We start from the raw sequence: 224,313 nt of genomic DNA, 5'->3' as shown, positions 1-224,313 counted from the left end.
AAAATCGCGCGACATCCGGCGGGTGGAGGAAGAGCTCTCCGATCTGCTCACCGCCGAGGTCGAGGTGCGCGTCAAGAAGCGTGTCAAGCGCGGTAGCCGCACCGAAGAGATGGGCGAGCTGGCGATTGCCTTCGGTTCGCTCGATGCGCTCAATGGCCTGATCGAACGCCTGCGCGGGCAGTAGCAAGCATGCGCCTGCCCTGGCCGCTGCCTGCCGTGCTGGTCTGGCTGCTGTGCTGGGCGGTGCAGATGGCGCTGCGCCCCGTGCTGGCGCCCTTGCCGGCGATGCTGCTGGCGGCGCTGCCGGGTGTGCTGCTGAGCCTTCTGGCCGCCCATTGGTGGCGGCGCGCGCTGGTGGCGCTGGGTTTTCCACTGTCGCTGGCGCTCTCGGGCAGCACGGCCTTGCCTGCCTGGGCGTGGCTGCTGCCGGTGGCGATGCTGGTGCTGGTCTATCCGCTGCACAGCTGGCGCGATGCGCCGCTTTTTCCAACGCCGATCCGCGCTCTCGATGGGCTGGCGCAGCGTGCACCACTGCCGCCTGGCGCCCTGGTTCTGGACGGCGGCTGCGGTCTGGGGCATGGCCTGCGCGCCTTGCGGGCGCAATATCCGCGGGCGCGGTTGTGTGGCGTGGAATGGAGCCCGCTGCTGGCGCTGCTGTGCCGTCTGCGCTGCCGCTTCGCGCGGGTGCGGCAGGGCGATCTGTGGGCCGAGGACTGGCGCGACTACCAGATGGTCTATCTGTTTCAGCGTCCCGAGACCATGGCCCGTGCGTCCGCCAAGGCGCGCGCCGAGATGCTGCCCGGCAGCTGGCTGGTGAGCCTGGCCTTTGCGCTGCCGGACATGCCGGCGAGCGAGAAGCTGGATGAGACGCCGCGGCGCGGTCACACGGTGTGGATTTACCGGATGCCGGCGGAGGACGCCGTGTAACAACACGACACGTCTTGCTGCCCGCGCAGCCTTTACGATGCGCCGTTTCCCACGGTCTGAGCAGGCCGGTCACCATTCAGAAAGAGAGGCCATCCATGTCGCGTACATCCTTGTCCATCATCGCCGCCGCCTGTGCGGTGCTGGCGCTTTCGGGCTGCGAAACCACCAACATGAAAATGGGCAGCAGCGAGGCCAAGACCGTGGCCACGGGCGCTGCCGCCGGCGGCAATTCGGCCAACGCCAGCGGCGAGCTGGAGCGCTGCCCGGCGCCGCTGGGCACGGTCTCGCTGGTCGAGAACCAGAATGCGGGCTGGTACACCATCCTGCGCAACGAATACAAGCTGCCGCCCACGTCCAATCTGCTGCGCCTGCTGATCCAGCAGTCCAACTGCTTCGTCGTCGTCGAGCGCGGCGCGGCCGGCATGCGCGCGATGCAGCGCGAGCGCGAGCTCATGGGCTCGGGCGAGATGCGCAGCGGCAGCAACTTCGGCAAGGGGCAGATGGTGGCGTCCGACTACGGCCTGTCGCCGGAGATCATCTTCTCGAACAACGACGCCGGCGGCATGGGCGGCGTGCTGGGCGGTCTGATCGGCGGCGGCGGCGGGCGCGCGATTGCCGCCGTCGGCGCGGGCACCAAGACGCGCGAGGCGAGCGCCATGCTGACGCTGGTGGACAACCGCTCGGGCGTGCAGGTGGCGGCCTCTGAAGGCAGCGCGTCCAAGACCGATTTTTCCGGCTTCGGCAGCCTCTTCGGCGCGGGTGGAGGCGGCGCGCTGGGCGGCTACCAGAACACCGCGCAGGGCAAGGTGATCACCGCGGCCTTCATGGATGCCTACAACCAGATGGTGGTGGCGCTGCGGGGCTACCAGGCGCAGAGCGTGCAGGGCCAGGGCCTGGGCGGCGGCGGCAAGCTCGGGGTCGATGGCGGTGCCGCGCCGTCGCAGACGCATGCGCTGGCGGTGATGTCGCCGATGCAAGCGCAGGAGCGGCTGAACGCGCTGGGCTACAACGCCGGCGCGCCCGACGGCAAGCTCGGGCCGCGCAGTGCGGCGGCCATCCGCCAGTTCCAGAAGGACCGCGGGCTGCCCATCAATGGCCAGCTCGATGCCAGGACGCTGGATGCGCTCTCACGTTGATGCGCAACAGGGGCAGGTGACAGACAGGCGGGGCCGGCGCGCGTAGCATCGCGCCCATGACGATTACCGCCTCTGCCCGCCTGCGCGAGGACGTGCGCACCACCAGCCTGGTCACGCTGGCGCATGGCACCTCGCATTTCTTCCAGCTGCTGCTGCCGCCGCTGTTTCCCCTGCTGGTGGCGGAGTTCGGCTTCAGCTATTCCGAGCTGGGCCTGTTGCTGTCGGTGTTCTTCGTCACCTCGGGCATAGGCCAGGCGCTCGCGGGTTTCGTCGTCGACAAGGTGGGCGCGCGGCCGGTGCTGTTTGGCTCGCTGTGCCTGTTTGCCGCCGCCGCGGTGGCGGCGGCCAGCAGCACGGGCTATGGCGGCTTTGTGCTTGTCGTGGTGCTTTCGGGCCTGGGCAATGCGCCGTTTCACCCGGTGGACTTCACCATCCTCAACCGCCGCGTCTCCAGCGAGCGGCTGGGCCATGCCTACGCCGCCCACGGGATTTCGGGCAACCTGGGCTGGGCGGCATCCCCCATCCTCGCGGTGATCGCGGCCGCCAGCGGCTCCTGGCGCATCGCCTGCCTGAGCGCGGCCGTCTGGGCGGTGGTGGTGATGGCACTATTGTTTTGGCAGCGCGATGCGCTTGCTGAACAAGCGCCAAAGACCGAAAACGCTGGGAAATCGGCGGCTGCGATGCAGGAGCATCCGCTGGCCTTTCTCAGGCTGCCGGCGGTCTGGCTGTGCTTTGCCTTCTTCTTCTGGACCACCTGCTCGCTCACGGCCATCCAGAGCTTTGCCGCGCCGGCGCTGGAGCGGCTCTACCAGATGCCGCTGGCGCTGGCCGCCAGCGTCGTCACCGGCTTCATGCTGTGCAGTGCCGCGGGCATGGTCCTGGGCGGCTTCATCGTCGGGCGCGTCAAGCGCATGGAGCTCACCATAGGCGTGTGCCTGATGGCGTCGGCGCTGCTCATGGTGGTCGTCGGCCTGGCGCTGACGAGCGGCATCGTGGGGCTGGTCATCGCCGCGGTCTCGGGCTTTGGCATCGGCATCGCCGGACCGTCGCGCGACATGCTGATCAAGACCGCCACGCCGCCGGGCGCGACGGGCCGGGTCTACGGCATGGTGTATTCGGGGCTGGACCTGGGCTCCAGCGTCGCCGCGCCGGTCTGGGGCGCGATGATGGATGGACACTGGTACTCGGGCATCTTCTACGGCTCGGCCGTGGCGCTGGCGATCAGCGTGGCGGCGGCGGCGTTCGTCGGCGCCGGCGTGGCCGCGAGGCGCCTGTCGCCCGCGACGGCGCCCGCATAGCCGGATCGGCGCTCAGAGCGCGAAGATCTTGCCCGGATTCAGGATGTTCTTCGGGTCCAGCGCCCGCTTGATGGCGCGCATCATGGCTATGCTGCCCGCACCGGCCTCATCCACCAGGAAGCCCATCTTGTGCAGGCCCACGCCATGCTCGCCGGTGCAGGTGCCGCCGAGCTTCAGCGCGCGGGCGACGAGCTGGTGGTTGAGCTGCTCGGCGCGGGCGCGCTCGTCGGCATCGTCGGGGTCGATGAGGTAGCCCATGTGAAAGTTGCCGTCGCCCACGTGGCCGACGAGAAAATAGGGGATGCGGCTGGCGTCGGCCTCGTCCACGCTGTCGAGCAGGGCGTCCGCCAGGCGCGAGATCGGCACGCAGGTGTCGGTGGTGATGCAGCGGCAGCCCGGGCGGCTGGCCACCGCGGCAAAGTAGCCGTTGTGCCGCGCGGTCCACAGGCGCGAGCGCTCCTCGGGCGTGTCGGCCCACTCGAAGTCGGCGCCGCCGTGCTCGCCGGCAATTTCCTGCACTGTCTCGGCCTGCTCCTTCACGCTGGCGGGCGAGCCGTGGAATTCCATCAACAGCAGCGGCTGTTCGCGCAGCGTGAGCTTGCTGTACTGGTTCACGCCGCGCACCGCGTTGGCATCCATCAGCTCCACGCGCGCGATCGGCACGCCGAGCTGGATGGTCTGGATCACCGTGCGCACGGCGGACTCGATGCTGGGGAAGGAGCAGATGGCCGCGCTCACCGCCTCGGGCAGCGGGTACAGGCGCACGGTGATTTCGGTGAACAGGCCCAGCGTGCCCTCGCTGCCCACCATCAGCCGCGTGAGGTCGTAGCCCGCGCTGCTCTTCCTCGCGCGCGTGCCGGTGCGGATCACCTCGCCGCCGGCGGTCACCACTTCCAGCGCCAGCACGTTCTCGCGCATGGTGCCGTAGCGCACCGCGTTGGTGCCGCTGGCACGCGTCGCGGTCATGCCGCCGATGCTGGCGTCGGCGCCGGGGTCGATGGGAAAGAACAGGCCCTGGTCCTTGATCGCATCATTGAGCTGCTTGCGCGTGATGCCCGGCTGCACCGTGATCGTGAGGTCGTCGGCGTTGACCGAAAGCACCTTGTTCATGCGGTTCACGTCGATGCTGATGCCGCTTTGCACGGCCAGCAGATGGCCTTCCAGCGACGAGCCGGCGCCCCAGGCGATGACCGGCACCTCGTGCTGGCTGGCGAGCTTCACCGCGTCGGCCACATCCTGCGTGCTTTCGGCAAACACCACGCCCGCGGGCGGCGGTGCATCGGTGAACGGCGATTCGTCGCGCCCGTGCTGCTCGCGTACGGCGAGGGAGGTGGAGAACTGCGCGCCGAAGCGCTGCGCCAGCGCATCCAGCAGCGCCTGCGGCACGGGGCGCGGCGCGATGGCGAGCAACTGGGCGGTGGAGGCGGGGGCGTTCATGGCGGGGGGCTCCTGTACAAAGATGTCGTGCCGCAGATTGTAGGAACGGGGCTGCCGTGGTGCGCGGGGAAGCGGCAGCAGCCTACTTTCAGCCGAGCAAACGGTCTTCCTGTTCATCCCAAATGCCCATGAGTGATTGCATCGCCGCGCCCTCGAAGGCGGCCACCACGCGCACCTTGGCGTGAACGAGCTGCACCGCCACGATGGTGCGCACGAATGCCGGTTCTGCGCGCAGCGCCGCCAGTTGCGCTGCATCGCCCCGCAGCAGCACGAATCCCTCCAGCTCGCCGCCATGGGGCTCCAGCAGAACGGCATCCATGCCATCCAGCCGGCCCTCGCCCTTCAGTGCCGTCAGATAGCCCATGGCTTCACCGAGCACCTGCGCCGCCTGCTTCTCCCGGCCGGGGATGATGGCGCCCCAGCCCACCAACAGTGTTCCTTGCATTGCGTACCTCCATGTGAAATCGGGGAAATGGCTGTGATCGTTTCAGCCGCGTACCAACAGGCGCCGCACCGTGGGTGCGAGGGCGGCCAGCATCCATGCAAACATGGCGGCAGTCGGGTGCAGCAAGGCCAGCGGTATCGAGAGCAGGAACACCGCCGTCGGCCAGAGCACCACGCCCAGGGCCTGGCGGTATTCCTGCGCGCCCAAGGCAGACCCGAACAGGTTTTGCCGCTGCGCCGTGCCGACGATGAGCAGCAGCATCACGCCCGTCGCACCGACCACGGCGGCGTAGAGCACCACGGCGAGCGCATCACCATCGCCATAGTGCGCCAGCGCGGCGGTGGGAAAGTTCAGCGAGACCAGCGCCAGCATGAAGCCGATGTTGGCCAGGTTGTAGCCGCGGCTGGTGTGACGCACGCGCCGCGTGAGGCGGTGGTGCGCGAGCCAGAAGCCGCTGATCACGACAAAGCTCAGCAGGAAGGCCAGCACGCCGGGCAACATCTGGCCGAGCAGCGTGCGCAGCGGCCCGCGCGGGCCTTCGGGAAAGCGGATCTCCAGCGCCAGCACGGTGAGCGCGATGGACACCATGCCGTCGCACAGCGCATGGATGCGCTCCGGCCCCGGCTCGGGGTCGCTGGCCAAGGTGGCGGCGGTGTGCATGGCCACAGCCTCAGGCCGGCACGAAGATGGCGTGCAGGCCCAGCGGCATCACGCGGTCCATGCGCGCCTGCACCAGCGGGCCGTCGGCCAGGTGCTGCGCGTCGAAGACCGATAGCAGCATCTGCCGGCGCGCGAGGTCCAGCGCCGTGCCCATGACCCAGCCCTCGCCTTCGTTACGGCTGCCGGGGCGAGGCACGAAGAGGTGCTCCTCCACCATCACCTCGCGGCCATAGCGGTAGAGCTCGTGCGCGCCCGTCGCCACGTCCAGGCGCATCACCGCATCAAAACCGGGTCGGTCGCCCGCATCCACCCGCGCGGCGGTGAACACCTGCCGGTAGGTGCGGCCGACGATGCGTGGATCGACGCGCGGGAACTCCGCCACCAGTGGCAGCAGGCGCTGTTCGGCCTGGCCAGTGGCGGGGTTCAGTTCCAGCAGCGCGACGGCGGTGTGCTCCTTTTCGGCGTACTGTCCGCGCATCAGATCCTTGAGTGCCGTGGTGGCCGCCCAAGCGCTGGGCGAGCGGATGCAGTCCAGGCGCACCACGCCTTTTTCTTCGCACGCATTGCCGATATGAAACACGAAGCCCGCCGGCAGCGTGAACCACTGCGGCGCATCCAGCCGGTCCTTGGCCAGCAGCAGCACGCGCAGGCCGAGCTCCGGGCGCCAGACATGGCTGTCCAGAAAGGTCTCGCCAGCCTCGGCACGGTCGCGGTCGAACACCAGCGGCGGCAGCAGGAACACGAGGTGGCGCTCGGTCACGGCGAAGTCATGCACCATGGCGATGTCGGGCACCTTGATGCTGGTGGCAGCGGCCAGATCGCCGCCGGGTTTGATGTGGTAAATCGACAGCAGGCCGGCCGAGCTGCTGATGCCGAAGTTCCACAGCGTGCCATCGGGTTCTATCTTGGGGTGGGCCGAGAACGGCATGCCGGCGTAGTCCGGCGACCAGACGCGGGGGCCGCGCGTGTCCAGCGTCTGCGCGTCCATTTCGGTGGCCGAGCCGCCCTCCCACAGCGCCATGAAGCGCCCGCCGTGCTGCAGCACGCTGGTGTTGGCGACGTTGATCGCGTCCGGCGCGGTGACGGCCTCGGCGCCCGGCGGGTTGGTGCCAAAGGCGGCGCGCACCGGGTGGCCGGCGGCGCTGTCGGCGAGGAATTTCTCGGTGCGCACGAAGCGTCCGCGGTGCGTCACGCCCTGGTCGCTCAACGTGTACTGCTGCACCATGCCGTCGCCGTCGAACAGGTGGTGGTAGCGCTCGCCGCCCAGCAGGTGGCGCGCGGGGCCGTTGCGGTAGAAGCGGCCGGCCAGGCCCGCCGGCATGCGGCCCTGGACGTTCAAGGCCATGGAGGCGGCATCCTGCTGCAGGCCGACATAGCCCAGCGTCCAGGGGTGGCTGGCCTGCGCAGCGGCAAAGGCGGCGGCGGTGGGGTCGGCGCTGACCGTGGCGTGTGCGCCCAGCGCGGTGCTGCCGGCAGCGGCCAGCAGGGTGTGGAGGAAATCGCGGCGTTGCATGGCGGTCTCCCGGGGGTCAGCGCAGGTGCACGGTGACGGTGGTGTCGCCCTGCAGGTCAATGGCTGCGGCGTCGAAGTCGGGCGCGCCCATGCGCCCGCGCGCATCGCGGCTGAAACCGTAGCGCTCGGTCGGGATGCCGGCGACGTTGCTGTCGAGCTTGCCGTTGCCGTTTTCGTCGTGGAACAGCGAAAGCGCGTAGCGCCCGGTGGGCAGGTCGCGGTAGACCAGCAGCACGCGTGCGGCGGCCGGCTGGCGCTCGCCGGTGCGCGGCGTCTTGAGCCAGCTCGCGGCATCGGCGTACAGCGCGCCGTCGACGGTGCCCTTGTCGGAGCGGGCGCCCAGCACCTCGACGGTCAGATCGTGGGCGCTGGCGGACGCTGCGAGCAGGGTGAGACCGAGCGCACCGGCGAGGGTGAAGCAGCGGGGAAATCGCATGGAAGGGGCTCCTGGGGTGTGCTATCGGTCGTGGGATGACCCGCACTGTAGGAAGCCGCTTTGTCTGCCGCCAGTGAATTGCGACGGACTGCCGCGCGCCGTGCGTGAAGCGTGCGCAGGGGCGACCGAACCGCGCCGCTACATGGGGCGGAACAGGTGCGCGAAGGCGCGGCTGACCTTGACCGGTCGCGCGAGGCCGCGCACCGTGAGACTGCAGTGGCCCAGCTCATCGCGCGTGGCGCTGACGATGTGACGGCTGTTCACCAGCACGCTGCGGTGCACCTGGATGAAGTCGCCGCCTTCGATGCGCGTGGCCAGCTCGCGCAGGCTCATGCGCACCAGCGCCTCGCCATCGGGCGTGACTACGGTGACGTACTTGTCGGTGGCTTCGAGGCAGATCACCTCGGCGACCGGAATCATGCGCACCGTGTTGCCCACGCCCGCGCGGATCACGCGGATGGGTCCGCTGGCCGCTTCACCCGCGGCGAGCGCCTGCATCTGCTGCACCTGTGCGGCGGCTTCACCGCCGCGAGGTTCCGAGCGCACGGCCAGCCGCTCCTGCAGCCGCGCCACGGTCACCGCCAGCCGCTCGGGCGTCACCGGCTTGAGCACATAGTCGACCGCTGCCTGTTCGAAGGCCGAGACGGCAAACTCGTCGTAGGCGGTAACGAACACCAGCAGCGGAGTGGGCCGGTCCTCGGGCCACTCGTCGCTGACGATCTCGGCCACCTCCAGCCCGGTGCGCGCAGGCATGCGGATATCGAGGAACAGCACGTCTGGCAGCAGCGCCAGCGCCTGCGTGGTGGCGGCGAAGCCGTCTTCGGCCACCGGTGCCAGGCGCAGTGACGGCCAAGCCTGCAGCAGCAGGCGCGATAGCGTACGCGCCAGCACCGGTTCATCCTCGGCGATCAGCGCCAGGGCAGCAGGGGCGACGTTCATGTCGTAATCCTCACGATGGCGCGCGTGCCCGAGGGTTGCTGGCGCGCAAGCCACAACTTGGCGCGATCGCCGTAGAGTGCCTGCAGGCGCTCGCGCACATGGGCCAGGCCAAAGCCACCGGGCGAATCACCAGCGGGCTCTGCCGGCGCATCGGGTGGCAACCCCAGACCGGTGTCGCTCACCTCCAGTTCCAGCCCCTGCGTGCCAAGCCGCGCGCTCACCCGAACGCTGCCGCCGCCGATCTTGGGTTCTATGCCGTGGCGCAGGGCGTTTTCCACCAGCGGCTGCAGCAGCATCGCCGGAACATGCACGGTCTGCAGCGCCTCCGGCAGATCGAGCGTGTAGCGCAGGCGCGCGCCCAGGCGCAGCGCCATGATGTCCAGATACGCGGCGAGCTGCGCGAATTCGGCCGCGAGCGTGGTGCTGTCGCTGCGCGAAGCGGCCAGCGCGCCGCGCAGCCAGGTGATCAGGCGGTCGATCATCAGGCGCGCGCTGGCAGGGTCGTCATCGACCAATGCCCGCAGGTTGGCCAGCGTGTTGAACAGCATATGTGGATCGAGTTGCGCACGCAGCATGCGCAACTCGGCCTCGGCGGCGAGCTGCTGCGCGCTGGCACGCGCCATCGCCTCACTGCTCAAGCGGCTGCGCAGCCAGGTCAGGTAGCTGACAAAGCCTCCGGCCAGCAGCGTGGCGCCGATGGCGGCCAGGCGCGCATCCGCCACGCCGATGATCTTTATAGGCTCGCCCAGTGCCGCATACGCCGTGGTGTAGCCCAGCACATAGCCCAGCGGGATTCCGATTCCCAGCGCCATCAGCAAGGCCGTGCGCGATCCGCGTCGACGCACCCAGGGCAGCTGGCGCACCAGTGCGCCGCAGAACGCCACCCAGAGCCCGATGCATTCGGAAAACCACAGATTGCGCCCGAAGCTGTCGCGCTCGGGTTCGGCCAGCGTGAGCACAGCCGCGACCAGCACGCAAAAAAGTGCGGTAAGCACAAACAGGCGCAGTGTGCGCATGGCGACTTCGGGCAGGGGCTGTACGGACAGGGATGGGGGCATAGCGGCACGCAGCAGGGGCATGCCACTCTAGACCAAAGCGGTGTGGACAGGTTGTCTGATGGAGCGAATGGCGGCTTGAAGGCGCGAAGGGTCGCAATCAACGATCGAAGTGAACATTGGCTTCACCGGGAGCGAGGCCAGAGCCGCCTACGCCGCCCGCTTCTGCGCGTGCACAAAGCGCTCGAAATCCGCCGCCGGCAAGGGCCGGCTGAACAGGTAGCCCTGCCAGGTATCGCAGCCGTTGTGCAGCAGGAAGCGCTTTTGTGCCTCGGTTTCGACGCCCTCGGCAATCGTCGCCAGCCCCAGGGTGTTGCCCAGCGAGACGATGGTGCGGGCGATGGCCGCGTCGTTGTCGTCCACCAGCACGTCGCGCACGAAGCTCTGGTCGATCTTGAGCTTGTCCAGCGGCAGGCGCTTGAGGTAGGCCAGGCTTGAATAGCCCGTGCCGAAATCGTCCAGGGAAAAGCTCACGCCGTAGCCGCGCAGCTCGTCCATCTTGGTGATCGTGCCCTCCACGTCCTGCAGCAACAGGCCTTCGGTGAGCTCCAGCTCCAGGCGCCTGGCGTCGGCCCCGCTGGTGGACAGCGCTGCCAGCACGGTGCCGATGAACTGCTCCTGGTAGAACTGGCGCGGGCTCACGTTGACCGCCAGTTGGATGTCCCTGAGCAACGGGTCGGTGCTCCAGCGGGCCAGCGTCCTGCAGGCGCTGCCCAGCACCCACTCGCCCAGCTGCACGATCAGGCCGGTCTCTTCCGCCAGCGGGATGAACTGCGCCGGCGACACGAAACCGTCCCGCGGGTGGTGCCAGCGCACCAGCGCCTCCGCGCCTATGACCGCTGCGGCGCGGATCTGGGGCTGGTAGTACAGCTCGAATTGCTGCTGCTCGATGGCGGCTCTCAGGTCGCGCACCAGGTTGGCGCGTTTTTGCAGCTTCTCGTGCTCCACCTGGCTGTACATGCGCAGGCTGCCGGGCCCCGCCTGCTTGGCCTGGTGCAGCGCCATGTCGGCCTGCTTGAGCAATTCGTCCGCGCTCTCGCGCGTGCCCATGAAAAGCGCGATGCCCATGCAGGCGCTGGTATGCAGGGCCTGACCGCCGATGTCGCAGGGCCTGGCCAGCGCGTCCAGCAGGTGCTGCCCGACCTCCGCCGCATGGTGTCTGGAGGCGGGCTCCTGCGACGTCTCGGTCTCCATGACCAGCACAAAGGTGTCGTCGCCATGGCGCGCCACCGTGTCGCCGCTCCTGAGCATGGCCCGCATGCGGGCGGCGGCCTGGCGCAGCACTTCGTCGCCCGCCTGGTGGCCGGCGGTCTCATTGATCGTTTTGAAACCGTCCAGGTCCAGCATCAGCACCATCCCCGCCGTGCCGGCGCGCTCGCTCACGCGCAGCGCCTCCTGCAGTGCCCGCATGAGCGTGCCGCGGTTGGCGGCTCCCGTCAGCGGGTCATGGCTGGCAAGGTACTGGATTTCCGTCTGCGCCTGCTTGCTGTCGGTGATGTCGTCAATGAGGATCATCTCCCGGCCTGCGGCGATGACCCCTGACGCGGTGATCGTTCGCGACTCGCCGTTGGCCCTGCGGATGACGTACTCGCGCTCTTCGATGAGGCCGTCGCCCGCCATGGCCTGCAGCACACGGACGTTCCAGTCGGCGCTGATGCGTTCGCGCATGCCGGCGTCCGGAATGGCCATTGCCAGCCACGCATCGGCGGTGGGCGTTTCCTCCCGGGTGTAGCCGGTGATGCGCACGAAGGCCTCGTTGCGGTACTCGATCTCGCCGCCGGGCTTGAGCAGCAGGATGGCAATCGGCAGGTGGTTGAGGACGGATCGCTGGCGCGCTTCATTGCGCTGCAGCTTGCGCGCCATCTGCCGCCGCGCGGTGATGTCCTGGGCAATGCAGAGCGCCTGGGTCGGTGTCTCGCCTTGTTCCGCCAGCGGCGAAATCGTCAGGTCGATCCAGACCTCCGAGCCGTCGCGGTGGCGCAACCGCTTGTCGGTGCGTATCGATGCGGCGCCGCCGTTGTGCAGGGCCTGGAATTCCTGTTGCGCCTCCTGCACCGTGTCGGGGTCGTGGCGCCAGCTCCAGTAGGGCCGGCCCGCGAGCTGCCGGCTGTCGTAGCCCAGTATCTCGGCAAAACGCGCATTGGCCTCCACGATCTTGCCGCTGGTCATGTCGACCACGGCGACCCCGAGGATGTTTTGTTCGAAGATGCGCTTGAGCATGATCTCGCGCTGGCGCAAGGTGGCCCGTGCCGAGGTCAGCTCCAGCAGGCTTTGCCGGCGCCGCTGGAGCATTCTGCAGGCGGCGAACGCCAGCAGCAGGGACAGGCCTGCGCCTGCACTGCCTATCCACCAGGGCAGCGAGCGTTCGGCGCTGGAGAGCAGTGACACGGCCGGCAGGGCACTCACGCGCCAGCGCCTGCCGCCCATCAGCAGCGGCGTCTGGGCGGCGAAGGGCTGCTGCACGGCCTGCGGCGTCGCGGCGTCACTGGCCAGCAGCACCGGGGTGCCGGTGGTCACGTCCTCGATGCGCAGAAACACCTGGTCGCGCCCGCTCGCCGTCCTGGTGGCGTGCAGTAATCCGCGGGTGCTCACGGTGACCACCGTCGAGCCGATGTAGGGCGCCCTTGCCGGCGCAGGCTGCGATGGATGGACCGCATAGCGCAAGACGAAAGCCTTGCGGTCCTGCCCGCCTTGCAGCAGATCGAAAGGCGCCGAGAGCACCAGGCTGGGCGTGCCCGTCGTGCGGAGGATCGCCGCCATGTTGTCCGGCTGGGACAGCGTATCCATGCCGACCAGCTGCCCCGCGTCCTTGAACGGCCAGAACTGCTCGATGATGTAGTGGTGCTCGCCGGGCAGCTGCGGATGGATCGCCAGCGTGGTTGTTTCGCTGAGCAGCGGGTGCAGCTGGCGCAGATAGTCGGTGTAGCGCGCCAGATCCTGGTCGGGCACCATCCGGGTAAACGCGACGCTGCGCACCTCCGGGAAGGTGTCCGCGACCGCATGGCCGTCCACGATGGAGCGGAACATCCAGGCCGGCAGGTCAGGCCGCGCGGCGATCACGTCGCGCACGCTCGCCGCGATGCCTGCGTAGGCTTTCACGCGCTGTTCGATGTCGTCCACCAGGGTGTCGACAATGGCTTGAAGGCGCGCTTGCTGCACCTCCAGATTCACCGATTCCTGGTGCCGCACCAGCGCTGCCGTGGCGCCAAGGCCGGCGATCAGAACCGCTGCGGCAATCGCCCGGGGCGATAGTCGTGCGGTGGCGCTGCCGTGGCCTGTGGTGGTGATCATGGCGATAAATTTAGCATTCGCGGATGAAATTTGCACTGCCGCGCGCCTGGTCACACCAGCCGTTCTATCCGCCGGTAGCGCCACACCAGCAGGTAAAAACTGCTCTGCAGCACCAGCATGGTGCAGAACACCACCGGGTAGGACATCCACACGCCCTCCAGCCCGAAGCGTGCCGAGAGCCAATGCGCCGCCGGCAGCTGCACCAGCAGGATGCTGGCCACGCTGATGCCCGTGGACACCCAGACCGTGCCGCTGGCGCGCATCACCGCGGCCACCACCGCCTGCAGGCCGAACACCACGCTGGCCCACAGCATCACCCGCAGCAGCGTCTGCGCCAGCACCAGCACGCTTTCGGTGGTGAGGAAAAAGCCCAGCAGCCAGTGCGACAGCAGATAGCCCAGCAGCACCAGGCTGCCGGTGAACACGAGGTTCAGCAACAGCCCGGTGCGCACGATGGCGGAAAGCCGCTCGGTGCGGCCCGCGCCGATCGCCTGCGCGCCCAGGATGGAGGCGGTAATCGCAATCGACAGCGCCGGAAACTGCACGTAGTTGACGATCTGGTTCACCGCGCCGTAGGCGGCCGTGGCGTCGGCGCCATAGCCGTTGACCAGCCCCAGGATGGCCAGTTCGGCCATGGCGATGGTCACCATCTGCACGCCGGTCGGCACGCCGAGGCGCAGCACCGCGCGCAGCAGGCGCGGGTTCAGGCGCAGATCGCGCAGCAGTTCGGCATCGGGCGCCAGTGGGCTGCCCCGGCGGCGCAGGTAGAACCACAGAAAGGCCAGCGCCACGCTGAACGCCACCCAGCCCGCCACGGCGGCGCTGACCACGCCCAGTTGGGGCAAACCCAGCCACCCCAGGATGAGCGCAGGGGTGATCAACAGGCCCACGGCGGTGGAGAGGCACAGCGCCAGCAGCGGCGTGACGGTGTCGCCCACGCCGCGCAGCAGCTGCGTGTACAGGATGAACACCAGCAGCAGCGGCATGCTCAGCATCAGCACGCGGGCATAGGCCACGGCGTCGGGCAGCAGCTCGGGCGCGGTGCCCAGCGCCACCAGCGCGCGCTGGGCGAACAACTCACCCAGCACCGCCGCCACGATGCCGATCAATCCGCCCAGCGCCAATGCGGTGCCGGCAATCGCCTTGACCTTGTGCGGCTCGCGCGCGCCCCAGGCCTGGCCGATCAGCACCGAGGCGCCCGCGCCGATGCCGATCACCAGCGCGATGCAGAAGAACACCACCGGGAACATGCCGGCGACGGCGGCCAGCGCATCCGTGCCCAGCATCTGCCCGATGTAAACCGCGTTGACGCTGCCCGAGAGCGACTGCAGGATGTTGGACAGCACCATGGGCCCGAGAAAGGCCAGGTAGGTGCGCCAGAGGGCGCGTGCCGGGCGCGGCGGGATGGTAGAAGCGGTGTTCATGGTGTGAGCCGGTGCGGGCGCGATCATAGGGGTATGCGGCGCACAATCGTGGCCGACGAAAAACCTGAAGGAAGCACCGATGGGAAAACGGGTAACCGCCGTGGCCACGCGCACCGGCGACGATGGCACGACAGGGCTGGGCAACAACCAGCGCGTCTCCAAGGCCAGCGGCCGACCGCACGCCATGGGCGATGTGGACGAGCTCAACAGCCACCTCGGGCTGCTGCTGTGCGAGGCGCTGCCCGCCGACATGCGTGAGCTGTTCATCGACATCCAGCACCAGCTCTTCAACCTGGGCGGCGAGCTGGCGATGCCGGGCTTCGAAATCCTCAAGGACGATGCGCTGGCTCAGCTCGATGCCGCGCTCAAGCACTACAACCAGCAGCTGCCCGGCCTGCAGGAATTCATCCTGCCCGCCGGCACGCGCGCCGCCTGCCAGGCGCATGTCTGCCGCACCGTCGCGCGCCGCGCCGAGCGCTCCGTGGTGGCCTTGCAGCAAAGCGAGGAGATGCGCCCCGCGCCGCGCCAGTATCTGAACCGCCTGTCGGATCTGCTGTTCGTGCTCTCGCGCGTGCTCAACCGCCTGGATGGCGGCGCGGAGGTGTATTGGAAGAGCGAGCGGCTGGCGCGCGCCGAGCGTGAGAATGCTTCTGAATAAAGAGTTGCTTTCGCGCGCCCATCAAGCGCTGAAGTGGGATTTTTTCAGGAATCCAGCACCGCCATCGTGATGCGCGAGGTGCAGGTGGGCTGCCCCGCGTCGTTCACCATGTCGATCTGCCAGACCTGCGTGGTGCGGCCGATATGCACCGGCCGCGCGGTGGCGGTGACCCAGCCGCTGGTGGTGGCGCGCAGGTGGTTGGCGTTGATGTCCAGCCCCACGGCGCGGTGGCCTTCGGGGCTACTGTAGTAGGCGCCGGTGGAGCCCAGGGTTTCGGCCAGCACCACGCTCACGCCGCCATGCAGCAGGCCAAACGGCTGGCGTGTGCGCTCATCGACAGGCACCCGGGCGCGCAGAAAGTCGTCGCCGATCTCCAGCATTTCAATGCCGAGGTGGGCTACGGTGGTGCCGATGTGTACGCGCGTGATTTCTTCGAGCGAGATGGGCTTTTTCCAGAGGGAGGGCATGGCAGGCGGATGCGTTGTGAAGGGATGCGCGCATCTTATTGCTCCGGCCCGATGAAGTCTCCAGTGTGGGAGCGGCTTCAGCCGCGAATGCAGTCGTTCGCGGCTGAAGCCGCTCCCACAAGCAGTACAAACTTCACGGGGCCGGAGCAATAGTGAGGGTGGCAGATCTGCGCTGTCACCCCTGCGTATCATCGCCTGATGCCGCTTGCCTGCCCCTCCTGCCGCCAGCCCATGCACAGCCGCCAGTTCGCCGCACGCGAGGGCGGTTTCATTGAACTCGATCTGTGCTTTGCCTGTCAGGGCCTGTGGTTCGATCCGCACGAGAACACGCGCCTGGCACCGCAGGCGGTGCTGGAGCTGTTTGAGCTGCTGCACGACCACCGGGGCGATACCGCCCATCCGCTGGCCACCCGGTTGCGCTGCACGCGCTGCACGCGCGAACTGGCGCGCGGCTTTGACGTGGCGCAGGGCGGGCGTTATGTCACCTGGCGCTGCGCGCAGCGCCACGGGCGGTTTTCCACCTTCGGCTCGTTCATGGTCGAGAAGGGTTTTGTGCGCCACCTCACGGCGCAGGAGATCACCGCGCTGGCCGCGCGCGTCGATACCGTGCGCTGCACCGGCTGCGGCGGGCCCATAGACATTCGCAAACAGGACAGCTGCCCCTGGTGCCATTCAGCGATTTCGCTGCTGGACGCCAAAGCCGTGGACCAGGCGCTGGAGCGGCACAGCGCCGAGGCCGTCAAAACCGCGCAGGCGCATACGCCGGACGGGCTGGCCGATGCCCTGGTGGCGCTGGAGCGCCAGCGCATGAACGAGCAGCGCGAGCGCCAGCGGGAACAGGCTTCGAGCTGGAGCAGCGGGGGCGGCGATGTGGATTTGCTCGGTGCTGGGCTCGATTTGCTCTGGGGTATGTTCAAACGTTGACCCGGCGAGCTATCGCCTGGGCTGCAGCACCGCGTTCAGCAGGATCGCGCCAAAGGTTGCGGTGCCAATGCCGCCCAGCGCGAAGTCGCCGAACTTGAGCGTGAACTCGCCCGTGCCCAGCACCAGCGGAATCGCGGCGACGATGAGATTGTGCGGCTGCGAAAAGTCCACCTTGTTGTCCACCCAGATCTTGGCGCCGGTGATCGCGATCAGGCCGAACACGACGATGGAGACGCCGCCCATCACCGGCAGCGGAATCGCCTGGATCAGCGCGCCGAACTTGGGCGAGAAGCCCAGCAGCAGCGCCACCAGCGCGGCCACGAGGAACACGGCGGTGGAGTAGATGCGCGTGGCCGCCATCACGCCGATGTTCTCGGCGTAGGTCGTCACGCCGGTGCCGCCGCCCGCGCCGCTCACCATGGTGGCGATGCCGTCGCCGATGAAGGCGCGGCCCAGGTACGGGTCCAGGTTCTTGCCGGTCATCGCGGTCACGGCCTTCAGGTGCCCGAGGTTCTCGGCCACCAGGATGATGACCACCGGCACGATCAGCACCATGGCCGCCCCGCTGAACACCGGCGCGTGGAACTGCGGCAGGCCGATCCACGGTGCGGCGGCGATGCCCGAGACATCGAACGGCTTGCCCAGCCCCATGCCGTTGGTGAGGATGGCGTAGAGCACCGTGGCGATCAAGAGACCCACGACGATCAACAGGCGCTGCACCATGCCCTTGGTGAACACCGCCACGCCTGCCACGCATACAAAGGTGAGCGCCTGCATCCAGCTCTCGAAGTTGTTGGCCGCCATGTTCTTGACCGGGATGCCCGCCAGGTTCAGGCCGATCACCGCGACGACGGCGCCGGTGACCACGGGCGGCATGAAGCGCTCGATCCAGCCGGTGCCTATCGCGTGCACGATGACGCCTATCGCCACGTACACCGCGCCGCAGGCGATGATGCCGCCCAGCGCCACGCCGATGTTGGCGTTGAGCCCCTTGCCGGCGTAGGCGGTGGCGGCGATCACCACGCCGATGAAGGCGAACGACGAGCCGAGGTAGCTCGGCACCTTGCCGCCGGTGACGAGAAAGAAGATCAGCGTGCCTATGCCGCTCATGAGCACCGCCAGGTTGGGGTCGAACCCCATCAGAATCGGCGCCAGCACGGTGGAGCCGAACATGGCGATCACGTGCTGAATGCCCATCAGGCCGGTTTCCTTCCACGGCAGGCGCTCGTCGGGCGCTATCACGCCGCCGCCCGCGAGCACCGCGGTAGGCATCTCCTTCCAGCTGAACAACCCCATTGTTTTCTCCTTGTGTTGGTGGGTGGCGCGATGGTAGAGGGTTTGCCGTGCCCGTGGTGAATTTTTGATCAAACAGGGCTGTAGCGCTTGATGGGCAAGCGCTGGCAGCTATTGTTTATAGAGTAACGGCGATCCCCTGCGCGACACGCACGCCCAGCGGCGCCAGCCGCTTTTTCAGCCGCAGCACCGCCTTGTCCCTGGACAGCAGCAGCGCGCGCTGCTGTACCGCCAGATCGATGAATTTCTGGTCATCGGGGTCACTGCAGCGCGGCTGGGCCGCGGGCGCCTCATCCATCAGCGTGGCATGGGCGTCGAATTGCGCGATCACCGCTTCGGCGCTGCGTCCGGTGCGCGTGAGCCATGCGGCAATGGCCGGGTAGCGCAGCACGCGCGCGAGCTCTTCGCGCATGGCGGCGGTGGCGCACCAGCGCCGGCGCGCCGCCTGCAGCTCAGTGCGCAGCGCGCCGGCGCATGGCGCGTCAAAGACGAAGAGATCGAGCACGATATTGGTGTCGATCACCCATGCCGCGGCCGCAGCGTCAGCTGGCGTCGGCATGGACCGGGGGTTGGGGGCCGCGCGCGCTGCCCGCCACCATGTCAAAGCGCAGCAGGCGGCATTCGATGGGGCCGTTGAACAGCGGCACGCGCCGCGTGGCCTTCAGGCGCATCACGCCCGGCAGCTCGCGGTCGGGCGAGAGGATCCAGGCCTGCCAGCCGGCGTAATGGCGCTTCCAGTGGCTGGCAAGCTGGCGGAAGAATTCCTCGCTGCTGCCCGCCTGCGCGCTCTCGCGGCCGATGCGCGCCTCCTGCGCCCGCTCGCGCTGGCGCTGGCCGGCGGCACCGGCCGCGGTGATGCGCTCGCCATAGGGCGGGTTGAGCAGCATCACGCCCGGCGGCTCGCAGGGCGGCATGCGCTCCAGCGCGTCGCCGCCGCGCAGTTGCACGGCCGCGGCCACGCCCGCGCGCTCGGCGTTGCGCCGGGCAAAGTCCACCATGCGGTGCGAAACATCACTGCCAAAAATGGGTGCAACGCTTGTCTGGACTGCGGATGCAGCTTCATCTTTGATAGTTTTCCAGGCGGCCTTGTCGTGCGCCAGCAGGTGCTCGAAGGCAAAGCGGCGCTTCAAACCCGGCGCGATGCGGCAGGCGATCTGCGCGGCCTCGATCACCACCGTGCCGCTGCCGCAGCAGGGGTCGTACAGCGGCAGGCCGGCTGCTGGCGTCCAGCCGCTGGCGGCGATCATCGCGGCGGCCAGGGTTTCCTTGAGCGGTGCGTCGCCCTTGTCCTCGCGCCAGCCGCGCTTGAACAGCGGCTCGCCCGAGGTGTCGATGGAGAGCAGCGCATCGGCCTCGGTCAGGTGCAGGTGGATGCGCACCTGCGGGTGGTGCGTGTCCACGTCGGGGCGCTGGCCGGCGCGTTCGCGAAAGCGGTCGGCCACGGCATCCTTCACGCGCAGCGCGGCGAAGTTCAGGCTCTTGAGCGGGCTCTTGTGCGCGGTCACCTCGATGCGGAAGGTCTGGCGCGGCGTGAACCAGTCTTCCCAGCGCTGCGCCTGCGCCAGCGCGTAGAGGTCGTCCTCGCCGCGGTAGGGGGCATGCGCCAGCTGCACCAGCACGCGCTGCGCCAGGCGGCTGTGCAGGTTGAGCTGCATGACGGCGCGCCAGGGGGCGCTCAGCTGCACGCCCGCGCGGTGCGCCGTTGCCGCGTTGCTGCCGGTGATGGCGCGCACCTCGTCGGCCAGAAAACCCTCGACGCCGGCGGCGCAGGGCAGAAAGAGCTGAAAGGCCGACATGGCTATCCGTTTTATAGCTGTTTGCGCAGGCTGGCTGGCGCGATCTTGAGTTGTTCGCGGTATTTGGCGACGGTGCGCCGCGCGCAGGCGATGCCCTGCTCCTTGAGCATCTCGGCGAGCTGGCTGTCCGACAGCGGCTTGGCCGGGTCTTCGGCGGCGATGAACTGGCGCAGCAGCGCGCGCACCGCGGTGCTGGAGGCGCTGCCGCCCGCGTCCGTGCCCAGGCCCGAGCCGAAGAAATACTTGAGCTCGTAAGTGCCCTGCGGCGTGGCCATGAATTTTCCGTTGGTCACGCGCGAGATGGTCGATTCGTGCATGCCCAGCTCGTCGGCGATCTCGCGCAGCACCAGCGGGCGCATGGCCAGGTCGCCGTGGATGAAGAAGGCTTTCTGCTGCTCGACGATGGCGCGCGCGGTGCGCAGGATGGTGTCGAAGCGCTGCTCGATGTTCTTGATGAACCAGCGTGCCTCGGTCAGGCGCGCCTGCAGCTGCGGGTGGCCGTCCTCCTTGCGGTGCTGGCGCAGCGCCTGGGCATAGACGTCGTGCACGCGCAGGCGCGGCATCACCTCGGGGTTGAGCTGCACGTCCAGGCGCAGCTCGCCGCCCTGCAGGCGCCGGCGCACGATCACGTCCGGAATGATGATGTTGCGCTCCACCTCGGCAAAGCGCCGCCCGGGCCGCGGCTCCAGGCGTGCGATCAGCGCCATCGCGGCGCGCGTTTCTTCCTCGTTGGCGTTGCAGGCCTGCGCGAGACGGCGCACGTCGCGGCGCGCCAGCCATTCCAGCGGCTGCCTGCAGATCACCTGCGCAGCGCAGAGCACGGCGGGCGGCTGTGCTTCGCTCAGCCCCAGGGCACGCACCTGCAACTGCAGGCATTCGGCCAGATCGCGCGCACCGACGCCGGTGGGCTCCAGGCTTTGCAGCAGCTTGAGCGCAATGCCGAACTGCTCGACCACTTCCTGCACGCGTTCGAGGTCGCCGCTGCCCACCAGACCCTCGGCGAGCGACTGCAGCGAATCCTCCAGGTAGCCGTCGTCGTTCAGCGAATCGATCAGGAAGGACAGCGCGGCCCGCTCCTCGCGCGTGAGGCGCAGCGCCAGCGCCTGGCGGTGCAGGTGATCGGCCAGGGTCTCGTGCGCGCTCTCCCGGTTGCCGACGGCATCGTCGTCGGTGTCCGGCGCGGGGCCGGCGCCGGGCGCCTCGGCGCTCCAGGGGCTGTCGCCGCTGGCAGCGTCGACAACATCGTCGCCATCCCAGTCGCTGTCGCTTTTGGTGCTGTTTTCGGCTCTTTCGCTTGCCGGACTTGCGTCGAATGCTTCTGATATGGGAGCAATTTCGCTGCGCTCGAGCTTGCGCTCCGGCGCCGCAGGCGACTGCGCCTCGCCAGCGGGCTCGTCGCTGGCGAGCTCCAGGAAGGGGTTGTCGACCAGCATGTCCTGCACTTCCTGCGCCAGCTCCAGCGTCGACAGCTGCAGCAGGCGGATGGACTGCTGCAGCTGCGGCGTCAGCGCCAGGTGCTGCGAGACGCCCAGGGACAGGCCGACCTTTGCCATCGCCCTACATCCGGAAATGCTCGCCGAGGTAGACGCGGCGCACCTCGGCGTTGTCCACGATCTCGGACGGCGTGCCGCGCGCCAGCACCCGGCCTTCGCTGATGATGCAGGCGTGGTCGCAGATGCCCAGGGTCTCGCGCACGTTGTGGTCGGTGATGAGCACGCCGATGCCGCGCTCCTTCAGGAAGCCGATGATGCGCTGGATCTCGATCACCGCGATCGGATCGATGCCGGCGAAGGGCTCATCGAGCAGGATGAAGCGCGGCTGCGTGGCCAGCGCGCGCGCGATCTCCACGCGCCGGCGCTCGCCGCCCGAGAGCGCCATGGCGCGCGCATCGCGCAGGTGCTCGACGTGCAGGTCCGCCAGCAGCGCGGTCAGGCGGCGCTCGATCTCCGCGCCCGCCAGCGGCTTGCCGTTGTCGCCGCGCTGCAGCTCCAGCACCGCGCGCACGTTTTCCTGCACGCTGAGCTTGCGGAAAATCGAGGCCTCCTGCGGCAGGTAGGAAAGCCCCAGCTGCGAGCGCCGGTGAATCGGCATGTGCGTCACGTCGCGCCCGTCGATGCCGATGCTGCCGCCGTCCACCCGCACCAGGCCGACGATCATGTAGAACGACGTGGTCTTGCCCGCGCCGTTGGGCCCCAGCAGCCCGACCACCTCGCCTTCGGGCACCTGCAGCGACACGTCCTGCACCACGGTGCGCCCGGCGTAGCTCTTTTTCAGATGCTCGACGCGCAGCAGGCTGGCGCCCGCGGGAGGGATGGTGCTGCTCATGGCGCCTGGCGCGGCGCGGGCGCCAGCTCCGGGCTCGCGCGCAAAGCGGGTGTTTCAGCGGTCGGGGCGCCGGGCTGCGCGGGCTTTTCCTTGGGTGCCAGCGTGGCGCGCACGCGCTGGTCGCCGCCGGCGCCCGTCTGCCCTGGCTTGCGCGGCGCGCCATCGACGGTGAAGATGTCGGTGGCGTTGTTGTAGGTGATGAGCGCGCCGCTGATGTCGTCGCTCAGCACGCCGGCGCGCAGGCGGCGCAGCTCGGCGCGCTGCTTGAGCTTGACGAGCTCGGTGCGTCCGTCCCAGTCAATGGTTTCGGCCTCGCCCTCGATGAATTCCTCGGGCGCGCCCTTGGGGGTGTCGCGCTTCTGGCGGAAGTAGGCGCGCTGGCCGGGCGCCGCGGTGACGATGCCGCTCTGGTGGCCCTGTCCGTCCTCCTGCACCTGCACCCTGGCGCCGCGCAGCACGATGCTGCCCTTGGTGATGACCACGTTGCCGGTGAAGACGCTGGTGAGCTTGGCATCGTCGCGCACCAGGCTGTCGGCCTCGATGTGCATCGGCTGGTCGCGGTCGGTCTTTTCCGCATGCGCCGCGCTGCCGGTGGCAAGCACCAGCACACTGGCGAGCAGCAGCAGGGGGTGGCGATGGGTCATGGCGCGGTACGAGGCACGGTTCTTGCAATCGATTGTAGCCACCGCCCCGCGCCTGCATGGGAAGCGCGCCACCCGGTCAGCCATGAAAAAGCGCGCCCGGGAGCGCGCTTTGGCACGGCGGATCGGTGCGCGCTTTTAGGCCTTGCGCTCCTTCTGCACCAGGAAATCCACCGTCTGCAGCACGACCGGCATGCTGCCGGCGAGCGTGCCGTCGGTATAGAAGCGCCCGGCCACGCCCATCGAAGGCACGCCTTCCACGTTGTACGCCGCCTGCAGCTGCGTCGCCTTGCGCACCTGGTTGGCCACGGTGAAGGAGTTGTAGGCCTCCTTGAACTTGGCGCCGTCCAGCCCCTGCTTGACCACCCAGTCGAAGATCTGGGCGTCCTTGTTCAGCGGCAGGCGCTCGACGTGGATCGCGCGGAACACCTTGGCGTGCAGCTCCTTGACCTTGTCCATGCTCTCCAGCGCGAAGTAGAGCTTCTGCTCCGGCACGAAGCTGGCGTTGAAGGCCACCGGCATGCGGCGAAAGAACACGTCCCTGGGCAGGGCGGCCATCCATTGCGAGAGCGCAGGCTCGAACGCGTTGCAGTGCGGGCAGCTGTACCAGAAGAATTCGATGACTTCGATCTGCCCCTTGGGCGCTTCGGTCATCGCCGGTTTCTTGAGCTCCAGGTATTCGATGCCCTCTTCGAACTTGCCGTCCTTGGCCCGCGCCGCCAGCGGCAGGCCGACGGTGCCGGCAGCCAGTGCCGAGCCGACAGAGAGGGAAAAGTCGCGACGTTTCATGCCGTGGAGCTCCGGAGAAGGGGAAAGAACAGGTCTGACGCGGTCGGCAGCGAAAAGGTTCACTGGCCGACGCGCACCAGGATGGAGGCGATGCCCGCGCCGTCGAGCTTGCCCTTGAGCTGCTCGGCGTCGTCGCGCCGTGCAAACGGGCCGATGCGCACGCGGTAGACCGCGCGGCCGCTTTGCTGGCCTTCGCTCACGCGCGCTTCCCAGCCCAGCATGGCCAGTTGCGCGCGCTGGGCGTCGGCCTCGTCGGGCGCGCGAAAGGCGCCGGCCTGGATGAAATAGTTGTAGGCGCCGGCCGCCGCGGGGACTGGCGCGCCGGGCGCGGCCGCCGCCGTGGTGGTGCCTGCGCCTTGTGCCCTGGCGCGTGCCAGGTCGCCCAGCGGGTCGGTGCCGGCGGCGGGTGCCGGCGTTGCCGCTGCGCCGCCAGCGTCCCCGGCAACGGCGGGTGGCTGCGGGCTGGCCGCCGTGCCTGCCGCGGCGCTGGTGGGCGCCGGCGTGACGGCGCCATTGCTGCTCAGGCTGGCGTTGGGGTTCCAGTTCTTGTTGCGTTCGGCGTCCCTGGCATCCTGGTCGGCCAGGCGGCTGCTGCCGTTCATGAACGGCACGGGCACCTTGTTGACGTAGGCGGCGACCGCCAGCGCAATCCCCAGGCCGATCACCACGCCCAGGATCAGGCCTGCCAATGTGCCTCCGCCTTGCCTTTTCTTCGCCATGTTCACATCCGTTGAGGGGCCGAGACGCCGAGCAGCGCCAGGCCGTTTTCCAGCACCTGGCGGGTGGCGGCCACCAGCGCCAGACGCGCCTGTTTTATCGCGTCATCATCCACCAGAATGCGCTCGGCATCGTAGTAACTATGGTAACTGGCGGCGAGCTCGCGCAGGTAGAAGGTCACGTCGTGCGGCGCGTTGCCGCCGGCGGCCGAAGCCAGCATGTCGGGGTACCTGGCCAGCTGCAGCATCAGCGCCTGTGCCGCGGGCGTATCCAGCGGTGACAGATCGGTGTCCGCGAGCCGGGCCACGTCATGGTCCTCGCGCCAGCCGCGCAGCACCGAGCAGATGCGCGCGTGCGCGTACTGCACGTAATACACCGGGTTGTCGTTGTTCTGCGCGATCGCCAGATCGACGTCGAAGGTGTATTCGGTATCGGGCTTGCGGCTGAGCAGAAAGAAGCGCACCGCGTCCTTGCTGGTCCACTCGATCAGGTCGCGCAGCGTCACGTAGCTGCCCGCGCGCTTGCTGATCTTGACCTCTTCGCCGCCGCGCACCACGCGCACCATGGTGTGCAGCACGTAATCCGGGTAGCCCTGGGGGATGCCGACATCGGCCGCCTGCAGCCCGGCGCGCACGCGCGCGATGGTGCCGTGGTGGTCGGTGCCCTGGATGTTCACCGCCTTGGTGTAGCCGCGCTGGAATTTCTGGATGTGGTAGGCGACGTCGGGTACGAAGTAGGTGTAGTGGCCGTCGCTTTTCCTCATCACGCGGTCCTTGTCGTCGCCGTAGTCGGTGCTCCTGAGCCAGAGCGCGCCGTCTTTTTCATACGTCTTGCCGTTGGCGATCAGGCGCTGCACGGTGGCTTCGACATGGCCGCTCGTGTACAGGCTGGATTCGAGGTAGTACTCGTCAAACCGCAAATTGAAGGCCTGCAGGTCCTTGTCCTGCTCGTTGCGCAGGTAGGCGACGGCGAACTGGCGCACATTGTCGTAATCGCCCACGTCGCCGTTGGCCGTGAATGCCCGGTCGTCGGCCCGCACCGTGCTTTTGGCGAGGAAGGCGTCGGCGATGTCCTGGATGTAGTCGCCGTTGTAGGCGGCTTCGGGCCAGGCGGCGTCGCCGGGCTTGACGCCCTGCGCGCGCAGCTGCGTGCTTTTGGTGAGGGTGTCGATCTGCACGCCCGCATCGTTGTAATAGAACTCGCGGTGCACGCTCCAGCCTTGCGTGGCGTAGAGGTTGCAGATGGCGTCGCCCAGCGCCGCCTGGCGCCCGTGGCCCACGTGCAGCGGCCCGGTGGGGTTGGCCGAGACGAACTCGACGAGGATTTTTTCGTCGCGCGGCGCCCGCCAGCCGAAGCGCTCCTTGCCGGCGAGGATTTCGCGCACCACCTGCTGCTTGGCGGCGGGCTTGAGGCGGATGTTGAGAAAGCCCGGCCCGGCGATGGCTATCGCCTCCACCCACTGCCGGCCGGCGGGGGTGGCGAGCAACGCGGTTTGCAATTGCTCTCCCAGCTGGCGCGGGTTGGTCTTGAGCGCCTTGGCCAGCTGCATCGCCGCGGTGCAGGCCCAGTCGCCATGCGCCGCCACCTTGGGCGATTCAAAGGCGGCGCGTGCGCCCGCACCGGGAGAGAGCTTTTCCAGTTCGGCGGCCAGCGCCGCGAGCAGTTCTTGTTTGACGCTGAGCATAAGAGGGGCGATTTTACGGGCCGCCCTGACAACGCAAGGGCGCGGCGCGGCGTTATGCTGCGTGGCCCGCTGCGCGATGCGACGCGGCAGGCGTTTTACATCCCTTGTTGAAGGAGATACGCATGAAAAAATGGCTCGCCTTGCTGGCTGCCGCCGGCTGTGCCCTGTCCCTGGCTGTCCATGCCGCCGATGCGCCCGCCAAGGCCCCGACGGCGCAGCAGCAGAAGATGACCGCGTGCAACGCCGAGGCCAAGACCAAGGCGCTCAAGGGCGATGAGCGCAAGGCCTTCATGAAGGAATGCCTGAGCGCCAAGAAGGCCGCGCCTGCCACGCAGCAGGACAAGATGAAAACCTGCAACGCCGATGCCAAGACCAAGAACCTGGCCGGCGATGCGCGCAAGACTTTCATGAAGGAGTGCCTGAGCGGAGCCAAGGCGGGCTGATGCCTGCATGACGCCTGCATGACGCCGCGCAAGCGGCGTCATCAGCGCGTGAACACCCCGCGCGCGAGAAACACCGCCAGCAGCACCACCACCACCATCAGGTGCGCGGCCCACATCACGAGCATGCGGGTCTTCTTGAGCTCGTCTGCGCCGGGCAGCGCGCCATCGGCCTCCAGCCGGCTGCGCCAGCCGCGGTAGCGCCTGGCTGCCATGAAAAGCAGCACCGCCATCGCCACCAGCAGCGCGATCTTGGCGTGCAGCAGGTGCTGCGACCAGTACCAGCCCGCGCCCTTCACGCCCCAGAGGGTGCGCGCCACGCCCGTCGCCAGCACGATCAGCGCCGACAGCAGGCTCAGCGCGTTCATGCGCACCAGGCGGCGCACCACGGCGGGGTTCATCCAGTCAAAGCGGCACAGCGCGGTCTCGGCCGTCATGAAGGTGGCCAGCATGATGAAGGCCATGGTGTGGGCCCAGGCCAGCAGGCTTTCGAGAATCACGATGCAGCGTCCTTGTTGAAACCGTCCGGCTGAGTATCGCCGGGGCGCGAAAGTCCCCTCGACCAGAAGGCTGGCTCGGCATAGCGCGCGCGCAGAAAATCCATCCACAGCCGCACGCGCAGCGGCAGGTGCTTGCGCTGCGGCAGCAGCAGGTAGATGCCGTTGGGCGGCGCGGCAAAGTCTTCCAGCACCGCGACCAGGCGCCCCTGGGCAATCTCGGCTTCCACCTCCCAGGTGGAGCGCCAGGCGATGCCGAAACCCGCCAGGCACCAGTCGTGCAGCACCTGCCCGTCCGAGCAATCGAGCGGGCCGGCGGGCTTGATATGCACCGTCTCGCGGCTGCCATCCGCACGGCGTACGGAAAACGGCCAGCCGCGCATCTGCGAGGCATCGCTGGACAAGGCCAGGCACTCGTGCTGCGCCAGCGCGCCGGGCTCGGTGGGCGTGCCGTGGCGCGCGAGGTAGCCGGGCGTGGCCACGCACTGGCGGCGGTTGTCGGCCAGGCGCACGCTCACCAGCGACGAATCGGGCAGATCGCCCACGCGCACGCCGCAGTCGTAGCCCTCGGCGGTGAGGTCTATGACGCGGTCCGAGAGGTTCAGCGAGATCGTGACATCCGGGTGCAGCGCGCGAAATGGCGGCACCAGCGGCGCGACATGCCGCCGCCCGAACCCCGCCGGCGCGGTGATGCGCAAATGGCCCGTGGCCTTCACGCCGCCGGCCGAGACGCTGGCCTCGGCATGCGCGACGTCGGCGAGCAGGCGCTGGCAATCCTCCAGAAACGCGCTGCCCTCGTGCGTGAGCGTGATGCGCCGCGTGGTGCGCACCAGCAGCTTCACGCCCAGGTGTTCCTCCAGCGCATCCAGGCGCCGCCCCATGATGGCCGGGGCCACGCCTTCGGCCCGCGCCGCCGCCGTGAGGCTGCCGCGCGTGGCGACCGAAACAAAGGAGGCGTAGGCCTTGAATTTATCCATCAAAAATGGCTGCAGCGCGCTTTCACTATGCGCTTGCAGCTATGGAGACTATAGGAAATTTCACAACTGCGACGGCTATTTTTGCAAAAAAGTCATAGGTACATCCCAAATTCGCTTATTTATCTCCAGAAATATTTGTAATACAGTCCCATTCACTTATCCAGGCCGGACGACTGTCCCGGCATCTCCATCGTTTTCAGGGGTTTTCCATGACCGCACGTACCCGCATCCACGGCCTGCAGGTGGCCGACGAGCTCTACCGATTCATCAACACCGAGGTGCTGCCCGGCACCGGTGTGGCGCAGGAGGCCTTCTGGGAGGGCTTTGATGCGCTCGTCGCCGATCTGGCGCCCAAGAACGCCGCGCTGCTGGCCGAGCGCGAGCGCCTGCAGACCGAGCTTGACACCTGGTACAAGGCCAATCCGGGCCCGGTGCGCGACATGGTGGCGTACCGCAAATTTCTGGAGACGATTGGCTATCTGGTGCCCTCGCCCCAGGGCGTGCAGGCGACGACGACGAACGTCGATGCGGAGCTCGCCATCCAGGCCGGCCCGCAGCTCGTGGTGCCGATTCTCAACGCCCGCTATGCGCTCAACGCGGCCAATGCGCGCTGGGGCTCGCTCTACGACGCGCTCTACGGTACCGACGTGATTGGCGAAGAAGGCGGCGCCGAAAAGGGCAAGGGCTACAACCCGGCGCGCGGCGCCAAGGTGATTGCGTACGCGCGCAACTTCCTCGACCAGGCCGCGCCGCTGGCGAGCGGCTCGCACAAGGACGCGACCGGCTACAAAGTGGAGGGCGGCACGCTCGTGGTGCAGCTGGCAAGCGGGGCCACGGGCCTCAAGAACCCGGCGCAGTTCGTCGGCCACCAGGGCGATGCGGCAGCGCCGTCGGGGGTGCTGCTGGTGAACAACGGCATTCACGTGGACATCCGCATCGACCGCGGCACGGCCATCGGCAAGAGCGATGCCGCGGGCGTGGCCGACGTAGTGGTGGAGGCCGCGCTCTCGACCATTCTTGACCTGGAAGACTCGATTGCCGCGGTGGACGCCGAAGACAAGGTGCTGGGCTACCGCAACTGGCTGGGCATCCTGCGCGGCTCGCTCACCGAAACCTTCGACAAGGGCGGCAAGCAGCTCACGCGCGGCCTGAACCCGGATCGCCGCTACACCGGCGCCAATGGCAAGGAAGTCGTGCTGCCCGGGCGCTCGCTGCTCTTCGTGCGCAACGTCGGCCACCTGATGACCAACCCGGCCATTCTCTGGGGCGCCGAGGGCAAGGAGATTCCCGAGGGCATTCTGGATGCTGTCGTCACCACCACCATCGCGCTGCACGACTTGAAGGGCCTGGGCGGCGCCAACGGCATCCGCAACTCGCGCACCGGCAGCGTCTACATCGTCAAGCCCAAGATGCACGGCCCGGCGGAAGTCGGCTTCGCCAGCGAAATCTTCGCCCGCGTCGAGCAGGTGCTGGGCCTGAAAGAGAGCACCGTCAAGCTCGGCATCATGGACGAGGAGCGGCGCACCAGCGTCAACCTCAAGGCCTGCATCGCCGCCGCGCCGAGCCGCATCGCCTTCATCAACACCGGCTTCCTCGATCGCACCGGCGACGAGATGCACACCTCCATGCACGCCGGCCCCATGATCCGCAAGGGCGAGATGAAGACCAGCGCCTGGATTGCGGCATACGAGAAGAACAACGTGCTCGTGGGCCTCGGCATGGGCCTGCGTGGCAAGGCGCAGATCGGCAAGGGCATGTGGGCCATGCCCGACCTGATGCGCGCCATGATCGAGCAGAAGATAGCCCACCCCAAGGCCGGTGCCAACACCGCCTGGGTGCCCAGTCCCACGGCCGCCACGCTGCACGCGCTGCACTACCACCAGGTGAACGTCGCCGCGATTCAGCAGGAGCTGGAAAGGACCAGCGCCGACGCTGAGCGCGACAACCTGCTCACCGGCCTGCTCACGGTGCCGGTCTCCAGCAACCCGAACTGGAGCCATGAGGAAAAGCAGCAGGAACTGGACAACAACATCCAGGGCATCCTGGGCTACGTGGTGCGCTGGGTCGATCAGGGCGTGGGGTGCTCGAAGGTGCCCGACATCCACGACATCGGCCTGATGGAAGACCGCGCCACGCTGCGCATCTCCAGCCAGCATGTGGCCAACTGGCTGCTGCATGGGGTGGTGACCGAAGGCCAGGTGCGCGCGACGTTTGAGCGCATGTCCGCCAAGGTCGATCAGCAGAACGCGGGCGATCCACTGTACGAGCGCATGCACGACCGCTACACCGAATCCATGGCCTACCAGGCCGCCTGCGATCTGGTGTTCAAGGGCCTCACGCAGCCCAGCGGCTACACCGAGCCGCTGCTGCACGCCTGGCGTCAGAAGCGCAAGGCGGCGCAGAACGCGCGTCGCTAAACGCTCGTAAAGCGGGGCGGAAGCTGGCAGCGGTCGCCGGCAAACGATGAGAGCTGCATTTGGTTTTGTACCAAGTCCGGCTCTTTTCTTTTTTGCCTGCACTCTTCCATGGTGGTTGCCAGCGCGTGGCACTGCCGACCACAAGGCGGGGTTGCCGTGCGCACACCGCCATTCGCACGCGCACTTGCCCCGCTGCTCGGCGCGCAGCCGAGTAAGGGATTGCACCAATATCAAGCCGTCAATTGATTATTCAAAATAATTAATGGCGCATGGCTTGGTTGCCACTTCTTACCGGACTCGCGCCACCGGAACCTCTCTCTGGAGACAAATGATGGCGTTGAGGAATTCCTTGAAAATCGCGGCGACGACCGCGTTCGCAGCCGGCACCCTGGTGCTGCTGTCCGGCTGCGGTGGCGGCGATGACAGCGGTCAGCCAAGCTTGCCGCAGTTGCCTGCGGCAACGGGCGCCGCGCTGCGCTCCTGCAGCGACCTGGTCACCAAGCTTGCCTTTGCGAACACCCAGATTGCATCGGCCGAAACGGTGGCAGCCGGCACCCTGACGGTGGCGGGCCAACCAATTGCCGAGCACTGTCTGGTGAAGGGTTCCATGGCTCAGCGTACCAGCGCCGTGGATGGCAAGTCCTATGCCATCGGCTTTGAAATCCGCCTTCCGGACCATTGGAATGGCCGCTTCTTCTACCAGGCCAACGGAGGCATCGATGGCAGCATCACTACGGCTACCGGGGGTGTTGGCGGCGGTGGGGCACTGAACAACGCACTCAACATGGGGTTTGCCGTGCTCAGCTCGGATGCCGGCCACACCGGATCGATGGGCCCCTTCTTCGGTATTGACCCACAGGCCCGACTCGACTATGGCTATCAGGCCGTCGCCAAATTGACGCCGATGGCCAAGAGCGCCATCCAGACCGCCTACGGCAAGGGGCCCGACCGTTCGTACTTTGGCGGTTGTTCCAATGGGGGCCGGCACACCATGGTTGCTGCCGCGCGTTATGCCGATCAATACGATGGATTCTTGGTGGGCGATCCCGGCTTCCGGCTGCCATTGGCCGCGATCGCTAACATCGCCGGGGCTCAGAAATATGCTGCGCTCGCTACCGATCCCAAGGACTTGTCAACCGGATTCACAGCCACCGAACGCGTGCTGGTGTCGAATGCCGTGCTCAGCAAATGCGACGCGCTCGACGGTGCAGCCGATGGCCTGATTCAGGACACCGCCGCTTGCCAGGTCGCTTTCAACTTGGCTCGCGATGTACCCACCTGCACTGGCGCGCGCGACGGCAGTTGCCTGACGGTCGAGCAGAAAGCCTCGATTGGTCAGCTTTTTTCCGGCGCCACGACGAGCACCGGCACCAAGTTCTACAGCAGCTTTCCTTTTGACGCTGGACTGGTGCCCAACGGCTGGGCGGGTTGGAAATTCAACAATTCACTCAACCTCGACTCCGGCGCCGTCGGCTTGATCTGGCAAGCGCCGCCAGAAGATCCGACGACCTTCAACGGGCCGAATTTCACGTTGATGGGCAATATCGACACCATGCTCGCCAAGGTCAACGCCACCAACGCCGTCTACACCGAAAGCGCGATGTCGTTCATGGCCCCGCCTCACCCGACCGACCTGTCAGTGCTGAAAAACCGCGGGGCCAAGATGATGATCTACCACGGCACCAGCGACCCGATTTTTTCCAGCAACGATACGGCCGCGTGGTATGACGCTTTGCGCGGTGCCAACGACGGCGACGCCTCCAACTTCGCTCGCTACTACCAGGTCCCAGGTATGAACCACTGCTCCGGCGGCCCAGCGACCGACCAGTTCGATATGTTGACGCCGCTCGTCGCCTGGGTCGAAAAAGGCCAGGTCCCCAGCGACGTGATAGCGAGAGCACGGGGCGCCGGCAATCTGGGCGGCGCCAATGCCGATCTGCCAGTCAGTTGGTCAGCAAGCCGTACGCGACCCCTGTGCGTTTACCCGAAAGTTGCTCGCTACAACGGCACCGGTGATATCGAGTCCGCAGCCAGCTTCAGTTGTCGTTGAAGTGGTTGTTCCATCAAAAACCAAGTGACGTCCATGCACTACGGTAGCGCCCACACCCAACCACCGATCAGCGCATCGAGTGCCGGGCGCGCCGCGATAGCGTTGAGGTGGTTTATCAACGCTACCGATGCGTGGCGATGGCCCTTGGCGCCGTGTATGCAGCCCGCAATCCGCAGGGACGACAGCGGCTCGGGCACGCCTGGCGCCAGAGGCGCAAGGCGGCGCAGAAGAAGGCTTGATCGCTTTCGTTTGAATAGCTGGCAGCGCTGACCAGGTCTGCGTAAAAGGCGGATTTGGCTGGTATCTTGCTACCATGGCTCTCTGAGAAAAAAAGGAGAGGGCCATGAACCGGTTTTTCAATCTGCCCGTGGTCGGCGCGGTGGCGCTGTTGACCATCCTTGGCGCCGTGGCGCTCGGCTGGCTGTGGCTGCGCGGCGGCAGGATTGAGCCTCTGCCCCTGGCCGCGCTGCTCGCCAGCGGTGTGCCTGTTGTCCTGCCGCTGGCAGCGGCGCTGCTCTTCCAGGGCGACGACCGCGCCCAGTGGGCCATTGCGCTTTGGGCCATCACCCTGTTCGCCTCCATGCTGCCTGGCGCCTACCTGCTCAATGGTGGCGCGGGCGGGCCGGGCGGGCAATGGCGTTTTCTGCTGGGCTACGGCCTGCTGTGGCTGCTGCTCCTCGTGGGCTACGCGCTGTGGCTCGCGCCCTGGGCCGCGCGTGTGCCGCCGGTGCCGGGTGCCCTGCCGGTGGCCGAACACCGTCTGCGCCAGCGCGTGCTCTCGCTGGCGCAGACGGCGCCCGCAATCGAGGTCGAGCCCTCGATGACCGAACCCGCGCAGATGACCGTGACCCGGCACTTTCGCGGCGGCAGACGCAGCATCGCCGTGCGGCTGGCCTTCGCCGCCGAGCGGCATTGCGTGCTGGCGCGCGAGATGTCGCTGGTGCGTGGCGACCGGCCGATGGATGCGGACGAAGCGCAGATGCGCCAAGGCATCCAGCCGCGCGACGGAACGCACCCGGACGCTTCCATGGTCTTCGGCGCCAGCCTGGCCGTGACGCTGCCCAGCGCGGCCGCGCGGCAGGCGCTGGGCCTGCGCATCGCGGGCGACCAGGTCGAACTCGGCGAGGCCGACGGCGACCCTGCCCAACTGCCACACCTCCTGGCCGAACTGGTCCGCCAATCGGGGTGGACCTGGCAGGGGGTGTTTTTCAACGGGCAGCGGGGGTGCCGCTGATGGACTCTTGATTCAATAGCTGGCAGCGCTTGCCAGACAAGGGGAAAAGCCGGTTTTTATCCAAAATCAAAACCGGCTTTCCCGTGGGGTGCTTCAGAGCAGCTTGCGCACCGTGTCGGCCATCAGCTCATGGCCGCGCGGCGTGGGGTGGAAGGAATCGGAGAACAGCCAGGTCTTCCACCAGTTGGCGCCGCCCGTGGCGCCGGCGGGTGGCGTCTGTGCCGACAGGGCCGCCGCGGTGCAGGTCGGGAAATCGTACGCCGGCAGGCCCGTGCCGTCCTGGCCGACCACCGGGCATGCGGGAGTGCCGGTATTGGTGAGGCCGAAATCCGCGGGCTTGGCCACCAGGGCCTTGAGCGTGCCGTCGAAATCGGCCACGCGCACGACCTTGCTGTCCTTGAAGCTGGCGGCCAGTGTCGCGTTGAAGGCCTGCACCCAGGCGCCGAACACCTGCTTGAGCTGCGCCGCCACTTCGGGGCCCTGCTGCTGCGCGATCGCGGCCAGCACGAAGCCGAACTGCGGCGTGAGCGTCACGTCGGGCACGTTGAGCACCACCACGCGCGGCGCGCCCTTGTCCGTCACGTTCGTCTTGATGGTGCCGGCAAACTGCGTCGCCAGCGCCTGCATGTACAGGCCGCCGGCCTGCGCCATGCCGGTCTGGCCCTGGGCCAGCAGGGCCTGCACGGTGGCCGGGTCCAGCAGGGTGGTCAGCATGCCGGCGAAGCTGGCGCCCTTGTCGCCCGCCGCCGCGAGGAAGGCCTTGATCAGGTCCGCGGCATCGTTGCCGCCGCCGTCGATCAGCACGATGTCGTTCTTGTCAAACCCCGCCGCGCCCATCACCTTGAGCTGCTGGGTGATCGAAACCGGCGAGGCGGGGTCTTTCAGATTGCTGATGCGCCCGCCGCCGATGGCGTAGTTGCTGCACTTGTCGTTGGTGTTGAACGTGGTGGCGCTGGTGGCCACGTAGTGCGGGCACAGGCTGGAGAAATTCTCGCTGGCGATGATTTCAGGCCAGATGGGCGTGGAACCCGCGCCGGTGGGCGCGCTGCCCTGCACCGTGAATTTGTAGCCGAAGGTGCCGCTGTCGGCCAGGCTGTCGCCTGCCACCTTGACCGGATGGACGATATCGATACTGCCGCCGCCGCAGGCAGCCAGCAGGATGGCGGCTGCCGCTGCAGCGATCCATTGCATCTTGCGTTTCATGAAGGTCTCCTTTGAATGTCAGATCGGGGTTGCCGGTGGCATTCTAGAGACGTCCATGTAAGGACATCCCTAGAAAACTCACCGGTCCGCCCAGGTCCAGTCCACCAGCGCATCCAGCGCCGCGCGCGCCGCCACCGCATTGGGGTGGTTGACGAACGCCACCAGCACATAGCGCCGGCCGCTGGCGCCATGCACCACCCCGGCGATAGCCGCCACGTCGCGCAGCGTGCCGGTCTTCAGGTGCGCCGTGCCCTGCGCGCGGCCCTTGCGGCGGCGCAGCGTGCCGTCTATGCCCGAGATCGGCAGCGACGACAGCAGCTCCGGCATCACCGGCGATTCCCAGGCCTGCTGCAGCAGGCGCGCCAGCGCCCGCGCGCTGATGCGGCCCTCGCGGCTCAGGCCCGCGCCGTTGTCCATCACCAGCTCCGCCGTCGATCCGCCATGCGCGGCCCACCATTGCTCCAGCACCGCATGCGCGCTCTGCAGGCTGCCGCTGCCGCTTTCCTGCAGCCCCAGTGTCAGCAGCAACTGCTGCGCCATCACGTTGTTGCTGAATTTGTTGATGTCGCGGATCACCTCGGTGAGCGATGGCGAGGTGGTGACGAAGGCGGGCGCGAGGCCCTGCGGCACCGGCCCATCGCGCACCTGCCCCGAGAGCTGGCCGCCCAGCTGCTGCCACATGCCCGCGATGGCGCGGGCGGCGAAGCGCTGCGGCTCCGCCGGCGCCACGGACCAGCGCTTTTCGCCGCAGGCCAGCGGGTAGCTGCCCGCGAGGGCGATGCGCCCGGGTTGCGCAAAGTCGGCCTGGAGCCCTGCGCGCCAGTCGCCGCAGGCCGTGCCCTGCGGCGCCAGCGGCACCGAGGCGGGCAGCTGCATGGCGGCCAGCGGGGGTTCGAACGCGAGGTGCGCCACGCCGGCGGCGGCATCGGGGATGAAGTCCAGCGTGAGCGCATTGAAGTTCACCAGCAGCGCATCCGGCGCCACGTTGTAGGGCCGCCAGGGCTCGCCATCGAACTCGCCCGCGTCGCGCGCCGGCACGGCAAAGCCGCTGCGGTCCAGCACGATGTCGCCCTGGATGCTGCGCAGGCCCTGGCCCTGCAGGCGGCGCAGCATCAGCCACAGGCGCTCCGCCACGAGCTTGGGATCACCCACGCCCTGGATGTGCACGTTGCCGCGCAGCACGCCGCCCGCCACCGGCCCGTCGATGAACACCGGCGTCTGCCAGGTAAAAGCCGGGCCCAGCAGTTCGAGGGCGGCATAGGTGGTGACCAGCTTCATCACCGACGCAGGGTTGCGCGCCACGTCCGGCTGCCAGGCCAGGCGCGGCGGCTGCCCGTCGGCGGGCAGGACGACGGCGGACAGCGCCTCTTGCGGCACCTTGGCGCGTTGCAGCGCGGCCTGCACCGTGGCGGGCAAACCGGGAGCCGCCTTCTGCGCGTAGGCGGCGCTGATCCAGCAGGCGCTCAGAAGCAGGCAAAGGAGGAAACGGGTGGGGCAGATGCGCGGCATGCTTGCGAGTCTATGACGGGATAATTGCGCCACCATGCACCTGCTTGCCTTTGATACCAGCACCGAGCACCTGTCCATCGCGGTGAAGGGGGATGGCCGCGTGTTCACCCATGCGGGTGCGGGCGGCGCGCAGGCTTCGCACACGCTGATCCCCGCCATCCTTGCGCTGCTGCGGGAGGCGGGCACGGCATTGGATGATCTTGATGCGATCGTCTTCGGCCAGGGTCCGGGCTCTTTCACCGGCCTGCGCACGGCCTGCGCGGTGGCGCAGGGCCTGGCGTTTGGCGCGCGCGGCGGCGCGGGTCTGCCGGTGCTGCCCGTGCCCACGCTGCTGGCGGTGGCGGAAGAGGCGCGCGCCGCGCAGGGCTGCATGCAGGTGCTTGCCACGCTGGATGCGCGCATGGACGAGGTCTACACCGCGGCCTGCATCTGGAACGCCGCGCGGCAGCGCTGGGCGCTTGCGGGCGAGGTGCAATTGCTGGCGCCCGAGGCCGTGCAGGTGCCCGCCGGATGGACACTGGCCGGCAACGCCGCGGCCGTGTATGGCGCGCGTCTTGCGCCCGAGGCCACGCGGGTGGCCGCGCTGCCCACCGCCGCCGCGTTGCTGCGCCTGGCGCCTGCGCTGCTGGCCGCGGGCGCGGCGGTGGCAGCCGACGCGGCGCTGCCGCTGTACGTGCGCGACAAGGTGGCGCAGACCACGGCCGAGCGCGCGGCACTGAAGGGACAGGCGGCATGAGCGCGGTGCTGCAGCCCGAAGCCGGCTTTGAGCCGCTGGCGCTCAGGCATCTGGATGCGCTGATGGCAATCGAGCTGCAGGCCTACCCCGAGCCCTGGAGCCGTGGCAATTTTCTCGATTCGATCAACACCGGCTACCAGTGCCAGGCGCTGGTGGCGGGCGGCGAGCTGCTGGGCTATTTCGTCGTGATGATGGGCGTGGCCGAGGCACATCTGCTCAACCTCACGGTGGCGCCTGACCATCAGCACCAGGGCTGGGCGCGCGTGATGCTCGACGCCATCGCGCTCTGGGCGCGTGGCCGGGGCGCGCAGTCGCTGTGGCTGGAGGTGCGCGTGGGCAACCACCGTGCGCGCGGCATCTACACCGCCGGCGGCTTTCGCAGCGTGGGCGTGCGCCGGGGCTACTACCCGGTGCAGGGCGGCGGGCGTGAGGACGCCATCGTGATGTGCCTGACGCTATGAAACTTGATACCCGCCAGCGCGCCATGCTTGCCGAAATGGGCGTGCGGGTGTGGCAGCCCGAAGACCCCGCAGCCGCCCCGGCAGGCGTCGCCGCCGCGCCGACTCCGGTGCAGGAGCCACCTGCCCCGCCGCCCGCCCCCCTGCGGCGTCAGGCAGCCGCGCCCGTTGCTGTGCCCGTGCCTGCACCCGCTGCTGCCGCACCGGTTGCCAGCACCGCGGTGGTCTGGCAGATGGATGCCCCTCAGCCGATGTACCCCGAGGCGCCGCCGGCCGCCGCGCCCGCCTGGCTGGTGCTGCTGGAAACGCCGACGCCCGACGACCCCCGCGCCGGCGAGGCGGGGGACTTGCTGCTCAACATGCTGCGCGCCATGCGCGTCGCGGACAATCCCAATGTCTTCATCGCACCGGTGCGCCGCGCGCCGGCGCGGGATGGGCAGGATGCACTGGCCCAGGCGCTGGCGCAGACGCGGCCGGTGGTGGTGCTGGCGCTGGGTCTGGGCGCGGCCCGCGCGCTGCTGGGCGGCAACGAACCGCTGGGGCGTTTGCGCGGGGCCGGGCACCGCCTGCCGGACGGCACGCCGTTGGTCGTCAGCTATGCGCCCGCCGATCTGCTGCGCCAGACAGCGGCCAAGCGTGATGCCTGGGCCGACCTGCAGCGCGCCATGGCGATCGCGGATGCGATGCGATAATCACCCGTTCAATCATCAGGAGACAGCTCCGTGGAAGCCAGCCCCAGTTGCCGGCTTTCGGCCTCCCGGCCCGGGTAATGCGGCGAAGGGGTGCCGAAAGCGCCCCATCACCACCGCAGCACACCACTTCAGGGAGAGCGTGAGCCATGCTCAACATCTTTTCGCTGGTCAACGGCCGGCTGGTTCAGGAAGAAATCGAATCGCTTGACGAGCTCGCGCGGTTCAAGCCGATCTGGGTCGATCTCGAATCGCCCACGCGCGAGGAAAAGCGCTGGGTGGCGCAGCATTACGGCCTGTCGATTCCCGAAGACGCGATGGACGACGACATCGAGGAGTCCGCGCGCTTCTACGAGGAAGACAACGGCGAGCTGCACATCAGGAGCGACTTCCTCATCGATGACGACGATGACCCGCGCTCGGTGCGCGTGGCCTTCATCCTGAACCAGCACAACGCCGAGCTCAGGAGCTGCGGCGTGCTGTTCTCGATCCACCAGGAAGACATTCCGGTGTTCCGCCTGGTGCGCATGCGCGCGCGCCGCGCGCCCGGCCTGATCGCCGACGCCAAGGAGGCGCTGCTCAACCTCTTCGACACCGACGTGGAGTACTCCGCCGATACGCTGGAAGGCATCTACGACGAGCTGAAAAAGGTCAGCACCCAGGTGCTGGAAGGCCAGATGACGGACACGCACGCGCAGCAGGTGCTGGCCGACATCGCATGGGAGGAAGACCTGAACGGCCGCATCCGCCGCAACATGCTCGACACCCGCCGCGCGGTGAGCTTCATGATGCGCAGCCGCATGCTCAATGCCGAACAGTTCGAGGATGCGCGCCAGATTTTGCGCGACATCGAATCGCTGGACAGCCACACGCAGTTTCTCTTCGACAAGATCAACTTCCTGATGGATGCGACGGTCGGTTTCCTGAACATCAACCAGAACAAGATCATCAAGATCTTCTCGGTGGCCAGCGTCGCGCTGCTGCCGCCGACCTTGATCGCCAGCGTCTACGGCATGAACTTCAAGCTCATGCCGGAGCTGGAATGGGAGCATGGCTACCTGTACGCCGTCGTGCTCATGGTTGCCAGTGCCCTGGTGCCGATGTTCTACTTCCGCAAGCGCGGCTGGCTGGCCTGAGCGTGGCCGGGCGTCAGTTGGCGGCGTAGACCTTCAGCAGCAGCCGCATCAGCGTCTGCCGCTCGCTGGCCGTGAGGGCGGAGGCGATCCGGGCTTCCTGTTCGCTCACCAGCGGCTCCACCTCCTGCATCAGCGCGCATCCGGCCTCCGTCAGGTGCAGGCCCAGCGCCCGCCCGTCCTGCGGGTGCGGGTGGCGCAGCAGCAGGCCGCGCTTTTCCAGCGCCGAGATCTTGCCCACCAGATTGGGCGGCAGCAGGTTGAGCGCGTCGCAGAGCTGGCGCGAGGTCACGCCCGGGTTGTGGTGCACGATCGAAAGAATGGAGAAATCGACGATGCGCAGCTTGTACGGCGCCATGCACGCGAGGAAGGCGGCTATGGCCTTGAGCGCCGCCATGCGGGCGTTGAAGCCCAGCAGGGTTTGCAGAAAGCGGGCGTCCACCGTATCGACGGTGGCGCAGGGGTCAACGGTGGCAAGGGAATTGGAAGAAGCGGTCACGGCGCGGTGGCAGGCAATCGGTTTCTGATGATCGCACAGCGCATGGGCAGTTCGGGCGCTATCCAGCGCTGCAGCGCCTGCAGCGGTGCCTGCCAGCGATTGGGTTCATCGCAGGAGGTACCCGCCGCCTCTTCGATGCGCGTGCCGGCCCAGCACAGCAAGGCCACGGCCGCGGCGCGCAGGTAGTCGTCCGCCACCTCATAGGGCAGCGCCGCGTCCGCGCGGCAGGCCGCCACCAGTTCAGCCGTCAGTGCCAGCAGCGCCTGCAGATGGGTGCGTGCCAGTGTTGCCAGGGCGGTTTCGCCCAGTGGCTGGGCCAGGCTCTGCAGCAGCGCGCACCAGCCCTCGCCGCCGTCGGCCAGCACCTTGCGCGCCAGCAGATCGATTGCCTGGATTTCGTTGGTGCCTTCGTAGATCATCGCCACCCGGGCATCGCGCACGTGCTGCTCTATGCCCGATTCGCGCACGTAGCCGTGGCCGCCGAACACCTGCAGGCAGTCGCTGCCGCCATGAAACGCCTGGTGCGTGAAGGCCGCCTTCATCACCGGCGTGGTGAGCGCGCACCAGCGCTCGGCCTGCGCGCGCCGCGCGGCATCCGGGTGGTGGCGCGCGATATCCAGTTCCAGCGCCGTCTGGTAGGCCAGCACGCGCCCGGCATCGATCCAGGCGCGCTGGGTGTCGAGGATGCGGCGCATCGCCGGGTGTTCGATCAGCAGGCTGGTTGAGGTGCTGCCCGGGGCGCGCATCTGGCGCCGCTCGCGCGCGTAGGCGTCGGCCTTCTGCCAGGCGGCATCGAGCAGACCCAGGCCCTGCAGCGCCACATGCAGGCGCGCCGCGTTCATCATCACGAACATCGCCGCCAGACCGCGGCCCGGCGCGCCGACGATCCAGCCGCGCGCGGCGTCCAAGCGCATCGCGCAGGTGGGGCTGCCATGCAGGCCCATCTTCTCTTCGATGCCCTCGCATCTGACGGCGCTGCGCGTGCCATCGGCGTAGAACTTGGGCACGAGAAACAGCGACAAGCCCTTGGGCCCGGCGGGCGCGCCGGGCTCGCGCGCCAGTACCAGGTGCACGATGTTGTCGGTGAGGTCGTGTTCGCCGCCGCTGATGAAAATCTTGCTGCCGCTGATCAGGTGGCTGCCATCGGCCTGCGGCAGCGCGCGGGTGCTCACCAGCCCCAGATCGCTGCCGGCCTGCGGCTCGGTCAGGCACATGGTGGCCAGCCATTCGCCGGTGGCGATTTTTTCCAGGTACTGCGCCTTCAGTGGCTCGCTGCCGTGGTGGCGCAGGCACTCATAGGCGCCGTGCAGCAGGCCCGGCGCCATGGTCCAGCCATGGTTGGCGCCGCTGAGCATCTCGTAGAGCTGCGCCTCCAGCACGGCAGGCAGCCCCTGGCCGCCATGCGCCGGATCGCTTGCGAGCGCCGGCCAGCCGCCCTGCCAGAACTGGCGGTAGGCGTCGGCAAAGCCCGGCGGCATGGTGACCACGCCGGCGTGCCAGCGCGCGCCCACCTCGTCGCCCACGCGGTTCAGCGGTGCAATCACCTCTGCCACGAACTTGCCGGCTTCCTCCAGCACCTGCGCGGCCAGCGCTGCATCGGTGTCGGCAAACGGCGGCAGCGCCCGCCACTGGGCGCTGGCGTGCAGCACCTGTTCCAGCAGGAAAACGCGGTCGCCGGTGCTGGGATCGTAGTCGGCCATCATCTATCCAAAAAAATAGCGTCTAGCGCCGCAGTTACGGCGCCAAACGCTGATTTGCCTATCAGTTTTCGACCTTGAACTTGCCGTCCACCACCTTCATCATCACGCCGGTGTCCTTGGTGTAGCCCCAGTGGTCCTGGGCGGTCCAGTCCAGCACGCCGTGGGCCAGCACGGTGCGGCCCAGGTGCTCGAAGGCGTCGCGCAGCGCGGCGCGGAATTCGGGCGTGCCGGGCTTGGCCACCTTGAGCGCCATGGGCACGGCCTTTTCCATCACGATCATGGAATCGTAGGCGTGGCCGGCAAACTGGTTGCGCGAACCGGGGCCGTAGGCCTTTTCGTACTGCGTCACGAATTTGATCGCCTCGGCCTTGGAGGGGTGGGCATCGGGCAGCTGCTCGGCCAGCACCGCCGGGCCGGAGACCACATAGGTGCCCTCCACCGCCTTGCCGCCCACGCGCATCAGGTCGCTGGTGGCCGCGGCGTGCGTCTGGTAGACGATGCCCTTGTAGCCGCGCTCGCGCAGCGCCACTTCAGGCATGGCCGCGCCGCTGCCGGAGGCAACGACGAGGATGGCCTGCGGGTTGGCGGACACCAGCTTGAGCGCCTGTCCCGTCACGCTGGTATCGGCGCGCGCGAAGCGCTCCACCGGGCCGAACTGGATGCCGGCGGCCTCGGCCTGCGGCTTGAAGTCCACCAGCCAGGTCTCGCCATAGGCATCGCTGTAGCCGAGGAAGCCGACGGATTTCACGCCCTGCTTCTTCATGTGCTCGATGATGGCGTGGCCCATCACCGCGTTGGACTGCGGCAGGCGGAACAGCCAGTGGTCCTTGCCGGCCGGCGTGGCCACCGGCGACCAGGAGATCTGCGGCGTCCTGGATTCATCCGCCACCTGCGAAATGGCAGCGGCCACCGGCGTGGCGACCGAGCCCATGATGACGTCCACCTTGTCCTGCGTGACGAATTTCTGCGCGATCTTCACGCCGTTGGTCGGGTCGGACGCGTCGTCCAGCAGGATCACGTTGAGCTTCTCGCCCGCGATCTCCTTGGGCCAGAGCTTGACCTCGTTGCCCACGGGAATGCCCAGGCCGGAGGCCGGGCCGGTGAGTGGCGCGACCACGCCTATGGTGATGTCGGCCAGCGCCGCGCCGCTGGCGGCGAGGGTGGCGGCGGCCACGAGGGCCTTGAGATGCAAGCGCTTCATGGTGTCTCCTGGAGTGCGCGTTGAAAAAAGGGGAAAGAGAGGCGAGCGCCTGTGTCAGGCGCAGCGCTCCTTGATGAAATCGGGCACGGGGATCGCCTGCAGGCGTCCGCCTTCCGGATGAATGCAGAAGGCGCGGGTCTCTCGGCCCTCGCACAGCAGCACGTCAGCGTTCATCACGGCATGCTTCTGCACAAAGGTCTTGGCGTTCCAGGTCTCGATGCTGGTGTGTACCTGCAGCACATCACCATAGGTGGCGGGCCGCATGAACTTGGTGTGGATTTCCAGCAGCGGCGTACCGATGATGCCGTGCGATTCCTTCAATTCGCGCCAGGGCGGCACGCCGCACTGGCGGAAGAAATCCAGCGACGAGGCGTCCATCCATTTGCTGAAATTGGGGAAAAAGACGATGCCGGCCGGGTCGCAGTCGCCGAACATCACTTTCACTTCGTAGGTGGTTGTTTTCATGAGAGGTTGGGCGTGAGGCGTGAGGCGTGAGGCGTGAGGCGTGAGGCGTGAGGCGTTAGGCGTGAGGCGTTAGGCGTTAGGCGTTAGGCGGATTTCACGCCAAACCTCCCCTCATCGAGGTGCCATGCGCAGTGCGCCGTCCAGGCGGATCACCTCGCCATTGAGATGGCCGTTGGTGACGATGTGGCAGGCAAGGTCGGCGAATTCCTCGGGCTTGCCCAGGCGCGAGGGGAAGGGAATGCTGGCCGCCAGCGATTGTTGCACCGGCTCGGGCAGCGTCTTCATCAGCGGCGTGGCGAACAGGCCGGGCGCGATGGTGCAGACGCGGATGCCATGCTGCGCCAGATCGCGCGCCATCGGCAGCGTCATGCCGACCACGCCGCCCTTGCTGGCGCTGTAGGCCTGCTGGCCGACCTGGCCGTCGAACGCCGCCACGCTGGCGGTGAACACCATGGCGCCGCGCTCGCCGTCTTCCATCGGTTCCAGCTTGGCACAGGCGGCGGCGAACAGGCGCGCGGCGTTGTAGGTGCCGACGAGGTTGACGTTGACCACCTTGATGAAGTCTTCGAGCGGCGCCGGATTGCCATCCTTGCCGACGATGCGCTTGGCCGTGCCGATGCCGGCGATCTGCATCAGGATGCGTGCCGGGCCGTGCGCGGCTGCCGCCTGCGCGATCGCGGCCTGCATGCCGTCACCGCTGGTCACGTCCACCGGGATCGCCAGGCCGCCGATCTCCTTTGCGACGCGCTCGGCGTGCTCGCGGTTCATGTCCAGCACCGTCACCTTGGCGCCCAAGCGCGCCAGTGCGCGCGCCGTGGCCTCGCCCAGGCCGGAACCGCCGCCGGTGACGAGTGCCGCCTGTCCCTGGATCTGCATGGCTGTTACTCCTTGGTTGATAGCTGCCAGCACTTGCTACATAAGCGCTGGAGGCCAATTTGGCTTGAAACTCAGACCGCCGGGTTTTCCAGCAGCAGCGCCATGCCCTGACCGCCGCCGACGCAGGCCGAACTGATCCCCCACTTGACCCCCGCGCGGCGCATCTCGCGCGCCACGGTGAGGGTCAGGCGCACGCCGGTAGCCGCCAGCGGGTGGCCCAGCGCGATGGCGCCGCCGTTGACGTTGAGCTTGGCCAAGTCGAGCCCCAGCTCCTTGGCCACGGCCAGCGTCTGCGCGCCCTGCGCCTCGTTGATCTCGATGCGGCCGATGTCGTCGAGCTTCAGGCCGGTGCGCTCCAGCAGCAGGCGGATGGCGGGGGCCGGGCCGATGCCCATGATCTCGGGCGGCACGCCCACGGCCGCGGCGCCGACGATGCGCGCCAGCGGCTGCTTGCCGTTGGCCTTGGCATACGCGCCGCTGGCCACCACGGCGGCCGCCGCCGCATCGACCAGCGCCGACGAGTTGCCGCCGGTCTGCACGCCGCCCTCGAACACCGGCCGCAGCTTGGCCAGCACCTCGATGGGCGAGGGGCGCGGGTGCGTGTCCTGCGCGACTTCGGTGGTCTTGCCTTGCAGCTTGATGCCGCGCGGCTTGTAGCCTTCCAGCTCGAACTTTTCGGTCACCACCGGCACGATCTCGCCGGCCAGAAAGCCGCTTTGCTGCGCCGCCACGGCGCGCGCGAAAGACTCGCTGGCGAACGCATCGACCTGCTCGCGCGTGATGCCGTACTTCTTGGCCAGGTTCTCGGCCGTCTGGATCATGTTGATGCCGGGCGCCGGATCCTTCAGTGCCTCCCACATGTAGTCCTTGAAGCCCACCGGCGCGCCCAGCTTGAAGCCGGTGCGGTGCTCGAACGCGGCAATCGGGTTGCGCGTCATGCTCTCGGTGCCCACCACCAGCGCCGCTTCGCAGGCGCCGCCCTGCACGTGCTCGCCGGCCTGGCGAAACAGCTCGAAGCCGGTGCCGCAGATGCGCTGCGCCATGATGGCCGGCACCTCCACCGGCACGCCGGCGTACAGGCCGATGTGGCGCGGCAGAAAGAACTGGTCGAAGTCGCCCGGCGCCATGTTGCCGGTGACGACCGAGCCGATGTCGCCGGCGGCGACGCCCGCGCGTTTCAGCGCCTCGCGCGCCGCCTTGATGCCCAGGTCGGTCGGGCTGATGTGGCCCAGCGCGCCGCAGTAATCAACCATGGGCGTGCGCACGCCGTCCAGCATCCAGACGTCTTTGAAGGCCGTAAAAAATCCGCGTTGTTTCATGGTGGTTCCTGTGTGTGTGAATGACGAAATGGCCTCGGTGCGCTTCGATGACGGCGCCGCGCGCCATGACGGGACCCGTCATTTCGTCATGGCTGCGCCCCCGGCTTGATGACCAGCACCTCCGGCGCCTCGTCGTACAGCGCCTGCACCAGCGCCTCGCGCACCTTGAGCACGGCGCGCTGGTTGATCGAACCCTTGTCGGTCACCTCGCCCTTGTCGATCGACGGCGGCTCGGCCAGCAAGGTCAGGCGCGCGATGCGGCTGGCGCTGCCGGTGGCGCTGCGCGCCAGTTCGCCCGCCACGCCGGTGAAATGGGCGACCACCGCCGGGTGGCGCAGCACGTCGGCGAGCGGCGCGTCGGCCGCCACGCCGGCCAGGCTGCGCACCGCCGCCGTGGTGAAGACCAGCGCGCCGACTTCCTTGCGGTTCAGGCCGGTGACGACCACGTCCTGGATGTAGGGCGCGCCCGCGGCGATGGCCCGGGCGCGCAGCGGACCGACGCTCACGAAGGTGCCGGTGGAAAGCTTGAAATCCTCGGCGATGCGGCCGTCGAAACGCAGGCCCTGGTGCGTGTCTTCGGGCTTGATCCATTGCACCGCGTCGCCGGTGCGGAAGAACCCTTCCTCGTCGAACGATTCGGCCGTGGCATCGGGCGTGCGCCAGTAGCCGGGCGTGATGTTGGGGCCGCGGTAGCGCAGCTCGATCTTGCCGTCCACCGGTGCCAGCTTGCATTCCATGCCCGGGGTGGGCACGCCCAGTTCGCCGGCGCGGATGTCGGGGCCGGTCGGGAACAGGCCATAGGGCGAGGATTCGGTCATGCCGAAGCCGCAGGTCATCACGATGCGCTCGCCGAGTTCGGCCTCCTCGCTTTCGCTCAGCGCATCCCAGACGGACTGCGGCAGCGAGGCGCCGGCGTAGAAGAACATCTTGACGCGCGAGAGCAGGTTGCGGCGCAGCTGCGCATCCTGCTTCATGGCCTGCGCGATCGCCTCGAAGCCGGTGGGCACGTTGAAGTACAGCGTCGGCGCGATCTCGCGCAGGTTGCGCAGCGTCTCGCCCACGAGCGCGGGCATCGGCCGGCCGTCGTCGATGTAGAGCGTGCCGCCGTTGGACAGCACCAGGCCGAAGTTGTGGTTGCCGCCAAAGGTGTGGTTCCACGGCAGCCAGTCCACCAGTACCGGCTTTTCCTGCTCCAGCGTGGGCATGGACTGGCGCATCTGCTGCTGGTTGGCGCACAGCATGCGGTGGGTGTTGATGACCGCCTTCGGGTTCTTGGTCGAGCCGCTGGTGAAGAGAAACTTGGCGATGGTGTCGGGCCCGGTCGCGGCCTGCGCGGCATCGACCGCGGCGCTCGCCTCGGTCGCCAGCAGCGCCTCCAGCGGCGTGATCGCCCGGCCGGCGAGCGCCGGCGCGTCAAGCCCGCGCGAAAGCACCAGTTCCGCGTCGGGCGGTGCGGTGGCGGCGATCGCCGCGCCATAGCGCGCGCCGTCATCGGCCCAGATCAGGCCGGGGGTGAGCAGCCCCATGATGTGGCGCAGCTTGCCGAAATCCTTGCTGACGATCGAGTACGGCGGCGAGATCGGCGCCCAGGGCACGCCGATCCACAGGCAGGCAAGCGCCAGCAACGCGTGCTCCAGGCTGTTTTCGCTCAGGATCATCACCGGCCGTTCGGCCGACAGGCCGCGCGCGAGCAGCGCCTGGCCGATGCGCCGCGCGGCATCCAGCGCCTGCGCGTAGGTCACGTGGCGCCAGTCGCCCAGGCTGCCATCGGCCAGCCGCTCGCGCTGCGCCAGGAAGAGGGTGTCCGGCGTGGTGCGCGCCCAGTGCGCCAGCCGGTCGGACATGCGCGCGTCAAACGCCGCCAGCGGCTGCTCGGCCGCCAGGTACTGCACGCCGCCAGCGCCGTCGCGCGTCGCCACGCGCGTGACGCCATAGGTGAAGGGGCGGAATTTCGGGGTGCTCATGCGGTTTTCCTTCGATGCTGCGCGCGTTCCTGCCATGCGCCGTTCAGGCCTTCTTGACCTTGGTGCCTTCCTTGCCGGCAAGGAAGTCGCGCACGCGCTGCTTGGCGTCGGGTGCGGATTGCGCAATCGCCGCCATCAGCGCCTCGGTCAGGTAGCCGTGGTCGGCCGGCTGCTCGGCGATGCGCGGCAGCGCGTGCATCAGCGCGTAGTTGGTCAGCGGCGCGTTGGTGGCGATGCGCTCGGCCAGCTCCATCGCCCTGGCGAAGGCCTGGCCCTGGGGCACCAGGTACTGGGCAAAGCCCAGGCGCTCGCCGGCCTCGGCGTCGTAGACGCGGCCGGTGAGCATCATGTCCAGCATGCGGTGCGCGCCAATCAGCTTGGGAATGCGCACCGAGCCGCCGCCGCCGACGAAGATGCCGCGCGAGCCCTCGGGCAGCGCATAGAAGGTGCTGGCATCGGCCACGCGCACGTGCGCTGCGGCCGCGAGTTCGAGCCCGCCGCCGACCACCGCGCCGTGCAGCGCGGCGACGACTGGCACCGGACCGTGCTCGATGGCGTCCAGCGCCACATGCCAGCCGCGCGAATGGTGCAGGCCCTGGCCGGCGTCGCGCTCCTTGAGTTCCGACAGATCCAGCCCAGCGCTGAAATGCTCGCCCGCGCCGCACAGCACCGCCGCGCGCACGCTGGCGGGCAGATTCTGGAAGGCATCGCGCAGCGCGGCGATCAGGCCGTCGGAGAGCGCATTGCGCTTGGTCACGCGCGTCAGGCGTACGACGGCGATCTGGTGGTCCGCGCCGGTGATTTCCACCGACAGATCTTCCGAACGGGGCGATGCTGGTGTGTTCATGCCTTTAATTATTTATAAAAAATAACTAAATACAAGTAGGAAAACCGGAATTTTCACTAGGGAAAACCCTTGGCCGGGAATGAAATCCGGGGACTGGCGCGCCGTGCTGGCGCGGGTGTGGCCCAGGCGCTCAGAGGGCGGCTGAGCGCATCAGGGCGGTGATGATCCGCTCGGAATAGCCGCTGGCGACCTCGCGCAGGAAGCGGCTGAAATCGACATGCGCGCTGTCGTCGGCGCGGTCGGAAATCGTGCGCACGATGGCGCAGGCCACGCCGTGGTCGTGGCAGGCCTGTGCGACGGCCGCGCCCTCCATTTCCACCGCCAGCGCATCGTGGCCCGCAGCCCGCAGGCTGCTGCGCAGCCGCGTGCATTCAGCGGCCGTGCTGATGAAACGGTCGCCGCTCACGATCAGGCCCTGGTGGATGGCGGTATTTGAAGAAAAAGCAGTCGCGGCACTTGTCACACCTGTGCCGGCAGCTTCCAAAAGCAGAGTGCTCAACGCGGGATCACAGGGCAGCAGCGTGCGTCCCTGGCCGGGCAGTTCCCAGCGCGGGAAGATCGGCGAAGCATCCATGTCGTGCTGCAGCGTGTTGCTTGCAACCACGACATCGCCCACCTGCACGCCATCGCCCAGGCCGCCCGCGACGCCGGTGAAGACGATCCGACGCGCGCCCAGGCGCTCGATGAGCAGCGTGGCGGTGATCGCCGCCGCCACCTTGCCTATGCCCGAGAGCGCCAGCACCACGGGCTTGCCGTGCAGCAGACCCGTGTGGAAGGCGCGTCCGGCATGGGCCAGGGTGCGCCGCCCCTGCAGCGCCTCGACCAGGCGGCCCTGCTCCTCGGGCAGCGCGCTCAGGATGGCGGTGGTCACCCAGGCGTTCTCTGCGCGGCTCAGGTCTGGTCGCGCAGCATGCGCCGCAGGATCTTGCCCACGGGGGTCTTGGGCAGCTCGGTGCGGAATTCGATCACCTTGGGACGCTTGTAGCCGGTGAGGTTGTCGTGGCAGAACTGGCGCACCTGCTCCTCGGTCAGGCTCTCGTCCTTCTTGACGATGATCAGCTTGACGGCCTCGCCGGTCTTCTCGTCCGGCACGCCGACGACGGCGCACTCCATCACGCCCGGCATCTGCGCCACCACGTCCTCGACCTCGTTGGGGTAGACGTTGAAGCCGCTCACCAGCACCATGTCCTTCTTGCGATCGACGATCTTGAAGTAGCCGCGCTCGTCCATGGTGCCGATGTCGCCGGTCTTGAAATAGCCGTCGGGCGTCATGACCTTGGCCGTCTCGTCCGGGCGCTGCCAGTAGCCGGCCATGACCTGCGGGCCCTTGATGCCGATCTCGCCCGGCTGGCCGCTGGTGGAAATGTCCTTGCCGTCATCGTCCAGGATGCGCAGCCAGGTGCTGGGAATCGGCACGCCGATGGTGCCGGAAAACTCCTGCGACGTGACCGGGTTGCAGCTCGCCGACGGGCTGGTTTCCGACAGGCCGTAGCCCTCGCAGATCGGGCAGCCGGTCTTCTCCAGCCAGAGCTTGGCCACCGCGCTCTGCACCGCCATGCCGCCGCCCACCGAGACCTTGAGGTGGCTCCAGTCCACGGTGGCGAAATCCGGGTGGTTGGCCAGCCCGTTGAACAGCGTGTTCACCGCCGGGAAACTGTGGAAGCGGTGCTTGGAGAGTTCCTTGAGCGTGGCCGCCAGATCGCGCGGATTGGGGATCAGCACCGTCTTGCCGCCGGTGCGCATGGACAGCATCATGTTCACCGTGAAGGCGAAGATGTGATACAGCGGCAGCGCGCAGATGCTGGTGGGCTGCTCGCCCGCCGGCACCTTGGCCATCACCGGCGAATTCCAGGCCTCGGACTGCAGCACGTTGGCGATGATGTTGCGGTGCAGCAGCACCGCGCCCTTGGATACGCCCGTGGTGCCGCCGGTGTATTGCAGCAGCGCGATGTCGTCGGGCTGGATGGCCGGGGCGGTGAATTTGGCGCCGCCACCCTTGGCCAGCGCATCGTTGAAGCGCACCGCGCCGGGCAGCTCGAACGCCGGCACCATCTTCTTGACCTTGCGCACCACGTGGTTGACGATCGCGCCCTTGATCAGGCCGAGCCGGTCGCCCATCGCGCACAGCACGATGTGCTTGACCGGCGTGGCGGCGATGCAGGCCTGCAGCGTGGCGGCGAAGTTCTCGATGATGATGATGGCCTGCGCCCCTGAATCCTTGAGCTGGTGCTCCAGCTCGCGCGGGGTGTAGAGCGGGTTGACGTTGACCACCACGAAGCCCGCGCGCAGCACCGCCGCCACCGCCACCGGGTACTGCGGGATGTTGGGCATCATCAGGGCCACGCGCGCGCCACGCTCCAGGCCCAGGCTCTGCAGGTAGGCCGCGAGCTGGCGGCTTTGCGCATCGGTCTGCGCAAACGTCGTGTCCTTGCCCATGAAGCTGTAGGCCGTGCGATTGGCGAAATCGCGGAAGGCCTGCTCCATCAGCTGCACCAGCGACTGGTATTGCGAGGCGTCGATATCGGCGGGCACGCCTTGCGGGTAGGCGGCAAGCCAGGGGCGGTCGGTCATCGTCAAGTCTCCTGTTGCGGGGTTGATGTCGTCTGACCTTGCCTGCGGCCAGTACCGCAAAAAGGCACGGTCGTGCTTTTTTACCCATTATGCCTTGCCGCCCGGGCGGGCGAATGCGGGTTTCCTTTCCCCGCGGAGGGCCAATGTCAGCCCTTGAGCGCCACCAGCACCTCGTCCAGCATCTTCTTGGCATCGCCGAACAGCATGCGGTTGTTGTCCTTGTAGAACAGCGGGTTGTCCACGCCCGCATAGCCCGAGGCCATCGAGCGCTTCATCACGATGCTGGTCCTGGCCTTCCAGACCTCCAGCACCGGCATGCCGGCGATGGGGCTTGCCGGGTCTTCGGCGGCGCTGGGGTTCACGATGTCGTTGGCGCCGATCACCATCGCCACGTCGGTATCGGGGAAGTCCTCGTTGATCTCGTCCATCTCCATCACGATGTCGTAGGGCACCTTGGCCTCGGCCAGCAGCACGTTCATGTGGCCGGGCATGCGGCCCGCCACCGGGTGGATCGCGAAGCGGACTTGAACGCCCTTCTCGCGCAGGGTCTGCGTGATTTCATACACCGTGTGCTGCGCCTGGGCCACCGCCATGCCGTAGCCGGGCACGATCACCACGCTCTTGGATTCGCGCAGCAGCTCGGCGGTTTCCACCGCGCTGATCGGCGTCACCTCGCCCTGGGGCTCGGCCGGATCGCCCTTCTTGGCGGTCGATGCGCCGCCGCCCGAGCCGAAGCCGCCGGCGATCACGCTGACGAAATTGCGATTCATCGCGTTGCACATGATGTAGGAGAGGATGGCGCCGGAGGAACCCACCAGCGCACCGGTGACGATCAGCAGGTCGTTGCTGAGCATGAAGCCCGTGGCCGCCGCCGCCCAGCCCGAATAGCTGTTGAGCATGGAGATGACGACGGGCATATCCGCGCCGCCGATGGCCATGATCATGTGTACGCCCAGCGCCAGCGCCAGCACCGTCATGATGAGCAGCGGCGCCATGCCGGCCTGCGCGTCGGGCGCGGCCAGGAACTGCTTGCCGAACCAGAGAATCACCAGCAGCACGACGAGGTTGAGCCAATGGCGCCCGGGCAGCAGCACCGGCTTGCCGCCGATCTTGCCCGAGAGCTTGCCGAACGCAATGATGGAGCCCGAGAAGGTGTAGGCGCCAATCAGGATGCCGATGTAGATCTCCACCTCGTGGATGATTTTCTCGGCGCCCTGGAACTGGATGGAGGTATCCACATAGCTGGCAAAACCCACGATGCACGCGGCCAGGCCCACCAGGCTGTGCATCAGCGCGATCAGCTCGGGCATCTGCGTCATCTTCACGATGCGCGCGGCCCACAGGCCTATGCCCCCGCCAATCACCAGCGCGGCAATGATCCAGGCAATGCCCGAGGCATGCACGCGCGGCCCGAAGATGGTGGCCAGCACGGCGATCGCCATGCCCACCATGCCCAGCAGGTTGCCGCGGCGCGAGGTTTCGGGGTTGGAGAGCCCTCCCAGGCTCAGGATGAAGAGGATGGCGGCACCCAGGTAGGCCACCGTCACAAGGCTTGCAGACATGGTTGTTCTCTTTCGTGGGTGGTTCTGGGCTTACTTGCGGAACATCGCCAGCATGCGCTTGGTGACGGCAAAGCCGCCGAACATGTTGATGCCGGTCAGCACCAGCGCCGCAAACGCGAGCCAGAGAATCAAGGTGTCCGGTCGCCCGTTCTCACCCATGCCGGGCGGCGCGATCTGGATCAGCGCGCCGATGGCGATGATGCTGGAGATGGCATTGGTCACGCTCATCAAGGGCGTGTGCAGCGAAGGCGTGACGTTCCACACCACCATGTAGCCAATGAAACAGGCCAGCACGAACACCGTCAGGTGCCCGAGGAAGGCCGCGGGCGCATAGGCGCCTATGGCCCAGAACAGCACCGCCAGCACCGCGAACACGATGGACAGCGTCTTGCCGGACATCGGCGCGCCCGGGCCGTGGGCGGATTTTTTCTCGGGCATGGGCGCCGCTGCCGCCTTGGGCGCGGGCGCCGGGGGGGCTTTAAGCGGCGGCGCCGGCCAGGTGATCTCGCCGTCCTTGGCCACGGTCAGGCCGCGGATCGCGTCGTCTTCCATGTTGACCACGGCCACGCCATCCTTGGCCTTGCAGAGTTCTTCCGTCAGGCGCAGCAGGTTGGTGGCATACAGCGTGGACGATTGCTTGGCCAGGCGCGAAGGCAGGTCGGTATAGCCGACGATGGTCACGCCGTGGCGCACCACCGCCTCGCCCGGCACGGTCAGCTCGCAGTTGCCGCCCTGCTCGCCGGCCATGTCCACGATGACGCTGCCGGGCTTCATGCTCTGCACCATCTCGGCGGTGATCAGCTTGGGCGCGGGCTTGCCCGGAATCAGCGCGGTGGTGATGATGATGTCGGCGTTGCTGGCCTCGGTGGCGTACATCTGGCGCTGCGCGGCCTGGAAGCCCTCGCTCATCACCTTGGCGTAGCCGCCGCCGCCAGAGCCTTCTTCCTCGTAATCCACCTTGACGAACTCGCCGCCCAGCGACTTGACCTGGTCCGCCACCTCGGCGCGCGTGTCGTTGGCCCGCACCACGGCGCCCAGATTGGCCGCCGTGCCGATGGCCGCAAGGCCCGCCACGCCGGCGCCGGCGATGAACACCCGCGCCGGCGGCACCTTGCCCGCCGCCGTGATCTGGCCGTTGAAGAAACGGCCGAAGGCGTTCGCCGCCTCGATCACGGCGCGGTAGCCCGAGACACCGGCCGTGGAAGTCAGCGCATCCATCTTCTGCGCGCGCGAGAGCGTGCGCGGCAGGCAGTCGATGGCCAGCACCGTGGCCTTCTTTGCCTTGAGCTGCTCCATCAGCTGCGGGTTCTGCGCCGGCCAGATGAAGCCGATCAGCGTGCCGCCGTCGCGCATCAGCGCCACTTCCTCGCTGGAGGGTGGGCGCACCTTGAAGACGATGTCCGACTTCGCCCACAGCGATGCAGCGTCCGGCAGCACCTCGGCGCCGGCGGCACGGTAGGCCTCGTCGCTGAAGTTGGCGCCGTCGCCGGCGCCCGACTGGATGGCGACCGCAAAGCCCAGCTTGATGAGCTTTTCAACGGCATCGGGCACGGTGGCCACGCGCTTTTCGCCGGCCAGGGTCTCGGCGGGCACTCCGATCAACATGGTGATTTCTCCTCGGGTTGCGCAGGCGGCTGCGCGGTGTGTGTTTGGGGCGGCATTTTTACATGAGCTTGCAATGCAGGCCCGCCCAGCCGCCCGGGCGCCCATAATCGGCGCGCCTGCCACACCATGGCAAGGACTGGAAAGCGCCGATGTGCCAGCTGCTGGGCATGAATGCCAACACCCCGACCGACGTGACCTTCAGCTTCACCGGCTTCGCCGAACGCGCGGGCCATACGGCGGACCATGTGGATGGCTGGGGCATCGCCTTCTTCGAGGGCAAGGGCCTGCGCCACTTCGTCGACCACCAGCGCGCGGTGGATTCCCCGGTGGCCGAGCTCATCCGCCGCTATCCCATCAAAAGCCGCAACGTCATCGCCCACATCCGCAAGGCGACGCAGGGCCGGGTAGCACTGGAAAACTGCCACCCCTTCGTGCGCGAGCTCTGGGGCCGCTACTGGGTGTTCGCGCACAACGGCGACCTGAAGGACTTTCGCCCGCGCCTGCACGCCGGTTTTCATCCCGTGGGCAGCACCGACAGCGAGCACGTTTTCTGCTGGATCATGCAGGAGCTGGCCAAATCGCACGCCGGCGTGCCCAGCGTGGCCGAGCTCACGCTCACATTACGAGAGCTGGCCGCGCAGATTGCACCGCGCGGAACCTTCAATTTCCTGCTCTCCAACGGCGAGGCGCTGTGGGCGCACGCCACCACCCACCTGTGCTCCATAGAGCGGCGCCACCCCTTTGCCACCGCGCAATTGAGTGACGAAGACCTGAGCCTGGACTTCGCCACCTGCACCACCCCCACCGACCGCGTGGCGGTGATTGCCACCGCGCCGCTGACCAGCAATGAAACCTGGAGTGCGTTTGCGCCGGGAGAGTTGAGGGTGTTTGTGGATGGGCAACGTTTGAAGCAGCAGCACGACGATATTGCGGCCGCGCTGGAAATGCCGGGTGGAGCGGACATTGAATTTGAGCCCCCGCGCGTGGACATCCGTATTCCGCCTGCTGATTTCACCTGATGTAAGCATTCGACATCAACGTGTTTCACAAAAATCAAGAAGACAAAAGGCACACACTACGCTAGACTGAGTTCATGAAGCCGTTTCGGTGGAGCGCGGACAAGAACAGTCAATTGCAGCTCACGCGAGGAATCTCGTTTGAGCAGATGGTTGTCGCCATGGATGGCGGGGGTTTGCTGGACATCCTTGCACACCCAAACCCCTCAAAGTACCCGAACCAGAAGGTACTGGTTGTTGCCAGCGAAGGCTATGCCTATCTGGTGCCGTTTGTGGAGCAGGAGGACTACTTCTTCCTCAAGACCGCCATTCCAAGCCGGAAAGCAACTCGCAAATACTTGAACCCAGGTGATCACGATGCCGAACACTGATGCATACGAAACCGAACTGCTGCACGCGTATGAAAAAGGCGTGCTCAAGTCCGTTGCCACCAAGTCGGAACTGGCAAGGTTCAAAGCTGCCGCCCGTGCCACCGCCATCAAGGATCGCCGGGTGAACATCCGGCTTTCTTCCGGCGATCTGCAAGATATCCAGGTCAAGGCCCTTGCAGAGGGGCTGCCCTACCAAACCCTGATCGCAAGCGTGTTGCACAAGTACGCGACGGGCAAGCTCACCGAGCGTGCTGACGCAGCAAACGAAGCTCCCCCTGCCGCCAAGCCGCCTGCCCAGCGCACATCCAAGGCTGGCAGCTGACGGTACAAAGCTTGCTTGGAGGGTGTCCAAGTCCAGGCTACAGCGCATCCAGCGGGCTCAGCACCCCGCGCCCGCCCTTGTTCATCACATGCGTATAGATCATCGTGGTGTTCACATCCGCATGGCCCAGCAGCTCCTGCACGGTGCGAATGTCATAGCCCGCCTGCAGCAGGTGCGTGGCAAACGAATGGCGCAGCACATGCGGCGTCACGGGCTTTGCTATTCGTGCGGCGCGCGCCGCCTCGCGCACCGCGCGCTGCACCGATTCGGGGTACACATGGTGGCGCCGCTCCAGGTGCTCGCCTGTGCGCGCATCCGGGCGTGGGTCCATCGAACGCACCGGTGAGGGAAACACCCACTGCCACGCCCAGCTCTTGTCCGCATTCGGGTACTTGACGCCCAAGGCCCCCGGCAGCAGCACCCGGCCGAAGCCGTCGGCCAGGTCCTTCTCATGCAGCGCGCGCGCCTTCTGCAATTGCGTCTGCAGCGGGATGATCAGGTTTTCGGGCAGCACGGTAATGCGGTCCTTGCCCCCTTTGCCTTCGCGCACCACCACCTCGCGCCGGGCAAACTCCACATCCTTCACCCGCAAACGCAGGCCTTCCATCAAGCGCATGCCGGTGCCGTAGAGCAGCTCAGCAATCAACCCTGCCGTGCCCTGCATGTGCTGCAGCAGCGAACGCACCTCGGCAGGCGTGAGCACCACCGGCAAGCGCCGCGGGCGCCGCGCCTGCACCACCTCATCAAGCCACGGCAGATCAATGCCCAGCACCTGTCTGTACAGGTAGAGCAGCGCCGCCTTGGCCTGGTTTTGCGTGGAAGCCGACACTTGCCGATCGACCGCCAGATGGCTCAGGAAAGCCTCCACCTCCGCCGCGCCCATCTCTTGCGGATGGCGTTTGTTGTGATACAGAATGAAGCGCCGTGCCCAATCCAGATACGATTCTTCCGTCCGCAGGCTGTAATGGCGGGTGCGCAGATGGATGCGCATGCGCTCCAGCAGCTTGGGCTGGCGGGGTGCGGTGTCGGGTTCATCGGGATGGGCAGCCATCCGGGAAATTTTAGGTTTGGGTAAACGACAAGAAATCAGGGTTTACCAGTGTGTCGCGTCGAAATCGATTGTGTTGGCTGACCGACGCCGGTAGCATCTGTGTCGTCTAATCGTAGTTAGCAGTCTTCTTTTTGCGCGGTGGCTTTTCGCGCAGGTCAATATGCCGGATGCTGTTCCCCGATTTATTCAGGTAATCCGGGTCTCCATGCCCCGCCATGATGTTGATATGCCCGGTGTAGTCGCGCGACAGCTCAACTGGCTCGAACATGCCAGCAGTGATTGCGGCAAGCGCCGATTCGGCGGCTTCCTTGGCAACGTTCAAAGCAGACTCCAGCCGCAGGCGCTCGCGCTCTTCCGTTTCAAGATCTTTGCGCAGTTCTGCCATTGCCTCATCCTGGCCTGCAACGTGCAACGCTGCCCATTGCAGCAGCCCTCCAAGGTCAGTGCCTTTGTGCTGCGCCCCAGCTTCTTGCAGGCGCTCGATGATGGTGTCCATGTTCTAACCTTTCGCTCCAGCCGACGCTTCGCGCGGCTGATCTTGGGCGTTAGCCTGCTGCTCTATGGCTGCATCTATTGCGTTGTCAAGATCACACCCATTCAGCACCACATTGGCCGGAGTCATCCCTGCGAATACTCCACCTTTATCAATTTCATTGAGGCTACGCAGGCGTAGATATGCGTACCGTCTTGCGAATTCACGAATTCGGTCTCCTGATATTGCGGAGTTGCAATCACTGCAACCGGGCATACAAGCTGGTTTTATGCACATGGCGGTCAAAATAAACTCCTTTGTGTCTAACATTTCACTCAAGCCGACCCGCTTTCAGCGGGCGGCTTACTTTGGGCGTTAGCCATTTCCAGCACAATGCCAATCTCATTTGCCAAAATTGCAAAAGGCGCCACCTATTCTCGCCAAACATTGGCGGAGTTGTGGGGCTACACAAGTTTTCATGCAATTGCGCGCGGTGTTGTCACGCCGCGCGGCGATAACAAAATCATCCTCTTCGTCACCGAAGAAAAGCAAGCATCCGCTGAGCAGTACGCAGACCGCCTATCCGGTGAAACTCTTGAGTGGGAAGGGCCTACCGATCACTTCGCCGAGAATCGGATGCTGAACGCAGAGGCAATGGGTGATGAAATTCATCTATTTCACCGAGTGCGGCATCACAGCGATTTCACTTACTGTGGGCGCATCAAGGTAGCTGGCCACACCCTTCACAGCGCCCGCCCCAGCCATTTCACATTTACAGTTTCGTGAGTGCCTGGGCTAACACTTCGTCGCAGCCGACCGCCTACGGCGGCGGCTTAACTCAGGGCGTTAGGCATGTAAAAAATCATACACATTTGGTTTTGACGGCCACTTCTTATCGGCCCTGAGAGAGCTACAAGATGACGCACACGACTAAGACACACCATTCGTTTTCCTTTGAGGGCGGTGAACATCTCACAACCATCGGTGCCACCTTCTTCGTTTCGTACCTCTACTATCAGCATATCGATCCAACTCATCGAAACTGGGATTCGATAAAAACCAAGACTTCGCGCATCAGCACTATCACGAGTTCAGAAAAATATCACCGAGCTTGGCTCGAACGCATTGGTGGGATGAACAATGTCAATCTGAATAAGAACACTCTTGGTTTGAGTGGGGAAGCGGTTAAGGAAATGGCGCGAACCATACTTAAGGCATTATGAATAACCAGGACAAGCTATGCCTGCCCTAACATGACGCTCAAGCCGACCCACTAAGGCGGGTGGTTTAGTTTGTACGTCAAGCCGCTTGTTGCGTGATGCGCAACGTGATACACTAACGCCATGATCAAGTCGTTCCGACACAAAGGGCTGCGTCGCATCTTTGAGACAGGCAGTACCTTGGGCGTTCAGGGCAGCCATGCTAAGCGGCTTCGGATGCAACTGGCTGCCTTGGACACGGCCCAGACAGTCGAGGACATGGATATTCCAGGGTTTCGCCTTCACCCGCTTAAAGGTGAGCTACGAGGGCGCTGGTCAATTACGGTCAATGGCAACTGGCGAGTCACGTTCGAGTTCAAGGACGGAAACGCCTATGTTCTGGACTACGAGGACTATCACTAATGGCTATGCACAATCCCCCTCATCCTGGTGAGTTCATCACCGACATCTATCTTGAGCCCAATGGCATCAGTGGCCGCGAACTTGCGAACAAGCTAGACGTAGCTGCATCTACTCTCAGTCGTATTCTCAAGGGTTCTAGCCGGGTCACGCCTGAAATGGCGCTCCGCCTCTCCAAGGCTGTTGGTCGCTCCCCCGAGAGTTGGCTCGCCATGCAGGACGCACATGACCTGTGGCTGGCAAGGCAAACGGTTAACTTGCAGCGTGTCGGCAAGCTCAAGTTAGCCGCGGCCTAACAATTCGTTAGGCCTCTTCAAATAAACAGGGACGCAAGATGGCAAAACAAGAATCAGGCGCGCTTGGCGCACTTGTCGATGAGTACTGCAATGTCTGGTGTGAGCCAGATCCAGAGCTTCGTCGTCAGCGGCTTTTACCGATATGGTCACACAGCGCCACGTATACGGACCCAACTGTCCATGCCGCAAACAGCGACGAACTCCTTGCCCACATCACGAAGGTCTTGGCTCGCCGTCCCGGATCCAAGGTTAGAAGAACGAGCATCGTCGATGCGCATCATGGATGCGTTCGCTTTGCTTGGCGCGTCGTTCAAGCGGACGGCACGTCACTGTCGGAAGGAATCGACTTCATGGAAGTAGATGACGAAGGCAAGATTCAGCGGGTCATTGGTTTCTTCGGCCCATTGGCAAGGTCAGAGGACCAATGAGTAGTTCGATTGTTGACGCACATTTCACCAGCCTGACCGTTTGGTCAAACCGACGTCTACAAGCTCCGCTTGTGGGTGCCTCCGTGCCTCGCACTCCGGCGCGGCTTACTGCGGGTGTTGATCTAATGAAGGCCTATCGGAATGAAAGAAGATGACGAGGAAGAAATTATGGATATCAATGATCCAAGAGTTCCGGAGGCTGTCCGCGAGCATGGCAAACGCTTTAGAAAGCCAGCGCGTTTTGTGGTTGACGTAGGAAATAATGAGTTTGTACTTTCCGCTGACGATGGAGAGTTGCTCGATATTGTCCATTTGGAATAATTATTTTTAATTTCTGTCTGACTATTCATCACAGCCGTCAGCCCAAAAACTGCTCAATCATCCTTGTGAGTTTTTCCATGAAGCAACATCGCTATCGCATCACACTCGAATACATCGCTGACTCTGACGGAAATCCAGTGAGCCAAGCGCCATTGGTATTTGAGGCCGGGAACCATGATGAAATAATGGGAATTGTCGAGCTGGTTCGCCGCCGAGAGCTATTTGACGATCAGACTACCGCCGCTTTTGTGGTTGGACAAAAGCTTTTCGGTGAAGTGCTGCTGAAAATCGCACCAATCCCTTGTTTGCTGAATTTTGGCCGCACTTTCTCAGTTTCATGAAGCGGCTGAAAGGCACCGTAAAGCAATGAGGCCGCCGCAGTGGGCAGCCGCTGCCGGTCTTGGGGTGTGGGTGCTGTGCAATGAAGCCTGCGAACCTCTGGGCTTCATGGGGCTGGCTGACAATGCTCCAGTACCTTTCTCATGGCTTTTTTGAAAGCGATTGAACCATGCCAGTCATTTACGAAAAACGCACTTACTCTGTCTACGTGGGCAAGATGCCCGAGGTCGTACGCCTGTACCGGGACTTTGGCATGCCGGCGCTGGAGGCAGGAGGGTTCGCCAAGAATCTGATCGGCTATTTCACCTCGGATACCGGGGAACTGCACCAGCTCATCCACCTGTGGCGTTTTGAAGGCGACGAGCAACGGCGGGATTTCTGGGCCCGCCTGTTTCAGGACCAGGATTTTCTGGCCTTCGCCGTGCAGCTGCGCCCGCTTCTGAAGGCGCAGAACAACCAGTTGCTGCTGGCCGCTCCATGGGGGCCGCATCCGTAGCGCAGCGAAAGTCGCCCTGCAGGCGCCTACGCGACTTTGCATCAGGGTTTACCTGATGTAACAAACCCTGCCAAATACCTAGACTGGCCTTGCATCTTTCGATAGCAGGGCTTTTTACTGCCATCGGAAGCATGGCTTTTTCTCCACAACCGAAAGGAGAGTTTCCGATGGACATGCACCGCAGACAGTTCTTCCGCGTCAGCGGGGCGGGACTGCTCGGTTCCAGCATGGTGGCCCTGGGCTTTTCACCCACCGCCGCGCTGGCCGAGACACGCGCCTACAAGCTGACCGCCGCCACGGTCACCCGCAGTACCTGCCCGTACTGCTCGGTGAGTTGCGGCATGCTGATCTACACCCTGGGCGACAAGTCGAAGAATGCGACGCGCAAGGTGATCCACGTCGAGGGCGACCCGGGCAACCCCGTGAGCCGCGGCTCGCTGTGCCCCAAGGGCGCAGGCGTGATGGACATGATCAACTCCCCCGGGCGCGTCAAATTCCCCGAGGTGCGCGAACCCGGCACCAAGGAATGGAAGCGCATCTCTTGGGAAGACGCGTTGAACCGCATCACCAAGCACATGAAGGCGGACCGGGATGCGAACTTCCAGCTCAAGAACGATGCCGGCACGACGGTGAACCGCTGGCTGTCCACCGGTTTCCTGATCTGCAGTTCGTCTTCCAATGAATCCAGCTATATCTCGGTCAAGGTCGCACGCGCCCTTGGCATGGTGGGGATCGATACACAAGCACGCGTTTGACACGCACCGACGGTGACCAGTCTGGGCCCGACATTCGGTCGCGGAGCGATGACCAATTCATGGACCGACATTCGCAATGCCGATCTGATTCTTGTGATGGGCGGCAATGCCGCCGAAGCCCACCCGGTTGGCTTCAAGTGGGTGGTGGAGGCCATGCAGAAGCGCAAGGCCAAGCTGATCTCGGTGGATCCGCGCTTCAACCGCACCTCGGCGGTGGCGGATTTCTACGCGCCCATCCGCAATGGCAGTGACATCGCCTTCCTCGGCGGCGTCATCAACTGGCTTTTGATCAACGACAAGATCCACCACGATTACGTCAAGTTCAATACCGATGCCACCTTCCTGCTCAAGCCCGGCTTCAAGCTGGAAAACGGCCTGTTCAGCGGCTACGACGAGGCCAAGCGCTCGTACGACAAGTCCACCTGGGGCTATCAGCTGGGCGAGGACGGTTTCGTCAAGGTCGATGAGAGCCTGCAGGATCCGCTGTGCGTCTATCAGCAGCTCAAGCACCACTACAGCCGCTACACGCCGGAGATGGTGGAGAAGATCTGCGGCACGCCCAAGGACAAGTTCCTGAAGATCTGCGAAATGCTGGGCGAGATGTCCGCGCCGGACAAGACCAGCACCATCTGCTATGCGCTGGGCTGGACGCAGCACACCGTGGGCAGCCAGAACATCCGCACCATGGCGATGATCCAGCTGCTGCTGGGCAACATGGGGCGGCCGGGCGGCGGCGTGAATGCGCTGCGCGGGCACTCCAACGTGCAGGGCGTGACCGACATGAACGCCTATGCCGAGGTGCTTTCGGGCTACCTGGGCGCGCCGATGGACAGCGACACCACCTACGAGGGCTACATCAAGCGGCTCACGCCCAGGGCGCTGCGGCCCAACCAGTTCAACTACTGGAGCAACTTCTCGCGCTTCTTCAACAGCCTGATGAAGTCCTACTACGGCAAGGCCGCGACCAGGGACAACAACTTCTGCTACGACTGGGTGCCCAAGTTCCCCGGCGCGTTCGACGTGATGCACATGTTCGAGCTGATGAACCAGGGCAAGATGGGCGGTTTCATCTCGCAGGGCTTCAACCCGCTGGCGACGGTGTCCAACAAGCCCAAGCTGCTGGAGGGCCTGAAGAAGCTCAAGTACCTGGTGATGATCGACCCGCTGGAGACCGAGACGAGCGAGTTCTGGCGCAATTTCGGCGAGTTCAACGACGTCAAGCCGGAAGAAATCCAGACCGAGGTCTTCCGCCTGCCGGGCGCCTGCTTTGCCGAGGAGCAGGGCAGCTTCACCAATTCCAGCCGCGTCGCGATCTGGAAGGAAGAAGCGGTCGAGCCCCCGGGCGAGGCCAAGGTCGATTCCGAGATCATGGCCGAGCTCTTCGTGCGCCTGCGTGCGATGTACGCCAAGGATGGCGGCGCCTTCCCGGAGCCCATCCTGAATCTGGACTGGCCCTACGTCATCCCGGACAGGCCGACGGCGGCCGAGCTGCTGCGCGAGATCAGCGGGCGGGCGATCAGCGACGTGCTGGCGCCGGCGGACCCGGCCAAGCCCGATGCGCCGCCCGCGGTGCTGGTCAAGGCCGGGCAGCAGGTGGCGGGCTTCGCGCTCCTGCGCGACGACGGCTCCACCGCCTGCGGCAACTGGCTGTATGCGGGCGCCTGGTCCGAGGCGGGCAACCTGACGGCGCGCCGCGACCTGTCGGACCCGACGGGCTGGGGCGTGTACCAGAACTTCGGCTTCTCCTGGCCGGCCAACCGGCGCATTCTTTACAACCGCGCCAGCGCGGACAAGGATGGCAAGCCCTGGGCGCCGAACAAGAAGTACGAGTACTGGAACGGTTCGGTCTGGACCGGCGCCGACGTGCCCGACATGCTGCCCACGGCCAAGCCGGAAATCGGCATGGGTTCGTTCATCATGACGCCCGAGGGCGTGGCGCACCTGCATGCCATCGGCATGGCGGATGGCCCCTTCCCAGAGCACTATGAGCCGATCGAGACGCCGGTGGGCGTGAACCTGCTGCACCCGGACAACCCCAAGGCGCTGAGCAATCCGGTGGTGCGCATCTTCAAGAGCGAAGAGGGCAATTTCGGCACCAAGGACAAGTTCCCCTATGCCGCGACGACCTACCGCCTGACCGAGCACTTCCACTACTGGACCAAGCACTCCAAGCTGAATGCCATCATGCAGCCCGAGGCCTTCGTCGAGATCAGCGAGGAGCTTGCGAAGGAGAAGGGCATCAAGAAGGGCGACACGGTGAAGGTCAGCAGCATCCGTGCTTCGATCGTCACCAAGGCCGTGGTCACCAAGCGCATCAAGCCGTTCATCATCGACGGCAAGCCGGTGCATCTGGTGGGCATTCCCATCCACTGGGGTTTCAAGGGACAGACGAAGAATGGCTATCTGGCCAACGCGTTGACGCCGTTCGTGGGCGACGCCAACTCGCAGACGCCGGAGTTCAAGGCCTTCCTCGTCAACATTGAAAAGGTGTAGCCATGTCGAGTCTGCAATCACTGGATGTGGTCGCCCGCTCGGCCACGACAACGCCACCGCCCCAGGCGCGCACCCATGTCGCCGAGGTCGCCAAGCTGATCGATGTCTCCAAGTGCATAGGCTGCAAGGCCTGCCAGGTGGCATGTTCGGAGTGGAACGACCTGCGCGACGACGTGGGCAGCAACCTGGGCGTGTACGACAACCCCGCGGACCTCTCGCCGCAGAGCTGGACGCTGATGCGCTTCTTCGAGGTGGAGCCTGAAAAGGACAAGCTCGAATGGCTGATCCGCAAGGACGGCTGCATGCACTGCGAAGACCCGGGGTGCCTCAAGGCCTGTCCGTCGCCGGGCGCCATCGTGAAGTATTCCAACGGCATCGTGGACTTCATCAGCGAGCACTGCATAGGCTGCGGCTACTGCGTCAAGGGCTGCCCGTTCGACATCCCGCGCATCAGCGAGAAGGACAACAAGGCGTACAAATGCTCGCTTTGCTCCGACCGCGTGAGCGAGGGCATCGAGCCGGCCTGCGTCAAGACCTGCCCGACCGGGGCCATCACCTTCGGCACCAAGGAGGACATGCTGGAGCACGCCCAGCAGCGCACCGTGGAACTGAAGGAGCGCGGCTACGCCAATGCCGGCGTCTACAACCCGGCGGGCGTGGGCGGCACGCACGTGATGTACGTGCTCAAGCATGCCGACCAGCCCGAGCTGACCGGCCTGCCGCGCGATCCGCACATCAGCGCGGCGGTCGGCCTGTGGAAGGGCCTGGCCAAGCCGATCGGCCTGGCCGTGATGGTGGGTGCGGCGTTTGCCGGGTGGTTCCACTACCTGCGCAAGGGCCCGCTGGAGACGCCCGAGGATGCAACCGAAGGAGAGCAGCAATGAAATCGCCCCAATTGCAACGCTACAGCGCGGGCCAGCGCTCCAACCACTGGGCCGTCGTCACCTGCTTCGTGCTCGCGGGGGTATCGGGCTTCGCGCTCTTTCACCCCGCGCTGTTCTGGCTCACCAACCTGCTGGGCGGGCCGCAGTGGACGCGCATCCTGCACCCTTACATCGGCATCGCCATGTTCCTGCTGTTCCTGGGCATGTTCTTCATGTTCGTGGGCGCCAACGTCTGGCGCAAGGAGGATTCCGCGTGGCTGGGCAGCGCGAGCAAGCTGATCTCCGAAGGCAATGCGGCGAAGATGCCGGCCGTGGGCAAGTACAACGGCGGGCAGAAGCTCGTCTTCTGGCTGTTCACGCTCTGCCTCATCGTGCTGCTGGTCACCGGCCTGCTGTTCTGGCAGGCGTGGTTTGCCGCCAGCGTGCCCATCCCGCTGCAGCGCATCGCCGTGCTGCTGCATGCCATCGCCGCCTTCGTGCTGGTGCTGGGCGTGATCGTGCATGCCTACGCTGCCATCTGGGTCAAGGGCACGATTGGCGCCATGGTGCGTGGTACCGTAAGCGCCGCGTGGGCCAGGCACCACCATCCGCTCTGGTACCGTGATCAGGTGGCCGGCAAGAAGTGACCTTGTCCTTCTGAAATCCGGGCCGCCTGCGGGTGTTCTGCACCGAGGCGGCCTTTTTTTGTGCTGTTTTTTCTCATTGAGAAGCTGACCGATCTTGAACTCGCCCGACTACCAACCGTTCCAGCACACGCCCGAGGAAATCGCGCTGCGTTCCTCGCTCGATGTGCCGCTGCTGCTGCTGCCCAAGCGCGGCAACGTGTTTGCCGATCGCGCGCTGCGCCTGCGCCAGAAGGCCGCCGACCACGCGATGCGCGACTACCTGATGTTCATGGCCGTGGTCTGCGAGGCGCAGCACGCGCGCCTGCCGCAGTTCCCCCAGGTGCCGATTCCCACGCAGGCGCAGATCGACGCGGCGGCGCAGGACGGCAGCGCGCTGCTGGCCACCGACCGCTGGCCGCGCGACCCCGCCTGGCGCGGCGAGCTGCGCGCGCTGCTGGCGCAGGTGCTGCAAAAGCTGCCCGCGGACAGCCCGGCGCGCGCCGGCGTGCAGGCGGTGGCGGACCTTTCCGACGAGGTGCTGGAGCAGCAGGCCGACCGGCTGTTGGCCGGCATCACGCTGGGGCTGGATCTGGCGGCCGCGCCGCTGATCGCCGCCGGTCTGCAGCTTTATTGGGTGCATCTGGTCACCAGCACCAGCCAGTTGGGCCCGACGGTTTTCAGGCCGCGCGAAAACAGCAATCGCTGCCCCTGCTGCAACAGCGCACCCACCGCCAGCCTCATGCGCGTGGGCGGCAAGCAGGAGGGCCAGCGCTATCTCTGCTGCAGCCTGTGCAGCGCCCAGTGGCTGATGGAGCGCGTGCAGTGCACGCATTGCCTCTCGGACAAATCCGTGCGCTACCGCGGCCTGCAGGCGGCGGACGCTGCCGCCGACCCCGAGAAGGCGCCGGCGATAGAGGCCGAAACCTGCGACGAATGCAGGCACTACCTCAAGGCCATGCACATGGCACGCGAGGTGCATGTGGAGCCGGTGGCCGACGACCTCGCCTCGCTCACGCTGGACCTGCTGGTCTCCGAGGAGGGCTACATCCGCAGCGGCACCAACCTGCTGCTGCTGTTTGGCGACCCTGAAGCCGAGCCCGGAGGCGCCTGATGAGCGCGCCAGAGGAATCCGCGGTGCGCGGTTCATCGGCTCCCTCGATCATCGAAGCCGCCAGACCGCAGGACCTGCCTGCGCTCGACAAACTGCTGCGCCTGCAGGCTGTGGCAGCGCTGGTCGCCGAGCATGGCCATAGCCTGGTCGCCGGCGAGGCGCGGGCGCTGCTGGCCGCGCTGCGCACGCAGGCGCTGGCGGGCGCATTGCCTTTGCCATCGGTCGAGCCCGAATCGCTGGCGGCCGCTCTTGCGCAGCGCGTGCGGCAGCGCCTGGCGCCGCGCATGCGCCGTGTGCTCAACCTCACCGGCACGGTGCTGCATACCAATTTGGGCCGTGCCCTGCTGCCGCAGGCGGCGATCGCGCGGATGCAGGCGCTGATGGCCGCGCCCAACAACCTGGAATTCGATCTGGAGACCGGGCGCCGCGGCGACCGCGACAGCCTGGTCGAAGACCTGCTGTGCGAGCTGACCGGCGCCGAGGCGGCCACGGTGGTGAACAACAACGCCGCCGCCGTGCTGCTCACGCTGGCGGCGCTGGCACCCGGGCGCGAGGTGATCGTCTCGCGCGGCGAGCTGGTGGAGATCGGCGGTGCGTTTCGCATGCCCGACGTGATGGCAAGCGCCGGTGCGCGGCTGGTCGAGGTGGGCACCACCAACCGCACGCACGCGCGCGACTACGAGGGCGCCATCGGCGAGCGCACCGCGCTCTTGATGAAGGTGCACACCAGCAACTACCGCGTCGAGGGCTTCGCCAGCGCGGTGAGCGAGGCGCGGCTGGCACCCATCGCCCGCGCCCATGGCCTGCCGCTGGTGACCGACCTGGGCAGCGGCGCGCTGATCGACATGACTGCCCATGGCCTGCCGGCGGAACCCACGCCGCGCCAGATGCTGCAGGACGGCTGCGATCTCGTCACCTTCAGCGGCGACAAACTGCTCGGCGGCCCGCAGGCCGGACTGATCGTCGGCGGCAAGGCGCTGGTGGCGCGCATCAAGGCGCACCCGATGAAGCGGGCGCTGCGCATGAGCAAGCTGCCGCTGGCGGCGCTTGAAGCCACGCTGCAGCTTTACCTGCGCCCCGAGCACCTGGCGCAGGCGCTGCCCACGCTGCGGCTGCTGACCCGCCCGCTGGCCGACATCGAGGCTGCCGCCCGCGCCGTGCTGCCCGTGCTGCAGGCTGCGCTGGCGCCGGGCTTCACCGTGGAGACGGTCGCGCTGCAGGGGCAGATAGGCTCCGGATCGCTGCCGGTGGAGCGCCTGCCTTCCGCCGGCCTGGCGATCGCGCCGGCGGACAGGAAGGGCAGCGGACGCGCACTCGAAGCCCTGTGCGCCGCGCTGCGCGGTCTGCCGCTGCCGGTGATCGGCCGCATCCATGAAGACCGGCTGCTGCTGGACATGCGCTGCCTGGAAGAACCGGGTGAATTCATCAAAGAAATTGGCCATTTGCGCATGACAGGCATGCGCAATCAGCTATCTTCATGATAGTAGGTACCGCAGGTCATATCGACCATGGCAAGACCACGCTGGTGCGCGCGCTCACCGGGGTGGATACCGACCGTCTGCCCGAAGAGAAAAAGCGCGGCATCAGCATAGCGCTGGGCTATGCCTATCTGGATGCCCCGGGCGGCGAGCGCATCGGCTTCATCGACGTGCCCGGGCACGAACGGCTGGTGCACACCATGGTGGCGGGCGCCAGCGGCATCGACTTTGCGTTGCTGCTGGTGGCGGCGGACGATGGCGTGATGCCGCAGACGCGCGAGCACCTGGCCGTGCTCTCGCTGCTGGGCATTGCGCGCGGCGCAGTGGTCATCACCAAGGCGGATCGCGCGGACGCGCAGCGCATGGCGCAGGTGCGCAGCGAGGTCGCCCAATTGATCGCCGGCACCAGCCTTGCGCAGGCCCCGGTCGTCGCGGTGTCGGCGCAGACGGGCGCCGGCGTTGAGGCCTTGCGTACTCTGCTGTTTGAAGCTGCCAGTGCTGATGCAGCAAGCGCTGCGACAGGTTTTGAATCTCTAGGCTTGCGCCTGGCGATTGACCGGGCCTTCACGCTTGCCGGTACGGGCACGGTGGTGACCGGCACCATCCACGCCGGCCGCGTGCGCGTGGGTGACGAGCTGGCGCTGGTGCCCGCCGCCACGGGCACGCCCGCGACGCTGCGCGTGCGCAGCCTGCATGCGCAGAACCAGGCGGTGGACAGCGCCCATGCCGGCCAGCGCTGCGCGGTGGCGCTGGCGGGGCTGGCGCGCGATGGGGTTGCTCGTGGCCAATGGCTGGTGGCGCCCGGCACGGCCGTTGCCACGCAGCGCCTGGACATGCGGCTCACGCTCTGGCCCGGCGAGGCGCAGGCGCTGCGCTCCGGCGCGCATGTGCTGGCGCATATCGGCGCCGCGCAGGTGAGCGCCACCGTCGCGCTGCTGGATACCGACCTGCTCGCCCCGGGCGCCAGCGCGCTGGCGCAACTGGTGCTGCAGGTGCCCGTGGGCGCCTGGCAGGGCGAACGCGTGCTGCTGCGCGACAGCGCGGCCAGCCGCACGCTGGCGGGCGGCAAGGTGATCGACCCCTTTGCCCCCACGCGCTACCGCCGCACGCCGCAGCGGCTGGCCGCGCTGGCCGCGCTGCAGCAGCCGACCCCCGCGGCGCGGCTGTCGGCCTTGCTCGCCGTCGCGCCCTGCGGGGTGGATCTCGCACGTTTTGCCGCTGCGCAGGGCTGGCGTGAGTTGCCGCCAGATTATGTGCCGAATATGGCTTTGAGGCAGACAGGACAAGCGCTAGGCGCTACGCAAACGGAAGTGATTGGCGATGCGGCGCTGCAGGCGCTGCAAGCCTTCCATGCCCGCCAGCCCGATGAGCCTGGCCCCGACAGCGCGCGCCTGCGCCGCCTGGCCGCGCCGCGCCTGCCGGCCGCGCTGTGGCAGGCGCTGCTGGCGCGGCTGGCTGCCGATGGCAAGGTCGTGCTGCAGGGCGCCGTGGTGCACTTGCCGGCCCATGGCGCTCAGCTGTCGGAGACGGAAACGCGCATTGCCCAGAAGATCGCGCCGCTGCTGGCCGGCGCCGGCTTTGAAGGCAGCTGGGCGCGCGACATGGCGCGCCACGCGCAGGAGCCCGAGCCGCTGGTGCGTACCACGCTGGCCCGCCTGGCGCGCCGCGGCGAACTGCACCAGATCGTCAAGGACCTGTACTACCCGCCGGCTGCGATGCAGCAGCTCGCCCGGATCGCGCGCGCGGTGGGCGCGGCCCACGGCGGCGTGGCGCTGGCGGCGGACTTTCGCGATGCGACCGGGCTGGGCCGCAAGCGCGCCATCCAGATCCTGGAGTATTTCGACCGCATCGGCTTTACCCGGCGTGTCGGGGACCAGCACAAGCTGCGGGCGGAGTGCACGCTGTTTGCGCAGGATGGCATGCCCTGAACGGGCGTGTTCATGCCAGGGGCCGCCATCGCGCCGGTCGCTATGGCTTGCCGTGCGGGCTCACGTAGTCGCCCACCTTGGCGCGGAACGCAATCGCCATGCGGTTCCAGCTGTTGATGGAAATCACCGCCAGCGTGAGATCGACGAGGGCTTTTTCGTCAAAATGCTTGCGCACCTCGTTGTAGAGATCGTCCGGCACGCCGTGGGTGGCAATCTGCGTGATGGCTTCGGTCCACGCCAGCGCGGCGCGCTCGCGCTCGGTGTAGAAGCTGGGTGCCTCGCGCCAGGCCGAGAGCAGCACCAGGCGCTGCAGGGTCTCGCCCTGCGCAACCGCATCCTTGCTGTGCATGTCCAGGCAATAACCGCAGCCGTTGATCTGCGAGGCGCGCATCTTCACCAGTTCCAGCAGCGATTCCTCGATGCCCGTCTTGTGCACCTGCATTTCGGTGTGCAGCAGGGCCTTGAAAGCCTCGGGCGATGCGTCCCTGTAGGAAAGCCGTTGTTCGTGCATGGTGTTCTCCGTGAGCCCGGTTCCGGGAAGGCCCACAGTCTATGCACGCGGCGGCAACCGCGGCGTGCGGCCGCGTCAAAGCAGCACCGCGCACGCAGGTTTGCGCCTGCGCGGGTATCCGCGCGGATTCAGCTCAGACCGCCTTGAGCGTCTGCGAGGGCAGGCAGCCGAACCGCGCGCGGTACTGGGCGCTGAAGCGGCCCATGTGCACGAAGCCGAAGGCCAGGGCGACGTCGGTGACGCCCACGGCCTGGCCGTCGCGCGCGGCGCCCCTGAGCATGCCGTGCGCCGCCTGCAGGCGCTGCTGGCGGGCGTAGGCGAGCGGGGCGGGTTCGCCGTGGCGCTTGAAGACGAGCTCCAGCGTGCGCGGGCTCACGCAGGCATGGCGCGCGATGTCCGCCAGGGCGAGGGGGCGGTCCAGGTGCGCGTGGATGTATTCCTTGGCGCGGCGCAGGCTGCGGGCCTCGACGGGGGCATCGGGCGTGCCGGCGGCGTCGGGCTGGTGCAGCAGGCAGGAGAAGGCGGTGAGCAGAAAGCCTTCCATGGCCGCGGTGGCCGTGGGGTGGGCCTGCCATTGCGCGGCGAACTGGTCGATGTTGCGCGCCATGTCCAGCATCGCCTGGCACCAGGCGGCGACTTCGGGCTCGCCCCTGCGGCGCGACAGCGCCATGCGCGGGCGCTCGCCCTCGCCGACGTACTCCTGCACCACGCTGCTGGGGGTCTGCAGCAGCAGCATGGTGCAATCGGGGCTCCAGCGCATGCGGCTGGGCGTGCGCGGCTGCAGCACGCTGAGCACGTTTTCATTGACATCCACGGCGTGGCTGCCGCTGGTGATGCGCGCGCAGCCCGTAAGCGGCAGCTGCACCAGATAGAAGTCGCCGCGCTCACCCGGATCGATGTCCACCTCGGCACCGTAATGCAGCACGTTGAGCGAGGACTGGCCCAGCGTCACCCGGTTGTGCCAGAGATCCAGCCCCCTGGCCCGGCCCTGCACCTGCAGGCGGTGGCGCGAGAACACGTCGCCCACACGCTGCTGCGCCTCTTCGATCGAGCGCGAGCGGATCAGCGGGAAGGAATCCAGCAAGCGGATGCCGGATGCGGCGGGCGAGGGCATGGACATGACCGGCGAGCAAATAGTTTAGGTTTGAAGTATCTGGCATCCCGTTCTGCCCGTCCATAGGGCTTTCCCTTGGTTTCTCCCGAAAGCCGCCGGTTTGATCGCAAAGTGGATAGGGGCATGCGCCAAACGGCTTGCGATGGACAGGGGTTTTGCCGCAGCATATGGCAAGGCGTTCGGCGGAGCGTCCCGCGGCGCGCTGCCCGGCCTTCCCCGCCTGATCCCCCATCTCCCCGCAATCAAGGAGCATTCCATGACCACTTCCCTCGCCCAGTTCGCACAGGACATCGCCTCTGGCGCCCTGCGCATCGTTGACCTGACGCATGTCCTGTCGGAAGATTTTCCGCCGCTGGTGCTGCCGCCCCAGTTCGGCCAGGTGGCGGCGTTCAAGCAGGAGCAGATCAGCCACTACGACGACAAGGGTCCGGGCTGGTACTGGAACAACTTCACCTGCGGCGAGCACACCGGCACGCACTTCGACGCCCCGGCGCACTGGATTTCCGGCAAGGACTATCCGCACAACACGGTCGATACGCTGGATCTCAAGGTCTTCATCGGCCCGGCCTGCGTGATCGATTGCACCGCCGAGGTGGCGGCCAATGAAGATTTCAACCTCGACGTGCACCACCTGGAGGCCTGGGAGGCCAGGCACGGCCGCTTTCCGGCAGGCGCCTGGGTGCTGTTCCGCACCGGCTGGGCCAAGCGCCTGGCCAATCCGGCTTCTTACGTCAACCTCAAGGAAGACGGCGCCCACACCCCCGGCCCGACCCAGGCGGCCGTCGAGTGGCTGGTCAAGCGCGACGTGCGTGGCTTTGGCGTGGAGACCATCAACACCGACGCCGGCCAGTCCTACGCCTGGCCCGTGGCCTACCCCTGCCACACGCTGATGCATGGCGCCAACAAGTACGGCCTGCAGTGCCTGAACAACCTGGACCAGCTGCCGGCCACCGGCGCCGTGATCCTGGCCGCGCCGCTCAAGCTCAAGAACGGCTCGGGCAGCCCGCTGCGCGTGCTGGCGCTGGTACCCTGAGAGGCGCTGCCATGACGACGCGTCGCAAGGCGGTCAATCCGCCGTCGATGTACGCCGCCGTGCCGTTCGGCTTCTCCCACGCGGTGGAGCAGAACGGCGGGCGCACGCTGCATCTGGCCGGTCAGGTGGCCTGGAACGCCAAGGGTGAGCTCGTGGGCGCGGGCGACCTGGTGGCGCAGACGCGCCAGGCACTGGCCAACCTGCGCGAGGTGCTGGCCGCCTGCGGCGCCACGCCGGCCGACGTGGTGCGGCTGCGCACCTACGTGGTCAACCACAGCCCGGACAAGCTCGGGCCGGTCAGCGGTGAAATCGTCGCCTTCTATGGCGGGGCAGAACCGGCGGCCAATACCTTCCTCGGGGTGCAGTCGCTGGCCCTGCCGGATTTTCTGGTCGAGATCGAAGCCACCGCCGTGCTGGCGGACTAGGCGCAGGAGCCGTCCGCGCCCCAAGCGGAGCGCGGACGTGCAGGAGAGCAAACATGGCAGAGCGTTCCTTCGTCAAGGAAGTCGAGCAATTGCGGGTGCCCGCGGGCACCGTGTTCCGTGGCGAGGGCATCCTCGCCGTCACCAAGGCCTTGCTGGAGGCGGGCGTCGGCTACGTCACCGGCTACCAGGGCTCGCCGATTTCGCACCTGATGGACGTGCTCTCGGATGCCCAGCCCATCCTCAGGGAGCTGGGCGTGTACTTCGAGCCCGCGGCCAGCGAAGCGGCTGCGGCTGCGGCATTGTCGGCGTCGGTCAACTACCCGGTGCGCGGCGCGGTCACGTGGAAATCCACCGTCGGCACCAACGTGGCGTCGGACGCACTGGCCAACCTGGCCTCGGGCGGGGTGACGGGCGGCGCGCTCATCATCGTCGGCGAGGACTACGGCGAGGGCTCGTCCATCATGCAGGAACGCACCCACGCCTTCGCCATGAAGTCGCAGATGTGGCTGCTCGATCCGCAGCCCAACCTGCCCGCCATCGTCAAGGCGGTGCACGACGGTTTTGAACTTTCCGAGGCCACCAACACGCCGGTGATGCTGGAGCTGCGCATCCGCTCCTGCCACCTGCACGGCAGCTTCATCACCGAGGAAAACCGCCGCCCCGCCTTCACGCTCAAGCAGGCGCTGGAAAACCCCGTGCGCGACGTGAACCGCATCGTGCTGCCGCCCGCCTCCTTCCTGCACGAGAAGGAAAAAATCCACGAGCGCTGGCCGGCCGCGGTGAAGTTCATCCAGGAGCGCCAACTCAACGAATTCCACGACGGCGACGGCGAAATCGAGGACGTCGGCATCATCATGCTCGGCGGCATGGCCAACAACACCCTGCGCGCGCTGATGCAGCTGGAGCTGGCCGACCTGTTCGGCGCATCGCGCGTGCCGCTGTACATCCTGAACGTCGCCTACCCGCTGGTCGAGGAAGAGGTGCGGCGCTTTTGCGACGGCAAGAAGGCGGTGCTGGTGGTGGAAGAAGGCCAGCCCGACTACCACGAGCAGCACCTGAACACCATCCTTGCACGGCTGAACCTGGCCACCAAGGTACACGGCAAGGACGTGCTGCCCATGGGCGGCGACTACACCGTGGACGTGCTGCGCAAGGGCGTGCGCGCCTTTCTGCAGCGCCAGCGCCCCGATCTGCTGGAGCGCAAGACTTCGGCCACCGTCACGCGCCGCAAGGAGGACGCCGCGCCTGCCGCAGCGCCGACGGCCGAAGCACTGGCTGCTGAACGCGCCGCAGAGGCGGCTGCCCAAGCCGCCGCCCAGGCCGAGCAGGACAAGGTGGAGGTGCCCGAAATCGTCGCCGCCATCGGCAAGCTGCTGCCGCCGCGCCCGCCGGGCCTGTGCGTGGGCTGCCCCGAGCGGCCGATCTTCTCGGCTTACAAGCTCGTGGAGCAGGAGCTGGGCGTGCACCATGTGTCGTCCGACATCGGCTGCCACCTGTTCCAGATCATGCCGCCGTTCGAGATCGGCGCCACCACCATGGGCTACGGCCTGGGGGTGAGCAGCGCCTCGGCGTTCAGCGCGGGGGCGCAGCTGGGCGCCAGCAAGAAGGCCGTGGCCTTCATGGGCGATGGCGGCTTCTGGCACAACGGGCTGACCTCCGGCATTGGCAACGCGGTGTTCAACAAGCAGAACAACGTGTTTGTCATCGTGGACAACAACTATTCGGCGGCCACCGGCGGGCAGGACATCCCGTCGTCCCGCAACACCAACCCGAACCGCAGCACCCTGCACCCCATAGAGGCGGCGGTGCGCGGCGTGGGCGTCACCTGGGTGCGCTTCGTCGGGCGCACGTACGACGTGAATGCGATGAAGCAGGCGCTGCACGATGCGCTTACGTCTGAAGAACCCGGCCCCAAGGTGGTGATCGCGCAAAGCGAATGCATGCTCAATCGCCAGCGGCGCGAGAAGCCGCTTACGCGAGCAGCTATCAAAAATGGTGAGCGCGTGCTCAAGGAACGGTTCGGCGTCGATGCCTCGGTCTGCTCCGGCGACCACGCCTGCATGCGCGTCTCCGGCTGCCCCAGCCTGACGCTCGCGCCCAGCGGCGACGCACTCAAACCCGACCCGGTGGCGCGCGTGGACGAAGACTGCGTGGCCTGCGGCCATTGCGGCGAGGTGGCCGATGCGGCCGTGCTCTGCCCCTCGTTCTACAAGGCGCACAAGGTCAACAACCCCACCGGCTGGGACAAGTGGCTGGCGGGCATGCGCGCCAGCACCGTCGGCTGGCTGCAGGGCAAGCGCGAGCGCGAGCGCGCCGCCAAGCAGCTCTACGCCGCAACGATCGACGAGGTGCGCGCATGAAGCCCCGCATGATCACCGTGGCCATCATGGCCCTGGGCGGCCAGGGCGGCGGCGTGCTGCAGGACTGGATCGTCACGCTGGCGGAAGACGCCGGCTGGACCGCGCAGGCCACCTCCGTGGCGGGCGTGGCGCAGCGCACCGGCGCCACCATCTACTACGTCGAGATGGTCGAACCCACGCCGGGCAAGACGCCGGTGCTGGCGCAGATGCCCATCCCCGGCGAAGTGGACATCCTGATCTCCGCCGAGCTGATGGAAGCCGGCCGCGCCGTGGCGCGCGGTCTCGTCACGCCCAACCGCACCACCGTCGTCACCAGCACGCACCGCACCTTCGCGGTGCAGGAAAAAGTCGTGCCCGGCGATGGCGCGGCCGACAGCGCCGAGGTGCTGGCGCTGGTGCGCCAGTCCGCGCGCAAGCTGGTGGCCGACGACATGCAGCAGCTCGCGATTGACAACGGCAGCGTGATTTCATCGAGCCTGTTTGGCGCGCTGGCCGGTTGCGACGTGCTGCCGTTTCACCAGCAGGCGTTCGAGAAAGTGGTGGAGCACAGCGGCAAGGGCGTGCAGGCCAGCCTCAAGGCGCTGCGCGCCGCCGCCGAACTGGCACGCACGCGCACCATGCCCCCGGCGCTGGTGGCCAAGGCCGAAGCCATGAAGACCGCCCCGCGCGCGCTGCCTGAAAAGGCCGCCAGCGCGGCGCTGGCGCCGCTGCTCACGCGCATCCGCAGCGATTTCCCGCAGGCCGCGTGGGACTGGCTGGGCGAGGGCCTGGCGCGCGTGGTCGATTGGCAGGACGTGGCCTACGGCAGCGAATACCTGGACAACGTGGCGCGTTTTGCCAAACGCGATCCGCAGCCCGGGGAAGCCACGCTGACGATTGCCGCCGCGCACTGGATTGCGGTCGCCATGTCCTACGACGACGTGATCCGCGTGGCCAACCTCAAGACGCGCTCCGACCGCTTCACCCGCATCCGCGGCGAGGTGGGCGGCAAGGAGGGTGATGTCTTCGGCATGGAGGAGTTCTTCCACCCGCGGCTGGAAGAAATCATGGGCCTGATGCCGGTGAAATGGGCCAACTGGCTGGACCGCTCGCCCAGCGTCAAGGGCTGGCTCGCGCCGCGCCTGGACAAGGGACGGCGCATCCGCACCCATACCTTGCGCGGCCACCTGCAGTTGCACATGATGGCGGGCCTGGCGCGCTGGCGCCGGGGCAACCGCCGCCACGCCGAGGAGCAGACCCACTGGCAGGCCTGGATGGCGGTGGCCGAGCGCGCGCTCGACGCCGGGGATGCGCCCCTGGCGGCGGAAATCCTGCGCTGCCGCCAGCTCATCAAGGGCTACAGCGACACGCATGCGCGCGGCGAGGGCAAGTTCGACCGCCTGATGTACGCCGTGCCGCAGCTTGCAGGCCAGCCCGATGCGGGCGTGAAGCTGGCCGGTCTGCGTGCCGCGGCCCTGCTGGACCCCAAGGGCAAGGCGCTGGGCGAGCACGAGCTGGCGCTGGGTCTGCGCACCAAGGTGGCGGCTTGAGCCGGGTTTGTGTGACGGGGCGCTGCACGCCACGCCTTGCGCTGGCGGGCGTGCAGTTGTCAAAACACCGGCGAGCGTGCACAGTCAAGGTTTCAGGACGATGAACGCGGGCCGCAGGGTTCGCGCCACTTTGCACCATGCTGCACGCACCTGCCCGGTGGCTCGGGCAGTACCCGGTTTTTGCCAGCGGCGACGTTGAGCAGGCGCGCGACGAGGTCGCGCGGGTCTTCTGCGCGCATGGTCTGCAGCAGCTCAAGGCGGGTGAGCGCATGGATTGCCACATGCACAGCGTGCGTGTGGGGGCACTGTCGCTGAACTATCTGGCCTATGGGGCAGATGTGCAGATCACGCCCGGCTGCCTGCAGGATTTCTACCTCGTGCAGATTCCAGTGGCGGGGCAGGCCGACATCCGGTACGGGCATGCGCAGATCCAGTCAGACCCGGCCACCGCCGTGGTGCTTTCGCCGGATCAGCCAGTGGCCATGCGCTGGCGCGCCGGCTGCGCGCAAATCCTGCTGCATATACCGCGGGCGCTGATGGAACAGCGCCTGGCCGTTGGCGCGGGCCAGCCTGGCGCGCCGCTGGACTTCGAGCTTGCCTTGGCGCAGCAGTCGGGGCCGGCGGCGCCCTGGTGCAAGGCGGTGCTGGATCTGGCGCGCAACATCGACACCAATGGCGCCGTATGGCTGGGCTACGCCGCGGCGGCCGTGGCCATGCAGGAGTTTCTGTTGCAAGGCCTGTTCAGCCTGCAGCCGCACAGTGCCAGCGCGCTGCTGCGGGCGGACACGCAGGCGGCGCTGCCCCGGCATGTGCAGCGCGCGCGCGAATTCATCGAAGCCCATGCCGAACAGGCACTGACGCTGGCGGACATCGCCCGGGCCGCCTGCGTCAGTGAACGCACGCTGCAGGAGGGCTTCCGCCGCCATCTGGAGACCACGCCCAACGCCTGGCTGCGCGAGGTGCGGCTGCAGCGCATCCACGAACGGCTGCGGCAGGCGGCGGTCCATGGCGAGCCGGTCACCGTGCTGCAAGAGGCCTATCGCTTCGGGTTTTTCCACCTCGGCCGCTTCTCGGCCTATTACCGCGAGCGCTTCGGCGAGCCGCCGTCGGCCACGCTGGCGCGGCGCTGAGCAACTGCGGCGATGCTGCGTCGCAGCATCGCCTTGCGCGTGGCGGATAGCGCAGCCGCGTATTCCGGACATCGCAACCCCAGGCGGTTTCGCATACTGATGGCTCCCGTTCCGGCGTCCCGGAACCCACCGACAGGAGACATATGAGCATGCACAACAAGGTAGCCATCGTGACCGGCGGCGCCACCATGATCGGCGAGGGCGTCGTTGCCGCGCTGGTGGCCGAAGGCTGCAAGGTCGTCATCGCCGACATCGACACCACCAAGGGCCCGCAGGTTGAGGCGCGCCACGCGGGCAGCCGCTTCATCCGCACCGATGTGTCGGACGACGCCTCCATCGCTGCCTGCGTCAAGGACACCGTCGCCGCCTTCGGCGGCATCGACTATCTGGTCAACTGCGCCGCTTCGTACGTGGACAACGGCGCCGCCTCCACGCGCGCCGAGTGGAACACCACGCTGAACGTCAACCTGATCGGCGCCGCGATGGTGCTGCAGGCCTGCACACCCGAGATGGAAAAGCGCGGCGGCGGCGCGGTCGTCAATTTCGCTTCGATTTCCGCCTTCGCCGCGCAGACCGGCCGCTGGCTCTACCCCATCAGCAAGGCCGCGATCGTGCAGTTCACGCGCAATGCCGCGCTCGATCTGGCGCCGCAGAAGATCCGCGTGAACGCCGTGTCGCCGGGCTGGACCTGGTCTTCCGTCATCGAAGGCATGGCGGGCGGCGACAAGGCCAAGGCCGATGGCGTGGCGGCGGACTTCCACATGCTGGGGCGCCTGGGCCTGCCGGCCGAGGTGGCCAACGTCGTCACCTTTCTGCTGTCGGACAAGGCCGGCTTCGTCACCGGCGCCACCTACGCCTGCGACGGTGGCTACCAGGCCCTGGGGCCCGAGGCGCGCACCGCCGCGATCGGCCGTCTGATGGCCTGATTTTGATAGTGACTGCCGCTTGTGTGGCGGGCGTTTCAACCGTTTTTCATCTAATTTCTGGAGACACACCATGACAACCCAAACCCCCCGCAAGATCGCCATCATCGGCGGCGGCCAGGCCGGCCTGCTGCTGGGCGCAGGCCTGCTCGACCAGGGCCACGCCGTCACCATCTACACCAACCGCGACCAGGCCAGCTTCTGGAACGGCAAGGTGATGTCCTCGCAGTTCATCTTCGACATGAAGCTGCAGGTCGAGCGCGACTGGGCCATGAACCAGTGGGAAAAGGACTGCCCCAAGACCGACGGCATCTCCTTCGTCATCCCCAACCCCGATGGCTCGGGCACCAAGGCCATCCACTGGTATGCGGCGCTGGAAAAGCCCGGCCAGGCGGTGGACCAGCGCCTGAAATACCCCGGCTGGATGGATGAGTTCGTGCGCCGTGGCGGCAAGCTGCAGATTGTTGACGTCGGCGTCGCCGAGATGGAAGAGCTCGCCGGCACGCACGATCTGGTGCTGCTCGCGGGCGGCAAGGGCGAGATCGTCAAAATGCTGAGCGTGAACGAGGAGCGCTCGCCGGTCAAGCAGCCGATGCGCAGCCTCGCGCTCACCTACCTGACCGGCATGAAGCGCCACGACTACATCGAGTGCGTGAACTTCAACCTGATTCCCGGCGTGGGCGAATACTTCGTCTTCCCCTCGCTCACCGTCGATGGCCCTTATGGGTCGGGCAAGACCAAGACCTGCGACATCATGGTGATGGAAGGCGTCATCGGCGGCCCGATGGACCGCTGGCACGAGTGCAAGGACGCGGCCGATCACCTGCAGATGAGCATAGACATCATGAAGCAATTCCTGCCCTGGGAATACGAGCGCATGAAGGACTGCCAGCTGACCGACGACAACGGCATCCTCGCCGGGCGCTTCCGCCCCTGCATCCGCAACCCGGTGCTGCACCTGCCGTCGGGCCGCAAGGTGATGGGCCTGGGCGATGCGGTGGTCGTCAACGACCCGGTCACCGGCCAGGGCTCCAACAATGCCACCATGGGCGCCAAGTATTATTTTGATGCCATCATGGCGCGCGGCAACCTGCCGTTTGACGAGGCCTGGATGACGAGCACCTTCGACCACCTGTACAACGACTATGCCGAGAAAGTCACGCGCTGGACCAACAGCCTGCTGTTTCCGCCGCCCGAGTACATCGTCAACATGATGGGCGCGGCGCAGCAGTTCCCGGCGCTGTCCTCGCGCCTGGCCAACGGCTTCAACGACCCGCGCGATTACGCCAACTACTGGTTTGACGAAGAGTCGAACAAGCGCGCCATCGGCGAGGCGGCGGCCAAGGGCAGCAAGTGATAGACGCCCGCGAGCTGCGCAACGCGCTGGGGCATTTCGCCACCGGGGTCACCGTGGTCACCACGCTGGGCCCGGCGGGCGAGCGCATCGGCGTGACGGTGAACAGCTTCGCGGCGCTGTCGCTCGACCCGCCTCTGGTGCTCTGGAGCCTGGCCAGGAAATCCTGGAGCCTGCCGGCCTTCCAGGCGGCCGGGCATTTCTGCATCCACGTGCTGGCGCACGATCAGCAGGCGGTATCCGACCGCTTCGCCAGGGCCGGCGAGGACAAGTTCGCAGGCATGGAGATCGGCGAGGGCCTGGGCGGCGTGCCGCTGCTGCCCGGCTGCATGGCGGTCTTCCAATGTGCGGTGGAGCACCGCTATGAGGGCGGCGACCACACCATCCTCGTCGGCCGCGTCGGACGTCTGACCACGCGCAGCACCGCGCCGCTGCTGTTCTATCGCGGGCGCTACGCCGTCCCCGAATATGAACATTGCGCCGAGCACCATCGCGTGAAACTCACCATCGATACTGAAAAAGCGTGAATGCCATGAGCAAGTTCGATTCCATCCTCGTCGGCAGCGGCATCAACTCGCTGGTGTGCGCGGCCGTCATGGCCAGGCGCGGCAAGAAGGTCTGCGTGCTGGAACGCGAGGCGGTGCTCGGCGGCTGCATCCGCACCGAAGCGCTGACGGCGCCCGGCTATCTGCACGACACCCTGTCCACCGCGCATCCGCTGTTCGTCACCTCGCCCGGCTATGCGGAACTGAAGGACGCGCTGCACGCCAACGGCCTGACCTACGTGAACAGCGACGCGCCCACGGGCGTGCTGCTGAGCGACGGGCGCTCCTTCGTGCTGCGCCGCTCGCGCGAGGACAACGTGCGCGCGATGAATGCGCTGGCCGCAGGCGATGGCGACGCCTACAACGAGGGCCTTTCCTTCGTCGAAAAGAACGCCGAGCTGATCTTCGCGCTGCTGGGCAACGAGCTGTGGAGCTCGCAGATCGGCAAGATGATGCTGGGCCGGGTCTGGAAGCAGGGCGCGCACGAGACCGTGGGCTTCTTCAGCCCCGCGATGCAGAGCGCGCGTGCGTGGCTGGATACGCATTTCAAGTCGGACCTGGTCAAGGCCGTGCTCGCGCCCTGGGTGCTGCACACCGGGCTGGGGCCGGAGTCGCCCATGTCGGCGCTGATGGCACAGGTGATCGCGTTCACGCTGGAGGGCGTGGGCCTGCCGCTGGTGCAGGGCGGCAACGCACGCACGGTGGACGCATTCAAGGCCATCGTCGAGAAGGCGGGCGGCGAATTTCACACCAGCGCCGACGTGACCGAAATTCTGGTTCAGGGCGGCAAGGCGCAGGGCGTGCGCTGCGTGGACGGCCGCGAATGGCAGGCCAAGAACGTGATCTGCAACGTCACGCCCACGCAGCTCTACGGCCGCCTGATCCCCGCCAGTGCCACGCCAGACACCATCCGCCAGCAGGCGGCGGAGTACCGCTACGGCAAGGGCAATATGCAGATCCACGTGGCGCTGTCGGCGCCGCCGCAATGGGCCAACAAGGAGCTGGACGAGGTCGTCTACCTGCACCTGACCCCGGGCATGGACGGCGTCTCGCGCGCCGTGAACGAGGCCGAGCGCGGCCTGCTGCCCGCCGAAGGCACCATCGTCGTGTGCAACCCGACGCGGCTCGACCCCTCGCGCGCGCCTGCGGGCGGCGCCGTGCTGTGGATTCAGCTGCCCGAATGTCCGCGCCACATCAAGGGCGACGCGCTGGGCCAGATCGCGGCACCAGCGGACGGGAAGTGGAGCGACGAGATCCGCGAACGCTATGCCGACCGCATCCTGGAGCGCCTGGGCAAGTTCATCCCCAACCTGCAGCAGAGCATCGTCGGGCGCACGGTGATCTCGCCCGGCGACCTGGAAAAGCTCAACATGAATCTGGTGGGCGGAGATCCGTATTCCGGCGAATGCAGCGTGGACCAGTACATGTTCTGGCGCCCGCTGCGCGGCACCAAGGACCACGCGACGCCGGTGAAGAATCTGTATCACATCGGCGCTTCGACGCACCCGGGGCCGGGGCTGGGCGGCGCATCCGGTTTTCACGTCGCCAATTCGCTCGCCAAGAAGTGATCTGAGGCCACGCACATGAATTGGGATGCCATCGTCGTCGGCAGCGGCATCAACGGCCTGGCCGCCGCCGTGCACCTGAGCGCCAAGGGCTGGAAGGTGCTGGTGCTGGAGCAGGCCGCAACGCCCGGCGGCGCGGTGCAGACCGCAGAAGTCACGCTGCCGGGCTTTCGCCACGACCTGTGCGCGATGAACCTCAGCATGTTCGCCGGCTCGCCCTTCTTCGCCACGCACAGGGATCGCCTGCTGCAGGCCGGGTTGGGCTTGGTGCCGGTCACGCACAGTTTTTCTTCCGTGCTGGCCGATGACGGTTGGCTGGGGGTCGATACCGATCTGGCATCGACCACGGCGCGCATCGCGGCGCGCAATGCCAAGGATGCCGAAACCTGGAAGGCGATGGCGCAGGCCTTCGCCGCCGACGCACCGCACCTCTTCGCCTTCATGGGCTCGCCCATGCCCTCATGGCAGCTTGCGCGCAATCTCTGGCGCATGTGGCGCGCCAAGGGCCTGCCCTGGTGCATGCAGACCGCGCGCATGCTGCTCTCCAGCCCGCGTGACTGGCTGGCCGCGCATTTCGAAGACGATGGCGTGCGCGCGCTCATGGGCGCCTGGGGCCTGCATCTGGACTTTGCCCCGGACGTGGCGGGCGGCGCCCTCTTCCCCTACCTCGAATCCATGGCCAACCAGAACTTCGGCATGGCGCTGGGCCAGGGCGGCGCGGATACCGTCACGCGCGCGCTGGTGCGCGTGATCGAACAGGCCGGGGGCGAGGTGCGTACCCACAGCGCCGTGAAGAAAATCGACGTGGCCCAAGGCCACGCCAGCGGCGTGACGCTGGCCGACGGCAACCAGCTCAGCGCCAGCCGAGCGGTGATCGCCAACGTGCATCCGCGCCTGCTGTACGGCGCCCTGCTGGGCAACCAGAATCCACAGCCTGCCGCCGCGAAGCTGCGCCCCGGGCCGGGCACGATGATGATCCACCTCGCGCTCGATGCGTTGCCACAGTGGCGCGCCAGCAGCGAGCTGCGGCGCTTTGCCTATGTGCATGTGGCGCCATCTCTGGACGCCATGGCGCGCACCTACACCGAAGCCATGGCCGGCCTGCTGCCGGCAGAGCCGGTGCTGGTCGTCGGCCAGCCCACCGTGCACGACGCCAGCCGCGCGCCCGAAGGCAAGCATGTGCTCTGGGTGCAGGTGCGCGTGCTGCCCGCCGACATCCGGGGCGACGCCGCCGGAGAAATCCAGGGGCGCCATTGGGATGAGATCAAGGACGCCTACGCCGACCGCGCGCTGGCGCTGCTGGAGCGCCATGCGCCGGGACTCAACGCCCACATCCTCGCGCGCCATGTCGTCTCGCCGCTCGACCTGGAACGCGACAACCCCAACCTCATCGGCGGCGACAGCCTCTCGGGCAGCCACCATCTGGACCAGTTCTTTCTCTTCCGCCCGGCCTTCGGCCAATCGCGCTGGCGCACGCCGGTGGGCGGGCTTTACAACGTGGGTGCTTCCACCTGGCCGGGGGCGGGTACGGGGGCGGCTTCGGGGTTCATGCTGGCGCGGGATTTGGTGGGCTAATGATGAAGACCGGCTCACAGTCGCCGCATAAACGACTCTGCGAAGTGTCTGAAAGCGACGTGACGGCTACACCTTCAAGTGGTACGCCTTGTGAGGAGCAGGTTAGTTGATCGGCTCCTCCTGACGCGAACCTCGCCGCCGCAGCCCTGTGTGCGCTGGCAGTGACGCGAACCAGCGAATCCCGCCGGAGAAGCAGGTCGCGGTGAGCGCAAACAAAAAAATAAGGCCTTCTATCAAATTGATTTAATTGGATTTTTCCAAAACTGACAAGCGTAGTCATCTGTATCACCTACACAGTAAGTCATTGATATAAAACGAAAAATCCCAGAATTGCATTCTGTAATTGATCATCTAAAATAGAGCTATGTTTTACTCCGGGAGACACGACGTGTCTGAAGCATCGTTTGAAGCTCTGAAAGAGGTTGCACCGCAATCCGAATTCAACGGGTTGTTGGACGTGGATGTGGAGTCGTTGTCCAGCGCCGCGTTGGCTCGCTTGGTCGAAGAGGTTCGCCACGACGACCCCTTGGTGAGCAGCGCATACGACCGAGTGCATAACCGCCATAACCGCTGATCGGTCATGCGCATCGACACCGTGCTAGTGAAGGTGGCCAGTAGGTGCAACATCAATTGCACCTACTGCTACGTTTACAACATGGGCGATGACGGGTGGCAGGACATGCCAGCCCTGATTTCCCGAGAGACCATCGCTGCTTTCGCTGATGCGATCAAGGAATTTGCGGGCCAGCAGGGCCAACCCTTCGCCATAGTTCTCCATGGTGGAGAGCCTTTGATGATGGGAGCCAGACGCCTAGAGTTCTTGCTGACCGCCTTGCGGAATAGCTTGCCTATGCGCTACCCCATCAGCATGCAAACCAACGGCATGTTGCTGACGCCAGAGATTGCAGACCTGTGCTCGCGCTTCAAGGTATCGATCTCTGTGAGCCTCGACGGGCCGAAACCTGTGAACGACCGGTTCCGTTTGGGAAAAAAGGGGGAGAGCACGCACGACAGCGTCGTTGCTGGTATCGAGGTGCTTCGACACCATCCCGACTCAGAGTTCCTCTATGCCGGACTCCTGTCGGTTATAGACCCTGCGTGCAACCCAAAGGCGGTTTACGAGTACTTCAAAGAGCTAGGCGCTCCTTCGATTGACTTTCTTTACCGTGACGGCAATCACAGCAACATGCCGTACGGCAAGGAGTCGTTCGAGTCCACCGAGTACGGAGACTGGTTGGGACGTCTACTGGACATCTACCTAGCCGACCCCAACCCCCCGCGCGTCCGGTTCCTTGATGACATCATCAAGCTGTCTCTCGGTGGCCACGGTATCAAGGAAGGTCTGGGCGATGCCGAGTACGGCATCGCCATCGTCGAGACCGACGGCACGATTAGCAAGAACGACACGTTGAAGAGCTCTTTCAATGGTGCAGACAAGTTCAGCCAGGCTTGGTCGGTCAAGGCAAGCAAGTTGACTGATGTTTTTGCATCTGCTGAGTTCAAGATGTACCACGACCTTCAGCGGCCGACCGCTGCAACTTGCAAGGCTTGTCCGTACCTGCGAGTCTGCGGCGGTGGCATGCCGCTGCACCGCTGGAGGAGTGGAACCGAGTACGACAACCCGTCTGTCTACTGCAACGACCAGAAGGCGCTGATATCCAAAGTGGCCTCACGGCTCCAGAATGAGGGGTTGAGGATTGATCCTCGCATCGCAATCCAAAGCGCTTGAACTCACGCCTTTTCGCTACGGTCTCATTCCGAAATGCATGGAGCCGACCCTAGCGAGTTCCATGCTCGAATGGCTGGAGGAAGGTGCCCCTTGGAGTCTTCGAGTCGCGGACTTCTACGAGCAGCACGAGTTCAGCTTCGAAGACGCGGTGCTCCCGGACCAATTAGCAGAGGCGTTCTCGCCCAAAGCGCTGGACGAGTTGCGACAACACATGGAGAGCCGCTTTGGTGTCGAGCTTTCAACGCGGATTGACGTTACCGCGCACCGCCTGTCGCGTGGACAGCGCATCAAGGTTCACAACGACTTCATCCCCGGCGAAGAGTCGCACCGGTTCCTGATTCAGCTCAATCGTGGCTGGGAAGACGCAAACGGAGGGCTGCTGTGTTTATTCAACAGCAACGACACTTCTGACGTCCATCGCATCCTTCGCCCAGTGCACAACACCGGAGTTGTGTTCGAAATTTCAAAGGCATCCCTGCATGCGGTGACACCCATCCAATCAGGGGATAGGTACACGCTAGTACTCTCATTTTTTCCCCGTACGAAGTGCTCACAGCCCATGAACACGTCCAACTCTGCTTGAGTAACCCTGCCACACCATTGTGGTGGCCGGGTCTCGCAGAGCGGCTCGTGAAGGAATCGGAGGCGCGATCTGAGGGGTACTCAACTTCCCAGTGGATTGCCTCAGTGCCGCCTTCAAGGGTCTGGCACGTCCCTTCCCAAGGCGCGGTTGAACTTAGCACCATCATCGAGTTGCTCCCGGCGCTCGCCGCCCAAAAACTGTCATCGAAGGGCGCGCCCTTCGCAGACGAGACTTGGATCACTACGTACGGGCTTGCCGGCCTAGAGAGCGCGCTTAGCCTGCTTCAGCAAGTGCCCTCGTTGGCTGAGACAGTCGGCGCTGTTGCACAACGCGCTCACATTTTGGAGGCATCAGAACCAGGGTTTGACGTTAGCTACAGCGACCCATCCATCCCGTTCTCGGTGTTCCTAAACATCTCTGAAGGTCGATTTTCCTCCTTGAGGACAACCGAAGCTCTTGTGCACGAAGCGATGCATCTTCAGCTGTCGCTGATTGAGCAACTCGTTCCCATTGCGAAGGTTGACCAGGGCCATCATTACTCGCCGTGGAAGCGCTCCAAGCGCCCCGTCTCGGGTTTGATGCATGCCTTGTACGTATTCCGAGTCGTTGACCAATGGCTCACCCAGCTTCCAAAGACTTCTCAAGAGACCCTGGACTATGCGGAAAAGCGGCACAAGGAAATCGGCGAAGATATCGAGCAACTGGCCCCTGCATCTTTTGTCGATCACCTGACAGTAGATGGACAGCGGCTACTAAGCCGTCTGTTGTCCTAGCGGTACTTTGCGCCTCCAGCGTGGAACGGTGTCTACCATCAGCTTGGAACCGTGCCCGTCATGGCTTGGAATACGCAGCCTCACGGTCTCAGCCGTGTGCCCCATAGCGACCGCCCCAGTCATTTCAAGTTTGCGGTTCACTGAGTGCTGCAACTTACATACCGCAGTAGCCGACAGCCATCCCGTCATTCCTCTGCTGCCTCCAGCGCCCCCTGCGTAAGCCAGTCCGCATCCGGCACCGGCAGCGGAATCGCATCCAGCAGCGCCCGCGTGTACTCGTGCTGTGGCTTGGCAAAAATGCTTGCCGATTCCCCCTGCTCCACCACCACGCCGCGGCGCAGGATCAGCACCTCGTCGCACAGGCTGCGCACCAGTGAGAGGTCGTGGCTGATGAAGATCAGCGCCAGACCGGTATCGCGGCGCAGCTCCTGCAGCAGCGCGACGATGCGCGCCTGTGCCGACACATCCAGCCCGGAGGTGATCTCGTCGGCGATCAGGGCGGCGGGCTGCAAAGCCAGCGAGCGCGCGATGCCCACGCGCTGGCGCTGCCCGCCCGAGAGCTCGTGCGGATAACGTGAGGCCAAGGCGGGGCTCAGGCCCACACGTTCCAGCAAAGCTGCCGCCTGCCGCGCGGCGTCGGCGCGGCCCGTGAGCTTGCCGCGCGCGCGCAGCGGCTCGGTGATGAGGGCCTGCACCCGGCGGCGCGGGTTGAGTGAGGACATCGGGTCCTGGAACACCAGTTGCACCTGGGTGCGGTAGTCCACCAGTTGCTGGGGCGAGAACTGTGCCACGTCCTGCCCGCGAAACAGCACCTGGCCCTGCTGCGGCGGGGTCAGCAGGGTCAGCACCCGCGCGAGCGTGGATTTGCCGCTGCCCGATTCGCCGATCACGCCCAGGGTGCCGGCGGCGGGTAGCTGCAGGGAAATATCGCGCAGGATGGGCTTGAGCGGCGCGGCGCCAAAAAGCGGCTTGCGCGCGCTGTCCGGCAGCGCCAGATGCAAGCCTTTTGCGGTCAATAGTGCAGGCTGGGCATGCGTCATGCGCTCACCTTTTTGCGTTGCGCGTCGTACTCGCGCTCTTGCTGTTCGAGCTGCTCCAGCAGTGCGTCGTCGACAGGTGTGAGTGTTTCGCCCGGCTGGTCAAAGCGCGGCGCGGCGGCGATCAGCGCGCGGGTGTAGGGGTGGCGCGGCGCGGCGAAGACCTCGGCCACGGTGCCGGCCTCCAGAATGCGGCCGCCGTGGATCACGGACATGGTGTCGCAGAGCTTGGCGACCACGCCCAGGTCGTGCGTCACCATCAGCACGCCCTGCCCGGCCTGCGCCAGTTGCTTGATGAGGCGCAGCACCTGCTTTTGCACCGTCACGTCCAGCGCCGTCGTCGGCTCGTCGCAGATGATGAGCTGCGGCTTGCAGGCCCAGGCGATGGCGATCACCACGCGCTGGCGCATGCCGCCCGAGAGCTGGTGCGGGTACTGGCGCAGCACGACCTCGGGGTCGCGCACCTGCACCTGCTCCAGCAGTTGCAGGCATTCCTGCTGCAGCGCCGCGCCGCGCAGGCCCCGGTGCAGCCTGAGCACATCGCCCAGTTGCGCGCCTATGCGGCGCACCGGGTTGAGCGCGGTCATCGGGTCCTGCAGCACCATGCTGACCACCGTGCCGCGCACGGCCCGCCACTCGCGCGGCGCCCAATGCGTGACATGCTGACCGGCCAGCACGATGCGCCCCTGCGTGATGACGGCGGTTTCGGGCAGCAGGCCGGTGACGGCCTTGGTCACCATGGATTTGCCGCCGCCCGATTCACCGACCAGCGCGTGGATGCGCCCGGCGCTGACGGCCAGATCGACGCCGCGCAGGATGACGGACGCGCGGCCCGCCTGGCGGATTTCCAGGTGCAGGTCTTCAACCCGCAAAACTTCGGCCGGTGCCGCGCCGTTCATCGCCGCACCACCGGATCAAGCTGGCGCCGCAGGCCGTCGCCGAGCGCGTTCAGCCCCAGCACCGAGACGATCATCGCCAGCATGGGCAGCAGCATGAGCCAGGGCGCCTGGTTGATGTAGAGCCGCCCCTCGCCGATCATGCCGCCCCAGGTGGTGGCGCCCGAGGCGACCGAGAGGCCGACGAAGCTCAGCATGGCCTCGACGACGATGGCGATGCCCATCTCCAGCGTCACCAGCGTGATGAGCAGCGGCGCCACGTTGGGCAGGATTTCGCTCAGCAGAATGCGCCGCGCGGGCAGGCCCAGCATGCGCGCCGAGGTGACGTAATCGAGCGCCGTCTGTGCCTGCGCCTCGGCGCGCACCACGCGGCAAAAGCGCGTCCAGTCCACGATCACGATGGCGGCGATCACCGAGGTGAGGCCGGTGCCGATCAGCGACACCAGCACGATCGCCAGCAGCACCGGCGGAAACGACATCCAGACATCGACGATGCGCGAAATGAGCGCATCCACCCGGCCGCCGAAGTAGCCCGCGAGCAGCCCGAGCAGCGTGCCCACCACACCCGCGAGCAGCGCCGAGACCGTGGCCACGATGACGGCGGTGCGCGCGCCATGCACCAGGCGCGAGAGCACGTCGCGCCCGAGGTTGTCCGTGCCCAGCCAGTGGCGCGCTGCGTCGGGGTCGATCTCCTCCGCCGCAGCCGCATCGCCGCCGCTCCAGAGCAGCGGCGCGGCAAACGATGCGCCCAGATCCTGGTCTTCGGGATCGAGCGGCGCGATCCAGCCGGCGAACAGCGCCAGGATCAGCAGGACCGCGCAGATCGCCCCGCCGATCAGCACGCGCGGATCGCGCAGCAGGCGCTGCGTGGTGGAGACGCTTTGACGCTCTGACATTTCAATGCCCGCCGCCGCGCAGACGCGGGTTCAGCAGCAGCACCAGCACATCGACCGCCAGATTGATCGCGATGAACAGCACCGCGAAGGTGAGCACCACGGCCTGGATCAGCGGCAGATCGCGCCCGACGACGGCGCTGATCGCGAGATTGCCCAGGCCCGGGTAGCTGAAGAGTTTTTCCACCAGCACCGTGCCGCCGAGCAGAAAGGCGAACTGCACGGCCGAGAGCGATACCGCCGGAATCAGCGCGTTGGGCAGCGCCTCGGACAGCAGCACGCGCACGCCGCTCAGACCTTTGAGGCGGGCGAGCCGCACATAGTCGCTGGCCAGCGCCTCCTGCATCGAGGCCTTGAGCACGCGCGCGATCATCGCCGCCACCGGGAGCGCCAGCGCCAGCGCGGGGGCGATCATGTAGAGCAGGTCGGAGCCGACGATCTGCCAGCGCCCATGCAGCAGACCGCTGAGCAGCACGAAGCCGCCGCCTGCCTGTTCGCTGAGTGCCGTATCAATGCGCCCGGAAATCGGCAGCCAGGGCAGGGCCACGCCAAACAGCAGGATGAAGATCAGGCCCCAGAGGAAGTCGGGAATCGCCTGCACCACGGCCGCGAGGTTGTCGATCAGGGTGGAGAGCCAGCGCCCCTGGCGCGCGGCCGAGATCACGCCCGCCGCGCCGCCCAGCAGGCAGGCCACCAGCATGGCGACGACGCCCAACTCCAGCGTCACCGGCAGGCGCTCGGCGATCAGGTCCAGCACGTCCTGCTTGTAGGTGATGGAGGTGCCGAACTCGCCCGTCAGCGCCGCCTGCAGCCAGAGCCAGAACTGCATGGGAATGGATTTGTCCAGGCCGTAGAACGCACGCAGCCGCGCGATGTCCTCGGGCGTGGCGCCCGGCGGGATCATCATCGCCACCGGATCGCCCGGCACCACGCGGATCAGCACGAAGACCACCAGCGCCACGCCAAACAGCGTGGGCACGGCCAGCAGCAGGCGCCGCAGGAAGTAGCGCGCGTTCATGCGGGAAGTTCAGCCGCGCGGATGGGGACGCTCGCCCCATCCTGCCGTCGTCACGCTTTGTGCACCGCCTGCGGCAGCACGAAGCCGGCGCCGTGCGGCTTGGCCGAGAGGCCCTTGCGGAACACCACCGTCTGGTAGTACTGGAACAGCGGAATCACCAGCGCGTGCTCGGCGATGTAGCGGTTCACCGCCTTGTAGCCGGCGATGCGCTTGGCCTCGTCCTTCTCGCCCCAGAGCGGCGCGATCCTGTCGTCCAGGTCCTTGGTCTTCCAGGCCGAGTGCGGCGAGGGGCCGAACATGGCAAAACCGGTGGAGGTGGACGGGTCGCCGATCGCATCGCCCCAGTTGTAGAAGGCCGCCGGCGCCAGCTTGTGCTGGGCGCGCAGCTCGAAGTGCTTGGCGATCTCGTAGACCTCGAGATCGGCCTCCACGCCGAGCGGCTTCCACATGCCCAGGATGGCCTGCATCACCTCGTAGTCCTTGGGCTTGAAGCCGCGCGTGGTCTGCACCTTGAAGCGCAGCGGCTTGTCCTTGCTCCAGCCGGCCTCGGTCATCAGCGCCTTGGCCTTCTTCGGGTCATACGGCACCTTGATGCTGGGGTCGTAGGCCTCGTAGCCGGGCGCGTCCAGCGTGTCGATCGGGCGCGCGGCGCCGCGCATCAGCTTTTCGGTCAGCGCCTTCTTGTTGATCGAGAACGCCAGCGCCTGGCGCACGCGCTCGTCCAGCATGGGCTCGACGTTGGTGATGAAGATCATGCCGATGTCGGTCACCGGCGCGTTGGTGCCGCCAAAGCCCTTCTTGGTCAGGCGCTCGTATTCCTCGATCGGGATTTCCACCGTCATGTCCGAGCGGCCCGACTCCACCTCGGCCACGCGGGCGCTGGGGTCGGTGACGAACTTGATCACCACGTTCTCGAACGTCGGCTTGGCGCCGAAATAGTCCTTGAAGGCCTTGAGCTTCATGTGCGAGCCCTGCACGAACTCCTCGACCATGTAGGGGCCGCTGCCCACGGGCTTCTTCTCGAAGCCCTCCTTGCCCACCTTCTCGTAGTAGGCCTTGGGCAGGATGTAGCCGGTGAGGTAGCCCATCCACTTGAAGAAGGCCGGATCGAACTCTTTCACGTCGGCCGTGACCTTGTCGCCCTCGGCCTTGATGTTGGCGATCTTGCCCCACATGAACTGGATCGGGTTGCCGGTGGCGGGGTCACCCGCGCGCTGCAGCGACCAGGCCACGTCCTCGGCCGTGACCGGGCTGCCGTCGTGCCACTTGGCGCCCTGGCGCACCGTCAGGCTGATCTTGCTCTTGTCGGCGTTCCAGCCCCACTCGGTCAGCAGGTCGGGCTTGAAGCTCAGGTCCGGGTTCTGGTCGACGAACTGGGCGAACACCGCCTTGTACAGCGACTGGATCGTGGGGTTGACGGCCGAAGGGCCCACCGTCGGGTCCCAGGTGGGCAGATCGACGTTGTAGGCCATCGTCAGGGTGTTGCTGGTCTGCGCCAGCGCCTGCAGCGGGCCGAAGCTGCCCAGCGCCGCGATGCTCAGGCCGGTGTGCGCGATGAAGCCGCGCCGGTTGATGTCTTGCATGTCTGTCTCCTTGTATCGTGAACCCATGCAGTATGGCAGTGTCGCCGCGCTGCCGCCGTGCCGCTATCCGCTTTGCGAACGCGGCTGTCCGCGCGGCGAAGACATTTGCCCTTGCGCGAGGATTTTTCCAGCGTTGTCTCAATCGTGCTCGAAGCGAAACACAGCCGTGCTGGCCATCAGGTTGGCCCAATGCCTGACTTCGCGGCGGCCCTCCAGCCCGAAGGCGTCCAGCACGCGCAGCTTGTTGCGCCGCGCCAGCACCTCGAAATCGGCGAAGGTGCCCACGCGGATGTTGGGCGTGTCGTACCACTCGTAGGGCATGCGCGTGGTGACAGGCATGCGCCCGCGCAGAATGGAGAGGCGGTTGGGCCAGTGCGCGAAATTGGGGAAGGCGACAATGCCGCTTTTGCCCACCCGCGCGGTCTCGCGCAGCATCACCTCGGCGTTGCGCAGGTGCTGCAGCGTGTCGATCTGCAGCACCACGTCGAAGCTGTTGTCGGCAAACATCGCCAGACCTTCCTCCAGGTTGAGCTGGATCACGTTGACGCCGCGGCGCACGCAGGCGAGCACGTTGGCATCCGCAATCTCTATGCCGTAGCCGCTGCAGCGGCGCTGGCGGATCAGATGGTCCAGCAGCGCGCCGTCGCCGCAGCCCAGGTCCAAGACCCGGCTGCCTTCCGGAATCAGCTGCGCGATGGCTTGCATGGTGGCGTGGTCGCTCATGTCAGCTCCTTGGCAATACCATCAAAATAAGAGCGCACGACGCCCATGTAGCGCGCGTCATCGAGCAAAAAGGCGTCATGACCGTGTGGTGCATCGATTTCCGCATAGCTCACGTCGCGGCGGTTTTCCAGCAGCGCATGCACCAGCTCGCGCGAGCGCGCCGGGGCAAAGCGCCAGTCGGTGGAAAAGCTCACCAGCAGGAATTTGGCGCGGGCCACCGCCAGCGCCTGTGCCAGGTTGCCGCCGTGCGCGCGCGCCGGGTCGAAGTAGTCCAGCGCGCGGGTGATGAGCAGATAGGTGTTGGCGTCGAAGTAGTCGCTGAACTTGTCGCCCTGGTAGCGCAGATAGCTTTCGATCTGGAACTCCACCTCCTGCGTGCTGTAGCGGTAATCCTCGCGCGCAACGCCATTCACGGCTTCCCGCAGTTCGCGGCCGAACTTGGCGTTCATCACGTCGTCGCTCAGGTAGGTGATGTGGCCGATCATGCGCGCGATGCGCAGCCCGCGCTTCGGAATCACGCCGTGCCGGTAGAAGTTGCCGCCGTGAAAATCCGGGTCGGTGACGATGGCGCGGCGCGCCACCTCGTTGAACGCGATGTTCTCGGCCGTGAGATTCGGCGCGCTGGCCACCACCACGGCGTGGCGCACGCGATTCGGGTACTGCAGCGTCCAGGAAAGCGCCTGCATGCCGCCCAGGCTCCCGCCCATCACCGCCGCGAGCTGCCGGATGCCCAGACGGTCGAGCAGCAGCGCCTGCGCGTTGACCCAGTCTTCCACCGTCATCACCGGAAAATCCGCGCCATAGATCTGGCCGGTATCCGGGTTCGCATGCATCGGCCCGGTCGAGCCGAAGCACGAACCCGGGTTGTTGATGCCGATGACGAAGAAGCGGTTGGTATCCAGACTCTTGCCCGGACCGATCATGTTGTCCCACCAGCCTTCGCTCTTTGGCGTGCCGGCGTAGCTGCCCGCCACATGGTGCGAGGCATTGAGTGCATGGCAGACCAGGACGGCATTGTTTTTGTCGGCGTTCAGCTCGCCATAGGTCTCGTAGGCCAGGTCGTACGCGCGCAGTTGCGCGCCCGAGGTGAGTGCTAGCGCCTCGGCGAAGTGCATGGATTGGGATTGCGCAATCAACGGCATGAAAAAACCCGGCATCGCCAAAAACGGGGCCGGGCTTGCTGCGGATCGGTCACGTCTTTAGCAGGATTTGTAAAGCGCCCGCAAGCGGTGCAAATCGGCGCGTCTGTTGCGAATCATTATGCCAAAACGGTTCGCACATGGGGGTTGGAGCGAGCCCAGGCAATTGGTGAGGTTGGCATGCGTCGGACAACTCGGTTATAAGGCCATCCCTAGGGCTGCCTGTCCTTGCATCCACCGCCGCGATTGTTGCGTACCCAAAAGCACGCTCTTGCATTCGCCCCGCTTGCCCCGTCACCGCCCACCATGCCCACCCCGCACCCCCCCGACGCCGAATTGCGTACGCTGATCGACCGCATTGCCGCGCGCGACACCACGGCGATGAAAGCGCTGTACGACCGCGTGGCGCGCAAGCTGTACGGCCTGGCGCTGCGCGTGTTGGGCAACGCCCAATGGGCCGAAGATGCGCTGCAAGATGCCATGCTGCAGGTGTGGCGCACGGCCGGCGACTACCGCGCTTCGCTCAGCCCGCCGATGGCCTGGCTGAGCTTGATTGCCCGCAGCCGCGCGCTGGACCAGTTGCGCCGCCGCCGCGCCGAGCGCGAGCATCTGCGCGACGACATCGATGACGCCCGGGCGGTTGAGTTGGTCAGCGACGAAGCCGGCCCGCTGGACAGCAGCCTGGCAAGCCAGCAAGCCAAGGCGCTGCACCAATGCCTGATGCGGCTGGAGGCGCGCCAGCGCGAGTTGATCAACCTGGCTTATCTGCGCGAGCTCAGTCACAGCGAACTGGCGCAGCAGCTGAAGATGCCGCTGGGCACCGTCAAAAGCCTGGTGCGCCGCGGCATGGAACAGTTGCGCATTTGCATGGCGAGGTTTGCCTGATGGACTTGCACCGCCACCCCCAACTGCTGGACCAGCTTGCGGCCGCGCATGCGCTGGGCCTGCTGCGCGGCGGCGCTCGGCGCCGTTTTGAAGCGCTGGCACAGCAGCATGCCGCCGTGCGCGCGGCGGCGCTGGACTGGCAACACCGCGTGGCCGGCCTGAACGAAGTGCAGCCCGAAACCGATGTGCCGGCTGCCGTGTGGACGCGAATTGACAACATGCTGAGCGCCGAGCGCGACCAGCACGCCATGACGGCCGCGCGCAGCGCCCCCGCCGCACGCGGCGGCTGGTGGAACAGCCTGGGTTGGTGGCGCGGCGCTGCCGGTGCTGGCGCGGTGGCCACGGCCGCCGTTCTGGTCACCACGCTGGCGTTGAACCAACGCATGGACACTCAGATCGACGACTTGCGCGCCAGCCTGCAAAAGCAGCCGCAAGTCGGTTACGTGGCAGTGCTGAGCGACGAGCAGAGCCGGGCGTCGATGTTGATCACCGTCGATCCACGGCGAGGCCAGTTGGTGCTGCAGCGTGTGGGCGACTATCGCGAAGCGGCCGACAAGTCATTGCAGCTGTGGGCGCTGCCCGCCGACGGCGCACCGCGTTCGCTGGGCGTGCTGACGCGCAATGGCCAAGCCAAGCTGCCGCTGGACGCCAACGCCCTGCAAGCCGTGCCCGCCCTGGCCATCAGCCTGGAGCCGCTGGGCGGCGTGCCCAGCGCGGGCGGCCCCACGGGGCCGGTGCTGTTCAAGGGTGCATTGATTCACAAGACGACATGAGCCGCGCCGTCGGTGGCTGCAAGCGACAAAACTATATTTTGATAGCTGTTTGCGCTTTATCTGCGATGGTTTGAGCACGATTTGGCTTGAATAATGCCGCTGATTGCGGCGCTTCACTCGCGCGTGATGCGATAGCGCCCGGTGATCATCGAACGCAGGTGATTCCATAAACCGCTCACGATGACTTCAAACACGTGCACGGCAACGAACAAAAACAGCAGCCACGCCACGATGAAGTGAATCGTGCGCGCCGACTGTCGGCCACCCAGCCAGTCCACCCAACCGGGCGCGATGGAGTTCAAGAACGGTGACATCGCCCAGCCCGCCAGGATGATGAGTGGCAGCAGCACAAAGATCACGCCCAGGTAAGCCAGTTTTTGCAGCACGTTGTAGCGCCGCGCGGCGTCGCCTCTGGGGTGCTTGAAACGCACATGGTCTTTGATGGACTGGCCAATGCCCCGCCAGTCGGCGCCGGTGGGCGCCAGATCGCGCATCAAATGCCGGGTGCCCACGGCATACAGCACATAGGCTGCGCCATTCAACACAAACACCCAGGCAAAGAAAAAATGCCATTCGCGCGCCATGCCCAGCGCATAGCGCGCCGGCACGGTAATCCAGGCCGGAAAAGCGCGTACCTGCCGGCTGCCGTCGGCCCCGGTAACGGTGTCTATCTGAAACACCGGCGGGCGGCCGGAGTAGGAAGACTTGCCCCAATACAGCGCCGGGTGGGCGTTGAAGATCTGCAAGCCGCTCATGAACAACACGGTCATCGCCACCACGTTGATCCAGTGCATCAGCCGCACCGCCAGCGTGTGGCGGTCGTAGAGATAGCTTGCGTGCGCGGCGATGGCGTGGGTGGCGGTGTTCATGTGGTGGCCCCTTTGCAATCAAACACCGGCGTACCACTGGTAACCGTCGTTGTCTTCCCAGTAGCCGCCTTTGCCGCGCCCAATGCCGGACAGGCTGGCGACGAGCTCGATCTTCTGCACGAACTTGGCCTGCTTGTAGCCCAGTTGCCGCTCCACGCGCAGGCGTATCGGCGCGCCGTTCTTGATCGGCAGATCGGCTCCGTTCAACCCATACGCCAGCAGGGTTTGTGGATGCAGCGCATCGTCCATGCCTATGCTTTCGTAATAGCGCTCGCGCGTCAGGCCGCCGGGCATAGTGTCGGCGCAATGAAACACGGCGTAGCGCGCCTGCGGTTGGGGCGCCACGCGCGCCAGCACCTGCGCCAGCGGCACGCCCGTCCACTTGCCGATGGCGCTCCAGCCTTCGACGCAGTCGTGCCGCGTGATCTGCGTGCGCGCCGGCATGGCATGCAACTCGGCCAGGGTAAAGGTGGTGGGCCGTTGCACCAGGCCGGTCACTTGCAGCGACCAGTGGGCAAAGCCCGTGCGCGCATGCGCTTGCCAGGCGGGGTCATCGGGCAACTCGGTGCCGTTGGCGCGAAACTCGGGCGACAGGTCGGCCTCGGTAAATTCTTGCGCCAGCGTGCCGGCGGCCAGCCAGCGGTGCACGGTGGCCGTAAGGCTTTCGCCCGCGCCCAGCGTGCGGGCGCCCACGGTGGTTGCGGCGATGCGGTCGCACCCCGCCAGCGTCATCGCGCCGCCGCCTGCGGCCAAGGCAGCAAGCAAGCGACGGCGTTTGAAATCAAGTGCAGTCATGGCGCGGCGTGGCCGTGCAACGCGGGCCGCAGGCCGGGCCTGCCACCCGCGTTGTTGCCAGTGCCTCAGTTGGGCAGCAACACCTTGTTCACGACGTGAATCACGCCGTTGGACTGATACACGTCGGGAATCGTCACTTTGGCCATGTCGCCCTTGTCGTCGGTGATGGTGATGCCATTGCCGCTGGACATGGCGGTGAGCGAGCCGCCGGACACGGTCTTGAGCATGGCCTTGCCGCCGCCATCCTTGATCTCCTGCGTGAGCGCCTTGGAATCCAGTTTGCCGGCCACCACGTGGTAGGTCAGGATTTTGGTCAGCATGGGTTTGTTCTCGGGCTTGAGCAGCGTATCGACGGTGCCTGCGGGCAGCGCGGCAAATGCCTCGTTGGTCGGCGCAAACACCGTGAACGGCCCCGGGCCCTTGAGCGTGTCGACCAGTCCCGCCGCCTTGACGGCCGCAACCAGCGTGGTGTGGTCTTTGGAGTTGACCGCGTTGTCGATGATGTCCTTGTTGGAATACATCGGCGCGCCGCCCACGGTGACTTGCGCCATGGCGCCCGTGGTGCCCAGTGCGATCAGTGCGGTCACGCACAGCTTGGAAAAGGTGGCTTTCATTTGAATCTCCAGTCGGTTTGAGAAGGCGCCAGCCGGATGCCTGCGCCGGATGCAGTGGTCTGCGTCACTCAATACGCGGAGGTGGCGAGACTGGATGCGGAAAATTCAAAAAAAATGGACCGCAAGGGCAGGCCAAGGCGGCATCGCAGATCCCCCTGACCAGAGGTGCACGACCGAAGACGCCATGCATCGCCAATCGACAAATCTTTGCGAGCACCGTCAATCAGGTTGGCGGCCGGAGTCACTCTGCGGCGACCAATTCAACGCAATGCCCTGCTCTCGCTCAAGTCGCGCCACATCGTCTGGGGTGTCGAGGTCGGTGGTGCAACGTGCATGGTTGAGCGCAAGCGCATGGACATGGGAAGAATGGGCGCGGCGCCACTCGCGCACGCTCACTGCATCGCTGTCATGCTGCACGGCAGCGCGCACGGTCGCGCCGAACACCAGAGGATGACCTGGCTGGCCTTGGTGGGTGGGCACAACCAGGTGGATGGCATGGGAACGTGCATGCCAGACTTGCAGCACGGCGCGGAAATCGTCCGCCTCCAGCAACGGCATGTCGCCCAGCGTGACGATGATGGTGCCAAGCGCCTCGGGCAGCGCCGCCAGGCCGCAGCGCAGCGAGGAGGCCGGGCCGTCGTCGGGCGCGGGGTTGACTGTCCAGCGCAATTGCGCAAATCGAGCCTGTGCAGGCTGCAATACCTTGAGCAGCGCCTCCTGGTGGTGGCCGAGCACGGCGACGATGGGCGCGGCGCCGGCCAGCGCCAGCAGCCGGATTTGCCGCAGCAGCAGCGGCTCGCCGTCGCGCAGCAGCAGCGATTTGGGGCGGTGGCCCATGCGGCTGCCGGCGCCGGCGGCCATGACGACGGCGCCCATGGCGGCGGTCATGGCCGATCAGGCGTTTTCGTGCACGACGAAGCAGACGTTGGCCGCGTCATTGGGCGTGATGTCCTGCAGGTCCTTCACATGCGCTACGTCCATGTCGCGCGGCAGCGGCACGCTGTTCTTGACCGCGAGGATCTCCGCCATCACGCTCACCGCGATCTCGGGCGGGGTCTTGCTGCCGATGTAGATGCCGACCGGGCCGCGCAGGTTCCTCATGCTTTCTTCGGTCTGGTCGAGATGCTCGATCATGCGCTGGTGGCGCAGCGCGCTGTTGCGCCGGCTGCCGATGGCGCCGATGTAGAAGGCCGGCGTTTCCAGCGCCTGCAGCAGCGCCAGGTCGTCGAGCTTGGGGTCGTGCGTGAGCGCGACCACGCAGGTGCGGCCGTCGGGTTTCATTTCGGCGACGGTGTCGTCCGGCATGGTCTTGACCAGGCGCGCGCCGGGCACGCTCCAGCTGCCGGCGAATTCCTCGCGCGGGTCGCAGACGGTGACGGAGAAGCCGCAGAACAGCGCCATGGTGGCGAGGTATTCGCTCATCTGCCCGGCGCCGATGATGATCATGCGGTAGCCGGGGCCGAAGGTGTTCACCAGCTCGTGGTCATTGACGATGAGGTCCGAGGGATGCTCGCTGGGCTCCAGCGTCACGCTGCCATCGGCCAGGCTGACGCGCCGGTGCATGAGACGGCCGGCATCGAGTGAGTGCAGCAGTTCGCCCACCTTGGCGCCATCGGGGTTGAATTCCAGCATGACCTCCAGCGTGCCGCCGCAGGGCAGGCCGAAGCGGTGGGCTTCGTCGGCGGAAATGCCGTATTTGACGAACTGCGGGGGGCCCGCGTGCGGCAGCGGGTCGGCCGCGCCGGGCTTGGTGTAGCGGTCGATCAGGTCGTATTCGATGCAGCCGCCCGAGACCGAGCCGACCACCGCGCCATCCTGGCGCATGGCCATGATGCAGCCGACGGGCCGCGGGGACGAGCCCCAGGTGTGCACCACGGTGGCCAGCACGGCGGACTGGCCCTTCTCGCGCCAGTCGTGCACGGCGCGCAGGACGGTGACGTCAAGATTTTCCATGGTGCAACACTCCTTTCACTGGCGCCCGCGCCGGGCGCCTTGCCGTTCAACGCAGCGCGAAATAGCCGCCGATCACGATCACGGCGATCACGATCCAGACCCACGCCGGGATGCCGCCGCTGCTTTCCTGCGTTGCCGGTGCCGGCACGGTGGCCGCCGGTGCGTCTTCCGCTGGCGCGGGGGCGGGGTGCAGGCGCTGCAACTCCTCGTCGAAGCGGGCGAAGAATTTCTCCGCCATCTGCTTGGCCACGCCGTCGATCAGCCGCTGCCCCACCTGTGCGATCTTGCCGCCCACGCTGGCAGTGACGGTATAGCTCAATTCGCAGCCACCGTCCTTGGGTGCCAAAGAAACCTTGGAGGTGCCCTTGCCAAAACCGGCTGGCCCGCCATTGCCTTCGAACGTGAGCGTGTAGCTGTTCGGCGCCTGGATGTCCGACAGCTGGATCGCGCCCTTGAACTTGGCGCCGACGGGGCCGATCTTGATCGCCGTCACCACGTCATAGGCGTTCTCGCCGGTGGCGGTGATGCTGTCGCAGCCCGGAATACACTCCTTGAGTACGTCGGGGTTGTTCAGCGCGTCCCAGGCCTGTTGCTGGGTGGCGGCGAGCTGCCGCGAGCCTTGCATTTCCATTTTTTCTACTCCTCGGTTTCAGTGAAATTCATTGTTTCAGAAGCTTGGCGATGGCGCCGGCGAGATCCTGCAGGCGGGTGATGTTGTGCACCGCCACCATGCCGTCGGTGGTCTTGTGCAGTACGGCGGCGCCGCGCGCTGTCGGCTGGTAGGCGTCGAAGCGCAGCAGCGGGTTGAGCCAGAGGATCTTGCGCGTGTGGCGCTTGAGCCATTCGAGCTCGCGCGTGAGCTCTTCGGGTTCGCCGGTATCCAGGCCGTCGCTCACCAGCAGTACCAGCGTGCGCCGCCCCACCATGCGCCGCCAGTGGTGCTGGCGCAGCGTGGCCAGCGAGGCGCCCATGCGCGTGCCACCGGCGAAGTCCTGGATGCTGTGGCCGGCATGCACCAGCATGTCGTCGGTATCGGCCAGACGAAAGGCGGGGCTCAGGTCGGTGAGCCCGGTGCCGAAGGCGAACACGTCGCGGCGCAGTGCCAGCGCCTGGCCGCCGACCTGGGTGCGCATGGTGGCGCAGTGCAGAAAGGCGAGCAGCAGGCGGGTGTAGCGCTCCATCGAGCCGGAGATATCGACCAGCACCAGCAGCGGCAGCGGCTGGCGGCGGCGCCGCAGGCGGTGCAGCGCCATCACGTCGCCGCCGCACTGGGCGGCGGCGCCCATGGTGCGGCGCCAGTGGATGCGCGCACCGCGCGCGCCGGCCTGGGTGCGCCGGGCCGCCACGGTGGGCAGCGGCAGCGGGATGTCGCGCACCAGGCGCTCGACCAGCGTGTATTCGCTGGCGCTGAGCTGGTTGAAATCGGCCGCCTTGACGCGCGCCAGCTCGCTGGCCGTCATCGCCGCGTCAAGGTCTATGGTCTGCTCGGCCTTGGGCTTGGCCTCGGGTTTGGGGGGCGCCAGGGCTTCGGCGACGCGCGGACGATTCCTGGGCCCCTTGGCCTTGCCCTCGGCCTTGGGCAGCATCTGCGCCAGCAGCTTGTTGGCCAGGCGCGGGTCCTTGAAAAACGCCTCGAACAGCTCGCGGAACACCCCGCGGTCCTGCTCGCGGCTGATCAGAACCGATTCCAGGGCCGCGGCAAAATCCTGCCGATGCCGTACGCCCACGAGATCGAGGGCCTGCTGTGCCAGCGCGATACGCGCCGCGTCCATGGGCAGGCCGGCGCGCCGCAGGGTGCGGCAAAAGCCGCTCAGGTTGCCCGCGAGCTTGCCGCTGCGGGCGTCACCCAGCTGCGAGACGCCTTTCCCCGCTGCCGGCCATTCGGCCAGCACGTTGTCAAGGGCGTCGTCGTTCATGGTGGCGTCCAGGGTTTTGCGTCAGCGCGGCGGTTCAGCCGGCCTGCGCCAGCTGCGCCGCTTGCTCGGCTGCCTGGAAGACGTCGCTGGCCAGTTCGCGATTGAGCGCCGCGACATCGTCGCGCTGCTTGAAAAGGATGCCGGCGGTCTCCACCGCCACTTCGGGGTCGAGCACGATGGTATCGAGCGCCACCAGCGCACGCGCCCATTCCACGGTCTCGGCGATGCCCGGGGCGCGCTGGAAGCGCTCGCCATAGGGCTGGCTGCGCAGCTGCTGCACGAAACCCGCCACCTGGTCCGCCAGGCGCCGCGAGGCTTCAGGCACCAGGGCACGCACGATGGCGAGTTCGCGTTCGCGCTCGGGGTAATCGAGCCAGTGGTAGAGGCAGCGGCGCTTGACCGCGTCGTTGAGCTCGCGCGTGCGGTTGCTGGTGAGGATGGTTACCGGCGGCACCTTGGCACGCACCGTGCCCAGTTCGGGGATGCTGACCTGGTATTCACCCAGGTATTCCAGCAGGAAGGCTTCAAAGGGCTCGTCGGCGCGGTCCACCTCGTCGATCAGGAGCAGCGCGCCGGGCTCGGGGGCTTCCAGCGCCTGCAGCAGCGGGCGGCGCACCAGGTAGCGCGGCTGGTAGACCTCCTGCTCCAGCTCGGTGGTCGAAGCCGTGCCTTCGGCGGCGCGCAGGTGCAGCAGCTGCGCGGCGTAGTTCCATTCGTAGAGTGCCTCGCGCTGTTCCAGGCCGTCAAAGCATTGCAGGCGCAGCATCTGCCGGCCCAACACCTGCGAAAGCGCCTTGGCCAGCTCGGTCTTGCCGACGCCGGGCTCGCCTTCCAGCAGCAAGGGGCGCTGCAGCTTGAAGGCCAGAAACACCGCCGTCGCCAGGCGCCGGTCGGCGTAGTAGCCGACGGATTGCAGCGAGGCGATCAATGCATCGATGGAGTTGCAGGAACAGGGGGCCAGAGGGGCAGATGAGGCATTCATGGGACGGTGCGGCCGAAACGAGTCGACTATCAAATCATGAGCTGTGTGCGCAGCATTGGCGGGTGCAAAAGCCGAAAATCACTCTATCTGCTCGCTGCCCATTAAAAAGGCTTGTTCAAAAGCTCAGGCGGCCGCGGCCGCCTGAGGCACCCTTGCTCCGCTCGGAGAAAGGGTGGGGGAGTCATCTCAGGCGAGGGCCTTGGCGACGGCACGCTGTGCGATCACGCCCACGAGGTGGGCGCGGTAGGCGCTGGAGCCATGCAGATCGCTGGACATCTCGCCTTCGTCGGTCTTGACGCCCGCGATGGCCGCCGGAGCGAAGTTGCCGTTCAACGCCGCTTCCATGCCGGCGTGGCGGAATACGCCATTGCCCGCGCCCGTCACGGCCACGCGTGCGCCTGCGTCGGTCTGTGCAACGAAGACGCCGATGAGCGCGAACAGCGAAGCCGGCTGCGGGAACTTGACGTAGGCCGCCTTCTTGGGGATGGGGAAGCTCACCGCGGTGATCATCTCGCCCTCGTCCAGCGCCGTGGTGAACAGGCCCTGGAAGAAGTCGTCGGCCTTGATCTCGCGCTTGTTGGTGCGCACGGTGGCGCCCAGTGCCATCAGGGCCGAGGGGTAGTCGGCCGCCGGATCGTTGTTGGCCACCGAACCGCCTATGGTGCCGCGGGCGCGGACCTGCTTGTCGCCGATCCCGGCCGCCAGGGCTGCCAGCGCCGGGATGGCAGCCTTGACTTCGGCGCTTTCGGCGACGTCGGCGTGGCAGGTCATGGCGCCGATGACGACATTGTTGCCGTCGCGGCGGATGCCCTTGAGATCGGCGATCGCGCCGAGATCGACGATCTGCTCGGGCGCTGCCAGGCGCAGCTTCATCGAGGCGAGCAGGGTCTGACCGCCGGCCAGCAGCTTGCCACCGGCCTGTGCGAGCTTGGCTGCATCCGCCTGGCTGGCAGGACGCTCGTAAGTGAATGCGTACATGTGCTGTCTCCTATCAGGCTTTGGCTTTCTGGATGGCTTCCCAGACGCGGCTGGGCGAGGCGGGCATGTCGAGGTCCTTCACGCCGACCGACTTGAGCGCGTCAAGCACGGCGTTCATTGCAGCCGGGGGCGAGCCGATGGCACCGGCTTCGCCGCAGCCCTTGCTGCCGATCGGGTTGTGCGTGCAGGGGGTGCACACATGGTCGATCTGGATGTTCACCAGATCGGCCGCGCGCGGCATGGTGTAGTCCATGAAGCTGCCGGTCAGCAGCTGGCCGGATTCCTTGTCGTACACGCACTGTTCCTGCAGCGCCTGGCCCAGGCCCTGGGCCACGCCGCCCTGTACCTGGCCCTCGACGATCATCGGGTTGATGATGACGCCGAAGTCGTCGACGCAGGAGAAGCGGTCCACCCGCACCACGCCGGTCTGCGGGTCGATTTCGACTTCGCAGATATGGGTGCCCGCGGGGTAGGTGAAGTTGGTCGGGTCGTAGAACGCGGTCTCGTTCAGGCCCGGCTCCAGTTTGTCGAGCGGGTAGTTGTGCGGCACGTAGGCCGTGAGCGCCACCTGGCCGAAGGGGATCTTCTTGTCGGTGCCCTTGACCTTGAATTCGCCGCCGGAGAACTCGATGTCGGCGTCGGAGGCCTCCATCAGGTGCGCGGCGATTTTCTTGGCCTTGGCCTCGATCTTGTCCAGTGCCTTCATGATGGCCGCGCCGCCCACGGACAGCGAGCGGCTGCCGTAGGTGCCCATGCCGAAGGGGATGCGGCCGGTGTCGCCGTGCACGATGTCCACCTGGCTGGGATCGATGCCCAGGCGGGCGGCGACGAGCTGGGCAAACGTGGTTTCGTGCCCCTGGCCGTGGCTGTGCGAGCCGGTGAACACCGTCACGCTGCCGGTGGGGTGCACGCGCACTTCGCCGGCTTCGAACAGGCCGGCGCGCGCACCGAGGGCGCCGGCGATGTTGGACGGCGCCAGGCCGCAGGCTTCGATGTAGCTGGAGTAGCCGATGCCGCGCAGCAGGCCCTTGGCTTCCGAGGCGGCCTTGCGGGCGGCAAAACCGGCCACGTCGGCCAGTTTGTTGGCCTTGTCCAGCAACTGGGGAAAGTCACCCGTGTCGTACTGCAGCGCCACCGGCGTCTGGTAGGGGAACTCGGTGATGAAATTGCGCCGGCGGATTTCGTCCTGCGACAAACCCATCTCCCAGGCGCAGCGGGTGGCCATGCGTTCGAGCAGGTAGGTGGCTTCGGGGCGGCCGGCGCCGCGGTAGGCGTCCACCGGTGCGGTGCTGGTGAACCAGGCATCGACCTCGACGTAAACCAGCGGCGTGGTGTACTGGCCCGCCAGCAGCGTGCCGTAGAGGATGGTCGGCACCGCCGTGGCGAAGGTGGACAGGTAGGCCCCCAGGTTGGCATTGGTGTGCACGCGCAGCGCCAGGAACTTGCCGTCCTTGTCCATCGCCATTTCGGCGTGGGTGACGTGATCGCGCCCGTGGGCATCGCTCACGAAGGCTTCGCTGCGGTCGGCGGTCCACTTGACGGCGCAATTGAGCTCCTTGGCGGCCCAGGTGAGGGCCACGTCTTCGGCGTAGAGGTAAATCTTGGAGCCGAAGCCGCCGCCGACGTCGGGGGCGATCACGCGCACCTTGTGCTCGGGCCATTGCAGCACGAAGGCGGTCATCAGGAGGCGCTCGACGTGCGGGTTCTGGTTGGCGACGTACAGCTCGCTTTCGTCGGTGGCGCGGTTGTAGGAGGCGTTGACGGCGCGCGGCTCCATCGCATTGGGCACCAGGCGGTTGTTCACCAGGTCCAGCTTGGTGACGTGCGCGGCGCCGGCGAAGGCGGCATCGACCGCCGCCTTGTCGCCCAGCGTCCATTTGTAGCACTGGTTGTCCGGGGCTTCGTCGTGCAGCGCCGGGGCATTCCTGGCGGTGGCCATGTCGATGACCGCGCCGAGCGGTTCGTAATCGACGTTGACGGCCTCGGCGGCGTTGCGGGCGTGCTCGTGCGTGTCGGCCACGACCAGCGCGACGTGGTCGCCCACGTAGCGCACCTTGGTGTGGGCCAGCACCGGATGGGCGGGCTCCTTCATCGGCGTGCCGTCGGGGTTGTGGATTTGCCAGCCGCAGGGCAGGCCGCCCATCTTGCCGGCCAGATCGGCGCCGGTGAAGATGCGGGCCACGCCCGGCATCCCGGCGGCGGCGGAAATGTCCACGCTCTTGATGATGGCGTGGGCATGCGGCGAGCGCACGAAGTAGCCGTACTTCTGGCGGTTCAGGTTGATGTCGTCGGTGTAGTTGCCCTGACCGGTGATGAAGCGCAGGTCTTCCTTGCGCTTGAGCGATTCGCCGATGTGCGGCAGCTTGGCAAATTCATTGGCACCCATGGTGTGTCTCCTTTCGTGCCGTCAGGCGGTCATGGTTTTCTGGACGGTCTGCACGGCCTTGACGATGTTCTGGTAGCCGGTGCAGCGGCAGATGTTGCCTTCGAGCAGGTCGCGGATTTCGTGCTCGGTTGCCTTGGGGTTGTGCTTGAGCAGGTCGATGGAGCTCATCACCATGCCCGGGGTGCAGAAGCCGCACTGCAGGCCGTGGCATTCCCTGAAAGCCGCCTGCATGGGGTGCAGCGAACCGTCGGCGGGCGTGATGCCCTCGATGGTGGTGACGTCGGCGCCTTCCATCTGCGCCACCAGCGTGTTGCAGGACTTGATGGAGCGGCCATTGGCGATCACGGTGCAGGCGCCGCACTGGGCCGTGTCGCAGCCCTGGTGCGTGCCCGTCAGGCGCAGATGCTCGCGGATGAATTCCACCAGCAATGTGTTGGGCGGCACGTCGGCAGTGACTGCCTGGCCGTTGACCTTGAGCTCGACTTTCATCGGAGTGTCTCCTCGTTTTGAACAAACAGAAATTTCGACGCGAAACCCTGCCATTGGATAACAACATGTTCCACCCTGCGACAGGTGAAACCCTTGCTTGTGCTGCAGCAGGCCCCCGCCGGAGCTTGCAGATGGAGCAGGTGAGGCAGTTGCATGCAGAATTCGTGCCATCTTTCGCATGCCGCTTGCATGCGGTGCCGTGCTCTTCTGCCGTTCCCCTGGATCGGAGCTGCAGTCAACCCCATTGTGCTACGTTCGCGGCCGCCGTGTATCGTTTTGGTCCAGGTGGGGAAAGTGTCTCGGAACTGGACAGTGCAAAGACGGGTGCTGCGTAGCGCGCAAGGCTGCCGAGGCCTGCCGATCAGCGCTCCAGGGGCGTCGCCAGCAGTGCGTCGCGCGTGACCAGCAGCACCTGGTCGCTGCCGGCGCTGGTTGGCAGCCAGAACACGGGCAATTGCGGGAATGCGGCCTCGAAGTGCGCGCGCTCGTTGCCGATCTCCAGCACCAGCACCGCGTCCTCGCTCATGCAGCGTGGCGCATCGTGCAGCAGGCGGCGGATGAAATCCATGCCGTCCGCGCCGCCGGCCAGCGCCATCACCGGCTCGGCCCGGTATTCCGGCGGCAGCCGCGCCATGCTGTGCGCGTTCACATAGGGCGGGTTGCACAGGATCAGGTCCCATGGCCCGGGGCAGGCGGCCAGGCCGTCGGACTGCACGAGCCGCACGCGCTCCTGCAGGCCGTGCTTCTCCACGTTGATGCGCGCCACCGCCAGCGCGTCGGACGACAGGTCGGCGCCGGTCACATCCACCTCGGGCCAGGCCATGGCCGCCAGACAGGCCAGGCTGCCGTTGCCGGTGCACAGATCCAGCACCTGCCGCGTCCGCTCGCTCAGCCACGGGTCGATGCTGGCATCGGCCACCAGCTCGGCGATGAAGCTGCGCGGCACGATGGCGCGCTCGTCGATGTAGAACGCCACGCCCGCCAGCCAGGCTTCACGCGTGAGGTAGGCGGCGGGCTTGCGGCTGGCGATGCGTTCTTCAAAAAGAAGAGCCGTCAGCGCTTTATCAGCGGGTGTTACAGCCTGATTTATTATGGAATCCGGTGTATCGCCCGTGGGACTGTCCAGCGGCAGGCCCAGGCGCCAGAGCACGAGCCAGGCAGCTTCATCGTGGGCATTGGTGGTGCCATGGCCGAAGGCGACGCCCGCCGCCTGCAGCCAGGCGGCGCCGCTGGCGATGAGCGCGCCCACGGTGGTGCCATCGAGCGCGGCCGGGCCGGGGGGCGCCGGCGCGGGCTGGATCACTGCTTCGCCCCTGGCCGCAGGCGGAGCACGGCGGCTTCGGTCTGCTGCACATGCGCGAGCGGGTCGGCGCCCACGTGCACGAAGGCGATGCGGCCGTCCTGGCCGATGACGTAGGAGATGCGGTCGGCGCGCTGCGGGTTGGCCGCCGCCGCGGCGTCGTAGGCCCGGATGGTGCGTGCCTGCGGGTCGGACGCGACGGCGAACTGGTCGCGGCAGGCCTCGGTGGAAAAGCGCTGCAGCGTCGCGATGTCGTCGTGCGACATGCCCACCACCTTGGCCCCCAGCGCGGCGAAGCGCGGCGTCGCCTCGGCAAAGGCGTGCGCCTCCAGCGTGCAGCCCTGCGTGAACGCCTTGGGGAAGAAGTACAAAACCACTGGCCCTTGCCGCAGCGCGGCGGTCAGGTCGAAATCAAAAGTTTTGCCCGCGACGGCGGCCGCCGTCGTGAAGCCGGGCGCTGCATCGCCCACGCGGAGGGCGGCCTGTGCTCCAGCGGTGCACAGCAGCACCGCGGCGCAGATCAGCGTGCGCAAGAACGAGGGCATGCGGACTCCTGAAGATGGAGCGGACGGGAGGGCGCCGGTCTTCATCACCATGAGGTTCGGGTAGTGGTTACTCTGCTTCATGGGAGTCAATCATGCCTGCAACGGCTGACGCTTGCCAGATTCAAGAGCGAGTTTGCAGGGGGACTACAGCAGCCTGTTAAGGCGTGTTGCACCTTTGTCTGAATCCGCCATCCTCTCAACGCCCAACGCCCAACGCCCAACGCCCCTCACTTCTCCACGAACGCCCGTTCGACGACGAAATCCCCGGGCTGCTTGGTGCTGCCTTCCTCGAAATCGCGCTTCTTCAGCAGCTGCGTGAGCGTGGCCAGCATCTCGGGGCTGCCGCAGAGCATCACCCGGTCTTCCAGCGGATCGAGCGGCGGCAGTCCCAGGTCGGCAGCCATCTTCCCGCTGTCGATCAGCGCGTTGATGCGCCCCTGGTGCACGAAGGGCTCGCGCGTGACCGTGGGGTAGTACAGCAGCTGCTTTTGCACCATCTCGCCCAGGATTTCGTGCCCCGGCAGCTCGCGCGTGAGGTAATCGTGGTAGGCGAGCTCGGATACCTCGCGCACCCCGTGCACCAGCACGATCGTCTCGAAGCGCTCGTAGGTATCCGGGTCGCGGATGATGCTCATGAAGGGCGCAAGGCCCGTGCCGGTCGAGAAGAGGTACAGGCGCTTGCCGGGCAGCAGGTAATCGGTGACCAGCGTGCCGGTGGGCTTCTTGGCCACCAGGATGGTGTCGCCCACCTGGATGTGCTGCAGGCGCGAGGTGAGCGGGCCGTTCTGCACCTTGATGGAGAGGAATTCCAGCGTTTCCTGCCAGTTGGGGCTCACCACGCTGTAGGCGCGCAGCAGCGGCTTGCCGTCGATCTTGAGGCCGATCAGCACGAAGTGGCCGTTGGAAAAGCGCAGGGCCTGGTTGCGCGTGGTGGTGAAGGAAAACAGTCTGTCCGTCCAATGGTGCACCGTCAGGACGCGCTCTTCGAAAAACATCGTGTGGTCTGGGTCAAGGCAGCCGGACGGGGCAGGGAGGGGCGTCGCCGCGCCCTGTCGCCATGCGGACTGGTGAATAGGGGAAGCGCGGATTGTCGTGCATGCGGCGCCTGCAGTAGTCAGGGGGTACAGTACCGCTCCCGCAACTTTTGCGGACAGGGAGTGCTGACATGAAGCAGTGGACGGCCGGGGTGCTGGCGTCATTGGCGATGATGGCGGGGGCGGCGCAGGCCCAGGGCACCTACACCATCGGCGAGATCAACAGCTACAAGGCGCAGCCCGCCTTTCTGATGCCCTACAAGATGGGCATGGAGCTGGCGGTGGAGCAGGTCAATGCCGCGGGCGGCATCCACGGCAAGAAGCTGCTGCTTCTCACGCGCGACGACAACGCCAACCCCGGCGAGACGGTGCGCGCGGCCGAGGAGCTCCTCACGCGCGAGAAGGTGGACGTGCTCACCGGCGGCTTCCTGTCGCACCTGGGCTTGGCGCTGACGGATTTCGCGCAGCAGAAAAAGCGCTTTTACCTGGCGAGCGAACCGCTGACCGACAAGATCGTCTGGCAGCAGGGGAACCACTACACCTTCCGCCTGCGGCCCTCCACCTATATGCAGGTGGCGATGCTGGTGCCCGATGCCGTGAAGCTGAACAAGAAGCGCTGGGCGCTGGTGTATCCCAACTATGAATACGGGCAATCGGCCGTGGCGACCTTCAAGCAGCTGCTGAAGGCCGCGCAGCCCGACGTGGAGTTTGTCGCCGAGCAGGCGACGCCGCTGGGCAAGGTGGATGCGGGCAGCGTGGTGCAGGCGCTGGCGGACGCCAAGCCGGATGCTATCTTCAACGTGCTGTTTGCCACCGACCTGGCCAAGTTCGTGCGCGAGGGCAACACGCGCGGCCTGTTCGAGGGCCGCAAGGTGGTGAGCCTGCTGACCGGCGAGCCGGATTACCTGGACCCGCTCAAGGCCGAGGCGCCGGTGGGCTGGATCGTCACCGGCTACCCCTGGTATGCGATCAAGACGCCCGAGCACCAGGCGTTTCTCGATGCCTACCAGAAGCGCTTCAACGACTACCCGCGCGCCGGTTCGGTGGTGGGCTACAACACCATTCTGTCGATCGCGGCGGGCCTGAAGAAGGCCGGGTCCAGCGATACCGAGAAGCTGGTGAAGGCCTTCACGGGGCTGCAGGTGGCCACGCCGTTTGGCCCCATCACCTACCGCCCGCAGGACCACCAATCGACCATGGGTGCCTACGTGGGCACCACGGCGCTGCAGGACGGCAAGGGCGTGATGGTGGATTTCCGCTATGAGGACGGTGCCAAGTTCCAGCCTTCGGACGCTGAAGTGAAGCAGCTGCGCCCTGCCGGGCGGTAAACAGAACCCGGCATGGATGTCTCGGGCCTGCTCGTCCAGCTGCTGAACGGCCTGGCGAGCGGCTCCACGCTGTTTCTCGTCGCCGCGGGCCTGTCGCTGGTCTTCGGCGTGATGCGCATCGTCAACTTCGCGCATGGCTCGCTCTATGTGTTGGGGCTGTACGTGGCCTATAGCAGCGTGGAGCAGCTCGGGGGGGTGATCGGCTTCTGGTCTGCGCTGCTGCTGGCGCCGCTGGCGGTGGCGCTGCTGGGCGCGGTGATCGAAATCCTGCTGCTGCGGCGCATCTACCAGGCGCCCGAGCTGCTGCAGCTTCTCGCCACCTTCGCGCTGGTGCTCATCATCCGCGATGGCGCGCTCTGGCTCTGGGGTGCGGAAGACCTGCTCGGGCCGCGCGCGCCGGGGCTCTCGGGCGCGGTGGGAATTCTGGGACGGCGCTTTCCCACCTATGACCTGTTCCTGATCGCCGTCGGCCCTCTCGTGCTGCTGGCGCTCACGCTGCTGCTCAGGCGCACGCGCTGGGGCACGCTGGTGCGCGCGGCGACGCTCGACCGCGAGATGCTCTCCGCGCTCGGCGTGCGGCAGGCCTGGCTGTTCACGGCGGTATTCGTGCTGGGCGCGCTGCTGGCGGGGCTGGCGGGCGCGCTGCAGCTGCCGCGCGAGCCGGCCAATCTGGAGCTCGATCTGCCCATGGTGGCCACGGCCTTCGTCATCGTGGTGGTGGGGGGCATGGGGTCATTGACGGGTGCGTTTGTCGCCGCGCTGTTGATTGCCGAGCTCAAGGCGGTGTGCATCTGGCTGGGGGTGGTGCGGATCGGGGCACTCAGCATCGCCTTCCCCAAGCTCACGCTGGTGACGGAATTCCTCGTGATGGCGGTGGTGCTCATCTGGCGGCCCTGGGGGCTGATGGGGCGGGCGCAGGCCACGGTGCGCGGCGCGCCGCAGCCGGGCCTGGTGCAGAGCGGGCGCTGGGGCGCAGGGGGCTGGTGGCTGGTGCTCGCGCTGCTGGCGGCGCTGCCGCTGCTGGCGGGCGCGCAGAGCTACGCGGTGGTGCTGCTCACCGACATCGCCATCGCCGCGCTGTTTGCCGCCAGCCTGCAGGCCATCGTCGGCCCCGGCGGGCTGCATTCGTTTGGCCACGCCGCCTACTTTGGCCTGGGGGCCTATGGCGCGGCGCTGCTGGTGCACGCGGCGGGGCTGCCGTTTGCGGCGGCGCTCATGCTGGCGCCCCTCGTGGCGGCGGCCGGGGCGCTGGTCTATGGCTGGTTCTGCATGCGGCTGTCGGGCATTTACCTGGCGATGCTCACCCTGGCGTTTGCGCAGATCACCTGGGCGGTGGTGTTCCAGTGGGATGGCTTCACGGGCGGCAGCAACGGCATCACGGGCGTCTGGCCGCCCGAGTGGCTGACCGATGGCGCGCGCTTTTACTGGCTGGTGCTGCTGCTGTGCGCTGGGGTGATTTACGCGCTGCGCCGCCTGCTGCACGCCCCCTTTGGCTGGGCGCTGCGCGCGGCGCGCGACTCGGTGCCGCGCGCCGAGGCGATCGGCCTGCCCACGCGCCGCGTGCAGTGGGCGGCGTTCACCGTGGCCGGGCTGGCCGCCGGGCTGGCGGGTGCGCTGTTTGCGTTTTCCAAGGGCGGCGCGGCGCCCGATGTGCTCTCCGTGGGCCAATCGGTGGATGCGCTGGTGATGGTGCTGTTCGGCGGCGTGCATGCGCTGGCAGGGCCGGTGGTGGGCGCCGCGGCCTTCACCTGGCTGCACGACACGGTGGCGCGCACCCTGCCCTACTGGCGCGCGGTGCTGGGCGCCGCCGTGCTGCTGCTGATTCTGCTGTTTCCTGAAGGCATTGCGGGTTTTGCGCAGCGTGTGCGGGCGATGACAGCTTCCAAAAACAGAGCACAAGGAGCGGCGCGATGAGCCTGCTTCAGGTGAGCGGCCTGCGCAAATCCTTTGGTGGCGTGCATGCGGTGCAGGGCGTTTCGTTCACGCTGCGGGCGGGCGAGCTGCTGGCATTGATAGGCCCCAACGGCGCAGGCAAGACCACCACCTTCCAGATGATGGGCGGGCAGTTGCTCCCGGACGCAGGCCGCGTGCTGCTGGACGGGCAGGACATCACCGGCCGCACGGCGCGCGCACTGGCCGGCCTGGGAGTGGGCCGCACCTTCCAGATCGCCGAGACGCTGACCAGCTTTACCGCGCTGGCGAACGTGCAGATGGCGCTGCTGGCGCACGACGGGCGCTGGCGCGGCCTCTGGCGCAAGGCCGAGGGCTACCGGTCGCAGGATGCGCTGGCGCTGCTCGACCAGGTGGGCATGGCGGCGCAGGCTGGCCGCCCCTGCAGCGAGCTGGCCTATGGCGACGTCAAGCGCCTGGAGCTGGCGCTGGCGCTGGCCGGGCAGCCGCGCCTGCTGTTGATGGACGAGCCCACGGCCGGCATGGCGCCGGGCGAGCGCGTGGCGCTGATGCAGCTGGTGCGCCAGCTCGCCCGCGATCGCCAGATCGGCGTGCTGTTCACCGAGCACAGCATGGATGTGGTGTTTGGCCAGGCCGACCGCATCGCGGTGATGGTGCGCGGCGAGCTGCTGGCAGAAGGCAGCCCGCAGGCGATACAGCAGGATGCGCGGGTGCAGGCGGCCTACCTGGGAAACTCTGAAAACAATAGCTTGCAGCGCGCGCCGTACAAGGCCGAATCGCCTGAAACACCGTTGCTCTCCGTGGAGGGGCTCAACGCCTGGTACGGCGCGGCGCAGATTCTGCATGGCGTGTCGCTCAATGTGCGCCGTGGCGAAGTGCTGGCGCTGATGGGGCGCAATGGCGCGGGCAAATCCACCACGCTCAAGAGCATCGCCGGGCTGGTGGCGCGCACCACCGGCAGGCGCAGCTTTCTGGGCGAGGACATCACGCGCTGGCCCGCGCACCGCATCGCACGCGCGGGCCTGGGCTATGTGCCCGAGGAGCGGCGCATCTTTGGCGATCTGACGGTGCTGGAAAACCTGGAAACCGGCCGCCAGAGCCCCCGCCGCTGGCCGGACGGCACGGCACTCGAACCCTGGACGGTGCAGCGTCTGTTCGCGCTGTTCCCCAACCTGCGCGCCATGCCCGACCGCCCGGGCGCGCGCATGAGCGGCGGCGAGCAGCAGATGCTGACCGTCGCGCGCACGCTCATGGGCCAGCCGGTTCTGGTGCTGCTTGATGAGCCCTCCGAAGGCGTGGCGCCGGTGATCGTCGAGCAGATGGTGCAGGCGGTGCGTGCGCTGAAAGCAAGCGGCATCGCCATCGTGCTCAGCGAACAGAACCTGGCGTTTGCCGAGGCCGTGGCCGACCGCGTGCTGGTGATCGCGCAGGGCCGCACCGTGCACGAGGCGGCCATGGCCGACTTCGCGGCCGATCGCACGGCGCGGCAGGAACTGCTCGGCATCGCGTGACCAAAGCCACTGGCAGCGCGGGAGGCTTGTCCCTAGGATGGTGCGTCACCATCGTTTGGCACCGCCCCCATGTTCTTGCGTCCCGTCGTCACCCCGCTTCTGTGCATCGCGCTGCTGGCTGCCTGCGGCAAAGCACCCGCCCACCCCAGCTTCGACTGCAAGGCCGCCCGCAGCGTGGCCGAGCAGCTGATCTGTGCGGACCCCGAAGTGGCGCGCATGGACGTGCAGGCCGCGCAGCTCTATGCGCAGGCACGCAGCCGCTCCAAAGATGCCGAAGGCCTGCGCGCACAGCAACTGAAATGGCTGCGCGAGCGCGACCGGGGATGCATCGCAGGCGCCAGCCTGGCGCAGACGGAGCAGGACGAAAAGGTGCGTGCGTGCCTCGTCCTTTCCTACCACGGCCGCATCCTTGAACTGCGCGACCTGGTGGCGCCGCCCCTGCTGCCCGCCAATCTGGTGGCGGTGCCGGGCAAAGTACTGGCGCGGATCGGCCTCACCACAAAAGGCTGCAGTGCGGTGCAAGGCCTGTGGAATGACAGTGGCGACACGCTGGCGCTGGAAATCGATTGCGAGCAGGCCGGCTGGGGGCGGCGCGTCTGGCTCATCCGGGGTGGGACGGAGCTCATGCCCGCCACACCCGATCTGGGGGCGGGCGACCCGCATGGAGAGCGGGTCTTTGCCAGCGGCACCGATCTGTACTGGGATGGCAACACGCTCTACATCTTCACCAGCATGCAAGGCAAGGAGGCGCAGCAGGGCGCGGGAGCGGCGTGGGAGCCGCGCATCTTCACCGCCTCCATGGCCAACGGGCCAACCCAGATCGTTGCCGCACCAGAGCGCATACGCATGTTCTTTGGCATGCGCCTGGGCAGTTTCATGGGGGACGATCCTGAAAAACTCATCGCCGACCCGGACATGGCGACCGGCAGCGCCTGGCTGCTGGGCCGGCGCGCCGTGGCGGGCAAGAGCGCCGCCCAAACCGTGCTGCAGTCCACGCGGGCGCTCTGGCTGCGCGCGCTGCCCGACGATCGCTACGCACTGCGCGTGAAAAATTTCGAAAAAGGCGGCGCCATCACCGAAATTGCGCGCGGCGGGCCTGAGCTGGGCCATGTCCGCTTCGGCAACTGGACCGTGGTCTACCCATCGCACTATGGCCTGCTGGTGCACGATCTCGAAACCGGCACTACGCGCCGGGTGGCCGGCACCCATCCCGGCGATATTTCGCTGGCCTGGGCGCACTCCGATGCCTTGTATCGGCTTGCATGGATCAGCATCCACCCCTGCGGTGGTGCGAAGGGCGCCGAAGGGGCTTACCTGTGCATGGCAGGCATCAATGGCGTGCGGCCAGTGGGAGGTACGCCATGAAGCGCCATGGCTGGCTGGTGGCCTGCGTGCTGTCGGCGGCGGCACTGGCGGGCGCGTGGGCGCAGGGGCTGCCCGAGGCCGTGCAAAGCCTGCCTTATGCGGCCGTGGGCGGCGAGCCCTCCTCGGAGTCCGAGCTGGCGCTGTCGCTCTCGCCGGGCGGCAAGCTGCTGGCGGTGAGCGACGGGGCGCGCGTGTGGTTGTATCGGCGCGATGCGGGCGAGCGCATCGCGGTGACGCCCGCACCGGTGCCGCGCCAGCCGTACAACGCGGCCGGTGTGACCGGCGTCGAAGGCATGCAGTGGCAGAGCGATGCCACGCTGCTTGCCTGGGTGCGCCTGCAGAACGGCAGCGCGCAGGCCTACGCGGCCGACGCCGGTGGCGCGCGCGGGCCGGTGCTGCAGGCGCAGCCCGCACCGGGCCCGGACCTGGCCGCCTTCGTCGCGCGCCACCACATCGCCGCCGACCCGGACTTCATCCTGAACGCTTATGCGAACCGTCAGACGGCCGTCTGGACGGAAAACCGCGGCCACGGCAGTCTGGTGCTGATGGAACAAGCCCCGGGCGGCAAACCGCGCCCGCTGGCGCAAGGCGGCTGGGAGCTGGACACGGTGGTCTTTGATGCGCAGGCGTCCCGGGTGATCTACGCCACGGACAAGGGCATTGCGGTGCACGGCGTTCCCGAGGGCCGCGCCGAACTCGTATCAGGCACCCGCGCCGGCGACCTTGCTTACGATTTTGATAGCGCCAGCCGCTGGCTGGTATTGGTGCGCCAGACGGGTGGTTGCGATGCAGCCAGCGCCGCCTCCAAGGAGCGCCATGTGTGCCTTGTGCGCTTGCCGCCCGCAGCGGCAGCGAAGGATGCGGCGCAGCCAGTGCCTGCAGCACCCCCATCCGGGCCACAGGCCCAGCCCAGCTTTGACTGCAGCAAGGCGCGCAGCACCACCGAGCAACTGCTGTGCGAGCGCGCGCCGCTGGCGGCGTTGGATGTGGAACTTTCCGGCCTGTACCGCCAGGCGCTGGAGCGCGGCCCCAACCCTTCGGCGCTGAAAAAACAGCAGATTGACTGGATGCGTGAGCGCGATGCCCGTTGCACCGCAGGCAAGACGCTGGCGCAGGCGCGTGCAGACCTGTCGGTGGATGCCTGCCTGCGCGAAAGCTACCACCAGCGCATCCGCCTGCTGTAGTGGTTGCTGCGTGGCCGGGGCGATGCGCCCGAGCCGGATGCTGCCACGGGCCTCTCGACCGGCATGACGGGCGGCGGCTCCGGTGGATCGGGTTTCGCCGATCTGGTGCACGATTTTTCACAGGCCAATGCCGCGCGCCAGCAGTGCTGCGCGGGCGATCTTGGCAACGCCTTGCAAGGCCTCTCCGGCGTCTTGGAAGCGCGGTAGCGACGCAGATTCAGGAGGCCTTGAACAAGGCCCACAGCGGCCACGCCAACGTCACCGCCAACGGCCGCGAAGTGCCGATGAACGGTGCCAGCGGCTCGCGGATGCGCTGCAGAAGGTGTTGGACGGCAAGGGAGTCACGGTGCACCACGGTCAACGGGCTGCCTGTGGGCGGCCAGCCCTTGGGCGACGCCGCCACCCGATTGCAGCAACTGCAGCAGTTGCGCGACCAGAGCCTGATCAGCGCGGTGGAGTTCGGCGCCAAGCTCGCCGAAATTCTGAGAGCACTGTGATGGCGATCTTGCGTAGCACGTCGCTGCTAGGGGGTTTGCTGCTTGCCGCAGCATTGCATTGGCCCAGACCCACAAGGAGAAACCCATGGCGATACAAGCCATCGCGGGCGGTGGCATGCACAGCATGCTGATTGCGCAAGACGGCCGCTCTGGGCGGCTCGCACAGCCTGCTGCTCAAGAAGGACGGCAGCGTATGGGTGGCGGGCAGCAACGGTTCGGGCCAGATCGGCCTGGGGCAGGGTACGCGTGAGTCGCGCATGGTCTGGCTCATTGCGTTGACTGCCGCAGGGTACGCGGGTCGTACAGCCAGCGCCGCAGCTTGGTGGCCAAGACCTGTGCAGCAGCAGGGTGGCGCGGGTTGATGAGCAGGTTGCTTTCCTCGGGCACGATGACGGACGGCACCTCGGCCAGGCACGAGGACCCCTCCTGTGCCCAGGCCATGCCCCAGGCGACGCTCACGCGCCCGACCGGCAGCGCGTCCCAGCCGACTTGCTGCGCCGCATCGAACACCGTGCGCGCGGCCCACAGCGCGGCGGGCACCTCGATGCGCACCAGATAACGGTTGAGCGGCAGCGCCAGGCCGCCGCCCAGGTGCACCACGGTCTCCAGGCAGGCCAGCGCGCGCGTGGTGCTGGCGTACACCAGCGGCTGGCCGCGCGCGTTCCAGCGCCCGCCGCTGCGCTCTGCGCCGGCGCCGCTCAGGTCTTCGGCGGTGTAATCGGGCGTGTCCGTGGCGATGCGCCAGAGCGCCACCTCAGGCATAGACGCCGAACTGCATCTGCAGCAGCAGATTGGAGAGCGCCTCGCGGCCATCGGCGGTGCCCAGCAGCTCCTGCGGGCACAGGCCGCCGAGCGCCGCCACGGGCTGGCTGATCCAGCTGGCGAACCAGCGCGGCGCGCTGAAATCGGCGTCCACGGGCTGCGCCATCGCTTCGATCTGACCGATCAGGCGCGAGATGCCCACCATTTTTTCGCTCTCGGACTCCGAGAGCAGGCCGCGCGCGGCGATCTTGCGCTCGACGGTGGAGCGCGCCAGCCCGGCGGCGCGCATGAACTGGTCGCGCGGCAGGCCCATGGCCAGGCTCAGCTCCTGCACCGCGCGCGCCGGCACGCCCTGCTTGACCAGGCGCACCCGCTCCAGCGCCGAGAGCTGGTACACATTGCCTTCGGCCGCCGGCGGTGGTGCAACGACGTAGCTGGCGCGGCGATCGCTGGCAATGACATGGGAAGCGCTGGGAGTATGCATGGTGATTCCCTTTCGGGATTAAATATAATCTCACTTGGGATGTTTTGCAAACCAAATATCAGGAACAGCCCCATGAGAAGGTAGTCAACCAGAGGCCCGCAGCACGCGCCGGTATTGCACCGCCTCGCCCACATGGGCCACGGTCACATGTTCCGAGCCCGCCAGGTCGGCAATCGTGCGCGCCACCTTGAGCGCCCGGTGCGTGGCGCGCGCTGACCACGCGAGGCGCGTGGCGGCGGCCTGCAGAAAGCGCCCGGCCGCCTCATCGAGCCGCACCGCTTCCTGCAGCTGCTGGCCTTGCAGCACCTGGTTGGGTTGGCCCTGGCGGGTGAGGGCTTTGGCGTGCGCCGCCGCCACCCGCTCGCGCACCACGCTGCTGGCCTCGCCGGGGGCGGCGTGCAGCAAGTCCTCGGGCGGCAGGTGCGGCACTTCCACATGCAGGTCGATGCGATCGAGCAGCGGGCCCGAGAGCTTGGCCTGGTAGCGGGCGATCTGCGCGGGCGTGCAGCGGCAGGCGCGCTGGCGCGAACCGGCGAAGCCGCAGGGGCAGGGGTTCATCGCGGCGATGAGCTGAAAGCGCGCGGGAAAGACGGCGCGCTGCGCCGCACGCGCGATGGTGATGTGGCCACTCTCCAGCGGCTCGCGCAGTGCTTCGAGCGCGCTGCGGGCGAATTCGGGGAATTCATCCAAAAAAAGTACGCCGTGGTGTGCAATCGAAATCTCGCCGGGGCGCGGCGGCGAGCCACCGCCGACGAGCGCCACCGCGCTGCAGGTGTGGTGCGGGCTGGCGGTAGGGCGCTGCATCCAGTGCTGCGGCGTGAAGCGCCCGGCCAGGCTGGCAATCGCCGCGCTCTCCAGCGCCTCTTGCACCTGCATGGGCGGCAGGATGCCCGCAAAGCGCTGCGCCAGCATGGATTTGCCCGAGCCCGGCGGGCCGACCAGCAGCAGGCCGTGGCCTCCGGCAGCCGCAATCTCCAGTGCGCGGCGTGCGGCGGCCTGGCCCTTCACGTCGGCCAGATCGGGGCCGTTGCCCGAGGGTTCTGGCGCGACAGGCTCCACACGCTGCCAGCCTGAGGGCGGAGCGGGCGCGTCCCCGCCACTGCCCGGCGGCAGAAACTGCGCGACCACATCCAGCAGATGCTCTGCGCCGTAGATGGCGGTATCCGGCACCAGCGCGGCCTCGCGCGCGCTCTCGGCGGGCAGCACGATGCGCGCTGATTCGCCCTGGGTGCGCAGCGCCAGCGCCGTCGCCAAGGCGCCGCGCACCGGCCGCAGGCCACCCGAGAGCGAGAGCTCGCCCGCAAACTCCCAACCCGCAAGCTGTGCAACATCGATCTGCCCGCTGGCGGCCAGCAGGCCGAGCGCGATCGGCAGGTCAAAGCGCCCCGAATCCTTGGGCAGATCGGCCGGTGCGAGATTGACCGTGATGCGCTTGTTGCTCGGGAACTCCAGCCCGCTGTTCTGCAGCGCAGCGCGCACGCGCTCGCGCGCTTCCTTGACTTCCACGTCGGCCAGGCCCACCAGCGTGAACGAGGGCAGGCCGTTGGCCAGATGCACCTCCACCGTCACGGCGGGCGCGGCCAGGCCCAGCAGCGCGCGGCTTTGCACCAAAGCGAGACTCATGGCGTGAAAACTCCCCAATCTGGTGCACTGCAATGGTGCGAAACAGGCACATTGGGTCGGGACTGTACCTGCAAGCGCACTTGGCATGCTCCATGCATCGAAGCGGGAATCCGCATGAACGGGAGCCCAGCACGATGCTCATGATTACCGCCATCCTCCAGCCCTTCAAACTCGACGACGGAGAAATTTGCGTGACCGCGCTGCAGCAGGCCATCCGCATCCGCAGCGGCGAAACCGGCACGCACGCGATCTGAGGGGCTGTGATGCACGATCCGCACACGCCGGCCGACGTCCTGTTCATCCTGCTGGGCGCGATCATGATCCTGGCGATGCATGCCGGGTTTGCCTTTCTGGAGCTGGGCACGGTGCGCCAGAAGAACCAGGTGAATGCGCTGGTGAAGATTCTGGTGGACTTTGCCGTCTCCACGCTGGCGTATTTTTTCATCGGCTATGGCGTGGCCTATGGCGTGCACTTCTTCAGCGGCGCGCAGCAACTGGCGCAGCACAACGGTTACGGGCTCACGCGCTTTTTCTTCATGCTGACCTTTGCCGCCGCCGTGCCGGCCATCGTCTCGGGCGGCATTGCCGAGCGGGCGCGCTTCATGCCGCAGCTGGCGGCGACGTTTTGCATCGTCGGCTTCATCTACCCGTTCTTCGAAGGCATTGCCTGGAATGGCGGCTTCGGCATCCAAGGCTGGCTGCGCGCGCACTTTGGCGCCGAGTTCCACGATTTCGCCGGTTCGGTGGTGGTGCATGCGGTGGGCGGCTGGATCGCGCTGATGGCCGTGCTGCAACTGGGTGCACGCCGTGGGCACTACGCCAGGGATGGCGGCGTCAAGGCCCATCCGCCATCGAGCATTCCGTTTCTCGCGCTGGGCGCGTGGATTCTCATCGTCGGCTGGTTCGGCTTCAACGTGATGAGCGCTCAGCAGCTGGACAGGATCACCGGCCTGGTGGCGATGAACTCGCTGATGGCCATGGTGGGCGGTACCTTGTCGGCCACGGTGATGGGCAGGAACGACCCGGGCTTTGCGCACAACGGGCCGCTGGCCGGGCTGGTGGCGATCTGCGCCGGCTCCGACGTGGTGCACCCGCTGGCGGCGCTTGCCATCGGGGCCGTGGCGGGCGTGCTGTTCGTGCAATTCTTTACCCGGATGCAGAACCGCTGGAAGATCGACGACGTGCTCGGCGTCTGGCCGCTGCACGGCCTGTGCGGCACCTGGGGCGGCATCGCCTGCGGCCTTTTCGGCAACCAGGCGCTGGGCGGACTCGGCGGTGTCAGCATCGCCAGCCAATTGATCGGCACGCTGCTGGGGATTGCGCTGGCGGCGCTGGGCGGATTTGCGGTCTATGGGCTGCTGCGCAAGACCGTCGGCATCCGCCTGAGCCAGGAAGATGAGTTTGTCGGCGCCGACCTGGCGATCCACCGCATTGGCGCGGTGCCCGACGTCGCCCGGCTGTAGCTCCCGCCGCGGCATGGCCTGCCGCGCCCGCCGCACCACAACAGGGCCCGCGGCGCGCGATGCTCCCCAATTTGATGCATGCAACGGGGCCTCTTCAGGCGCTCTCCCTGGGGCGGCGCACGGGCTGCAGGGCTGGCACGAACCCTGCAATGACGGGGGTGTCCGCACTTGCAACCTACCGGAGGACTCATGACCCACGCATCCCTGAAGACCCTGAGCCTGGCCCTCGCGGCAGCGATCCTGCCTGCCGTCGCCGGCGCTCAATGGACGGCCAACGTCTCGCTGACCAGCAACTACAAGTTCCGCGGGCAGGACCAGCATGCCCACCCCATCCAGGCCGTGAATCCGGCCATCCAGGGCGGCTTGGACCATGCCTTTGAGGGCAGCGGCTTCTACGTCGGCAACTGGAATTCCAGCGTGAACTGGCTGCCGGGCAATGCGGTTGAAACCGATCTGTACGGCGGCTACAAATTCAGGCTGGGCGCCGTGGATCTGGATGTCGGCGCGCTCACCTACCTCTACCCCGGCAACACGAGCGGCAACACCACCGAGCTGTACGGCGCGGCGACTTATGGCCCGTTCACGGCCAAGTATTCGCACACCGTGTCCAGGGACTATTTCGGCTGGGCCGGCGCCAGGACTTCCGGCCTGAAGGGCCGCAACACCGGCTACCTGAACCTGGCCTTCGCGCAGGAGGTGGCACCCCGCGTCACCCTCAAGGCGGCCTTGGGCAGCACGCGTTTTTCCGGCGGCATCAGGGCCCTGGGCGTGCCCAACTATGTGGACTACCAATTGGGCGGCGCCTACGACTTCGGCGATGGCCTGTCGCTGTCGGCCCTGGTGGCGGGGGCCAACAAGAAAAGCTTTTTTGGCGGCGCCAACAAGGCGCGCCTGATCCTCACGCTCACCAAGACCCTGTAATTCTCGAAAAGGAGCCGATCATGAAAATGGTCACCGCCATCATCAAACCCTTCAAGCTCGACGAGGTGCGCGAGGCGCTTTCGGACATCGGCGTGCAGGGCATCACCGTCACCGAGGTCAAGGGCTTCGGCCGCCAGAAGGGCCATACCGAGCTGTACCGCGGCGCCGAATACGTCGTCGATTTTCTGCCCAAGGTGAAGATCGAGGCCGCCGTGGACGACGCGCTGGCCGAGCGCGCCATCGAGGCCATCGAGGGCGCCGCGCGCACCGGCAAGATCGGCGACGGAAAGATCTTCGTGAGCGACCTGGAGCAGGTCGTGCGCATCCGCACCGGCGAGACCGGCGCACAGGCCCTGTAACCCCGATCACGGAGCACCATCATGAAAAAATGGCTTGTCTTCCTGTGGCTGGGCCTGCTGGCCGGTGCCGCCTTCGCGCAGGCGCCCGCCCCCAGAATCGATTCCGGCGACACCGCCTGGATGCTGACCTCCACGCTGCTCGTGATCCTGATGACCCTGCCCGGTCTGGCGCTGTTCTACGGCGGCCTGGGCCGCAGCAAGAACATGCTGTCGGTGCTGATGCAGGTCTTCGTGGTCTTCTCGCTGGTCTCCATCCTGTGGGCGCTGTACGGCTACAGCCTGGCGTTCTCGGGCGACGGAAAAATCGTCGGCGACCTGTCCAAGGTCTTTCTGAAGGGCGTGGGCCTGGAGACTTTTGGTGCGCTGACGACCATCCCCGAATACGTGTTCCTGGCCTTCCAGGGCACGTTCGCGGCCATCACCGTGGCGCTGGTCGTGGGCTCGTTCGCCGAGCGCATCAAGTTCTCCGCCGTGCTGGTCTTCGCCCTGCTGTGGTTCACCTTCAGCTACGTGCCCATGGCGCATATCGTCTGGGGCGGCGGCCTGCTGGCGGCCGACGGCGCGCTCGACTTTGCCGGCGGCACCGTGGTGCATATCAACGCCGGCATCGCCGGCCTGGTGGGCGCCTACATGGTGGGCAAGCGCATCGGCTTTGGGCGCGAAGCGTTCACGCCGCACTCGCTGACGCTGACCATGGTGGGCGCGTCGCTGCTGTGGGTGGGCTGGTTCGGCTTCAACGCCGGATCGGCCGGGGCCGCCAACGCCGTCGCCGGCTTGGCCTTCGTCAACACCGTGCTCGCCACCGCCGCCGCCACGCTGTCGTGGAGCGCCGGCGAGGCGCTGCACAAGGGCAAGGCATCGATGCTGGGCGCGGCCTCGGGCGCCGTGGCCGGCCTGGTGGCGGTCACGCCGGCCGCCGGCTTCGTCGGGCCCATGGGCGCCATCGCCATCGGCCTCATCGCCGGCGTGGTCTGCCTGTGGGGCGTGGGGGGCCTGAAGCGCATGCTCAAGGTGGACGACGCCTTCGACGTGTTCGGCGTGCATGGCGTGGGCGGCATCGTCGGCGCCATCCTGACCGGCGTGTTCGCGGCCCAGGACCTGGGCGGCACGGGCGGCGCCACGCCCGACACCTTCCACATGGGCGCCCAGGTGTGGATCCAGGTCAAGAGCGTGCTGTTCACCATAGTCTGGTCTGGCGTGGTGTCCTTCGTGGCGTACAAGATTGCCGATCGGCTGGTGGGCCTGCGCGTGGACGAAGACGCCGAGCGGCAGGGTCTGGACATCGCTGCGCATGGCGAGACGGCCTACCACCGCTGACCCCGGCGGGTGACGGCGCTGGCGCGCCCACGGCGCCCGGAACCCGGAAACGCGGGGCCGGGCGCCCGTACACTTGGCCGGAAAATTCCGCATCCCATGACTGCCGTGCACACCCCACCCACTCCCGAACCCGCTGCCGCGCGCAAGGCGCGCCCCGCGCCCGCGCATCCGCCGCTGCTGGATCAGCTGGCGCAGTGGTACCCGCGCCTCTTCGGCGCGCATCTGCTGCCGCTCAAGCGCGGCATCTTCGAAGACCTGATGGCCGCGCACGCGCTGGACCAGGCCGAGCTCAAGCAGGCGCTGGCCTGGCACGCGCGCAGCACGCGCTACCTGGCGGCGGTGGCCAGCGGCCAGCCGCGCCACGACCTGCAGGGCAAGGCGGTGGAGCCGGTGGCGCCCGAGCATGTGCACCACGCCTTGCTGCAGGTGTTCCGCCGCCGCCAGCAGCGCACGCAGGAGGATCTGTCCGCCCAGCTGCGCCAGCGCATCGTGCGCGCCTGGCAGGCCTCGGGCCTGGGCCGCCAGGCCTATGCCGAGCGGGTGCGCGGTCGCGACGAAGCGGCCAATGCGCAGCTCGATGCCGCCCTGGCCGACGCGGCCGCACAGGATGCCCGCGCCGAAGCCCTGCTGCGCGCGTTCGAAGCGGGCACCGCCGATCTGTCCACCTTCGCCGCGATGTACGGGCTGGCGGTGTCCGAGGTGCAGCGGGCGCTGGCACGGGCGCGGCAGTTGCAGGCCGGCGCCGCGCAGGCAGCCGCCTGACCTGGGGCCGGAGCGGCCTGTCGCTGGCCATAGCGCGGCAAGGCCGCGCACCCCCGGCCTATTCGCGCCGCTGCAGCGCCGCCAGCAGCGCCGCCAGCACGATGAGCGCGCCGCCCGCCCAGGTGGCCGCGGCGGGGCTGGCAGCGCCGGCGAGCACCGACGACGCGGTGGCAAACAGGATTTCCGAAAGCATCACCAGCGAGGTGGTGCCCGCCGGCAGGCGGGTGGCGCCGAACTGCAGCGCCCAGTTGGCCAGCACCAGCACCGCTGCCCAGGCCAGCACCGGCACCAGCCAGGCGGCGCCCGGCGCCGGCAGCGCCGGCACCAGGCCCAGCGCGTGGCTGGCGCCTGCCACCGCCAGCCCCGCCAGCGCGCCGCCGGCGAACATCGCCAGCACGCGCGCCTGCGTCGGCTCGCTGCGCAGGCGCAGCAGCAGCACGTTGTTGGCGGCGAACATGAAGCCGCCCAGCACCGCCAGCGCATCGGCCAGAGAAAAATCCGTCGCCAGATGCTGCATGCCGCCCTCGGCCGGCCAGAGCACCAGCGCCACCCCGGCAAACGCCAGCAGCAGCCGCGCCAGCGCCCAGCCACTGGGCCGCTCGCCCAGAAAGCGCCACGCCAGCAGCACCGCCCAGGCGGGCATCAGATAAAACAGCAGCACCACGCGCACCACGTCGCCGATCGTGATCGCCCAGTTGAAGGCGACATTGGTCATGCCGGCGGTGAGCATCAGCAGCCACAGCCCCGGCGTGCGCAGCAGGCGCCGGCGCGCCGCCGGGCGCAGCAGCAGCATGGCCGTGGCGATGAGCGCGAACATCAGCGCCGTGGCCCACAGCGGGTGCAGGCCGGCATCGAACATCAGGCGCAGCGGCCACCAGGAAAGGCCCCAGATCAGCGCATTGCACAGCAGTGCGAGCGCGGGCAGAAGATTCGAATTCAAAACAGGGTTTTGCGCTTATGCATCAAGCGCTGAAAGCTATCAAAATAAATTCAACGATCGCGGCGGGCGATGACCTTGAGGCGCGACATCTCCTCGCGGTGGTGGCGCAGGTTGTGCGCATACCAGCGGCCGATCAACCACATCACGACGACCACGATGGCGCCGAACGCGGTGACCGCGCCAAAGGCCGACAGCCCCCACTTGGCGCAGGCGCTGTAGCCCGCGCCCATGAGCAGGATGGCCAGCTGCTCGTTGAAGTTCTGCACCGCGATCGAGCGGCCCGCACCCATCAGGTGGTGGCCGCGGTGCTGCAGCAGCGCATTCATCGGCACGACGAGAAAGCCGCCGAGCGCACCCATGAAGATCAGGAAGGGCACGGCGATCCAGATGCTGTCGATCAGGTTCATCGCCATCACCAGCGCGCCCATGGCGATGCCCCAGGGGATCACGCGCGGCGCGCGGTCGAGCCGGATGCGCATCGAGGCGAACACCGCGCCGCTGGCGGTGCCCAGCGCCACCACACCCACCAGCGCCGAGGCCTGGGTGGTGCCGTAGCCCAGCGCCGCCGCGGCCCAGGCCAGCACCACGTAGCGCAGATTGCCCGAGACGCCCCAGAACAGCGTGGTCGAAGCGAGCGAAATCTGACCGAGCTTGTCGTGCCAGAGCTTGCGGTTGCAATCGCGAAAATCCGGCAGCAGCGCCAGCGGGTTGCGCGGCATGGGCCGGCGCCGGGTGCGCGTGAGCGGGATGTGCAGGTTGAACCAGGCGGCCAGCAGATACACCGGGATCAGCGCGAAGATCGCGCCTTCGGCCGGCAGCTCGACGCCCGGCCAGTGCCCGGCCAGCAGCAGCTCGGAGACATGCGGCGCCACCAGCTGCCCGCCCAGCACCACCCCGAGGATGATGGAGGCGATCGTCAGCCCCTCGATCCAGCCATTGGCCTTGACCAGCAGCGACGCGGGCAGCAGCTCGGTGAGGATGCCGTACTTGGCCGGCGAATACGCCGCCGCGCCCAGGCCCACCACGCCATAGGCCAGCAGCGGGTGCGAACCGGCGAGCATCAGCAGGCAGCCCAGCGCCTTGATCGCATTGCTGATGAACATCACCCGGCCCTTGGGCAGGGAATCGGCGAACGCGCCGACCCAGGGCGCGAGCACGACGTAGAACAGCGCGAACATCGGCACCAGTGCCGCCGCCTGCCAGGGCGCCGCGCCATTGGTGCGCAGCAGTTCCACGGCCACCACGAACAAGGCGTTGTCTGCCAGCGAGCTGAAAAACTGCGCTGACATGATGGTGTAGAAACCGCGCTTCATCGGGAGCTGGAAGGGCGCCTCGCTGGCGGGCGCTGTGGATGGGCCTGGATACTCCGAAGAGCGACGCGCGGGGTTATATCACGCAGCCTGCGCGCTGGCGGGTGCAAGCGGATGGGAGAATGCGCCCGCATGCCCCGCCCCATTCTTGCCACCATCCACCAGGGCGCGCTGCGCCACAACCTTGACCTTGCCCGCGAAAGGGCGCAGGGCGCGCGCGTCTGGGCGGTGGTCAAGGCCAATGCCTACGGCCACGGCATGGAACGGGTGTTCGAGGCCTTTCGCGGCGCCGACGGCTTTGCGCTGCTCGACCTGGCCGAGGCCGAGCGGCTGCGCCAGCTGGGCTGGCGCGGGCCCATCCTGCTGCTGGAGGGCGTGTTCGAGCCGCGCGATCTGGAAACCTGCTCGCGCCTTGGGCTCTGGCATGCGGTGCATACCGATGCGCAGATCGACTGGCTCAGCCAGCACAAGACGCAAACGCCGCACCATGTGTTCCTGCTGATGAACTCGGGCATGAACCGCCTCGGTTTCCCGCCCGCGCGCTACCGCGCCGCCTGGGCGCGGCTGAACGCGCTGCCGCAAGTCGATGAAATCGCCCTGATGACGCATTTCTCGGATGCCGACGGCCCGCGCGGCATCGCCCACCAGGTGCAGGTGTTTGAGGCCGCCACGCGCGATCTGCCAGGCGAGCGCAGCCTGGCCAACAGCGCCGCGCTGCTGCGCCACTGTGCGGATGCCCGGGTGCGCGGCGACTGGGTGCGCCCCGGCATCCTGCTGTACGGCAGCGCGCCCGATTACCCCGAAAACGGTGTCTCCCACTGGGGCCTGCAGCCCGCGATGACGCTCACCGCGCGGGTGATAGCCGTGCAGCACCTGCAGGCCGGCGACAGCGTGGGCTATGGCTCCACCTTCACCGCCGACAGTGCGATGACCGTGGGCACCGTCGCCTGCGGCTATGCCGACGGCTACCCGCGCCACGGCGGCACGGACACGCCGGTGCTGGTGGCTGGCCAGCGCACCCGCACGCTGGGGCGGGTCAGCATGGACATGCTGGCCGTCGATCTCACGCATCTGCCGCAGGCGGGCCTGGGCAGCGAGGTGACGCTCTGGGGGCGCGCGGCCAACGGAACGGTTTTGCCGGTGGAGGAAGTCGCCGCCGCCGCTGGCACCATAGGCTATGAGCAGCTCTGCGCGCTGGCGCAGCGCGTGCCCGTGGTGGTGCAAGAATAAATCCATAAAGATAGCTGTTACCGCTTGCCCAGCATGCGCAAAAGCCCGATTTGATATAGAAATGGCCAAGGACAAGACCCTCTACACCTGCAGCGAATGCGGCGCGAGCAGCCCGCGCTGGCTGGGCAAATGCCCGGGCTGCGGCGCCTGGAACACGCTGGTCGAAACCGTGGCCGAAACCCCCGGCGCAGGCAAGAACCGCCTCAGCGGCGCGCAGTACGCGGGCCTGGCGCCGGCGCAGCAGGTGGTGCCGCTCTCAGCCATCGAGGCCTCCGAGGTGGCGCGCACCGCCACGGGGCTGGCGGAGCTCGACCGCGTGCTGGGCGGCGGCATCGTCGAGGGCGGCGTGGTGCTGATCGGCGGCGACCCGGGCATAGGCAAATCCACGCTGCTCTTGCAGGCGCTCGATGCCTTGCAGCACCTGGGCCTGCCGGTGCTGTACGTGACGGGCGAGGAAAGTGGCGCGCAGGTGGCGCTGCGCGCGCGCCGCCTGGGTCTCGCGGCCAGCCAGGTGCAGGTGCTGGCCGAAATCCAGCTCGAAAAGATTCTGGCCACCGTCGATGCGGTGCAGCCGGCGGTCTGCGTGATCGATTCCATCCAGACCATTTATTCCGACCAGCTCGCCAGCGCTCCCGGCAGCGTGGCGCAGGTGCGCGAGTGCGCGGCGCACCTCACGCGCCTGGCCAAGGCCAGCGGCATCGCCATCGTCTTCGTCGGCCATGTGACCAAGGAGGGCGCGATCGCCGGCCCGCGCGTGCTCGAACACATGGTCGATACCGTGCTGTATTTCGAGGGCGATACGCATTCGAGCTTTCGCCTGGTGCGCGCGATCAAGAACCGCTTTGGCGCGGTGAACGAAATCGGCGTGTTCGCGATGACCGAGCAGGGCCTCAAGGGCGTGACCAACCCCAGCGCGATTTTCCTGAGCCAGCACAGCGAGCCGGTGCCGGGCTCCTGCGTGCTGGTCACGCTGGAGGGCACGCGCCCGCTGCTGGTGGAAATCCAGGCGCTGGTCGATGGCGGCGGCGTGAGCCCGCGGCGCCTCTCGGTGGGGCTGGACCGCGATCGCCTGGCGATGCTGCTGGCCGTGCTGCACCGGCATGCGGGCGTGGCCTGCGCGGACCAGGACGTGTTCGTCAACGCCGTGGGCGGCGTGCGCATCAGCGAACCAGCGGCCGATCTGGCCGTGCTGCTGGCGATTACCAGCAGCCTGCGCGCCAAGCCGCTGCCCAAGGGCTTCATCGCGTTTGGCGAGGTGGGCCTGGCGGGCGAGGTGCGGCCCGCGCCGCGCGGGCAGGAGCGGCTGAAGGAAGCGGCCAAGCTGGGCTTCACCGTGGCCGTGGTGCCCAAGGCCAATGCACCGAAGAAACCGATTGCCGGGCTCACCATCCATGCGGTCGAGCGGGTGGAGCAGGCGATGGATGCGGTGCGGGGGCTGGCGTAGGCCGGGATATGCGGCTGCGCAGCTTTGTCCCGCCGCTGGCCTTGGCCGCGCTGCTGGTGCTGTGCTGGCTGGCCTGGGGCTGGCCGGGGCTGCTGGCGGGCGTGGGGGCGGCGCTGCTCTGGCTGCTGCTGCATTTCACGCGGCTGATGCAGGTGATGCGCCGGGCGGCGGATCGCCCCGTCGGCAGCGTGGCAAGCGCCGTGATGCTCAATGCCCGTCTGGCGCCGGGGGTGAATCTGCTGCACGTCGTGGCGCTGACCCGGTCGCTCGGCGAGCGCCTGGGCGCGGAGGGCGCAAGCACCGAAACCTATGCCTGGCGCGACGCTTCGGACGCGCAGGTGCGCTGCGAATTCGAGGACGGCCGCCTGGTGCGCTGGCAGTTGCTGCGCCAGGGCGCGGCCGAATCGTAAAATGACCGGTTGTTCTGGTTTGATTTTCAGAGGATGGCGATGAGTTCCACTATTCCTTCGTTGGCCGATCGTGACGGCAAAATCTGGATGGATGGCCAGATGGTCGAGTGGCGCGACGCCAAGATCCACGTGCTCACGCACACGCTGCACTACGGCTGCGGCGCGTTCGAGGGCGTGCGCGCCTACGACGCCCAGGGCGGCACGGCGATCTTCCGCCTGCAGGACCACACCCAGCGGCTGTTCAACAGCGCCAAGATCCTGCGCATGAATATCCCGTTCAGCATGGACGAGGTCAACGAGGCGCAGCGCGCCGTCGTCAGGGCCAACCAGCTCGCCTCCTGCTATGTGCGCCCGCTGGTCTGGATCGGCGACAAGAAATTGGGCGTATCGCCCAAGGGCAACACCATCCACGTGATGGTCGCGGCCTGGGCCTGGGGCGCCTACCTGGGCGAAGAGGGCATGCAGCGCGGCATCCGCGTGAAAACCAGCAGCTATACCCGCCACCACGTCAACATCACGATGACGCAGGCCAAGACGGTGAGCAACTACACCAACTCCATCCTGGCCAACATGGAAGCCACCGACGATGGCTACGACGAGGCGGTGCTGCTCGATAGCGCCGGCTTCGTGAGCGAGGGCTCGGGCGAGAACGTCTACATCGTCAAGGATGGCGTGGTCTACACGCCCGACCTGTCCGCCGGCGCGCTCAACGGCATCACGCGCAAGACGGTGCTGCAGGTCTGCAAGGATCTGGGCATCGAGGTGGTGCAGAAGCGCATCACGCGCGACGAGTGCTACATCGCCGATGAAATGTTCTTCAGCGGCACCGCCGCCGAGATCACCCCGATCCGCGAGTACGACCGGCTGCAGATCGGCGGCGGTTCGCGCGGGCCGGTGACGGAACGCATCCAGACCGCCTTCTTTGACATCGTGGGCGGCCGCAACCCCCAGTACGCCCACTGGCTCACCAAGGTCTGAAGCATGGCGCAAACCGTTGTCGAACTGCTCGCCAAGGACCTGGATGGCAATGGCGGCATCTACTGCCCCAGCGCCAAGGCGGACATGAAGCTCTGGAACGGCCACCCGCGCGTGTTCCTCGAAATCGCCCGCCAGCATGAGGCCCGCTGCCCCTACTGCAGCACGGTCTATCGCCTGAAAGAGGGCGAGGTGGTCAAGGGCGGGCATTGAGCGGCGGCTCGTGCCCCGGCCGGACGCCGGCGGCACGGGCAGGCCCTGCGCGGGAGCACGCTCCGGCTGCTGCCTTCTGGAACTTCCATGCCGACGCTCACGGTCGCCGTCCTGGCTCTGAATGAGGCACGCTGCATCGCCCGCTGCCTGCGCAGCGCGGCGTTTGCCGATCAGCTGCTGGTGGTCGATGGCGGCAGCACGGATGCCACGGTGGACATCGCGCGCTCGCTGGGTGCTGAAGTCCACGCCTACCCCGATTGGCAAGGTTTTGCGGTGCAGCGCAACCGGCTCATCGCGCACGCGAGTGGCGATTACCTTTTTTTCCTGGACGCCGATGAAACCATGACGCCCGCATTCGCCGCGGAGCTGCAGGCGATCGTGGCCGGCGGCGCGCGCGCGGTGTACAGCATCCGCTGGCGCCTGGTGGCGTTTGGGCGCGAGCTGCGGCGCTTTCGCGCCGATACGCGGGTCGAGCGCCTGTTCCGGCGCGACCAGCTGCGGGAATACGTTGGCGTGGTGCACGAGCAGGCGGTGCTGCGCGAGACCGAGGTGCCGCGCCGCCTGATGCGCGAACGCCTGCTGCATGAAGCGCGCCCGACGGTGCGCATCTCGCTGGAGAAGCTGACGCAGTACGCGCTGCTGGGCGCCGCCAAGCGGGCCGGCGGCAGCGCCCGGGGCGGCGTGCTGCGCGGCCTGGCGGCGGGCAGCTGGATGTTTGCGCGCATGTATCTGTGGCGCGGCGGCTTTCTGTGCGGCGGCGCCGGCTTTCTCTACTGCTGGTTTCTCGCGCTGGAGGCGTTCTTCCGCTACGCCGCGCTGTACTACGACCGCGATGACTTAACGGCGGAGGTGGCGCGTTGAGCCAGGGCCGCGAGCGCTGGGCTGCGCGGCTGACGACCGCAGGCGTGTTCCTGGTGCCGGCGGTGGCTCTGCTGTTTCCGTCGGGCTACTCGGTCGGCGCGGCGCTGCTGTTCCTGGCGAGTCTGCTGAACATCGGTGCATGGAGCCGGTGCCGGCCGTCGCGGGAGATGCGCTGGTGGATCGCCTGCGTGCTCTGCATGGGGCTGGTCTGGGCCATGGACATCAATGCGGTCCGGGGCTGGGCGAGCGCCGATCGTCCAGCCAAGTACCTGCTGGTTCTGCCTTGTTTTCTGCAACTGTGCCTCTGCCCTGCACGGGCAGGCGTGCTGCGGCTGGGCGTGGCGGCAGGCGCCATCGGAGGCGGATCCGTGGCCTTGTTCCAGAACCTGGTGGAACGCAGCCCGCGCGTGGACGGCTTCATGAATGCCATCCAGTTCGGCGATCTGAGCATGCTGCTGGGCTGCATGTGCGCTCTCTGGCTGGCGGTGGGGAGTGCGGGCGGCAAGCGCCAGACCCGGCTGCTGCTGGCGGCCGGTGCCTGCCTGGGCATCCTCGGTTCGGTGCTGTCGCTGTCGCGCGGCGGCTGGCTGGCCGGGGTGCTGTCACTGCCACTGTGGCTCTGGCTGCTGGCGCGTGGGCACAACCACCGCCGGATGTGGCATGCGCTGGCGGCGCTGAGTCTCATGGGTCTGCTGATCGGCTGGTACCAGGGGCCCGAAGTGGCGCAGCGCTGGACCGAAGCGGTCCAGGAGGGCGATGCCTACCGCGAAGGCGTCCCGGCGACCATCAATACCTCATCCGGCCAGCGCCTGGAGCACTGGCGGCTGGCGCTGGAGATGGGCCGGGACCGGCCCTGGCTGGGTTGGCGCGGGCAGTACACCGCCGAGAAGACCCGGCGGGTGCAGGCGGGCGAGATCGATCCCACCGTGCTGCAGTTTGACCACGCGCACAACGAGGTGCTGGACATGTTTGCCAAGCGGGGCTTGGTCGGCGTGGCCGCGCTGCTGTTTTTCTACCTGGTGCCCTTGCTGGTGTTCTGGCCCAGGCGTCTGGATTCGGAGGCCCGGAGGCAGGAGGCAGACGATCAGGGGGTCTTTGCGCTGCGCCTGGCCGGCCTGGCGATTCCGGTGCTGTATACCGGCTTTGGCCTGACCCAGGTCTTTTTCGCGCACAACAGCGGCAACCTGTTCTACCTGCTCATGGTGACCATGGTCATGACGGCCCTGCAGCAGCGCCGGGCCGCCGGTGTCAGCGCACCGGCCATGGCTTGATTCGGGCCAGCTCCGCCGCCAGCCGGCGCACCAGATCGGCTGCCGGCAGCGCCCGCGCCGCCCCCACCCCCTGCCCCGCCCACAAGGCCATGCCGTCCGCATCGCCTGCCTTCGCGGCGGCGCGGCGCACCGGCCCCATCAGCGCGTTCTGGATCGGGTAGGCGGGCAGCTGCGCTGCCAGCGGATCGAGCGCGCGCATCGTGGTGTTTCCGATGCCGCGCGCCCAGCGGCCCGAGAAAGCGCGGGTCAGGCGCGTGTCGCTGCCCCGGGCGTTGGCCAGCGCCGCGCGCCATGCCGGGGCGATGGCCGATTCCGGGCAGGCAAGAAAGGCCGTGCCCATCTGCACCGCCTGCGCGCCCAGCGCCAGCGCTGCGGCGATGCCGCGCCCATCCATGATGCCGCCGGCGGCGATCACGGGGATGGAGAGCGCATCCACGCAGGCGGGCACCAGCGCCATGGTGCCGATGTGGCTTTCTTCCCAGCGGCTCAGAAAGGTGCCGCGGTGCCCGCCGCCCTCGATGCCGCTGGCCACCACGGCATCGGCGCCCGCGTTCTGCCAGGCCAGGGCCTCTTCCACCGTTGTCGCGGTGCCCTGCACCAGGCAGCCCGCGCGATGCAGGCGCCCGATCTGTTCGCCGCTCAGGATGCCGAAGGTGAAACTGGCCACGGCGGGACGCAGTTCCAGCAGGGTGTCGAACTGCGCATCGAAGTCTTCGCACCATTTTTTCGGGGGCTCAAGCGGCAGGTCAAATCGGGCGTAAAGCGGCGCCAGGCGCGCGAGTGCAGCTTCCACCATGGAAGCGTCCGGTGCGGGTGTCCGCAACACGAAGAGGTTCATGGCGAACGGCTTGCCGGTCGCGGCGCGCACGGCGGCGGCGGCTTCGCGCATGGCCGCCGGCGAGCGCGCGCCGCAGCCGAGGGACCCGAGCCCGCCTGCCTGCGAGACGCTGGCGGCCAGCTGCGGCGTGTCCGAGCCGGTCATGGGGGCCTGGATGATGGGGTGCTGCAGGCCAAGGTGCTGCAGCAGCGTGGAGGGTTGCGTCATGGGGTCCGGGGCAGGAACGCTGCCGTGTGCGATGATTTCCGCCTTCATCTTACGGCGCTGCGGCATTGCGACGCTGCGCCGGCCATTGCCCCATGCCCGTTCCTGCCGCCACCCCTGCCGCTTCGCCCTGGTTTGAGCGCCCCTGGGCCATCGCGCTGGCCGGGCTGCTGGCACTGGCCGTGGCCATGGGCGTCGGGCGCTTTGCGTTCACGCCGCTGCTGCCGATGATGCTGCACGACGGGGTGGTCACCATCGCGCAGGGCAGCTGGCTGGCAACCGCCAACTACATCGGCTATCTGGTGGGCGCCCTGGCCTGCACCGCCGTGCCGTGGCTGCTGCCGGGGCTGTACCGGCGCTGGGGGCCGGCGCCGTTTGCCCATGCGGGGCTTGCCGCCACGGTGCTGCTGACGCTGGCGATGGCGCTGCCCGTTCCCGCCCTGTGGCCGACGCTGCGCTTTCTGGCGGGCGTGGCGAGCGCCTTTGTTCTGCTCAATGTGACGGCCTGGTGCATGGTGCGTCTGGCGTTGCAGGGGCGCGCCTTCATGGGTGGGCTGATCTTTGCCGGGGCGGGCCTGGGGATCGTGTTCAGCGGCCTGGCGGCGAGCGCCATGGTGGCGGTCCAATGGCGGGCGGCCACCGGCTGGGCGGTGTTTGGCGTGCTTGCTCTGCTGTGGTACCTGCCCGTCTGGCCGGTGATGCGCGGCCTGGCCAGCCCGGCGGGCGCCGCACGGCCGGCGGGCGCGAAGGCGCCGCCCGCGCAGGCCGCGGCGACGGTGCTGGCGCGTGCGCTGCATGCGCTGGGCTACGGTCTGGCGGGGCTGGGCTATATCGTCACCGCCACCTTTTTGCCGGTGATCGCACGCATGGCGCTTGAGCCCGGATCGCCCTGGCCGGATCTGTTCTGGCCGATTTTCGGCGTGGGCGCCACCGTTGGCGTGGTGCTCAGCACGCGCTCGCCGGAGCGCTGGGACCGGCGCTGGCTGCTCGTCGCCTGCTATGGGGTGCAGGCGGCCGGCATCATCGTGGGCCTGCTGTTGCCGACGGTGGCGGGCTTCGCCATGGGCAGCCTGCTGCTGGGGCTGCCTTTTCTGGCCATCGTTTCCTATGCCATGCAGGTGGCGCGCCGGCTCTGGCCGGAGGCGGCGGACAGCTTTATGAGCCTGATTACCGTGCTCTACGGCCTGGGCCAGATCATCGGCCCGCCGATCACCGCCTGGCTGCTGGCGGTGCACGGGCAGCAGCGCGGGTTCACGCTGGGGCTGATGTTCGCGGCATCGGCGCTGGTGCTGGGTGCTCTGATTTACGTCGGGTCGGCACTGCGCTGGAGGCGCCTGCCGTGAGCCAGCTCGCGCGCCACGATGATCCGATCGCGGCCATCGCCACCGCGCCGGGGCGCGGCGCGGTCGGCATCGTGCGCGTTTCCGGGCAGGACCTTGCGCCCTTTGCGCGGGCGCTGCTGGGGCGCGAACTGCGGCCGCGCGAGGCGCATTACCTGCCCTTTCCCGATGCGGCGGGCGACGCGATCGACCGCGGCCTGGCGCTGTGGTTTCCAGCGCCGCACAGCTACACCGGCGAGGACGTGCTGGAGCTGCAGGCGCATGGCGGGCCGGTGGTGCTGCAACTGCTGCTGGCGCGCTGCATGGAGGTGGCGCGCGCGGCGCTGCCGCGGCTGCGTCTGGCCGAGGCGGGCGAGTTCACCGAGCGCGCCTTTCTCAACGACAAGATGGACCTGGCGCAGGCCGAGGCGGTGGCCGACCTGATCGACGCCAGCACCGAAGGCGCGGCGCGCAGCGCGGCCCGCTCGCTCTCGGGTGCGTTCTCGGGCGAGGTGCACGGTCTGCGCGATGCGCTCGTGCACCTGCGCATGCTGGTCGAGGCGACGCTGGATTTTCCCGAGGAAGAAATCGACTTCCTGCGCAAGGCAGACGCGCGCGGGCAGCTATCGAATTTGCAGAATCGGGTGGCGGCCGTGCTCGGCCATGCGCGCCAGGGCGCGCTGCTGCGCGAGGGCATCGCGGTGGTCATTGCCGGCCAGCCCAATGTGGGCAAGAGCTCGCTGCTCAATGCCCTGGCGGGGGCGGAGCTGGCCATCGTCACGCCGATGGCCGGCACCACGCGCGACACCGTGCGCCAGACCATACAGATCGAGGGCGTGCCGCTGCACGTGATCGACACCGCCGGCCTGCGCGAGAGCGCGGATGCGGTGGAGCGCATCGGCATAGAGCGTGCCTGGGAACAAATTGCGCGGGCGGACGCCGTGCTTTTTCTGCATGACCTGACCCGCGGCAGCGATGCCGCCTACCTGGCGGCAGATGCGCAGATTGCCGCTGCGCTGATCCAGCGGCTGGCCCCGGCCGTGCCGCACCTGGATGTCTGGAACAAGAGCGATGCCGCCCCCGACGCCATGCCGCCCGGCGCGCATGGCGCGCAGGCGCTTACGCTCTCGGCGCAGACCGGGGAGGGGCTGGCGGCGCTGCGCCAGAGGCTGCTGCGCACCGTGGGCTGGGAAGCCCTGCCCGAAGGCGTTTACATGGCACGCGAACGGCACCTGCAGGCGCTCCGGGGTGTGCAGGAGCACCTGGCGCAGGCGCTGGCCCGGCTCGATGCGCCCGAACCCGCGCTCGATCTGCTGGCCGAGGAACTGCGCCTGGCGCAGGGGGCGCTGGGTGCGATCACCGGGGAATTCACGGCCGACGACCTGCTGGGCACCATCTTTTCGCAGTTCTGCATCGGCAAGTGACGCCGTCGCGGCCATGCGACGGACATGCTTCCAGGTGTAAGCGGCACGCTGGTGCGCTTGCATATCCCCGGCTTGCAGGGTAAGTTGTTCGGATGGCGACCGCGCACTACCCCAGCTCCGCGTCCAGCAGTCTGGACGGCCTGGTGGCGGCGATCCGCCAGTCGCCGGAAGACGACGCGCTGGGCACGGCGCTCGGCGCGCAGCAGTGGGCCATCATCGCGCCCTACCTGCAGCCGCTGGACCTGGTGGCCAGCCAGATCCTGTTCGACCAGGGCAGCAGCGACCGTTCGCTGTATCTGGTGGAAAGCGGCTCGCTCAGCGTGCACTACCAGGACGCCAGGCAGCGCGTGCGCCTGGCCGTCGTCGGCAGTGGCTCGGTGGTCGGCGAGGGTGCGTTTTTTTCGCACCGCACGCGCAGCGCCACGGTCCAGGCCAACGGCGCCTGCCGGCTCTGGGGTCTCACGCCGCTGCGCTTTGCGGAGCTGTCCAACCGGCAGCCGGCCGCCGCGCTGGCCTTGGCGATGACGGTCGGTGCGGTGCTGGCCAAGCGGCTGGCCAACCGGCGCATGCGGGTGGCGGCCACCTGAGGAAGTGAGCGCCTGCGCCGGAGGTTTTGCGCGTTAAACTGCAATGCAACCATTGGTATCACCGGAGTGAAGCATGTCGCTGCTGAGTTGGCTTTTTCCTCCCAAATCCAAGCCTGCCGGAGCCGCTGCCGGGTCCGCGGCGCAGGCTGCGGCCACCGAGTCCGCCAAGGGAGAGCGGACGCAGCGGCGCGAGCACCTCTACCTGGCGGTGCGCGATGCCATGGTGCGTTCGGGGGTGCTGTCCTCGGGCTACAAGTTCAAGGTGCTGTCGCTGGATGCCGATGGGCGCCAGTTCCTGGTGATGATCGACATTGCGCCCAATTACGGCGCCGATACCGCGCGCCAGGCGGAGATGGAAGCACTGCTCACCCAGACCGCGCGCACGCGCTTTCACGTCGAGGTGGCGGCGGTGTACTGGCGGGTGAGCCCTGCGCTGGGGGGCGCCGAAAAACCGGCCGCTGCCGTGGCGCCAGCCGTCCCGGCTGCGAAACCGGCTGCCGCGCCGGCGCAGCCTCGGGTGGCGACCCCGCCCGTCGTAGCGCCTGCGCCGCAGGCGAAATCGGATTTCGAACCCATCGCGCCCGACGAGGTGGAGGCCTTCCAGCAGGCACTGCAGAAGGCCGCGGCGCCCAGGTCTGCCGCGCCGCCGCAGCGCCGCCCGGCAGCGCCCACGCAGGATGCGTCGGACAACAACGGCTTTGCCGACACCATGATCGTCGACGATGACGGCCAGGCCCCGCGCCTGGGGGTGACGCAGTACGGCGCGCTGCGCTGAATCTGCCCCTGCTCAGTGCCCGCTGAAATCCACCAGCGTGAAGAGTGGCAGTCCGGCGGCGCGCAGGCGGTCTGAACCACCCAGCTCCGGCAGATCGACGATCGCCACGCCTTCGGCGACCGTCGCGCCCAGTTTTTCCAGCAGCTTCTTGCCGGCCATCATGGTGCCGCCGGTGGCGATGAGGTCGTCCACCAGCAGCACGCGGTCACCGCGCTGGACCGCGTCGGCGTGCAGCTCCACGGTGGCGCTGCCGTATTCCAGCTCGTAGGTTTCCTGCACCGTGGTGAACGGCAGCTTGCCCTTCTTGCGGATCGGCACGAACCCGAGACCCAGCTCGTAGGCCAGTACCGAGCCGATGATGAAGCCGCGCGCATCCAGCCCGGCGACCACGTCGGGGCGCATGCGTTTTTCCATGTAGCGGTGCACGAAGGTGTCGATCAGCACGCGGAACACCCGCGGGTCCTGCAGCAGCGGCGTGATGTCGCGAAACTGCACGCCCGGCGCGGGCCAGTCGGGCACGGTGCGGATGTGCGAGCGCAGGTAGTCGGTGGTGCTGGGTGTGGGCATGGAGAGGCTGGAAATCGGAGCGATGCCGGCATCCTACCCGCGCAGCAGGCTTTCCTCGGCCAGCTGCAGTGCCGTCGGATGGCCGCTGAGCACCAGGGTATCGCCGCCGGACAGCGGCTGGTCATCCTCCGGTCCGCTGGTTCTGCCATTGGCGTGGCGCACCGCGACGAGCTGCACGCCCATGGGAGCGAGGCTCAGTGCGGCCGGGCTCTGGCCCAGCGCGGCGGCGCCCTCGGGCAGGGTGATGGAGGCCAGCCGCTCCTGGTCGCGTTCGGTCGGCGTTTCGTCCAGCCCGTGGAAATAGTTGCGCAACAGCCCGTAGCGGGCATTGCGTTGCTCCTGCAGCAGGCGCACCACGCGGCGCAGCGGCACGCCGACGAGCGCCAGCGCATGGCCGGCCAGCACCAGCGAGCCTTCGATGGCTTCGGGCACCACCTCGGCGGCGCCGGCGGCGCGCAGTTGCTCCAGGTGCGTGTCGTCCTGCGTGCGCACGATCACCGGCACCTGCGGCGCCTCGCTGCGCAGGTGGCCCAGCACCTTCAGCGCCACCGGCACCTCGTGCGTCGTCACCACCACCGCCGCCGCGCGCGAGAGGCCCGCCGCGCGCAGCGCCTGCATGCGCGTGGCGTCGCCGAACACCACCGAATTGCCGGCGGCGGCGGCCTGGCGCACGCGGTCCGGGTCCAGATCGAGCGCCAGGTAGGCGATGCCCTCCAGCTCCAGCAGCCGCGCCAGGTTCTGGCCGCAGCGGCCGTAGCCGCAGATCACGATGTGGCCCGCGGTGTTGATCGCCCGGCGTGCGATCTGCGTCACCTGCAGCGATTGCTGCATCCAGTCGCTGGCCACCAGCCGGCCGACGATCTGCGGGCTGTACTGGATCAGGAAGGGCGTGGCCAGCATCGACAGCACCATGGCCGCCAGCACCGGGTTCATGAGGCGCGGCTCGATCAATTGGTGCGTCTGCATCAGCGCCAGCAGCACGAAGCCGAATTCACCGGCCTGCGCCGCGTACAGCCCGGTGCGCAGCGCCACCCCGGCCGAGGCGCCGCGCGCATGCGCCAGGCCGAAGATGATCGCCGCCTTCAGCGCCAGCGGCACCAGCAGCAGCAGGCCCACCAGCGCCCAGTGTTCGACGAGGATGTGCCAGTCCAGCATCATCCCCACGGTGATGAAGAACAGGCCCAGCAGCACGTCGTGAAATGGCCGGATGTCCGCGCCCACCTGGTGGTGGTAGGGCGTCTCGGAGACCAGCACGCCGGCGATGAAGGCGCCCAGCGCCAGCGACAGCCCGGCCAGTTCGGTGAGCCAGGCCAGGCCCAGCGTGACCAGCAGCAGGTTGAGCATGAACAGCTCCTCGCTCTTGCGCCGCGCCACCAGCGTGAGCCACCAGCGCATCACGCGCTGTCCGCCCATGAGCAGCACGGTCACCAGCACCACGGCCTTGACCAGCGCCAGCGCCAGCGCCGTCAGCAGCTGCTCGGGCGAGGAGCCGAGCGCAGGAATCAGCACCAGCATGGGCACCACGGCAAGATCCTGGAACAGCAGGATGCCCATGACCCGCCGGCCGTGCTCGGTGTCCACCTCGGCGCGCTCGGCCAGCAGTTTCACCACGATGGCCGTGCTGCTCATCGTCAGCGTGCCGGCCAGCGCAAGCGCCGTCTGCCAGCCCATTTCCCAGACGCCGCCCAGCCCGTTTGAAAGCAGCAGCAGCCCGGCCATGAACGCCAGCACGCTGCCCAGCACCTGCATCAGCCCCAGGCCGAAGACCAGCTGGCGCATGGCCCGCAGCTTGGGCAGGCTGAATTCCAGGCCGATGGTGAACATCAGGAACACCACGCCGAACTCGCCCAGATGGCGTACGCCCTCGGAGTTGAGCGCCAGCGCCAGCGCGTGCGGCCCGATCAGGATGCCGGCGGCGAGGTAGCCCATCATCGGCGGCAGGCGCAGCAGCCGGCAGGCCACCACGCCCAGCACGGCGGCCAGCAGGTACAGCAGGGTCAGCGCCAGCGACGACATCGCACGATGGTAGGGCCAGTTGTCCAGGTTGTGCCCGGGTTTCGCACCTGCGCCGATAGAATTTGCCCATGTCTTCTCCACAAGGCGCGCTGCGCACCGACGACGACCGCATCCTGCGCCTGGGGCGCGAGGCCTGCCACATCGAGGCGGCTGCGCTGGGCCGCATGGGCGAGCGGCTGGGCGCTGCCTTCACGCAGGCCGTTCACCGCATTCTTGCCACGCGCGGGCGGGTGGTCGTCATGGGCATGGGCAAAAGCGGGCATGTGGGGCGCAAGATCGCCGCCACGCTGGCCTCCACCGGCACGCCTGCGTTCTTCGTGCACCCGGCCGAGGCCAGCCACGGCGATCTGGGCATGGTCACGCAGGAGGATCTGGTGCTGGCGCTGTCCAACAGCGGCGAGAGCCACGAAATCACCGCGTTGCTGCCGGTGCTCAGGCGCCTGGGCGTGCCCATCGTCGCACTCACCGGTGGCGCGGAATCCACGCTGGCCGCCCATGCCGATCTGGTACTCGATTGCAGCGTGGAGCGCGAAGCCTGCCCGCTCAACCTCGCGCCCACCGCCAGCACCACGGCGCAGATCGCCATGGGCGATGCACTGGCCGTGGCGCTGCTGGACGCGCGCGGCTTTCGCCCCGAGGACTTTGCCCGCTCGCACCCGGGCGGCGCGCTGGGCCGGCGCCTGCTCACGCTGGTGCGCGATGTGATGCGCAGCGGCGCCGATGTGCCGCGCGTGCAGCCGGGCGCCGGTTTCAGCGCGCTGATGCGCGAAATGAGCGCCAAGGGCGTGGGCGCGGCCGCGGTGGTGGACGCCGCGGGGCGGCTGCAAGGCATCTTCACCGATGGCGATCTGCGCCGCCGCATCGAAGCGGGCGCTGATGTGCTGACGATGACGGCCGGCGAGCTGATGCACCCCGGCCCGCGCACCATGGGCGAAGAGGCGTTGGCCGCCGATGCCGCGCAGCTGATGGAGCAGCACCGCATCACCAGCGTGCTCGTGACCGATGGTGCCGGGATGCTGACCGGCATCGTGCATATCGGCGACCTGATGCGCGCCAAGGTGATCTGATGACGGACCTGCTGCCCCCGCTGCCGCCGGCGCTGCGCTTTGCGCCGGAACTGCTGCTGCAGGCCCAGGGCGTGCGCGCCGTGGTGCTGGACGTGGATGGCGTGCTGACGGACGGCGGGCTGTATTTTTCCGCCGAAGGCGAGGTGCTCAAGCGCTTTGATTCGCTCGATGGCCATGGCCTCAAGCTGCTGCAGCAGGCGGGTCTGCAGGTCATGGTGGTGAGCGGACGCGATTCGCCCGCCCTGCGCCTGCGCCTGGCGGCGCTGGGCGTGCAGCGCTCGCGGCTGGGCGCGCAAGACAAGCTCCCGGCGGCGCAGGCACTGCTGGCCGAGCTGGGTTTGACCTTCCCTGAGCTGGCCGTCATGGGCGACGATTGGCCCGATCTGCCGCTGCTGCGCCGCGCGCGCCTGGCCTGTGCGCCGGCGCAGGCCCATGCCGAGGTGCGCGCCGTGGCCCACCATGTGACGCAGGCCGCGGGCGGGCACGGCGCGGTGCGCGAACTGTGCGATCTGCTGCTGGTCGCCTCGGGCCGGTATGCGCAGCTGCTGGCGCGTGCCTCATGAGCGTGCGTGCCTGGCAACGCACCTGGAGGCGCACCTGGGAGCGCGTCACGCTCTACCTGCCAGTGGCGCTGATGGGGCTGCTGGCCCTGGGCACCTGGTGGCTGGTGCGCAACGCGCCGCAGCTGCAGGCGCCCCAGCCGCCGGCAGTGGTGGCGCACGAACCGGACTACTTCATGCGGGACTTTTCGGTCAAGTCGTTCGACGCCAATGGTCGCCTGCAGAGCGAGGTGCGCGGGCGGCTGGCACAGCATTTCCCGGATACCGACACGCTGGAAATCGAACAGGCCGACATCCGTTCGACCGATGCGCAGGGCCGCGTGATGACGGCCACGGCCAGGCGCGCCATCACCAATGCCGACGGCTCCGAAGTGCAGCTGCTGGGGGATGCGGTGGTGCAGCGCGTCACGCCGACGACTGCGGGCCAGCCTGCGCCGCCCGTGCTGCGTCTGCAGGGGCAGTACCTGCGCGCCTGGGTCAACAGCGAGCGCGTGCAGTCGGATCAGCCCGTGGTGCTCACCCAGGGAAATGACCGGGTCACCGCCGACACGCTGGATTACGACAACAAGGCAGGGCTTGTGACCATGACGGGCAATGTGCGTGGCCTGGTGCAGCCGGCACGCAGCCGGCGCTGATGGCCGCGCCGCTCGTCTTCATCACCGGCGCCTCCAGCGGCATAGGCCAGGCGCTGGCCCGCCGCTATCTGCGCGCAGGCTGGCGCGTGGCGCTGCTTGCCCGGCGCGCGGATATGGTCAAAACATGGCTTGACGCAGAAAACATAAGTGCTGACAGCTATGAAATTTATGGAGCTGACGTCAGTGATGCCGCGCAAATCGCCGCTGCTGCCAGCGCCTGTCTTGAGCGCCAGGGCCTGCCGGACGTGGTGCTGGCCAATGCAGGCATCAGCGTGGGCATTGCGCCGGGCGATGCGCAGGATCTCGCGGTGCTGCAGCGCACGCTGGCCACCAACGTCATTGGGCTGGCGGCGACGTTCCAGCCTTTCATAGCCCCGATGGTGGCACGTGGCAGCGGCCGGCTGGTCGGGGTTGCCAGCGTTGCCGGCGTGCGCGGGCTGCCCGGCCACGGCGCGTACTGCGCGAGCAAGGCCGCCGTCATCAGTTACTGCGAGAGCGTGCGCAGCGAATTGCGTGGCAGCGGAGTCAGCGTGCTCACGCTCTGCCCTGGTTTCGTGGCGACGCCGCTCACCGCGCGCAACCGCTACCCCATGCCCTTCCTGCTGTCGGCCGAGGCGTTTGCGCGGCGGGCCGAGCGTGCCATTGCCGGCCGCGCGAGCTATTGCGTGATTCCCTGGCGGATGGCGATCGTGGCGCGCCTGCTGCCGCTGCTGCCCGATGCGGTGTTCGACCGCCTGATGGCGGGGCGTCCGCGCAAACGCCGGGAAGGCGAGTAATTCCATTTCCAAATCAATCGATTACTTTGTCGGCTCCGCTCGCCGTGCTACAGCACTGTCTTCGCTTCGCCTTCGCGTACTCGAATGATATGGAATTGAAATAAGGCCAGGCCTCGACGCAGGCAATAAAAAAGCTCCCGAAGGAGCTTTTTCATGGGTTTGCCGGGGGATCAGTATCCGCCGTTGCCGCCGTCGTAGCCACCGCGGCCGCCGCCGTCGTAGCCGCCGCGACCGCCACCACCGCTGCGGCCACCGCCGCCGTAGGGGCTGCGGAAACCGCCGCCGCCCTCACCGCGGCCGCCGCCACCATAGCCGCCGCCACCGCTGCGGCCCCCACCAAAGCCGCCGCCGCCGGAGCGCGGGGGGCGTGGCTCCATCGGGCGCGCTTCGTTGACGACCAGGCTGCGTCCGCCCAGGGGCTGACCGTTCATGCCGTTGATGGCTTGCTGTGCTTCGGCATCGCTGCCCATTTCGACAAAGCCGAAACCCTTGGAGCGGCCGGTGTCGCGCTCCATCATGACCTTGGCGCTGGTGACCGTGCCGAATTGCCCGAAGGCCTGCTGCAGATCTTCATCGCGCACTTGGTACGGCAGGTTGCCGACGTACAGTTTGTTGCCCATGAAATGGGACTCCCTAATTAACAAAAAAATGGAACCACGGAGTCCCGAAACCGCCAAAAGTGAATCACCTAAGAAGCCCTATGCGCGAAAACTGACGGATCACCGTAACCTACTTGACGGGCGTACGCCCACCAATACGGTACTGTTCTTGAATTTCGGCGGCGATGCAAGCGTTTTTTGCGCGGCAGTGGTGCAATTTGCAACAAGTCGGACTAAAAATCCGCCTAAATCCTTTCCTGGCAAACCTGCAGGACCAGCGCACCATAGGCCTCAAGCCGCTTGGCGCCCATGCCGGGGATGCCTGCGAGATCGGCCAGTGTCGCCGGGTTGCGCTCGGCGATCGCAGCCAGCGTGGTATCCAGAAAGACGACATAGGCCGGCACGCCGTGCTCCCGCGCCACTTCGGCGCGCCAGGCCTTGAGGTTGATGAAGCGCACCTGAGCGCCGGCATCCAGTTCGGCGGCCGCGGCGGCGGGCGCATGGCGCCGGGGCTTGCGCGCGCGGCGCGCCGGTGCGCTGGCCTGGCGCAGCAGCACAGGCACTTCGCCGCGCAGCAAGGGGCGGGCGCTGGCGCCCAGCGACAGCGTATCGAAGGCGCGGCCATCGCCCTGCAGCACGCGCTGCACGCCCACCGCCTGCGTCGCCAGCAGCTGGCGCAGCACGGCGCGCAGCTGGTGCTCGTTGTAATCGGCGCCCAGGCCGAAGGTGGACAGGCGCTCGTGCCCGAACTGGCGCACCTTGTCCGTCGCGTTGCCGCGCACGATGTCCATGAGGTGCCCGGTGCCGAAGGTCAGGCCGCTCATTTCATGCACGCGGTAGATGGTGGAAAGGAGCTTGCGCGCGGCGTCCGTGCCGTCCCAGACGGCGGGTGGCTGCAGGCAGTTGTCGCAGTTGCCGCAGGGCTCGGACGCCTCGCCGAAGTAGGCCAGCAGCCGCTGGCGGCGGCAGTCGGTGGCCTCGGCGAGCGCCAGCAGCGCATCGAGCTTGCCGCGCAGGATGGATTTGAACGCCTCGGCCGCGTCGCCCTCGTCGATCATGCGCCGCTGGTTCACCACGTCCTGCAGGCCGTAGATCATCCAGGCATCGGCGGGCAGGCCGTCGCGCCCGGCGCGTCCGGTCTCCTGGTAATAGCCTTCGATGTTGCGCGGCATGTCCACATGCGCGACGAAGCGCACATCCGGCTTGTCTATGCCCATGCCGAAGGCGATGGTGGCGACCATCACGATGCCGTCCTCGCGCAGAAACCGGTCCTGGTGCGCCTGGCGCGTGTCGGCCGGCATGCCTGCGTGGTAGGGCAGCGCGGCAATGCCTGCCTGCGCGAGCGCTTGCGCCATTTCCTCCACGCGTTTGCGCGACTGGCAATAGACGATGCCGGCTTCGCCCGCATGTTCCTGCGTGATGAAGCGCAGCAGCTGGGCCAGCGGCTCCTTCTTCTCTTCCACGTGGTAGCGGATGTTGGGGCGGTCGAAGCTGCTGATGAAGACCTGCGCCGAGGGCAGCTGCAGCCCTTCGAGGATGTCGGCGCGCGTGAGCGCGTCGGCGGTGGCGGTGAGCGCGATGCGCGGCACGCCCGGATAGCGCTGTGCCAGCAGCGCCAGCTGGCGGTACTCGGGGCGAAAGTCGTGGCCCCATTGGCTGACGCAGTGCGCCTCGTCAATCGCCACCAGCGCGAGTTGTCCCTGTGCGTACAGGCCGTCGAGCAGGCCCAGAAAGCGCTCGCTCACCACGCGCTCGGGCGCGGCGTACAGCAGCGTGGTTTCGCCCTCGGCCATGCGCCGCTCCACGTCCAGCGTCTGCGGCCAGTCGAGCGTGGAATTGAGGAAGGCCGCGGCCACGCCCGCCTCGCGCAGCGCGCCCACCTGGTCGTGCATGAGTGCGATCAGCGGCGAGACCACGAGGGTGACGCCCAGGCCCGCCTGCTGGCGTGCAATCGCGGGAATCTGGTAGCACAGCGATTTGCCGCCGCCCGTGGGCATGAGCACGAGTGCATCGCCCCCGCCGGTGACATGGTCAATGATGGCGGCTTGCGGGCCACGAAAGCTGTCGTAGCCGAAAACCTGGCGCAGGATGGAGAGGGGGGAAGACAAGGAAACTTCGTTAAAGATAGCTGTCTACGCTTGCCTGACAAGCATAAAAGCGGAATTTGATCAAAAAAACAGAAGCTCTATTGTCCGGCACGCGCCTTCCTACAATCGCCCCATGACCCTTCCGCATTACACCCGCGCGCAGCAACTGCCCGAGATTCTTGAAAACCGCATCGCCATCCTCGACGGCGCCATGGGCACCATGGTGCAGCGCCTCAAACTCACCGAGGCGCAGTTTCGCGGCGAGCGCTTCCAGGACTTCCACAAGGATGTGAAGGGCAACAACGAACTGCTGGTGCTCACCCAGCCGCAGTTCATCACCGACATCCATGAGGGCTACCTGGCCGCCGGCGCCGACCTGATCGAGACCGACACCTTCGGCGCCACCACCGTGGCGCAGGCCGATTACGACATGCAGGAGCTGGCGCGCGAGATGAACGTGGTGGCGGCGCGCCTCGCGCGTGCGGCGTGTGACAAGTTCTCCACGCCCGACAAACCCCGCTTCGTCGTCGGCGCGCTCGGCCCCACGCCCAAGACCGCCAGCATCAGCCCCGACGTGAACGACCCCGGCGCGCGCAACATCACGTTCGAAGACCTGCGCAAGTCCTACCATGAGCAGGCCAGCGGCCTGATCGAGGGCGGCGCCGACGTGCTGATGGTCGAGACGATTTTCGACACCCTCAACGCCAAGGCGGCGCTGTTCGCGATTCAAGAGGTGTTTGACGAAACCGGCGAATGCCTGCCGCTCATCATCAGCGGCACGGTGACCGATGCCTCGGGCCGCATCCTCTCGGGCCAGACCGTGACCGCCTTCTGGTACAGCGTGCGCCACGCCAATCCGCTCGCCGTCGGCCTGAACTGCGCGCTGGGCGCGGCGCTGATGCGCCCCTACATCCAGGAACTGGCCAAGGTGGCGCCCGATACCTTCATCAGCTGCTACCCCAACGCCGGCCTGCCCAACCCGATGAGCGAGACGGGCTTCGACGAAACGCCCGAGGTCACCAGCCGCCTGCTGCACGAATTTGCCGCCGAAGGCCTGGTGAACATCGTCGGCGGCTGCTGCGGCACCACGCCCGAGCACATCAGCGCGATTGCGAGGGCGGTGGCGCCGGTGGCCACGCGCAGGCTCTTCTATCCGGCGGAGGCCTGAACGACTTCTATATGAATAGCTGTTCACGCTTGCTCAGCAAGCGTTTGAGCCGCTTTTCATCAAAATTTTCAGAGCCCCAGCATGATCTTGAGGTTCTGCACCGCCGCGCCGCTCGCGCCCTTGCCCAGGTTATCCAGGCGCGCCACCAGCACCGCCTGGCGGTAGCTGTCGTTGCCGAACACGCGCAGCTCCAGCTGGTTGGTGTCGTTGAGCGCTTCGGCCTCCAGTTTGCCGTCGCCGGTCGCGGGCAGCACCTGCACGAACTGCTCGGCGGTGTTGGTTTTGGCGTAGTGGGCGGCCAGCAGATCGTGAATGTCTGCAGCCTTGGGTGCGCCCTTGAGCAAATCCAGATGCAGCGGCAATTCCACCAGCATGCCCTGGCGGAAGTTGCCCACCGAGGGCACGAAGAGCGGGCGGCGCTTGACGCCCGTGTACTTCATGATCTCGGGCAGGTGCTTGTGCGCAAGGCTGAGGGCGTAGAGCTCGTACTTTGCCGCCTCGCCCTTCTCATGCGCCTCGATCATCGTGCGCCCGCCGCCCGAGTAGCCGCTGACCGAGGGCAGCACCAGCGGGTAGTCGTCGGGGATGAGCCCCGCATCGACGAGCGGGCGCAGCAGCGAGATCGCGCCCGTGGCGTAGCAGCCGGGGTTGGCCACGCGGTCGGCGGCGCGGATGGCGTCCAGCTGCCCCGGCGCCAGTTCCGGAAAGCCAAACACCCAGCCGTCCGCCGTGCGGTGCGCGGTGGAGGCATCGATGATGCGGATGCGCCTGCCGGTTTCCGCCGTGATCGCATCCACCATCGCCGCGGTCTCGCGCGCCGCATCGTCGTGCAGGCACAGCACCACCAGATCGACACCAGCGATCAGCGCGCGCTTGGCCGAGGCGTCCTTGCGCAGCGCGGGGTCTATGCTCGTCAACTCGATCTGCGGCAAGGCCTCAAGCCGCTCGCGGATCTGCAAGCCGGTGGTGCCGGCTTCGCCGTCGATGAATACCTTGGCCATGGAGCGCTCCTTGCTGGCAAATGGCAGCATTTCACAGGGACAGGAAAGTGTCTTGTGAATGCTGCGTCGCAACATGATACATTCGCCGATTGCCGAGGTCGTGAAGCGGCTGCAGCGTTGCAGCGCGACACGACCCCAGACCCGACACCTGCGGTCCTGCAAGCGCTCTTCGGCAGCACGGGTAAAGACACCAACTTTTCCTGAGAGAGACTTCATGAAAATTCACGAATACCAAGGCAAGGAAATCTTGCGCAGTTTTGGCGTGCCCGTTCCGCGCGGCATTCCGGCGTTCACCGTGCAGGAAGCCGTGGAAGCGGCCCAGAAGCTCGGCGGCCCGGTGTGGGTGGTCAAGGCGCAGATCCACGCCGGCGGCCGCGGCAAGGGCGGCGGCGTGAAGGTGGCCAAGACCATTGACGACGTGAAGGCGCTGGCCGGCCAGATTCTGGGCATGCAGCTGGTCACGCACCAGACCGGGCCGGAAGGCCAGAAGGTGCGCCGCCTCTACATCGAGGACGGCGCCGACATCCAGAAGGAATACTACCTCTCCGTCGTGACCGACCGCGAAAGCCAGAAAGTGGCCTTCATCGCATCCAGCGAAGGCGGCATGGACATCGAGGAAGTGGCGCACAGCACGCCCGAAAAAATCATCAAGACCTTCGTCGATCCGCTGGTGGGCCTGACCGAAGCGCAGGGCCAGGAGCTGGCGCGCGGCGTGGGCATGCCGCAGGAATCAACCGCGCAATTCATCGACGTCTGCCAGAAGCTCTACAAGTGCTACATGGAAACCGACGCCAGCCTGGTGGAAATCAACCCGCTCAACCGCGACAGCAAGGGCGCCATCATCGCGCTGGACGCCAAGTTCAATTTCGACAGCAACGCGCTGTTTCGCCACCCGGAAATCGTGGCGCTGCGCGACCTTGATGAAGAAGACCCGGCCGAAGTGCAGGCAAGCAAGTTCGATCTTGCCTACATCAGCCTGGACGGCAACATCGGCTGCCTGGTGAACGGCGCCGGCCTGGCCATGGCCACGATGGACACCATCAAGTTGTTTGGCGCGGAACCGGCCAACTTTCTCGACGTGGGCGGCGGCGCCACCCCCGAGAAGGTCACCGAGGCCTTCAAGATCATGCTCAAGAACCCCAAGGTCAAGGGCATCCTGGTGAACATCTTCGGCGGCATCATGAAGTGCGACACCATCGCCACCGGCGTCATCACCGCCTGCAAGGCGGTGAACCTTGCCGTGCCACTGGTCGTGCGCATGAAGGGCACGAACGAAGAGCTGGGCAAGAAGATGCTGGCCGAATCGGGCCTGCCCATCATCAGCGCCGACACCATGGCCGAAGCGGCCACCAAAATCGTCGCAGCCGTCAAGTAAGCCCGGGAGCATTTCATGTCGATTTACATCAACAAAGACACCAAGGTCATCACCCAGGGCATCACCGGCAAGACCGGGCAATTCCACACAGGCAAGTGCCAGGAATACGCCAATGGCAAGAACTGCTTCGTCGCCGGAGTGAATCCGAAGAAGGCGGGCGAGAAGATTTTCGACATCCCGATCTACGGCACCGTGAAGGAAGCGGCGCAGCAGACCGGCGCCACGGTGAGCGTGATCTACGTGCCGCCGGCCGGTGCCGCGGCCGCGATCTGGGAGGCGGTCGAAGCCGACCTCGATCTGGCGATCTGCATCACCGAAGGCATCCCGGTGCGCGACATGCTGCAGGTGCGCAACCGAATGAAGGCCAAGGAGGCCAAGGGCGGCAAGAAGACGCTGCTGCTGGGCCCCAACTGCCCCGGCCTGATCACGCCCGACGAGATCAAGATCGGCATCATGCCCGGCCACATCCACAAGAAGGGCCGCATCGGCGTGGTCTCGCGCTCGGGCACGCTGACCTATGAAGCCGTGGCGCAGCTGACCGAGCTCGGCATCGGCCAGTCCAGCGCCGTCGGCATCGGCGGCGACCCGATCAATGGCCTCAAGCACATCGACGTGATGCGCGCGTTCAACGACGATCCGGATACCGACGCCGTCATCATGATCGGCGAGATCGGCGGTCCGGACGAAGCCGACGCCGCGCGCTGGTGCAAGGCCCACATGAAGAAGCCCATCGTCGGCTTCATCGCCGGCGTGACGGCGCCCGCCGGCAAGCGCATGGGCCACGCGGGCGCGCTTATTTCGGGCGGCGCCGACACCGCCGAGGCCAAGCTGGCGGTGATGGAAGAATGCGGTTTCAAGGTCACGCGCAATCCGTCGGAGATGGGGCGCATCCTCAAGGGCCTGATCTGACCGTTGCCGCCTCGTGCGAAGCCAGCTCCTGGAGCTGGCTTTTTTGTCGGCGCAGCACACGCCACCCGTATCATTGCGCCCTTGCAGCGTTTCACGCCCATGGGCGTCACCGACGGCCAGCCGATGTCCTCCCTTCTGGATTACGAGTTCTGCGCGCGCACCGACATGGGGCGGGTGCGCAGCAACAACGAAGATGCTCTGGCCGTCTGCGCCGATGTGCGCCTGATCGTCGTCGCCGATGGCATGGGCGGGTACAACGCGGGCGAGGTGGCCAGCGCGATGGCGGTGCAGGTCCTCGAACAGGAGTTCGGCGCCTGGCTGGTGGCTGCGGGCCGCGAGGTGGATGTCACGCTCATCCGCGAGACATTGGCTGCCTGCGTGGACCGCGCGAACACCGACATCCTGAACGCGGCACTCGCCCACCCGGAATACGCTGGCATGGGGACCACCCTCGTTGTCGGCGTTTTTGTGCGCGACCGGCTGCTGCTGGGCCATATCGGCGATTCGCGCGGCTATCTGCTGCGCGGCAAGCAGCTCCGCCGCATCACGCGTGATCACACCTGGCTGCAGGAGCAGGTGGACAGCGGTCTCATGACGCTGCAGGATGCGCGCCATTCCGGCATGCGCAACCTCCTCACCCGCGCGCTCGGGGTGGATCCGCAGGTGCGGCTGGAAATCAATGAATTCACGGTGCAAGCCGACGATCTTTTCCTGTTCTGCACCGATGGGCTGACCGACCGCATGACCGACCAGGACCTGGAAGTCCTGCTGCGCGACCCTTCGCCGCTGCCGCTGCTGGCCGAACGCCTGCTGCAGCAGGCGAACGCCCTGGGTGGACGGGACAATACCAGCGTCGTCCTGGCCCGCGCAAGCGCGGCGGCGGCCGGCATGGTTCGCCGATAATGGGGCGAGAGAGGAAATAGCGCATGCCCAGCCTGGTCTTCATGCTTGAAGGAACGGTCGTCAAGGAGGTGGACCTTGAAAAAACACGCACGACGCTGGGGCGCCGCCCGAACAACGACATCGTGATCGAAAACCTCACTGTCAGTGGCGAACACGCAGCCTTCCACCTGCAGGGCCAGGTGGTCGAAGTCGAGGACTTGCACAGTACCAATGGCACCTTCGTCAACGGGCAGCCGGCGCGGCGCCAGGCTCTGCGCGACGGAGACCAGGTCATCATCGGAAAGTACGAGGTGCGCTTTGTACAGGGCGCGCCTGCTGCGTCGCACGCCTCTGAGCCCGTCCCCGAGCCCGCCGCGCGGCCCTTGGCACCCGCTGCGCCGCCCGCCGCAGGCCAGGCGCTGGTACGCGTGCTGACGGGGCCGGGCGCCGGTCGGGAACTGGTGCTCACCAAAGTCGTCACGACCCTGGGCAAGCCGGGCGAAGCCGTGGCGTCGATCAGCCACCGTCCGCATGGCTATCTGCTGGCGCAGGTGGATGGCACGGCGCCCAGCGTCAACGGGCAGGCGATCACGCAGCCCCACCCGCTGCAGCCCGGCGATCGGATCGTGCTGGGCGACACGCAGATGGAATTTCTGCTGCGCTGAGCAGGCAGCCCGGCCGATGAAGGTACGCGTGCTTGGCTGCAGCGGCTCCATTGCCCGTGGTTCGCGCACGACCGCCTTTTGCCTGGACGACCGTATCCTGGTGGATGCAGGCACCGGCGTGGGCGAGCTCACCGTCGAGGCAATGGGCGGCATCACCCATGTCTTTCTCACCCATTCGCACCTCGACCACATCGCCGCGCTGCCGCTGCTGCTGGACACCGTAGGCACTCAGCGTGCGGCGCCGCTGCAGGTGTTTGCCCTGCCGCAAACGCTGAAGGCCTTGCGCGAGCACATTTTCAACGACGTGATCTGGCCGGATTTCACGCGCATTCCACGGCCGGAGGCCCCCCTGGTGCAGCTGCACCCCTTGGGCGTGGGCGATGTGTTTGCGTTGTCCGGCCTCACGCTGGAAGCCTTGCCCGCACGCCACAGCGTGCCTGCCGTGGGCTATGCGGTGCGCGGGGCAGGTCCGTGGTGGGTCTTCAGCGGTGATACCGAGGGCGGGGCGCCGGCCTTCTGGCAGCGCGTGAACGCCCTGCACGCGCAGGCGCCGGGCGTGGGCGCGCTGGTCATGGAGACGGCTTTCAGCAACCGCGAGCAGGCGCTGGCACGCAAGAGCGGGCACCTGACGCCTGCCGCACTGGCGCAGGAGCTCGCGCACATCGCCGATCCGGCAGGTTTCCCGGTGTACATATCGCACCTCAAGCCCAGCGAAGGCGCGGCCATCATGCGCGAGGTGCGTCAGCTGGAACGGGGGCGCGGGCTGCAGATCATCGATCTGCAGTCGGTGGGCATGCTGCAGCTGTAGCGCTTCCCTGGTGCCAGCGCAGCGCACTGCGCAAGATGCTGTCTAGGCCATGCCGCGGCGTCCAGCCCAGCGTCTCGCGCGCCAGCGTGGCGCTGGCCACCAGCGTGGCCGGGTCTCCGGGGCGGCGCGGCTGCGTTTCGCTGGCCGGCGCACCGGCGCACAGCGCCTGGCATTGCGCGAGCACTTCGGCGACGGAATTGCCCTGACCGGTGCCCAGGTTGAACACATGAAAGCCTGCCTGCCCGTTCATGTAATCCAGAGCGAGCAGATGGGCTTGCGCCAGGTCTTCGACGTGGATGTAGTCGCGCACGCAGGTGCCGTCCGCCGTCGGGTAGTCATTGCCGAAGAGCTTGACCGGGCCGAGTGATGGCGTGAGGGCCGCGCGGATGATGTTCGGAATCAGATGGGTTTCGGGCTCGTGCGCTTCGCCGGTTTCGCCGTCGGCGTCGGCGCCGGCGGCGTTGAAGTAGCGCAGGCAGACGGCGCGCAGGCCATAGGCTTCGCAATAGGCGCGGATCTGCTGCTCGGCCAGCCATTTGCTCAGGCCGTAGGGGTTGATGGGTTGCGCTGGATGGGCTTCGTCGATCGGCGTGTACAGCGGGTTGCCATAGACCGCGGCGGTGGAGGAAAACACCAGCTTGCCCACGCCGGCGCTGCGCATGGCGTCGAGCAAATTGAGCGTCCCGGTGACGTTGTTGCGCAGGTACAGCGCCGGCTCGCGCGCCGATTCGCCCACCAGCGAACGCGCGGCGAAATGCAGCACCGCCTGCAGCGGATAGCGCGCAAAAACGGCGCTCAGGTCGGCAGGATGGAGCAGATCACCGATTTCCAGCGGCCCCCATTGCACCGCGCTGCGGTGGCCGGTGGCGAGGTTGTCGAAGGTGACGGGCACCAGGCCGGCACGCGCCAGGCGCTTGCACATGTGCGAGCCGATGTAGCCGGCGCCGCCGCAGACGAGGACATGCGGCTTCATGCCAGGTTCTGCGCCAGCCGGTGGCGCAGCTCCTCGACATCCATGCCGCGCCGCGCGGCCATGTCCTGGACCTGGTCGTCGCCGATCTGGCCGGTGGTGAAATAGGTCGATTCGGGGTGCGCGAGGTAGAAGCCGCTCACGCTCGACGGCGGAATCATGGCAAAACTGTCGGTCACCTCTATGCCGGCCTCGGGCGCATTCAGGGTATCGAACAGCGTCTGCTTCACAGTGTGATCGGGGCAGGCCGGGTAGCCGGGCGCAGGGCGTATGCCCTGGTATTTCTCCGCGATCATGGCGTCGCGGTCCAGCGTCTCATCGGCCGCATAGCCCCAGAGGTCGCGGCGCACGCGCGCGTGCAGGCATTCGGCGAAGGATTCGGCCAGCCGGTCGCACAGTGCCTTGAAGAGGATGTTGGAATAGTCGTCGAGCTGCTCCATGAACTCCTTTTCTTTCTTCTCCGCGCCTATGCCGCCGGTGACGGCGAACATGCCGGCGTAGTCCTTGATGCCCGATTCTTTCGTCGCGATGAAGTCCGCCAGACACCGGCTGGGCCGCATCACGCCGTTCACTGGCGTCTTCTCGGTCTGCTGGCGCACGCCATACCAGGTCATCAGCACCTGGCTGCGGCTTTCGTCGGTGTAGAACTCGATGTCGTCGCCCACGCGGTTGGCCGGGTACAGGCCGATCACGCCATTGGCCTGCACCCAGCGGTGTTCGATGATGTTTCTGAGCATGGCCTGGCCGTCGGCAAAGACCTTGCGCGCTTCCTCACCCACCACCTCATCCTGCAGGATCGCCGGGTAGGCGCCCGCCAGGTCCCAGGTCTGGAAGAACGGCGCCCAGTCCAGGTATTTGACGATCTCTTCGAGGTCGAAATTGATGAACATGCGCCGCCCGAGGAACTTCGGTGCCGTCGGCTGATAGTGCGTGAAATCCACCTTGGTCGCGTTGGCCCGCGCCTGCGCTATCGTCCACAGCGGCACGCGCTTCTTGCGCGCGTTGAGCTTGCGCACGTGGGCGTAGTCGGTCTGGATTTCCTGCAGGTAGGCGGCGCGCCCTTCGCCCAGCAGGCTCTGCGCCACGCCCACGCTGCGCGACGCGTCGGGCACGTAGATCACCGGCCCGTCGTACTTGGGCGCGATCTTCACCGCGGTGTGCACGCGCGAACAGGTCGCGCCGCCGATCAGCAGCGGTATCTGGCGGCTGGTGAAGTACGCGTCCTTGTTCATCTCGGCGGCGACATGCTGCATTTCCTCCAGGCTCGGCGTGATGAGACCCGATACGCCGACGATGTCGGCCTGCATCTCCTTGGCCTTGGCCAGCAGCTCGTGCGCCGGCACCATCACGCCCAGATTCACCACCTCGAAATTGTTGCACTGCAGGACGACGGTGACGATGTTCTTGCCGATGTCGTGCACATCGCCCTTGACGGTGCAGACCACCAGCTTGCCCTTGCTGGAAATATCGATGCCCGCGGCCTTCTGCGCTTCCTTTTCCGCTTCGATGTAGGGCACGAGGTGGGCCACCGCCTGCTTCATCACGCGCGCGCTTTTCACCACCTGTGGCAGAAACATCTTGCCGGCGCCGAACAGGTCGCCGACGATGTTCATGCCGTCCATCAGCGGCCCCTCGATCACCGCCAGTGGCCGCGCGCCGCCCTGGACGCAGATCTGCTGATAAGCCTCTTCGGTATCCGCCACGATGAAATCGGTGATGCCATGCACCAGCGCGTGCGACAGGCGCTGGCCCACGGGCGCGGGAGCCTCGGGAGTGCCACGCCATTCGAGCTTCTTGCTGTCGTCGCGCGCCGCGCCCTTGGCACTCTCGGCGATTTCCAGCAGCCGCTCCGCCGCGTCGGGGCGGCGGTTCAGCACCACGTCTTCCACGCGCGTGCGCAGCTCGGGCTCCAGGTCATCGTACACGCCGATCATTCCGGCGTTGACGATGCCCATATCGAGTCCGGCGCGAATGGCGTGGTAGAGGAACACGGTGTGGATGGCCTCGCGCACCGGATCGTTGCCGCGAAACGAAAAGCTCACGTTGGAGATGCCGCCCGAGACCTTGGCGCCCGGCAGGTTCTGCTTGATCCAGCGCGTCGCCTCGATGAAGTCGATGCCGTTCCTCGCATGCTCCTCGATGCCGGTGGCGATCGGGAACACGTTGGGGTCGAAGATGATGTCCTCGGGCGGAAAGCCGACTTCGTCAACCAGGATGCGGTAGGCCCGTGTGCAGATTTCGATGCGCCGCGCCAAGGTGTCTGCCTGCCCCTGCTCGTCAAACGCCATCACCACAGCGGCGGCACCGTAGCGCTTCACGCGCAGCGCGTGGTCCTTGAACTCCTGCACACCCTCCTTCATGCTGATGGAGTTGACGATGCCCTTCCCCTGCAGGCAGCGCAGGCCGGCTTCGATGATCTCCCACTTGGAGGAATCGACCATCACCGGCACCTTGGCGATGTCGGGCTCGGAGCCCAGCATGCGCAGAAAGCGCACCATCGCGGCCTTGCCGTCGAGCATGGCCTCGTCCATGTTCACATCGATGATCTGCGCGCCGTTTTCCACCTGCTGGCGCGCCACCGACAGCGCCTGTTCATACTGCTCGGCGATGATCATCCGGGCGAAGACCTTGGAACCGGTGACGTTGGTGCGCTCGCCGACGTTGACGAACAGCGAACCGTCGCCGATCACGACGGGTTCGAGACCGGAAAGCTTCAGGGGAGGGGGAACTACGGCAGACATCTGACTCACCCGCGCAATGCGTGCGCATTGATCTGGTGAGCGCCGTTGGGAAAAACCGCCGCCCCAAGCCTGACGGACCCTGGCGGTCCGCTGCAACGCTCCTTGAGGCGGCTCGCCAATTTTATCGGGATGCAATCAAGACGACACGTTCCAGCAAGGATGGCACCTTGATGGGCCTCCTTTTGCACCGGCTCCGGGCAAGCGGTCAAGCGGCCTCTCGCACCTCCATCACGGCACCTTGCTGCCGTATCAGCAGCACCATGCCGATCGCCAGGCACGCGACGACCGCCGACGCTGCGCCAACGGCGGAATAGCCGAAAGTCTGCACCAGGGTGCCACCCAGCAGCGGGCCGACCGAGGAGCCGATCATCACCATCGCCGGCGTGGACGCCGTGGCACGCCCGGTCGGATCCAAGCGTGCGATCAGGCCAAACAGAAAGATGTGGCCGAACATGACCGGGAACACGCAGAAGGCCGCCGCGACCGCATAGGGCGCGAAGTCGAGCGCGCTGAACACCACGATGGCCAGCAGCGCCTGCGCCGCCGGAGCGACCAGTCCGACGGTGACGGCAGAGACGCTGCGTTCCAGCAGCGCCGCCAGCGGGCCGGGCACCATGTTGATCAGGCCCAGCGCCAGCAGCACCAGCGCCACCATGCCGGCCGGAAAGCCGCGCTCGACGCCCACGCGCTCGATGAAGCTGAAGGTCATGCCGTAGTTCAGCGTGAGGAAGATCACCGCCGCGATCGCCAGCCAGGCGGCGCGCGGGATCTTCGCGGCGGACGCCACGCGCGGCGCGTCCTTGGCCTGCAGGCGCGGATACCCGATGGCGATGACCACGGCCGCCACCAGCATGATCACGAAGAAGGCCAGGAAGATGCTGTGGCCGCCCACGCTCTGGATGGCCCGGGGCATCAGGCCCAGAAAGCCCACGGCGAAGATGCCCAGCAAGGCATGCGCGACGGCGAACATGCGGTGCGGATTGGGCGTGCGCCCCATGCCGCCGTAAGTCATGGACAGGCCCGCGCCCACGCCGACACCGGCCAGCGCATGCAGCACCAGCATGCGGGCCAGCACATCGGTCCCGCCCGATACGCCGGCGGCCACGTAGAAGCACCCGGCAGCCACGATGTAGCCGGCCGCGGCCAGTGCGCGCCGCGGCAGCCGGGTGAACAAGGGCGAAAGCACCACGCTGGTGAGCGCCACCGCCAGCAGAAAGGTGGTGACCGTCAGGCCCGCCATCTGCGGCGTGAACAGGTGCGTCTGCATCAGCACGCCCACCCACAGCGGCAGCGCCACCATGTCGATCATGCCGGCGATGTGGCCGACGACCAGGACGGCCATGCCGCCTTTTGAGACCGAATTTTCCATGTCTTGCTCTTTCTTTTGTCAACGATGAATGGGTTTTTGATGCGGCCCGATCAAGGGTGGGAACACCGCCTTGACCCCGAGGGTGTTGTCCGAGCGGGCACGCACAACCAGCCCCGGGCTTGGGCGCCCGAAGCTGGACACAGGAAACGTCGTCGTGGGGAACCCACCACGAATCGGGTGTCGGGCGGCCTAGCCGCGCACGGCGGGCTCCGAGATGAAGCGGTTCTCGATATGACCGATGGCGTCGATCTCGGCCCGTACCACGTCGCCGTGCTGGAGGAACCGCGCCGAAGCGATGCCAACCCCGGCGCAGGTGCCCGTGGCGATGAGGTCGCCGGGTTCGAGCGTCATCACCTGGCTCAGGTGATGAATCTGCTGCCAGATGGTGTAGATCATGTTGCCGGTGCGCTGGCGCTGGCGCAACTCGCCGTTGACGAACAGGCGCATCTCCAGCGCATGGGGATCGGCCACCTCGTCCGGAGTCACGATCCAGGGGCCGATGGGCCCGTGGGTGTCGAAGGACTTGCCGAGCGTGAAGGTCGGGCTCGCCTGCTGCCAGTCGCGCGCCGAGACGTCGTTGGCCACGAAATAGCCGCCAACCACCGCATGGGCCTCGCTCTCGGCGACATAGCGGCAACGCCGGCCTATGACCACCCCGAGCTCGATTTCGTAATCCACCTTCTCTGATACCCTGGGGATCAGCACCGGATCGAACGGACCGTGGATGCAGCTGACCTGCTTGTTGAACCACAGCTGTGTCTTGGGGATGGACAGGCCGGCGCGGCGTGCCTCTTCGGCGTGGTCCTGGTAGTTCATGCCGATGGCCAGGTACTTGGAGGCGTCCGGGATCGGTGCCTCCAGGTGCACGTCGGCCAGCGCGTGGCCGGCCGGTGCCAGTGGCAGTGCCGCCACGATCCGCTGCCGAAGCGGGGGCCCCGCGGCCAGCACCTCACGCAGGGTCGATGGCGCATCCGGCAGCACCGACGAAAGCGCTACCACACTATCCCCCAGCACGACGCCGATCGCCGTGTGCCCATCCACCGTGAAGCGTGCGAGTTTCATGCGGGCGTCCTCATGCGACCGCGGTCATCGCGGCTTGCGGGTTGGCGGCGGACGGCAGCGCCAGCCCCGACGCATCGGCCGCCGCGACGAAGCGGTCGGGCCGCACCGCGATGGCCTTGACACCGTAGCGGCGCATCCAGGCCAGCAGCGCGCCGTCCAGATCGACGATGTCGTCCGTGCCCTTGCCCTGCTGTTCGGGTGCAATCACGCGCAGGTAGCGCGCGCGTAGCGCGTCCCAGCCGGCCTGCTCGCCCGGCGTGAGCAGCGCGCGCGGATCGATGCCGTCGCCCAGCAGGGCAAAGCCGTCGCCCAGTTGCTCGTCGAGCCAGCACAGTCGGCCGCGCGCGTCACCCACGCGGGGCTGCGGAATCATCTTGCCGACGGCGCTGTCGGGCGTCGGCGCGCCACGCAGCCAGCCGGCCTCGTACCAAGGATTCCACAGCAACGGTGGCTCGGGCGGCGGTTCGCCCGGCTTGGGCGCCATGGCGACCATCTCATCCTCGCTCAGTTGCTGCTGGATGATGCGGCCCAGCTGCACCGCCACGCCGGTGTAGAAAGCGACGTTGGGCTCGCGTTCGGCCTGATAGCTGTCGAGCAGCGCGTCGGGCAGCGTGCCGCGCAGCACCTCGCGCAGCTTCCAGCTGATGTTGAAGGCATCGCGGATGCCCGACTGCATGCCGGCGCCGGCCCATGGTGGCATCAGGTGGCCGGCGTCGCCCAACAGGAACACGCGCCCCTGGCGCCAGCGCTCGGCGTGGCGGATGTGGTGCTTGTAGAAGGCGTGCTGGTGGATCTCCACATCGTCGGGCGTCACGCCCAGCGAGTTGAGCAGCTTCCACAGCTGCTCGTGGGTGGCGAAATCGGCCTCGGATTCGTGTGGCTCGAGCGGAAACTCCCAGCGATGGTTGCCCTGGGCCAGTGCGATGTCCACCACCGGGCGCTGCTTGTCGGACCAGAACGTGAGGATGTGCCGCTCGGGCCACCAGCGCTTGACCTTGGCGTCAATCACCACCCACTTCACTTCGCGCGTCTCGCCGATGAGCTTGATGTCGAGGCGCTCGCGCGTGGTGCTGGCGCCGCCGTCGCAGGCCAGCACATAGCGCGCACGAACCGTCCCGGTGGTGCCGCTGGCAAGTTGGCGCGTGCTCAGCGTGACGCCATCGGCGTCCTGCACCAGATCGTTCACTTCCACGCCGTAGCGCACGTCCACATGCTCGGCATGGCGCTCATTCGCCTTGCGCAGCACCTGCTCCATCGCCGGCTGGTAGATGGCGTAGGACGTGGGGTGGCGGCCGATGCGCGAGGGCGGAAAATCCAGCCGCGTGATCTGCTGGCCGTCGTAGGTGACCCAGCGCAGCGCCGCGGTTGGATCCATGGTGCGCGCCAGTTCTTCATCGAGCCCCAGCGACTGAAAGCAACGCATGGTCCAGTCGTTGACGGTGACGGCGCGGGCGCGTGGATAGATTTCGCGGTCGCGTTCAAAGGCGATGGCGCGTATGCCGTAATGGCCCAGGCACAGCGCGGCGGCCAGGCCGCTGGGGCCGTAGCCGACGATGGCGACGTCGGCGTCGAAGGTTTTTTCCGTAGTGCTCATGTCAGGCCACCTCCACCACGGGCGCCGGCATCGCCGAAGCCTCTTCCGGCCGCACGCCGTAGGGGCGATGGCCCCAGGCGCTCACGTGGTCGTAGTCGGCGACCTGCCAGCTGGCGTCGTCCACCTTCACACCGCCCCAGCCGACCTCGACCAGGAAGCCGGAAGGTGTGTGGGCGTAGAACGAAACCATCTGGTCGTTCGGATGCTGGCCAATGTCCATCACCACCGGCAGGCCAAAGTTCAGGCAGCGGTCGCGCGCTCGGCCGACGTCGGCCATGCTGGCGACTTCGATCATGAAGTGGTGGATGCGCTTGCGCGGCCCCGGCGCAGGTGAGCGCGGCGCCACGGCCAGCGAGTGGTGGCGCTCGTTGGCATGAAAGAACGAGACCTCGATGTCCACGCCTGGCACCGGCACCAGGTTGATGTGGTCGCTCAGGCGCGCACCCAGCGCCTGGTTGGCGAAGGCGATGGTGTCCGGATAGTGTTCGGCCTCAAACACGACGTGGCCGGCGCCGCCCGCGCCGGTGATGAAGCCCGAGCTCACCAAATGCGAGCGAAACGGCGCCTCCTGCGTCGGCGCCGCGACGTAGACCTCGTGGCGATTGCCCTCGGGATCGGTGAAATGCAGCATGCGCTGGGCGTGGCGCACGGCGAGTTCATCGTCCGTGCCCCAAGTGCCCTTCAGCCCCAGGCTGTCGAGCTGGCGGGCGAACGCATCGGCCTCGGCGGCGGAGGCCAGCTTCCAGCCGGCGAAGGCAAAGTCGTTGGCGCCGCCCTGGCGCAGGATGAAGCGCGCCGGCGCGGCGTCGAGCCGCAGGCGCAGCGTGTCCTGCGGGCCGCGGCTGACGCCCACGCCCAGCACCTCGCGGGCGAAGCGCTCCCAGCGCGGCATGTCGGACACCTCGAAACCGAGGTAGCCCAGTTCGTGAACGCAAACAGTCATGGTCGTCTCCTGTCGGAAGTAGAAAAAAGAGAAAGTCAGGCCCCCGCCGGACCTCGAGGCTCGGCGCAGCGGGCGCGAAAAATCGCGGTGGAAGGAGTGGAGCGGAGGCACCGGCACACGCCGGCGCCTCCGTCAGTCGGCGTGCAGCAGGAAGCTGGTCACCACGTCGTTGAAGCGCTGCGCGTGCTCCCACTGCGCCCAGTGGCCGCAGTTGGTCAGCAGCAGGTAGTCGGCGTTGGGCATCACCCTGAACGGCTCCAGGCCCTGCGCCGGGTTGACCTTGTCCTGCAGGCCCCAGATGAACAGCGCGCGGTGCGCCACGTTGGCCAGGCGCGGGTCCAGGCTGATGAAGGTCTCCTTGCCCGGGCCGCCCGGCGGCGGCACCAGGGGCGGGTTGGCGCGGATCCCGGGATCCATGCTGGCCTCGAAGCGGCCGCGAATCAGTTCGGGCGTCAAGAGCGAGCTGTCGTGCACCAGATGGGCGATGAAGGCCTGCAGCTTTTCCAGGCTGGGGCCGTCGCCCAGGTAGTAGTTCAGCAGCAGCCTGATGCCCTCGGTCGGGCCCTTGGCGCCGGCCACCACGCCGCCGCCCGGGCCCATCAGCACCAGCCGGTTCACTCGCTCGGGCTGGTCCATCGCCAGGCACAGGGCCGAGGCGCCGCCGAACGAATTGCCGACCAGGTGCGCGCGCTTGAGGCCCAGCGCATCCATGAAGTGCCGCACCGCCCGCCCGCCGTTGTGGAACGGCCCCAGGCCGCCGAAGGCGTTCAGATTCTTCGAGCTTTGGCCCCAGCCGGGGAAATCGATCACCCAGCAGCGAAAGTGCTGGGACAGCGCGTCGATGTTCTTGCTGTAGTTGCTGGCGCCGGTGGCGCCGGGCCCGCCGCCGTGCAGCAGGATCACGTCTTCGCCCGCGCCGCTCACGCGGTAGGCGACGCGCCAGGCGGCGCCACTTTCGGTCTGTCCTTCAACGAACTGGGTTTGCGTCATGCCGACTTTCCACCGCACCGTCTCGCCTCGTGGCCGCGCACCGCGCGCATGGATCGTTCACGCCAGGCGAAGCAATCCAGAGAAGATGAGGGTAAGTCTATTTAAATTGACAATTTCGTCAATGACATAAATGTCAATTTAAGGGAAAACACCTATCAAACCTGGCTCGATGGAACAACAGGCGGCAATGGAACTTTCAAAGCCTGGTCAATCAGCTCGGGCGCCACGCCCAGCGCATTCAGCATGGCGCGCACCACCTCCCGGGTGCGTTCCTGGCCGCTTGCCTCCACGTCGGAGGCTCGCAGGGCAAACACCATCACGCCGAAAGCGATCGCGTCGGCCAGCTCGATGTCCCTGACCTTGACCAGGCCCTGGTCGATGGCCTCCACCATATCGGCGTGGGCACGCTGCATCGCCAGGCTGCCGACGCCGGAAACCGAGTTGAAAAAAGCCCTGAACACCGGATCGAGCCTGGCCTTGCGGTAGAACAGCCGCGCCGCAGTGGCAAAGCGGATGACGGGGTTGGGCTCGTCGGCGACCGCCGGGATGATGGTTTCGATCAGTTCGTCCGAGATGCAGGCCATCGCCGCCTCCAGCAGCTCCCGGGTGGTCTGGAAGTAGTTGTAGAACGTGCCTCGAGAAATGCCCGCCGCCTTCACGAAATCGTCGATGACCGGGATGTCCGGTCCGTGGCGAGCGAATACCGGGATCGCTGCCTCGATGATGGCTGCGCGCGTGCGGGCTTTCCGGGCCTGCCCGCTGGCCGTCCTGGGATGAACAGCTCTTTGGGGCTTGGGCTTGGGCTGGTCTGGCATGTGGAAGTCGGGCTGAGGCGCCGCCGGTGCGCTGGCACTCCGGCGCCGGGTGTTACAGCGAAACACCCCAGGTGATGCCGCTTTCCTTGAGGTAGCGCCGGTAGGCGGTGGACATGCGGTCGGCCGAGCCATGGGCTTCGGCATGGGGGGCCAGCGGCAGGCGCTTGGGACGCTGCGATTCAAGAATCGGCTGATCCTGGCTGAAGATGTGGTCCTGAAAATTGATCAGGCGCGCGTCGGGCGAGCTGAAATCGTTCATCGCCATGCGCGTCCAGGCCATGCTGCTCTCTTCGCCGATGGGGCAGACGAACATCGCGATCGATTCCCACAGGCCTTCTATCGCCGTGCTGCCCGGCTCGGGCTGCTTGGTGAGTACGGCCATGTAGGGCGCGCTGACCTCGTAGGTGTATTCCACCTGGGCGCCGCCCTGCGCGTGGATGGACGATTGCGGCTGCCAGGCAAAGCAGCCGGTGGCGCGCACGCCGGTTGCCGTGGGCTTGACCTCGTAGGGTTCGATGACGGTGTGCGCGCGGCTGCCGAGCCAGCCTTCGTGCACGTAGCCGAAATGCGCCATGTCGAGGAAGTTCTCGATGATGCGCGGCGCGCTGGCCTTGACGAAGTACGGCCCGCTGGTGGTCTTGCGCAGGCGCGCTTCGGCCTCGGCGGCGAACACCGGCAGCGCGTGGATGGGCAAGGCCTGCCCCTGCGGCGCCTCCAGCCGCACCCAGACCATGCCGTACGCTTCCTGCACTTCGAACGTCTGGGCGTGGTAGCGCGGTCCGGGCGTGAACTGCGGCGTGGCGGGGATGCGGGTGCATTGCCCGCCGCCCTCGAAGCGCCAGCCGTGGTAGGGGCATTCAATCTGCCCATCTTCCACGCGGCCCATGGAAAACTTGGCGCCGCGGTGCGGGCACTGGTCCAGCCAGGCCTGGGCAGCACCGGCGCCATCGCGCCAGAGCACGAGTTCCTCGCCCAGCAGCGTCACGGCAAGCGGCTGGCTGCCGACGACATGGCCCATGGCCACGGGATGCCAGAGCGTGCGTTCCAGCAGTGGTGTCATTTCATTTCTCCATCAAAACAGGGTTTTGCGCATATGCAGCAAGTGCCAATAGCTATTCAATTGGAAGTTGGAATCTTCCCTTCTACGCCCTTGACGAAGAAGTTGATCGCACCCATCCAGGCATCGTCGGCGCGCGTGCCGGCGGCCAGATGTTCCTTGCCCTCGCCATCGGTGATGGGGCCGGTGAACACGTCAAAGCTGCCGTCGGTCATCTTCGCCTTCACCGCCTGCACCTGGGCGCGCAGGTCCTCGGGCACGGTGTCCGGGATCTTGACCAGATCGTTCTGTCCCTCGGGCACGCCCCAGCGGGTGGTCTGCCCGCCCTTCCAGCTGCCGTCCAGCGCGGCCTGGATGGTCTGCTTGTAATAGCGCGACCAGTCGGCGATGCACGAGCCCAGGTGTGCCTTGCCGCCCATCTCGCTCATGTCCGAATCCCAGCCGAAGGCGAGCTTGCCGGCCTGCTCCACGGCCTGGATCACGGCCGGCGAGTCGGTGTTCTGCAGCAGGATGTCGGCCCCGCCGTTGAGCAGCGCGTTGGCGGCCTCGGTCTCCTTGGGCGGATCAAACCAGCTGTTGGTCCAGACCACGCGGGTCTTGATGCCCGGGTTGGCCGTCTGCGCGCCCAGCGTGAACGCGTTGATGTTGCGCAGCACCTCGGGGATGGGCACCGAGCCGACGTAGCCCAGCACCCCGGTCCTGGACAGGTGCCCGGCGATGATGCCGGCCAGGTAGGTGGCCTGGTAGAAGCGCGAGTCGTAGACGTTGAGGTTGGCGGCGGTCTTGTAGCCCGTGCAGTGCTCAAAGCGCACGTGCGGGAATTCCTGCGCCACCTTGACCATGGCTTCCATGAAGCCGAAGCTGGTGCCGAACAGCAGCGTGTTGCCCTGGTTGATCAGGTCGCGCAGCACGCGTTCGGTGTCTGCCCCCTCGGGCACGTTCTCGACGAAGGTGGTCTGCAGCTTGTCGCCAAATGCCGCCTCCGCCGCCTTGCGGCCCTGATCGTGCGCAAAGCTCCAGCCGGCATTGCCCACGGGGGCGACGTAAATCCACGCGGCCTTGAGCGGCCCGGCGGCGGGCGCTGGCGCCGGAGCAGCCGCCGGTGCGGGGGCGGCCGGGGCAGGCGCTGCCTCTTCCTTTTTGCCGCATGCGGCGAGCGCCAGCGGCGCCAGGGCGCCGGCAGCGGCGAGTTTGAGCAGCGTGCGTTTGTGCAGGTCTGAATGCATGGTGGCCTTTTGGGTGTACAAATGTGCCCGCATTGCCGGATGGCCGTTTGGGGCGGAAAGCAGTGTATGTGCCTGCATGCGTTTATGCCACAGGCGTGATATATCAATCAATTTCGGGCCATCGATACCATGCTCAGCCTCCTTGGAACCCTTTTCATCGGACTCATCGTCGGCCTGCTGGCCCGTGCCCTCAAGCCGGGCGACGACAAGATGGGCTGGATCATGACCTGCGTGCTCGGCGTCGCGGGCTCTTTTCTCGCCACTTACGCCGGACAGGCTTTCGGCTGGTACCAGGTGGGCCAGACGGCGGGGTGGATCGCTTCCATCATTGGCGCCATCGTGCTGCTGGTGATCTACGGTCTGGTGCGCAAGAAGGCCTGAGCGGGCGCCTTGATTGCGACGTTTTGCTGCCTTGCGGGCACCACGCGGAGACTTTGAGCACGCTCTGAGAGCCTGAACGGGCCCTGAAACCGGCGCGCCGGTCAGCGCACCGGCAGGAATTGCAGCAGGCCCGCGCCCAGCAGGCTTTGCACGTAGTTGATCGCGGCGCGGCGCATGCGCTCGTCGCTGAGCTCGGCCAGCAGGTCCAGGCGCGCGATGATCTTGCCGAATTCGCGCTCGAAGCTCAGGTTGCGCGTTCCGCCATCGGCACTGAGCTCATTGGCCAGCAGCAGCGGCCGGTTCTGCGCATCACGGCGCTCCGAAAGGATCCAGGCGGCGATTTCGATGTTGCGCGCGGCGTTGTGGATGTGCTGAGCGTCGATGCCGTCCAGAAGGTGGAACGTCGTCCTTCCGCCATGCGCGGTGATGAGCATGTCCACGGTGGCAAGCACCAGCGCGGCGACGCGGTCGCCGGTGAATGCGGGTGACATCGCATAGGCCATCGCGTCGATGTCGCGCCGCCCGCCCAGCGGCGCCCAGGCCTGCCGCAGGTCGATCGCCGACTGGATGCGCTGCAGCGCCTGCTCCCGGTCCGTGGCCCCGCCCGCGCGCCATTGGGCGGGGTTGCGGCGGTAGAGCTTGTCGGCCAGCAGCATCAGGCTTTGCAGGTTGTCGTGCATGGCCAGCGTGGCGGCGCGGTTGAGTTCGGACTGCACCAGCTCGTCGCGGCTGGCGGAGGCCCCCTGCACCTGGCCACGGTCGGTGGGGGCGGAGCTCGCGCAGCCCAGCAGCAGCGCCGCCATCGCCGGGCCCAGGGCCTGGACGGCAAGGCGCGCAAGCGGCGTGGTGGGCATGGAGGGTTCTACGCCGTCGTTTCGGCAGGAGCGCCGCGCTCCCGCAGCGTGAATGCCGGCAGGCCGTGCAGCAGACGCCGCCCGTAACCCGTGTGCAGCAGGCGTTTGTCGTAGCAGATGACCTGTGCGTGGTCGTCTTCGCTGCGGATGGCGCGGCCCACCCACTGCGCCAGCCGCATCGCCGTGGCGGGCACGACCAGTTCCATGAACGGGTCGCCGCCGCTGGCGCGCAGCCATTCGGCGCGCGCCTCGTCCACCGGTTCGTCGGGCGGCGCAAACGGCAGCTTGGTGATGAACAGCGTTTCGCACAACGCGCCTGGCAGGTCCAGCCCCTCGCCAAACGATTGCAGGCCGAAGATGACCGAGGGCGCGCCCCGGGCCACGCGTTCGCGGTGCGCTGCCAGCAGCTTGAGGCGCGGTTGCTGCCCTTGCACCAGCACGATGGTGCGCAGCGCCGGGGGCAGTTGCTCCACCGCCTGGCGCATCTGCTCGCGCGAGGTGAAGAGCACCAGCGCGCCGCTGCGCACCTGGGCGAGGTCGTCCAGCAGCGCACGCACCATCTGCCGCGTGAACGCTGCCACGTCACGCGGCAATGCCTCGGTGCGGCTGGCCGTCAGGGTGCCCTGCCTGGCGTAGTCGAAGGGGCTGGCGACTTGCAGCGTGGTCACGCCCGCATCGTCGGACAGGCCGGCCTCGCGCAGGAAAAAATCAAAATTGCCGCAGCTCGTGAGCGTGGCCGAGGTCAGCACCGCGCCGCGCACCGCCGACCACAGGTGCGCCGCCAGCGCCGCGCCGGGCAGCAGGGGACTGGCATGCGCGCGCACCACGGGCGCGTCGCCGGCGCTGGCCAGCGTGAACCATTTGGCGGCCGGGGCGCCGCCTTGCGGCGCTTCCTGCAGCAGCAGCGATGCGCTGGCATGCACCGCCTCCAGCCGCGGCGCGAGCTGGCCGACCTGGGCGTAGAGCTGCGACAGGCGGCGGGCGTCCGCGGGCTCTTCGCGGATGTGCTCGCGCAGCGCCTGGGCGATGGCGCGCAGGCCTTGCAGCAGATCGCCCGCGTGCTGCAGCACCTGCGCCAGCGCTTCGGAGAGCGGCGGGGGCAGCTCGCCCCTGGGCGCCCGTGCGCGGTGCGAGGCCGGTTTGCCCGGCGCGCGCGCCATGGCTTCGCGCAGCGGCGCGCCGTACAGATCGATCACCAGCCGCTCGGCATCCTGCAGCGCCACACGCAATCGGGCGCTGCTGGCCGCCACGTCGATATCGCTTTCCACTTCCACCTGAGAGGCGACGCGCAGCGCACGGCTGGCCAGCTGCTGCAGCCAGGCAAGGCGGGAGATGTCCATCTCGCAGGCAAATTGCGCCAGCGCGGTCCTGGGCAGATGGTGCGCCTCATCGATGATGAGCAGGCAATTGGAGAGATCCGGCAGCAGCCGCGCGCCTATGGAAGACAGCAGCAGGTCGTGGTTGGCGACGATCACCTGCGCGGCCACCAGCTCCTTGCGCCGCTCGTAATAGGTGCAGGTGGCAAACAGCGGGCAATGCCGGCCGGTGCAGGTGTGCGCCACCGCCGCGATCGGCGACCAGAGCGCCGGATCGGGCGGGATGGCGAGTTGGTCGCGATCGCCCTCCCACAGGCCGCTGGCCAGATCATCGGCCAGGCGCGTGTAGAAGGCGCTGCGCGCCTCGCGGGTTTCGGCTGCTTCCTTGCCAGGGGCATCCGGGTCTTCAGGAAACAGGCCATCGTCCACGGCGGATTCATCGCTCGCCAGCCGCTCCAGTTTGAGCTTGCACACATAGCGCGCCCGCCCCTTGGCCAGGGCGAAGCTGAAAGGTTCTGACATCGCCGCCGCCAGCGCGGGCAGATCCTTGTGCACCAATTGCTCCTGCAGCGACACGGTGGCGGTGGCGATCAGCACGCGCGTGCCGCGCGCCAGCGCCATCTGAATGGCGGGCGCCGCATAGGCCAGCGATTTGCCCACGCCGGTGCCGGCTTCGATCACGGCGATGGCGTGCTCGGAGGTGTCGCTTTCGGTCTCACCCGCTTCGCCGCGCAGCCGGGTCTGCGCAAAGGTGTCGGCCACTTGCTGCGCCATGCGCTGCTGGCCGTCCCGCACGCGCAGGCCGGGGGTGGACTGCACGATGGCGTTGAATTGGTGCAGGGCCAGGGTGGCAAGGGCGTCAGTAGACATTCGGAAGGTGACTGTATATGCAATCAGTCTGCTAATCTGCCTTTATCTCGTGCATCTCGATCGTTGGTGCCACGACAACAATTGGAGGGGCTGGTTGTGACGAGTCTGCACCATGATCCGTATGGGATTGCGCCTATCGCGCATTCAGTTCAAACGAGAGACGGTACGGTGCGCGAGCCTCACGCGCTGGATGAACATCTCCGGGCGGTGGGAGCACTTGCAGCGGAACTTGCGAAGCATTTTGGCGCTGAGTGGGCACGTCTGGCTGGGAATTGGCATGACTTGGGCAAGTACCGACCTGGGTTTCAAAAGTATCTGCGCCAGACGGGAGATGTGGACGCACACATTGAAGGCAAGATTTCTGGCCGTGACAAAACCCACTCTGCTGCTGGCGCACTGTGGGCCGTCAGGCAATTGAATGAAGCAAACCGCCCCTACGGTCACATACTGGCATATTTGATAGCGGGCCATCACGCTGGATTGTCCGATTGGGACGGGGGCCTGAAAGAGCGGCTGCAAAGTGAGGATGCGCAGAGAGAGTTCGACGAAGCCCTCGCGGCGGGGCCATGACCGCAATGCCTATTTGGGAATAAAAGGGATGTAGGGCGCAGCGTCGTCACGCAGGCCCGCGCGAGCAAACGGACTTGCACCAATGGCACCAGGCCCAAAGGCACGGTTTGCGCCAGCAGGGGATGGGTCATCTCATCCTTTTTGCGCTCTTGAAAGACCACCACCACAGCCTTGCGGGCAGGGCGGTAATCGCCCATGTGGTCGCGCAGATTGTGGCTGGAGAGTCCCTTGGCATCCTTGTGCTTCGCCACACTCAAATCTGACCAGGTTTGGTGGATGAGGTTGGTGAGGATGGCGAACTCGCGCCCCTGCGCCGCGTCGTGCTCACTCCAATAGTCGGTGAGCTTGTTGCGCGTTTCCTGCCCCGTCATGCGCTGCTGAATCCATTTTTCGCTGCGCCCCTGCTGCACCCAGGTCTGGCGCGCACGATCGAGCGCTTGGGCTGGGTCGGCAATTTCCTGCATCCGCTCGTAACCCACCCGCGCCAGCCATAGCTTGATAGGCTCGACCTTGGGGCTGGGGATGGATTGCACGATGCGCAGCAGGCTTTCAGCCGTGGCGCAGTCGGTCAGGCGCTGTTTGCCGTCAGGTGTGGGGAGTTTCAACCTTACGATTTTTTCGTAAGCTTGGTCTGTCCCTGCCTCCTGGGTTAGTTTGCGCTTGAGGTCAGACCAATACCGGTTGCTGTTGTTGCTGCCCGTGAGTACCTGAACCACATCAATCACCGAGAACCACCAGGTGTCGGTGGCCTCGTCGTACAGGCGACGAATGGACTGGCCTTCAAAGGCTGTAGGGATGGGCTTCATGTCTACGTCCCAGGCTCACCACAAGCGGCGCAGCATGACGCCTTGCGCTACAGGCAGTGCTTGCCCCACGGCCACATGCCCATCAAAGGTCACGCTGTAGGCATCAAAGCCGCGTGCAATCTGCTGCGGGTTCTTGGGCGCGGCAACAAGACGTGCAAATAGGGCGTGGGTATGGTGAGCCGTGGCCACCTACGTGCTGATTGCCATCGTCAAGAAGGAGCTTCAACTCGATGCCTCGCTCTACACATGTCCACAGATCCTGTCGGTGTCGCTGTTCGAGAAAACCGAGGTTTCATGCGCCTTGCAGGCCGATGCATCCCAGATCGACCTGCTCAGCATCGCTAACCAGTTGAATTTGTTCGATTTTTAACCGGACAGCAGTGACCGACGCCATCAGTTTGCGCATCCTGCCATGCGCATGGACTGCATGATGAATGCATCATTGCTTGTGCGTCTGCCGGCGCACCATTGCGATTGCATCAAACGGGCAGCGCACCGCGCACAGTGCGCAGCCAGTGCAGCCATCCGCATCATCCAGCGCGGACCGCTTGGCTGCGCCAGGACCGTCTGCTGTCCTCCGCAGCGACAGCACATGGGGTGGACACACCGCCACGCACCAGCCGCAGCCGGTGCAGCGGCTGGGGTTGATCGCGGGAATGGCCTTGGGTGTACCCTGCATGTTCGCAGCATGCCATGGCGGGGTTGACCGCGTTGGATGTGGCGGATGGGTACACACCGGCGACAATCGGCGCATGCCAGAACTGTCCACCTCCGATTCCACCCCCGACAAACGCGAAATCCTGCGCCAGGCGGCACTCGACTACCACGAGCACCCGCGCCCCGGCAAGATTTCCATCCACGCCACCAAGCAGATGGTGAGCCGCCACGATCTGGCGCTGGCCTATTCGCCGGGTGTGGCCGCGCCCTGCGAGGAGATCGTCAAGGACCCGGCGGCGGCCTTCCGCTACACCGCGCGCGGCAACCTGGTGGGCGTGGTCACCAACGGCACGGCGGTGCTGGGCCTGGGCGACATCGGGCCGCTCGCGGGCAAGCCGGTGATGGAGGGCAAGGGGGTGCTGTTCAAGAAGTTCTCCGGCATCGACGTGTTCGACATCGAGATCGCCGAGAAGGACCCGGACAAGCTCGTCGAGATCATCGCGGCGCTGGAGCCGACCTTTGGCGGCATCAACCTGGAAGACATCAAGGCTCCGGACTGTTTCTACGTCGAACGCAAGCTGCGCGAGCGCATGAAGATTCCGGTCTTTCACGACGACCAGCATGGCACGGCCATCGTCGTCGGCGCGGCGGTGCTCAACGCGCTGGCCGTCGCGGGCAAGGACATCGCCCAGGTCAAGCTGGTCGCCTCGGGCGCGGGGGCGGCGGCGCTCGCCTGTCTGGGGCTGCTGGTCAAGCTCGGCCTGCCGCGCGAGCATATCTGGGTGAGCGACATCGCCGGCGTGGTCTACGAAGGCCGCACCGAGCTGATGGACGAGGCCAAGGCCACGTTCGCGCAGAAGACCGATGCCCGAACGCTTGGCGACATCATCGACGGTGCCGACATCTTCCTGGGGCTTTCCGCCGGTGGCGTGCTCAAGCAGGACATGGTGCGCAAGATGGCGGCGCACCCGCTGATCTTCGCGCTGGCCAATCCAAACCCCGAGATCGCGCCCGAAGACGTGCAGGCGGTGCGCGGCGACGCCATCATCGCCACCGGGCGCAGCGATTACCCCAACCAGGTCAACAACGTCCTGTGCTTTCCCTACGTGTTCCGCGGCGCGCTCGACAGCGGCGCGACCACCATCACCACCGAGATGGAAATCGCCGCGGTGCGCGCGATTGCCGAGCTGGCGCAGGCCGAGCAGAGCGAGGTGGTGGCGGCGGCCTACGCGGGCGAGCAACTGAGCTTCGGCCCGGAATACCTGATCCCCAAGCCCTTTGATCCGCGCCTGATGATGAAGATCGCGCCGGCGGTGGCGCAGGCGGCGATGGACAGCGGCGTGGCCAGCCGCCCGATCGCCGACATGGCCGCCTACAGCGACCATCTGCAGACCTTCGTCTACGCCTCTGGCACGATGATGAAGCCGGTCTTCATGGCCGCGCGCCAGGCCCAGCTCAAGCGCGTGGCCTTCGCCGAGGGCGAGGAAGAACGCGTGCTGCGCGCCGCGCAGATTGTCTCGGACGAGCGCATCGCCCGGCCCACGCTGATCGGTCGGCCCGCGATCATCGCGCAGCGCATCGAAAAATTCGGCCTGCGCCTGAAGGAAGGGCAGGACTACGACGTGGTGAACGTCGAGCACGACGAGCGCTACCGCGGCTTCTGGCAAACCTACCACCGCCTGACCGAGCGCAAGGGCGTGACGGTGCCGATCGCCAGGATCGAGATGCGCCGGCGCCTTACGCTCATCGGCTCCATGCTGCTGCACACCGGCGAGGTCTCCGGCCTGATCTGCGGCACCTGGGGCAACACCCAGCACCACCTGCAGTACATCGACCAGGTGATCGGCAAGCGCGCGGGCGCCAGAACCTATGCCTGCATGAATGCGCTGCTGCTGCCCGAGCGCGAGGTGTTCATCGTCGATACCCACGTCAACTACGACCCCAGCGCCGAGCAACTGGCCGAGATCACCGTGATGGCGGCCGAGGAAATCCTGCGCTTCGGCATCCAGCCCAAGGCGGCGCTGCTCTCGCACTCCAACTTCGGCTCGAGCCAGCAGCCCAGCGCCGTCAAGATGCGCCAGGTGCTGGAGCTGCTGCAGCAGCAGGCGCCGTGGCTGGAGGTGGAGGGCGAGATGCACGGCGACGTGGCGCTGGACGCCAAGGCGCGCGAAAAGCTCATGCCCAACAGCCCGCTCACGGGCAGCTGCAACCTGCTGGTGATGCCCAACATCGACGCCGCCAACATCGCCTACAACCTGCTCAAGACGGCGGCGGGCGGCGGCATCGCGATTGGGCCGATGCTGTTGGGCGCGGCCGCGCCGGTGCATGTGCTCACGCCCAGCGCCACGGTGCGGCGCATCGTCAACATGGTGGCGCTCACGGTGACGGACGCCAATGCCGCGCAGGCGTCGGCCGCGCCATCGGCCTGAAATTTGTGCGTTTGCACAAATTTCAGGGTAAACCCTGAAGTCTTGCCCATTTTTTCAGCACAGACTTGCATTTTGGGCCCGTTTTTGTCACACTAGCGCGTTTTGATTTCGGGTAAACCCTAGTTTGGCGATGCCGACGGGTTGCTTGTGTAAGGCGATTGCCAATGGGAATTTCACTTGCCGGGGGCGCGCGCCAGTGGCTTGCTGCGGGGCTCGTCGGCATGGTGTGCATGCTGGCCCTGCCCGTGGGTGCGCGGGGGCTGGCAGAACCGGCCGCCGCAACGCCGATCAGTGTGCAGCAGCTACCCGCCAACGGGCGCGCGACCTATGCGCTGATCCAGCGCGGCGGGCCGTTCCCGCATGACAAGGATGGTTCGGTGTTCGGCAATTACGAGCGCCAGCTGCCCGTTCATGGTCGCGGGTATTACCGTGAATACACGGTACGCACACCGGGGCAGCGCGGGCGCGGGGCGCAGCGCATTGTCTGCGGCGGAGCGCCGCGCACGCCCGATGCCTGCTATTACACGAACGACCACTACGCCAGTTTCAGGGTGATCGCGCCGTGATGCTGCCTGCCTTTGATTCCGATCGAACGGGTAGCGCCGCCGCCCCCCAGGCCTTGCCGACTTCGGGCGACAAGGCCCCTGCTTTCAATGGACTTTTGACAGAAAGAGTTGCGGAGATGGACATGCCACTTCGTCAAGACGATGAAAACCTGCTGCGCAACGTGCGCGCCAACATCGTGCAGTCGATTCGCGCCTTCAGCGTGAACGACCTGCAGGAGACGGCCGCGCGGTTGGGCCACCACTTCCTGTACGCCAACCTCGCCCATGCACAGACCAAACAGGATGTGCTGGACCTGCTGGCCGAACAGTTTCTGTTTCCGGCGCATTTCGGCAAGAACTTCGATGCGCTCTACGATTGCATGACCGACCCGCTGCACAAGGCCGGGCCGCAGCCGGGCTTCGTCGTGGTGCTTGAACAGATTCCCGCGACGCTCAAGTTCGACAAGGAAGCGCGCGAACAGCTGCTCGACATCTTCCGCGATGCCGCGGAATACTGGGGCGACCGGCGCATCGCGTTTCGCTGCTTCTATTCTTTTCTGTAGCCCGTTCCGCCACCTTTGGCCCTGCGGAACGGGCTGACGAGGCCGAGCAGCCCCATGCTGCCCAGTCTTTGGCCGTGCACGGCGTGCAGATCGACGCCGAATCGGGGGAGAAGATGCCCACCGACAAGCTGCTGGATGTCTCGCCGCTGGCGCTGCGCATGAGCAGCCCGTTCAACAGCGCCTACTGGCTCGCGGACGCTGCATGACGAAATGACGCCCGCTGGCGCGGGGCATGACAGATACCCCCGTCATGCGGCGCAGGCCGCGTCATCGCCAGCGTAAGCCGCGGTCATTCTTCATTACCAGCCAGCGCCTGGGCCAGGGCGACATATTCCGCCACCGGCACCTCCTGCGCCCTGCGCTGCAGGTCAAAGTTGCCGCTGTAACCGTGGGCGTCCAGCCACGGTGCGAGCGGGTGGCGCAAGAGCTTTCTGCGCTGGCTGAACGCCGCCTGCACCAATTGCGAGAGCAGCGCCGCATCGACCGGTGCGGGCGCGGGAAGCGGCAGCATGCGCACCACGCTGCTGTCCACGCGCGGCGGCGGGTCGAAGCTCTCGGGCGGTACGAACAGCACATCTTCCATCGCGTAGCGCCATTGCAGCATGACGGAAAGCCGCCCGTACTCGGCACTGCCGCAGGGCGCGACCATGCGATCCACCACCTCTTTCTGCAGCATGAAATGCTGGTCTTCGATCACCTCGGCACACGCCAGCAGGTGGAACAGGATGGGCGTGGAGATGTTGTAGGGCAGGTTGCCGGAAACTCTGATTTTTGTAGCTTCCAGCGCTTTTGCGATCTGCGCAAAATCCACTTTCAGCACATCGGATTCAATCACTGAAAGCAGCGGATTGCGGCGCAGTTGCGCGGCAAGATCGCGGTCCAGCTCGATGACGGTAAGCCGTCCCAGGCGTTCGAGCAGCGGCTGGGTGAGCGCCGCCAGACCCGGGCCGATTTCCACCATGGCCTGGCCTGGCCGCGGCGCGATCGCACGCACGATGGCGTCGATGATGGCCGCATCGCGCAGGAAATGCTGGCCGAAGCGTTTGCGCGGGATGTGCTGCATGCCGGCTTTATTGCGGCGGCTCGCGCATCTCCACGTAGGCCCGCGCGCGCTCCTCGCGTATCCAGTTGGCATAAGCCTCGTCCAGCTTTTTCGCGCGCACCGCATCGCGCACCAGGTCACGCTGTTCGCGCTGCGTGAGCTTCACCTCGCGCCGGCCTTCGAGCTCGATCAGGTGCACGCCGAAACGGGTGACGACGGGCTGGCTGATTTCGCCGAGCTTGAGCTGGTCGAGCGCCTGCTGGAACTCGGGCACGTAGCGGCCTGGGTAGGACCAGCCCAGGTCCCCGCCCTGGCTGCTGCTGCCGTCTTGCGAGTATTCGCGGGCGAGCGCTTCGAACGACCCCTGTCCGCCCACGATGCGCTGGCGCAGCTCCTCAAGTTTGGCCGCCGCCTGGGCCTCGGTCTGGTTGGCGCTGACGCGCAGCAGGATATGCCGGGCGTGCGTCTGCACCGCCATGGTGGGCAAGCCGTTCCTGGAGCGCTCGATCACCTTGAGAATGTGGAAACCCGCCGGCGAGCGCACCGGCCCCACGATGGCGCCGACGGGGCTCTTGGCGGTGGCCTCCAGGAACAGCTCGGGGTAGCGGTCTTCGGGGCGCAGGCCGAGTTCTCCGCCGGTGCGGCCCTCGGGGGCATCCGAGTATTCCCGCGCCAGCGCGGCGAAGTCTCCGCCCGCCTTGAGCTTGGCCGCGACCTCCTCGGCACGTGCCTGGCGCTCGGCCACCTGTTGCGGGCTGGCGCTTTCCGGCACCTCGATGAGGATGTGGCCGAGGTTGATGGCCTGCGTTGCCGGGTCTGCGGTTTGCGCCTGCTCCTGCATGAACTGGTCGACGTCGGCGTCGCTGACCTTGACGCGCGACTCGACGTCGCGCTCGCGGATGCGCAGCGTCAGGAGCTGATTGCGCAGCTCGCGGCGAAAGCTTTCGACGGTAATCCCTTCCTGCGCCAGCTGGCGGTGCAGTTGCTGCAGCGAGATATCGTTCTGCTGCGCGACGGAGAGTTCCGCCTGGTCGATGGCGTAATCATCTACCTTGATGCCGGATTCCAGCGCCAGCTGCACCTGGATGCGCTCGGAAATCAGGCGTTCCAGCACCTCGTGCAGCAGCTGCGCGCGCGGCGGCATGGCGGCGCCCTGGGCCTGCAGCTGCTCGGCCACGCGGGCGGCGCGCGCGCGCACCTCGTTGTTGGTGATGGGCTCGGAGTTCACCACGGCGACGATGTAATCCGCCGACTGGGGCGCCAGTGCCTGTGCGCTGGCGCCGGCCGCTGGCGCCTGGGTTGGCGCGGGTTTGCGCGTGGCCGTTGCCGCGGCCTTGGCTGACGGCTTCTGGTTCTGGGCGTGGCCGGCCGGCGCGGCAAGCAGCGCCAGGGCCATCAGGCTGGCGAGGGCGGAAGTTCGGGCGCGTGGTGTCATGGCGGATAAAGGGTTGGCGCTCAATCGTAGCGGGTGAAGCGGCTGGGGGTGGTTTGGCGGCTGTCCAGAACCTGGTAGCCCGGCACGTTCTGCTGCAGGCTGGCCAGCGGGTTGTTGCCGAACGACAGGCGCGACAGGCCCTTGAGCTCAAGCTGCAGCAGGATGCGCGTGTTCGAGGTGGTGGCGCCCATTTGCAGGCGCTCCAGCACCACGCGGCCGGTCCAGCAGCAGCTGTCGTATTCGGCGCCGATGATGGCGTCCGTCAGCTTGCGGTCCTGCAGGCTGTAGTTCAGGCGCCCGACGCTGTACCAGCGCCCGTCCCGTCCCGCCTGGCTGTCCCTGGACGATCCAAACACGTCCGAGAGCGGCCATTGCCAGCCCAGGTCCAGCTGCTTGCTGGCCACGGTGAAGGGGCCGGTCACATCCTGCTTGCGGTAGGCGACGCTGAGCGTGTGGTATTTGGCCGGGGTGTAGCGCGCGGCGATGGTGGTGCGCAGCGACTGGCCCTGCTTGGGGTTGTACTGGATGGTGGAGTCAAAGCCCCACTCGGGCACCCAATGGATGCCCGCGCCCAGCAGGATGTCCGACAGGTGCTCGCTCACCACGGGCTGGCCGGGCATGGTCACGGTCTGGTCGGAAAAGCGCAGGCGCTGCGCCACGCCCAGGCGCACGGCCTCGGCGCCGCTGCCCGGGTCGAGCAGCCGCGTGGTCACGCCCAGCGTCAGCAGGTTGTTGTCGGCGATGCGGTCGTTGCCGCCAAACGAGTTTTCGGTATAGATGGAGGCGAAGTTGAAGTCGGTCTGCGCCGTGTCGTACACCGGCAGCATGCTCTGGTTGTGGTGCGGCGTGAAGGTGTAGAAGGCGCGTGGCTCCAGCGTCTGCACGAAGCCGCGGCCGAGGTACGCCGCATCGCGCTCGAAGACCAGGCCGCTGTCGAGGCTGAAGGTGGGCAATACCCGGGTGATGCCCGTCTGCCCCGTGGAGAGCGGCGTGTCGAACTGGTAGCGCGTGGCGTGCAGCTGCAGGCGCGGCGTGATGAAGCTCGCCGGCGTGAGCCAGGGACGGCTGAGCTGGGCGATGAAATAGCTGCGCGCGGCATTCGGCTGGGTGTAGAAGCTGCGATCGCCGCGGAAATGGGTGTAGTCGCCATCCAGGCGCAGGTCCAGCCCCGGGCCGACGCTGTCGGGCGTGTAGGCCCAGTGCAATTGCGGCAGCAGGTCGTAGGGCGGCGTGATCGGCGATGTCACGTCCTGCAGCGTCTGCCACTTGAGGGTGCGCAGGCTCACCGCGTTGTTGCCCTGGGACCAGTGCAGGCTGCCATCGGCCGCCAGCAGCCGCTGCGCGGTGGTGTCCAGCGGGTTGGTGCCGCTGGTGCCGCGCTGGGGGAAATCGCGCCAGTAATTGTTGTCGCTGGCGCGGCGGATGTTGATTCCCAGGCCCAGATCGCCCAGGGGCGAGGCGATTTGCGCGCTGTGCTTGATGCTGCCCAGCCAGCGGTTGCGATCGCGCAGCTTGTCCGTCGGCATGAAATTCAGCCCCAGCTCGCCGTTGTAGCGCGGCTCCAGGTAGCGGAACTCCGAATTGAGCGCGACACCGCGGCGCGACATCAGCACCGGCGTGAAGGTGGCGTCGCGGTTGGGCGCGATGTTCCAGTAATACGGCTGGGCGTAGACGAAGCCGCTGGTGCTGTCCAGCGCCAGCGTGGGCGGCAGCAGCCCGGACTTGCGCTGGTTGGACAGCGGGAAGCTGACCCAGGGCGTTGCCAGGATGGGCACGCCCTTGAATTCCAGCACGGCGTTGGTGGCGACGCCCTCGTCCTGCACCTTGTCTATCGTCAGCGTCTCGGCACGCAGCACCCAGTCGGGCTGCCAGCTGGCTTCGTTGTCCTTCTCGCAGGTGGTGTAGGTCGCGTCGTGCGAGACCGAATGGTCGTGGTCGATGAAGTCCACGCGGCTGGCCACGCCGTGGCCGCCCGTCTGCAGCAGCCGGTAGTCGATCTGCGTGAAGAAGCCGTTGAAGGCGTTGACCTTGAGATCGAGCAGCTGGCCGTCGTAGAGGTTGCCGCCGCGGTTGATGCGCACATGGCCGCTGGCGCGCGCGCGGTCCTCGGGGATGTCGTAGTCCATGCGGTCCGCATGGATCACGGTGTCGCCGCGGCGCAGCTCGGCATCGCCCTGGATATTGATCTGCACGTCGGTCTGCCCCTCGATGCGCTCGCCGCGCACGAAGGTGGGCAGGGCGGAGGGCGGCGTGGGCGCCTTTTCCGCCAGCTGCGGCGAGGCTTGCAGCGCCGCGGCGGGCAGCGGGCCATCCTGCTGGGCGAGCGCCTGGGCGCAGACCAGCAGCCCGGCGCAGACCAGGCTTGGCAGGCGGCAAGGCGGCGGGGACAGGGGTGGTGGCACGGATGGAGTATTCAGGCGCCCTGGGCGGCTTGCGCGCCGGCCCGGCACAGGACATGGGGAAAATCCGGCAGACCCGGCCCCTACAATTGCCATTATCCATGAGCGCTGTGCCCCATTTCCCCAGCCCGCCCGCGGTGGCCTGGGACGATCCTGCCCGCGAATCGGCGTTCCGGGCCTGGCTCGCCCCGCTGGCGCAAGGCCAGGGCCTGCAGCCTGCCTCGCTGCGCGCCGCCAGCAGCGATGCGAGCTTTCGGCGCTACCTGCGCATCGATGCAGCCGATGGCGCGGCCCGCATCATCATGGATGCACCGCCCGGGAAGGAAGATTGCCGCCCCTTCGTCGCCGTGCAGGCGCTGATGCAGGCCGCCGGTCTGCGGGTGCCGCAGATTCTGGCCTGGGATGAGGCGCATGGCTTCATGCTGCTCACCGACCTGGGCGCCCGGACGGCGATCGAAAAACTCGACCCTGCCCAGCCGCGGGCGGCGCATGCCTGGTACCTGCAGGCCATCGACGTCCTTCTCGACTGGCAGAAGGCCAGCCGCGCGGGCGTGCTGCCGCCGTATGACGAGGCGCTGCTGCGCCGCGAGCTGCAGCTCTTTCCCGACTGGTACGTCGCGCGCCACCGGCAGACCACGCTCGATGAAAAACAGCAGGCGGTGCTGGCGAAGGCGTTCGACGCCATCGTGGCGCAGAACCTGGCGGCGCCGCAGGTTTTCGTGCACCGCGACTACATGATGCGCAACCTCATCGTTGGCCCGGACGAGTGCCTGGGCGTGCTCGATTTCCAGGACGCGGTGTTCGGCCCCATCACCTACGACATCGCCAGCCTGATGCGCGACGCCTTCATCAGCTGGGAGGAAGACTTCGTCATCGACCTCACCGTGCGCTACTGGGAAAAGGCGCGCAAGGCCGGCCTGCTGGGTACCGCCAGCGCGAGCGGCTGGGGTGCGGACTTCGGCGAGTTCTACCGCGCGGTGGACTGGATGGCGCTGCAGCGGCACCTGAAGGTGGCGGGCATTTTTGCCCGCATCACGCTGCGCGACGGCAAGCCGAAATACCTGGCGGATGCGCCGCGCTTCATCGCCTACATGCGCGCCACCTGCGCACGCTACCGCGAGCTGGCGCCGCTGCTGCGCCTGATCGACCAGATCGAAGGCACGCAGCAGGCCGGCGGCTGGGCCTTCGGAAGAATGTGACAAAAAACACCTCTGACGCAGGCTGTGCAAGCGCCTGCAGCTCCTGTTTTGAATATGCCGCGCATCTGGTGCGATGAACCTTTGAGCCCCGGCGAGCGCGTGCTGGCGGGCGAAGCCGCGCGCCATGTGCAGGTGCTGAGGCTGCAGCCGGGCGCGCCGCTCACGCTGTTTGACGGGCGGGGTGGCGAATGGGCGGCGAACGTCACGCGCATGGGCCGCAGCGACGTCGCGGTGGCGGTCGGCGTTCACGACCCGGTGGAGCGCGAGGCCGCGCGCGCGGTCCATCTGCTGGTCGGCATGCCGGCCAATGAGCGCATGGACTGGCTGGTGGAAAAGGCGACGGAGCTGGGCGTGACGAGCCTCCAGCCGGTGCTGACGGCGCGCAGCGTGCTCAAGCTCGAAGGCGACCGTGCGGCGAAGCGCCAGGCGCGCTGGCAGGCGATTGCGGCGGCGGCGTGCGAACAATGCGGGCGCAACCGCGTGCCCAAGATTGCCGCTCCCGTGGCGCTGCACACGGCCTTGCGCGGCGCGGGCCAGGGCGGGCGGGTGGTGCTTTCGCTGCGGGCGGGCAGCCAGCCCCTGCGCGAGGCGGCGGGCGCTGCGCCGGCCGTCTGGGTGCTGCATGGTCCCGAAGGCGGCCTCACGCCGCAGGAAGACGATGCGGCGCTGGCCGCGGGCTTCGCGCCGGCGCACCTGGGTACGCGCGTGCTGCGCAGCGAGACGGCGGCCATTGCCGCGCTGGCCGTGCTTGTATTCTCCTGAAAAGAGAGCTGCCAGCGCTTGCCAAACAAGCGTCAACGGTGGTTTTTGTTCAGATATTCCTGAAGCCACCGGCCCAGGGCGGCAAACACCGGCGCAGGATCGGCCTCGTTGAAGATCTCGTGGTACAGCCCGGAAAATTCCTGCGCCGTGACGACGCCGGGCGGGGCGTTGGCGGCCAGCTGGCGGCAGCCGGCGGGGTTGACCATGCGGTCGCCGCTGCCCCACAACAGCAGCGTGGGCACGGGCCAGTGCGGCGCGTGCGCCAGCGTACCCGCCCCCGTGAAGGCCAGAAAGTGCGCCAGCCGCGTGCTGATGCGGTCGTGGCACAGCGGGTCGTTCACATAGGCCTGCACCACGGCGGCATCATGGGAAAGGTGCTCGGGGTTCAGGCCGTTGCCGATGCGCAGATTCGGCAGCAGCCCCGGCAGCGTCGCCAGCAACAGCTTCTGCACCGGGCTGGTGAAGATCGCCAGCGCCGGGGCGGACAGCACCAGCGCATCGATGGGGCGCAGCTGCCGCGCGGCGAAGGTGGCGGCCACCAGCCCGCCCATGCTGTGCCCGAGCAGGATCAGCGGCTCGTCCGCGGGCAGCGCGGCGCGGGTGGCGTCCACCACGGCGGCCAGGTCGGTGAGCAGGCGGTCTTCCTGGGGCAGCGCGCCGCGCGTGCCGCTGGAGCCGCCATGCCCGTAATGGTCGTAGGCCTGCGCCGCGCAGCCCCAGCCGCCCAGGTGCCGGGCCAGGGCGGCGTAGCGCCCGCTGTGCTCGCCCAGGCCATGCACCAGCAGCAGGGTGGCGCGGCGCTTGTCCGCAGCCAGCGGCCAGTCGCGCAGCAGCAGGGTGGCGCCATCGGGGCGGGCGAGTTCGCGGGTGTTCATGCGGGCTCCTTGATGGGCGCACCATGGTAGCGCGCTGGCACAATGGGCCGTTCACCCCACACGGTTTTGCAGCATGTTCACAGGCATAGTCCAGGCCGTCGCCACGCTGGATGCGATCGAGGATCGCACCGGTCTGCGCAGCTTCACCATCGAATTCCCGGCGGGCTTCTGCGAAGGCCTGGCGATAGGCGCCAGCGTGGCCGTCGATGGCGTGTGTCTGACGGTCACCCGCATCGCCTCGCCCACGCGCGCCTGCTTTGACGTGATGCAGCAAAGCCTGGCGATCACCACGCTGGCGGGTTACGGCGCGGGCCAGCCGGTGAATGTGGAGCGCGCGGCCCGGGACGGCGCGGAGATCGGCGGGCATCCGCTCTCGGGCCACATCGACTGCACCGCGCGGCTGGCGCAGCGGCGCGTGCTGGAGAACAACCTGGTCTGGCGCATCGGCATGCCCGCAAGCCACATGCGCTACGTGTTTGCCAAGGGCTATATCGCCGTCAATGGCGCGAGCCTGACGATTGCCGAGTGCGATCGGGCCGCGGGCTGGTTCGAGGTCTGGCTGATTCCCGAGACGCGCCGCGCCACGGTGTTCGAGGACAAGCGCGAGGGCGATGCACTCAACATCGAAGTGGAGCGCAATACGGTGGTCATGGTCGATACCGTGCGCGAGGCGGTGGAGCAGCGCCTGGCGCCGCTGAGGGGCGCGATCGATGCGCTGCTCAGGGACAAGGGGCAGTCGCTCGACGATTTCCTGGCGCGATGACGCAATGACGCCGGCTGGCGCCGGGCGTGGCGAAATGACCAATACCCCCGTCATGCGGCGTGCGCCGCGTCATCGCTGCAGCGCAGCGGTCATTCTGTCATGGCGTCCCGTAGAAATGCGCCAGAAACTTGGCACGGTAGCTGTTGTGGCAGCCGTCGCAGCTTTGCTGCATGCGCGCCAGATCGCGGGCGGCGGCCACGCCGTCCTGCTGCTGGGCGGCGGTCCGCAGCTGCGCGGCCGCGGACTTGACCTGCAGGTCGTAGTTGCGGAACGTCATCGCGTCGGTGAGCAGCCAGGTCAGGATGCGCACCTTTTCCAGCGCCGGAGGCTCGGCGTGGTGTGCCAGTTTGTCGGCATGGCTGGCGGCGCTCGCCCAGTCCTGGCGAGCGATGGCGTCGCCCGCGGCCTGCGTATCCGCCTGCATCTGCGCCATCACGCTGCGCAGCACCAGCGGCTCGGCGGCGCTTTGCGCCCATCCGGCGCCGGTGGCAAGGGCCAGCGCCAGCGCGGCCAAGGGTTTCATCCAGTGCATGGGGCCTCCAGTGCCTCGGATGGTACGGCGCAAAAGAGGCCATGACGAAATGACGGAATGGCGCCGGCTGGCGCCGGGCATGACGAAATGACCAATGCCCCGTCATGCGGCGCGAGCCGCGTCATCGCCGCAGAGCAGCGGTCATTGCGCCATGGCACGCAAAGGCAGGCGCAGCACGAAGCTCGCGCCCGTCGCACCATCGGGACGGCCCTCGCAGACCACGTTGCCCCCATGGCGCTGGGCAATCGAGCGCACCAGGGCCAGTCCCAGGCCGACGCCGCCGCTCTTCTCGCTGGCACCGGGCAGGCGGTAGAAGGGCTCGAAAATCCGTTCGCGCTGCGGCTGCGGCACGCCTGGCCCGTGGTCGCTCACGCGCACCAGCACCGCGCCGCCCTCGCACGAGAGCTGCAGCGTGACGTTGCCGGCGCTGTAGCGGCGTGCGTTTTCCAGCAGGTTGCGCACCGCGCGGCGCAGCAGCCGCACGATGCCGGGCAGCTCGGGGATGGCGCGGCCCCCGGCCATCTCCAGTTCGGCATCGACGCGTGCGCATTCCTCGGCGGCCAGGCCGACGAGATCGACCATTTCCACGGTACCCACGTTCGGCGCACCGGCATCGAGCCGGCTGGCGAGCAGGATCTCATCGACCAGCTGGTCCAGCTCGGCAATGTTGCGCTGCAGTTCGGCCTGCGTTTCGGGCGAGGGCGCGCCGCCTTCCAGCAGCCCCAGCCCCATGCGGATGCGCGCCAGCGGCGAACGCAGTTCGTGCGAGGCGTTGGCCAGCAGCGATTTGTGCGACTCCACCAGCGCCTGCACGCGCGCCGCCGCGGCGTTGAACTGGCGCGCCAGCTGCGCCACCTCATCATGCCCCTGCTCGGGCGCGCGCACCGCAAGATCGCCTTCGCCAAAGCGCTGCACGCTGCGCTGCAGCCGCTCCAGGCGCTGCAGCAGCTTGCGGATGATGGGGAACACCCCCAGCGTGACCGCCAGCCCCACCAGCCCCAGAATCCACAGAAAGCCATAGGGCGGAGCCAGCCAGAACGGGCCGTCGCGGCGGCTGCGCGCGCCGCTGCCCGCCGACCGCTGGCGCGGCGCCATCTTCAGCGTGTAATTCTTGCCCTCGGGCGTTTCGATCTGGTAGGTCACGCCGTTTTCCCACGGACCGGGCTCGCGTGCGGCCAGGCCCTGCAGCAGCGGCGTGCCGTCCTCGCCCGTGATCTGCAGCTCGCGCGGCGGTGGCGCGTTCATGGCCTGTGCGTTGTGCTCCGCCGCGATGCGCCAGACCCAGCCGACCACCAGCGCAAACACCAGCACGCCGCCGACGGTGGCGAGCCAGATGCGCAGGTACAGGCGGCGGGAGAAGGGGCCGAGCATGGTTGGGCGTTGGGCGTTGGGCGTGAGGGGTGAGGGGTGAGGGGTGAGGGGTGAGGGGTGAGGGTCTCCTAACGCTTCACGCCTCACGCCTCACCCCTCCCTATTCCTGGTGCTTGGCAAACACATAGCCCACGCCGCGCACGGTGAGGATGCGTTTGGGGTTCTTCACGTCCTGTTCGATGGCCGCGCGGATGCGGCCCATGTGCACGTCGATGGAGCGGTCGAACGCCTCCAGCTCTCTGCCGCGCACCGCCTCCATGATCTGGTCGCGCGTGAGCACGCGGCCGGCGCGTTCGGCCAGCGCCACCAGCAGATCGAACTGGTAGGAGGTGAGCTCCGCCGCCTGGCCGCCCACGCTGATGGTGCGCGCGTCGCGGTCGATCTCCAGGCTGCCGAAGCGCATCACGCTGCTGGCCTGCTGCGCGCCGCCCTCGCGCCGGCGCAGGATGGCGCGGATGCGCGCCAGCAGCTCGCGCGGCTCGAAGGGTTTGGGCAGGTAATCGTCGGCGCCCACTTCCAGGCCGATCACGCGGTCCATCGGGTCGCCCTTGGCGGTCAGCATCAGGATCGGCACCCTGCCCGCGACGCCCGGCAGTGCGCGCACGCGCCGGCAGACCTCCAGCCCGTCCATGTCGGGCAGCATCAAATCGAGGATCACCAGGTCCGGCAGCGGGTTGCCGCCCGGTGTTTCCAGCCGGAGCAGGCCCGCGGCTGCGCTGTCCACATGGTCCACCTGCAGCGCCGACTGCTGCAGGTACTGCACCACCATCTGCGCGAGGCGGTGGTCGTCTTCGATCATCAGGAGCTGGGCGTTCATGCGGCCATCCTGCCTGCGTGCGGCTGCGCGGTGTTGAAGCCCGTGTAAAGCCAGGGTAAAAGAAGATTCCTGAATGAATAGCTGAAAACGCAGTCCAGAAGCGCGCTTTAAGCTATTTTTGTTCAGTATTCAGGGGCGCTGGCACGGGCAGCGTTTCAGCCGAGGATGCCCATGGAGTCCAGCGCCTTGGCCAGCTGTGCCACGCTGCGATCCGGGTTGGCCCATTTGTCGAGGCCGAACAGGCCCAGGCGGAAGGTGTGGAAATCCGCGCCTTCATCGCACTGCAGCGGCACGCCCGAGGCGGTCTGCAGGCCGGCCTGCAGGAATTTTTTGCCGCTCTTGATGTCCGGGTCGGTGGTGTAGCTCACGACCACGCCGGGCGCCTTCCAGCCTTCGGCCGCCACGCTGGGAAAGCCGCGGCCTTCCAGCAGCGCGCGCACCTTGCTGCCAAGCGCCAGCTGCTGCTCGCGCAAGGTGGCAAACCCCCGTGAACGGGCTTCCAGCATGGTGTCGCGCAGGAGGACGAGCGGATCGGTGGGCATGGTGGTGTGGTAGGCGTGCTGGCCTTTTTCGTAGCCTTCGGCGATCTGCATCCACTTCTTCAGGTCGCAGGAGAAGCTGGAGCTTCGGGTCGGTTCGATCGCCTCGCGCGCACGTTCGGACAGCATCACCATCGCGCAGCAGGGCGAGCTACTCCAGCCCTTTTGCGGCGCGCTGATGAGCACGTCCACGCCGGTGGCCTGCATGTCCACCCACATCGCGCCCGAGGCGACGCAGTCGAGCACGAACAGCGCACCCACCTCGTGCGCCGCGTGGCTGATGGTGCGCAGGTAATCGTCGCCGAGCAGGATGCCGCTGGCGGTTTCCACATGCGGGGCGAACACCACCCTGGGCTTCTCGCTGCGGATGGCCCGGGCGACTTCGTCCGCCGGGCAGGGCGCCCACGGCGCCTGGCTGCCTTCGCCCTGGCGGCGCGCCTTGCAGACCACGGCGCCGCCGCCCAGGCCGCCTTCCTCGAAGATCTGCGTCCAGCGGTAGCTGAACCAGCCGTTGCGCACGATCAGCACCTTCTCGCGGTTGGCGAACTGGCGCGCCACCGCCTCCATGCCGAAGGTGCCGCTGCCGGGCACCAGCACGGCCGTGTGCGCTGCATAGACCTCCTTGAGCGTGGCAAGGATGTCCTGCATCACGCGCACGAAGCGCTGCGACATGTGGTTGAGCGAACGGTCGGTATAGACGACGGAAAATTCGAGCAGGCCGTCGGGGTCAACGTCGGGCAGAAGTCCGGGCATGGTGTGTCTCCTGAATGAGGTGGGGTGCGATCGGCGCCGCAGGCCGGGCGCCATTGGATGGATTTCAGCTTAGCACGGCGCCGCATGCGGCGCGGGCGTGGGGCTGCTCATCCGGCGGGCGGTGGGTAGTGGCGCGCGCCAAAGATGCCGCTGCCCACGCGCACCAGGGTGCTGCCGGCGCAGATGGCGGCCTCCAGGTCGGCGGTCATGCCCAGGGACAGCGTGTCAAAGCCGGTGTGGCTCGCGGGCAACGCCGCGGCGATGGCGTCGAAGGCGGCGCGCGCGCGCTGGTGGATGGCCAGCTGCGCGTCAAAATCCGGCAGCGGATCGGGAATGCTCATCGCGCCGCGCAGCTGCAGCCGCGGCAGCTGCGCCACCTCGCGGGCGAGTGCCACGGCCTCCGGCACGGGCAGGCCGGATTTGGTGGCGCCGCCATCGACGTTCACCTGGATGCAGACCTGCAGCGGTGGCAGATGGGGCGGGCGCTGGTCGTTCAGCCGCCGCGCGATCTTGGCCCGGTCCAGGGTGTGCGCCCAGTCGAAGTGCTCCGCCACCAGCTGCGTCTTGTTGCTCTGGATCGGGCCGATGCAGTGCCACGCCAGGCGCGGCGGATGCTGCAGGGCCACGTCCGCCATCTTCCGCACGGCCTCCTGGATGTAGTTTTCGCCAAACAGGCGCTGCCCGGCCTGTGCGGCGTTCAGCACCGCATCGGCGCCAAAGGTTTTGGACACAGCCAGCAGCGCCACGCTATCAGGATTGCGTGCGCACATGGCGCAGGCACGTGCAATGCGGTCCCTGATGGCTTGTAGATTTGCGGCGATCGTCGTCATAATGCCTGCCAAAGCGTACTCCAAACTTCGCATTCAAACACCGCATTCAAGAGGGACATCCCGTGGATATCACCCAGCTTCTTGCCTTCAGCGTGAAAAACGATGCATCGGACCTGCATCTGTCGTCCGGCCTGCCGCCGATGATCCGCGTGCACGGCGACGTGCGCCGCATCAACGTGGACGCGCTGGACCACAAGACGGTGCACGCCATGGTGTACGACATCATGAGCGACTCGCAGCGCAAGGCCTACGAGGAATTCCTGGAGGTTGATTTCTCTTTCGAAATCGATGGTCTGGCGCGCTTTCGCGTCAATGCCTTCAACCAGAACCGCGGCGCGGCGGCGGTGTTCCGCACCATCCCGAGCAAGATCCTGACGCTCGAACAGCTCAACGCGCCCAAGATCTTTGCCGACCTGGCGCTCAAGCCGCGCGGCCTGGTGCTGGTGACCGGGCCGACCGGCTCGGGCAAGTCGACGACGCTGGCGGGCATGGTCAACCACCTGAACGAGACCGAGTACGGCCATGTCCTGACGATCGAGGACCCGATCGAATTCGTGCATGAATCCAAGAAATGCCTGATCAACCAGCGCGAGGTCGGGCCGATGACGCTGTCGTTTTCCGCGGCGCTGCGCTCGGCCCTGCGCGAGGACCCGGACGCGATTCTGGTGGGCGAAATGCGCGACCTGGAAACCATACGCCTGGCGATGACGGCGGCCGAAACCGGCCACCTGGTGTTCGGCACGCTGCACACCTCGTCGGCCGCCAAGACGATTGACCGCGTCATCGACGTCTTCCCGGCCGAGGAAAAGGACATGGTGCGCGCCATGCTCTCGGAGTCGCTGCAGGCGGTGATTTCGCAGACGCTGTGCAAGAAGAAGGACGGCAAGGGCCGGGTGGCGGCGCACGAGATCATGCTGGGCACCAGCGCCATCCGCAACCTGATCCGCGAAGCCAAGGTGGCGCAGATGTATTCCACCATCCAGACCGGCAACAGCGTCGGCATGCAGACGCTGGACCAGAACCTGACCGACCTCGTGCGGCGCAACGTGATCAGCCCGGCCGAGGCGCGCAGCAAGGCCAAGATTCCGGAGAATTTCCCCGGTTGATGTGTTGACGGCGCGGGCGGCCGCCGCTGGTGCCACGAATCAGCCCTGGCGACAGGGCCATGCATATGGGAGTTGTTGCCATGAAAGGCATTCTCGGCCTGCTCAGGTCCAGATATGGAAAGGCCCAGGAGGAGCCGCCGGAGTCGGCATTCTTCACCACGGCGTTCGTCGGCCAGGGGGTGGATGACGCGCTGCTCATCCCCTGGGAGGCGCGCGCCACCGAAATCGGCGCCAAGCGCCTGCCCAAGAGCCGCGGCGGCAAGCTGCTGGAGGCGTTGTGGGCCAAGGACAAATACATGTCGCATCTGGACAGGGATGCGGTCGAGCGCCTGGAGCGCTTTTTCCAGTTCGCCTCGGTGCCGCCCAACCGCGACGTGATCCGCCAGGGCGAATACGGCAACTTCATGGTGGTGCTGCTCAACGGCACGATTGCCGTCGACCGCCTGCAGCCCTGGGGCGAGCAGCTGCGCCTGGCCGAAACCCGGCCCGGCGACATCCTGGGCGAAATGTCGCTGCTGGACAGCGGCATCCGCTTTTCCTCGTGCACCACGCTCACGGATTGCGAGCTGGCGGCGCTCAATGCCGAAGCCATGGACGAAATGATGGCCAAGGATCCGCTGCTGGCCGCCAGCCTGGTGGCGCTGCTGGCGCGCAAGCTGTCGCAGCGTTTGCGCGTCGTCAGCGCGCGCCTGAGCGACCACCAGGGCTGACCCCTTTGGACGGGACAGCGGGACTGAGGGAGGAGACACAGCATGGAACGCGATCAGGCCAGCAAATTCATCAACGACCTGCTCAAGCTGATGGTCAGCCGCGGCGGCAGCGATCTGTTCGTCACGGCCGAATTTCCGCCGGCGATCAAGGTGGACGGCAAGATGACCAAGGTCTCGCCGCAGCCGCTGACGCCGTCGCACACCTTGACGCTGGCGCGCTCCATCATGAGCGACAAGCAGGTGGCGGATTTCGAACGCACCAAGGAGTGCAACTTCGCCATCTCGCCGGCGGGCATAGGGCGTTTTCGCGTCAACGCCTTCATCCAGCAGGGCAACGTCGGCATGGTGCTGCGCACGATTCCGCTGACGCTGCCGACCATCGATGGCCTGGGCGTGCCGCAGATCCTCAAGGAAGTGGCGATGACCAAGCGCGGCCTGTGCATCATGGTCGGCGCCACGGGTTCGGGCAAATCGACCACGCTGGCGGCCATGGTGGACTGGCGCAACGAGCATTCCTACGGCCACATCATCACGGTGGAGGACCCGGTCGAATTCGTGCACCCGCACAAGAACTGCGTGGTGACGCAGCGCGAGGTCGGGCTCGATACCGACAGCTGGGAAGCGGCGCTGAAGAACGCGCTGCGCCAGGCGCCCGATGTGATCCTGATGGGTGAAATCCGCGACCGCGAGACCATGGAACACGCGGTGGCCTTCGCCGAGACCGGCCACCTGTGCCTGGCAACCTTGCACGCCAACAGCGCCAACCAGGCGCTGGACCGCATCATCAACTTCTTCCCCGAAGAGCGGCGCGCGCAGCTGCTGATGGATTTGTCGCTCAACCTCAAGGGCATGGTGTCGCAGCGCCTGCTGCCCAAGCAGGATGGCAAGGGCCGCATCGCCGCGGTGGAGGTGATGCTCAATTCGCCCCTGATTGCCGACTTCATCTTCAAGGGCGAGGTGAGCAACATCAAGGAGACGATGAAGAAGAGCCGCGAGCTGGGCATGCAGACCTTTGACCAGGCGCTGTTTGACCTGTACGAGGCCAACCTCGTCACCTATGAAGACGCGCTGCGCAATGCCGACTCGGTCAACGACCTGCGGCTGCAGATCAAGCTGACCAGCCAGCGCGCCAAATCGGGCGATCTGGCCGCGGGCACCGAGGCCTTTGCCATCGTTTGAGGATTGCAGAAATGACAGCAGGCATAGAGGCGCGCGAATACACCTCCGTCGCGCCGCACAGGGTGGCGTTTCTCGGGCTGGGCGTGATGGGCTACCCCATGGCGGGCCATCTGGCCCGGGCCGGGCATGCGGTGACGGTGTACAACCGCACCGCTTCCAAATCAGAAGCATGGTGCGCAGAATTCGCGGGCGCTGGGGCCGTAAAACAGGCAGAAACCCCGCAGGCGGCGGCGCAGGGCGCGGCGCTGGTGTTCTGCTGCGTGGGCAATGACGACGACCTGCGCTCGGTGGCGCTGGGCGCCGACGGGGCCTTCGCCGGCATGCGGCCCGGGGCGATTTTTGTCGATCACACCACGGCGTCGGCCGAAGTGGCGCGCGAGCTCTACGCCACGGCGCGCGAACGCGGGCTGCAGTTCGTCGATGCGCCGGTCTCCGGCGGCCAGGCGGGCGCGCAGAAAGGCGTGCTCACCGTGATGTGCGGCGGCGACGCGGCGGCGTTTGATGCGATGCAGCCGGTGGCGATGGCCTACGCCCGCGCCTGCACGCGCATCGGCGCCAGCGGCAGCGGGCAGCTGGCCAAGATGGTGAACCAGACCTGCATCGCCGGCATGGTGCAGGGTCTGTCGGAGGCGATCGCCTTCGGCCAGCAGGCGGGCCTGGACATGCCGCTGGTGCTCGACGTCATCGGCAAGGGCGCGGCGCAGAGCTGGCAGATGGACAACCGCGGGCGCACCATGGTCGAGGGGCGCTTTGACTTCGGCTTTGCCGTCGACTGGATGCGCAAGGACCTCGGCCTGGTGCTGGCCGAGGCCAGGCGCAACGGCGCGCTGCTGCCCGTCACCGCGCTGGTGGACCAGTTCTATGCCGAGGTGCAGCGCAGCGGCGGCCGGCGCTGGGACACGTCCAGCCTGATCACGCGGCTCACGCCGGACGAGCCGCGCTGAACCGGTCTATCTATCGGGTGACGGTCGCCGGCTGGGCGCCGCTCCTGGCCGGTGCGGGATCGGGAATGATCTCGAACACGCGGATCACCTTGCGCACGCCGTCGATGCTGCGCGCCGCGTCCGTGAGCTGGCTGGACTGGAACTGCGTCACGCGGCCCAGCATGTAGACCTCGGAGCGTTCCGTCACGATCTTGAAGGCATTGGTGGCGACGGGGTCGCCGAAATCGACCAGCTTGGCGCGCACCTTGCCGGTGATGTAGGTGTCGTTGGAGCGTTCGGACAGCGTGGAATTGGGCATCACGCCGAGCGCATTGACCACCGATTTCACGTTCTGCACGCTCTGAACGATCTCCTGCACGCGCTGGCTGTCGGCGGCGGTGGGCACTTCGCCGGTGATGAGCGCCTGGCGGTTGTAGCTGGTGATGTTGACGTGCACCTTGTCGCCCAGGGCTTGCGTGATGCGGCTGGAGGCGCGCAGCTCTATGCCTTCGTCATCCACCTGCGTCCCGGTGGTGCGCGGGTCGGTGGCCACCATGGCACCGACGGCCGCGCCCGTGCCCACGACGAGCGGAACGCAGGCGCTCAGGCCGCTGGCAAGCGCCGCGGCGGCAATCGCGACACGAAGGAGAGAGGCGGTTGGGGTGGTCATGGGAGTGGGCTGTTCCTGCAAACGGTCGTGGGGGAGAAGGCAAGGCGCAAATCATACCCAGCCGCTTTCGCCGGCAGGGTAAGAGGTGATGTGAACCGTATCAAAAATCCAGCAGGCTCAGGCCCACGCTGAACACCGTGCGCCTGCGGTTGTAGTCGATCAGGCTGTCGCCGTAGCCCGAGAACAGCGCGGTGTGCAGGCGCAGGTTGGAATCGTCGCCCAGGCGGCGCAGCCATTCGATGCGCAGCGAGCCGTGCGCGGGCGAGCGCAGCGCGTGGCGCGCGGTCAGCGCCAGGCTGTCGTCCCGGCTGATGTTCCATGCCAGGCCCAGCTCGGCGCGGCCGACGTAGTCGCTGATGTGCGGGTTGTCGTCGTTGGCCGCGCCCTCGTGCAGGCGCTGCCAGAGGCGTGCCGTGATGAGCCAGCGGTCGCCGCGCTCCAGCCCCGCCATCAGGTAGACCCGGTTCCAGCTGCGCGACAGCGGCCGGCTCTGGCCGTTGGACTGGTGCACCAGGCCGATGCCGCCGTAGCGCAGGCGCCAGCCCCAGGGCAGGTCGGCGGTGGTGGGGTAGACGTAGACCAGCTCCGGCTCGTGGTCGGTGTTGCGGAACGGCCGCGAGATGCCGGGCGAGAACAGCTGCCAGTACGACTGCTGGGTGTAGCCCGCCCAGAGCGAGTCGCGCTCGCCTTCGCTGCCGGTGGTGAACAGCCCCTTGGCGAGCTTGGTGCGCACCGACAGCTGCACGCGCATCTCGGTGCGCTTGTAGGCCACCGCCGTGCCGGCGTTGTTCAGCGGGTTCTCCGACGTGGGCTGCCGGTTGACGCTGTTGGCGTTGACCACCGACACGGTCAGCGGCCGGTAGCCGCGAAAGCGCAGCGTGCCGCAGTCGCTGCCCGCTTCCAGCTCCCAGAAGCGCGAGAGCGTGGTGTAGCGCTCGTCGTGGCAGCCATCGCCCGCCGGTTGCGGCAGGTCGGGCAGGCGGCCGGCCAGGGCGGCGGCCGGTGCCGGGGCGGGCCGCGGGGGAGGCAGCGCGCTGGCGGGCGCGGCGGCGGCGCCTGCCGCCTGCCGGCCGGCCCATTGGTCGAAGCACGCCAGCCGCGCGGCGCCGTCGGCGTCGATCGCGGCGCAGGCCTGCCAGCCGGAATCGGCGGCGAGCGCCGGGAGCGCGCAGACGGCGGCGAATGCCAGTGCCAGCCCGGTGAAGCGCGATGTGCGTATGCAATGCATGGAAAACCTCCGAAAGCGCCGGCTACGGCGCTGCCTGGGCGGCCTTGCGGGCGAATTCCGCGCGCAGCTGGCGCAGTTTCTCGCGCGGATCTTCGCGGCTGGCGGCGGCGTCCAGCTGCATCTCGGCGATGAAGCGGCTGGGCTGGCAGGCCACCATCTCGCGGCCCTTCTTGCGCTTTTTGGTCCAGCTCACCACCAGCGTGCGCCTGGCGCGCGTGATGCCGACGTACATCAGGCGGCGCTCTTCCTCCAGGCGGGTCTGGCGCTCTTCCTGCGCCTCGCTGTCGTCCAGGCGAAAGGGCAGCATGCCTTCGGTGACGCCGGCGAGGATCACGTGTGGCCATTCCAGCCCCTTGGCCGCGTGCAGCGTGGAGAGCGTGACCATGTCCTGTTCCTGTTCGCGCTCCGAGATGGTGGAGAGCAGCGCGATGTTGCGCGCCACGTCCAGCAGGCTGCGTTCCTCGGAGGCCGTCGTGGTGCCCGCCGCATCCGCGATCTGCCCGCCCGCGCGCTGCGCCATCCAGTCGCAGAACTCCAGCACATTGCTCCAGCGCGCCTGCGCCACCTTGTCGCTGTCTTCGGCGTCGATCAGGTGGCGTTCGTAGGCGATCTCCTGCAGCCAGTCGGCCAGAAAACCGCGCGCCGCCTGCGCGCCCAGGGTGTGGCGCGCGCGGTATTCCTGGTCGTTCACGGCGCGGCCGAATTCCGTCAGGCCGTCGATCGCCTTGCGCGGCAGCGCCGCCGCCAGCGTGGGACTGAACAGGCTGGCGAACAGGCTTTCCTTCCTCTGGCTGGCGAATTCGCCCAGTTTGGCGAGCGTGGTGTGGCCTATGCCGCGCCTGGGCGTGCCGATGGCGCGCAGAAAGGCCGGGTCGTCGTCCTGGTTGGCCCAGAGGCGGAACCAGGCGCAGAGATCGCGGATCTCGGCGCGGTCGAAAAAGCTGGTGCCGCCCGAAACCTTGTAGGGGATGCTGGCCTTGCGCAGCGCCTTTTCCAGCGGCTTGGCCTGGTGGTTGGCGCGGTAGAGCACGGCAAAGTCCTTCCACGCGGGCGGCGGGTTGCTGGCGGCGCGCAGGCTCTGGATGCGGGCGACGGCGCGCTCGGCCTCGTGCTCCTCGTGGTCGCTCTGCTGCACGCGCACCGGTTCGCCCTCTCCGAGTTCGGAAAACAGCGTCTTGGGGTAGAGCTTGGGGTTGGGCGCGATCACGTGGTTGGCGGCGCGCAGGATGGCCGAGGTGGAGCGGTAGTTCTGCTCCAGCTTGATGACCTTGAGCCGCGGGAAATCCTGCGGCAGGCGCTTGAGGTTTTCCAGCGTCGCGCCGCGCCAGCCGTAGATGCTCTGGTCGTCGTCGCCCACGGCGGTGAAAAGGCCGTCGCCGCCCACCAGCAGCTTGAGCAGCTCGTACTGCGTGGCGTTGGTGTCCTGGTATTCGTCCACCAGCACATGGCCAAGCTGGCGCTGCCACTTTGCGCGCACCTCGGCGTGCCCCTGCAGCAGGCGCATAGGAAGACCAATCAAATCATCGAAATCCACGCTCTGGTAGGCCGCAAGGCGCTCTTCATAGCGTAGCAACAGGGCGGCCAGCTGGCGCGCGGGTTCGTCCTGCGCCTGCGCCATCGCCTGGCGTGCATCCAGCCCCGCGTTCTTGAGCGCGCTGATGCCCCATTGCCACTGGCGCGCGGTGGCCAGGTCGGTGGTGCCGCCGGCGCAGTCCTTGAGGATGGCGGTCACGTCGCCGGTATCGAGGATGCTGAAATGCGGCTTGAGGCCCAGCGCCGCGCCGTCCTCGCGCAGCAGGCGCACGCCGAGCGCGTGGAAGGTGCAGATCAGCACCTGCCTGGCGGGTTTGCCGATCAGTCCGCCCGCGCGCTCGCGCATCTCGGCGGCGGCCTTGTTGGTGAAGGTGATGGCGGCGATCCGATCGGGCGCCAGGCCGTTCTGGATCAGGTGCGCGATCTTGTGCGTGATGACGCGCGTCTTGCCCGAACCGGCCCCGGCCAGCACCAGACAGGGGGCCTGGGTGGCGTGCACCGCCTGGAGCTGGGCGAGATTGAGACCGGACATGCTGGCAAAAACGTTCGATCATACGGCGCGGCGCTGCTGCGACAATCCGGCACTTCGCACGATGGTTGAATTTGGATGCAGGCCTCTTCCCCCCTCTCTCCCGCGCCATCGCCGGCAAGAGTCCTGGCGTGGATGGGCGCCGCCGCCCTGGTCTGGGCCTGGGCCTCGTGGGTCGGCAATGCCAACCTCGATGGCTACCACGACATGCTGGAGAACTACGCCTGGTCGCAGCCGCTGCGCTGGGGGACGCACAAGCACCCGCCCTTCTTTGGCTGGACCACGGGGCTGTGGTTCGCCGTCTTTCCGCAGAATGACTTTTTCTACCGCCTGCTGTCCTACGCCAACGTGCTGGTCGGTCTGCTGGGCGTCTGGGCGCTGGGCCGGCGGCTGCAACTGGGCGCGCTTGCGCCCTGGGGTGCGCTGCTGCTGCTCTGGGCGCTGCCCTACACCAACCTGGCCGGCAAGTTCAACGCCAACACGCAGCTGCTTTCGCTCTGGCCCTGGGCGGCGGCGCTGCTGCTGGCGAGCTGGCAGGAGCGCGGCTGGCGCGGCGCCTGGTTCAGCGTGGGGCTGGGGCTGGTGTCCGCCGCCTGCATGCTGAGCAAGTACTACAGCGGGCTGATGCTGGCGGGCTTTCTGCCGGCGGTGTTTCTGCATGCCGACGGCCGGCGCTGGCTGGCCTCGCCGCGCCCGTATCTTGCGCTGGCGGTGTTCGCGCTGGCGCTGTGGCCGCACCTGGCCTGGGTGGCGAGCCACGACTGGGCGCCGCTGACGTACGCCATGGACCAGGGCGGCGGCGAGGTGTCCTGGCATTACATCGTGCGCTTTGCGTTCTCGCCGATCTTCTATTGGCTGCCGGCCTGGCTGGCGCTGTGCCTGACCTGGGCCTGGCTCGCCGCGCGCCGGCGCGGCGGAGCCTGGCTGCCCTGCGCCGCGCGCCTGCTGCTGCGCAGCTGGCTGCCGCAGGGGCGCGACGACGTGCTGTTCTGGCTCGCCTTCATGCCCTGGCTGCTCTCGCTCGCGTTTGCGCTGGCGGAGATCGTGGCGCTGTCCACGCCCTGGTCCATCCCCATAGGCTATGCCTTCGCGCTGCTGTGGCTGCGCAACCTGCAGCGGCTGGAGCCGGAGGTGGCGCCGCAGGTGCTGCAGCGCTTGTCGCGTGCCTGGTGGCCGGTGCTGGCGCTGGTGGCGGTGATGGCCGTGGTCGTCGCGGCCGTCAACGCGCTGCGCGGCGACGAGGGCTATTACCGCCCGACACAGGCGGCCGCGCTGGCCATCGTGCATGACTGGCAGCAGCGCCACCCGGGCCAGCAGCTGGCCTGGGTGGGCGGCGACTGGGCCGGCAATGCGATGCTCGCGTTCTATGCGCAGCCGCATTTGCTCACCGTGCCGGGCGATCCGGACAGCGAGGCCGCGCGCCTGTCGCAGATGGGCGACTGGCGCGCCGGCAACGGCCTGCTGCTGTGCCTGCGCGGGCCGCTGCAGCAGACGCAGGACACCGAATGCGACATCGAGGCGCAGGAATGGCTGGCGGCGCATGACCTGCCGCTGCAGGCGCATGTGCTGCAGGCGCGGCGCAGCGGCTGGCGCTTTCCCAAGCCGCGGACCTGGGTCTACGCCGTGTACGACGTGGATGCCGCCAGGCGCTGACTGAAATACAGGAACTGCCGCGCGCCGTGCTTTCCGTCCTCGCCGTCACCTTCCCGTTCTTCGCGCTGGTCCTGTGCGGCTGGCTGGCGGCGCGCGTCGGCGTGGTGCCGCTGTCGGCGATCGGCGGGCTCAACACCTTCGTGCTGTATTTCGCGCTGCCCTGCCTGCTCTACCGCTTCGGCGCGGGCACGCCGCTGGCGCAGCTGCTCGATCCGGTGGTGGCCGGGGTCTACTTCGGCTGCGCGCTGGTGCTGGTGGGCGCCGTGGTGGTGCTGTACCGGCGCCGCTGGGGCTGGAGCGACGCCGCGTTCGCCGCGCTGGTCACGGCCTTTCCCAATTCGGGCTTCATGGGCGTGCCGCTGCTGGTGGCGCTGCTGGGCGAGCACAGCGCGGGCACGGTGATCCTGACGGTCGCCATCGACATGTGCCTCACCGCCTCGCTGTGCGTGGCGCTCTCGCGGCTGGACGTGGGCGGCGCGCGCGGCATGGCCGGCGCGCTCAAACAGGCGCTGCGCGGCATGGCGGTGAACCCGATGCCGATCTCCATCGTGCTCGGCGGCCTGGCCTCGGCCTTCGGCTGGCAGCTCTGGGCGCCGGTCGATCGCACCGTCGCCATGCTGGCCGATGCCGCCTCGCCGGTGGCGCTGTTCACCATCGGCGCGGTGCTGGCGCGCTCGCAGCGCAACCAGCACGAGGCCGTGGCGCTGGGCGACTACCTGCCGCTGGCGCTGGCCAAGCTGCTGCTGCACCCGGCGCTGGTCTGGGCGGCCGGGGCGCTGGCCATGCGCCTGGGCCTGCCGCTGTCGCCCTTCACTTTGAGCGTGCTGGTGCTGGTGGCGGCGCTGCCCAGCGCGAGCAACGTGGCGATGCTGGTCGAGCGCTTCGGCGCCCACACCGGGCGGGTGGCGTACATCATCCTGGCGAGCACGGTGCTGGCGTTCTTCAGCTTTTCGGCGCTGGTGGCGTGGCTGGTTTGACCCATGCTGCGCCGAAGCTTCCATCGAAATTTTTTCTTGTCGTGCACTACCCTGGTGTCCCCGCTCGCCTGGGGGCGCCCAGCGGTCACCGCCCGGGAGGGCGACCCCTGGCAAGCGATCGAAACCGCGAGCCAGGGGCGTCTGGGCGTTGCCGTGCTGGATGTTGCGAGCGGCGCGTTTTCAGGCAACCGGCTCGATGAGCGCTTTCCGATGTGCAGCACCTTCAAATGGCTGGCGGCAGCGCAGGTGCTGCAGCGCGTGGATCAGGGACATGAACAGTTGAAACGCCGCGTGCGTTTTGGCAAGGAAGTCTTGCTGCCCTGGTCGCCGGTCACCGAGCAGCATGTGGACGATGGCATGACGGTGGGCGAGCTCTGCCAGGCCGCCGTCGCGATGAGCGACAACGCGGCCGGCAACCTGCTGCTGCAATCGCTGGGCGGGCCGCGGGGCCTGACCCGGTTCGCGCGCGAACAGGGCGATTCCGTGACACGGCTGGATCGCTGGGAGCCGCAGCTCAACGAATCCACGCCTGGCGATCCGCGTGATACCAGCAGCCCACGCGCGATGGCGGGGTTGCTGCAGCGCCTGGTCGTCGGACAGGCCTTGTCGCGGGGCAGCCGAGAGCAGTTGGCGCAGTGGCTGCGGGACACGAAGACCAATGCCCAGCGCCTGGGCGCTGGATTGCCTGCGTTGTGGCGCGTGGGCAGCAAGACCGGCACCGGCCCGCACGGAAGCACCAATGATGTGGGCGTCTATTGGCGCGAGGGGCGTCCGCCCATCGTGGTGGTGGCGTTTCTGACGGAATCGGCCGCCAGCCTCGCGGTGCGCGAAACGGCCATCGCGCAGGTGGCGAAGGCAGTCTTCGCCCTGGGCGGAGGCTGAGGATTTCAGATCGCCTGCGGATCCACATCCACCAGCCAGCGCACCAGCCCCTTGTGCGCGCGCCGCTCGGCGTGCAGCAGCGGCTGCCAGGCGGCCAGGAACTGCTGCAGCGCGCCGCGGTGGGCGCTTTCGATCAGCATCTGCGCGCGCTCCACGTTGGCCACGCGCTGCACCGCCAGCGGCACCGGCGGGTAGAGCTGCACGTGGTCCGCGCCGGGCAGACTGGCGGTGCGCGCCGCGTCGCTCGCGGCCTGCAGAAAGCCCTGCGCCGCCTCCTGCGTGCGCGCATCGGCGCGCAGCAGCGCCTGGTGCGAGAACGGCGGCATCGCGGCGGCTTCGCGCTCGGCCAGTTGCTGCGCGGCAAAGCCGGGGTAATCGTGGCGGCGCAGCGCGGCGAACAGCGGGTGCCCGGGGTGCCAGGTCTGCACCCAGAGTTCGGGCGCGGACTGCTGCGCGGCCATGTAATGCGCGTCGCGCCCGGCGCGGCCCGCCGCCTGCATCAAGAGCGCAAACAGCCGCTCGGGCGCGCGGAAGTCGCTGGAAAAGAGCGCGCTGTCGGGCTGCACCGCCGCCACCAGCGTGACGCGGCGAAAGTCGTGCCCCTTGGCCACCATCTGCGTGCCCACCAGCACGTCCACCGCGCCCGCGTGCACCGCCGCCAGCTGTTCCTCCAGCGCGCCCTTGGCGCGGGTGGTGTCGGCGTCTATGCGCGCCACGCGCGCGGCGCGGCGCTCGGGCGTGATGACGTTGCGCAGCAGCGCGGCAAGCTGCTCTTGCAGCTGCTCGGTGCCGCGCCCGACCGGGGCGATGTCCGGGTTGCCGCAGCTCGGGCAGGCGCGCGGCACCGGCGCGCTGCAGCCGCAGTGGTGGCAGCGCAGCGTGCGGTCTATCTTGTGAAAGACCTGCGCCGCCGAGCAATGCGGGCAATCGCTTTTCCAGCCGCAGGCGTGGCAGTGCAGCACGGGCGCAAAGCCGCGGCGGTTGAGCAGCACCAGGCATTGCTCGCCTTTTTCCACGCGCTCGGTGATGGCGGCGATGAGTGGCGGCGCAAACACGGCGCGCCGCGGCTGCTGGCCCATGTCGATCAGACGCAGGCGCGGCAGCGCGGCGGCGCCGATGCGGCTGGGCATGGCCAGGCGCCGGTAGCGGCCCACGGCCGGGTCGCTGGCGTGCCAGCTTTCCAGCGACGGCGTGGCGCTGCCCAGCACCACCCGGGCGCCGCAGTCGCGCGCGCGCCAGAGGGCGAGATCGCGCGCCGAATAGCGCGCGCCCTCCTGCTGCTTGTAGCTTGCGTCGTGCTCCTCATCGACCACGATCAGCGCCAGATGCGGCAGGCTGGCGAAGATCGCCATGCGCGTGCCCAGCACGATGCGCGCCTGCCCGGTGTGCGCCGCGAGCCAGCTTTTGAGGCGCTGCGCCGGTGTCATGCCGCTGTGCAGGCTGACGATGGCCGGGCCGCCCACCAGTGGCTCGAAGCGGGCGCGAAAGCGCTGCTCCAGCTGCGGCGTGAGGTTGATCTCGGGCACCAGCACCAGCGCCTGGGCCTGCGGGCTGGTGGCCAGCGCCGCCTGCACGCTGTGCAGATAGACCTCGGTCTTGCCGCTGCCGGTGCTGCCGAACAGCAGAAAGGGGCCAGGTTCAGCATCAATTTGGCCTGCAGCGCTTGCCTGTTCTGCGGTAAGCGCTATTGAATTGGATACCGCTTGGCCGGTTCCCGCTTCGCCGGCGGTCTTTGCCTTGCGCCGCAGCCGCCGTTGCAGCTGTTCGGCGCTCAGCTCGCGCAGCGAAGGCGGCAGCGCCGCCAGCGCCACCTCGCCCAGGCCGCGCTGGTAGTAGCGCGCGGCAAACGCCACCAGGCGCCGCCAGGGCTCGGGCAGCGGTGGCAGGCCGGGCAGCACGCCGGCGATGGCGCGCAGCTCGGCGCCGGCGGGCGGCGCATCGCCGGGCGCATCACCGGGGCCCTCCCAGACGATGCCCAGCACCTCGCGCCGGCCCAGCGGCACGCGCACCAGCGTGCCCGCGGGCAGGGCGGTGTCGTGCAGATAGCTCAGCGGGCCGGCGACGCTGCTGTGCGCCGGGGTCTGCACCGCGACGTGCAGGGGAATCATTTGGAGAGACAAAGACTTGCGGCTGGTTGTGAGGCAATGACTTCAATTTCGGTGCCAAGTCGCTGCCAGTGCCTGTGTTTTTGACCTATCCACGGTTGCTGTGGATAACTTTGTGGGTATCTTGGGCTCAAGGCTGCGCAAGCCGCATCTTTGCTGGGTTTGTGCGCATTGCATGCAAAAACGGCAAAACCAAAAAATCCTTGTAAATCAACGGCATTGTGGTTTTTTACAGTTCCGTGCTCTGCTGCGGTGCACTAATGGTTACGGACGGGCAGCACCGTTTTCTTTGTGCATAAGTCAGTTGCGATGCCCTGTCAATACCCTGTTTGGGCGGTGTTTTGTGCTATGCGCGCATGCGTTTCCCGTGCGCGTGCACCGCCTCCACCAGCGCGCTCACATGCTCGGGCGGCGTGTGCTGGCTGATGCCGTGGCCGAGGTTGAAAATGTGCGTGGGCCCGGTGCCCGCCGCATCGGTGTGCGGCCGGCCAAAGCTCTCCAGCACCGCGCGCGCCTGCGCCTCGATGGCGGCCGGCGGGGCAAACAGCACGTTGGGGTCGATATTGCCCTGCAGCGCCTTGCTGCCGCCCACCAGCGCGCGGGCGCGGCCCAGGTTCACCGTCCAATCCAGCCCCAGCACCTCGCAATCGAGCGCCCCCATGTCGGGGAGCCACAGCCCGCCGCCCTTGGTGAAGACGATGCGCGGCACGTCCTGCCCATCCGCCCCGGTGCGCTTCAATTGCGCCAGCACGCGCCGCGTATAGGCCAGGCTGAAGTCCTGAAAGCAGCCATCGGCCAGCACGCCGCCCCAGCTGTCAAAGACCATCACGGCCTGCGCGCCGGCATCGATCTGCGCGTTCAGATAGACAGCCACCGCGTCGGCGTTCACCGCCAGCAGCCGGTGCATCAGGTCCGGGCGGGCGTACATCAGCGTCTTCACCTGCCGGTAGTCGTCGCTGCCCCTGCCCTCCACCATGTAGCAGGCCAGCGTCCAGGGGCTGCCCGAGAAGCCGATCAGCGGCACGCGGCCGTTCAGCGCCCGGCGGATGCTGGTGACGGCGTCGAACACATAGCGCAGCCTGTCCATGTCCGGCACTGCCAGCTTGCTGACGGCGGCCTCGTCGCGCACCACCTGCGCAAAGCGCGGGCCTTCGCCCTCGGCAAACGACAGGCCCAGGCCCATCGCATCGGGCACGGTGAGGATGTCGGAAAACAAGATGGCGGCATCGAGCGGGAAACGCTCCAGCGGCTGCAACGTCACCTCGGTGGCGTAGTCCACGTTCGTGGCCAGCCCCATGAAGCTGCCCGCCCTGGCGCGCGTGGCCTTGTACTCGGGCAGGTAGCGCCCGGCCTGGCGCATCAGCCAGATGGGGGTGGTGTCGGTCGCCTGGCGGCGGCAGGCGCGCAGGAAGCGGTCGTTGGCGAGGGGGGCGAAGGCGTTCATGGCGGGCGATTGTCGCCCAGTGTCCGCTGGCCGTGAATGTCATCGTCCGCGCGGCGGGCTTGTCTGTGTCCGGCGCGCCAGGGCGACGGCATCGCGCAGATTCAACTGCAGCATCGCCATGCTGCCGACATAGCCTGCCGTCGCCTGCGTTGCGCGCTGCTCGATCGCATCGGCATTCGTCAGACCAAGCTGCACCAGCGCGCAGATGTCCTCCCGGTCGTTGTCCGCCAGTCGGGCGATCTTGCTCACGGCCAGATCCACGGGCGCGAGGACATGCAGGCGTATCTGCTCCAGCCCCAAATCCACCGGCAAGGCATCGGCCAGATAGTCTTCGTGCATCAGGGCAAAGCTCGCGTTGTAGTTGGTATCCAGATAAACCACCTGCGGCGCGCCATCGTCCAGCACGACTTCTACCGCCAGATCACTGGGCAGCAGCACGCGCGCGCCGAACTCGGCATCCACGTCGGTGGTGACGCGACTGGCGGTATACAGGTGCACGGCCATGCCCCCAGCGAGATAGACGTTCAGCGGGCTGTGCAATGCAAGCCGCTCTTGCAGTTGCCGCAGCAGCTCGCGCAAACCCCGTGCCAAAGCCGTGTCCGTATGCAATGGCAGACTGCCTGGCATCGCATCAGCCCCGGCCAAGTTGCTGATCGAGCAGGTCGCGCCAGCGCGGCAGGCCCAGCACCCAGCCCCGCCGCACCAGTTCGGCCGCTTCCAGCCTGTCGCCGGGGTGGGCGGCGAAGTAGCGTTCGCTGGCTTGCCACAGTTGTGCCGAGGCCGCTGGAAAGCGTGGACGCACCAGCATCGCGGCCAGCCGAAACACATTGGCCTCGCGCTGGTCGGCGGCAGGCGCGGTCTGCCCCTGCACGACCGCGGCGCAGCGCTGCAGCAGCGCGGCTTCAAGGTCTCGGGCAGTGGGGGCGGCGGCGTGGTTCATGGTGCGATGCAGTGTAGGACAAGGCAGGGCAACCGGCGTCTCTATCATCCCCTTTCATGACCACCGAAACCAGCCCCGCTGACGCATCAGCCGCCGCCTTCATCGCCCGCTGGCAGGGCAGCGCGGCGAGTGAACTGGCCACCGCGCAGAGCTTCACGCTGGAGCTGTGCGCGCTGCTGGGCGTGGACAAGCCCCACGCCACCGAAGCACTCGACTACATGTTCGAGCGCCCGATCACCTTCGCGCATGGCGACGGCAGCAGCAGCAGCGGGCGCATCGACTGCTACAAGCGCGGGCACTTCGTTTTGGAGGCCAAAAAGCTCAAGGCCGCCGCCACCACCCGCGGCTTTGACGACGGCCTGCTGCGCGCCCGCAGCCAGGCCGAGGGTTACGCCCGCGCGCTGCCCGCGGGCGAAGGCCGCCCGCCGTTTTTGATCGTGGTGGATGTGGGCACCGTGATTGAGCTGTACGCCGAATTCAGCCGCAGCGGCGCCACCTACACGCCCTACCCCGACCCGCGCAGCCACCGCATCCGCCTGGCCGATCTGGCGAATGAAGCCGTGCGCGAGCGGCTCAAGCGCATCTGGACAGACCCCGAAAGCCTCAACCCCGCGCGCATCAGCGCTCAGGTCACGCGCGGCGTGGCGCAGCTCTTGGCGCGGCTGGCGAAATCGCTGGAGGGTGGCGACGCCAGCAGCCCTCACCCCAGCCCTCTCCCAGAGGGAGAGGGAGCGAATACCGGCAGTTCACTCCCTCTCCCCCGTGGGGGAGAGGGCAGGGGTGAGGGGGCAGCACCCCAACGCGCCGAAAAAGTAGCCTCCTACCTCACCCGCTGCCTGTTTTCCATGTTTGCCGAAGACGTCGGCCTGCTGCCCGAAGGTGCATTTGAAGACCTGCTGCGCCGCCACCGCGACGACCCCGCCGCGCTGCGGCAGATGCTGCAGGCCCTGTGGGCCGACATGGACCGCGGCGGTTTTTCCGTCGCACTCGCCAAACCCTTGCTGCGCTTCAACGGCAAGCTCTTCAAGGGCGCGGGGCAGGACGGCTACAGCCTGCGGCTCACCCCCGCGCAGATCGACCTGCTCATCGAAGCCGCGCACGCCAACTGGCGCGAGGTGGAGCCCGCCATCTTCGGCACGCTGCTGGAGCGTGCGCTCGACCCCACCGAGCGCCACGCCCTGGGCGCCCACTACACCCCGCGCGCCTATGTCGAGCGCCTGGTGCTGCCCACCGTCATCGAGCCGCTGCGCGCAGAGTGGAGCAACGCCCGCGCCGCCGCGCTGGTGCTGGCGCACGAAGCCGCCGTTCTGCAGGGCAAGGCGGCCGACGAAAAAATGGCCGCCGCCCGTGCGCAGGTGCGCGCCTTTCACCACCACCTGTGCCAGGTGCGCGTGCTTGACCCGGCCTGCGGCAGCGCCAACTTTCTGTACGTGACGCTGGAGCACCTGAAGCGCCTGGAGGGCGAGGTGCTCAACCAGTTGCAGGAGCTGGGCGAGGCGCAGGACAGCCTGGGCCTGGAGGGCGACACCGTCACCCTGCGCCAGTTGCTGGGCATCGAATTGAACGAACGCGCCGCCGCGCTGGCGGAACTGGTGCTGTGGATAGGCTGGCTGCAGTGGCATGTGCGCACGCGCGGCCTGGCCAGCGTGGCCGAGCCTGTCGTCCACAACTACGGCAACATCGAACACCGCGACGCGGTGCTGGCCTGGGACGGCGTGGAGCCCGCCCACGACGATGCCGGACGCCTGCTCAGCCGCTGGGATGGCGTCACGTACAAAACCCACCCCGTGACCGGCGAGCGCGTGCCCGACGAGGCCGCGCAACTGCCGCAGTGGCGCTACATCGGCGCCCGCAAAGCCGAGTGGCCGCAGGCGGATTTCATCGTGGGCAACCCGCCCTTCATCGGCGCGGCCAGCATGCGCGCCGCGCTGGGCGATGGCTATGTGCAGGCGCTGCGCGGCGTGTGGAAAGAGGTGCCCGAAAGCGCCGACTTCGTGATGCACTGGTGGCAGCACGCGGCCGAGCAAGTCGCCAGCGGCCAGGCGCAGCGCATGGGCCTGATCACCACCAACAGCCTGCGCCAGACCTTCAATCGCCGTGTGGTGCAGGCGGCGCTGGCTGCGGACACGCATCTGGCCATAGCCATCCCCGACCACCCCTGGGTGGACAGCGCCAACGGCGCGGCCGTGCGCATTGCGATGACGGTATTGGCCAGCGGCAGTGGCGAAGGCGAATTGCTCAGCGTGACCGACGAAGTGGCGGGCGAGCACGGTGAAATGGCGGTGACGCTGAGCGCGCAAACCGGCCTGATCCACGCCGACCTGAGCGTGGGTGCCAACGTGGCGGCGGCGCAGGCGCTGCGCGCCAACCAGAACCTGAGCAACCGCGGCGTGCAACTGTTTGGCGCAGGCTTCATCGTCACCCCCGAAGAAGCCGCGGCTTTACTCCCTCCCCTGCCGGGGGAGGGCGGGGGTGGGGGCCAGCCGCCCTTGATCCGCCCCTACCGCAACGGCCGCGACCTGACCGACAAACCGCGCGGCGTGCTGGTCATCGACGCCTTCGGCCTGAGCAGCGAGCAACTGCGCGACCGCTACCCCGCCGCCTACCAATGGCTGCTGGAGCGCGTCAAACCCGAGCGCGATCAGAACAACCGCGAAAGCCGCCGCAAGAACTGGTGGCTGTTTGGCGAAACAAATCCAAAGCTGCGCCAGCAACTCGCCCACTTGCCCCGCTACATCGCCATCGTCGAAACCGCCAAGCACCGCACCTTCCAATTTCTGGACGCCAGCATCCTGCCGGACAACAAACTCGTCGCCATCGCGCTCGACGATGCCTTTGCGCTCGGCGTGCTCTCCAGCCAGTTGCACATCGTTTGGGCGATGGCGGCTGGCAGCACACTGGAAGATCGCCCGGTTTACGTCAAAACCACCTGCTTCGAAACCTTCCCCTTCCCCGGCGAAGACACCGGCCTGACGCCGTCGCTGCACGCCACCATCGCCGAGCTGGCCGAAAAAATCGACGCGCACCGCAAGCGCGTGCTGGGCCACGACTCCTTCCCCCTTTGGGGGAAGGCCGGGATGGGGGCTTGGTGCGCATCCATGGGCGCGGTGCCTGATGCATCGCCGCACGCCCCCACCCCTGCCCTCCCCCAGAGGGGGAGGGAGTCAGAAGAGGCGCTCCCCCGAGAGGGGAGTGAGCAAGAAGGGGCGCTCTCCCCAAAGGGGAAGGAGCAGGAAGTGACCCTCACCGGCCTGTACAACGTGCTCGCCGCGCTGCGCGAAGGCCGCGCGCTCTCCGCCAAGGAAAAGGCCCTCCACACCCAGGGCCTGGTCGGCGTGCTGCGCGAGCTGCACGACGAACTCGACGCCGCCGTGCTCGCCGCCTACGGCCTGCCTTCGGATACCAGCACCGATGCCGTGCTGCAGCACCTGGTGCAGCTCAACACCCGCCGCGCGCAGGAAGAGGCGCAGGGGCACGTCCGCTGGCTGCGCCCGGCGTTCCAGAATCCACAAAAATTGCCTCAATCCCAGGAGCTGCTCGCGCAGTATGGGCAAGCGTTAAAAGCCGATTTGAATGGTGAAATTTCACTATTAAAACAAGAGCAAAAACCCGCCTTGCCCTGGCCCGCTACGCTGCCCGAACAGGTGCGCGCCGTCGCCGCCCTGCTGGCCAGCAGCAAAGCCCCGCTGCCGCTGGCCGCGATCGAAGCCGCCTTCAAGGGGCGCGGCGCCTGGAAGAAGGGCCTGCCCACGCTGCTTGCCACCCTCGAAGCCCTGGGCCGCGCGCAGCCGGTGGCGCTGGCGGATGGGGGGCAGGCCTGGCGGGGGTAGCTGAGCTTGATTTCGCATCACCCATCCATACAATGTATGGGTGATTCGTTTTGAATGGGACCCATCCAAGGCAGCCGCCAACCTCAAAAAGCACGGCGTTTCTTTCGAAGAGGCGCAGTCGGTTTTCTACGACGAATTTGCCGTGCAATTTTTTGATGAGGCGCACTCCAGCGATGAAGATCGATTCCTGATGCTGGGCCTGAGCGCAATGGCCAGGCTCTTGATCGTCTGCCACTGCGAGCGTGAAGATGGCGACGTGCTGCGCATCATCTCGGCGCGCCGTGCCACGGCACGTGAGCGCCAGCTTTACCCAGGAGCGTGATATGAAGGCTGAATACGATCTTTCCAAAATGAAATCGCGCCGCAACCCCTACGCATCGCGGCTGAAGACGCCGGTTTCCATGCGGCTCTCGGGCGACGTGGTCGAATACTTCAAGGCCATGGCCGCAGAGTCGGGTGTGCCTTACCAGAGCCTGATCAATCTCTACCTGCGCGACTGTGTGGCGCAGCACCGCAAGATTGAAATCGGTTGGCCCAAGGCAAGCGCCTGAGTGAAAGTGCCTGCCTCATGACAAGTGCACAACGATTCGCCAGCGTATGGGATGCCATCGAAGACACGCCGCAGCAGGCTGCCAGCATGAGTGCCCGCTCCGGCCTGATGATGGCGCTGACCGAAGCCATCCGCCAGCAAGGCATCACGCAGGCGCAGGCGGCAGAGCTCTTCGGCGTGACGCAGCCGCGCATCTCCGACCTGGTGCGCGGCAAGGTCAATCTGTTCTCGCTCGATGCGCTGATGGATATGGCGGCGGCGGCCGGCATGGCGCCGACCATCACGGTCACAAAACCCAAAAGCCAAACTGCCCGGCGTGCGCAAGGCAAAACACCGGCGCATGTCTGAGGCTGGCAGCTGCTGGAAGCGCACGACGCCAAAGTCGCAGCTTTCGTGGCTAACCAACTTCTACAAAAATAGCATTACACCCATTGTAGGAGCGGCTTCAGCCGTGAATGACTATATTCCCGTGTGTTCACACATGCTCGCGCCGCTGCACCACCACGAAGCGATCGGCGACGAAGGCCAGCGTGGTGTAGCTGGTGGTCGCCGCCGGGTTGCCGCCGGTGGCGTGGTAGTCGGAGAAACCGGCCGACTGGTTCACGTACACGCCCTGCGTGAGGTTGATCGAGAGCGCCACGCGGGCGCGCAGGCTGAGCTGCACGGTGCGGTCGATCACCGCGCGGTCGGTGGAATACACGCCCAGCGTCAGCGCGCCCTGCTCGCGGGTGGTGGCTTCGGCCTGCTGCAGCGAGGCTTCGCGCGAGTCGGTGGCGACGACGAAGGAGACGGGGCCAAAGCACTCGCTGCCCCAGGTGGCGCGGTCGGCCTGCGTGAGGGCGACGATGGCCGGGGTGTGGATGCGCGCCTTGGGGTACTCGGGATTATCGAGAGTGCGTGAGGCCAGCAGCAGCTGGCCCTTGCTGCTCGCGGCGACTATGCGCTCCACGGTCTCGGGCGCGCAGACCGCGCCGAGCACGGCGGTGGCGACCTTGGGGTTGCTCAGCAGCTTGTCCACGGCAGCCGCCAGGTCTTGCCCCACTTGTTCAAAGCGCTTGTGCCCTTCATCGGTGGCGATGCCGTCCCTGGGCACGTAAATCGTCTGCGTGGTGGTGCACATCTGGCCGCTGTAGAGCGTGAGCGTGAACGCCAGGTTGTTCAGCATCGCGGCGTACTGGTCGGTGGAATCGATGATGACGCTGTTCACGCCCGCCATCTCGGCGTACAGCCGCGCCTGCGGGGCGTGGTCGCGCAGCCAGTGGCCGAAGCCGGTGCTGCCGGTGAAGTCGATGCTGGCGACCGCCGGGCTTTGCGCCAGCGCCTGGGTGTGCGCCGGGTCGTTGCTCAGCGCCAGCAGGACGAGGTTGTGATCGAGTCCCTGCTCGGCCAGCACCTCGCGCAGGATGGCGACCGTGATCGCGGCGGGCAACACCGCATTGGGGTGGGGCTTGACGATGACCGGGTTGCCGGTGGCCAGCGCGGCGAACAGGCCGGGGTAGGTGTTCCAGGTGGGGAAGGTGGCGCAGCCGATCACCAGCGCCACGCCGCGGCCGACGATCTCGAAGTGCTTGTGCATCACCAGCGGCGGGTTCTTGCCTTGCGGCTTTTCCCAGCGCGCCTGGGCGGGCACGTCGGCCATGGCCTTCCAGGCGTAGGCGATGGCTTCGAGTGCGCGGTCCTGCGCGTGCGGGCCGCCGGCCTGGAAGGCCATCATCGGGCCCTGGCCGGTGGTGAGCATCACGGCATGCGCGATCTCGTGGCTGCGCTTGTGGATGCGCGTGAGCGCTTCCAGCAGCACGCCCACGCGCCCCTGCGCGCCCAGCGCCTGCCAGGCGGGCTCGGCGGCCTGGGCGGCGGCGATCAAGGCATCGGCCGTGCATTCGGGGTAGCGTACGTCCAGCGCCACGCCGTAGGGTGATTGCTCGGTGGCGATGCGGCCGACTTCGCCCGGCTGCGTGAGCGGGAAATCCTTGCCCAGCAGCGCGTTGGCGGCGGCGATGCCGTCGGCCTGGCCGGTTTCGCCATAGACCTTGGGCGAGGGCATCTCGGGGAAGGGCGTCCAGAACGCGCGCGTGGCAAGGGCGCTCAGCGCGCCGTCGAGCAGCGCGCGGTGGGTGTCGAACAGCGACATGGGAACCGTCTCCTAGGGTTTTTACGGGGGTGAAAGGGCTTGCGCCAAGGCAGCCCGAGAGTTTATGATTTACCGACCGATCGGTCAATTATGTTTTCCTGGTCGGTTTTTCTTTTTCAGCCATCCGTACCCGTATCGCCCATGTCCGACCCCCTGGTTCTCGTCTCCAACGATGCCGCCGTGCGCACCATCGCGCTCAACCGGCCGGCGCAGCTCAACAGCTTCACCGGCGAACTGCACCAGCAGCTGCTGGCGGCGCTCCATGCCGCGGCGGATGACGCCAGCGTGCGCTGCGTGGTGCTGACGGGCGCCGGGCGCGCGTTCTGCGCCGGGCAGGATCTGGCCGATCCCGAGGTCGCGCCAGACCCCGCGCCGGGCGCCGCGCCCAAGGATCTGAGCGTGGCGATCGAACGGCATTACGTGCCTTTGCTGCTGCGCCTGCGCAGCATGCCGGTGCCGGTGGTGGCCATGGTCAACGGCGTGGCGGCGGGCGCGGGCGCCAGCATTGCGCTGGCCTGCGATCTGGTGGTGGCGGCGCGTTCGGCCAGCTTCATCCAGGCGTTTTCCAAGATTGGCCTGGTGCCCGACAGCGGTGGCACCTGGCTGCTGCCGCGCCTGGTGGGCCGCGCGCAGGCGCTGGGCCTGGCGCTGCTGGGCGACAAGCTGCCGGCCGAGGAGGCGGCGCGCATCGGCCTCATCTGGCGCAGCGTGCCCGATGACGAGCTGGCCGCCAGCGCGCAGGCGCTGGCCGCGCGCCTGGCGGGCATGCCGACCCAGGCGCTGGTGGCCATCCGCGGCGCGCTGGATGCCGGTGCGCAAAGCGACTTTGAAGGCGCCCTGAAACACGAAGCCGCGCTGCAGCGCACGCTGGGCTTTGCCCACGATTACCAGGAGGGCGTGCAGGCCTTTGCCCAGAAGCGCGCCCCCCGATTCACCGACCGTTGAACGCCTGCGATGACACCAACCCTTGACCCCCAGCAGCTTGCCGAGCAGGTGCGCGCGCTGATGCTTGAAAACGACCGCGCCACGCGTGCGCTGGGCATGCAGGTGACGGCCATAGGCCCCGGCCGCGCCACGGTGACGATGACGGTGCGCGCCGACATGCTCAACGGCCACGCCACCTGCCACGGCGGGATGATCACCACGCTGGCCGATTCGGCGTTTGCGTTTGCCTGCAACGCCGGCAATGAGCTGACCGTGGCCTCGGGCGTGACGATCGACTTCGTCGCTCCCGGGCGCGAGGGCGACGTGCTGACCGCGCAGGCGCGCGAGGTGCAGCAGGCCGGACGCACCGGCGTGTACGACGTGGACGTGCACAACCAGCGCGGCGAGCTGGTGGCGGTGTTCCGCGGCCGCTCCTACCGCATGAAGGGCAAGCCGGCGGTCGATCTGCCCAGCGCTTGACCCTGCACCACGACAACCAGACAAGGAGACTTTCAATGACCGTTTTTCGCCCCGAGCCCGGCGACCTGGAACCGATAGAAACCGCCAGCCGCGACGAGATCGCCGCGCTGCAGCTCACACGCCTGCGCTGGTCGCTGCAGCACGCCTACGACCACGTGCCGCATTACCGCCAGGCGTTTGACGCCAAGGGCGTGCACCCGAACGACCTCCAGCAGCTGAGCGACCTGGCCAAATTCCCCTTCACCACCAAGAAGGATTTGCGCGACAACTACCCCTTCGGCATGTTCGCCGTGCCGCGCGAGCAAATCACGCGCATCCACGCCTCGTCGGGCACCACGGGCAAGCCCACGGTGGTGGGCTACACGGCAAAGGACATAGCCACCTGGGCCGATCTGGTGGCGCGCTCCATCCGCGCCTCGGGCGGGCGCCCGGGCGACATCATCCACGTCGCCTATGGCTACGGCCTGTTCACCGGCGGGCTGGGCGCGCACTACGGCGCCGAGCGCGCGGGCTGCACCGTGATCCCGGTCTCGGGCGGCCAGACCGAGAAGCAGGTGCAGCTGATCAACGACTTCCACCCCGACATCATCATGGTCACGCCGTCCTACATGCAGGTGATCATCGAGGAGTTCATCCGCCAGGGGCTGGACCCGAAGAAGAGCTCGCTCAAGGTCGGCATCTTCGGCGCCGAGCCCTGGACCGAGGCCATGCGCCGCGAGGTGGAGAACACCTCCAGCCTGAAGGCGGTCGATATCTATGGCCTGTCGGAAGTGATGGGCCCGGGCGTGGCCAACGAGTGCATAGAAACGCAGGACGGGCCGGTGATCTGGGAAGACCATTTCTACCCCGAAATCATCGATCCCGAGACCGGCGAGGTGCTGCCCGATGGCGAGGAGGGCGAGCTGGTCTTCACCACGCTGACCAAGGAAGGCCTGCCCATCGTGCGCTACCGCACGCGCGACTTGACGCGCCTGCTGCCGCCGACGGCGCGCAGCTTCCGGCGCATGGGCAAGATCGTCGGCCGCTCGGACGACATGCTCATCATCCGCGGCGTCAACATGTTCCCCACGCAGATCGAAGAAATCGTGCTGCAGCACGAGAAGCTCTCCGGTCAGTACCAGATCACCGTCACGCGCGACGGCAACCTCGACGAGGTGCAGGTGCTGTGTGAACTGCATCCCGAAACCAGCCATGCCGCGGCCGACGAGGTCAAGGCCATCCAGGGCTGGGTGCAGCACCGCATCAAGACCATGGTCGGGGTTTCCACGCGCGTGTCGGTGCTGCCCTCGGGCTCCATAGAGCGCACGCTTGTCGGCAAGGCCCGGCGTGTGATCGACCGGCGCCACCACTGATCCACTCCCTTTCCAGGAGATCCTATGTACACCCAGGCCATGGACACCATGGGCAAGCCGCTGCAGGCCGCGGCGCCAGCCAGTGCGCAGGAAGAGGCGCTGCAGCAGCGCTTTGACACGCGCATCGACGCCGGCGAATTCATCGAGGCCAAGGACTGGCTGCCCGACCACTACCGCAAGACGCTGGTGCGCCAGATCAGCCAGCACGCGCATTCCGAATACGTCGGCATGCTGCCCGAGGGCAACTGGGTGACGCGCGCGCCCACGCTCAAACGCAAGGCCATCCTGCTGGCCAAGATCCAGGACGAGGCCGGCCACGGCCTGTACCTCTACAGCGCCGCCGAGACGCTGGGCACCAGCCGCGACCAGATGCTCGATGCCCTGCACAGCGGCCGCGCCAAGTACAGCTCGATCTTCAACTACCCCACGCTCAGCTGGGCCGATGTGGGCACGATTGGCTGGCTGGTCGATGGCGCGGCCATCATGAACCAGGTGCCGCTGTGCCGCTGCTCCTACGGGCCGTATGCGCGCGCCATGGTGCGCATCTGCCGCGAGGAGAGCTTTCACCAGCGCCAGGGGTTCGACGCGCTGCTGGTGATGATGCAGCAGGGCACGGACGCGCAGCGCGCGATGGTGCAGGATTCGGTCAACCGCTGGTGGTGGCCGTCGGTGATGATGTTCGGCCCGCCGGACGACCAGTCGCCCAACAGCGCGCTGTCGATGCGCTGGGGCATCAAGCGCAATTCCAACGACGAGCTGCGCCAGAAGTTCATCGACGCCTGCGTCGATCAGGCCAAGGTGCTGGGCGTGCAGCTCCCCGACCCCGATCTGAAGTGGAACGAGGAGCGCCAGCACCACGACCACGGCGTGATCGACTGGGACGAGTTCTGGCGCGTGGTGGGCGGCGACGGCCCCTGCAACCGCGAGCGCCTGGCCGCCCGCGTCAAGGCCTGGGACGACGGCGCCTGGGTGCGCGAGGCGGCGCTGGCGCATGCGGCCAAGGAGGCAGGGCGCGAGCGCGCTGTGGCATGACGGTTTTCAATCCCTCCCCCGCTGGGGGAGGGCAGGGGTGGGGGCGAGCAGCGCCCGCTATGGACGCCAAGCCCCCATCCCCACCTTCCCCCAGAGGGGGAAGGAGCAAGCAACAAATGAAAGAGCAAACACCATGACAACCCCTACACCCGCTTCCACCGAATGGCCGCTCTGGGAAGTGTTCGTGCGCTCGCGCGCCGGGCTGGACCACAAGCACTGCGGCAGCCTGCACGCCTCCGACGCCAAGATGGCGATCCAGATGGCGCGCGACGTCTACACCCGGCGCCAGGAAGGCACCAGCATCTGGGTCGTGCCGTCGAGCGCGATCGTCGCCAGCGACCCGGCCGACAAGGACATGTACTTCGATCCGGCCGAGGACAAGGTCTACCGCCACCCCACCTTTTTCACGTTGCCCGCGGCCGTGAACCACATGTGAGGCAAGGAGCTGACATGCAAAGCATCCGCATTGGCAAGGAGCCCCAGGTGCAGTACCTGCTGCGCGTGGCCGATACCTGTTTGATCCTGGCGCAGCGCATCACCGAATGGTGCGGCCACGCGCCGATTCTTGAGGAAGACATCGCGCTGTCCAACATGGGGCTGGATCTGCTGGGCCAGGCGCGCGGCGTGCTGACCCGCGCCGGCCAGGTCGATGGCCGCGGGCACGATGAAGACCAGCTCGCGTTTCTGCGCGGCGAGGGCGATTTCCTGAACGTCACCATGGCCGAGCTGCCGCGCGGCGACTTCGCCTTCACCTGTTTGCGCAACGCCATGCTGGCCACCTTGCTCAAGCTGCTGTGGCAGCGGCTGGAAAGCTCCAGCGACCGCGAACTGGCCGCGATCGCCGGCAAGGCGATCAAGGAGGCGCGCTACCACCAGCAGCATGCGGCCGACTGGGTGGTGCGCCTGGGCGACGGCACCGAGCAATCGCGCCAGCGCATGCAGGCGGCGCTGGCGCAGCTCTGGCCCTACACCGCCGAACTGTTCGACACCGACGCGGTGGACGATGCTGCTCAGGCCAGCGGCCTGGGCCCGCGCTGGGCCGATCTGGAGGCCGAGTGGCGCCAGGAGATGGCGCAGATCCTCGCCGCGGCCGATCTGGCCGTGCCCGAGGGTGATATCAAATTCCGCAGCACCGGCAAGCGCGGCGTGCACAGCGAGCACATGGGCTTCATCCTCGCCGAGATGCAGTACCTGCAGCGCAGCTACCCCGGAGGCGCGTGGTGAGCGTCCTGCAGCAACGGCAGCCCAGCGCGCGCGTGCAGGCCGCGTGGCAGGTGCTGGAAACGGTGCAGGACCCGGAAATCCCGGTGATCTCGCTGTGCGACCTGGGCGTGGTGCGCGAGGTGCGCGAAAACGGCGCGCTGCTGGAGGTGGTGCTCACGCCGACCTATTCCGGCTGCCCCGCGACCGAGGTCATCGCGCACGATGTGAAGACCGCGCTGCAAGCCGCGCGGCTCGGCCCCATCGCCACCGTGCTGCAGCGCGCGCCCGCCTGGACGACGGACTGGATCAGCGCCAAGGGCAAGGCGGCATTGCGTGACTACGGCATTGCGCCGCCCGGTCCGGTGCCGCTCGAAGGCGCCAAGCCCATCTGCATCACCCGCCGCCGCCAGCCGCCCGTGCCCTGCCCGCGCTGCGCAAGCACGCATACCGAGCGCATCGCGCCCTTCGGCTCCACGCCGTGCAAGGCGCTGTACCGGTGCCTGGCCTGCCACGAACCGTTCGAACATTTCAAGCCGATATGAGCGTCATCTTCCATCCCCTGCGCGTGCGCGCCATTGAACCGGACACGGCCGAGGCGGTCATCGTCTCGTTCGATGTGCCCCCTCAATTGCGCGAAGTCTTCGGTTTCATCCAGGGCCAGTACCTCACGCTGCGCGCCCAGGTCGATGGGCAGGACCTGCGCCGCTCGTACTCGATCTGCGCCGGCGCCGACGACGGCGAGCTGCGCGTGGGCGTGCGCAAGGTGCAGGGCGGGCAGTTCTCGCACTGGATCAACACGCACCTGAAATCCGGCGACACGGTGCAGGTGATGGCGCCGCAGGGGCGCTTTTACGTGCCCACCGACCCGGCCGCGCACCGCCACTACGTCGGCGTGGCCGGCGGCAGCGGCATCACGCCCATTCTCTCGATCATGAAGACCGTGCTCGGGCGCGAGCCGCACAGCCGCTTCACGCTGCTCTACGCCAACCGCAGCCTGCAGTCCACGATGTTCAAGGAGGAGCTGGAAGACCTCAAGAACCGCTACCTCACGCGCGTCGCGCTGCACCATGTGTTCTCGGGCGAGGATACCGACGCACCGATCAACATGGGGCTGATGGACCGCGCCAAACTGGGCGATTTTTTGCAGCAGGTGGTGCCGGCCCGCAGCATCGACGAGGTTTTCGTCTGCGGCCCGTTTCAGATGAACGACGAGGCGCAGGCCGCGCTGGAGGCCGCCGGCGTGCCCGCCGAGCGCATCCACATCGAGCGCTTTGGCGTGGCGCTGCAGGCGGGCGAGAAGGTCGGCGCGGTGGAGCACCGCGCGGCCGAGGGCGATGCCGACCGCTCCAGCATCACCATCATCCGCGATGGCCTCAAGCGCGAGTTCAGCTTCAGCAAGGAGCAGGCGAGCATTCTCGACGCGGCATCGGCGGCCGGGCTGGAGGTGCCGTTTTCCTGCACCTCGGGCGTCTGCGGCACCTGCCGCGCCAGGCGCATCGAGGGCGAGGTGCGCATGGAGCGCAACTTCGCGCTGGAGAAGGCCGAGGTCGAAGCCGGCTTCGTGCTCACCTGCCAGTGCCGCCCGCTCACGCCGCGCGTAGTGCTCTCGTTTGATGAGCGTTGAATGCTGATCAGTCATGCGTTACAAGGCGATTTGAATGGCAAGAGGACGTTCCGCCGGTTACGAGGATCAACGTGATTTGATCCTGCAGCAGGCCGCCCGCCTGTTTGCCGAGCAGGGCTATGGCGGTGCCAGCATGAACGCCGTGGCGCAGGCCTGCGGCCTGTCCAAGCCCGCGCTCTACCACTACTTTCGCGACAAGTACGCGCTGCTGCTGAACATCACCGAAGGCCATGTGACGCGGCTGCAGGCGCAGTTCGACGCGGTGGCGCAGATGGAGCTTGCGCCCGAACCGCGCCTGCGCGAACTGATCCGCCGCTTCGTCGCCGAATACGCCCAGGCGCGCTACGCCCACCGCGTGCTGGTCGAGGACGTGAAGTTCCTGCAGCCCGAAGACTGGGAGCGCGTGCGCGCCATCGAGCGCAGCGTGGTCGATGGCTTTGCGCAGACCGTGGAGGCGCTGTGGCCGCAGGTCGGAACAGCGCGCATGGCCAAGCCCACCACCATGCTGCTGTTCGGCATGATCAACTGGATGTTCACCTGGTTCCGCCCCGATGGCGCGATGGACTATGACGCCATGGCGCCCATCGTCGCCGACCTGTTCTGCGGCGGCGTCGCCGCCGTCAAGCCGCCGCAGGGCAAGCCGGCCAAACGGCGCGGCCGCATCAGGGTAGTTCCGACTGGCGCGCCGCCCTGATTCGCCCCACCATCACCCACCCCGCGAGAACTCGCATTCACTTCAACCACTGACTGACAGGAGACACTTCATGAAAAAACGCTGGACCGCCCTTGCCCTGGCCGCCGCCGGCCTGATCGCCGCCAGCGGCGCGGCGCTGGCCGACGTCAATGTCGGCGTGACCATCTCGGCCACCGGCCCCGCGGCCTCGCTCGGCATTCCGCAGAAGAACACCATCGCACTGATGCCGCACACCATCGCGGGCGAGAAGATCAACTACATCGTGCTCGATGACGCTTCGGACACCACCGCCGGCGTGACCAACACGCGCAAGCTGATCAGCGAAAACAACGTGGACATCATCCTCGGCTCCAGCACCACGCCGGTGTCGCTGGCGATGATCGACATCGTTTCCGAGGCCAAGACGCCGATGATTTCGGTGGCCGCCTCGGCCAAGATCGTCGAGCCGGTGGATGCCAAGCGCCACTGGGTCTTCAAGACGCCGCAGAACGACATCATGATGTCGCTCGCCATCGTCGAGCACATGGCCAACCATGGCGTGAAGACGGTGGGCTTCATCGGCTTCTCGGATGCCTACGGCGAGGGCTGGGCGCAGGAATTCGCCAAGGCCGCGGCGCTCAAGAAGATCACCATCGTGGCCAATGAGCGCTATGCCCGCACCGACACCTCGGTGACCGGCCAGGCGCTCAAGATCAAGGCCGCCAACCCCGATGCGGTGCTGATCGCCGGCTCGGGCACGCCGGCCGCGCTGCCGCAGACCGCGCTCAAGAAGATCGGCTACGCCGGCAAGTACTACCAGACCCACGGCATCGCCAACAACGACTTCCTGCGCGTCGGCGGCAAGGATGTCGAGGGCACCATCCTGCCCGCGGGCCCGGTGCTGGTGGCCGATCAGCTGCCGGCTTCCAACCCGGTCAAGGCCTCGGCCCTGGCCTACGTGCATGCCTACGAAAAAGCCTACGGCAAGGGCAGCGTCTCGACCTTCGGCGCGCACGGCTGGGATGCGGGCGTCCTGATGACCGCCGCCGTGCCGGTGGCGCTCAAGAAGGCCAAGCCCGGCACGCCCGAGTTCCGCGCCGCGCTGCGCGATGCCATCGAAGGTCTGAAGGAAGTGCCGGGCGCGCACGGCATCTTCACCATGTCGCCGACCGACCATCTCGGCCTGGACCAGCGCGCGCGCGTGATGGTGACGATCCAGAACGGCACCTGGAAGTACATCGGCAACGATTGACCGGCCCGCGGCGGCAAACGCCCCCTGTGCCGTGCAGCGCAGGGGGCGTTTGCGTTTCAGCGCGCTATCGCCACCGTGCCTTGCAGCGCCGTCTGCGTGAACTCATCGAGCAGCAGCTCGGCGCGCACCGTCCATTCGCCGGCGGCCGGGATCAGCACCGCGTCGGCGCGCCAGCGCCCCGGTGCGGTGGCATGCGCCTGGGCGTGCAGGGCCTCGATGCCCAGCGCCGGGTTGGCCAGCACGAAGGCCACTTCCCTGGGTGCGACCGTGCCCGGGGCGAGCGTCGCGGTGATGGAGACCGGCCCGGCGGCGGCCGGCGCGATCACCAGATCGATGCGGACCTGCCCGTTGTCCAGGACAAGGTGCGCGGGCTGCGCCTTCGCCGCCGCGGCCGCTGGCGGCGGCAGGCTGCGCGGCGGCGGCGTGAAGCGCCAGAGCGCGACGACCGCCAGCACGGCGGCGAGCATCCCGGTTTCGATGGCGATGGAGCGTGCCATGCGCCGCCGCGTGCCGGTCTGCCCGTGCATGAGGGCCGGCGTGAGCCGCCAGCGGTGCCAGGCCGCCAATACCAGCACCAGCGCGACGAGCGCGAGTTTGGCCAGCAGCACCCGCCCGTACGCGGTGGCGTAGAGCGCCCGCGGATCGCCGAGCTGGATGCTGGCCAGCGCCAGGCCCGCCAGCACCAGCGCCGCCAGCACCCATGGGATGGCGCGCGAGAAGCGTGCCAGCAGCCGCGGCGCGTCCGCCCCCGGCCGGCGCAGGCTGGTGGCGAGCGGAATGAGAGCCCCCAGCCACAGCGCCACGCTGGTGGCATGCACCGACACCGCGGCGCGTGCCCATGCGTACGGCGCCGTGCTGGCGTGGCCGCTGGCACTCAGCGCCGCGCCGCTGCCCAGCAGCGCCAGCAGGCCGGCGCCGCGGGCAAGCCGGCCGCCGTGCCCGCGCAGGGCGCACAGCCCCAGCAGCAGGGCGGCGCCGGCCAGTGCCAGCGTGGCGCCCAGGCTGGTCTGGGCACCCGTGCGCCATGCCTGCCAGCTGGCGCTCTCGTGCAGCGCCAGGCCCAGCATGTCCGCGCCCTGGAGCAGGGGAGCGAGCAGCGCCGAAACCAGCCCGAGCGCCAGCAGCGCGCTGCCGAGCCGCCGCGTGGACGGCGTGCACGCCGGCGCATTCCAGGCGCACCAGAAGGCCGTGCCGGCGCCCAGGAAGAGGCCCAGGTAGAGCGCGCATTTCGCCAGCCAGATGGCGGCTCCCAAGGGCGTGGCGCTTGCCGCCGCGGCCGGCGCCGCGGGCGCGGCCCCGGCGCCCACGGACCAGCGCAGCACGCCGCTGACCGGATGGCCGTCGGCAGAGATGACATGCCAGACCAGGGCGTGGCCGCCGCGCGCCAGCGCGGGGATCGGCACCTGGACCTGCGCGCCCTCGGTGCGTGCCCCCGGCACGGGCAGCGCCGAGCCATCGGGCTCGACGATCTGCAGCCGCGTGACGGTCACCGGCTCGCTGAATGCGAGCAGCGCCTGGCGCGGCGCCTGCGCCAGCACGCTGCCATCCGCCGGTTCGGCATGCAGCAGCGCGGTGTGCGCCCAGGCCGCGCCGCCCGGCAGCAGCATGCCCAGCAGCAGCGCCCGGAGCAGCGCGCACAGCCACCGCAGCGGCGCCGGTTTCATGGTTTGCGCGCGGGCAGCAGCGTGATCACCGGTGCCGGCTTCTCAGGGTGCTTCTGGCCGGCGGAGGGCAGCTCGATCCAGCGCTCCACCCCGTGCTCGCAGGTCTGCACCGTGGGAAAGGCCAGCGTGCTGCCCGGCGTGAGCGTGGAAGCGATCTGGCTGCTGAAGGCGAACTCGTCGTAATAGGCGTCGGGCAGGCTGCCTCCCGACCAGGTGATGGTGCGCACGCCTTCGCTGACCTGGTTGCCGTGGAAGGTATAGGGCCGGGCGTATTTCCCTTGCGTGGTTTCAATCGTCCAGCCGGGCTTGATCTGCGGCTTGACGGCGATGACCCCGTCCGGGATCTGCACGCTGAGCCTGACCGTGGCCGAACCCTTGCAGCCATGCGGCACCGTGAGTACCGCCTTGTAGCCCGCGCCCACGGACGCCTGCGCCGCTTGCAGGCCGACATGCGCATGGGCCGCCCCGGCGGCCAGGCCAGCGAGGGCGATGAATGAGGAGATGCGCGCGGCATGGTTGGAAATGTGCATGAAAGACCTCGTTTGAGTCAGAATTGGTAGCGCAGGCCGGCGTGGATGCTGCGCCCGGCGCCAGGATAGAAGGTGCTGGCCGGGGCGCCCGCGCTGGCGTTGAGCACGGTGCCGAAATCGGCCACGTAGCGCCGGTTGGTCAGGTTGCGCAGATCGACGAAGAAGCTCAGGCCGTCGCGCAGTGTGGCACCAAGCTTCAGGCCCAGCAGCGCGTAGCGCGGTGTCCGGGCGGTGTTGGCATAGTCCACCCAGGCGCCGGTGGGAACCCAGTCCAGCGTCGGCGTGACGTAGAAGCCATTGGCCTGCGCGTAGGTCAGCGAGGTGCGCAGCAGATGCCTGGGCAGCCCGGGAATCGCGTTGTTGCCATGCTGCGGATCACCGCGGAAGCGGAAATCGCTCCAATTCCACAGCTGGTTCAGGACCAGCGTGTCCCCCGCGGCCGGGACCAGGTTGCGCGCCAGTTCCAGCGACGCGCCCAGCTCTATGCCCTGGTGCAGCGTGCGGCCGGCGTTGAAGGTGGAGGCCGGCACCGCCGGATCGACGGTGTATTGCAGCAGCTCGCCGCGCACCCAGGAGCGGTAGTAGGTGGCATCCCAGCTCCAGGGCCCGCTGCGCCCGCGCGTGCCGATCTCCATCGTCCAGGCGCGCTGCGAGGCCAGCGGCACGAAGCGGCTGCTGGCGCCGAAGGTCTGCGTCAGGTCGGTGAAATCGGGTACATCCTGGCTGCGGGTGACGTTGGCGAACACCTGGATGTTCCGCCGTGGCTGCCAGAGCAGGCCCAGCCTGGGGTTGAGTCCGCTGAAATCCGCCTGGTCCGCGCGCTCGGCGGGCTGGGCGGGCAGGCCGCGGTCCAGATAGCGGCGCTCGCTGCGCAGCGCCTTGACCCCGGCGATCACGGCCAGCTCGGGTGAGACGTACCAGTGGTTCTCGGCGTAGGCCTCGTAGTTGAGCGCCTTCTGGCGCGCGTTCAGCGTGGGCGCGGCCGCCACGCCGCCGGCGTTGACGAAGCGCGAGGCCTCGTAGTCGCCGCTGGTGATGCGTGCGCCGACCGTCAGGTCGTTGCGATGGCCGCCGATCTGCCAGGAGCGGCTGTAGCGCGGCGCCAGGCCCCAGGTGTTGCCGTTGAGCGTGAGCACCTGGAAGATGGGGTGGAACATGTCGGTATGGATCAGCCAGCTGTCCAGGTCCAGCTGCCCGTCGCCCAGCGCCACGCTGGTGCGGTTGGCCAGGCGCTGCACGCGCATGTCGCGCGCCTGCTTCTGCGCCAGCACGCCGGCCCCGGCCTTGCGCGGATCGGCCAGCGCATCGGCCAGCGTCAGCGTGCCGGGCAGCTGCTGGTTGGTGGCATACACGCCGAGGTAAAACCGGGTCTCGGCCGACGGCCCGAGGCGGTAGCCGAGGTTGCCGTTGAACTGGCCGTAGTTGCCGGTTTCGTGGGCGCGCCAGCCGTCGGCGTGCGAGGCGGTGACGTTGGCCAGCAGATCCACGTCGCCCAGCACCCGCGACACCTGGCCGCTGGCCTGCAGCGTGCCGAAGCTGCCGCCCGAGAGCTGCATGATGTTGGGCGCCAGCGCCGTGCGCGCCGTGGGCGTGACGAAATTGATCGCACCGCCCAGCGTCGACGCGCCGTGGCGCAGTGCGTTGCCGCCCTTGTAGATTTCGGTGCTGCGCAGCCCCATGGGGTCGATTTCGTAGAAATCGCCGCTGCCGTCGGCCAGATTCGTGGGAATGCCGTCCTGCAGCAGCTCGACGCCGCGCACGTGGTAGCTGCGCGCGATGCCCGAGCCGCGGATCGACAGGCGCAGCTCCTGCCCATAGCGGTTTTGCGTGAACACGCCGGGGGCCTCCTGCAGCACGTCGCGCAGATTGCTCTGGTAGCGATCGAGCAGCGTGGCGTTGTCGATGAAACCCACCGAGCCCGCGGTCTGCTCGACGGCCTGGCGCTGGCGCGCGACGCTGGGC

General features: G+C 67.4%; 216 protein-coding genes, 2 pseudogenes and 1 riboswitch (2 of these 219 running past the window's edge). Of the genes and pseudogenes, 113 read left to right on the top strand and 105 right to left on the bottom strand.

Features of this window, described 5'->3' with window-relative positions; all coding sequences use genetic code 11:
- The 4 genes from K320_RS0108490 to K320_RS0108475 all read left to right on the top strand — a co-directional run.
- Positions 1–184 carry the 3' portion of a ParB/RepB/Spo0J family partition protein gene (locus tag K320_RS0108490; RefSeq protein ID WP_024538410.1) on the top strand. The gene continues 731 nt to the left of window position 1, outside the view, so only the last 184 of its 915 coding nucleotides appear in the window; the start codon falls outside the window, past its left edge; its stop codon occupies positions 182–184.
- Between the two features lie 5 nt (positions 185–189).
- A complete protein-coding gene (locus K320_RS0108485) occupies positions 190–927 on the top strand; it encodes a class I SAM-dependent methyltransferase (RefSeq protein ID WP_024538409.1) in 738 nt (245 codons plus the stop codon).
- 95 nt (positions 928–1,022) lie between these two features.
- Entirely contained in the window at positions 1,023–2,063 is a 1,041-nt protein-coding gene (locus K320_RS0108480) for a peptidoglycan-binding domain-containing protein (RefSeq protein WP_024538408.1), read from the top strand.
- Between the two features lie 56 nt (positions 2,064–2,119).
- Positions 2,120–3,361 (top strand): MFS transporter, encoded by a 1,242-nt coding sequence (locus tag K320_RS0108475; RefSeq protein WP_024538407.1) that lies wholly within the window; start codon positions 2,120–2,122, stop codon positions 3,359–3,361.
- Positions 3,362–3,373: 12 nt separating this feature from the next.
- Here K320_RS0108475 and K320_RS0108470 read toward each other — a convergent pair whose 3' ends face one another.
- From K320_RS0108470 to K320_RS0108430, 9 genes are all read right to left on the bottom strand, one after another.
- A complete protein-coding gene (locus tag K320_RS0108470; RefSeq protein ID WP_024538406.1) occupies positions 3,374–4,798 on the bottom strand; it encodes an FAD-binding oxidoreductase in 1,425 nt (474 codons plus the stop codon).
- A gap of 88 nt (positions 4,799–4,886) precedes the next feature.
- Positions 4,887–5,243: a hypothetical protein gene (locus tag K320_RS18385; protein WP_024538405.1), complete on the bottom strand. Its 357-nt coding sequence runs from the start codon at positions 5,241–5,243 to the stop codon at positions 4,887–4,889.
- 42 nt (positions 5,244–5,285) lie between these two features.
- Positions 5,286–5,903: a TMEM175 family protein gene (locus K320_RS0108460; RefSeq protein ID WP_024538404.1), complete on the bottom strand. Its 618-nt coding sequence runs from the start codon at positions 5,901–5,903 to the stop codon at positions 5,286–5,288.
- A 10-nt stretch (positions 5,904–5,913) separates the two neighbouring features.
- Entirely contained in the window at positions 5,914–7,416 is a 1,503-nt protein-coding gene (locus K320_RS0108455) for a carotenoid oxygenase family protein (RefSeq protein WP_024538403.1), read from the bottom strand.
- A 16-nt stretch (positions 7,417–7,432) separates the two neighbouring features.
- The gene (locus K320_RS0108450) at positions 7,433–7,852 is read right to left on the bottom strand and encodes a DUF2141 domain-containing protein (RefSeq protein WP_024538402.1); all 420 of its coding nucleotides are present in this window, start codon (positions 7,850–7,852) and stop codon (positions 7,433–7,435) included.
- Between the two features lie 138 nt (positions 7,853–7,990).
- Entirely contained in the window at positions 7,991–8,791 is an 801-nt protein-coding gene (locus tag K320_RS0108445) for a LytR/AlgR family response regulator transcription factor (RefSeq protein WP_024538401.1), read from the bottom strand.
- Complete coding sequence (locus tag K320_RS0108440; protein ID WP_156913906.1) at positions 8,788–9,870, bottom strand: sensor histidine kinase; 1,083 nt, start codon at positions 9,868–9,870, stop codon at positions 8,788–8,790. Before K320_RS0108440 ends, K320_RS0108445 begins: the two co-directional genes overlap by 4 nt.
- Before the next feature lie 126 nt (positions 9,871–9,996).
- On the bottom strand, positions 9,997–13,137 hold the full coding sequence (locus K320_RS0108435) for a bifunctional diguanylate cyclase/phosphodiesterase (RefSeq protein ID WP_024538399.1): 3,141 nt from the start codon (positions 13,135–13,137) through the stop codon (positions 9,997–9,999).
- A 50-nt stretch (positions 13,138–13,187) separates the two neighbouring features.
- Positions 13,188–14,561 (bottom strand): MATE family efflux transporter, encoded by a 1,374-nt coding sequence (locus tag K320_RS0108430; protein ID WP_029695957.1) that lies wholly within the window; start codon positions 14,559–14,561, stop codon positions 13,188–13,190.
- A 79-nt stretch (positions 14,562–14,640) separates the two neighbouring features.
- Here K320_RS0108430 and K320_RS0108425 point away from each other — a divergent pair, with 79 nt between their 5' ends.
- Positions 14,641–15,219, top strand: coding sequence for a cob(I)yrinic acid a,c-diamide adenosyltransferase (locus tag K320_RS0108425; protein ID WP_024538397.1), 579 nt, complete (start codon positions 14,641–14,643; stop codon positions 15,217–15,219).
- Between the two features lie 44 nt (positions 15,220–15,263).
- Here K320_RS0108425 and K320_RS0108420 read toward each other — a convergent pair whose 3' ends face one another.
- Entirely contained in the window at positions 15,264–15,686 is a 423-nt protein-coding gene (locus K320_RS0108420) for a hotdog fold thioesterase (protein ID WP_024538396.1), read from the bottom strand.
- Positions 15,687–15,884: 198 nt separating this feature from the next.
- Here K320_RS0108420 and K320_RS0108415 point away from each other — a divergent pair, with 198 nt between their 5' ends.
- Positions 15,885–16,610 carry a zf-TFIIB domain-containing protein gene (locus K320_RS0108415; protein ID WP_024538395.1) on the top strand — a complete coding sequence of 242 codons (726 nt, stop codon included), beginning with the start codon at positions 15,885–15,887 and terminating at the stop codon, positions 16,608–16,610.
- Between the two features lie 9 nt (positions 16,611–16,619).
- Here K320_RS0108415 and K320_RS0108410 read toward each other — a convergent pair whose 3' ends face one another.
- From K320_RS0108410 to argS, 9 genes are all read right to left on the bottom strand, one after another.
- Positions 16,620–17,906, bottom strand: coding sequence for a solute carrier family 23 protein (locus tag K320_RS0108410; protein ID WP_024538394.1), 1,287 nt, complete (start codon positions 17,904–17,906; stop codon positions 16,620–16,622).
- A 115-nt stretch (positions 17,907–18,021) separates the two neighbouring features.
- Positions 18,022–18,462 carry a PIN domain-containing protein gene (locus K320_RS0108405; protein ID WP_029695956.1) on the bottom strand — a complete coding sequence of 147 codons (441 nt, stop codon included), beginning with the start codon at positions 18,460–18,462 and terminating at the stop codon, positions 18,022–18,024.
- Positions 18,446–19,699, bottom strand: a complete 1,254-nt coding sequence (locus K320_RS0108400) for a THUMP domain-containing class I SAM-dependent RNA methyltransferase (RefSeq protein WP_024538392.1) — start codon at positions 19,697–19,699, stop codon at positions 18,446–18,448. The genes K320_RS0108405 and K320_RS0108400 overlap by 17 nt, the downstream gene beginning before the upstream one ends.
- Before the next feature lie 11 nt (positions 19,700–19,710).
- Positions 19,711–21,252: an RNA polymerase factor sigma-54 gene (locus K320_RS0108395; protein WP_024538391.1), complete on the bottom strand. Its 1,542-nt coding sequence runs from the start codon at positions 21,250–21,252 to the stop codon at positions 19,711–19,713.
- A gap of 4 nt (positions 21,253–21,256) precedes the next feature.
- Complete coding sequence (gene lptB / locus K320_RS0108390) at positions 21,257–22,024, bottom strand: LPS export ABC transporter ATP-binding protein (RefSeq protein WP_024538390.1); 768 nt, start codon at positions 22,022–22,024, stop codon at positions 21,257–21,259.
- Positions 22,021–22,668 (bottom strand): lipopolysaccharide transport periplasmic protein LptA, encoded by a 648-nt coding sequence (gene lptA, locus K320_RS0108385; RefSeq protein WP_024538389.1) that lies wholly within the window; start codon positions 22,666–22,668, stop codon positions 22,021–22,023. The genes lptB and lptA overlap by 4 nt, the downstream gene beginning before the upstream one ends.
- A 135-nt stretch (positions 22,669–22,803) precedes the next feature.
- Positions 22,804–23,454, bottom strand: a complete 651-nt coding sequence (locus tag K320_RS0108380; protein ID WP_024538388.1) for a thiol:disulfide interchange protein DsbA/DsbL — start codon at positions 23,452–23,454, stop codon at positions 22,804–22,806.
- Positions 23,455–23,513: 59 nt separating this feature from the next.
- Positions 23,514–24,173 (bottom strand): SPOR domain-containing protein, encoded by a 660-nt coding sequence (locus K320_RS0108375; protein ID WP_024538387.1) that lies wholly within the window; start codon positions 24,171–24,173, stop codon positions 23,514–23,516.
- Positions 24,174–24,175: 2 nt separating this feature from the next.
- A complete protein-coding gene (gene argS, locus K320_RS0108370) occupies positions 24,176–25,855 on the bottom strand; it encodes an arginine--tRNA ligase (RefSeq protein WP_024538386.1) in 1,680 nt (559 codons plus the stop codon).
- A 122-nt stretch (positions 25,856–25,977) separates the two neighbouring features.
- On the opposite strand from argS, the gene K320_RS0108365 reads away from it, so the two are divergent.
- The gene (locus K320_RS0108365) at positions 25,978–26,298 is read left to right on the top strand and encodes a PsiF family protein (RefSeq protein ID WP_024538385.1); all 321 of its coding nucleotides are present in this window, start codon (positions 25,978–25,980) and stop codon (positions 26,296–26,298) included.
- A 41-nt stretch (positions 26,299–26,339) separates the two neighbouring features.
- Here K320_RS0108365 and K320_RS0108360 read toward each other — a convergent pair whose 3' ends face one another.
- Both K320_RS0108360 and K320_RS0108355 read right to left on the bottom strand, forming a co-directional pair.
- A complete protein-coding gene (locus tag K320_RS0108360) occupies positions 26,340–26,795 on the bottom strand; it encodes a DUF2214 family protein (RefSeq protein WP_024538384.1) in 456 nt (151 codons plus the stop codon).
- Complete coding sequence (locus tag K320_RS0108355) at positions 26,792–27,769, bottom strand: LysR family transcriptional regulator (RefSeq protein ID WP_024538383.1); 978 nt, start codon at positions 27,767–27,769, stop codon at positions 26,792–26,794. The genes K320_RS0108360 and K320_RS0108355 overlap by 4 nt, the downstream gene beginning before the upstream one ends.
- A gap of 209 nt (positions 27,770–27,978) precedes the next feature.
- Between K320_RS0108355 and K320_RS0108350 the strand changes: the two genes are divergently transcribed.
- From K320_RS0108350 to K320_RS0108340, 3 genes are all read left to right on the top strand, one after another.
- Entirely contained in the window at positions 27,979–30,186 is a 2,208-nt protein-coding gene (locus K320_RS0108350) for a malate synthase G (protein ID WP_024538382.1), read from the top strand.
- A 331-nt stretch (positions 30,187–30,517) separates the two neighbouring features.
- Positions 30,518–32,236 carry a tannase/feruloyl esterase family alpha/beta hydrolase gene (locus K320_RS0108345; RefSeq protein ID WP_084301209.1) on the top strand — a complete coding sequence of 573 codons (1,719 nt, stop codon included), beginning with the start codon at positions 30,518–30,520 and terminating at the stop codon, positions 32,234–32,236.
- Positions 32,237–32,579: 343 nt separating this feature from the next.
- Complete coding sequence (locus tag K320_RS0108340) at positions 32,580–33,470, top strand: AbrB/MazE/SpoVT family DNA-binding domain-containing protein (RefSeq protein WP_024538380.1); 891 nt, start codon at positions 32,580–32,582, stop codon at positions 33,468–33,470.
- A 93-nt stretch (positions 33,471–33,563) separates the two neighbouring features.
- Here K320_RS0108340 and K320_RS0108335 read toward each other — a convergent pair whose 3' ends face one another.
- Both K320_RS0108335 and dacB read right to left on the bottom strand, forming a co-directional pair.
- Entirely contained in the window at positions 33,564–34,673 is a 1,110-nt protein-coding gene (locus K320_RS0108335; RefSeq protein ID WP_024538379.1) for an SGNH/GDSL hydrolase family protein, read from the bottom strand.
- Between the two features lie 78 nt (positions 34,674–34,751).
- Positions 34,752–36,182 carry a D-alanyl-D-alanine carboxypeptidase/D-alanyl-D-alanine endopeptidase gene (gene dacB, locus K320_RS0108330; protein WP_024538378.1) on the bottom strand — a complete coding sequence of 477 codons (1,431 nt, stop codon included), beginning with the start codon at positions 36,180–36,182 and terminating at the stop codon, positions 34,752–34,754.
- A 34-nt stretch (positions 36,183–36,216) separates the two neighbouring features.
- Here dacB and tsaB point away from each other — a divergent pair, with 34 nt between their 5' ends.
- The 4 genes from tsaB to corA all read left to right on the top strand — a co-directional run bounded on the left by tsaB (position 36,217) and on the right by corA (position 39,201).
- Entirely contained in the window at positions 36,217–36,918 is a 702-nt protein-coding gene (tsaB, locus tag K320_RS0108325; protein WP_024538377.1) for a tRNA (adenosine(37)-N6)-threonylcarbamoyltransferase complex dimerization subunit type 1 TsaB, read from the top strand.
- Positions 36,915–37,379: a ribosomal protein S18-alanine N-acetyltransferase gene (gene rimI / locus K320_RS0108320; RefSeq protein WP_024538376.1), complete on the top strand. Its 465-nt coding sequence runs from the start codon at positions 36,915–36,917 to the stop codon at positions 37,377–37,379. Before tsaB ends, rimI begins: the two co-directional genes overlap by 4 nt.
- The gene (locus K320_RS0108315; RefSeq protein WP_245593847.1) at positions 37,376–38,068 is read left to right on the top strand and encodes a uracil-DNA glycosylase family protein; all 693 of its coding nucleotides are present in this window, start codon (positions 37,376–37,378) and stop codon (positions 38,066–38,068) included. The genes rimI and K320_RS0108315 overlap by 4 nt, the downstream gene beginning before the upstream one ends.
- 146 nt (positions 38,069–38,214) lie before the next feature.
- Positions 38,215–39,201, top strand: coding sequence for a magnesium/cobalt transporter CorA (corA, locus tag K320_RS0108310; RefSeq protein WP_024538374.1), 987 nt, complete (start codon positions 38,215–38,217; stop codon positions 39,199–39,201).
- A 13-nt stretch (positions 39,202–39,214) separates the two neighbouring features.
- Here the strand turns inward: corA and K320_RS0108305 are convergent, their stop codons facing one another.
- The 12 genes from K320_RS0108305 to K320_RS0108250 all read right to left on the bottom strand — a co-directional run bounded on the left by K320_RS0108305 (position 39,215) and on the right by K320_RS0108250 (position 53,807).
- Positions 39,215–39,697: a MarR family winged helix-turn-helix transcriptional regulator gene (locus K320_RS0108305; RefSeq protein WP_024538373.1), complete on the bottom strand. Its 483-nt coding sequence runs from the start codon at positions 39,695–39,697 to the stop codon at positions 39,215–39,217.
- Positions 39,694–41,397 (bottom strand): acyl-CoA dehydrogenase family protein, encoded by a 1,704-nt coding sequence (locus K320_RS0108300; RefSeq protein WP_024538372.1) that lies wholly within the window; start codon positions 41,395–41,397, stop codon positions 39,694–39,696. Before K320_RS0108300 ends, K320_RS0108305 begins: the two co-directional genes overlap by 4 nt.
- Positions 41,398–41,458: 61 nt before the next feature.
- Positions 41,459–42,598 (bottom strand): ABC transporter substrate-binding protein, encoded by a 1,140-nt coding sequence (locus K320_RS0108295; protein ID WP_024538371.1) that lies wholly within the window; start codon positions 42,596–42,598, stop codon positions 41,459–41,461.
- A gap of 54 nt (positions 42,599–42,652) precedes the next feature.
- Positions 42,653–43,063 (bottom strand): acyl-CoA thioesterase, encoded by a 411-nt coding sequence (locus K320_RS0108290; protein ID WP_024538370.1) that lies wholly within the window; start codon positions 43,061–43,063, stop codon positions 42,653–42,655.
- A gap of 111 nt (positions 43,064–43,174) precedes the next feature.
- Complete coding sequence (locus K320_RS0108285; RefSeq protein ID WP_024538369.1) at positions 43,175–43,939, bottom strand: SDR family NAD(P)-dependent oxidoreductase; 765 nt, start codon at positions 43,937–43,939, stop codon at positions 43,175–43,177.
- 71 nt (positions 43,940–44,010) lie between these two features.
- A complete protein-coding gene (locus tag K320_RS0108280) occupies positions 44,011–45,258 on the bottom strand; it encodes a thiolase family protein (RefSeq protein WP_024538368.1) in 1,248 nt (415 codons plus the stop codon).
- An 86-nt stretch (positions 45,259–45,344) separates the two neighbouring features.
- Entirely contained in the window at positions 45,345–47,222 is a 1,878-nt protein-coding gene (locus K320_RS0108275) for a feruloyl-CoA synthase (RefSeq protein WP_024538367.1), read from the bottom strand.
- A gap of 43 nt (positions 47,223–47,265) precedes the next feature.
- Positions 47,266–48,069 (bottom strand): crotonase/enoyl-CoA hydratase family protein, encoded by an 804-nt coding sequence (locus K320_RS0108270; protein ID WP_024538366.1) that lies wholly within the window; start codon positions 48,067–48,069, stop codon positions 47,266–47,268.
- 130 nt (positions 48,070–48,199) lie between these two features.
- On the bottom strand, positions 48,200–48,940 hold the full coding sequence (locus K320_RS0108265; RefSeq protein WP_024538365.1) for a 5'-methylthioadenosine/adenosylhomocysteine nucleosidase: 741 nt from the start codon (positions 48,938–48,940) through the stop codon (positions 48,200–48,202).
- 20 nt (positions 48,941–48,960) lie between these two features.
- Positions 48,961–50,640: a long-chain-fatty-acid--CoA ligase gene (locus K320_RS0108260; RefSeq protein WP_024538364.1), complete on the bottom strand. Its 1,680-nt coding sequence runs from the start codon at positions 50,638–50,640 to the stop codon at positions 48,961–48,963.
- A gap of 146 nt (positions 50,641–50,786) precedes the next feature.
- A complete protein-coding gene (pntB, locus tag K320_RS0108255; RefSeq protein WP_024538363.1) occupies positions 50,787–52,202 on the bottom strand; it encodes a Re/Si-specific NAD(P)(+) transhydrogenase subunit beta in 1,416 nt (471 codons plus the stop codon).
- 30 nt (positions 52,203–52,232) lie between these two features.
- Entirely contained in the window at positions 52,233–53,807 is a 1,575-nt protein-coding gene (locus K320_RS0108250) for a Re/Si-specific NAD(P)(+) transhydrogenase subunit alpha (protein ID WP_024538362.1), read from the bottom strand.
- 149 nt (positions 53,808–53,956) lie between these two features.
- Here K320_RS0108250 and K320_RS0108245 point away from each other — a divergent pair, with 149 nt between their 5' ends.
- The 3 genes from K320_RS0108245 (at position 53,957) to K320_RS0108235 (ending at position 55,516) form a co-directional block, all read left to right on the top strand.
- Positions 53,957–54,826, top strand: coding sequence for a class II glutamine amidotransferase (locus K320_RS0108245; protein WP_024538361.1), 870 nt, complete (start codon positions 53,957–53,959; stop codon positions 54,824–54,826).
- A 74-nt stretch (positions 54,827–54,900) separates the two neighbouring features.
- A complete protein-coding gene (locus tag K320_RS0108240) occupies positions 54,901–55,194 on the top strand; it encodes a hypothetical protein (protein ID WP_024538360.1) in 294 nt (97 codons plus the stop codon).
- Positions 55,181–55,516 (top strand): hypothetical protein, encoded by a 336-nt coding sequence (locus K320_RS0108235; protein WP_024538359.1) that lies wholly within the window; start codon positions 55,181–55,183, stop codon positions 55,514–55,516. The genes K320_RS0108240 and K320_RS0108235 overlap by 14 nt, the downstream gene beginning before the upstream one ends.
- Before the next feature lie 37 nt (positions 55,517–55,553).
- Here the strand turns inward: K320_RS0108235 and K320_RS0108230 are convergent, their stop codons facing one another.
- Both K320_RS0108230 and K320_RS0108225 read right to left on the bottom strand, forming a co-directional pair.
- Positions 55,554–56,567 (bottom strand): integron integrase, encoded by a 1,014-nt coding sequence (locus K320_RS0108230; protein ID WP_024538358.1) that lies wholly within the window; start codon positions 56,565–56,567, stop codon positions 55,554–55,556.
- A gap of 106 nt (positions 56,568–56,673) precedes the next feature.
- The gene (locus K320_RS0108225) at positions 56,674–57,063 is read right to left on the bottom strand and encodes a hypothetical protein (RefSeq protein WP_156913904.1); all 390 of its coding nucleotides are present in this window, start codon (positions 57,061–57,063) and stop codon (positions 56,674–56,676) included.
- Between the two features lie 64 nt (positions 57,064–57,127).
- On the opposite strand from K320_RS0108225, the gene K320_RS19715 reads away from it, so the two are divergent.
- The 15 genes and pseudogenes from K320_RS19715 to selB all read left to right on the top strand — a co-directional run bounded on the left by K320_RS19715 (position 57,128) and on the right by selB (position 69,792).
- Positions 57,128–57,418 (top strand): DUF1010 domain-containing protein, encoded by a 291-nt coding sequence (locus K320_RS19715; RefSeq protein ID WP_407059759.1) that lies wholly within the window; start codon positions 57,128–57,130, stop codon positions 57,416–57,418.
- A gap of 14 nt (positions 57,419–57,432) precedes the next feature.
- Entirely contained in the window at positions 57,433–57,825 is a 393-nt protein-coding gene (locus K320_RS19060) for a hypothetical protein (protein ID WP_156913902.1), read from the top strand.
- 131 nt (positions 57,826–57,956) lie between these two features.
- Positions 57,957–58,262 (top strand): hypothetical protein, encoded by a 306-nt coding sequence (locus K320_RS19055; RefSeq protein ID WP_156913900.1) that lies wholly within the window; start codon positions 57,957–57,959, stop codon positions 58,260–58,262.
- Between the two features lie 120 nt (positions 58,263–58,382).
- Complete coding sequence (locus K320_RS0108215) at positions 58,383–58,661, top strand: type II toxin-antitoxin system RelE/ParE family toxin (RefSeq protein WP_024538355.1); 279 nt, start codon at positions 58,383–58,385, stop codon at positions 58,659–58,661.
- On the top strand, positions 58,661–58,954 hold the full coding sequence (locus K320_RS0108210) for a HigA family addiction module antitoxin (protein ID WP_024538354.1): 294 nt from the start codon (positions 58,661–58,663) through the stop codon (positions 58,952–58,954). Before K320_RS0108215 ends, K320_RS0108210 begins: the two co-directional genes overlap by 1 nt.
- A 38-nt stretch (positions 58,955–58,992) precedes the next feature.
- Positions 58,993–59,382, top strand: a complete 390-nt coding sequence (locus tag K320_RS19050) for a nuclear transport factor 2 family protein (RefSeq protein ID WP_156913898.1) — start codon at positions 58,993–58,995, stop codon at positions 59,380–59,382.
- Positions 59,383–59,523: 141 nt separating this feature from the next.
- A complete protein-coding gene (locus K320_RS19045; protein WP_156913896.1) occupies positions 59,524–59,703 on the top strand; it encodes a hypothetical protein in 180 nt (59 codons plus the stop codon).
- Positions 59,704–59,780: 77 nt separating this feature from the next.
- Positions 59,781–60,073: pseudogene (locus K320_RS19710) on the top strand (DUF3861 domain-containing protein).
- A gap of 138 nt (positions 60,074–60,211) precedes the next feature.
- The gene (locus tag K320_RS0108200; protein ID WP_024538352.1) at positions 60,212–60,538 is read left to right on the top strand and encodes an NIPSNAP family protein; all 327 of its coding nucleotides are present in this window, start codon (positions 60,212–60,214) and stop codon (positions 60,536–60,538) included.
- A gap of 167 nt (positions 60,539–60,705) precedes the next feature.
- A complete protein-coding gene (gene fdnG / locus K320_RS0108190) occupies positions 60,706–63,786 on the top strand; it encodes a formate dehydrogenase-N subunit alpha (protein WP_084301207.1) in 3,081 nt (1,026 codons plus the stop codon).
- A gap of 2 nt (positions 63,787–63,788) precedes the next feature.
- The gene (gene fdxH, locus K320_RS0108185; protein WP_024538349.1) at positions 63,789–64,670 is read left to right on the top strand and encodes a formate dehydrogenase subunit beta; all 882 of its coding nucleotides are present in this window, start codon (positions 63,789–63,791) and stop codon (positions 64,668–64,670) included.
- A complete protein-coding gene (locus K320_RS0108180; protein WP_024538348.1) occupies positions 64,667–65,296 on the top strand; it encodes a formate dehydrogenase subunit gamma in 630 nt (209 codons plus the stop codon). Before fdxH ends, K320_RS0108180 begins: the two co-directional genes overlap by 4 nt.
- Positions 65,297–65,390: 94 nt before the next feature.
- On the top strand, positions 65,391–66,386 hold the full coding sequence (fdhE, locus tag K320_RS0108175) for a formate dehydrogenase accessory protein FdhE (RefSeq protein ID WP_024538347.1): 996 nt from the start codon (positions 65,391–65,393) through the stop codon (positions 66,384–66,386).
- Entirely contained in the window at positions 66,386–67,867 is a 1,482-nt protein-coding gene (gene selA, locus K320_RS0108170) for an L-seryl-tRNA(Sec) selenium transferase (protein WP_024538346.1), read from the top strand. Before fdhE ends, selA begins: the two co-directional genes overlap by 1 nt.
- Entirely contained in the window at positions 67,864–69,792 is a 1,929-nt protein-coding gene (selB, locus tag K320_RS0108165) for a selenocysteine-specific translation elongation factor (protein ID WP_024538345.1), read from the top strand. The genes selA and selB overlap by 4 nt, the downstream gene beginning before the upstream one ends.
- 40 nt (positions 69,793–69,832) lie before the next feature.
- Here selB and K320_RS0108160 read toward each other — a convergent pair whose 3' ends face one another.
- Complete coding sequence (locus K320_RS0108160) at positions 69,833–70,303, bottom strand: carboxymuconolactone decarboxylase family protein (protein ID WP_024538344.1); 471 nt, start codon at positions 70,301–70,303, stop codon at positions 69,833–69,835.
- Between the two features lie 133 nt (positions 70,304–70,436).
- Positions 70,437–71,423: an AraC-like ligand-binding domain-containing protein gene (locus K320_RS0108155; RefSeq protein ID WP_024538343.1), complete on the bottom strand. Its 987-nt coding sequence runs from the start codon at positions 71,421–71,423 to the stop codon at positions 70,437–70,439.
- Between the two features lie 250 nt (positions 71,424–71,673).
- Between K320_RS0108155 and K320_RS0108150 the strand changes: the two genes are divergently transcribed.
- The 14 genes from K320_RS0108150 (at position 71,674) to K320_RS18380 (ending at position 86,941) form a co-directional block, all read left to right on the top strand.
- The gene (locus tag K320_RS0108150) at positions 71,674–72,450 is read left to right on the top strand and encodes a cyclase family protein (RefSeq protein ID WP_024538342.1); all 777 of its coding nucleotides are present in this window, start codon (positions 71,674–71,676) and stop codon (positions 72,448–72,450) included.
- Positions 72,451–72,461: 11 nt separating this feature from the next.
- Positions 72,462–72,875 (top strand): RidA family protein, encoded by a 414-nt coding sequence (locus K320_RS0108145; RefSeq protein ID WP_024538341.1) that lies wholly within the window; start codon positions 72,462–72,464, stop codon positions 72,873–72,875.
- A gap of 53 nt (positions 72,876–72,928) precedes the next feature.
- Positions 72,929–75,235: a thiamine pyrophosphate-dependent enzyme gene (locus K320_RS0108140; protein WP_024538340.1), complete on the top strand. Its 2,307-nt coding sequence runs from the start codon at positions 72,929–72,931 to the stop codon at positions 75,233–75,235.
- The gene (locus K320_RS0108135) at positions 75,232–76,764 is read left to right on the top strand and encodes an indolepyruvate oxidoreductase subunit beta family protein (protein WP_034342948.1); all 1,533 of its coding nucleotides are present in this window, start codon (positions 75,232–75,234) and stop codon (positions 76,762–76,764) included. The genes K320_RS0108140 and K320_RS0108135 overlap by 4 nt, the downstream gene beginning before the upstream one ends.
- A gap of 137 nt (positions 76,765–76,901) precedes the next feature.
- On the top strand, positions 76,902–77,894 hold the full coding sequence (locus tag K320_RS0108130; RefSeq protein ID WP_024538338.1) for an AraC family transcriptional regulator: 993 nt from the start codon (positions 76,902–76,904) through the stop codon (positions 77,892–77,894).
- 143 nt (positions 77,895–78,037) lie between these two features.
- Entirely contained in the window at positions 78,038–78,820 is a 783-nt protein-coding gene (locus K320_RS0108125; RefSeq protein ID WP_029695946.1) for an SDR family oxidoreductase, read from the top strand.
- A 70-nt stretch (positions 78,821–78,890) separates the two neighbouring features.
- A complete protein-coding gene (locus tag K320_RS0108120) occupies positions 78,891–80,174 on the top strand; it encodes a styrene monooxygenase/indole monooxygenase family protein (protein ID WP_024538336.1) in 1,284 nt (427 codons plus the stop codon).
- Positions 80,171–80,698 carry a flavin reductase family protein gene (locus K320_RS0108115; RefSeq protein WP_024538335.1) on the top strand — a complete coding sequence of 176 codons (528 nt, stop codon included), beginning with the start codon at positions 80,171–80,173 and terminating at the stop codon, positions 80,696–80,698. The genes K320_RS0108120 and K320_RS0108115 overlap by 4 nt, the downstream gene beginning before the upstream one ends.
- 5 nt (positions 80,699–80,703) lie before the next feature.
- The gene (locus K320_RS0108110) at positions 80,704–82,284 is read left to right on the top strand and encodes a phytoene desaturase family protein (RefSeq protein WP_024538334.1); all 1,581 of its coding nucleotides are present in this window, start codon (positions 80,704–80,706) and stop codon (positions 82,282–82,284) included.
- Between the two features lie 15 nt (positions 82,285–82,299).
- The gene (locus K320_RS0108105) at positions 82,300–83,856 is read left to right on the top strand and encodes a phytoene desaturase family protein (RefSeq protein WP_024538333.1); all 1,557 of its coding nucleotides are present in this window, start codon (positions 82,300–82,302) and stop codon (positions 83,854–83,856) included.
- Positions 83,857–84,244: 388 nt separating this feature from the next.
- Positions 84,245–84,430, top strand: coding sequence for a YhhA family cyclophane-containing RiPP (gene yhhA, locus K320_RS19040; protein WP_211236104.1), 186 nt, complete (start codon positions 84,245–84,247; stop codon positions 84,428–84,430).
- A 6-nt stretch (positions 84,431–84,436) separates the two neighbouring features.
- On the top strand, positions 84,437–85,585 hold the full coding sequence (gene yhhB / locus K320_RS0108095; RefSeq protein ID WP_029695944.1) for a cyclophane-forming radical SAM/SPASM peptide maturase YhhB: 1,149 nt from the start codon (positions 84,437–84,439) through the stop codon (positions 85,583–85,585).
- Entirely contained in the window at positions 85,554–86,168 is a 615-nt protein-coding gene (gene yhhC, locus K320_RS0108090) for a cyclophane-containing peptide 2OG-Fe(II) oxygenase YhhC (RefSeq protein ID WP_156913894.1), read from the top strand. The genes yhhB and yhhC overlap by 32 nt, the downstream gene beginning before the upstream one ends.
- A gap of 47 nt (positions 86,169–86,215) precedes the next feature.
- Positions 86,216–86,941 carry an HEXXH motif domain-containing protein gene (locus tag K320_RS18380; protein ID WP_051384871.1) on the top strand — a complete coding sequence of 242 codons (726 nt, stop codon included), beginning with the start codon at positions 86,216–86,218 and terminating at the stop codon, positions 86,939–86,941.
- Positions 86,942–87,126: 185 nt separating this feature from the next.
- Here the strand turns inward: K320_RS18380 and K320_RS0108080 are convergent, their stop codons facing one another.
- From K320_RS0108080 to metX, 7 genes are all read right to left on the bottom strand, one after another.
- Entirely contained in the window at positions 87,127–87,981 is an 855-nt protein-coding gene (locus K320_RS0108080; protein WP_034342944.1) for an ABC transporter ATP-binding protein, read from the bottom strand.
- Positions 87,978–88,877: an ABC transporter ATP-binding protein gene (locus tag K320_RS0108075; RefSeq protein ID WP_024538327.1), complete on the bottom strand. Its 900-nt coding sequence runs from the start codon at positions 88,875–88,877 to the stop codon at positions 87,978–87,980. Before K320_RS0108075 ends, K320_RS0108080 begins: the two co-directional genes overlap by 4 nt.
- Positions 88,874–89,770, bottom strand: coding sequence for an ABC transporter permease (locus K320_RS0108070; RefSeq protein WP_024538326.1), 897 nt, complete (start codon positions 89,768–89,770; stop codon positions 88,874–88,876). Before K320_RS0108070 ends, K320_RS0108075 begins: the two co-directional genes overlap by 4 nt.
- A gap of 1 nt (position 89,771) precedes the next feature.
- Positions 89,772–90,785: an ABC transporter permease gene (locus tag K320_RS0108065; protein WP_024538325.1), complete on the bottom strand. Its 1,014-nt coding sequence runs from the start codon at positions 90,783–90,785 to the stop codon at positions 89,772–89,774.
- Between the two features lie 50 nt (positions 90,786–90,835).
- Positions 90,836–92,368: an ABC transporter substrate-binding protein gene (locus tag K320_RS0108060; protein ID WP_024538324.1), complete on the bottom strand. Its 1,533-nt coding sequence runs from the start codon at positions 92,366–92,368 to the stop codon at positions 90,836–90,838.
- A gap of 138 nt (positions 92,369–92,506) precedes the next feature.
- A complete protein-coding gene (metW, locus tag K320_RS0108055; protein WP_024538323.1) occupies positions 92,507–93,091 on the bottom strand; it encodes a methionine biosynthesis protein MetW in 585 nt (194 codons plus the stop codon).
- Positions 93,088–94,233, bottom strand: a complete 1,146-nt coding sequence (gene metX, locus K320_RS0108050; protein WP_024538322.1) for a homoserine O-succinyltransferase MetX — start codon at positions 94,231–94,233, stop codon at positions 93,088–93,090. Before metX ends, metW begins: the two co-directional genes overlap by 4 nt.
- Before the next feature lie 303 nt (positions 94,234–94,536).
- Between metX and K320_RS0108045 the strand changes: the two genes are divergently transcribed.
- Positions 94,537–95,115, top strand: a complete 579-nt coding sequence (locus K320_RS0108045; protein ID WP_024538321.1) for an RNA polymerase sigma factor — start codon at positions 94,537–94,539, stop codon at positions 95,113–95,115.
- Positions 95,115–95,888 (top strand): anti-sigma factor, encoded by a 774-nt coding sequence (locus K320_RS0108040; RefSeq protein ID WP_024538320.1) that lies wholly within the window; start codon positions 95,115–95,117, stop codon positions 95,886–95,888. Before K320_RS0108045 ends, K320_RS0108040 begins: the two co-directional genes overlap by 1 nt.
- A gap of 113 nt (positions 95,889–96,001) precedes the next feature.
- On the opposite strand, the gene K320_RS0108035 is transcribed toward K320_RS0108040, so the two are convergent.
- From K320_RS0108035 to K320_RS0107970, 14 genes are all read right to left on the bottom strand, one after another.
- On the bottom strand, positions 96,002–96,757 hold the full coding sequence (locus tag K320_RS0108035; RefSeq protein WP_024538319.1) for a cytochrome b/b6 domain-containing protein: 756 nt from the start codon (positions 96,755–96,757) through the stop codon (positions 96,002–96,004).
- Between the two features lie 18 nt (positions 96,758–96,775).
- Positions 96,776–97,552, bottom strand: coding sequence for a molybdopterin-binding protein (locus K320_RS0108030; protein ID WP_024538318.1), 777 nt, complete (start codon positions 97,550–97,552; stop codon positions 96,776–96,778).
- A gap of 65 nt (positions 97,553–97,617) precedes the next feature.
- Positions 97,618–98,166 (bottom strand): fasciclin domain-containing protein, encoded by a 549-nt coding sequence (locus tag K320_RS0108025; RefSeq protein ID WP_024538317.1) that lies wholly within the window; start codon positions 98,164–98,166, stop codon positions 97,618–97,620.
- Between the two features lie 219 nt (positions 98,167–98,385).
- The gene (locus tag K320_RS0108020; RefSeq protein WP_024538316.1) at positions 98,386–99,054 is read right to left on the bottom strand and encodes a nucleotidyltransferase family protein; all 669 of its coding nucleotides are present in this window, start codon (positions 99,052–99,054) and stop codon (positions 98,386–98,388) included.
- A 6-nt stretch (positions 99,055–99,060) separates the two neighbouring features.
- On the bottom strand, positions 99,061–100,119 hold the full coding sequence (locus K320_RS0108015; RefSeq protein WP_024538315.1) for an XdhC family protein: 1,059 nt from the start codon (positions 100,117–100,119) through the stop codon (positions 99,061–99,063).
- A gap of 46 nt (positions 100,120–100,165) precedes the next feature.
- Positions 100,166–100,750, bottom strand: coding sequence for a CoxG family protein (locus K320_RS0108010; protein WP_024538314.1), 585 nt, complete (start codon positions 100,748–100,750; stop codon positions 100,166–100,168).
- 28 nt (positions 100,751–100,778) lie between these two features.
- Positions 100,779–102,035: a vWA domain-containing protein gene (locus K320_RS0108005; RefSeq protein ID WP_034342938.1), complete on the bottom strand. Its 1,257-nt coding sequence runs from the start codon at positions 102,033–102,035 to the stop codon at positions 100,779–100,781.
- Between the two features lie 34 nt (positions 102,036–102,069).
- Positions 102,070–103,017, bottom strand: a complete 948-nt coding sequence (locus K320_RS0108000) for an AAA family ATPase (protein ID WP_024538312.1) — start codon at positions 103,015–103,017, stop codon at positions 102,070–102,072.
- Between the two features lie 186 nt (positions 103,018–103,203).
- Entirely contained in the window at positions 103,204–103,995 is a 792-nt protein-coding gene (locus K320_RS0107995; RefSeq protein WP_024538311.1) for an FAD binding domain-containing protein, read from the bottom strand.
- Positions 103,996–104,008: 13 nt separating this feature from the next.
- A complete protein-coding gene (locus tag K320_RS0107990) occupies positions 104,009–106,381 on the bottom strand; it encodes a xanthine dehydrogenase family protein molybdopterin-binding subunit (RefSeq protein WP_024538310.1) in 2,373 nt (790 codons plus the stop codon).
- A 21-nt stretch (positions 106,382–106,402) separates the two neighbouring features.
- Positions 106,403–106,870 carry a (2Fe-2S)-binding protein gene (locus tag K320_RS0107985; RefSeq protein WP_024538309.1) on the bottom strand — a complete coding sequence of 156 codons (468 nt, stop codon included), beginning with the start codon at positions 106,868–106,870 and terminating at the stop codon, positions 106,403–106,405.
- A gap of 361 nt (positions 106,871–107,231) precedes the next feature.
- Positions 107,232–108,170, bottom strand: coding sequence for a 50S ribosomal protein L3 N(5)-glutamine methyltransferase (prmB, locus tag K320_RS0107980; RefSeq protein WP_029695938.1), 939 nt, complete (start codon positions 108,168–108,170; stop codon positions 107,232–107,234).
- Positions 108,170–108,715, bottom strand: coding sequence for a peroxiredoxin (locus K320_RS0107975; RefSeq protein ID WP_029695937.1), 546 nt, complete (start codon positions 108,713–108,715; stop codon positions 108,170–108,172). Before K320_RS0107975 ends, prmB begins: the two co-directional genes overlap by 1 nt.
- 227 nt (positions 108,716–108,942) lie before the next feature.
- On the bottom strand, positions 108,943–109,710 hold the full coding sequence (locus K320_RS0107970; RefSeq protein WP_029695936.1) for a ferredoxin--NADP reductase: 768 nt from the start codon (positions 109,708–109,710) through the stop codon (positions 108,943–108,945).
- 170 nt (positions 109,711–109,880) lie between these two features.
- On the opposite strand from K320_RS0107970, the gene K320_RS0107965 reads away from it, so the two are divergent.
- The 8 genes from K320_RS0107965 (at position 109,881) to K320_RS19705 (ending at position 117,907) form a co-directional block, all read left to right on the top strand.
- The gene (locus tag K320_RS0107965; RefSeq protein ID WP_024538305.1) at positions 109,881–111,077 is read left to right on the top strand and encodes an ABC transporter substrate-binding protein; all 1,197 of its coding nucleotides are present in this window, start codon (positions 109,881–109,883) and stop codon (positions 111,075–111,077) included.
- A gap of 12 nt (positions 111,078–111,089) precedes the next feature.
- On the top strand, positions 111,090–112,991 hold the full coding sequence (locus K320_RS0107960; RefSeq protein ID WP_024538304.1) for an ABC transporter permease: 1,902 nt from the start codon (positions 111,090–111,092) through the stop codon (positions 112,989–112,991).
- Positions 112,988–114,499, top strand: a complete 1,512-nt coding sequence (locus K320_RS0107955) for an ATP-binding cassette domain-containing protein (protein ID WP_024538303.1) — start codon at positions 112,988–112,990, stop codon at positions 114,497–114,499. Before K320_RS0107960 ends, K320_RS0107955 begins: the two co-directional genes overlap by 4 nt.
- A gap of 69 nt (positions 114,500–114,568) precedes the next feature.
- Positions 114,569–115,864, top strand: coding sequence for a lysozyme inhibitor LprI family protein (locus tag K320_RS0107950; protein ID WP_024538302.1), 1,296 nt, complete (start codon positions 114,569–114,571; stop codon positions 115,862–115,864).
- Positions 115,861–117,048: a lysozyme inhibitor LprI family protein gene (locus K320_RS0107945; protein ID WP_024538301.1), complete on the top strand. Its 1,188-nt coding sequence runs from the start codon at positions 115,861–115,863 to the stop codon at positions 117,046–117,048. The genes K320_RS0107950 and K320_RS0107945 overlap by 4 nt, the downstream gene beginning before the upstream one ends.
- A gap of 3 nt (positions 117,049–117,051) precedes the next feature.
- A complete protein-coding gene (locus K320_RS0107940; RefSeq protein WP_024538300.1) occupies positions 117,052–117,255 on the top strand; it encodes a hypothetical protein in 204 nt (67 codons plus the stop codon).
- A 20-nt stretch (positions 117,256–117,275) separates the two neighbouring features.
- Entirely contained in the window at positions 117,276–117,545 is a 270-nt protein-coding gene (locus K320_RS19035; RefSeq protein WP_024538299.1) for a hypothetical protein, read from the top strand.
- Positions 117,546–117,676: 131 nt separating this feature from the next.
- A complete protein-coding gene (locus K320_RS19705; protein ID WP_084301203.1) occupies positions 117,677–117,907 on the top strand; it encodes an RCC1 domain-containing protein in 231 nt (76 codons plus the stop codon).
- On the opposite strand, the gene K320_RS0107930 is transcribed toward K320_RS19705, so the two are convergent.
- The 3 genes from K320_RS0107930 to K320_RS0107920 all read right to left on the bottom strand — a co-directional run bounded on the left by K320_RS0107930 (position 117,813) and on the right by K320_RS0107920 (position 120,414).
- Complete coding sequence (locus K320_RS0107930) at positions 117,813–118,307, bottom strand: RES family NAD+ phosphorylase (RefSeq protein ID WP_029695935.1); 495 nt, start codon at positions 118,305–118,307, stop codon at positions 117,813–117,815. The two genes, K320_RS19705 and K320_RS0107930, sit on opposite strands and share 95 nt — an antisense overlap.
- A complete protein-coding gene (locus tag K320_RS0107925) occupies positions 118,300–118,791 on the bottom strand; it encodes an antitoxin Xre-like helix-turn-helix domain-containing protein (RefSeq protein WP_024538297.1) in 492 nt (163 codons plus the stop codon). Before K320_RS0107925 ends, K320_RS0107930 begins: the two co-directional genes overlap by 8 nt.
- Positions 118,792–118,875: 84 nt before the next feature.
- On the bottom strand, positions 118,876–120,414 hold the full coding sequence (locus tag K320_RS0107920; RefSeq protein ID WP_024538296.1) for a YifB family Mg chelatase-like AAA ATPase: 1,539 nt from the start codon (positions 120,412–120,414) through the stop codon (positions 118,876–118,878).
- Positions 120,415–120,677: 263 nt separating this feature from the next.
- Between K320_RS0107920 and K320_RS0107910 the strand changes: the two genes are divergently transcribed.
- From K320_RS0107910 to K320_RS0107890, 5 genes are all read left to right on the top strand, one after another.
- Complete coding sequence (locus K320_RS0107910) at positions 120,678–121,877, top strand: ammonium transporter (RefSeq protein WP_024538295.1); 1,200 nt, start codon at positions 120,678–120,680, stop codon at positions 121,875–121,877.
- Positions 121,878–122,066: 189 nt separating this feature from the next.
- Positions 122,067–122,798 carry a TorF family putative porin gene (locus tag K320_RS0107905; protein ID WP_024538294.1) on the top strand — a complete coding sequence of 244 codons (732 nt, stop codon included), beginning with the start codon at positions 122,067–122,069 and terminating at the stop codon, positions 122,796–122,798.
- Between the two features lie 20 nt (positions 122,799–122,818).
- The gene (locus tag K320_RS0107900; RefSeq protein ID WP_024538293.1) at positions 122,819–123,157 is read left to right on the top strand and encodes a P-II family nitrogen regulator; all 339 of its coding nucleotides are present in this window, start codon (positions 122,819–122,821) and stop codon (positions 123,155–123,157) included.
- 21 nt (positions 123,158–123,178) lie between these two features.
- Positions 123,179–124,474: an ammonium transporter gene (locus K320_RS0107895; protein WP_024538292.1), complete on the top strand. Its 1,296-nt coding sequence runs from the start codon at positions 123,179–123,181 to the stop codon at positions 124,472–124,474.
- 105 nt (positions 124,475–124,579) lie between these two features.
- Positions 124,580–125,236, top strand: a complete 657-nt coding sequence (locus tag K320_RS0107890) for a ProQ/FinO family protein (protein WP_245593846.1) — start codon at positions 124,580–124,582, stop codon at positions 125,234–125,236.
- A gap of 58 nt (positions 125,237–125,294) precedes the next feature.
- Here K320_RS0107890 and K320_RS0107885 read toward each other — a convergent pair whose 3' ends face one another.
- Together K320_RS0107885 and lplT are read right to left on the bottom strand one after the other, a co-directional pair.
- Positions 125,295–126,176, bottom strand: a complete 882-nt coding sequence (locus tag K320_RS0107885) for a DMT family transporter (protein WP_024538291.1) — start codon at positions 126,174–126,176, stop codon at positions 125,295–125,297.
- 50 nt (positions 126,177–126,226) lie between these two features.
- Entirely contained in the window at positions 126,227–127,489 is a 1,263-nt protein-coding gene (lplT, locus tag K320_RS0107880) for a lysophospholipid transporter LplT (RefSeq protein WP_024538290.1), read from the bottom strand.
- Positions 127,490–127,618: 129 nt separating this feature from the next.
- On the opposite strand from lplT, the gene alr reads away from it, so the two are divergent.
- The 7 genes from alr to K320_RS0107845 all read left to right on the top strand — a co-directional run bounded on the left by alr (position 127,619) and on the right by K320_RS0107845 (position 133,890).
- Entirely contained in the window at positions 127,619–128,716 is a 1,098-nt protein-coding gene (gene alr, locus K320_RS0107875; RefSeq protein ID WP_024538289.1) for an alanine racemase, read from the top strand.
- A 61-nt stretch (positions 128,717–128,777) separates the two neighbouring features.
- Positions 128,778–130,160, top strand: a complete 1,383-nt coding sequence (gene radA, locus K320_RS0107870) for a DNA repair protein RadA (RefSeq protein WP_024538288.1) — start codon at positions 128,778–128,780, stop codon at positions 130,158–130,160.
- A gap of 8 nt (positions 130,161–130,168) precedes the next feature.
- Positions 130,169–130,570: a hypothetical protein gene (locus K320_RS0107865; RefSeq protein WP_024538287.1), complete on the top strand. Its 402-nt coding sequence runs from the start codon at positions 130,169–130,171 to the stop codon at positions 130,568–130,570.
- Positions 130,571–130,609: 39 nt separating this feature from the next.
- Positions 130,610–131,548, top strand: coding sequence for a branched-chain amino acid transaminase (locus tag K320_RS0107860; protein WP_024538286.1), 939 nt, complete (start codon positions 130,610–130,612; stop codon positions 131,546–131,548).
- Positions 131,549–131,551: 3 nt separating this feature from the next.
- A complete protein-coding gene (locus K320_RS0107855; RefSeq protein ID WP_024538285.1) occupies positions 131,552–131,758 on the top strand; it encodes a zinc-finger domain-containing protein in 207 nt (68 codons plus the stop codon).
- Between the two features lie 87 nt (positions 131,759–131,845).
- Positions 131,846–132,619 (top strand): glycosyltransferase family 2 protein, encoded by a 774-nt coding sequence (locus tag K320_RS0107850; protein WP_029695931.1) that lies wholly within the window; start codon positions 131,846–131,848, stop codon positions 132,617–132,619.
- Positions 132,616–133,890 (top strand): O-antigen ligase family protein, encoded by a 1,275-nt coding sequence (locus tag K320_RS0107845; RefSeq protein ID WP_024538283.1) that lies wholly within the window; start codon positions 132,616–132,618, stop codon positions 133,888–133,890. Before K320_RS0107850 ends, K320_RS0107845 begins: the two co-directional genes overlap by 4 nt.
- On the opposite strand, the gene K320_RS0107840 is transcribed toward K320_RS0107845, so the two are convergent.
- Positions 133,868–134,935, bottom strand: a complete 1,068-nt coding sequence (locus tag K320_RS0107840) for an NAD(P)H-dependent flavin oxidoreductase (protein ID WP_024538282.1) — start codon at positions 134,933–134,935, stop codon at positions 133,868–133,870. The genes K320_RS0107845 and K320_RS0107840 overlap by 23 nt on opposite strands.
- A 92-nt stretch (positions 134,936–135,027) precedes the next feature.
- Between K320_RS0107840 and K320_RS0107835 the strand changes: the two genes are divergently transcribed.
- The 4 genes from K320_RS0107835 (at position 135,028) to K320_RS0107820 (ending at position 139,037) form a co-directional block, all read left to right on the top strand.
- On the top strand, positions 135,028–136,275 hold the full coding sequence (locus K320_RS0107835) for a YbfB/YjiJ family MFS transporter (RefSeq protein ID WP_024538281.1): 1,248 nt from the start codon (positions 135,028–135,030) through the stop codon (positions 136,273–136,275).
- Positions 136,272–137,675, top strand: a complete 1,404-nt coding sequence (gene mnmE, locus K320_RS0107830; protein WP_024538280.1) for a tRNA uridine-5-carboxymethylaminomethyl(34) synthesis GTPase MnmE — start codon at positions 136,272–136,274, stop codon at positions 137,673–137,675. Before K320_RS0107835 ends, mnmE begins: the two co-directional genes overlap by 4 nt.
- 92 nt (positions 137,676–137,767) lie before the next feature.
- Complete coding sequence (locus K320_RS0107825; RefSeq protein WP_024538279.1) at positions 137,768–138,262, top strand: Crp/Fnr family transcriptional regulator; 495 nt, start codon at positions 137,768–137,770, stop codon at positions 138,260–138,262.
- A gap of 73 nt (positions 138,263–138,335) precedes the next feature.
- Positions 138,336–139,037, top strand: a complete 702-nt coding sequence (locus tag K320_RS0107820; RefSeq protein WP_024538278.1) for a hypothetical protein — start codon at positions 138,336–138,338, stop codon at positions 139,035–139,037.
- 12 nt (positions 139,038–139,049) lie between these two features.
- On the opposite strand, the gene K320_RS0107815 is transcribed toward K320_RS0107820, so the two are convergent.
- Complete coding sequence (locus K320_RS0107815) at positions 139,050–139,604, bottom strand: adenine phosphoribosyltransferase (RefSeq protein ID WP_024538277.1); 555 nt, start codon at positions 139,602–139,604, stop codon at positions 139,050–139,052.
- Positions 139,605–139,637: 33 nt separating this feature from the next.
- Positions 139,638–141,620, bottom strand: a complete 1,983-nt coding sequence (locus K320_RS0107810) for a cation:proton antiporter domain-containing protein (RefSeq protein ID WP_024538276.1) — start codon at positions 141,618–141,620, stop codon at positions 139,638–139,640.
- A gap of 68 nt (positions 141,621–141,688) precedes the next feature.
- Between K320_RS0107810 and K320_RS0107805 the strand changes: the two genes are divergently transcribed.
- From K320_RS0107805 to K320_RS0107790, 4 genes are read left to right on the top strand one after another with little or no spacing between them, the layout of a single operon-like run.
- Positions 141,689–142,687: a KpsF/GutQ family sugar-phosphate isomerase gene (locus K320_RS0107805; RefSeq protein WP_024538275.1), complete on the top strand. Its 999-nt coding sequence runs from the start codon at positions 141,689–141,691 to the stop codon at positions 142,685–142,687.
- The gene (locus K320_RS0107800; RefSeq protein ID WP_024538274.1) at positions 142,687–143,250 is read left to right on the top strand and encodes a KdsC family phosphatase; all 564 of its coding nucleotides are present in this window, start codon (positions 142,687–142,689) and stop codon (positions 143,248–143,250) included. Before K320_RS0107805 ends, K320_RS0107800 begins: the two co-directional genes overlap by 1 nt.
- Positions 143,247–143,882: an LPS export ABC transporter periplasmic protein LptC gene (gene lptC, locus K320_RS0107795; RefSeq protein ID WP_024538273.1), complete on the top strand. Its 636-nt coding sequence runs from the start codon at positions 143,247–143,249 to the stop codon at positions 143,880–143,882. Before K320_RS0107800 ends, lptC begins: the two co-directional genes overlap by 4 nt.
- Positions 143,882–144,658, top strand: a complete 777-nt coding sequence (locus tag K320_RS0107790; protein ID WP_024538272.1) for an SDR family oxidoreductase — start codon at positions 143,882–143,884, stop codon at positions 144,656–144,658. The genes lptC and K320_RS0107790 overlap by 1 nt, the downstream gene beginning before the upstream one ends.
- A gap of 170 nt (positions 144,659–144,828) precedes the next feature.
- On the opposite strand, the gene K320_RS0107785 is transcribed toward K320_RS0107790, so the two are convergent.
- Both K320_RS0107785 and recQ read right to left on the bottom strand, forming a co-directional pair.
- Positions 144,829–145,278: an RNA recognition motif domain-containing protein gene (locus K320_RS0107785; protein WP_024538271.1), complete on the bottom strand. Its 450-nt coding sequence runs from the start codon at positions 145,276–145,278 to the stop codon at positions 144,829–144,831.
- Between the two features lie 224 nt (positions 145,279–145,502).
- Positions 145,503–147,365: a DNA helicase RecQ gene (gene recQ / locus K320_RS0107780; protein ID WP_024538270.1), complete on the bottom strand. Its 1,863-nt coding sequence runs from the start codon at positions 147,363–147,365 to the stop codon at positions 145,503–145,505.
- Between the two features lie 112 nt (positions 147,366–147,477).
- Here recQ and K320_RS0107775 point away from each other — a divergent pair, with 112 nt between their 5' ends.
- Complete coding sequence (locus K320_RS0107775) at positions 147,478–148,512, top strand: homocysteine S-methyltransferase family protein (RefSeq protein ID WP_024538269.1); 1,035 nt, start codon at positions 147,478–147,480, stop codon at positions 148,510–148,512.
- Between the two features lie 68 nt (positions 148,513–148,580).
- Here K320_RS0107775 and argC read toward each other — a convergent pair whose 3' ends face one another.
- Positions 148,581–149,513: an N-acetyl-gamma-glutamyl-phosphate reductase gene (argC, locus tag K320_RS0107770; RefSeq protein ID WP_024538268.1), complete on the bottom strand. Its 933-nt coding sequence runs from the start codon at positions 149,511–149,513 to the stop codon at positions 148,581–148,583.
- Positions 149,514–149,727: 214 nt separating this feature from the next.
- Between argC and sucC the strand changes: the two genes are divergently transcribed.
- From sucC to K320_RS0107745, 5 genes are all read left to right on the top strand, one after another.
- Positions 149,728–150,888, top strand: a complete 1,161-nt coding sequence (gene sucC / locus K320_RS0107765; protein WP_024538267.1) for an ADP-forming succinate--CoA ligase subunit beta — start codon at positions 149,728–149,730, stop codon at positions 150,886–150,888.
- 15 nt (positions 150,889–150,903) lie between these two features.
- On the top strand, positions 150,904–151,797 hold the full coding sequence (gene sucD / locus K320_RS0107760) for a succinate--CoA ligase subunit alpha (RefSeq protein WP_024538266.1): 894 nt from the start codon (positions 150,904–150,906) through the stop codon (positions 151,795–151,797).
- A 123-nt stretch (positions 151,798–151,920) separates the two neighbouring features.
- Positions 151,921–152,700: a Stp1/IreP family PP2C-type Ser/Thr phosphatase gene (locus tag K320_RS0107755; protein WP_029695930.1), complete on the top strand. Its 780-nt coding sequence runs from the start codon at positions 151,921–151,923 to the stop codon at positions 152,698–152,700.
- A 23-nt stretch (positions 152,701–152,723) separates the two neighbouring features.
- Positions 152,724–153,344 carry an FHA domain-containing protein gene (locus K320_RS0107750; RefSeq protein WP_024538264.1) on the top strand — a complete coding sequence of 207 codons (621 nt, stop codon included), beginning with the start codon at positions 152,724–152,726 and terminating at the stop codon, positions 153,342–153,344.
- 16 nt (positions 153,345–153,360) lie between these two features.
- Positions 153,361–154,152, top strand: a complete 792-nt coding sequence (locus K320_RS0107745) for an MBL fold metallo-hydrolase (RefSeq protein ID WP_024538263.1) — start codon at positions 153,361–153,363, stop codon at positions 154,150–154,152.
- Here K320_RS0107745 and galE read toward each other — a convergent pair.
- The 10 genes from galE to K320_RS0107695 form a co-directional block, all read right to left on the bottom strand.
- Positions 154,115–155,125 carry a UDP-glucose 4-epimerase GalE gene (gene galE / locus K320_RS0107740; RefSeq protein ID WP_024538262.1) on the bottom strand — a complete coding sequence of 337 codons (1,011 nt, stop codon included), beginning with the start codon at positions 155,123–155,125 and terminating at the stop codon, positions 154,115–154,117. The two genes, K320_RS0107745 and galE, sit on opposite strands and share 38 nt — an antisense overlap.
- Positions 155,122–157,863, bottom strand: a complete 2,742-nt coding sequence (metH, locus tag K320_RS0107735) for a methionine synthase (protein ID WP_024538261.1) — start codon at positions 157,861–157,863, stop codon at positions 155,122–155,124. The genes galE and metH overlap by 4 nt, the downstream gene beginning before the upstream one ends.
- Positions 157,864–157,893: 30 nt before the next feature.
- Positions 157,894–157,973: riboswitch (S-adenosyl-L-homocysteine riboswitch) on the bottom strand.
- Positions 157,974–158,068: 95 nt separating this feature from the next.
- Positions 158,069–159,232 (bottom strand): MFS transporter, encoded by a 1,164-nt coding sequence (locus K320_RS0107730; RefSeq protein WP_024538260.1) that lies wholly within the window; start codon positions 159,230–159,232, stop codon positions 158,069–158,071.
- Positions 159,233–159,421: 189 nt separating this feature from the next.
- A complete protein-coding gene (locus tag K320_RS0107725; RefSeq protein ID WP_024538259.1) occupies positions 159,422–160,294 on the bottom strand; it encodes a fumarylacetoacetate hydrolase family protein in 873 nt (290 codons plus the stop codon).
- Between the two features lie 10 nt (positions 160,295–160,304).
- Positions 160,305–161,888 (bottom strand): bifunctional 3-(3-hydroxy-phenyl)propionate/3-hydroxycinnamic acid hydroxylase, encoded by a 1,584-nt coding sequence (locus tag K320_RS0107720; RefSeq protein ID WP_024538258.1) that lies wholly within the window; start codon positions 161,886–161,888, stop codon positions 160,305–160,307.
- A 1-nt stretch (position 161,889) separates the two neighbouring features.
- Positions 161,890–162,831 (bottom strand): VOC family protein, encoded by a 942-nt coding sequence (locus K320_RS0107715; RefSeq protein ID WP_024538257.1) that lies wholly within the window; start codon positions 162,829–162,831, stop codon positions 161,890–161,892.
- A gap of 132 nt (positions 162,832–162,963) precedes the next feature.
- Positions 162,964–163,821: an alpha/beta fold hydrolase gene (locus K320_RS0107710; RefSeq protein ID WP_024538256.1), complete on the bottom strand. Its 858-nt coding sequence runs from the start codon at positions 163,819–163,821 to the stop codon at positions 162,964–162,966.
- Positions 163,822–163,976: 155 nt separating this feature from the next.
- Entirely contained in the window at positions 163,977–164,636 is a 660-nt protein-coding gene (locus K320_RS18375; protein WP_024538255.1) for a TetR/AcrR family transcriptional regulator, read from the bottom strand.
- Positions 164,637–164,688: 52 nt separating this feature from the next.
- The gene (locus K320_RS0107700) at positions 164,689–165,687 is read right to left on the bottom strand and encodes an aromatic ring-hydroxylating dioxygenase subunit alpha (protein WP_024538254.1); all 999 of its coding nucleotides are present in this window, start codon (positions 165,685–165,687) and stop codon (positions 164,689–164,691) included.
- A 65-nt stretch (positions 165,688–165,752) separates the two neighbouring features.
- Complete coding sequence (locus K320_RS0107695; protein WP_024538253.1) at positions 165,753–166,919, bottom strand: BMP family ABC transporter substrate-binding protein; 1,167 nt, start codon at positions 166,917–166,919, stop codon at positions 165,753–165,755.
- 129 nt (positions 166,920–167,048) lie between these two features.
- Here K320_RS0107695 and K320_RS0107690 point away from each other — a divergent pair, with 129 nt between their 5' ends.
- Entirely contained in the window at positions 167,049–167,300 is a 252-nt protein-coding gene (locus K320_RS0107690; protein WP_024538252.1) for a GlsB/YeaQ/YmgE family stress response membrane protein, read from the top strand.
- Positions 167,301–167,401: 101 nt separating this feature from the next.
- Here K320_RS0107690 and K320_RS0107685 read toward each other — a convergent pair whose 3' ends face one another.
- Positions 167,402–168,154 (bottom strand): hypothetical protein, encoded by a 753-nt coding sequence (locus tag K320_RS0107685; protein ID WP_024538251.1) that lies wholly within the window; start codon positions 168,152–168,154, stop codon positions 167,402–167,404.
- Positions 168,155–168,162: 8 nt separating this feature from the next.
- Entirely contained in the window at positions 168,163–170,340 is a 2,178-nt protein-coding gene (dinG, locus tag K320_RS0107680; RefSeq protein WP_024538250.1) for an ATP-dependent DNA helicase DinG, read from the bottom strand.
- On the opposite strand from dinG, the gene K320_RS19685 reads away from it, so the two are divergent.
- Entirely contained in the window at positions 170,305–170,910 is a 606-nt protein-coding gene (locus K320_RS19685) for a CRISPR-associated endonuclease Cas3'' (protein ID WP_342667227.1), read from the top strand. The two genes, dinG and K320_RS19685, sit on opposite strands and share 36 nt — an antisense overlap.
- On the opposite strand, the gene K320_RS0107670 is transcribed toward K320_RS19685, so the two are convergent.
- Positions 170,811–171,716, bottom strand: coding sequence for a BRO family protein (locus K320_RS0107670; protein WP_024538248.1), 906 nt, complete (start codon positions 171,714–171,716; stop codon positions 170,811–170,813). The genes K320_RS19685 and K320_RS0107670 overlap by 100 nt on opposite strands.
- A 178-nt stretch (positions 171,717–171,894) precedes the next feature.
- Between K320_RS0107670 and K320_RS0107665 the strand changes: the two are divergent.
- A pseudogene (locus K320_RS0107665) lies at positions 171,895–172,086 on the top strand (IS4 family transposase); the annotation flags it as partial.
- 69 nt (positions 172,087–172,155) lie between these two features.
- Here the strand turns inward: K320_RS0107665 and K320_RS18650 are convergent.
- Positions 172,156–172,395: an ATP-binding protein gene (locus K320_RS18650; protein WP_084301201.1), complete on the bottom strand. Its 240-nt coding sequence runs from the start codon at positions 172,393–172,395 to the stop codon at positions 172,156–172,158.
- A 73-nt stretch (positions 172,396–172,468) separates the two neighbouring features.
- Between K320_RS18650 and K320_RS0107660 the strand changes: the two genes are divergently transcribed.
- From K320_RS0107660 to K320_RS19625, 4 genes are all read left to right on the top strand, one after another.
- Positions 172,469–174,802, top strand: coding sequence for an NADP-dependent malic enzyme (locus K320_RS0107660; protein ID WP_024538246.1), 2,334 nt, complete (start codon positions 172,469–172,471; stop codon positions 174,800–174,802).
- Between the two features lie 221 nt (positions 174,803–175,023).
- Positions 175,024–175,368, top strand: coding sequence for a ribonuclease domain-containing protein (locus K320_RS0107655; protein WP_407059760.1), 345 nt, complete (start codon positions 175,024–175,026; stop codon positions 175,366–175,368).
- 116 nt (positions 175,369–175,484) lie between these two features.
- Positions 175,485–175,910, top strand: coding sequence for a barstar family protein (locus tag K320_RS0107650; RefSeq protein ID WP_024538244.1), 426 nt, complete (start codon positions 175,485–175,487; stop codon positions 175,908–175,910).
- A 74-nt stretch (positions 175,911–175,984) separates the two neighbouring features.
- Positions 175,985–176,116 carry a hypothetical protein gene (locus tag K320_RS19625; protein WP_281172621.1) on the top strand — a complete coding sequence of 44 codons (132 nt, stop codon included), beginning with the start codon at positions 175,985–175,987 and terminating at the stop codon, positions 176,114–176,116.
- Positions 176,117–176,199: 83 nt separating this feature from the next.
- On the opposite strand, the gene rsmA is transcribed toward K320_RS19625, so the two are convergent.
- The 3 genes from rsmA to K320_RS0107630 are packed head-to-tail and all read right to left on the bottom strand — an operon-like array spanning position 176,200 to position 180,804.
- Positions 176,200–176,973: a 16S rRNA (adenine(1518)-N(6)/adenine(1519)-N(6))-dimethyltransferase RsmA gene (gene rsmA, locus K320_RS0107640; RefSeq protein WP_024538243.1), complete on the bottom strand. Its 774-nt coding sequence runs from the start codon at positions 176,971–176,973 to the stop codon at positions 176,200–176,202.
- A gap of 7 nt (positions 176,974–176,980) precedes the next feature.
- A complete protein-coding gene (locus K320_RS0107635; RefSeq protein ID WP_024538242.1) occupies positions 176,981–178,387 on the bottom strand; it encodes a peptidylprolyl isomerase in 1,407 nt (468 codons plus the stop codon).
- A gap of 20 nt (positions 178,388–178,407) precedes the next feature.
- Complete coding sequence (locus K320_RS0107630; protein WP_051384878.1) at positions 178,408–180,804, bottom strand: LPS-assembly protein LptD; 2,397 nt, start codon at positions 180,802–180,804, stop codon at positions 178,408–178,410.
- Positions 180,805–180,887: 83 nt separating this feature from the next.
- Here K320_RS0107630 and K320_RS0107625 point away from each other — a divergent pair, with 83 nt between their 5' ends.
- Together K320_RS0107625 and K320_RS0107620 are read left to right on the top strand one after the other, a co-directional pair.
- Complete coding sequence (locus K320_RS0107625; RefSeq protein ID WP_029695922.1) at positions 180,888–181,985, top strand: aminoglycoside phosphotransferase family protein; 1,098 nt, start codon at positions 180,888–180,890, stop codon at positions 181,983–181,985.
- A 54-nt stretch (positions 181,986–182,039) separates the two neighbouring features.
- Positions 182,040–182,747 carry a 16S rRNA (uracil(1498)-N(3))-methyltransferase gene (locus K320_RS0107620; RefSeq protein WP_024538239.1) on the top strand — a complete coding sequence of 236 codons (708 nt, stop codon included), beginning with the start codon at positions 182,040–182,042 and terminating at the stop codon, positions 182,745–182,747.
- A 32-nt stretch (positions 182,748–182,779) separates the two neighbouring features.
- On the opposite strand, the gene K320_RS0107615 is transcribed toward K320_RS0107620, so the two are convergent.
- On the bottom strand, positions 182,780–183,622 hold the full coding sequence (locus K320_RS0107615; RefSeq protein WP_024538238.1) for an alpha/beta hydrolase: 843 nt from the start codon (positions 183,620–183,622) through the stop codon (positions 182,780–182,782).
- A gap of 73 nt (positions 183,623–183,695) precedes the next feature.
- On the opposite strand from K320_RS0107615, the gene K320_RS0107610 reads away from it, so the two are divergent.
- Positions 183,696–184,385, top strand: a complete 690-nt coding sequence (locus K320_RS0107610; protein WP_024538237.1) for a riboflavin synthase — start codon at positions 183,696–183,698, stop codon at positions 184,383–184,385.
- 97 nt (positions 184,386–184,482) lie between these two features.
- Here K320_RS0107610 and K320_RS0107605 read toward each other — a convergent pair whose 3' ends face one another.
- The 5 genes from K320_RS0107605 to K320_RS0107585 form a co-directional block, all read right to left on the bottom strand.
- Positions 184,483–184,917 (bottom strand): cytochrome c, encoded by a 435-nt coding sequence (locus K320_RS0107605; protein WP_024538236.1) that lies wholly within the window; start codon positions 184,915–184,917, stop codon positions 184,483–184,485.
- 141 nt (positions 184,918–185,058) lie between these two features.
- A complete protein-coding gene (locus K320_RS0107600) occupies positions 185,059–186,288 on the bottom strand; it encodes an ATP-binding protein (protein WP_024538235.1) in 1,230 nt (409 codons plus the stop codon).
- A gap of 100 nt (positions 186,289–186,388) precedes the next feature.
- Complete coding sequence (locus K320_RS0107595; RefSeq protein WP_024538234.1) at positions 186,389–187,105, bottom strand: response regulator; 717 nt, start codon at positions 187,103–187,105, stop codon at positions 186,389–186,391.
- Positions 187,106–187,260: 155 nt separating this feature from the next.
- On the bottom strand, positions 187,261–188,397 hold the full coding sequence (locus tag K320_RS0107590; protein WP_024538233.1) for an aminotransferase class V-fold PLP-dependent enzyme: 1,137 nt from the start codon (positions 188,395–188,397) through the stop codon (positions 187,261–187,263).
- A 107-nt stretch (positions 188,398–188,504) separates the two neighbouring features.
- Positions 188,505–189,227 (bottom strand): YggS family pyridoxal phosphate-dependent enzyme, encoded by a 723-nt coding sequence (locus K320_RS0107585; RefSeq protein WP_024538232.1) that lies wholly within the window; start codon positions 189,225–189,227, stop codon positions 188,505–188,507.
- 62 nt (positions 189,228–189,289) lie between these two features.
- On the opposite strand from K320_RS0107585, the gene K320_RS0107580 reads away from it, so the two are divergent.
- The 4 genes from K320_RS0107580 (at position 189,290) to K320_RS0107565 (ending at position 193,166) form a co-directional block, all read left to right on the top strand.
- The gene (locus K320_RS0107580; protein ID WP_024538231.1) at positions 189,290–190,333 is read left to right on the top strand and encodes a type IV pilus twitching motility protein PilT; all 1,044 of its coding nucleotides are present in this window, start codon (positions 189,290–189,292) and stop codon (positions 190,331–190,333) included.
- Between the two features lie 80 nt (positions 190,334–190,413).
- Positions 190,414–191,043 (top strand): cyclic nucleotide-binding domain-containing protein, encoded by a 630-nt coding sequence (locus K320_RS0107575; protein WP_024538230.1) that lies wholly within the window; start codon positions 190,414–190,416, stop codon positions 191,041–191,043.
- Between the two features lie 42 nt (positions 191,044–191,085).
- Positions 191,086–192,222 carry a PilT/PilU family type 4a pilus ATPase gene (locus K320_RS0107570; protein WP_024538229.1) on the top strand — a complete coding sequence of 379 codons (1,137 nt, stop codon included), beginning with the start codon at positions 191,086–191,088 and terminating at the stop codon, positions 192,220–192,222.
- Between the two features lie 11 nt (positions 192,223–192,233).
- Entirely contained in the window at positions 192,234–193,166 is a 933-nt protein-coding gene (locus tag K320_RS0107565; RefSeq protein ID WP_024538228.1) for an NAD(P)-dependent oxidoreductase, read from the top strand.
- Positions 193,167–193,176: 10 nt separating this feature from the next.
- Here the strand turns inward: K320_RS0107565 and K320_RS0107560 are convergent, their stop codons facing one another.
- From K320_RS0107560 to K320_RS0107550, 3 genes are all read right to left on the bottom strand, one after another.
- A complete protein-coding gene (locus K320_RS0107560) occupies positions 193,177–193,815 on the bottom strand; it encodes a BON domain-containing protein (protein WP_029695921.1) in 639 nt (212 codons plus the stop codon).
- Positions 193,816–193,915: 100 nt separating this feature from the next.
- Positions 193,916–195,043 carry a phospholipase A gene (locus tag K320_RS0107555; protein WP_024538227.1) on the bottom strand — a complete coding sequence of 376 codons (1,128 nt, stop codon included), beginning with the start codon at positions 195,041–195,043 and terminating at the stop codon, positions 193,916–193,918.
- 22 nt (positions 195,044–195,065) lie between these two features.
- Positions 195,066–197,108: an ATP-dependent helicase gene (locus K320_RS0107550; RefSeq protein WP_024538226.1), complete on the bottom strand. Its 2,043-nt coding sequence runs from the start codon at positions 197,106–197,108 to the stop codon at positions 195,066–195,068.
- Positions 197,109–197,240: 132 nt separating this feature from the next.
- Between K320_RS0107550 and K320_RS0107545 the strand changes: the two genes are divergently transcribed.
- The 3 genes from K320_RS0107545 to bla are packed head-to-tail and all read left to right on the top strand — an operon-like array spanning position 197,241 to position 200,617.
- Positions 197,241–198,758: a glycosyltransferase family 39 protein gene (locus K320_RS0107545; RefSeq protein WP_245593844.1), complete on the top strand. Its 1,518-nt coding sequence runs from the start codon at positions 197,241–197,243 to the stop codon at positions 198,756–198,758.
- A gap of 26 nt (positions 198,759–198,784) precedes the next feature.
- Complete coding sequence (locus tag K320_RS0107540) at positions 198,785–199,735, top strand: AEC family transporter (protein ID WP_024538224.1); 951 nt, start codon at positions 198,785–198,787, stop codon at positions 199,733–199,735.
- A 36-nt stretch (positions 199,736–199,771) separates the two neighbouring features.
- A complete protein-coding gene (gene bla, locus K320_RS0107535) occupies positions 199,772–200,617 on the top strand; it encodes a class A beta-lactamase (protein WP_029695920.1) in 846 nt (281 codons plus the stop codon).
- A 5-nt stretch (positions 200,618–200,622) separates the two neighbouring features.
- Here the strand turns inward: bla and priA are convergent, their stop codons facing one another.
- The 4 genes from priA to K320_RS0107515 all read right to left on the bottom strand — a co-directional run bounded on the left by priA (position 200,623) and on the right by K320_RS0107515 (position 205,106).
- Positions 200,623–202,725 (bottom strand): replication restart helicase PriA, encoded by a 2,103-nt coding sequence (gene priA / locus K320_RS0107530; RefSeq protein WP_029695919.1) that lies wholly within the window; start codon positions 202,723–202,725, stop codon positions 200,623–200,625.
- Between the two features lie 343 nt (positions 202,726–203,068).
- Entirely contained in the window at positions 203,069–204,166 is a 1,098-nt protein-coding gene (gene hemE / locus K320_RS0107525; RefSeq protein WP_024538221.1) for a uroporphyrinogen decarboxylase, read from the bottom strand.
- A gap of 39 nt (positions 204,167–204,205) precedes the next feature.
- Positions 204,206–204,757: a DUF6036 family nucleotidyltransferase gene (locus tag K320_RS0107520; RefSeq protein ID WP_245593843.1), complete on the bottom strand. Its 552-nt coding sequence runs from the start codon at positions 204,755–204,757 to the stop codon at positions 204,206–204,208.
- A 40-nt stretch (positions 204,758–204,797) separates the two neighbouring features.
- Positions 204,798–205,106 (bottom strand): hypothetical protein, encoded by a 309-nt coding sequence (locus K320_RS0107515; protein WP_029695918.1) that lies wholly within the window; start codon positions 205,104–205,106, stop codon positions 204,798–204,800.
- A gap of 56 nt (positions 205,107–205,162) precedes the next feature.
- Between K320_RS0107515 and K320_RS0107510 the strand changes: the two genes are divergently transcribed.
- Genes K320_RS0107510 through K320_RS0107495 form a run of 4 tightly spaced genes read left to right on the top strand, consistent with a single transcriptional unit; the run spans position 205,163 to position 209,834 of the window.
- A complete protein-coding gene (locus tag K320_RS0107510) occupies positions 205,163–208,936 on the top strand; it encodes a class I SAM-dependent DNA methyltransferase (RefSeq protein WP_024538218.1) in 3,774 nt (1,257 codons plus the stop codon).
- A 40-nt stretch (positions 208,937–208,976) separates the two neighbouring features.
- Positions 208,977–209,258: a BrnT family toxin gene (locus K320_RS0107505; protein ID WP_024538217.1), complete on the top strand. Its 282-nt coding sequence runs from the start codon at positions 208,977–208,979 to the stop codon at positions 209,256–209,258.
- 1 nt (position 209,259) lies between these two features.
- On the top strand, positions 209,260–209,487 hold the full coding sequence (locus K320_RS0107500; RefSeq protein ID WP_024538216.1) for a BrnA antitoxin family protein: 228 nt from the start codon (positions 209,260–209,262) through the stop codon (positions 209,485–209,487).
- A 17-nt stretch (positions 209,488–209,504) separates the two neighbouring features.
- Entirely contained in the window at positions 209,505–209,834 is a 330-nt protein-coding gene (locus K320_RS0107495; RefSeq protein WP_024538215.1) for a helix-turn-helix domain-containing protein, read from the top strand.
- A 127-nt stretch (positions 209,835–209,961) separates the two neighbouring features.
- On the opposite strand, the gene paaN is transcribed toward K320_RS0107495, so the two are convergent.
- On the bottom strand, positions 209,962–211,617 hold the full coding sequence (gene paaN / locus K320_RS0107490; protein ID WP_024538214.1) for a phenylacetic acid degradation protein PaaN: 1,656 nt from the start codon (positions 211,615–211,617) through the stop codon (positions 209,962–209,964).
- Between the two features lie 141 nt (positions 211,618–211,758).
- Between paaN and K320_RS0107485 the strand changes: the two genes are divergently transcribed.
- From K320_RS0107485 to K320_RS0107440, 10 genes are all read left to right on the top strand, one after another.
- On the top strand, positions 211,759–212,562 hold the full coding sequence (locus K320_RS0107485) for an enoyl-CoA hydratase-related protein (RefSeq protein WP_024538213.1): 804 nt from the start codon (positions 211,759–211,761) through the stop codon (positions 212,560–212,562).
- Positions 212,563–212,571: 9 nt separating this feature from the next.
- Positions 212,572–213,021, top strand: a complete 450-nt coding sequence (gene paaI / locus K320_RS0107480) for a hydroxyphenylacetyl-CoA thioesterase PaaI (RefSeq protein ID WP_024538212.1) — start codon at positions 212,572–212,574, stop codon at positions 213,019–213,021.
- 35 nt (positions 213,022–213,056) lie between these two features.
- Positions 213,057–214,373 (top strand): phenylacetate--CoA ligase PaaK, encoded by a 1,317-nt coding sequence (gene paaK / locus K320_RS0107475; RefSeq protein ID WP_024538211.1) that lies wholly within the window; start codon positions 213,057–213,059, stop codon positions 214,371–214,373.
- Between the two features lie 24 nt (positions 214,374–214,397).
- The gene (paaA, locus tag K320_RS0107470; protein WP_024538210.1) at positions 214,398–215,405 is read left to right on the top strand and encodes a 1,2-phenylacetyl-CoA epoxidase subunit PaaA; all 1,008 of its coding nucleotides are present in this window, start codon (positions 214,398–214,400) and stop codon (positions 215,403–215,405) included.
- 133 nt (positions 215,406–215,538) lie between these two features.
- Positions 215,539–215,841, top strand: a complete 303-nt coding sequence (paaB, locus tag K320_RS0107465) for a 1,2-phenylacetyl-CoA epoxidase subunit PaaB (protein WP_024538209.1) — start codon at positions 215,539–215,541, stop codon at positions 215,839–215,841.
- 14 nt (positions 215,842–215,855) lie between these two features.
- Positions 215,856–216,629 carry a 1,2-phenylacetyl-CoA epoxidase subunit PaaC gene (gene paaC, locus K320_RS0107460; protein WP_024538208.1) on the top strand — a complete coding sequence of 258 codons (774 nt, stop codon included), beginning with the start codon at positions 215,856–215,858 and terminating at the stop codon, positions 216,627–216,629.
- On the top strand, positions 216,626–217,150 hold the full coding sequence (gene paaD / locus K320_RS0107455) for a 1,2-phenylacetyl-CoA epoxidase subunit PaaD (protein ID WP_245593842.1): 525 nt from the start codon (positions 216,626–216,628) through the stop codon (positions 217,148–217,150). Before paaC ends, paaD begins: the two co-directional genes overlap by 4 nt.
- Complete coding sequence (gene paaE, locus K320_RS0107450) at positions 217,147–218,232, top strand: 1,2-phenylacetyl-CoA epoxidase subunit PaaE (RefSeq protein WP_024538206.1); 1,086 nt, start codon at positions 217,147–217,149, stop codon at positions 218,230–218,232. Before paaD ends, paaE begins: the two co-directional genes overlap by 4 nt.
- Before the next feature lie 34 nt (positions 218,233–218,266).
- Positions 218,267–218,926, top strand: a complete 660-nt coding sequence (locus K320_RS0107445) for a TetR/AcrR family transcriptional regulator (protein ID WP_024538205.1) — start codon at positions 218,267–218,269, stop codon at positions 218,924–218,926.
- A 70-nt stretch (positions 218,927–218,996) separates the two neighbouring features.
- The gene (locus K320_RS0107440; RefSeq protein ID WP_024538204.1) at positions 218,997–220,157 is read left to right on the top strand and encodes an ABC transporter substrate-binding protein; all 1,161 of its coding nucleotides are present in this window, start codon (positions 218,997–218,999) and stop codon (positions 220,155–220,157) included.
- A gap of 56 nt (positions 220,158–220,213) precedes the next feature.
- On the opposite strand, the gene K320_RS0107435 is transcribed toward K320_RS0107440, so the two are convergent.
- The 3 genes in view from K320_RS0107435 to K320_RS0107425 are tightly spaced (at most 17 nt apart) and all read right to left on the bottom strand, a layout consistent with a single transcriptional unit that may run on beyond the window.
- Positions 220,214–221,821: a copper resistance CopC/CopD family protein gene (locus K320_RS0107435; protein ID WP_024538203.1), complete on the bottom strand. Its 1,608-nt coding sequence runs from the start codon at positions 221,819–221,821 to the stop codon at positions 220,214–220,216.
- Positions 221,818–222,351 carry a YcnI family copper-binding membrane protein gene (locus tag K320_RS0107430; RefSeq protein ID WP_024538202.1) on the bottom strand — a complete coding sequence of 178 codons (534 nt, stop codon included), beginning with the start codon at positions 222,349–222,351 and terminating at the stop codon, positions 221,818–221,820. The genes K320_RS0107435 and K320_RS0107430 overlap by 4 nt, the downstream gene beginning before the upstream one ends.
- Before the next feature lie 17 nt (positions 222,352–222,368).
- On the bottom strand, positions 222,369–224,313 hold the 3' portion of the coding sequence (locus K320_RS0107425) for a TonB-dependent receptor family protein (protein ID WP_051384868.1). 188 nt of this gene lie beyond the right edge of the window; the window shows 1,945 of its 2,133 coding nt (coding positions 189–2,133); the start codon falls outside the window, past its right edge — the gene reads right to left on this strand; the stop codon is at positions 222,369–222,371.

Origin of the sequence: Comamonas badia DSM 17552, assembly GCF_000484635.1 — a bacterium.
In the GTDB taxonomy this organism is placed as follows: domain Bacteria; phylum Pseudomonadota; class Gammaproteobacteria; order Burkholderiales; family Burkholderiaceae_C; genus Comamonas_C; species Comamonas_C badia.
The sequence above is the reverse complement of the archived record's forward strand: the minus strand, read 5'-3'. Positions and strand labels throughout refer to the sequence as shown.

Excerpts from the sequence above, each read along its gene's own strand:
- K320_RS0108285 (WP_024538369.1), bottom strand. The coding sequence starts at position 43,939 with ATGCAGATCCAGGGACAGGCGGCACTCGTCACCGGCGGCGGTTCCGGC.
- lptC (WP_024538273.1), top strand. The coding sequence starts at position 143,247 with ATGAGCGTGCGTGCCTGGCAACGCACCTGGAGGCGCACCTGGGAGCGC.
- K320_RS0107955 (WP_024538303.1), top strand. The coding sequence starts at position 112,988 with ATGAGCCTGCTTCAGGTGAGCGGCCTGCGCAAATCCTTTGGTGGCGTG.
- K320_RS0107510 (WP_024538218.1), top strand. The coding sequence starts at position 205,163 with ATGACCACCGAAACCAGCCCCGCTGACGCATCAGCCGCCGCCTTCATC.
- K320_RS0108455 (WP_024538403.1), bottom strand. The coding sequence starts at position 7,416 with ATGCAACGCCGCGATTTCCTCCACACCCTGCTGGCCGCTGCCGGCAGC.
- K320_RS0108270 (WP_024538366.1), bottom strand. The coding sequence starts at position 48,069 with ATGAACACACCAGCATCGCCCCGTTCGGAAGATCTGTCGGTGGAAATC.
- K320_RS0108215 (WP_024538355.1), top strand. The coding sequence starts at position 58,383 with ATGATCAAGTCGTTCCGACACAAAGGGCTGCGTCGCATCTTTGAGACA.
- K320_RS0108365 (WP_024538385.1), top strand. The coding sequence starts at position 25,978 with ATGAAAAAATGGCTCGCCTTGCTGGCTGCCGCCGGCTGTGCCCTGTCC.
- K320_RS0108210 (WP_024538354.1), top strand. The coding sequence starts at position 58,661 with ATGGCTATGCACAATCCCCCTCATCCTGGTGAGTTCATCACCGACATC.
- K320_RS19060 (WP_156913902.1), top strand. The coding sequence starts at position 57,433 with ATGCCAATCTCATTTGCCAAAATTGCAAAAGGCGCCACCTATTCTCGC.
- yhhB (WP_029695944.1), top strand. The coding sequence starts at position 84,437 with ATGCGCATCGACACCGTGCTAGTGAAGGTGGCCAGTAGGTGCAACATC.
- paaN (WP_024538214.1), bottom strand. The coding sequence starts at position 211,617 with ATGTCGCTGTTCGACACCCACCGCGCGCTGCTCGACGGCGCGCTGAGC.
- K320_RS0108300 (WP_024538372.1), bottom strand. The coding sequence starts at position 41,397 with ATGGCCGACTACGATCCCAGCACCGGCGACCGCGTTTTCCTGCTGGAA.
- K320_RS0108250 (WP_024538362.1), bottom strand. The coding sequence starts at position 53,807 with ATGTTGATCGGAGTGCCCGCCGAGACCCTGGCCGGCGAAAAGCGCGTG.
- sucD (WP_024538266.1), top strand. The coding sequence starts at position 150,904 with ATGTCGATTTACATCAACAAAGACACCAAGGTCATCACCCAGGGCATC.
- K320_RS0107670 (WP_024538248.1), bottom strand. The coding sequence starts at position 171,716 with ATGAAGCCCATCCCTACAGCCTTTGAAGGCCAGTCCATTCGTCGCCTG.
- K320_RS0107625 (WP_029695922.1), top strand. The coding sequence starts at position 180,888 with ATGAGCGCTGTGCCCCATTTCCCCAGCCCGCCCGCGGTGGCCTGGGAC.
- K320_RS0107985 (WP_024538309.1), bottom strand. The coding sequence starts at position 106,870 with ATGAAAGTCGAGCTCAAGGTCAACGGCCAGGCAGTCACTGCCGACGTG.
- K320_RS0107440 (WP_024538204.1), top strand. The coding sequence starts at position 218,997 with ATGAAAAAACGCTGGACCGCCCTTGCCCTGGCCGCCGCCGGCCTGATC.
- K320_RS0107785 (WP_024538271.1), bottom strand. The coding sequence starts at position 145,278 with ATGGGCAACAAACTGTACGTCGGCAACCTGCCGTACCAAGTGCGCGAT.
- K320_RS0108045 (WP_024538321.1), top strand. The coding sequence starts at position 94,537 with ATGCCCACCCCGCACCCCCCCGACGCCGAATTGCGTACGCTGATCGAC.
- K320_RS0107970 (WP_029695936.1), bottom strand. The coding sequence starts at position 109,710 with ATGTTTTTCGAAGAGCGCGTCCTGACGGTGCACCATTGGACGGACAGA.
- K320_RS0108295 (WP_024538371.1), bottom strand. The coding sequence starts at position 42,598 with ATGAAGCGCTTGCATCTCAAGGCCCTCGTGGCCGCCGCCACCCTCGCC.
- K320_RS0107995 (WP_024538311.1), bottom strand. The coding sequence starts at position 103,995 with ATGTACGCATTCACTTACGAGCGTCCTGCCAGCCAGGCGGATGCAGCC.
- K320_RS0107815 (WP_024538277.1), bottom strand. The coding sequence starts at position 139,604 with ATGCCCACACCCAGCACCACCGACTACCTGCGCTCGCACATCCGCACC.
- K320_RS0108130 (WP_024538338.1), top strand. The coding sequence starts at position 76,902 with ATGCTGCACGCACCTGCCCGGTGGCTCGGGCAGTACCCGGTTTTTGCC.
- K320_RS18375 (WP_024538255.1), bottom strand. The coding sequence starts at position 164,636 with ATGCCAGACCAGCCCAAGCCCAAGCCCCAAAGAGCTGTTCATCCCAGG.
- K320_RS0108470 (WP_024538406.1), bottom strand. The coding sequence starts at position 4,798 with ATGAACGCCCCCGCCTCCACCGCCCAGTTGCTCGCCATCGCGCCGCGC.
- K320_RS0107605 (WP_024538236.1), bottom strand. The coding sequence starts at position 184,917 with ATGCACTGGATGAAACCCTTGGCCGCGCTGGCGCTGGCCCTTGCCACC.
- K320_RS0107595 (WP_024538234.1), bottom strand. The coding sequence starts at position 187,105 with ATGAACGCCCAGCTCCTGATGATCGAAGACGACCACCGCCTCGCGCAG.
- K320_RS19055 (WP_156913900.1), top strand. The coding sequence starts at position 57,957 with ATGACGCACACGACTAAGACACACCATTCGTTTTCCTTTGAGGGCGGT.
- K320_RS0107925 (WP_024538297.1), bottom strand. The coding sequence starts at position 118,791 with ATGCATACTCCCAGCGCTTCCCATGTCATTGCCAGCGATCGCCGCGCC.
- K320_RS0108135 (WP_034342948.1), top strand. The coding sequence starts at position 75,232 with ATGAAGCCCCGCATGATCACCGTGGCCATCATGGCCCTGGGCGGCCAG.
- K320_RS0107745 (WP_024538263.1), top strand. The coding sequence starts at position 153,361 with ATGAAGGTACGCGTGCTTGGCTGCAGCGGCTCCATTGCCCGTGGTTCG.
- K320_RS0107825 (WP_024538279.1), top strand. The coding sequence starts at position 137,768 with ATGGCGACCGCGCACTACCCCAGCTCCGCGTCCAGCAGTCTGGACGGC.
- K320_RS0107725 (WP_024538259.1), bottom strand. The coding sequence starts at position 160,294 with ATGAAACTCGCACGCTTCACGGTGGATGGGCACACGGCGATCGGCGTC.
- K320_RS0108430 (WP_029695957.1), bottom strand. The coding sequence starts at position 14,561 with ATGAACACCGCTTCTACCATCCCGCCGCGCCCGGCACGCGCCCTCTGG.
- K320_RS0108395 (WP_024538391.1), bottom strand. The coding sequence starts at position 21,252 with ATGGCAAAGGTCGGCCTGTCCCTGGGCGTCTCGCAGCACCTGGCGCTG.
- K320_RS0108015 (WP_024538315.1), bottom strand. The coding sequence starts at position 100,119 with ATGGAAAATCTTGACGTCACCGTCCTGCGCGCCGTGCACGACTGGCGC.
- K320_RS0108415 (WP_024538395.1), top strand. The coding sequence starts at position 15,885 with ATGCCGCTTGCCTGCCCCTCCTGCCGCCAGCCCATGCACAGCCGCCAG.
- metW (WP_024538323.1), bottom strand. The coding sequence starts at position 93,091 with ATGAGCGACCACGCCACCATGCAAGCCATCGCGCAGCTGATTCCGGAA.
- K320_RS0108345 (WP_084301209.1), top strand. The coding sequence starts at position 30,518 with ATGGCGTTGAGGAATTCCTTGAAAATCGCGGCGACGACCGCGTTCGCA.
- tsaB (WP_024538377.1), top strand. The coding sequence starts at position 36,217 with ATGCACCTGCTTGCCTTTGATACCAGCACCGAGCACCTGTCCATCGCG.
- K320_RS0108125 (WP_029695946.1), top strand. The coding sequence starts at position 78,038 with ATGAGCATGCACAACAAGGTAGCCATCGTGACCGGCGGCGCCACCATG.
- K320_RS0107495 (WP_024538215.1), top strand. The coding sequence starts at position 209,505 with ATGACAAGTGCACAACGATTCGCCAGCGTATGGGATGCCATCGAAGAC.
- K320_RS0107820 (WP_024538278.1), top strand. The coding sequence starts at position 138,336 with ATGTCGCTGCTGAGTTGGCTTTTTCCTCCCAAATCCAAGCCTGCCGGA.
- K320_RS0107715 (WP_024538257.1), bottom strand. The coding sequence starts at position 162,831 with ATGACTGTTTGCGTTCACGAACTGGGCTACCTCGGTTTCGAGGTGTCC.
- K320_RS0108275 (WP_024538367.1), bottom strand. The coding sequence starts at position 47,222 with ATGAGCACCCCGAAATTCCGCCCCTTCACCTATGGCGTCACGCGCGTG.
- K320_RS0108140 (WP_024538340.1), top strand. The coding sequence starts at position 72,929 with ATGGCAGAGCGTTCCTTCGTCAAGGAAGTCGAGCAATTGCGGGTGCCC.
- K320_RS0107810 (WP_024538276.1), bottom strand. The coding sequence starts at position 141,620 with ATGTCGTCGCTGGCGCTGACCCTGCTGTACCTGCTGGCCGCCGTGCTG.
- K320_RS0107515 (WP_029695918.1), bottom strand. The coding sequence starts at position 205,106 with ATGAACCACGCCGCCGCCCCCACTGCCCGAGACCTTGAAGCCGCGCTG.
- K320_RS0107790 (WP_024538272.1), top strand. The coding sequence starts at position 143,882 with ATGGCCGCGCCGCTCGTCTTCATCACCGGCGCCTCCAGCGGCATAGGC.
- rimI (WP_024538376.1), top strand. The coding sequence starts at position 36,915 with ATGAGCGCGGTGCTGCAGCCCGAAGCCGGCTTTGAGCCGCTGGCGCTC.
- K320_RS0108030 (WP_024538318.1), bottom strand. The coding sequence starts at position 97,552 with ATGACTGCACTTGATTTCAAACGCCGTCGCTTGCTTGCTGCCTTGGCC.
- K320_RS0108040 (WP_024538320.1), top strand. The coding sequence starts at position 95,115 with ATGGACTTGCACCGCCACCCCCAACTGCTGGACCAGCTTGCGGCCGCG.
- K320_RS0108225 (WP_156913904.1), bottom strand. The coding sequence starts at position 57,063 with ATGGACACCATCATCGAGCGCCTGCAAGAAGCTGGGGCGCAGCACAAA.
- K320_RS0107485 (WP_024538213.1), top strand. The coding sequence starts at position 211,759 with ATGTCCGACCCCCTGGTTCTCGTCTCCAACGATGCCGCCGTGCGCACC.
- K320_RS0107960 (WP_024538304.1), top strand. The coding sequence starts at position 111,090 with ATGGATGTCTCGGGCCTGCTCGTCCAGCTGCTGAACGGCCTGGCGAGC.
- K320_RS0108020 (WP_024538316.1), bottom strand. The coding sequence starts at position 99,054 with ATGACCGCCGCCATGGGCGCCGTCGTCATGGCCGCCGGCGCCGGCAGC.
- K320_RS0108410 (WP_024538394.1), bottom strand. The coding sequence starts at position 17,906 with ATGGGGTTGTTCAGCTGGAAGGAGATGCCTACCGCGGTGCTCGCGGGC.
- K320_RS0108380 (WP_024538388.1), bottom strand. The coding sequence starts at position 23,454 with ATGAAACGTCGCGACTTTTCCCTCTCTGTCGGCTCGGCACTGGCTGCC.
- lptA (WP_024538389.1), bottom strand. The coding sequence starts at position 22,668 with ATGACCCATCGCCACCCCCTGCTGCTGCTCGCCAGTGTGCTGGTGCTT.
- K320_RS0108245 (WP_024538361.1), top strand. The coding sequence starts at position 53,957 with ATGTGCCAGCTGCTGGGCATGAATGCCAACACCCCGACCGACGTGACC.
- K320_RS18385 (WP_024538405.1), bottom strand. The coding sequence starts at position 5,243 with ATGCAAGGAACACTGTTGGTGGGCTGGGGCGCCATCATCCCCGGCCGG.
- K320_RS0107560 (WP_029695921.1), bottom strand. The coding sequence starts at position 193,815 with ATGACCACCCCAACCGCCTCTCTCCTTCGTGTCGCGATTGCCGCCGCG.
- K320_RS0107500 (WP_024538216.1), top strand. The coding sequence starts at position 209,260 with ATGAAGGCTGAATACGATCTTTCCAAAATGAAATCGCGCCGCAACCCC.
- K320_RS0108425 (WP_024538397.1), top strand. The coding sequence starts at position 14,641 with ATGGGAAAACGGGTAACCGCCGTGGCCACGCGCACCGGCGACGATGGC.
- dinG (WP_024538250.1), bottom strand. The coding sequence starts at position 170,340 with ATGTCTACTGACGCCCTTGCCACCCTGGCCCTGCACCAATTCAACGCC.
- lptB (WP_024538390.1), bottom strand. The coding sequence starts at position 22,024 with ATGAGCAGCACCATCCCTCCCGCGGGCGCCAGCCTGCTGCGCGTCGAG.
- paaC (WP_024538208.1), top strand. The coding sequence starts at position 215,856 with ATGCAAAGCATCCGCATTGGCAAGGAGCCCCAGGTGCAGTACCTGCTG.
- K320_RS0107650 (WP_024538244.1), top strand. The coding sequence starts at position 175,485 with ATGGACATGCCACTTCGTCAAGACGATGAAAACCTGCTGCGCAACGTG.
- K320_RS0108405 (WP_029695956.1), bottom strand. The coding sequence starts at position 18,462 with ATGCCGACGCCAGCTGACGCTGCGGCCGCGGCATGGGTGATCGACACC.
- K320_RS19715 (WP_407059759.1), top strand. The coding sequence starts at position 57,128 with ATGGCTGCATCTATTGCGTTGTCAAGATCACACCCATTCAGCACCACA.
- K320_RS0108160 (WP_024538344.1), bottom strand. The coding sequence starts at position 70,303 with ATGCACGAACAACGGCTTTCCTACAGGGACGCATCGCCCGAGGCTTTC.
- K320_RS0107600 (WP_024538235.1), bottom strand. The coding sequence starts at position 186,288 with ATGCTCGGCCCCTTCTCCCGCCGCCTGTACCTGCGCATCTGGCTCGCC.
- K320_RS0107755 (WP_029695930.1), top strand. The coding sequence starts at position 151,921 with ATGTCCTCCCTTCTGGATTACGAGTTCTGCGCGCGCACCGACATGGGG.
- galE (WP_024538262.1), bottom strand. The coding sequence starts at position 155,125 with ATGAAGCCGCATGTCCTCGTCTGCGGCGGCGCCGGCTACATCGGCTCG.
- paaA (WP_024538210.1), top strand. The coding sequence starts at position 214,398 with ATGTACACCCAGGCCATGGACACCATGGGCAAGCCGCTGCAGGCCGCG.
- K320_RS0108180 (WP_024538348.1), top strand. The coding sequence starts at position 64,667 with ATGAAATCGCCCCAATTGCAACGCTACAGCGCGGGCCAGCGCTCCAAC.
- K320_RS0107895 (WP_024538292.1), top strand. The coding sequence starts at position 123,179 with ATGAAAAAATGGCTTGTCTTCCTGTGGCTGGGCCTGCTGGCCGGTGCC.
- K320_RS0107690 (WP_024538252.1), top strand. The coding sequence starts at position 167,049 with ATGCTCAGCCTCCTTGGAACCCTTTTCATCGGACTCATCGTCGGCCTG.
- K320_RS0108010 (WP_024538314.1), bottom strand. The coding sequence starts at position 100,750 with ATGGAAATGCAAGGCTCGCGGCAGCTCGCCGCCACCCAGCAACAGGCC.
- K320_RS0108480 (WP_024538408.1), top strand. The coding sequence starts at position 1,023 with ATGTCGCGTACATCCTTGTCCATCATCGCCGCCGCCTGTGCGGTGCTG.
- K320_RS0108315 (WP_245593847.1), top strand. The coding sequence starts at position 37,376 with ATGAAACTTGATACCCGCCAGCGCGCCATGCTTGCCGAAATGGGCGTG.
- K320_RS0107905 (WP_024538294.1), top strand. The coding sequence starts at position 122,067 with ATGACCCACGCATCCCTGAAGACCCTGAGCCTGGCCCTCGCGGCAGCG.
- K320_RS19045 (WP_156913896.1), top strand. The coding sequence starts at position 59,524 with ATGAAAGAAGATGACGAGGAAGAAATTATGGATATCAATGATCCAAGA.
- K320_RS0107435 (WP_024538203.1), bottom strand. The coding sequence starts at position 221,821 with ATGAAACCGGCGCCGCTGCGGTGGCTGTGCGCGCTGCTCCGGGCGCTG.
- K320_RS0108065 (WP_024538325.1), bottom strand. The coding sequence starts at position 90,785 with ATGAACGCGCGCTACTTCCTGCGGCGCCTGCTGCTGGCCGTGCCCACG.
- K320_RS0108350 (WP_024538382.1), top strand. The coding sequence starts at position 27,979 with ATGACCGCACGTACCCGCATCCACGGCCTGCAGGTGGCCGACGAGCTC.
- K320_RS0108075 (WP_024538327.1), bottom strand. The coding sequence starts at position 88,877 with ATGAACGGCGCGGCACCGGCCGAAGTTTTGCGGGTTGAAGACCTGCAC.
- K320_RS0107775 (WP_024538269.1), top strand. The coding sequence starts at position 147,478 with ATGACCCTTCCGCATTACACCCGCGCGCAGCAACTGCCCGAGATTCTT.
- K320_RS0107910 (WP_024538295.1), top strand. The coding sequence starts at position 120,678 with ATGCACGATCCGCACACGCCGGCCGACGTCCTGTTCATCCTGCTGGGC.
- metH (WP_024538261.1), bottom strand. The coding sequence starts at position 157,863 with ATGTCTGCCGTAGTTCCCCCTCCCCTGAAGCTTTCCGGTCTCGAACCC.
- K320_RS0108260 (WP_024538364.1), bottom strand. The coding sequence starts at position 50,640 with ATGACCGACCGCCCCTGGCTTGCCGCCTACCCGCAAGGCGTGCCCGCC.
- K320_RS0108070 (WP_024538326.1), bottom strand. The coding sequence starts at position 89,770 with ATGTCAGAGCGTCAAAGCGTCTCCACCACGCAGCGCCTGCTGCGCGAT.
- selA (WP_024538346.1), top strand. The coding sequence starts at position 66,386 with ATGAGCGCGCCAGAGGAATCCGCGGTGCGCGGTTCATCGGCTCCCTCG.
- K320_RS0108420 (WP_024538396.1), bottom strand. The coding sequence starts at position 15,686 with ATGCCCTCCCTCTGGAAAAAGCCCATCTCGCTCGAAGAAATCACGCGC.
- K320_RS0108005 (WP_034342938.1), bottom strand. The coding sequence starts at position 102,035 with ATGAACGACGACGCCCTTGACAACGTGCTGGCCGAATGGCCGGCAGCG.
- K320_RS0108145 (WP_024538341.1), top strand. The coding sequence starts at position 72,462 with ATGACGACGCGTCGCAAGGCGGTCAATCCGCCGTCGATGTACGCCGCC.
- K320_RS0108060 (WP_024538324.1), bottom strand. The coding sequence starts at position 92,368 with ATGCAAGACATCAACCGGCGCGGCTTCATCGCGCACACCGGCCTGAGC.
- K320_RS0108200 (WP_024538352.1), top strand. The coding sequence starts at position 60,212 with ATGCCAGTCATTTACGAAAAACGCACTTACTCTGTCTACGTGGGCAAG.
- K320_RS0107610 (WP_024538237.1), top strand. The coding sequence starts at position 183,696 with ATGTTCACAGGCATAGTCCAGGCCGTCGCCACGCTGGATGCGATCGAG.
- paaK (WP_024538211.1), top strand. The coding sequence starts at position 213,057 with ATGACCGTTTTTCGCCCCGAGCCCGGCGACCTGGAACCGATAGAAACC.
- K320_RS0107445 (WP_024538205.1), top strand. The coding sequence starts at position 218,267 with ATGGCAAGAGGACGTTCCGCCGGTTACGAGGATCAACGTGATTTGATC.
- K320_RS0107660 (WP_024538246.1), top strand. The coding sequence starts at position 172,469 with ATGCCAGAACTGTCCACCTCCGATTCCACCCCCGACAAACGCGAAATC.
- paaI (WP_024538212.1), top strand. The coding sequence starts at position 212,572 with ATGACACCAACCCTTGACCCCCAGCAGCTTGCCGAGCAGGTGCGCGCG.
- K320_RS0108445 (WP_024538401.1), bottom strand. The coding sequence starts at position 8,791 with ATGAACGTCGCCCCTGCTGCCCTGGCGCTGATCGCCGAGGATGAACCG.
- K320_RS0108105 (WP_024538333.1), top strand. The coding sequence starts at position 82,300 with ATGAATTGGGATGCCATCGTCGTCGGCAGCGGCATCAACGGCCTGGCC.
- K320_RS0107550 (WP_024538226.1), bottom strand. The coding sequence starts at position 197,108 with ATGTCCGGTCTCAATCTCGCCCAGCTCCAGGCGGTGCACGCCACCCAG.
- K320_RS0107855 (WP_024538285.1), top strand. The coding sequence starts at position 131,552 with ATGGCGCAAACCGTTGTCGAACTGCTCGCCAAGGACCTGGATGGCAAT.
- K320_RS0107565 (WP_024538228.1), top strand. The coding sequence starts at position 192,234 with ATGACAGCAGGCATAGAGGCGCGCGAATACACCTCCGTCGCGCCGCAC.
- K320_RS0107590 (WP_024538233.1), bottom strand. The coding sequence starts at position 188,397 with ATGCCCGGACTTCTGCCCGACGTTGACCCCGACGGCCTGCTCGAATTT.
- K320_RS0107990 (WP_024538310.1), bottom strand. The coding sequence starts at position 106,381 with ATGGGTGCCAATGAATTTGCCAAGCTGCCGCACATCGGCGAATCGCTC.
- lplT (WP_024538290.1), bottom strand. The coding sequence starts at position 127,489 with ATGAAGCGCGGTTTCTACACCATCATGTCAGCGCAGTTTTTCAGCTCG.
- K320_RS0107860 (WP_024538286.1), top strand. The coding sequence starts at position 130,610 with ATGAGTTCCACTATTCCTTCGTTGGCCGATCGTGACGGCAAAATCTGG.
- K320_RS0107695 (WP_024538253.1), bottom strand. The coding sequence starts at position 166,919 with ATGCATTCAGACCTGCACAAACGCACGCTGCTCAAACTCGCCGCTGCC.
- K320_RS0107585 (WP_024538232.1), bottom strand. The coding sequence starts at position 189,227 with ATGACGACGATCGCCGCAAATCTACAAGCCATCAGGGACCGCATTGCA.
- K320_RS0108400 (WP_024538392.1), bottom strand. The coding sequence starts at position 19,699 with ATGTCGGCCTTTCAGCTCTTTCTGCCCTGCGCCGCCGGCGTCGAGGGT.
- K320_RS0108110 (WP_024538334.1), top strand. The coding sequence starts at position 80,704 with ATGAGCAAGTTCGATTCCATCCTCGTCGGCAGCGGCATCAACTCGCTG.
- argS (WP_024538386.1), bottom strand. The coding sequence starts at position 25,855 with ATGCTCAGCGTCAAACAAGAACTGCTCGCGGCGCTGGCCGCCGAACTG.
- K320_RS0108450 (WP_024538402.1), bottom strand. The coding sequence starts at position 7,852 with ATGCGATTTCCCCGCTGCTTCACCCTCGCCGGTGCGCTCGGTCTCACC.
- hemE (WP_024538221.1), bottom strand. The coding sequence starts at position 204,166 with ATGAACGCCTTCGCCCCCCTCGCCAACGACCGCTTCCTGCGCGCCTGC.
- selB (WP_024538345.1), top strand. The coding sequence starts at position 67,864 with ATGATAGTAGGTACCGCAGGTCATATCGACCATGGCAAGACCACGCTG.
- K320_RS0108235 (WP_024538359.1), top strand. The coding sequence starts at position 55,181 with ATGCCGAACACTGATGCATACGAAACCGAACTGCTGCACGCGTATGAA.
- K320_RS0108460 (WP_024538404.1), bottom strand. The coding sequence starts at position 5,903 with ATGCACACCGCCGCCACCTTGGCCAGCGACCCCGAGCCGGGGCCGGAG.
- K320_RS0107655 (WP_407059760.1), top strand. The coding sequence starts at position 175,024 with ATGGTGTGCATGCTGGCCCTGCCCGTGGGTGCGCGGGGGCTGGCAGAA.
- paaE (WP_024538206.1), top strand. The coding sequence starts at position 217,147 with ATGAGCGTCATCTTCCATCCCCTGCGCGTGCGCGCCATTGAACCGGAC.
- K320_RS0108025 (WP_024538317.1), bottom strand. The coding sequence starts at position 98,166 with ATGAAAGCCACCTTTTCCAAGCTGTGCGTGACCGCACTGATCGCACTG.
- K320_RS19050 (WP_156913898.1), top strand. The coding sequence starts at position 58,993 with ATGGCAAAACAAGAATCAGGCGCGCTTGGCGCACTTGTCGATGAGTAC.
- K320_RS0108340 (WP_024538380.1), top strand. The coding sequence starts at position 32,580 with ATGAACCGGTTTTTCAATCTGCCCGTGGTCGGCGCGGTGGCGCTGTTG.
- K320_RS0107570 (WP_024538229.1), top strand. The coding sequence starts at position 191,086 with ATGGAACGCGATCAGGCCAGCAAATTCATCAACGACCTGCTCAAGCTG.
- corA (WP_024538374.1), top strand. The coding sequence starts at position 38,215 with ATGCTCAACATCTTTTCGCTGGTCAACGGCCGGCTGGTTCAGGAAGAA.
- K320_RS0108035 (WP_024538319.1), bottom strand. The coding sequence starts at position 96,757 with ATGAACACCGCCACCCACGCCATCGCCGCGCACGCAAGCTATCTCTAC.
- K320_RS0108230 (WP_024538358.1), bottom strand. The coding sequence starts at position 56,567 with ATGGCTGCCCATCCCGATGAACCCGACACCGCACCCCGCCAGCCCAAG.
- K320_RS0108355 (WP_024538383.1), bottom strand. The coding sequence starts at position 27,769 with ATGGATAAATTCAAGGCCTACGCCTCCTTTGTTTCGGTCGCCACGCGC.
- K320_RS0107750 (WP_024538264.1), top strand. The coding sequence starts at position 152,724 with ATGCCCAGCCTGGTCTTCATGCTTGAAGGAACGGTCGTCAAGGAGGTG.
- K320_RS0107635 (WP_024538242.1), bottom strand. The coding sequence starts at position 178,387 with ATGACACCACGCGCCCGAACTTCCGCCCTCGCCAGCCTGATGGCCCTG.
- K320_RS0107615 (WP_024538238.1), bottom strand. The coding sequence starts at position 183,622 with ATGAACACCCGCGAACTCGCCCGCCCCGATGGCGCCACCCTGCTGCTG.
- argC (WP_024538268.1), bottom strand. The coding sequence starts at position 149,513 with ATGGCCAAGGTATTCATCGACGGCGAAGCCGGCACCACCGGCTTGCAG.
- K320_RS0108435 (WP_024538399.1), bottom strand. The coding sequence starts at position 13,137 with ATGATCACCACCACAGGCCACGGCAGCGCCACCGCACGACTATCGCCC.
- K320_RS0108335 (WP_024538379.1), bottom strand. The coding sequence starts at position 34,673 with ATGAAACGCAAGATGCAATGGATCGCTGCAGCGGCAGCCGCCATCCTG.
- K320_RS0108080 (WP_034342944.1), bottom strand. The coding sequence starts at position 87,981 with ATGACGCATGCCCAGCCTGCACTATTGACCGCAAAAGGCTTGCATCTG.
- dacB (WP_024538378.1), bottom strand. The coding sequence starts at position 36,182 with ATGCCGCGCATCTGCCCCACCCGTTTCCTCCTTTGCCTGCTTCTGAGC.
- K320_RS0108280 (WP_024538368.1), bottom strand. The coding sequence starts at position 45,258 with ATGAAACAACGCGGATTTTTTACGGCCTTCAAAGACGTCTGGATGCTG.
- K320_RS0107840 (WP_024538282.1), bottom strand. The coding sequence starts at position 134,935 with ATGACGCAACCCTCCACGCTGCTGCAGCACCTTGGCCTGCAGCACCCC.
- K320_RS0107930 (WP_029695935.1), bottom strand. The coding sequence starts at position 118,307 with ATGCCTGAGGTGGCGCTCTGGCGCATCGCCACGGACACGCCCGATTAC.
- K320_RS0107920 (WP_024538296.1), bottom strand. The coding sequence starts at position 120,414 with ATGAGTCTCGCTTTGGTGCAAAGCCGCGCGCTGCTGGGCCTGGCCGCG.
- fdxH (WP_024538349.1), top strand. The coding sequence starts at position 63,789 with ATGTCGAGTCTGCAATCACTGGATGTGGTCGCCCGCTCGGCCACGACA.
- K320_RS0107730 (WP_024538260.1), bottom strand. The coding sequence starts at position 159,232 with ATGGAAAATTCGGTCTCAAAAGGCGGCATGGCCGTCCTGGTCGTCGGC.
- K320_RS0107575 (WP_024538230.1), top strand. The coding sequence starts at position 190,414 with ATGAAAGGCATTCTCGGCCTGCTCAGGTCCAGATATGGAAAGGCCCAG.
- K320_RS0107545 (WP_245593844.1), top strand. The coding sequence starts at position 197,241 with ATGGGCGCCGCCGCCCTGGTCTGGGCCTGGGCCTCGTGGGTCGGCAAT.
- K320_RS0107850 (WP_029695931.1), top strand. The coding sequence starts at position 131,846 with ATGCCGACGCTCACGGTCGCCGTCCTGGCTCTGAATGAGGCACGCTGC.
- alr (WP_024538289.1), top strand. The coding sequence starts at position 127,619 with ATGCCCCGCCCCATTCTTGCCACCATCCACCAGGGCGCGCTGCGCCAC.
- K320_RS0107900 (WP_024538293.1), top strand. The coding sequence starts at position 122,819 with ATGAAAATGGTCACCGCCATCATCAAACCCTTCAAGCTCGACGAGGTG.
- priA (WP_029695919.1), bottom strand. The coding sequence starts at position 202,725 with ATGATTCCCCTGCACGTCGCGGTGCAGACCCCGGCGCACAGCAGCGTC.
- K320_RS0107805 (WP_024538275.1), top strand. The coding sequence starts at position 141,689 with ATGTCTTCTCCACAAGGCGCGCTGCGCACCGACGACGACCGCATCCTG.
- rsmA (WP_024538243.1), bottom strand. The coding sequence starts at position 176,973 with ATGCAGCACATCCCGCGCAAACGCTTCGGCCAGCATTTCCTGCGCGAT.
- pntB (WP_024538363.1), bottom strand. The coding sequence starts at position 52,202 with ATGTCTGCAAGCCTTGTGACGGTGGCCTACCTGGGTGCCGCCATCCTC.
- K320_RS0107710 (WP_024538256.1), bottom strand. The coding sequence starts at position 163,821 with ATGACGCAAACCCAGTTCGTTGAAGGACAGACCGAAAGTGGCGCCGCC.
- K320_RS0107800 (WP_024538274.1), top strand. The coding sequence starts at position 142,687 with ATGACGGACCTGCTGCCCCCGCTGCCGCCGGCGCTGCGCTTTGCGCCG.
- K320_RS0107945 (WP_024538301.1), top strand. The coding sequence starts at position 115,861 with ATGAAGCGCCATGGCTGGCTGGTGGCCTGCGTGCTGTCGGCGGCGGCA.
- K320_RS0108000 (WP_024538312.1), bottom strand. The coding sequence starts at position 103,017 with ATGAATGCCTCATCTGCCCCTCTGGCCCCCTGTTCCTGCAACTCCATC.
- K320_RS0107865 (WP_024538287.1), top strand. The coding sequence starts at position 130,169 with ATGCGGCTGCGCAGCTTTGTCCCGCCGCTGGCCTTGGCCGCGCTGCTG.
- K320_RS0107555 (WP_024538227.1), bottom strand. The coding sequence starts at position 195,043 with ATGCATTGCATACGCACATCGCGCTTCACCGGGCTGGCACTGGCATTC.
- K320_RS0108485 (WP_024538409.1), top strand. The coding sequence starts at position 190 with ATGCGCCTGCCCTGGCCGCTGCCTGCCGTGCTGGTCTGGCTGCTGTGC.
- K320_RS0108240 (WP_024538360.1), top strand. The coding sequence starts at position 54,901 with ATGAAGCCGTTTCGGTGGAGCGCGGACAAGAACAGTCAATTGCAGCTC.
- K320_RS0107685 (WP_024538251.1), bottom strand. The coding sequence starts at position 168,154 with ATGCCCACCACGCCGCTTGCGCGCCTTGCCGTCCAGGCCCTGGGCCCG.
- paaB (WP_024538209.1), top strand. The coding sequence starts at position 215,539 with ATGACAACCCCTACACCCGCTTCCACCGAATGGCCGCTCTGGGAAGTG.
- K320_RS0108375 (WP_024538387.1), bottom strand. The coding sequence starts at position 24,173 with ATGGCGAAGAAAAGGCAAGGCGGAGGCACATTGGCAGGCCTGATCCTG.
- K320_RS0107965 (WP_024538305.1), top strand. The coding sequence starts at position 109,881 with ATGAAGCAGTGGACGGCCGGGGTGCTGGCGTCATTGGCGATGATGGCG.
- K320_RS0108120 (WP_024538336.1), top strand. The coding sequence starts at position 78,891 with ATGACAACCCAAACCCCCCGCAAGATCGCCATCATCGGCGGCGGCCAG.
- K320_RS0108150 (WP_024538342.1), top strand. The coding sequence starts at position 71,674 with ATGACCACTTCCCTCGCCCAGTTCGCACAGGACATCGCCTCTGGCGCC.
- K320_RS0107835 (WP_024538281.1), top strand. The coding sequence starts at position 135,028 with ATGCCCGTTCCTGCCGCCACCCCTGCCGCTTCGCCCTGGTTTGAGCGC.
- radA (WP_024538288.1), top strand. The coding sequence starts at position 128,778 with ATGGCCAAGGACAAGACCCTCTACACCTGCAGCGAATGCGGCGCGAGC.
- sucC (WP_024538267.1), top strand. The coding sequence starts at position 149,728 with ATGAAAATTCACGAATACCAAGGCAAGGAAATCTTGCGCAGTTTTGGC.
- K320_RS0108440 (WP_156913906.1), bottom strand. The coding sequence starts at position 9,870 with ATGCCCCTGCTGCGTGCCGCTATGCCCCCATCCCTGTCCGTACAGCCC.
- K320_RS0108475 (WP_024538407.1), top strand. The coding sequence starts at position 2,120 with ATGACGATTACCGCCTCTGCCCGCCTGCGCGAGGACGTGCGCACCACC.
- K320_RS0108290 (WP_024538370.1), bottom strand. The coding sequence starts at position 43,063 with ATGAAAACAACCACCTACGAAGTGAAAGTGATGTTCGGCGACTGCGAC.
- K320_RS0107975 (WP_029695937.1), bottom strand. The coding sequence starts at position 108,715 with ATGCCCTCGTTCTTGCGCACGCTGATCTGCGCCGCGGTGCTGCTGTGC.
- K320_RS0107720 (WP_024538258.1), bottom strand. The coding sequence starts at position 161,888 with ATGAGCACTACGGAAAAAACCTTCGACGCCGACGTCGCCATCGTCGGC.
- K320_RS0107950 (WP_024538302.1), top strand. The coding sequence starts at position 114,569 with ATGTTCTTGCGTCCCGTCGTCACCCCGCTTCTGTGCATCGCGCTGCTG.
- K320_RS0108155 (WP_024538343.1), bottom strand. The coding sequence starts at position 71,423 with ATGTCCATGCCCTCGCCCGCCGCATCCGGCATCCGCTTGCTGGATTCC.
- K320_RS0107620 (WP_024538239.1), top strand. The coding sequence starts at position 182,040 with ATGCCGCGCATCTGGTGCGATGAACCTTTGAGCCCCGGCGAGCGCGTG.
- K320_RS0107430 (WP_024538202.1), bottom strand. The coding sequence starts at position 222,351 with ATGCACATTTCCAACCATGCCGCGCGCATCTCCTCATTCATCGCCCTC.
- K320_RS18650 (WP_084301201.1), bottom strand. The coding sequence starts at position 172,395 with ATGCAGGGTACACCCAAGGCCATTCCCGCGATCAACCCCAGCCGCTGC.
- metX (WP_024538322.1), bottom strand. The coding sequence starts at position 94,233 with ATGCCGTTGATTGCGCAATCCCAATCCATGCACTTCGCCGAGGCGCTA.